Origin of the sequence: Saccharothrix sp. AJ9571 (assembly GCF_021725495.1) — a bacterium.
Classification (GTDB): domain Bacteria; phylum Actinomycetota; class Actinomycetes; order Mycobacteriales; family Pseudonocardiaceae; genus Amycolatopsis; species Amycolatopsis magusensis.
On sequence record NZ_CP091382.1, the window covers coordinates 9,282,282 to 9,503,801 of the forward strand.

The 221,520-nt window shown below is 71.1% G+C and carries 222 protein-coding genes and 1 pseudogene (2 of these 223 running past the window's edge); 107 read left to right on the top strand and 116 right to left on the bottom strand.

The features are described 5' to 3' along the window. Positions 1 to 169, bottom strand: the 5' portion of a protein-coding gene (locus L3Q67_RS42055) for a helix-turn-helix domain-containing protein (RefSeq protein WP_499186961.1). Its footprint begins 155 nt before the window's first position; only the first 169 of its 324 coding nucleotides appear in the window; it begins with the start codon at positions 167 to 169; the stop codon falls past the left edge of the window. Between the two features lie 806 nt (positions 170 to 975). Between L3Q67_RS42055 and L3Q67_RS42060 the strand changes: the two genes are divergently transcribed. Next, positions 976 to 1,305 carry a DUF6401 family natural product biosynthesis protein gene (locus tag L3Q67_RS42060; RefSeq protein ID WP_499186962.1) on the top strand — a complete coding sequence of 110 codons (330 nt, stop codon included), beginning with the start codon at positions 976 to 978 and terminating at the stop codon, positions 1,303 to 1,305. A gap of 22 nt (positions 1,306 to 1,327) precedes the next feature. Here the strand turns inward: L3Q67_RS42060 and L3Q67_RS42065 are convergent, their stop codons facing one another. Next, on the bottom strand, positions 1,328 to 1,903 hold the full coding sequence (locus L3Q67_RS42065) for a helix-turn-helix domain-containing protein (RefSeq protein ID WP_499186963.1): 576 nt from the start codon (positions 1,901 to 1,903) through the stop codon (positions 1,328 to 1,330). 65 nt (positions 1,904 to 1,968) lie between these two features. On the opposite strand from L3Q67_RS42065, the gene L3Q67_RS42070 reads away from it, so the two are divergent. Both L3Q67_RS42070 and L3Q67_RS42075 read left to right on the top strand, forming a co-directional pair. Then, on the top strand, positions 1,969 to 3,180 hold the full coding sequence (locus L3Q67_RS42070; protein ID WP_499186964.1) for a zinc-binding metallopeptidase family protein: 1,212 nt from the start codon (positions 1,969 to 1,971) through the stop codon (positions 3,178 to 3,180). Continuing rightward, on the top strand, positions 3,177 to 4,307 hold the full coding sequence (locus L3Q67_RS42075) for an aminotransferase class I/II-fold pyridoxal phosphate-dependent enzyme (protein WP_499186965.1): 1,131 nt from the start codon (positions 3,177 to 3,179) through the stop codon (positions 4,305 to 4,307). Before L3Q67_RS42070 ends, L3Q67_RS42075 begins: the two co-directional genes overlap by 4 nt. 78 nt (positions 4,308 to 4,385) lie before the next feature. Here L3Q67_RS42075 and L3Q67_RS42080 read toward each other — a convergent pair whose 3' ends face one another. After that, the gene (locus L3Q67_RS42080; RefSeq protein WP_499186966.1) at positions 4,386 to 5,072 is read right to left on the bottom strand and encodes an HAD family hydrolase; all 687 of its coding nucleotides are present in this window, start codon (positions 5,070 to 5,072) and stop codon (positions 4,386 to 4,388) included. Between the two features lie 116 nt (positions 5,073 to 5,188). On the opposite strand from L3Q67_RS42080, the gene L3Q67_RS42085 reads away from it, so the two are divergent. Together L3Q67_RS42085 and katG are read left to right on the top strand one after the other, a co-directional pair. Beyond that, a complete protein-coding gene (locus L3Q67_RS42085; protein ID WP_499186967.1) occupies positions 5,189 to 5,617 on the top strand; it encodes a Fur family transcriptional regulator in 429 nt (142 codons plus the stop codon). A gap of 22 nt (positions 5,618 to 5,639) precedes the next feature. Beyond that, complete coding sequence (gene katG, locus L3Q67_RS42090; protein WP_499186968.1) at positions 5,640 to 7,916, top strand: catalase/peroxidase; 2,277 nt, start codon at positions 5,640 to 5,642, stop codon at positions 7,914 to 7,916. A gap of 67 nt (positions 7,917 to 7,983) precedes the next feature. Here the strand turns inward: katG and L3Q67_RS42095 are convergent, their stop codons facing one another. The 4 genes from L3Q67_RS42095 to L3Q67_RS42110 form a co-directional block, all read right to left on the bottom strand. Then, positions 7,984 to 8,796: an ABC transporter permease gene (locus L3Q67_RS42095; protein WP_499186969.1), complete on the bottom strand. Its 813-nt coding sequence runs from the start codon at positions 8,794 to 8,796 to the stop codon at positions 7,984 to 7,986. After that, positions 8,793 to 9,761 (bottom strand): DrrA family ABC transporter ATP-binding protein, encoded by a 969-nt coding sequence (locus L3Q67_RS42100; RefSeq protein ID WP_499186970.1) that lies wholly within the window; start codon positions 9,759 to 9,761, stop codon positions 8,793 to 8,795. Before L3Q67_RS42100 ends, L3Q67_RS42095 begins: the two co-directional genes overlap by 4 nt. 34 nt (positions 9,762 to 9,795) lie before the next feature. Beyond that, positions 9,796 to 10,635, bottom strand: coding sequence for a DUF4097 family beta strand repeat-containing protein (locus tag L3Q67_RS42105; protein ID WP_499186971.1), 840 nt, complete (start codon positions 10,633 to 10,635; stop codon positions 9,796 to 9,798). A gap of 74 nt (positions 10,636 to 10,709) precedes the next feature. Next, entirely contained in the window at positions 10,710 to 11,126 is a 417-nt protein-coding gene (locus L3Q67_RS42110; RefSeq protein ID WP_499186972.1) for a toxin-antitoxin system HicB family antitoxin, read from the bottom strand. A gap of 269 nt (positions 11,127 to 11,395) precedes the next feature. Here L3Q67_RS42110 and L3Q67_RS42115 point away from each other — a divergent pair, with 269 nt between their 5' ends. From L3Q67_RS42115 to L3Q67_RS42150, 8 genes are all read left to right on the top strand, one after another. Beyond that, on the top strand, positions 11,396 to 12,376 hold the full coding sequence (locus tag L3Q67_RS42115; RefSeq protein WP_499186973.1) for an adenylate cyclase: 981 nt from the start codon (positions 11,396 to 11,398) through the stop codon (positions 12,374 to 12,376). A 1-nt stretch (position 12,377) separates the two neighbouring features. Beyond that, positions 12,378 to 13,352: a hypothetical protein gene (locus L3Q67_RS42120; RefSeq protein WP_499186974.1), complete on the top strand. Its 975-nt coding sequence runs from the start codon at positions 12,378 to 12,380 to the stop codon at positions 13,350 to 13,352. Continuing rightward, positions 13,349 to 14,548 (top strand): P-loop NTPase family protein, encoded by a 1,200-nt coding sequence (locus L3Q67_RS42125; RefSeq protein ID WP_499186975.1) that lies wholly within the window; start codon positions 13,349 to 13,351, stop codon positions 14,546 to 14,548. Before L3Q67_RS42120 ends, L3Q67_RS42125 begins: the two co-directional genes overlap by 4 nt. Further along, positions 14,545 to 15,177 (top strand): NUDIX hydrolase, encoded by a 633-nt coding sequence (locus tag L3Q67_RS42130; RefSeq protein ID WP_499186976.1) that lies wholly within the window; start codon positions 14,545 to 14,547, stop codon positions 15,175 to 15,177. Before L3Q67_RS42125 ends, L3Q67_RS42130 begins: the two co-directional genes overlap by 4 nt. Before the next feature lie 78 nt (positions 15,178 to 15,255). After that, positions 15,256 to 16,290 carry a patatin-like phospholipase family protein gene (locus tag L3Q67_RS42135; RefSeq protein WP_499186977.1) on the top strand — a complete coding sequence of 345 codons (1,035 nt, stop codon included), beginning with the start codon at positions 15,256 to 15,258 and terminating at the stop codon, positions 16,288 to 16,290. Next, positions 16,248 to 16,571 carry a DUF3140 domain-containing protein gene (locus L3Q67_RS42140; RefSeq protein ID WP_499186978.1) on the top strand — a complete coding sequence of 108 codons (324 nt, stop codon included), beginning with the start codon at positions 16,248 to 16,250 and terminating at the stop codon, positions 16,569 to 16,571. The genes L3Q67_RS42135 and L3Q67_RS42140 overlap by 43 nt, the downstream gene beginning before the upstream one ends. Positions 16,572 to 16,818: 247 nt before the next feature. Beyond that, positions 16,819 to 17,724: a LysR family transcriptional regulator gene (locus tag L3Q67_RS42145; protein ID WP_499186979.1), complete on the top strand. Its 906-nt coding sequence runs from the start codon at positions 16,819 to 16,821 to the stop codon at positions 17,722 to 17,724. A gap of 189 nt (positions 17,725 to 17,913) precedes the next feature. Beyond that, positions 17,914 to 19,764, top strand: coding sequence for a rhamnogalacturonan lyase (locus L3Q67_RS42150; RefSeq protein WP_499186980.1), 1,851 nt, complete (start codon positions 17,914 to 17,916; stop codon positions 19,762 to 19,764). A gap of 63 nt (positions 19,765 to 19,827) precedes the next feature. On the opposite strand, the gene L3Q67_RS42155 is transcribed toward L3Q67_RS42150, so the two are convergent. Next, positions 19,828 to 20,412: a helix-turn-helix domain-containing protein gene (locus L3Q67_RS42155; protein ID WP_499186981.1), complete on the bottom strand. Its 585-nt coding sequence runs from the start codon at positions 20,410 to 20,412 to the stop codon at positions 19,828 to 19,830. A gap of 68 nt (positions 20,413 to 20,480) precedes the next feature. On the opposite strand from L3Q67_RS42155, the gene L3Q67_RS42160 reads away from it, so the two are divergent. From L3Q67_RS42160 to L3Q67_RS42175, 4 genes are read left to right on the top strand one after another with little or no spacing between them, the layout of a single operon-like run. Then, positions 20,481 to 21,119, top strand: a complete 639-nt coding sequence (locus tag L3Q67_RS42160; RefSeq protein ID WP_499186982.1) for a class I SAM-dependent methyltransferase — start codon at positions 20,481 to 20,483, stop codon at positions 21,117 to 21,119. Then, complete coding sequence (locus L3Q67_RS42165; protein WP_499186983.1) at positions 21,116 to 21,550, top strand: DinB family protein; 435 nt, start codon at positions 21,116 to 21,118, stop codon at positions 21,548 to 21,550. The genes L3Q67_RS42160 and L3Q67_RS42165 overlap by 4 nt, the downstream gene beginning before the upstream one ends. Before the next feature lie 20 nt (positions 21,551 to 21,570). After that, positions 21,571 to 22,560: an alpha/beta fold hydrolase gene (locus tag L3Q67_RS42170; RefSeq protein ID WP_499186984.1), complete on the top strand. Its 990-nt coding sequence runs from the start codon at positions 21,571 to 21,573 to the stop codon at positions 22,558 to 22,560. Positions 22,561 to 22,618: 58 nt separating this feature from the next. After that, on the top strand, positions 22,619 to 23,221 hold the full coding sequence (locus tag L3Q67_RS42175; protein ID WP_499186985.1) for a chemotaxis protein CheB: 603 nt from the start codon (positions 22,619 to 22,621) through the stop codon (positions 23,219 to 23,221). 17 nt (positions 23,222 to 23,238) lie between these two features. On the opposite strand, the gene ybiA is transcribed toward L3Q67_RS42175, so the two are convergent. Together ybiA and L3Q67_RS42185 are read right to left on the bottom strand one after the other, a co-directional pair. Then, positions 23,239 to 23,790 carry an NADAR family protein gene (ybiA, locus tag L3Q67_RS42180; protein ID WP_499186986.1) on the bottom strand — a complete coding sequence of 184 codons (552 nt, stop codon included), beginning with the start codon at positions 23,788 to 23,790 and terminating at the stop codon, positions 23,239 to 23,241. Positions 23,791 to 23,827: 37 nt separating this feature from the next. Continuing rightward, positions 23,828 to 24,925, bottom strand: a complete 1,098-nt coding sequence (locus tag L3Q67_RS42185; protein WP_499186987.1) for an SGNH/GDSL hydrolase family protein — start codon at positions 24,923 to 24,925, stop codon at positions 23,828 to 23,830. A 211-nt stretch (positions 24,926 to 25,136) separates the two neighbouring features. On the opposite strand from L3Q67_RS42185, the gene L3Q67_RS42190 reads away from it, so the two are divergent. After that, on the top strand, positions 25,137 to 25,622 hold the full coding sequence (locus L3Q67_RS42190) for a bifunctional nuclease family protein (RefSeq protein ID WP_499186988.1): 486 nt from the start codon (positions 25,137 to 25,139) through the stop codon (positions 25,620 to 25,622). 3 nt (positions 25,623 to 25,625) lie between these two features. Here the strand turns inward: L3Q67_RS42190 and L3Q67_RS42195 are convergent, their stop codons facing one another. Next, positions 25,626 to 26,309 carry a DsbA family oxidoreductase gene (locus L3Q67_RS42195; protein ID WP_499186989.1) on the bottom strand — a complete coding sequence of 228 codons (684 nt, stop codon included), beginning with the start codon at positions 26,307 to 26,309 and terminating at the stop codon, positions 25,626 to 25,628. Between the two features lie 195 nt (positions 26,310 to 26,504). Between L3Q67_RS42195 and L3Q67_RS42200 the strand changes: the two genes are divergently transcribed. From L3Q67_RS42200 to L3Q67_RS42210, 3 genes are all read left to right on the top strand, one after another. Then, a complete protein-coding gene (locus tag L3Q67_RS42200) occupies positions 26,505 to 28,511 on the top strand; it encodes an NPCBM/NEW2 domain-containing protein (protein ID WP_499186990.1) in 2,007 nt (668 codons plus the stop codon). Positions 28,512 to 28,634: 123 nt separating this feature from the next. Beyond that, the gene (locus L3Q67_RS42205) at positions 28,635 to 28,775 is read left to right on the top strand and encodes a DUF3072 domain-containing protein (protein WP_245370536.1); all 141 of its coding nucleotides are present in this window, start codon (positions 28,635 to 28,637) and stop codon (positions 28,773 to 28,775) included. 212 nt (positions 28,776 to 28,987) lie between these two features. Then, positions 28,988 to 29,866, top strand: coding sequence for a MerR family transcriptional regulator (locus L3Q67_RS42210; protein ID WP_499186991.1), 879 nt, complete (start codon positions 28,988 to 28,990; stop codon positions 29,864 to 29,866). Positions 29,867 to 29,957: 91 nt separating this feature from the next. Here L3Q67_RS42210 and L3Q67_RS42215 read toward each other — a convergent pair whose 3' ends face one another. Next, a complete protein-coding gene (locus tag L3Q67_RS42215) occupies positions 29,958 to 30,563 on the bottom strand; it encodes a hypothetical protein (protein ID WP_499186992.1) in 606 nt (201 codons plus the stop codon). A 79-nt stretch (positions 30,564 to 30,642) separates the two neighbouring features. Further along, the gene (locus tag L3Q67_RS42220) at positions 30,643 to 31,326 is read right to left on the bottom strand and encodes a TetR/AcrR family transcriptional regulator (RefSeq protein WP_499186993.1); all 684 of its coding nucleotides are present in this window, start codon (positions 31,324 to 31,326) and stop codon (positions 30,643 to 30,645) included. Between the two features lie 130 nt (positions 31,327 to 31,456). On the opposite strand from L3Q67_RS42220, the gene L3Q67_RS42225 reads away from it, so the two are divergent. Both L3Q67_RS42225 and L3Q67_RS42230 read left to right on the top strand, forming a co-directional pair. Next, the gene (locus tag L3Q67_RS42225; protein WP_499186994.1) at positions 31,457 to 32,401 is read left to right on the top strand and encodes a Rossmann-fold NAD(P)-binding domain-containing protein; all 945 of its coding nucleotides are present in this window, start codon (positions 31,457 to 31,459) and stop codon (positions 32,399 to 32,401) included. A 32-nt stretch (positions 32,402 to 32,433) separates the two neighbouring features. Then, positions 32,434 to 33,369 carry a nuclear transport factor 2 family protein gene (locus L3Q67_RS42230; RefSeq protein ID WP_499186995.1) on the top strand — a complete coding sequence of 312 codons (936 nt, stop codon included), beginning with the start codon at positions 32,434 to 32,436 and terminating at the stop codon, positions 33,367 to 33,369. Here L3Q67_RS42230 and L3Q67_RS42235 read toward each other — a convergent pair. Both L3Q67_RS42235 and L3Q67_RS42240 read right to left on the bottom strand, forming a co-directional pair. Beyond that, positions 33,354 to 34,025 carry a GNAT family N-acetyltransferase gene (locus L3Q67_RS42235; RefSeq protein WP_499186996.1) on the bottom strand — a complete coding sequence of 224 codons (672 nt, stop codon included), beginning with the start codon at positions 34,023 to 34,025 and terminating at the stop codon, positions 33,354 to 33,356. The genes L3Q67_RS42230 and L3Q67_RS42235 overlap by 16 nt on opposite strands. 23 nt (positions 34,026 to 34,048) lie before the next feature. Continuing rightward, a complete protein-coding gene (locus L3Q67_RS42240) occupies positions 34,049 to 34,465 on the bottom strand; it encodes a hypothetical protein (protein WP_499186997.1) in 417 nt (138 codons plus the stop codon). A 191-nt stretch (positions 34,466 to 34,656) separates the two neighbouring features. Between L3Q67_RS42240 and L3Q67_RS42245 the strand changes: the two genes are divergently transcribed. Next, a complete protein-coding gene (locus tag L3Q67_RS42245; RefSeq protein WP_499186998.1) occupies positions 34,657 to 35,427 on the top strand; it encodes an ABC transporter ATP-binding protein in 771 nt (256 codons plus the stop codon). A 3-nt stretch (positions 35,428 to 35,430) separates the two neighbouring features. After that, entirely contained in the window at positions 35,431 to 36,774 is a 1,344-nt protein-coding gene (locus tag L3Q67_RS42250; RefSeq protein WP_499186999.1) for an ABC transporter permease family protein, read from the top strand. Between the two features lie 95 nt (positions 36,775 to 36,869). Here L3Q67_RS42250 and L3Q67_RS42255 read toward each other — a convergent pair whose 3' ends face one another. Then, a complete protein-coding gene (locus L3Q67_RS42255) occupies positions 36,870 to 37,244 on the bottom strand; it encodes an STAS domain-containing protein (RefSeq protein ID WP_499187000.1) in 375 nt (124 codons plus the stop codon). 128 nt (positions 37,245 to 37,372) lie between these two features. Then, a complete protein-coding gene (locus tag L3Q67_RS42260) occupies positions 37,373 to 38,245 on the bottom strand; it encodes a manganese catalase family protein (protein ID WP_499187001.1) in 873 nt (290 codons plus the stop codon). Between the two features lie 144 nt (positions 38,246 to 38,389). On the opposite strand from L3Q67_RS42260, the gene L3Q67_RS42265 reads away from it, so the two are divergent. Then, positions 38,390 to 38,725, top strand: coding sequence for a hypothetical protein (locus L3Q67_RS42265; protein ID WP_499187002.1), 336 nt, complete (start codon positions 38,390 to 38,392; stop codon positions 38,723 to 38,725). Here the strand turns inward: L3Q67_RS42265 and L3Q67_RS42270 are convergent. Beyond that, positions 38,713 to 40,086: an MFS transporter gene (locus L3Q67_RS42270; RefSeq protein ID WP_499187003.1), complete on the bottom strand. Its 1,374-nt coding sequence runs from the start codon at positions 40,084 to 40,086 to the stop codon at positions 38,713 to 38,715. The genes L3Q67_RS42265 and L3Q67_RS42270 overlap by 13 nt on opposite strands. A 60-nt stretch (positions 40,087 to 40,146) precedes the next feature. Here L3Q67_RS42270 and L3Q67_RS42275 point away from each other — a divergent pair, with 60 nt between their 5' ends. From L3Q67_RS42275 to L3Q67_RS42285, 3 genes are all read left to right on the top strand, one after another. Further along, positions 40,147 to 40,539 carry a MerR family transcriptional regulator gene (locus L3Q67_RS42275; protein ID WP_499187004.1) on the top strand — a complete coding sequence of 131 codons (393 nt, stop codon included), beginning with the start codon at positions 40,147 to 40,149 and terminating at the stop codon, positions 40,537 to 40,539. A gap of 129 nt (positions 40,540 to 40,668) precedes the next feature. Continuing rightward, positions 40,669 to 44,340, top strand: a complete 3,672-nt coding sequence (locus L3Q67_RS42280; RefSeq protein ID WP_499187005.1) for a DUF6531 domain-containing protein — start codon at positions 40,669 to 40,671, stop codon at positions 44,338 to 44,340. Between the two features lie 210 nt (positions 44,341 to 44,550). Beyond that, positions 44,551 to 45,177: a TIGR03085 family metal-binding protein gene (locus tag L3Q67_RS42285; RefSeq protein ID WP_499187006.1), complete on the top strand. Its 627-nt coding sequence runs from the start codon at positions 44,551 to 44,553 to the stop codon at positions 45,175 to 45,177. Position 45,178: 1 nt separating this feature from the next. Here the strand turns inward: L3Q67_RS42285 and L3Q67_RS42290 are convergent, their stop codons facing one another. After that, positions 45,179 to 45,595 carry a MarR family winged helix-turn-helix transcriptional regulator gene (locus L3Q67_RS42290; RefSeq protein WP_499187007.1) on the bottom strand — a complete coding sequence of 139 codons (417 nt, stop codon included), beginning with the start codon at positions 45,593 to 45,595 and terminating at the stop codon, positions 45,179 to 45,181. 62 nt (positions 45,596 to 45,657) lie between these two features. Between L3Q67_RS42290 and L3Q67_RS42295 the strand changes: the two genes are divergently transcribed. Continuing rightward, on the top strand, positions 45,658 to 46,251 hold the full coding sequence (locus L3Q67_RS42295) for a DinB family protein (protein WP_499187008.1): 594 nt from the start codon (positions 45,658 to 45,660) through the stop codon (positions 46,249 to 46,251). Here the strand turns inward: L3Q67_RS42295 and L3Q67_RS42300 are convergent. Beyond that, positions 46,178 to 47,626 carry a DUF1349 domain-containing protein gene (locus L3Q67_RS42300; RefSeq protein ID WP_499187009.1) on the bottom strand — a complete coding sequence of 483 codons (1,449 nt, stop codon included), beginning with the start codon at positions 47,624 to 47,626 and terminating at the stop codon, positions 46,178 to 46,180. The two genes, L3Q67_RS42295 and L3Q67_RS42300, sit on opposite strands and share 74 nt — an antisense overlap. A 120-nt stretch (positions 47,627 to 47,746) precedes the next feature. Between L3Q67_RS42300 and L3Q67_RS42305 the strand changes: the two genes are divergently transcribed. From L3Q67_RS42305 to L3Q67_RS42320, 4 genes are all read left to right on the top strand, one after another. Then, positions 47,747 to 48,463 carry a response regulator transcription factor gene (locus L3Q67_RS42305; RefSeq protein ID WP_499187010.1) on the top strand — a complete coding sequence of 239 codons (717 nt, stop codon included), beginning with the start codon at positions 47,747 to 47,749 and terminating at the stop codon, positions 48,461 to 48,463. A 50-nt stretch (positions 48,464 to 48,513) separates the two neighbouring features. Then, positions 48,514 to 48,750 (top strand): hypothetical protein, encoded by a 237-nt coding sequence (locus L3Q67_RS42310; RefSeq protein WP_499187011.1) that lies wholly within the window; start codon positions 48,514 to 48,516, stop codon positions 48,748 to 48,750. Positions 48,751 to 48,809: 59 nt separating this feature from the next. Next, complete coding sequence (locus tag L3Q67_RS42315; RefSeq protein ID WP_499187012.1) at positions 48,810 to 49,286, top strand: nuclear transport factor 2 family protein; 477 nt, start codon at positions 48,810 to 48,812, stop codon at positions 49,284 to 49,286. 475 nt (positions 49,287 to 49,761) lie between these two features. Then, positions 49,762 to 51,054, top strand: a complete 1,293-nt coding sequence (locus L3Q67_RS42320; protein WP_499184943.1) for an IS256 family transposase — start codon at positions 49,762 to 49,764, stop codon at positions 51,052 to 51,054. A gap of 308 nt (positions 51,055 to 51,362) precedes the next feature. Here the strand turns inward: L3Q67_RS42320 and L3Q67_RS42325 are convergent, their stop codons facing one another. The 4 genes from L3Q67_RS42325 to L3Q67_RS42340 all read right to left on the bottom strand — a co-directional run bounded on the left by L3Q67_RS42325 (position 51,363) and on the right by L3Q67_RS42340 (position 54,914). Next, a complete protein-coding gene (locus L3Q67_RS42325) occupies positions 51,363 to 52,490 on the bottom strand; it encodes a glycosyltransferase family protein (RefSeq protein WP_499187013.1) in 1,128 nt (375 codons plus the stop codon). Positions 52,491 to 52,576: 86 nt separating this feature from the next. Next, a complete protein-coding gene (locus L3Q67_RS42330; protein WP_499187014.1) occupies positions 52,577 to 52,855 on the bottom strand; it encodes a hypothetical protein in 279 nt (92 codons plus the stop codon). A 143-nt stretch (positions 52,856 to 52,998) separates the two neighbouring features. Then, positions 52,999 to 54,087: a S1 family peptidase gene (locus L3Q67_RS42335; RefSeq protein ID WP_499187015.1), complete on the bottom strand. Its 1,089-nt coding sequence runs from the start codon at positions 54,085 to 54,087 to the stop codon at positions 52,999 to 53,001. Positions 54,088 to 54,356: 269 nt separating this feature from the next. Beyond that, positions 54,357 to 54,914 (bottom strand): TetR/AcrR family transcriptional regulator, encoded by a 558-nt coding sequence (locus L3Q67_RS42340; protein ID WP_499187016.1) that lies wholly within the window; start codon positions 54,912 to 54,914, stop codon positions 54,357 to 54,359. 82 nt (positions 54,915 to 54,996) lie between these two features. Between L3Q67_RS42340 and L3Q67_RS42345 the strand changes: the two genes are divergently transcribed. Further along, positions 54,997 to 56,145 carry a cytochrome P450 family protein gene (locus L3Q67_RS42345; RefSeq protein WP_499187017.1) on the top strand — a complete coding sequence of 383 codons (1,149 nt, stop codon included), beginning with the start codon at positions 54,997 to 54,999 and terminating at the stop codon, positions 56,143 to 56,145. On the opposite strand, the gene L3Q67_RS42350 is transcribed toward L3Q67_RS42345, so the two are convergent. The 9 genes from L3Q67_RS42350 to L3Q67_RS42390 form a co-directional block, all read right to left on the bottom strand. Then, positions 56,135 to 59,275, bottom strand: coding sequence for a substrate-binding domain-containing protein (locus L3Q67_RS42350; protein ID WP_499187018.1), 3,141 nt, complete (start codon positions 59,273 to 59,275; stop codon positions 56,135 to 56,137). The genes L3Q67_RS42345 and L3Q67_RS42350 overlap by 11 nt on opposite strands. A gap of 166 nt (positions 59,276 to 59,441) precedes the next feature. Beyond that, positions 59,442 to 60,386 carry a pectate lyase family protein gene (locus L3Q67_RS42355; protein ID WP_499187019.1) on the bottom strand — a complete coding sequence of 315 codons (945 nt, stop codon included), beginning with the start codon at positions 60,384 to 60,386 and terminating at the stop codon, positions 59,442 to 59,444. 104 nt (positions 60,387 to 60,490) lie between these two features. Next, complete coding sequence (locus L3Q67_RS42360; RefSeq protein WP_499187020.1) at positions 60,491 to 61,804, bottom strand: ABC transporter substrate-binding protein; 1,314 nt, start codon at positions 61,802 to 61,804, stop codon at positions 60,491 to 60,493. A 7-nt stretch (positions 61,805 to 61,811) separates the two neighbouring features. Beyond that, positions 61,812 to 63,791, bottom strand: coding sequence for a DUF6807 family protein (locus tag L3Q67_RS42365; protein ID WP_499187021.1), 1,980 nt, complete (start codon positions 63,789 to 63,791; stop codon positions 61,812 to 61,814). Further along, entirely contained in the window at positions 63,788 to 64,699 is a 912-nt protein-coding gene (locus L3Q67_RS42370) for a carbohydrate ABC transporter permease (protein ID WP_499187022.1), read from the bottom strand. The genes L3Q67_RS42365 and L3Q67_RS42370 overlap by 4 nt, the downstream gene beginning before the upstream one ends. Beyond that, positions 64,696 to 65,601, bottom strand: a complete 906-nt coding sequence (locus L3Q67_RS42375; protein ID WP_499187023.1) for a carbohydrate ABC transporter permease — start codon at positions 65,599 to 65,601, stop codon at positions 64,696 to 64,698. Before L3Q67_RS42375 ends, L3Q67_RS42370 begins: the two co-directional genes overlap by 4 nt. 35 nt (positions 65,602 to 65,636) lie before the next feature. Continuing rightward, positions 65,637 to 66,893 carry an RNA polymerase sigma factor gene (locus tag L3Q67_RS42380; RefSeq protein WP_499187024.1) on the bottom strand — a complete coding sequence of 419 codons (1,257 nt, stop codon included), beginning with the start codon at positions 66,891 to 66,893 and terminating at the stop codon, positions 65,637 to 65,639. After that, positions 66,890 to 67,225, bottom strand: a complete 336-nt coding sequence (locus L3Q67_RS42385) for a YciI family protein (RefSeq protein WP_499187025.1) — start codon at positions 67,223 to 67,225, stop codon at positions 66,890 to 66,892. The genes L3Q67_RS42380 and L3Q67_RS42385 overlap by 4 nt, the downstream gene beginning before the upstream one ends. A gap of 17 nt (positions 67,226 to 67,242) precedes the next feature. Then, positions 67,243 to 67,866, bottom strand: a complete 624-nt coding sequence (locus tag L3Q67_RS42390) for a dihydrofolate reductase family protein (RefSeq protein ID WP_499187026.1) — start codon at positions 67,864 to 67,866, stop codon at positions 67,243 to 67,245. Positions 67,867 to 68,043: 177 nt separating this feature from the next. Between L3Q67_RS42390 and L3Q67_RS42395 the strand changes: the two genes are divergently transcribed. Together L3Q67_RS42395 and L3Q67_RS42400 are read left to right on the top strand one after the other, a co-directional pair. Continuing rightward, positions 68,044 to 68,253 (top strand): hypothetical protein, encoded by a 210-nt coding sequence (locus tag L3Q67_RS42395; protein WP_209665453.1) that lies wholly within the window; start codon positions 68,044 to 68,046, stop codon positions 68,251 to 68,253. A 268-nt stretch (positions 68,254 to 68,521) separates the two neighbouring features. After that, on the top strand, positions 68,522 to 68,818 hold the full coding sequence (locus L3Q67_RS42400) for a hypothetical protein (RefSeq protein ID WP_499187027.1): 297 nt from the start codon (positions 68,522 to 68,524) through the stop codon (positions 68,816 to 68,818). Between the two features lie 359 nt (positions 68,819 to 69,177). Here the strand turns inward: L3Q67_RS42400 and L3Q67_RS42405 are convergent, their stop codons facing one another. From L3Q67_RS42405 to L3Q67_RS42430, 6 genes are all read right to left on the bottom strand, one after another. Continuing rightward, positions 69,178 to 69,591, bottom strand: coding sequence for a helix-turn-helix domain-containing protein (locus L3Q67_RS42405; RefSeq protein ID WP_499187028.1), 414 nt, complete (start codon positions 69,589 to 69,591; stop codon positions 69,178 to 69,180). Between the two features lie 157 nt (positions 69,592 to 69,748). Beyond that, the gene (locus tag L3Q67_RS42410; protein WP_499187029.1) at positions 69,749 to 69,985 is read right to left on the bottom strand and encodes a hypothetical protein; all 237 of its coding nucleotides are present in this window, start codon (positions 69,983 to 69,985) and stop codon (positions 69,749 to 69,751) included. Between the two features lie 85 nt (positions 69,986 to 70,070). Continuing rightward, entirely contained in the window at positions 70,071 to 71,255 is a 1,185-nt protein-coding gene (locus L3Q67_RS42415) for a helix-turn-helix domain-containing protein (protein ID WP_499187030.1), read from the bottom strand. Between the two features lie 136 nt (positions 71,256 to 71,391). Then, complete coding sequence (locus L3Q67_RS42420; RefSeq protein WP_499187031.1) at positions 71,392 to 71,721, bottom strand: ArsB/NhaD family transporter; 330 nt, start codon at positions 71,719 to 71,721, stop codon at positions 71,392 to 71,394. Next, a complete protein-coding gene (locus L3Q67_RS42425; protein ID WP_499187032.1) occupies positions 71,685 to 71,852 on the bottom strand; it encodes a hypothetical protein in 168 nt (55 codons plus the stop codon). The genes L3Q67_RS42420 and L3Q67_RS42425 overlap by 37 nt, the downstream gene beginning before the upstream one ends. Beyond that, positions 71,849 to 72,718: a LysR family transcriptional regulator gene (locus L3Q67_RS42430; protein ID WP_499187033.1), complete on the bottom strand. Its 870-nt coding sequence runs from the start codon at positions 72,716 to 72,718 to the stop codon at positions 71,849 to 71,851. Before L3Q67_RS42430 ends, L3Q67_RS42425 begins: the two co-directional genes overlap by 4 nt. An 82-nt stretch (positions 72,719 to 72,800) precedes the next feature. Between L3Q67_RS42430 and L3Q67_RS42435 the strand changes: the two genes are divergently transcribed. Beyond that, positions 72,801 to 73,256: a cupin domain-containing protein gene (locus L3Q67_RS42435; protein ID WP_499187034.1), complete on the top strand. Its 456-nt coding sequence runs from the start codon at positions 72,801 to 72,803 to the stop codon at positions 73,254 to 73,256. Here the strand turns inward: L3Q67_RS42435 and L3Q67_RS42440 are convergent. Continuing rightward, positions 73,244 to 73,777: a DUF6069 family protein gene (locus L3Q67_RS42440; RefSeq protein WP_499187035.1), complete on the bottom strand. Its 534-nt coding sequence runs from the start codon at positions 73,775 to 73,777 to the stop codon at positions 73,244 to 73,246. The two genes, L3Q67_RS42435 and L3Q67_RS42440, sit on opposite strands and share 13 nt — an antisense overlap. A gap of 164 nt (positions 73,778 to 73,941) precedes the next feature. Between L3Q67_RS42440 and L3Q67_RS42445 the strand changes: the two genes are divergently transcribed. From L3Q67_RS42445 to L3Q67_RS42455, 3 genes are all read left to right on the top strand, one after another. After that, on the top strand, positions 73,942 to 74,922 hold the full coding sequence (locus L3Q67_RS42445) for a helix-turn-helix domain-containing protein (protein ID WP_499187036.1): 981 nt from the start codon (positions 73,942 to 73,944) through the stop codon (positions 74,920 to 74,922). After that, positions 74,919 to 75,407, top strand: coding sequence for a GNAT family N-acetyltransferase (locus L3Q67_RS42450; protein WP_499187037.1), 489 nt, complete (start codon positions 74,919 to 74,921; stop codon positions 75,405 to 75,407). The genes L3Q67_RS42445 and L3Q67_RS42450 overlap by 4 nt, the downstream gene beginning before the upstream one ends. A gap of 76 nt (positions 75,408 to 75,483) precedes the next feature. Then, positions 75,484 to 76,077 (top strand): ClpP family protease, encoded by a 594-nt coding sequence (locus L3Q67_RS42455; protein ID WP_499187038.1) that lies wholly within the window; start codon positions 75,484 to 75,486, stop codon positions 76,075 to 76,077. Here the strand turns inward: L3Q67_RS42455 and L3Q67_RS42460 are convergent. Further along, positions 76,035 to 76,526 carry a DoxX family protein gene (locus L3Q67_RS42460; RefSeq protein ID WP_499187039.1) on the bottom strand — a complete coding sequence of 164 codons (492 nt, stop codon included), beginning with the start codon at positions 76,524 to 76,526 and terminating at the stop codon, positions 76,035 to 76,037. The genes L3Q67_RS42455 and L3Q67_RS42460 overlap by 43 nt on opposite strands. 93 nt (positions 76,527 to 76,619) lie before the next feature. Between L3Q67_RS42460 and L3Q67_RS42465 the strand changes: the two genes are divergently transcribed. Continuing rightward, positions 76,620 to 77,174: a TetR/AcrR family transcriptional regulator gene (locus L3Q67_RS42465; protein WP_499187040.1), complete on the top strand. Its 555-nt coding sequence runs from the start codon at positions 76,620 to 76,622 to the stop codon at positions 77,172 to 77,174. Here the strand turns inward: L3Q67_RS42465 and L3Q67_RS42470 are convergent. The 3 genes from L3Q67_RS42470 to L3Q67_RS42480 all read right to left on the bottom strand — a co-directional run bounded on the left by L3Q67_RS42470 (position 77,159) and on the right by L3Q67_RS42480 (position 81,805). After that, positions 77,159 to 79,237, bottom strand: coding sequence for a putative bifunctional diguanylate cyclase/phosphodiesterase (locus L3Q67_RS42470; protein WP_499187041.1), 2,079 nt, complete (start codon positions 79,235 to 79,237; stop codon positions 77,159 to 77,161). The genes L3Q67_RS42465 and L3Q67_RS42470 overlap by 16 nt on opposite strands. A 93-nt stretch (positions 79,238 to 79,330) precedes the next feature. After that, positions 79,331 to 80,401: an alpha/beta hydrolase gene (locus tag L3Q67_RS42475; RefSeq protein WP_499187042.1), complete on the bottom strand. Its 1,071-nt coding sequence runs from the start codon at positions 80,399 to 80,401 to the stop codon at positions 79,331 to 79,333. Positions 80,402 to 80,461: 60 nt separating this feature from the next. Continuing rightward, positions 80,462 to 81,805, bottom strand: coding sequence for a cytochrome P450 family protein (locus tag L3Q67_RS42480; protein ID WP_499187043.1), 1,344 nt, complete (start codon positions 81,803 to 81,805; stop codon positions 80,462 to 80,464). A 156-nt stretch (positions 81,806 to 81,961) separates the two neighbouring features. Here L3Q67_RS42480 and L3Q67_RS42485 point away from each other — a divergent pair, with 156 nt between their 5' ends. Genes L3Q67_RS42485 through L3Q67_RS42495 form a run of 3 tightly spaced genes read left to right on the top strand, consistent with a single transcriptional unit; the run spans position 81,962 to position 83,516 of the window. Then, the gene (locus L3Q67_RS42485) at positions 81,962 to 82,774 is read left to right on the top strand and encodes a class I SAM-dependent methyltransferase (RefSeq protein WP_499187044.1); all 813 of its coding nucleotides are present in this window, start codon (positions 81,962 to 81,964) and stop codon (positions 82,772 to 82,774) included. A gap of 30 nt (positions 82,775 to 82,804) precedes the next feature. Continuing rightward, positions 82,805 to 83,185 (top strand): nuclear transport factor 2 family protein, encoded by a 381-nt coding sequence (locus L3Q67_RS42490; protein ID WP_499187045.1) that lies wholly within the window; start codon positions 82,805 to 82,807, stop codon positions 83,183 to 83,185. 1 nt (position 83,186) lies between these two features. Next, complete coding sequence (locus L3Q67_RS42495; RefSeq protein ID WP_499187046.1) at positions 83,187 to 83,516, top strand: winged helix-turn-helix transcriptional regulator; 330 nt, start codon at positions 83,187 to 83,189, stop codon at positions 83,514 to 83,516. Positions 83,517 to 83,522: 6 nt separating this feature from the next. Here the strand turns inward: L3Q67_RS42495 and L3Q67_RS42500 are convergent, their stop codons facing one another. Next, complete coding sequence (locus L3Q67_RS42500) at positions 83,523 to 83,729, bottom strand: hypothetical protein (protein ID WP_499187047.1); 207 nt, start codon at positions 83,727 to 83,729, stop codon at positions 83,523 to 83,525. A 92-nt stretch (positions 83,730 to 83,821) separates the two neighbouring features. Here L3Q67_RS42500 and L3Q67_RS42505 point away from each other — a divergent pair, with 92 nt between their 5' ends. Further along, positions 83,822 to 84,409: a winged helix-turn-helix domain-containing protein gene (locus tag L3Q67_RS42505; protein ID WP_282773263.1), complete on the top strand. Its 588-nt coding sequence runs from the start codon at positions 83,822 to 83,824 to the stop codon at positions 84,407 to 84,409. Beyond that, on the top strand, positions 84,406 to 85,116 hold the full coding sequence (locus tag L3Q67_RS42510) for an SRPBCC family protein (RefSeq protein WP_499187048.1): 711 nt from the start codon (positions 84,406 to 84,408) through the stop codon (positions 85,114 to 85,116). Before L3Q67_RS42505 ends, L3Q67_RS42510 begins: the two co-directional genes overlap by 4 nt. Here L3Q67_RS42510 and L3Q67_RS42515 read toward each other — a convergent pair. The 4 genes from L3Q67_RS42515 to L3Q67_RS42530 are packed head-to-tail and all read right to left on the bottom strand — an operon-like array spanning position 85,110 to position 88,538. Continuing rightward, positions 85,110 to 86,294 (bottom strand): 4-hydroxybenzoate 3-monooxygenase, encoded by a 1,185-nt coding sequence (locus L3Q67_RS42515; protein ID WP_499187049.1) that lies wholly within the window; start codon positions 86,292 to 86,294, stop codon positions 85,110 to 85,112. The genes L3Q67_RS42510 and L3Q67_RS42515 overlap by 7 nt on opposite strands. 49 nt (positions 86,295 to 86,343) lie before the next feature. Beyond that, positions 86,344 to 87,099, bottom strand: coding sequence for an IclR family transcriptional regulator (locus tag L3Q67_RS42520; protein WP_499187050.1), 756 nt, complete (start codon positions 87,097 to 87,099; stop codon positions 86,344 to 86,346). A gap of 10 nt (positions 87,100 to 87,109) precedes the next feature. After that, positions 87,110 to 87,967: a CU044_5270 family protein gene (locus tag L3Q67_RS42525; protein WP_499187051.1), complete on the bottom strand. Its 858-nt coding sequence runs from the start codon at positions 87,965 to 87,967 to the stop codon at positions 87,110 to 87,112. Beyond that, positions 87,960 to 88,538, bottom strand: a complete 579-nt coding sequence (locus L3Q67_RS42530; protein ID WP_499187052.1) for an RNA polymerase sigma factor — start codon at positions 88,536 to 88,538, stop codon at positions 87,960 to 87,962. The genes L3Q67_RS42525 and L3Q67_RS42530 overlap by 8 nt, the downstream gene beginning before the upstream one ends. 88 nt (positions 88,539 to 88,626) lie before the next feature. On the opposite strand from L3Q67_RS42530, the gene L3Q67_RS42535 reads away from it, so the two are divergent. Further along, positions 88,627 to 88,860: a DUF6480 family protein gene (locus L3Q67_RS42535; protein ID WP_499187053.1), complete on the top strand. Its 234-nt coding sequence runs from the start codon at positions 88,627 to 88,629 to the stop codon at positions 88,858 to 88,860. A gap of 6 nt (positions 88,861 to 88,866) precedes the next feature. Beyond that, positions 88,867 to 89,361 (top strand): MSMEG_6728 family protein, encoded by a 495-nt coding sequence (locus tag L3Q67_RS42540; protein WP_499187054.1) that lies wholly within the window; start codon positions 88,867 to 88,869, stop codon positions 89,359 to 89,361. Here the strand turns inward: L3Q67_RS42540 and L3Q67_RS42545 are convergent. Continuing rightward, positions 89,327 to 90,904, bottom strand: a complete 1,578-nt coding sequence (locus L3Q67_RS42545) for a phytoene desaturase family protein (RefSeq protein WP_499187055.1) — start codon at positions 90,902 to 90,904, stop codon at positions 89,327 to 89,329. The genes L3Q67_RS42540 and L3Q67_RS42545 overlap by 35 nt on opposite strands. Positions 90,905 to 90,976: 72 nt before the next feature. Between L3Q67_RS42545 and L3Q67_RS42550 the strand changes: the two genes are divergently transcribed. After that, complete coding sequence (locus tag L3Q67_RS42550; RefSeq protein ID WP_499187056.1) at positions 90,977 to 92,014, top strand: Rossmann-fold NAD(P)-binding domain-containing protein; 1,038 nt, start codon at positions 90,977 to 90,979, stop codon at positions 92,012 to 92,014. On the opposite strand, the gene L3Q67_RS42555 is transcribed toward L3Q67_RS42550, so the two are convergent. Further along, a complete protein-coding gene (locus L3Q67_RS42555) occupies positions 92,011 to 92,469 on the bottom strand; it encodes an SRPBCC family protein (RefSeq protein ID WP_499187057.1) in 459 nt (152 codons plus the stop codon). The two genes, L3Q67_RS42550 and L3Q67_RS42555, sit on opposite strands and share 4 nt — an antisense overlap. 99 nt (positions 92,470 to 92,568) lie before the next feature. Between L3Q67_RS42555 and L3Q67_RS42560 the strand changes: the two genes are divergently transcribed. Next, the gene (locus L3Q67_RS42560) at positions 92,569 to 93,030 is read left to right on the top strand and encodes a DUF4383 domain-containing protein (RefSeq protein WP_499187058.1); all 462 of its coding nucleotides are present in this window, start codon (positions 92,569 to 92,571) and stop codon (positions 93,028 to 93,030) included. A gap of 70 nt (positions 93,031 to 93,100) precedes the next feature. Here L3Q67_RS42560 and L3Q67_RS42565 read toward each other — a convergent pair whose 3' ends face one another. From L3Q67_RS42565 to L3Q67_RS42580, 4 genes are all read right to left on the bottom strand, one after another. Next, the gene (locus tag L3Q67_RS42565) at positions 93,101 to 93,520 is read right to left on the bottom strand and encodes a PNPOx family protein (RefSeq protein ID WP_499187059.1); all 420 of its coding nucleotides are present in this window, start codon (positions 93,518 to 93,520) and stop codon (positions 93,101 to 93,103) included. A gap of 33 nt (positions 93,521 to 93,553) precedes the next feature. After that, the gene (locus L3Q67_RS42570) at positions 93,554 to 96,166 is read right to left on the bottom strand and encodes a CHAT domain-containing protein (protein WP_499187060.1); all 2,613 of its coding nucleotides are present in this window, start codon (positions 96,164 to 96,166) and stop codon (positions 93,554 to 93,556) included. Positions 96,167 to 96,267: 101 nt separating this feature from the next. Beyond that, complete coding sequence (locus tag L3Q67_RS42575; RefSeq protein ID WP_499187061.1) at positions 96,268 to 96,402, bottom strand: hypothetical protein; 135 nt, start codon at positions 96,400 to 96,402, stop codon at positions 96,268 to 96,270. 304 nt (positions 96,403 to 96,706) lie between these two features. Then, a complete protein-coding gene (locus tag L3Q67_RS42580; RefSeq protein ID WP_499187062.1) occupies positions 96,707 to 97,702 on the bottom strand; it encodes an aldo-keto reductase family protein in 996 nt (331 codons plus the stop codon). Positions 97,703 to 97,795: 93 nt separating this feature from the next. Here L3Q67_RS42580 and L3Q67_RS42585 point away from each other — a divergent pair, with 93 nt between their 5' ends. Beyond that, positions 97,796 to 98,488, top strand: a complete 693-nt coding sequence (locus L3Q67_RS42585; protein WP_499187063.1) for a TetR/AcrR family transcriptional regulator — start codon at positions 97,796 to 97,798, stop codon at positions 98,486 to 98,488. Here L3Q67_RS42585 and L3Q67_RS42590 read toward each other — a convergent pair. Together L3Q67_RS42590 and L3Q67_RS42595 are read right to left on the bottom strand one after the other, a co-directional pair. Then, a complete protein-coding gene (locus L3Q67_RS42590; RefSeq protein WP_499187064.1) occupies positions 98,454 to 99,464 on the bottom strand; it encodes a serine hydrolase domain-containing protein in 1,011 nt (336 codons plus the stop codon). The two genes, L3Q67_RS42585 and L3Q67_RS42590, sit on opposite strands and share 35 nt — an antisense overlap. Beyond that, complete coding sequence (locus L3Q67_RS42595) at positions 99,461 to 100,126, bottom strand: TetR/AcrR family transcriptional regulator (RefSeq protein WP_499187065.1); 666 nt, start codon at positions 100,124 to 100,126, stop codon at positions 99,461 to 99,463. Before L3Q67_RS42595 ends, L3Q67_RS42590 begins: the two co-directional genes overlap by 4 nt. 85 nt (positions 100,127 to 100,211) lie before the next feature. On the opposite strand from L3Q67_RS42595, the gene L3Q67_RS42600 reads away from it, so the two are divergent. Genes L3Q67_RS42600 through L3Q67_RS42610 form a run of 3 tightly spaced genes read left to right on the top strand, consistent with a single transcriptional unit; the run spans position 100,212 to position 103,878 of the window. Further along, positions 100,212 to 100,685, top strand: a complete 474-nt coding sequence (locus tag L3Q67_RS42600) for a (2Fe-2S)-binding protein (RefSeq protein ID WP_499187066.1) — start codon at positions 100,212 to 100,214, stop codon at positions 100,683 to 100,685. After that, a complete protein-coding gene (locus tag L3Q67_RS42605; RefSeq protein WP_395907415.1) occupies positions 100,682 to 101,674 on the top strand; it encodes an FAD binding domain-containing protein in 993 nt (330 codons plus the stop codon). Before L3Q67_RS42600 ends, L3Q67_RS42605 begins: the two co-directional genes overlap by 4 nt. Continuing rightward, positions 101,671 to 103,878, top strand: a complete 2,208-nt coding sequence (locus L3Q67_RS42610; RefSeq protein WP_499187067.1) for a xanthine dehydrogenase family protein molybdopterin-binding subunit — start codon at positions 101,671 to 101,673, stop codon at positions 103,876 to 103,878. Before L3Q67_RS42605 ends, L3Q67_RS42610 begins: the two co-directional genes overlap by 4 nt. Positions 103,879 to 104,053: 175 nt before the next feature. Here the strand turns inward: L3Q67_RS42610 and L3Q67_RS42615 are convergent, their stop codons facing one another. The 3 genes from L3Q67_RS42615 to L3Q67_RS42625 are packed head-to-tail and all read right to left on the bottom strand — an operon-like array spanning position 104,054 to position 107,656. Further along, entirely contained in the window at positions 104,054 to 104,563 is a 510-nt protein-coding gene (locus tag L3Q67_RS42615; RefSeq protein WP_499187068.1) for a DinB family protein, read from the bottom strand. A gap of 10 nt (positions 104,564 to 104,573) precedes the next feature. After that, positions 104,574 to 106,412 (bottom strand): ArnT family glycosyltransferase, encoded by a 1,839-nt coding sequence (locus tag L3Q67_RS42620; RefSeq protein ID WP_499187069.1) that lies wholly within the window; start codon positions 106,410 to 106,412, stop codon positions 104,574 to 104,576. Continuing rightward, positions 106,409 to 107,656 carry a bifunctional glycosyltransferase family 2/GtrA family protein gene (locus L3Q67_RS42625; protein ID WP_499187070.1) on the bottom strand — a complete coding sequence of 416 codons (1,248 nt, stop codon included), beginning with the start codon at positions 107,654 to 107,656 and terminating at the stop codon, positions 106,409 to 106,411. Before L3Q67_RS42625 ends, L3Q67_RS42620 begins: the two co-directional genes overlap by 4 nt. A gap of 184 nt (positions 107,657 to 107,840) precedes the next feature. Here L3Q67_RS42625 and L3Q67_RS42630 point away from each other — a divergent pair, with 184 nt between their 5' ends. Then, on the top strand, positions 107,841 to 108,428 hold the full coding sequence (locus L3Q67_RS42630; RefSeq protein ID WP_499187071.1) for a hypothetical protein: 588 nt from the start codon (positions 107,841 to 107,843) through the stop codon (positions 108,426 to 108,428). A 16-nt stretch (positions 108,429 to 108,444) separates the two neighbouring features. Here the strand turns inward: L3Q67_RS42630 and L3Q67_RS42635 are convergent, their stop codons facing one another. Both L3Q67_RS42635 and L3Q67_RS42640 read right to left on the bottom strand, forming a co-directional pair. Further along, the gene (locus tag L3Q67_RS42635) at positions 108,445 to 108,627 is read right to left on the bottom strand and encodes a hypothetical protein (protein WP_499187072.1); all 183 of its coding nucleotides are present in this window, start codon (positions 108,625 to 108,627) and stop codon (positions 108,445 to 108,447) included. 86 nt (positions 108,628 to 108,713) lie between these two features. After that, positions 108,714 to 109,427, bottom strand: a complete 714-nt coding sequence (locus L3Q67_RS42640) for an SDR family NAD(P)-dependent oxidoreductase (RefSeq protein ID WP_499187073.1) — start codon at positions 109,425 to 109,427, stop codon at positions 108,714 to 108,716. A 122-nt stretch (positions 109,428 to 109,549) separates the two neighbouring features. On the opposite strand from L3Q67_RS42640, the gene L3Q67_RS42645 reads away from it, so the two are divergent. From L3Q67_RS42645 to L3Q67_RS42670, 6 genes are all read left to right on the top strand, one after another. Beyond that, positions 109,550 to 109,918, top strand: a complete 369-nt coding sequence (locus L3Q67_RS42645) for a BlaI/MecI/CopY family transcriptional regulator (RefSeq protein ID WP_499187074.1) — start codon at positions 109,550 to 109,552, stop codon at positions 109,916 to 109,918. After that, positions 109,915 to 110,820, top strand: a complete 906-nt coding sequence (locus L3Q67_RS42650; protein WP_499187075.1) for a M56 family metallopeptidase — start codon at positions 109,915 to 109,917, stop codon at positions 110,818 to 110,820. The genes L3Q67_RS42645 and L3Q67_RS42650 overlap by 4 nt, the downstream gene beginning before the upstream one ends. 55 nt (positions 110,821 to 110,875) lie before the next feature. Further along, positions 110,876 to 111,589: a hypothetical protein gene (locus L3Q67_RS42655; protein WP_499187076.1), complete on the top strand. Its 714-nt coding sequence runs from the start codon at positions 110,876 to 110,878 to the stop codon at positions 111,587 to 111,589. Next, a complete protein-coding gene (locus L3Q67_RS42660; RefSeq protein WP_499187077.1) occupies positions 111,580 to 111,966 on the top strand; it encodes a GntR family transcriptional regulator in 387 nt (128 codons plus the stop codon). Before L3Q67_RS42655 ends, L3Q67_RS42660 begins: the two co-directional genes overlap by 10 nt. Positions 111,967 to 112,066: 100 nt before the next feature. Then, positions 112,067 to 112,255: an RGCVC family protein gene (locus L3Q67_RS42665; protein WP_499187078.1), complete on the top strand. Its 189-nt coding sequence runs from the start codon at positions 112,067 to 112,069 to the stop codon at positions 112,253 to 112,255. 458 nt (positions 112,256 to 112,713) lie between these two features. Beyond that, positions 112,714 to 113,448, top strand: coding sequence for an SDR family oxidoreductase (locus L3Q67_RS42670; protein ID WP_499187079.1), 735 nt, complete (start codon positions 112,714 to 112,716; stop codon positions 113,446 to 113,448). Positions 113,449 to 113,493: 45 nt separating this feature from the next. On the opposite strand, the gene L3Q67_RS42675 is transcribed toward L3Q67_RS42670, so the two are convergent. The 3 genes from L3Q67_RS42675 to L3Q67_RS42685 form a co-directional block, all read right to left on the bottom strand. Then, the gene (locus L3Q67_RS42675; RefSeq protein ID WP_209665409.1) at positions 113,494 to 113,643 is read right to left on the bottom strand and encodes a hypothetical protein; all 150 of its coding nucleotides are present in this window, start codon (positions 113,641 to 113,643) and stop codon (positions 113,494 to 113,496) included. A gap of 190 nt (positions 113,644 to 113,833) precedes the next feature. Next, entirely contained in the window at positions 113,834 to 115,018 is a 1,185-nt protein-coding gene (locus tag L3Q67_RS42680; RefSeq protein WP_499187080.1) for an alginate lyase family protein, read from the bottom strand. Positions 115,019 to 115,133: 115 nt separating this feature from the next. After that, on the bottom strand, positions 115,134 to 115,298 hold the full coding sequence (locus tag L3Q67_RS42685; RefSeq protein ID WP_209665407.1) for a hypothetical protein: 165 nt from the start codon (positions 115,296 to 115,298) through the stop codon (positions 115,134 to 115,136). A 244-nt stretch (positions 115,299 to 115,542) separates the two neighbouring features. Between L3Q67_RS42685 and L3Q67_RS42690 the strand changes: the two genes are divergently transcribed. After that, entirely contained in the window at positions 115,543 to 116,580 is a 1,038-nt protein-coding gene (locus tag L3Q67_RS42690) for a fatty acid desaturase family protein (protein ID WP_499187081.1), read from the top strand. Between the two features lie 137 nt (positions 116,581 to 116,717). Then, a complete protein-coding gene (recQ, locus tag L3Q67_RS42695; RefSeq protein WP_499187082.1) occupies positions 116,718 to 118,547 on the top strand; it encodes a RecQ family ATP-dependent DNA helicase in 1,830 nt (609 codons plus the stop codon). Here recQ and L3Q67_RS42700 read toward each other — a convergent pair. From L3Q67_RS42700 to L3Q67_RS42710, 3 genes are read right to left on the bottom strand one after another with little or no spacing between them, the layout of a single operon-like run. Further along, positions 118,534 to 121,791 carry a GH92 family glycosyl hydrolase gene (locus tag L3Q67_RS42700; protein WP_499187083.1) on the bottom strand — a complete coding sequence of 1,086 codons (3,258 nt, stop codon included), beginning with the start codon at positions 121,789 to 121,791 and terminating at the stop codon, positions 118,534 to 118,536. The genes recQ and L3Q67_RS42700 overlap by 14 nt on opposite strands. Positions 121,792 to 121,848: 57 nt before the next feature. After that, positions 121,849 to 122,535 (bottom strand): fibronectin type III domain-containing protein, encoded by a 687-nt coding sequence (locus L3Q67_RS42705; RefSeq protein ID WP_499187084.1) that lies wholly within the window; start codon positions 122,533 to 122,535, stop codon positions 121,849 to 121,851. Between the two features lie 57 nt (positions 122,536 to 122,592). Further along, positions 122,593 to 123,204 (bottom strand): hypothetical protein, encoded by a 612-nt coding sequence (locus L3Q67_RS42710; RefSeq protein WP_499187085.1) that lies wholly within the window; start codon positions 123,202 to 123,204, stop codon positions 122,593 to 122,595. A gap of 110 nt (positions 123,205 to 123,314) precedes the next feature. Between L3Q67_RS42710 and L3Q67_RS42715 the strand changes: the two genes are divergently transcribed. The 3 genes from L3Q67_RS42715 to L3Q67_RS42725 are packed head-to-tail and all read left to right on the top strand — an operon-like array spanning position 123,315 to position 127,275. Further along, entirely contained in the window at positions 123,315 to 123,878 is a 564-nt protein-coding gene (locus L3Q67_RS42715; RefSeq protein ID WP_499187086.1) for a GNAT family N-acetyltransferase, read from the top strand. Then, complete coding sequence (locus L3Q67_RS42720) at positions 123,866 to 125,554, top strand: ABC transporter ATP-binding protein (protein WP_499187087.1); 1,689 nt, start codon at positions 123,866 to 123,868, stop codon at positions 125,552 to 125,554. The genes L3Q67_RS42715 and L3Q67_RS42720 overlap by 13 nt, the downstream gene beginning before the upstream one ends. Continuing rightward, on the top strand, positions 125,551 to 127,275 hold the full coding sequence (locus L3Q67_RS42725; RefSeq protein WP_499187088.1) for an ABC transporter ATP-binding protein: 1,725 nt from the start codon (positions 125,551 to 125,553) through the stop codon (positions 127,273 to 127,275). Before L3Q67_RS42720 ends, L3Q67_RS42725 begins: the two co-directional genes overlap by 4 nt. Before the next feature lie 684 nt (positions 127,276 to 127,959). On the opposite strand, the gene L3Q67_RS42730 is transcribed toward L3Q67_RS42725, so the two are convergent. The 7 genes from L3Q67_RS42730 to L3Q67_RS42760 all read right to left on the bottom strand — a co-directional run bounded on the left by L3Q67_RS42730 (position 127,960) and on the right by L3Q67_RS42760 (position 135,099). After that, positions 127,960 to 129,129, bottom strand: a complete 1,170-nt coding sequence (locus L3Q67_RS42730) for an ATP-grasp domain-containing protein (RefSeq protein WP_499187089.1) — start codon at positions 129,127 to 129,129, stop codon at positions 127,960 to 127,962. Further along, entirely contained in the window at positions 129,126 to 130,157 is a 1,032-nt protein-coding gene (locus tag L3Q67_RS42735; RefSeq protein ID WP_499187090.1) for a PALP domain-containing protein, read from the bottom strand. The genes L3Q67_RS42730 and L3Q67_RS42735 overlap by 4 nt, the downstream gene beginning before the upstream one ends. Further along, the gene (locus L3Q67_RS42740) at positions 130,154 to 131,143 is read right to left on the bottom strand and encodes an ABC transporter substrate-binding protein (RefSeq protein ID WP_499187091.1); all 990 of its coding nucleotides are present in this window, start codon (positions 131,141 to 131,143) and stop codon (positions 130,154 to 130,156) included. The genes L3Q67_RS42735 and L3Q67_RS42740 overlap by 4 nt, the downstream gene beginning before the upstream one ends. After that, entirely contained in the window at positions 131,140 to 131,952 is an 813-nt protein-coding gene (locus tag L3Q67_RS42745) for an ABC transporter ATP-binding protein (RefSeq protein ID WP_499187092.1), read from the bottom strand. The genes L3Q67_RS42740 and L3Q67_RS42745 overlap by 4 nt, the downstream gene beginning before the upstream one ends. Next, positions 131,952 to 133,055, bottom strand: coding sequence for a FecCD family ABC transporter permease (locus L3Q67_RS42750; protein WP_499187093.1), 1,104 nt, complete (start codon positions 133,053 to 133,055; stop codon positions 131,952 to 131,954). The genes L3Q67_RS42745 and L3Q67_RS42750 overlap by 1 nt, the downstream gene beginning before the upstream one ends. Next, complete coding sequence (locus tag L3Q67_RS42755) at positions 133,045 to 133,785, bottom strand: class I SAM-dependent methyltransferase (protein WP_499187094.1); 741 nt, start codon at positions 133,783 to 133,785, stop codon at positions 133,045 to 133,047. The genes L3Q67_RS42750 and L3Q67_RS42755 overlap by 11 nt, the downstream gene beginning before the upstream one ends. Before the next feature lie 99 nt (positions 133,786 to 133,884). Next, positions 133,885 to 135,099: a M14 family metallopeptidase gene (locus tag L3Q67_RS42760; RefSeq protein WP_499187095.1), complete on the bottom strand. Its 1,215-nt coding sequence runs from the start codon at positions 135,097 to 135,099 to the stop codon at positions 133,885 to 133,887. Positions 135,100 to 135,155: 56 nt separating this feature from the next. On the opposite strand from L3Q67_RS42760, the gene L3Q67_RS42765 reads away from it, so the two are divergent. The 3 genes from L3Q67_RS42765 to L3Q67_RS42775 are packed head-to-tail and all read left to right on the top strand — an operon-like array spanning position 135,156 to position 136,879. Further along, entirely contained in the window at positions 135,156 to 135,746 is a 591-nt protein-coding gene (locus L3Q67_RS42765) for a TetR/AcrR family transcriptional regulator (protein ID WP_499187096.1), read from the top strand. A 14-nt stretch (positions 135,747 to 135,760) separates the two neighbouring features. Then, positions 135,761 to 136,168, top strand: coding sequence for a helix-turn-helix domain-containing protein (locus L3Q67_RS42770; RefSeq protein WP_499187097.1), 408 nt, complete (start codon positions 135,761 to 135,763; stop codon positions 136,166 to 136,168). Between the two features lie 6 nt (positions 136,169 to 136,174). Next, positions 136,175 to 136,879 (top strand): TioE family transcriptional regulator, encoded by a 705-nt coding sequence (locus L3Q67_RS42775; RefSeq protein WP_499187098.1) that lies wholly within the window; start codon positions 136,175 to 136,177, stop codon positions 136,877 to 136,879. Here L3Q67_RS42775 and L3Q67_RS42780 read toward each other — a convergent pair. The 3 genes from L3Q67_RS42780 to pdhA are packed head-to-tail and all read right to left on the bottom strand — an operon-like array spanning position 136,876 to position 140,136. Next, entirely contained in the window at positions 136,876 to 138,072 is a 1,197-nt protein-coding gene (locus L3Q67_RS42780) for a dihydrolipoamide acetyltransferase family protein (protein ID WP_499187099.1), read from the bottom strand. The genes L3Q67_RS42775 and L3Q67_RS42780 overlap by 4 nt on opposite strands. Then, positions 138,065 to 139,054, bottom strand: a complete 990-nt coding sequence (locus L3Q67_RS42785) for an alpha-ketoacid dehydrogenase subunit beta (RefSeq protein WP_499187100.1) — start codon at positions 139,052 to 139,054, stop codon at positions 138,065 to 138,067. The genes L3Q67_RS42780 and L3Q67_RS42785 overlap by 8 nt, the downstream gene beginning before the upstream one ends. After that, positions 139,051 to 140,136 (bottom strand): thiamine pyrophosphate-dependent dehydrogenase E1 component subunit alpha, encoded by a 1,086-nt coding sequence (gene pdhA, locus L3Q67_RS42790; RefSeq protein ID WP_499187101.1) that lies wholly within the window; start codon positions 140,134 to 140,136, stop codon positions 139,051 to 139,053. Before pdhA ends, L3Q67_RS42785 begins: the two co-directional genes overlap by 4 nt. Before the next feature lie 92 nt (positions 140,137 to 140,228). Here pdhA and L3Q67_RS42795 point away from each other — a divergent pair, with 92 nt between their 5' ends. Genes L3Q67_RS42795 through L3Q67_RS42810 form a run of 4 tightly spaced genes read left to right on the top strand, consistent with a single transcriptional unit; the run spans position 140,229 to position 143,815 of the window. Continuing rightward, entirely contained in the window at positions 140,229 to 140,684 is a 456-nt protein-coding gene (locus L3Q67_RS42795; protein ID WP_209665387.1) for an Lrp/AsnC family transcriptional regulator, read from the top strand. A 21-nt stretch (positions 140,685 to 140,705) separates the two neighbouring features. After that, positions 140,706 to 141,872 (top strand): hypothetical protein, encoded by a 1,167-nt coding sequence (locus L3Q67_RS42800; protein ID WP_499187102.1) that lies wholly within the window; start codon positions 140,706 to 140,708, stop codon positions 141,870 to 141,872. After that, positions 141,869 to 142,645, top strand: a complete 777-nt coding sequence (locus L3Q67_RS42805; RefSeq protein ID WP_499187103.1) for an SDR family oxidoreductase — start codon at positions 141,869 to 141,871, stop codon at positions 142,643 to 142,645. The genes L3Q67_RS42800 and L3Q67_RS42805 overlap by 4 nt, the downstream gene beginning before the upstream one ends. Before the next feature lie 9 nt (positions 142,646 to 142,654). Further along, positions 142,655 to 143,815 carry a sulfotransferase family protein gene (locus L3Q67_RS42810; protein ID WP_499187104.1) on the top strand — a complete coding sequence of 387 codons (1,161 nt, stop codon included), beginning with the start codon at positions 142,655 to 142,657 and terminating at the stop codon, positions 143,813 to 143,815. Between the two features lie 278 nt (positions 143,816 to 144,093). Here the strand turns inward: L3Q67_RS42810 and L3Q67_RS42815 are convergent. Continuing rightward, positions 144,094 to 144,924 (bottom strand): annotated as a pseudogene (locus L3Q67_RS42815) (HNH endonuclease); the annotation flags it as partial. 587 nt (positions 144,925 to 145,511) lie between these two features. Continuing rightward, entirely contained in the window at positions 145,512 to 146,324 is an 813-nt protein-coding gene (gene folP / locus L3Q67_RS42820) for a dihydropteroate synthase (RefSeq protein ID WP_499191779.1), read from the bottom strand. A gap of 109 nt (positions 146,325 to 146,433) precedes the next feature. On the opposite strand from folP, the gene L3Q67_RS42825 reads away from it, so the two are divergent. From L3Q67_RS42825 to L3Q67_RS42840, 4 genes are all read left to right on the top strand, one after another. Further along, a complete protein-coding gene (locus L3Q67_RS42825) occupies positions 146,434 to 147,897 on the top strand; it encodes a WS/DGAT/MGAT family O-acyltransferase (protein ID WP_499187105.1) in 1,464 nt (487 codons plus the stop codon). Then, positions 147,894 to 148,790: an alpha/beta fold hydrolase gene (locus tag L3Q67_RS42830; RefSeq protein WP_499187106.1), complete on the top strand. Its 897-nt coding sequence runs from the start codon at positions 147,894 to 147,896 to the stop codon at positions 148,788 to 148,790. The genes L3Q67_RS42825 and L3Q67_RS42830 overlap by 4 nt, the downstream gene beginning before the upstream one ends. 147 nt (positions 148,791 to 148,937) lie before the next feature. Further along, the gene (locus tag L3Q67_RS42835; protein ID WP_209665381.1) at positions 148,938 to 149,150 is read left to right on the top strand and encodes a CbtB domain-containing protein; all 213 of its coding nucleotides are present in this window, start codon (positions 148,938 to 148,940) and stop codon (positions 149,148 to 149,150) included. 10 nt (positions 149,151 to 149,160) lie between these two features. Next, on the top strand, positions 149,161 to 149,901 hold the full coding sequence (locus tag L3Q67_RS42840) for a CbtA family protein (RefSeq protein WP_499187107.1): 741 nt from the start codon (positions 149,161 to 149,163) through the stop codon (positions 149,899 to 149,901). On the opposite strand, the gene L3Q67_RS42845 is transcribed toward L3Q67_RS42840, so the two are convergent. Then, positions 149,873 to 151,339, bottom strand: a complete 1,467-nt coding sequence (locus tag L3Q67_RS42845; RefSeq protein WP_499187108.1) for a cobyric acid synthase — start codon at positions 151,337 to 151,339, stop codon at positions 149,873 to 149,875. The two genes, L3Q67_RS42840 and L3Q67_RS42845, sit on opposite strands and share 29 nt — an antisense overlap. Continuing rightward, positions 151,336 to 152,265 (bottom strand): cobalamin biosynthesis protein CobD/CbiB, encoded by a 930-nt coding sequence (locus L3Q67_RS42850; protein ID WP_499187109.1) that lies wholly within the window; start codon positions 152,263 to 152,265, stop codon positions 151,336 to 151,338. The genes L3Q67_RS42845 and L3Q67_RS42850 overlap by 4 nt, the downstream gene beginning before the upstream one ends. Positions 152,266 to 152,303: 38 nt before the next feature. Here L3Q67_RS42850 and L3Q67_RS42855 point away from each other — a divergent pair, with 38 nt between their 5' ends. The 3 genes from L3Q67_RS42855 to L3Q67_RS42865 are packed head-to-tail and all read left to right on the top strand — an operon-like array spanning position 152,304 to position 154,725. Further along, positions 152,304 to 152,951: a bifunctional adenosylcobinamide kinase/adenosylcobinamide-phosphate guanylyltransferase gene (locus tag L3Q67_RS42855; RefSeq protein ID WP_499187110.1), complete on the top strand. Its 648-nt coding sequence runs from the start codon at positions 152,304 to 152,306 to the stop codon at positions 152,949 to 152,951. Further along, positions 152,948 to 153,964, top strand: coding sequence for a nicotinate-nucleotide--dimethylbenzimidazole phosphoribosyltransferase (gene cobT / locus L3Q67_RS42860; RefSeq protein WP_499187111.1), 1,017 nt, complete (start codon positions 152,948 to 152,950; stop codon positions 153,962 to 153,964). The genes L3Q67_RS42855 and cobT overlap by 4 nt, the downstream gene beginning before the upstream one ends. Further along, a complete protein-coding gene (locus L3Q67_RS42865) occupies positions 153,964 to 154,725 on the top strand; it encodes an adenosylcobinamide-GDP ribazoletransferase (protein ID WP_499187112.1) in 762 nt (253 codons plus the stop codon). Before cobT ends, L3Q67_RS42865 begins: the two co-directional genes overlap by 1 nt. Here the strand turns inward: L3Q67_RS42865 and cobC are convergent. The 4 genes from cobC to L3Q67_RS42885 are packed head-to-tail and all read right to left on the bottom strand — an operon-like array spanning position 154,694 to position 159,639. Continuing rightward, positions 154,694 to 155,710, bottom strand: coding sequence for a pyridoxal phosphate-dependent aminotransferase (gene cobC, locus L3Q67_RS42870; protein WP_499187113.1), 1,017 nt, complete (start codon positions 155,708 to 155,710; stop codon positions 154,694 to 154,696). The genes L3Q67_RS42865 and cobC overlap by 32 nt on opposite strands. After that, positions 155,703 to 157,040: a cobyrinate/hydrogenobyrinate a,c-diamide synthase gene (locus L3Q67_RS42875; protein ID WP_499187114.1), complete on the bottom strand. Its 1,338-nt coding sequence runs from the start codon at positions 157,038 to 157,040 to the stop codon at positions 155,703 to 155,705. The genes cobC and L3Q67_RS42875 overlap by 8 nt, the downstream gene beginning before the upstream one ends. Before the next feature lie 26 nt (positions 157,041 to 157,066). Beyond that, positions 157,067 to 157,681 (bottom strand): cob(I)yrinic acid a,c-diamide adenosyltransferase, encoded by a 615-nt coding sequence (gene cobO, locus L3Q67_RS42880; RefSeq protein WP_499187115.1) that lies wholly within the window; start codon positions 157,679 to 157,681, stop codon positions 157,067 to 157,069. Further along, positions 157,681 to 159,639 carry a magnesium chelatase subunit D family protein gene (locus tag L3Q67_RS42885; protein ID WP_499187116.1) on the bottom strand — a complete coding sequence of 653 codons (1,959 nt, stop codon included), beginning with the start codon at positions 159,637 to 159,639 and terminating at the stop codon, positions 157,681 to 157,683. The genes cobO and L3Q67_RS42885 overlap by 1 nt, the downstream gene beginning before the upstream one ends. A 155-nt stretch (positions 159,640 to 159,794) precedes the next feature. Between L3Q67_RS42885 and cbiE the strand changes: the two genes are divergently transcribed. Continuing rightward, positions 159,795 to 160,943, top strand: a complete 1,149-nt coding sequence (cbiE, locus tag L3Q67_RS42890) for a bifunctional cobalt-precorrin-7 (C(5))-methyltransferase/cobalt-precorrin-6B (C(15))-methyltransferase (RefSeq protein WP_499191780.1) — start codon at positions 159,795 to 159,797, stop codon at positions 160,941 to 160,943. Then, positions 160,940 to 161,701 carry a cobalt-precorrin-4/precorrin-4 C(11)-methyltransferase gene (gene cobM / locus L3Q67_RS42895; RefSeq protein ID WP_499191781.1) on the top strand — a complete coding sequence of 254 codons (762 nt, stop codon included), beginning with the start codon at positions 160,940 to 160,942 and terminating at the stop codon, positions 161,699 to 161,701. The genes cbiE and cobM overlap by 4 nt, the downstream gene beginning before the upstream one ends. Here cobM and L3Q67_RS42900 read toward each other — a convergent pair. After that, positions 161,698 to 163,368 carry a protein-arginine deiminase family protein gene (locus tag L3Q67_RS42900; protein ID WP_499187117.1) on the bottom strand — a complete coding sequence of 557 codons (1,671 nt, stop codon included), beginning with the start codon at positions 163,366 to 163,368 and terminating at the stop codon, positions 161,698 to 161,700. The genes cobM and L3Q67_RS42900 overlap by 4 nt on opposite strands. Positions 163,369 to 163,454: 86 nt before the next feature. On the opposite strand from L3Q67_RS42900, the gene L3Q67_RS42905 reads away from it, so the two are divergent. Next, complete coding sequence (locus L3Q67_RS42905; protein ID WP_499191782.1) at positions 163,455 to 164,189, top strand: precorrin-6A/cobalt-precorrin-6A reductase; 735 nt, start codon at positions 163,455 to 163,457, stop codon at positions 164,187 to 164,189. A 55-nt stretch (positions 164,190 to 164,244) separates the two neighbouring features. Beyond that, a complete protein-coding gene (locus tag L3Q67_RS42910) occupies positions 164,245 to 167,424 on the top strand; it encodes an arabinosyltransferase domain-containing protein (RefSeq protein WP_499187118.1) in 3,180 nt (1,059 codons plus the stop codon). Between the two features lie 16 nt (positions 167,425 to 167,440). Here L3Q67_RS42910 and L3Q67_RS42915 read toward each other — a convergent pair whose 3' ends face one another. Genes L3Q67_RS42915 through L3Q67_RS42925 form a run of 3 tightly spaced genes read right to left on the bottom strand, consistent with a single transcriptional unit; the run spans position 167,441 to position 170,636 of the window. Next, complete coding sequence (locus L3Q67_RS42915; RefSeq protein WP_499187119.1) at positions 167,441 to 168,931, bottom strand: bifunctional precorrin-2 C(20)-methyltransferase/precorrin-3B C(17)-methyltransferase; 1,491 nt, start codon at positions 168,929 to 168,931, stop codon at positions 167,441 to 167,443. Next, positions 168,928 to 169,551: a precorrin-8X methylmutase gene (locus L3Q67_RS42920; protein WP_499187120.1), complete on the bottom strand. Its 624-nt coding sequence runs from the start codon at positions 169,549 to 169,551 to the stop codon at positions 168,928 to 168,930. The genes L3Q67_RS42915 and L3Q67_RS42920 overlap by 4 nt, the downstream gene beginning before the upstream one ends. Further along, the gene (locus tag L3Q67_RS42925) at positions 169,548 to 170,636 is read right to left on the bottom strand and encodes a 4Fe-4S domain-containing protein (protein ID WP_499191783.1); all 1,089 of its coding nucleotides are present in this window, start codon (positions 170,634 to 170,636) and stop codon (positions 169,548 to 169,550) included. Before L3Q67_RS42925 ends, L3Q67_RS42920 begins: the two co-directional genes overlap by 4 nt. Before the next feature lie 165 nt (positions 170,637 to 170,801). On the opposite strand from L3Q67_RS42925, the gene L3Q67_RS42930 reads away from it, so the two are divergent. The 4 genes from L3Q67_RS42930 to cobN all read left to right on the top strand — a co-directional run bounded on the left by L3Q67_RS42930 (position 170,802) and on the right by cobN (position 176,453). Beyond that, entirely contained in the window at positions 170,802 to 171,686 is an 885-nt protein-coding gene (locus tag L3Q67_RS42930) for an ABC transporter ATP-binding protein (RefSeq protein WP_499191784.1), read from the top strand. Then, on the top strand, positions 171,683 to 172,537 hold the full coding sequence (locus tag L3Q67_RS42935) for an ABC transporter permease (protein ID WP_499187121.1): 855 nt from the start codon (positions 171,683 to 171,685) through the stop codon (positions 172,535 to 172,537). The genes L3Q67_RS42930 and L3Q67_RS42935 overlap by 4 nt, the downstream gene beginning before the upstream one ends. Before the next feature lie 13 nt (positions 172,538 to 172,550). After that, positions 172,551 to 172,790: a helix-turn-helix transcriptional regulator gene (locus L3Q67_RS42940; protein ID WP_153034440.1), complete on the top strand. Its 240-nt coding sequence runs from the start codon at positions 172,551 to 172,553 to the stop codon at positions 172,788 to 172,790. A gap of 78 nt (positions 172,791 to 172,868) precedes the next feature. Then, complete coding sequence (cobN, locus tag L3Q67_RS42945) at positions 172,869 to 176,453, top strand: cobaltochelatase subunit CobN (RefSeq protein ID WP_499187122.1); 3,585 nt, start codon at positions 172,869 to 172,871, stop codon at positions 176,451 to 176,453. Between the two features lie 123 nt (positions 176,454 to 176,576). Here the strand turns inward: cobN and L3Q67_RS42950 are convergent, their stop codons facing one another. Together L3Q67_RS42950 and L3Q67_RS42955 are read right to left on the bottom strand one after the other, a co-directional pair. Continuing rightward, positions 176,577 to 177,347 (bottom strand): S1 family peptidase, encoded by a 771-nt coding sequence (locus tag L3Q67_RS42950; RefSeq protein WP_499187123.1) that lies wholly within the window; start codon positions 177,345 to 177,347, stop codon positions 176,577 to 176,579. 70 nt (positions 177,348 to 177,417) lie between these two features. Then, positions 177,418 to 177,915 (bottom strand): pyridoxamine 5'-phosphate oxidase family protein, encoded by a 498-nt coding sequence (locus L3Q67_RS42955; protein WP_499187124.1) that lies wholly within the window; start codon positions 177,913 to 177,915, stop codon positions 177,418 to 177,420. A 19-nt stretch (positions 177,916 to 177,934) separates the two neighbouring features. On the opposite strand from L3Q67_RS42955, the gene L3Q67_RS42960 reads away from it, so the two are divergent. The 5 genes from L3Q67_RS42960 (at position 177,935) to L3Q67_RS42980 (ending at position 185,678) form a co-directional block, all read left to right on the top strand. Then, positions 177,935 to 178,420 carry a MarR family winged helix-turn-helix transcriptional regulator gene (locus L3Q67_RS42960; protein WP_499187125.1) on the top strand — a complete coding sequence of 162 codons (486 nt, stop codon included), beginning with the start codon at positions 177,935 to 177,937 and terminating at the stop codon, positions 178,418 to 178,420. Between the two features lie 110 nt (positions 178,421 to 178,530). Beyond that, the gene (locus tag L3Q67_RS42965; RefSeq protein ID WP_499187126.1) at positions 178,531 to 181,017 is read left to right on the top strand and encodes a M14 family zinc carboxypeptidase; all 2,487 of its coding nucleotides are present in this window, start codon (positions 178,531 to 178,533) and stop codon (positions 181,015 to 181,017) included. Positions 181,018 to 181,216: 199 nt separating this feature from the next. Beyond that, a complete protein-coding gene (locus L3Q67_RS42970; RefSeq protein ID WP_499187127.1) occupies positions 181,217 to 182,527 on the top strand; it encodes a cryptochrome/photolyase family protein in 1,311 nt (436 codons plus the stop codon). A 67-nt stretch (positions 182,528 to 182,594) separates the two neighbouring features. Then, positions 182,595 to 183,323 carry an HAD family hydrolase gene (locus L3Q67_RS42975; RefSeq protein WP_499187128.1) on the top strand — a complete coding sequence of 243 codons (729 nt, stop codon included), beginning with the start codon at positions 182,595 to 182,597 and terminating at the stop codon, positions 183,321 to 183,323. Next, on the top strand, positions 183,324 to 185,678 hold the full coding sequence (locus L3Q67_RS42980) for a glycoside hydrolase family 65 protein (protein WP_499187129.1): 2,355 nt from the start codon (positions 183,324 to 183,326) through the stop codon (positions 185,676 to 185,678). Here L3Q67_RS42980 and L3Q67_RS42985 read toward each other — a convergent pair. From L3Q67_RS42985 to L3Q67_RS42995, 3 genes are read right to left on the bottom strand one after another with little or no spacing between them, the layout of a single operon-like run. After that, complete coding sequence (locus L3Q67_RS42985; protein ID WP_499187130.1) at positions 185,675 to 185,884, bottom strand: hypothetical protein; 210 nt, start codon at positions 185,882 to 185,884, stop codon at positions 185,675 to 185,677. The genes L3Q67_RS42980 and L3Q67_RS42985 overlap by 4 nt on opposite strands. A gap of 40 nt (positions 185,885 to 185,924) precedes the next feature. Continuing rightward, positions 185,925 to 186,407: a hypothetical protein gene (locus L3Q67_RS42990; RefSeq protein WP_499187131.1), complete on the bottom strand. Its 483-nt coding sequence runs from the start codon at positions 186,405 to 186,407 to the stop codon at positions 185,925 to 185,927. A gap of 41 nt (positions 186,408 to 186,448) precedes the next feature. Beyond that, complete coding sequence (locus L3Q67_RS42995; RefSeq protein ID WP_499187132.1) at positions 186,449 to 187,399, bottom strand: Ppx/GppA phosphatase family protein; 951 nt, start codon at positions 187,397 to 187,399, stop codon at positions 186,449 to 186,451. Positions 187,400 to 187,561: 162 nt separating this feature from the next. On the opposite strand from L3Q67_RS42995, the gene L3Q67_RS43000 reads away from it, so the two are divergent. After that, positions 187,562 to 188,212, top strand: coding sequence for a class F sortase (locus L3Q67_RS43000; protein WP_499187133.1), 651 nt, complete (start codon positions 187,562 to 187,564; stop codon positions 188,210 to 188,212). On the opposite strand, the gene fahA is transcribed toward L3Q67_RS43000, so the two are convergent. The 10 genes from fahA to L3Q67_RS43050 form a co-directional block, all read right to left on the bottom strand. Beyond that, positions 188,205 to 189,401 (bottom strand): fumarylacetoacetase, encoded by a 1,197-nt coding sequence (fahA, locus tag L3Q67_RS43005; RefSeq protein WP_499187134.1) that lies wholly within the window; start codon positions 189,399 to 189,401, stop codon positions 188,205 to 188,207. The genes L3Q67_RS43000 and fahA overlap by 8 nt on opposite strands. After that, on the bottom strand, positions 189,394 to 190,443 hold the full coding sequence (locus L3Q67_RS43010; protein WP_499187135.1) for a dipeptidase: 1,050 nt from the start codon (positions 190,441 to 190,443) through the stop codon (positions 189,394 to 189,396). Before L3Q67_RS43010 ends, fahA begins: the two co-directional genes overlap by 8 nt. 66 nt (positions 190,444 to 190,509) lie before the next feature. After that, the gene (locus L3Q67_RS43015) at positions 190,510 to 192,495 is read right to left on the bottom strand and encodes a peptidoglycan D,D-transpeptidase FtsI family protein (protein WP_499187136.1); all 1,986 of its coding nucleotides are present in this window, start codon (positions 192,493 to 192,495) and stop codon (positions 190,510 to 190,512) included. Between the two features lies 1 nt (position 192,496). Further along, positions 192,497 to 193,186 carry a cell division protein FtsL gene (gene ftsL / locus L3Q67_RS43020; RefSeq protein ID WP_499187137.1) on the bottom strand — a complete coding sequence of 230 codons (690 nt, stop codon included), beginning with the start codon at positions 193,184 to 193,186 and terminating at the stop codon, positions 192,497 to 192,499. After that, on the bottom strand, positions 193,183 to 194,175 hold the full coding sequence (gene rsmH / locus L3Q67_RS43025) for a 16S rRNA (cytosine(1402)-N(4))-methyltransferase RsmH (RefSeq protein ID WP_499191785.1): 993 nt from the start codon (positions 194,173 to 194,175) through the stop codon (positions 193,183 to 193,185). Before rsmH ends, ftsL begins: the two co-directional genes overlap by 4 nt. A 166-nt stretch (positions 194,176 to 194,341) precedes the next feature. Next, entirely contained in the window at positions 194,342 to 194,773 is a 432-nt protein-coding gene (mraZ, locus tag L3Q67_RS43030) for a division/cell wall cluster transcriptional repressor MraZ (RefSeq protein ID WP_209665349.1), read from the bottom strand. A 312-nt stretch (positions 194,774 to 195,085) separates the two neighbouring features. Continuing rightward, positions 195,086 to 195,832: an ESX secretion-associated protein EspG gene (locus L3Q67_RS43035; RefSeq protein ID WP_499187138.1), complete on the bottom strand. Its 747-nt coding sequence runs from the start codon at positions 195,830 to 195,832 to the stop codon at positions 195,086 to 195,088. Then, positions 195,829 to 196,395 (bottom strand): PE-PGRS family protein, encoded by a 567-nt coding sequence (locus L3Q67_RS43040; RefSeq protein ID WP_499187139.1) that lies wholly within the window; start codon positions 196,393 to 196,395, stop codon positions 195,829 to 195,831. The genes L3Q67_RS43035 and L3Q67_RS43040 overlap by 4 nt, the downstream gene beginning before the upstream one ends. A 26-nt stretch (positions 196,396 to 196,421) precedes the next feature. After that, positions 196,422 to 196,958 carry a DUF3558 domain-containing protein gene (locus L3Q67_RS43045; protein WP_499187140.1) on the bottom strand — a complete coding sequence of 179 codons (537 nt, stop codon included), beginning with the start codon at positions 196,956 to 196,958 and terminating at the stop codon, positions 196,422 to 196,424. Between the two features lie 5 nt (positions 196,959 to 196,963). Further along, the gene (locus L3Q67_RS43050; RefSeq protein ID WP_499187141.1) at positions 196,964 to 197,320 is read right to left on the bottom strand and encodes a hypothetical protein; all 357 of its coding nucleotides are present in this window, start codon (positions 197,318 to 197,320) and stop codon (positions 196,964 to 196,966) included. Positions 197,321 to 197,593: 273 nt separating this feature from the next. Between L3Q67_RS43050 and L3Q67_RS43055 the strand changes: the two genes are divergently transcribed. The 3 genes from L3Q67_RS43055 to L3Q67_RS43065 are packed head-to-tail and all read left to right on the top strand — an operon-like array spanning position 197,594 to position 202,495. Next, positions 197,594 to 198,685: an AAA family ATPase gene (locus L3Q67_RS43055; protein WP_499187142.1), complete on the top strand. Its 1,092-nt coding sequence runs from the start codon at positions 197,594 to 197,596 to the stop codon at positions 198,683 to 198,685. 7 nt (positions 198,686 to 198,692) lie between these two features. Beyond that, positions 198,693 to 199,967 carry a DUF58 domain-containing protein gene (locus tag L3Q67_RS43060; protein WP_499187143.1) on the top strand — a complete coding sequence of 425 codons (1,275 nt, stop codon included), beginning with the start codon at positions 198,693 to 198,695 and terminating at the stop codon, positions 199,965 to 199,967. Beyond that, complete coding sequence (locus L3Q67_RS43065) at positions 199,964 to 202,495, top strand: transglutaminase TgpA family protein (protein WP_499187144.1); 2,532 nt, start codon at positions 199,964 to 199,966, stop codon at positions 202,493 to 202,495. Before L3Q67_RS43060 ends, L3Q67_RS43065 begins: the two co-directional genes overlap by 4 nt. Before the next feature lie 384 nt (positions 202,496 to 202,879). Here the strand turns inward: L3Q67_RS43065 and L3Q67_RS43070 are convergent, their stop codons facing one another. The 3 genes from L3Q67_RS43070 to L3Q67_RS43080 form a co-directional block, all read right to left on the bottom strand. After that, complete coding sequence (locus tag L3Q67_RS43070; RefSeq protein WP_209665342.1) at positions 202,880 to 203,284, bottom strand: SCO2097 family morphological protein; 405 nt, start codon at positions 203,282 to 203,284, stop codon at positions 202,880 to 202,882. A 208-nt stretch (positions 203,285 to 203,492) separates the two neighbouring features. Next, a complete protein-coding gene (gene dinB / locus L3Q67_RS43075) occupies positions 203,493 to 204,761 on the bottom strand; it encodes a Y-family DNA polymerase (protein WP_499187145.1) in 1,269 nt (422 codons plus the stop codon). A 21-nt stretch (positions 204,762 to 204,782) separates the two neighbouring features. Beyond that, on the bottom strand, positions 204,783 to 205,532 hold the full coding sequence (locus L3Q67_RS43080; RefSeq protein ID WP_499187146.1) for a class I SAM-dependent methyltransferase: 750 nt from the start codon (positions 205,530 to 205,532) through the stop codon (positions 204,783 to 204,785). A gap of 43 nt (positions 205,533 to 205,575) precedes the next feature. On the opposite strand from L3Q67_RS43080, the gene L3Q67_RS43085 reads away from it, so the two are divergent. The 5 genes from L3Q67_RS43085 to L3Q67_RS43105 all read left to right on the top strand — a co-directional run bounded on the left by L3Q67_RS43085 (position 205,576) and on the right by L3Q67_RS43105 (position 210,382). Then, on the top strand, positions 205,576 to 206,472 hold the full coding sequence (locus tag L3Q67_RS43085) for a ParA family protein (RefSeq protein ID WP_499187147.1): 897 nt from the start codon (positions 205,576 to 205,578) through the stop codon (positions 206,470 to 206,472). Continuing rightward, on the top strand, positions 206,473 to 207,276 hold the full coding sequence (locus tag L3Q67_RS43090) for an Fpg/Nei family DNA glycosylase (protein WP_499187148.1): 804 nt from the start codon (positions 206,473 to 206,475) through the stop codon (positions 207,274 to 207,276). A 127-nt stretch (positions 207,277 to 207,403) separates the two neighbouring features. Continuing rightward, positions 207,404 to 208,531, top strand: a complete 1,128-nt coding sequence (add, locus tag L3Q67_RS43095; protein ID WP_499187149.1) for an adenosine deaminase family protein — start codon at positions 207,404 to 207,406, stop codon at positions 208,529 to 208,531. A 229-nt stretch (positions 208,532 to 208,760) separates the two neighbouring features. After that, positions 208,761 to 209,330, top strand: a complete 570-nt coding sequence (locus L3Q67_RS43100) for a GNAT family N-acetyltransferase (RefSeq protein WP_499187150.1) — start codon at positions 208,761 to 208,763, stop codon at positions 209,328 to 209,330. Between the two features lie 2 nt (positions 209,331 to 209,332). Continuing rightward, positions 209,333 to 210,382, top strand: a complete 1,050-nt coding sequence (locus tag L3Q67_RS43105; RefSeq protein WP_499187151.1) for a dihydroorotate dehydrogenase — start codon at positions 209,333 to 209,335, stop codon at positions 210,380 to 210,382. On the opposite strand, the gene L3Q67_RS43110 is transcribed toward L3Q67_RS43105, so the two are convergent. The 7 genes from L3Q67_RS43110 to rimO all read right to left on the bottom strand — a co-directional run bounded on the left by L3Q67_RS43110 (position 210,379) and on the right by rimO (position 217,147). After that, positions 210,379 to 211,641 (bottom strand): amidase, encoded by a 1,263-nt coding sequence (locus L3Q67_RS43110; RefSeq protein ID WP_499187152.1) that lies wholly within the window; start codon positions 211,639 to 211,641, stop codon positions 210,379 to 210,381. The genes L3Q67_RS43105 and L3Q67_RS43110 overlap by 4 nt on opposite strands. Before the next feature lie 195 nt (positions 211,642 to 211,836). After that, the gene (gene pspM / locus L3Q67_RS43115) at positions 211,837 to 212,850 is read right to left on the bottom strand and encodes a phage shock envelope stress response protein PspM (protein WP_499187153.1); all 1,014 of its coding nucleotides are present in this window, start codon (positions 212,848 to 212,850) and stop codon (positions 211,837 to 211,839) included. Between the two features lie 37 nt (positions 212,851 to 212,887). Beyond that, complete coding sequence (locus tag L3Q67_RS43120) at positions 212,888 to 213,748, bottom strand: PspA/IM30 family protein (RefSeq protein WP_499187154.1); 861 nt, start codon at positions 213,746 to 213,748, stop codon at positions 212,888 to 212,890. 303 nt (positions 213,749 to 214,051) lie between these two features. After that, positions 214,052 to 214,495: a helix-turn-helix domain-containing protein gene (locus L3Q67_RS43125; protein ID WP_209665331.1), complete on the bottom strand. Its 444-nt coding sequence runs from the start codon at positions 214,493 to 214,495 to the stop codon at positions 214,052 to 214,054. 98 nt (positions 214,496 to 214,593) lie between these two features. Continuing rightward, positions 214,594 to 215,064 (bottom strand): CinA family protein, encoded by a 471-nt coding sequence (locus L3Q67_RS43130; protein ID WP_499187155.1) that lies wholly within the window; start codon positions 215,062 to 215,064, stop codon positions 214,594 to 214,596. Next, positions 215,061 to 215,711, bottom strand: a complete 651-nt coding sequence (gene pgsA / locus L3Q67_RS43135; RefSeq protein WP_499187156.1) for a CDP-diacylglycerol--glycerol-3-phosphate 3-phosphatidyltransferase — start codon at positions 215,709 to 215,711, stop codon at positions 215,061 to 215,063. The genes L3Q67_RS43130 and pgsA overlap by 4 nt, the downstream gene beginning before the upstream one ends. Beyond that, positions 215,708 to 217,147 (bottom strand): MiaB/RimO family radical SAM methylthiotransferase, encoded by a 1,440-nt coding sequence (gene rimO, locus L3Q67_RS43140; protein ID WP_499187157.1) that lies wholly within the window; start codon positions 217,145 to 217,147, stop codon positions 215,708 to 215,710. Before rimO ends, pgsA begins: the two co-directional genes overlap by 4 nt. 99 nt (positions 217,148 to 217,246) lie before the next feature. Here rimO and L3Q67_RS43145 point away from each other — a divergent pair, with 99 nt between their 5' ends. Then, on the top strand, positions 217,247 to 217,762 hold the full coding sequence (locus L3Q67_RS43145; protein WP_499191786.1) for a GNAT family protein: 516 nt from the start codon (positions 217,247 to 217,249) through the stop codon (positions 217,760 to 217,762). On the opposite strand, the gene L3Q67_RS43150 is transcribed toward L3Q67_RS43145, so the two are convergent. Then, positions 217,752 to 219,062 carry an LVIVD repeat-containing protein gene (locus tag L3Q67_RS43150; RefSeq protein ID WP_499187158.1) on the bottom strand — a complete coding sequence of 437 codons (1,311 nt, stop codon included), beginning with the start codon at positions 219,060 to 219,062 and terminating at the stop codon, positions 217,752 to 217,754. The genes L3Q67_RS43145 and L3Q67_RS43150 overlap by 11 nt on opposite strands. 88 nt (positions 219,063 to 219,150) lie before the next feature. Between L3Q67_RS43150 and L3Q67_RS43155 the strand changes: the two genes are divergently transcribed. From L3Q67_RS43155 to L3Q67_RS43165, 3 genes are all read left to right on the top strand, one after another. Beyond that, a complete protein-coding gene (locus L3Q67_RS43155) occupies positions 219,151 to 220,512 on the top strand; it encodes an ABC transporter substrate-binding protein (RefSeq protein WP_499187159.1) in 1,362 nt (453 codons plus the stop codon). A 138-nt stretch (positions 220,513 to 220,650) separates the two neighbouring features. Continuing rightward, positions 220,651 to 221,115 (top strand): phospholipase, encoded by a 465-nt coding sequence (locus L3Q67_RS43160; protein ID WP_499187160.1) that lies wholly within the window; start codon positions 220,651 to 220,653, stop codon positions 221,113 to 221,115. Between the two features lie 64 nt (positions 221,116 to 221,179). Next, positions 221,180 to 221,520 carry the 5' portion of a nitroreductase family protein gene (locus L3Q67_RS43165; protein WP_499187161.1) on the top strand. It continues 283 nt past the right edge of the window, so only the first 341 of its 624 coding nucleotides appear in the window; it begins with the start codon at positions 221,180 to 221,182; its stop codon lies off the right edge, out of view.

A 221,520-nucleotide genomic window follows, 5' to 3' on the forward strand; every position in this document is an offset into this window, starting at 1 on the left:
GATGTCCGCCGGCGGAGCGCTGGGGTTCGATCAGGCCGGCCTCGTCCAGGCTGCGCAGGAAATTCTGGCTGGTGCCGAGCATGTCGGCGGCCCGGCCCATGGTGTAGGCCGGGTAGTGGTCGTCATCGAACTTGCCGGTCGTAGCCGGGTCTTGTTGGTCAGGGATCATTCCACCTCCACATCATGAAGAACCCCGGGTGCCGCTTCGGCACCCGGGGTTCCAGGGGTTGAGAGTTCACCATTGTCAACCGGCCCGACGGCCGGTGAATTACACCCGCGGAGCCCAGCCGTGAGACCGGTTGTGCGGGGATCGCTGATTCGTAACCGAGAACCACCTGCCAATCCGATGGGACTGCGGTACCCGCGCGGCCCTGCTGCACAGCCGCGGCGGGCGATCCAATGATGCGCCCTTTCCCTTCTATCCTGTGTTTCTTCCTTACCTTGCACTGCTGCGGACACCACCAGCCGGAACCCCTTACCCAGATCGGTCCCAGCACGCCTGATGTCGCTGACCGGCCCGCCGGAGCCGCTGATCCTGCCCCGGCGACCGGCCGTCTTCACTGCATACTGCGAACTACGGTATTGCCTGTACTGCTACTTCCACGGGTGCACCTGCTCCACCCGCGCACTGCATTGGCACTTCTACTACTGGTACTGCACTACTACTGGTACTGCACCGGGACCGGTACTGCCGTCTTCATTGCGTGGTCCCGGGTACTGCTCCCGGTCACGGCCGGAATCCCGATCCTGCCTGGGTTCCGTCTCGCGTGACCGTCCTGTCTCATATCGCGGGTAGTTACGTCCTCTCCCGCGCCACTTGACGTTGTCTCTCTCCGTACGAGAAGAACACTACACCCACCCGGCGGCGAATGTCTACTCCCCCCGGCATAGATTTGTTCCGCAGCCGGAGCTCGGTTGTCTGTGCCAGCGAAAGCACAGGTCAGCCGCGGGACAGAACGGGAAAGGACCGCTGGGATGTGCGAGCCGGTGCCGCTGGAGACCTGGGCGACCGGACCGGTCCGCGACACCATCGCCGCCATGCGGGCCGATCCGTGGCACTCGGCGGTCCTGGACCACCACCGCGACGAGATCCGCACCGAACTGCGCAAAGCGGGCGCCTCGCCGGATCGCGCCACCCTCACGCTCTACCTGCACGTGCTCGGGCACGCGCTGGACTACGTGGGCACCGATGTGCCCGGCGACGCCCTGCCGCTCACGCCGGTCCACGGCACCGGCATGGACTGGTTCACCATCCGCATCGCCGCCGCCTGCCAGCTCGCCCTCGACGAGGGCGTCATCACCTGATCGCCGAGCCCCAGGCGCGGTCCTAACCGCGGTCCGGCGGGTAGCTCATGATCAGCACCGCCCGGCCGCCACCGGGACCGGCCGCGTAGACGTGGGTGACGGTGCCGTCGAAGTACGCGGTGTCCCCCGGCTCCAGCTCGACCAGTTGCTCGGCGGGCCCGCACGCCACCGAGCCCCGCACGCAGTGGACGACCTCCCTGGTGCCCGCGTCGTGCGGATCGCTTTCGAAGCGCGCGCCTTCGGGCAGGTCCAGCTCGAAGACCTCGGTGCGGTGGTGGCTGCGATCGGTCTCCAGCAGCCTGCCGCGCATGCCCTTCGAAGACTCCACAATGGACCCTTCGTGCGCGCGCTGCACCCGGGACAGCGCCGGGGCCGGCTGCTCGATGAGTTGCCCGATGCTGAGCCCCATGGCGTGCCCGAGGCGCCACAACGTCTCCAGTGACGGGTTGCCCTCCCCCGCCTCGATCCGCGCGAGGCTCGTCTTGGACAGGCCGGTAATCCTGGCCAGGTCCCCGAGCGACTGGTTGCGGGCCTCGCGCTGGCGGCGAACCACCTCGGCGAGGCGCTGGGCGTGAACCGCTATTGACCGAGAATCCATCGTTCCCTACATTGAACGCGCCGTCACATATATGTTCCAGCGTACGACCGGACCAGGGGACCACCATGACCGATCATGCCGCAGCCGTGCACGCGTGGCTGGAGCCACGGGCCGAGGAAATGGCCGAACTGCTGGTCCGGCTCGTCGCCGTGGATTCGGAGAACCCGCCGGGCCGGGCGCTCGGCCGGTGCGCCCAGGTGGTGCGCGAGGCCATGGAGAAGCTGGACCTGGCTCCCGAGGTGCTCGAACTCGCGCCGTCCGGGGACCTCGAAGACCCGTGCGTCGTGCGCGGCACCGCCGGAACCGGCGACCGGCTGCTCTACTTCCACGGGCACTTCGACGTGGTCCCGGCGCAGGACCACGCGCAGTTCACCGCCCAGCGGCGCGACGGCCGGATCATCGGCCGGGGCACCGCGGACATGAAGGGCGGCATCGTCAGCATGCTCTACGGTGCCGCGGCCGCCAGGGACCTCGGACTGCTCGGCGACGGCAAGATCGTGCTGAACCTGGTGTGCGACGAGGAGACCGGCAGCGTCGTGGGCGCGGGTCACCTGCGCGAAGCCGGGCTGATCGATCCGGACGCGGTGGCCATGGTGACCGCCGAGCCCAGCGGCGGCGCCATCTGGCACGCCGCCCGCGGCGCGCTTTCCCTACGGGTGGACGTGCGGGGCCGCGAGGCCCATGTGGGCCAGGCCGACCGGGGGATCAACGCGTTCCGCCACCTGATGGACGTGGCCCGGCCGGTCGAGGCCTACGCCGAGGAGATGGCCGCCCGGCACACCTCGTTCCCGATGGACGAAGCCGACGCCCCCGGCACGATGATGGTGGTCGGCGGCCTGTTCGGCGGCGGTTCGAACTTCAACGTGGTGCCCGGCTCGGCGTACTTCACCGTGGACGCCCGGTACAACCCGGAAGAGGACCTCGACGGGGAACTCAAGCGCCTGACCGCGCTGATCGGCGACGCCGCGGCGGACGCGGGCGCGAACGTGTCCACCGAGGTGACCCAGCTCCAGCCCGCGGCCGCCACCGACGAGGCGCATCCGGCCGCGCAAACGCTTGCCCGCTGCGCCGGCGAGGTCGAAGGCACCCCGCCCCGGTTCGAAATGTGCTCGGGAGTGCTGGAAACCCGGTGGTACGCGCAGCTCGGGATTCCGGCGTTCGCCTATGGCGCGGGCCGCCTGGACGTGTCCCACGGTCCTGACGAGTACATCGACGAGGCCGCGATGCGCCGCTGTGCCGCCGTCTACGCCCGGTACGCGCAGGAGATGCTCGCATGACCGCGCTCGTCCAGTGGTCCGCGCCCGGCCGGGTGCAAGTGGACGATCGCTCGCTGGTGAACCTGGCGTCCTGCGACTACCTCGGCCTCTCCGGTGACCCCCGCGTCCTGGCCGCCGCGCACCGGGCGCTGGACCGATGGGGGCTCGGCAGCGCGGCGGGCCGCACGCTCAGCGGCAGCACCACCCTGCACCGCGAACTCGAACACCGCCTGGCCGCGTGGGTCGGCTGCGAGGACGCGGTCCTGCACGGTTCGTGCTGGACCGCCAACGCCGCGGTCTTCGGCACGCTGGCCGCGCTCGGCGCGCAGACCGGCTCCGCCACGGCCGTCTTCTCCGACCGGCTCAACCACGCCAGCATCATCGACGCGATCCGCACCCAGCGGCACGCCGTGGCCGAGCTGGTGCGGTACGACCACGACGACGTCGGCCGGCTGCGGCGCCGGCTCGCCGAAACACCGGACGAACACACCAAGGTGATCGTCACCGACGGCGTGTTCAGCATGGAGGGTGACCAGGCGCCGCTCGCCGACCTGTGCGCGCTGGCCGGGGAATTCGGCGCGCTCCTGGTCGTCGACGACTCCCACGGCACCGGGGTCGTGGGGGCGACCGGACGGGGAAGCGTTGAGGCGCAAGGGGTCCTCGGCCAGGTCGACGTGCTCACCGGCACGCTGGGCAAGGCGCTCGGGGGCGCGATCGGCGGCTTCGTCGCGGGTTCGGCGTCCTTCACCGCGGCCCTGCGGAAGCACTCGCGTCCCTACCTCTTCTCCAACAACCCGCCACCGGCCGTGGTCGCGGGAGCGCTGGCGGCGTTGGACGTCCTGGAGACCGACGGTGAACCGCTGGCTGCTCTCCGCGCACGCGTGCGGCAGCTGCGGGACGGCGTGGCGCGACTCCGGCTGACGACCTACGAGGGCGACCACCCGATCGTGCCGATCGTCCTCGGCGACGAGGAGCGCGCCGCGGCGGTCAGCACGGCACTGCTCGACGAGGGCGTTTTCACCACTCCCCTGCGATTTCCGATGGTGCCGCATGGCACGGCCCGGCTGCGGTTGCAGGTTTCGGCCGCGCACTCGGCCGCCGCCATCGACCAGGTGCTCGGCGCACTCGCCCGGCACGCGCAGGACTGAACACACTTCAGGCACGCGGCGCCGCCTGGGCCACCAGCTACCTGAAGCCGCCCGTGCCTCAGGAGGCGCCGTAGCCGGTCAGAAGTGCGCGAGCAGTTCGGGGAACGCCTTCAGTTCCAGCACGTGCTCGTCGTCCAGTTCGGCGTGCTCGAGTTCCCAGGTGTGCTCGTTCGGGAGGAAGACGGCGTTGAGCCCGACCTCACGGGCGGGCAGGATGTCGGACTTCACCGAGTTGCCGATCATCCAGCCGTCCTCCGGCACGATCCCCATCTCGGCGGTGAAGCGGCGGTAGGTGGCCGCGTCCTTCTCGGCGACGATGTGCACGCTTTCGAACAAGGGCGCCAGGCCCGAGGCGTCGATCTTGCGCTGCTGCGGCTCGGGGCTGCCCTTGGTGAGCAGGTACAGCTCGTGCCGGTGGCGGAGTTCCTCGAGGGTGGCCGCCACACCGGGGATGAGTTCGACCTTGTGCCCGCTCAGCGCGGCGCACAGTTCGGCGATCTCGGTGTGTTCGGCATCACCCGCCGGGCGTCCGGTCAGTTCCTCAAAGCACTGGCCGAGGCTGTACTGGAACATCGGGGCGCCGTAGCCGTGCGTGGGGATGCTCGCCGTTTGGATGGCCGCGAATCTGCGCCGGATCTCCAGCGCCGGCAAGCTGGGGTGGGCGACCCAGGCGATGAAGTCGTCCAGCGCTCGCTCGAAGAGCACGTTGTTCTCCCACAACGTGTCGTCGGCGTCGAAGATCAGGGAGCGGCCCGGCTTGATCACACGATCAGCCTACGAACCGGGGCCAGCGGTTTTCCGCGTTCCCGGATGACCACAACGGGTGACCGGGCGAGGTCGTAACTTGACTGATTCAAGACTAGCGTTCTAGGGTGCGTCGCGTGAGGACCGACTTCGAGGCGCAGTTGCGGGCGGTCTCGTTGCGGGTGACCCGCCCCCGGCTCGCGGTGCTGACCGCACTGCACGACCACCCGCACGTCGACACCGAAACGGTGATCGCTTTGGTCCGGGACCAGCATCCCACGGTTTCGCACCAAGCGGTCTACGACGTGCTGCGGGCGCTCACCGACGCCGGGCTGGTGCGCCGCATCCAGCCGGCCGGCGCGAACGCCCGCTACGAGTCACGGGTGGGTGACAACCACCACCACGTCGTGTGCCGCTCCTGCGGCGCGATCGCCGACGTCGACTGCGCCGTCGGCCACGCCCCCTGTCTCACCGGCTCGCACGACCACGGTTACGTGATCGACGAGGCGGAGGTCGTCTTTTGGGGCACCTGCCCCGACTGCGCGGCCGCACGCACCACGCAATGATCGCCAGTTCGGAAGGAAGTAGATGAGCTCCACCCAGGACAACACCCCCGCCAGCGCGCAGGGTGTGGATCAGAAGGCGGCGGAAGGCTGCCCGGTCGCCCACGACTCGGTGACCTCGCACGGCAGTGAGAGCGAGAACCCGGCGATCGACTCGCCCACCCCGAAGACCGGTGGCCGCCCGCGCTCGAACCGGGACTGGTGGCCCAACCAGCTCGACCTGTCGGTGCTGCACGCCCACTCGTCCAAGAGCAACCCGCTGGGCGAGGACTTCAGCTACGCCAAGGAGTTCGCGAAGCTGGACGTCGAGGCCCTCAAGCGCGACATCACCGAGGTGCTCACCACCTCGCAGGACTGGTGGCCCGCCGACTTCGGCCACTACGGCGGCCTGATGATCCGGATGAGCTGGCACTCCGCGGGCACCTACCGCATCGGCGACGGCCGCGGTGGCGCCGGTGACGGCGGCCAGCGGTTCGCGCCGCTGAACAGCTGGCCGGACAACGCCAACCTGGACAAGGCGCGCCGCCTGCTGTGGCCGGTCAAGCAGAAGTACGGCCAGAAGATCTCGTGGGCCGACCTGCTCGTGCTCGCCGGCAACGTGGCGCTGGAGTCGATGGGCTTCAAGACCTTCGGCTTCGGCTTCGGCCGCGAGGACGTCTGGGAGCCCGAGGAGATCTTCTGGGGCCCGGAGGACGCCTGGCTCGGTGACGAGCGCTACGTCAGCGACAACGAGATGGTCCCCGACGTCGGCGCGACCGAGATGGGCCTCATCTACGTCAACCCCGAGGGCCCCCGCGGCAACGCGGACCCGGCGGCGGCCGCGCACTTCATCCGCGAGACCTTCGGCCGGATGGCGATGAACGACGAGGAGACCGTGGCGCTGATCGCCGGCGGTCACACCTTCGGCAAGACCCACGGCGCCGGTATCGCCGACGACCACGTGGGCCCGGAGCCCGAGGCCGCGCCGATCGAGGCGCAGGGCCTCGGCTGGCTGAGCACCCACGGCACCGGCAAGGGCGGTGACACGATCACCAGTGGGCTCGAGGTGACGTGGACCGACGTGCCGACGCAGTGGAGCAACCGGTTCTTCGAAATCCTCTTCGGCTACGAGTGGGAGCTCACCACGAGCCCCGGTGGCGCCAAGCAGTACGTCGCCAAGGACGCCGAGGCGATCATCCCGGACGCACACGACCCGTCGAAGAAGCACAAGCCGACCATGCTCACGACGGACCTGGCGCTGCGCGTCGACCCGGCGTACGAGAAGATCTCCCGCCGGTTCCTGGAGAACCCCGACGAGTTCGCGCTGGCCTTCGCCAAGGCCTGGTACAAGCTGCTGCACCGTGACATGGGCCCGGTCAGCCGCTTCCTCGGCCCGTGGGTCGCCGAGCCGCAGCTGTGGCAGGACCCGGTGCCCGCGGTCGACCACGAGCTCGTCGGCGAGAACGACATCGCCGCCCTCAAGGCGAAGGTGCTCGACTCCGGGCTCTCCACCTCTCAGCTGATCAGCACCGCGTGGGCCTCGGCCGCGAGCTTCCGGTCCACCGACAAGCGCGGTGGCGCCAACGGTGCCCGGATCCGCCTCGAGCCGCAGCGCAACTGGGAGGTCAACCAGCCGGAGCAGCTCGCGAAGGTCCTGGAGACCCTCGAGGGCATCCAGCGGGAGTTCAACGAGGCGGGCGGCGCGAAGATCTCGCTGGCCGACCTGATCGTGCTGGCCGGCTCGGCCGCCGTGGAGAAGGCGGCGCGTGACGCCGGCGTCGAGACGACCGTGCCGTTCCACCCGGGCCGCACCGACGCCTCGCAGGAGCAGACCGACGTCGAGTCGTTCAAGGTCCTCGAGCCGCGTGCCGACGGGTTCCGCAACTACGTGCGTGCCGGGGAGAAGCTCCAGCCGGAGGTGCTGCTCGTCGACCGCGCCTACCAGCTCGACCTGACCGCGCCCGAGATGACCGTGCTCGTCGGCGGTCTGCGTTCGCTCGGGGCCAACTTCGGCGGCACCCGCCACGGCGTGTTCACCGACCGGCCCGGCGTGCTCTCCAACGACTTCTTCACCAACCTGCTCTCGCCGGGGACCCGGTGGAAGGTGTCGGAGTCCGAGGAGAACGTCTACGAGATCCGCGACGTGGCCACCGACGAGGTGAAGTGGACCGCCACGGCGGTCGACCTCGTCTTCGGTTCCAACTCGCAGCTGCGGGCCCTCGCCGAGGTCTACGCCAGCCAGGACGCCCGCGAGAAGTTCGTGGCCGACTTCGTGCAGGCTTGGACCAAGGTCATGGAGCTGGACCGCTTCGACCTCGCCTGATCTCCACCGCGGGAAACGGCCCGCCTGGCTCGAGATGAGCCGGGCGGGCCGTTTTTTTCGCCGGTGTTCAGCGGGTGTATTCGCGGTTGTACAGCTTCCTCGACCACAGGTAGCCGCCCAGTGCGATGACCAGGCACCACCCAAGGGCGAAGTAGACGCTGTTGCCGACCGGGGTGCCCATCAGCAGGCCCCGCAGGGATTCGATGATCGGGGTGAAGGGCTGGTACTCGGCGAACCAGCGGATCGCCCCCGGCATCGAGTCGGTCGGGACGAACCCGCTGCCGAGGAAGGGCAGCAGCACCAGCGGCAGCCCGACGTTGCTCGCGGTCTCGACGCTGCCACTGGCCTGCCCCAGTGCGACGGCCAGCCAGGTCAGCGAGAAGGCCAGCGCCAGCGTCACCCCGCCAGCGGCGAACCAGGCACCGAGGCCCGCCGCGGGGTCGAACCCGATCAGCAGGGCCACGCCGAGCACCGCGCCGACGATGAGCATCGTCTGGATGACGCTGCCCAGCACGTGCCCGGTCAGCACCGACACCCTGGCGATCGGCATGGTGCGGAACCGGGCGATGATGCCCTCGGCCATGTCCATCGCGACCGAGACCGCGGTGCCCTGCACCGCGCTGGTGACCGACATCAGGATGATCGCGGGCACCACGTAGTTGACGTACTCCGCGCGTCCCCCGGACGGGCCGCCGAGCCCGGCTCCCAGCGTGCCGCCGAAGACGTAGACGAACAGCAGCAGGAAGATGATCGGCATGCCGAGGAGCATCACCGTCATCGACGGGTAGCGCAGGATGTGCTTGAGGTTGCGGCCCAGCATGGTCGCCGAGTCGGTCAGCGCACGCGAGCGGACGGTGCGCGGGGCGGTGAGGGTGCTCATCGGGTGGTCGCTTTCTGGGTCGCGGGCTGGGTGCCGGTGCCGGTCAGGGCGAGGAAGACGTCGTCGAGGTCGGGGGTGTGCAGGGTGAGCTGGTCGACCTCGAGGGTGTCGGCGTCGAGGCGGTCGATCAGGGCCTTCAGCGAGCGCAGGCTGCCGTCGCTGGGCACGCGCAGGGTCAGCGTTTCCGGGTCCGGGGTGCCGGAGCCGACGGCGCGCACGGCGGTGTCGAACCCGTGGGCGTCGGCGAAGCGGAACTCCACGTGCCCGCCGGGGATGCGGCGCTTGAGTTCGTCCGGGGTGCCCTCGGCGACCAGCCGCCCGTGGTCGAGCACGGCGATCCGGTCGGCCAGTTCGTCGGCCTCTTCCAGGTACTGCGTGGTCAGGAAGATGGTGACGCCGTCGGCGACCAGGTCGCGCACGATCTGCCACAGCCCGCGGCGGCTGCGCGGGTCCAGCCCGGTGGTCGGCTCGTCGAGGAAGATCACCCGCGGGCTGCCGACCAGCGTCATCGCCAGGTCCAGCCGCCGCCGCATGCCGCCGGAGTAGGTCGACACGGCCTTCTTCCCCGCCTCGGTGAGGTCGAAGCGTTCGAGCAGTTCGGCGGCGACCTGTTTGCGCCCGGCGCGCCCGATCAGGTTCAGCTTCGCCATCAGGATCAGGTTCTCCTCACCGGTGAGCAGGTTGTCCACCGCGGAGAACTGCCCGGTGACCCCGATCGAGGACCGCACCCCGTCCGGGTCGCCCGCCACGTCGTGCCCGGCGACCGTCGCGGTGCCGCGATCGGCGTTGATCAGCGTGGAGAGGATCTTCACCGCGGTGGTCTTGCCGGCGCCGTTCGCGCCCAGCAGCGCGAACACGGTGCCGCGCGGCACGTTCAGGTCGATGCCGTCGAGCACGGTCTTGTCCCCGAAGGACTTGCACAGCCCGGCCGCCGTGATGGCGGGCGGGGAAAGCCTCGTGGTCATCTGGTCTTTTCCTTTCAGCACAAGGGGTTCGGGGTCAGGCGGAACGGACGGTGATGTCACCGAACTTGGTGTGGGCGCGGACATCGACGGCACCGCCGGCGGCACCCGACGGCGAGGACGTGGCGAGGGAGTTGTGCACGCGGCCGAGATCGGTGTCCAGTTCGAGCCGGGCGGTGCCGGCGATGCCGACTTCCAGGTCGCCCAGCGAGGTGGTGAGCACGATCGGGCCGCGGGAGGCCTCGCCGACGACGATGCTGCCGTTGCTCGATTCCGCGTCGACCCCGGCGCCCGCGCGGTCCACGGAGATGTCGCCGTTGGCCGAGCGGACCTTGGCTTGCCCGGAGACCTCGTGGATCGTGGTGTGGCCGTTGGAGTTCTTGACCACGCTCGTGCCGTCGACCTCGCCGAGTGACACCCGGCCGGAGCCGGTGCTGACCTCCGCGTCACCCTCCACGTGGCCGACTTCGACGTGGCCCGCGGCGGTCTTCACCCACAGCTGCGCGGTCCGGTCCAGGCGGACGTGCCCGGCGGCGGTCTGCACCCGGCATTCGCCGAGCCGTCCGGTGCCCTGGAAGTCCCCCAGCGCCAGGTCGCCACGCACCCGGGAGCCCGACGGCAGTTCGACCGTCACGGTGACGGACCGGGACTTCTTCGAGAAGTCGAACGGGCCGGACTTCGGGCCGGTGACCCGCAGCCTGCCGTCGGCGTAGTCGACGCGGGTCTGGCTCGCCGCCTTGACGTCCGACTCGTCGGCCGGATCGGTCGGGTGCACCTCGACCAGGGTGTCGGTCCGGTCGCTCGCGCTGAGCCGCACCTCGCCGGCGCCGATCTCGAGGGTGGCGGTGATCGGCTGCGGCGTTTCGAAAATGGGCATGACAGTCCCCTTCTGGGTTTGCGTTCGGCTTTTCGTGCGTGTTCGGTGTGGTTCTCGGGGTGGTTCGCGGTGGACTACGGCAGGGCGGCCGCGGCGGCCTCCACCAGCCAGGCGTTGACCGACCGGCGCTCTTCTGCCGCCGCCCGGTCGATCGCCGCCTTGAGCTGCTCGGGCAGGCGGATGTTGACCCGCGCCGTCGCGCCGTCGGCTTCTCCGGCCGGACCTGGCCGCGCGGCGGGCCGCTCCGGCGGCCGTGGCGTCACGACGAACGTCGCCGCCCGGCCGCGCAGGCACAGCTCCACCGCGCCCGGCGCCAGTTCACGGGTGATCTCCCCCGCGGCGCCGGACAACGCATCCAGCAGCGTGAGCCGGATCGCCGGCTCCAGCGAACCGGCCAGCCGCTCGAGCGGCTCACCGGTCTCGCCCTCGTTCGTGTCGAACGCCGTCGCGAGTCCACGGCGGAGGTTTTCCACGTACGGCGTCAGGTCCATGGCATCACTATGGCACACGATTGGCACCACAAGCAAGCCACTCTGACGCCTTGGCTAATGCCAGCGTGGCTTCAAACGGCAAACCGCGCTCGTGACCAGGCAAAATACCGGCGCTACCGGTGACGAATTCGACCTGGAGCAGCCCTGGATTTGTGGCACCAGCGCTGCCGCACGCCCGCGCGCGGCACCGGGTGGCACTACCTGGCGCCAGACTGTGCCCACTCCGGAGCCGCTTGCCAAACCGAGTAAGAGTCTTCTAGACTCAAACCATGCTCACGAGGGACGAAGCCGTAGCGCTGATCGAGAACACGGTCCGCGCCGCCGACCTGTTCGACGCCGCGACCGCACACCGGCGCTACCGCGAACTGGCCGCCGTCCTCCACCCCGACCGCAATCCCGGCGATGCGCGTGCCCACGAGGCAGCGGCGACGCTCAACCGCCTCTACGACGACTGGAAGCGCCCTCGCCACCAGACGGTCACCACCGCGACCTCGGCCTACACCCTGACCCGCCCGCACGCGGTGGGCAGTGTCGCGACGACCTACCGCACCACCGGGCCACACCTGGTCAAACTCGTCCGCAACCCGGCGCTCAACCCACTCATCCACGCCGAGTGGACGGCACTGCGCGCGCTCGACGACCTGACCGAACGGCACCGGTGGCTGCGGCCCTACTACCCGCGCCTGATCGACACCTCCGGCCCGGTGGCGCGCGGCGATCGCGCGTTCACCGTGCTCGAGCCGCTCGTCGACGGGTTCACCACCCTCGCCGGCATCAAGGAGTCCTTCCCCGGCGGCCTCGACGGCCGTGACTACGCCTGGATGCACCGCCGCCTGCTGCGCGCGGTGGCGGGGGCGCACCGCGCGGGAGTGGTGCACGGGCACATCACCGCGGACAACGTGCTGGTCCACCCGGAACAGCACGGGATCGTGCTCGCCGGCTGGTCCTTCGCCGTGCACCACGGCGAACTGCCGACAGCGGTGGACAACTCGGTGCGCTACCCCCCAGAAGTCCACAAAGGACAGCCATTGACCACGGCCACCGACGTCCACATGCTCCACACGATGATGGCGGACCTGCTGGCACCGGGGGAAACCCGGCAGCGCACGTTCGCCACCTGGTGCGCACAGGACGCACCGGCACAACGGCCCGACGCGGCCTGCCTGCTCGACGAGTACGACGAACTGCTCGACGAGCTGTACGGCCCGCGCACCTTCCGGCCTTTCGAAATCCCCGAGACAGGAGCCTGAAATGGGATACGGACACTGGGACGACAACGCCTACGCCGCGGCGAAGACCTTCCGCGCCGCCAAGGGCGAGGACGACTTCGGCTACACCGCGGACCTGCGTGCCAAGCCCGCGAGCAAGTGGAAGGTCGCGGCCGCGCTCAACCCGCGCAACGCGACCAGGGAGTGCCGCGACTCGGCCGACCACGACGATTCGACCCCGATCGCGGTGCTGTTCGACGTCACCGGCTCGATGCGCCGGGTGCCGCGGATCATGCAGGGCAAGCTCGGCAAGCTGCACGGGCTGATCAAGCGCAAGGGTTACCTGGCCGACCCGCAGGTGCTCTTCGGCGCGATCGGTGACGCCGACAGCGACCGGGTGCCGTTGCAGGTCGGGCAGTTCGAGTCGGACAACCGGATGGACGAGCAGCTGCGCACGATCTTCCTCGAAGGCGGTGGCGGCGGGCAGAAGAGCGAATCGTACGAACTCGCCGCCTACTTCATGGCTCGGCACGTGGCCACCGACGCGTGGCAGAAGCGCGGCCGCAAGGGCTACCTGTTCATCATCGGCGACGAGCTGAACAAGCCCGCGCTGCAGGCGAAGCACGTGCGCCGCGTCATCGGCGACAACGTCCACCAGGACATCGATCCGGTGTCGGTGTACCGGGAACTGGCCCGCAAGTGGCACGTCTTCTTCGTGCTGCCCAACCAGTCGTCGTACTTCCACGACCCGGAGATCGGCGAGCACTGGAGCGGCCTGCTCGGGCAGAACTTCCTCAAGCTCGAGGACCCCGGCGCGGTGTGCGAGCTGATCGCCGCCACGATCGGCCTGGAGGAACAGGTCGTCGACGTGGACCAGGCGCTGGCCGACCTCGCCGACATCGGCTCGGCCGCGGAGGGCGCGGCGGTCGGCAAGGCGCTGGCCCGGCTGGGCACGCGGTCGGTAGTCACCTCGGCGGTGCCCGACGCGGGCGGTCCCGACGACGTGGTGCTGCGGTGAACCTCGACGGGCACGTGGTGGTGGTCGGGCTCGGCTTCGGCGACGAGGGCAAGGGCGCCGTGGTCGACGCCCTCTGCGCGGGCCGGCCCACCACCGCCGTCGTCCGCTTCAACGGCGGCGCGCAGGCCGCGCACAACGTCGTCGCCGACGGGCGGCACCACACGTTCAGCCAGTTCGGGGCGGGCACGTTCGCCGGCGTGCCCACCCACCTGTCGCGGTTCGTCCTGGTCGAGCCGTTCGCGCTGGCCACCGAAGCGCGGCAGCTCGAAGCGGCCGGGGTCCGGAACCCGCTGGCCCTGCTGAGCGTGGACGGGCAGGCCCTGCTCACCACGCCGTTCCACATCCACGCCAACCGGGCCCGCGAGGACGCCCGCGGCCACGAACGGCACGGTTCGTGCGGGAAGGGCATCGGCGAAACCGTCTGGTACTCGCTGCTGAGCGGCGCCGGTCCCGGGGACGTGGTGGAAGGGCAGGAAGTGCTCGGGGAACCGGGCGAGGCGCCCACGGTCGCGGACTGCGCCCGCCCGGCCGTGCTGCGGCGCAAGCTCGACGCCCTCGCCCGGTTCTACGCCCCGCTCGCCAGCCCGCGGCACAGCGTGGACGAACTCGTGGCGCTGTACCGCGACTTCGCCGCCGCGGTGCGGATCACCGGCGGCGAGGAGACCGGGAGACTGGCCGACCGCGGCCGGGTGGTGTTCGAAGGCGCGCAGGGCGTGCTCCTCGACCAGCACCACGGGTTCCACCCGCACACCACGTGGTCCACCACGACCCCGCACAACGCCCGCGAGCTGCTGGCCGGGCGCCCGCACACCGTGCTGGGCGTCGTGCGGACCTACCACACCCGGCACGGGGCCGGGCCGTTCCCGACCGAGGACCCCGCCGTGCTCGCCCGCCACCCCGAAGCCCACAACGGCGCCGGGGAGTACCAGGGCTCCTGGCGGGCGGGCCACCTCGACGCGACGCTGCTGGACTACGCGATCACCGCCTGCGACGGCGTGGACGCCCTCGCGGTGACCCACCTCGACGCCGACCGGCCGCGGGTCGTGCTCGACCACGGCTCCCCCGCCGTCGAACTGGCCGATCCGCTGGCGTGGTTCGGCGCCCGGCTGCCGGTCGCGGTCACCGGGTACGGGCCGGATCGCGCGGACTACCGGGTTGCGCGGCCGAGCCGGGCGCCGGTCACAATCTGCGGGTGATTCAGTCGACACCGGTGTCCGTGGACGTGCTGGTCGTGCGGTTCGACCCGGGTGCGCGGACCGTGCTGCTGGGGGTCGCGCCGCGAGCCGCCGAGCCGTTCGCCGGGGAACTCGCGCTGCCCGGGGTGCTGCTCGGGCTCGGGGAACGGCTGCGCGAGGCGAGCGGCCGGGCGGTGGTCACCAAACTCGGGCTGCCGTCGGACGCGCTGACGGGCACGGGCCAGCTCACCACCTTCGACGAGCCCTCCCGTGACCCGCGCGGGCCGACGTTGTCCATCGCGTTGTGGGCGACCGCGAAACCCGCGCCCGGCGGCGGCGAGGACGTGGTGTGGTGCCGCCTGGACGAGGTGCCCGCGCTGGCGTTCGACCACAACCGGATCGTGGCGGACTGCCGCCCGCTGCTGGCGGACCGGCTGTGGCGCGACCGCGACTTCACCGCCGGGTTGATGGGCACCGGGTTCACCACCGCGCAGGCGCTCGACGCCACCGAGGCACTGACCGGCGACCGCCCCTACCCGGCCAATCTGGGGCGGACCATGGAACGGCTCCCCGGCCTGCGGCGAACCGCCGAGCACGCCGCCGCCCTGCCTAAGGGCGGCCGTCCGCCTTCGCTGTGGCGCTGGGAATAACGCCTCAGCACCGCCGCCCGCGCGGCCCGTTTCGTGATACTGGGCAGAGCAAGGTCAACAGCGGAGGGGGCGTCCGGGGTGGAGATCGGGAACAACGAACATCGGCTGCTGTCGGTGCTCGCGGAGCGGGCGGCCGCGGGCAGCCTGCCGGGGGCACGCCAGGACGGGCAGCGCGTGGCGCTGGCCATCGAGGGCGGCGGCATGCGGGGCACGGTCTCGGCGGGTATGGCGTTGGCGCTCGACGAACTCGGCCTGCTGCCGCTGTTCGACGCGGTGTACGGCTCGTCGGCGGGCGCGATCTCCGGGGCGTGGCTGCTCAGCAGCCGTCCGGAGGGGTTGCACGGCTGGACCGACCCGGCCTTCGCGCGGGCGCTGATCCGCCGTCGCAACCTGCTGCGGTTCCGGCCGGTCGTCGATGTGGAGCAGCTCGTCGAGGTCGTCTACACCAGCCAGTTCCCGCTCGACTACCCCTCCGTGCTGGCGAACCCGATCGAGTTCCACCCGCTGGCCACCGACGTCACCTCCGGCGCCCCGGTGGACCTGCACGGCCGACTCGACGACGAGCGCGCCCTGCGGCTCGCGTTGCGGGCCAGCGCGGCGATGCCCGTGCTCGCCGGACGGCCGGTGGCGATCGGGCCCGACCGCTACTACGACGCCGGGGTCGCCGAGTCGATCCCGTTCCACCAGGCCCTGCGGGACGGCGCCACCCACGTGCTCGTCCTGCGGTCGCGGCGGCTGGTGGACCGGGCGCCCGAACGGGAGCGGCCGTCGCTCGGTTACCGCCTGGTTGCCCGGTTCGGCATGCGCCGCTACCCGGGCGCGCTGCGGACCGTCTTCCTCTCCGGGGACGCGCGGCTCGCGGAAGCGGACCTGCTGCTCGCGCGCTACGACACCGATGAGGACCACGACGGTCCCGCGCTGCTGTCGGTCCGGCCGTCGGACGCGTCCCCGCGCGTCAGCCGCCTCGAAGCGGACGGCCGCATGCTGCGCACCGCCTTCGAAGCGGGCCGCGAGGCCGTGATGACCCGGCTGGGCGGTGTAGTCACGACGGCTGGGGGTAGCCGCGCGGCATGGACCGGGAGCAGACCCAGCGGGAATTCGACGACGCGGTGAACATGACGCCGAAGGAGCTGTCCGGCTGGCTGGAGACCGAGGATTCGAAGAACTCGGGACAGCACCAGGGCGGCGAGTCGATCGGGCACGAATCCGGGCGGCGGATCGTGAAGCTCCTGCACACCAAGAAAGCCGACCTCACCGACGACGACTACGCCCACATGCGCAAGGTGGTCGGCTACGTCCACCGGCACCTCGCGCAACGCCCGTCGGGGGACGTGCGGGAGACCACCTGGCGGTATTCGCTGATGAACTGGGGCCACGACCCGGTGAAGAAGTAGCGCGGCTCAGCGCCGTAGCGATCTCGGCGACGCGTTCGAGGCTCACGCGCCGACGCCGGTGCGCTGAGCCCCTGCGCGTCAACCAACTCGCCCGTCTCGGCGAGGCCGCCGGTGAACGGTGATCCACCGCCACACAGACCAGGCCGAGGTTTCCCGCGGGAGGGGCTACTCTGACCCAGCCCGGCGTGATCAGGGCCATGAATGTCCTGAATGGCTGCCATTCACGTGAGGAATGCCTGGAGGTGCGGTGAACCTGTCCAGCCTGGACCTCAACCTCGTGGTCGCCCTGCGCGCGCTGCTGGAAGAACGCAACGTCACCAGGGCGGGCGAGCGGGTCGGGCTGACGCAGCCGGCGATGAGCGCGGCGCTGGCTCGGCTGCGCCGCCACTTCGACGACCAACTGCTCTCCCGCGTCGGTTCGCGCTACGAGCTGACCCCGCTGGGCGCGGCCCTGCGCGATCGCAGCGCCGCCGCGTGCGACGTGCTGGAACGCGTGTTCGCCACCCAGGCCGAGTTCGATCCCGGCAGCGAGACCCGGGAGTTCACCCTGATCAGCTCCGACTACGGCGCCACGGTGTTCGGCGTGGCGCTGGCCCGCGCCCTGCACCGGGAGGCACCCGGCGCCCGGCTGACGTTCCAGCAGACCTCGCCCCTGCTGCTGGAGAACCTGCCCACGCTGCTCAGCACGGTCGACGGCCTGCTGATGCCGCACGGGGTGATCGACGACTTCCCGGCCATCGAGCTGTTCACCGACCAGTGGGTGTGCCTGGTCGCCGACGACCACCCCGAGGTGACCGGCGAGCTGACCCTCGACCACCTCGCCCGCCTGCCGTGGGCGGTCTACCAGCGGGCCTACGACGCGCCGATCACCCGACAGCTGAGCATGCTCGGCATCAGCCCGCACGTGGACGTGTCCGTGCCCTCGTTCCAGCTGCTGCCCGCGCTGGTCGCCGGAACCCGCCGGGTGGCGATGATCCAGCGGCGCCTGGCCGAACGCGTGCCCATGCCGGGCGTGCGTCCCCTGCCGTGCCCGTTCCACGCCGTGCCACTGCAGGAAGCGCTCTGGTGGCACCCGGTGCACACCCAGGACGCCGGGCACATCTGGCTGCGCCACCTCGCCCAGCGCGTCGCCACCGAAGTGGGCCCCAGCTAGGCATTGTCCTTCACCGGCCGGGCACTACGGCGAACTCGTGCGCCACGGCGAAGTTCGTGCCGCGGGACCGACCGCCGAGCCGGTACGCCACCCGCCTGAAAGCGCTTCCACACGCGACCGGCAGCTGCTAGCCTCGTTTTTGGGAGCGCTCCCATCCCTGGCAACGACGCCTGTGTGATGAGGAGCGAAATGGTGCACGTATTCGATCGGTACTCCGGCGGGGTGACTCGTGCCGCCCGGGCACTGCTGGTCCCGCTGCTGGCCGGTGGCCTGGTGGTGACGGGCAGCCCCGCCCTGGGCGAACCACTCGCGGAACCGGCGGGCAAGCGGCAGGCCGAACGCCTCGACCGCGGCCTGGTCAGTGTCCGCAGTGGCTCGGGCAACCTGGTCGGCTGGCGACTGCTGGGCGGTGATCCGCAGAACGTCGCGTTCAACGTCTACCGCGGCGGCACCAAGGTGAACGGCTCGCCGCTCACCGGTGCCACCAACTACCTCGACGCCGGTGGCCCGGCCGGGGCCGCCTACACCGTGCGCGCGGTGGTCGATGGCGCCGAACAGCCGGATTCCGGCACGTCGCTGTCCTTCGCCAACGGCTACCGCGACGTGCCGCTGCAACGGCCGTCCGGTTCCTACAACGCGAACGACGCGAGCGTCGGCGATCTCGACGGCGACGGTGACTACGAGTTCGTGGTGAAGTGGGAACCGGCCAACGCCAAGGACAACTCGCAGTCCGGCTACACCGACAACGTGTTCGTCGACGCCTACCGCCTCGACGGCACCCGCCTGTGGCGCATCGATCTCGGCCGCAACATCCGCGCGGGCGCCCACTACACCCAGTTCCAAGTCTATGACTACGACGGCGACGGCAGGGCCGAAGTGGCCATGAAAACCGCGGACGCCACGCGGGACGGCACCGGGGCGGTGATCGGCAACGCCTCGGCGGATCACCGCAACTCCGGCGGTTACATCCTCACCGGGCCCGAATTCCTGACCGTGTTCAACGGGCAGACCGGTGCGGCGATGTCCACGGTGAACTACGACCCGCCGCGCGGGAACGTGGCTTCGTGGGGTGACAGCTACGGCAACCGGGTCGACCGGTTCCTCGCCGGAACGGCCTATTTGGACGGTGCGCGGCCGAGCTTGATCATGGCACGCGGGTACTACACGCGGGCGGTGGTCGCGGCCTGGGACTTCCGCGACGGCAAGCTGGTGAAGCGCTGGACCTTCGACAGCAACCAGACCGGCGGGTACGCGGGGCAGGGCAACCATTCGCTGTCGGTGGCCGATGTCGACGCCGACGGCCGTGACGAGATCCTCTACGGCGCCGCGGCCATCGACGACAACGGCAACGGGCTGTGGACCACCGGCCTCGGCCACGGCGACGCGGCCCACGCCGGTGACCTCGATCCGGCCCGCCCCGGGCTGGAATACTTCAAGGTCTCCGAGGACAGCTCGAAACCCGGGTCGTGGTTCGCCGACGCACGTACCGGGCAGCGGCTGTGGCAGACCGCTCCGGCCGGGGACAACGGACGCGGTGTGTCCGCTGACATCTGGGCGGGCAGCCCCGGTGCGGAATCGTGGTCCAGCGCGGTCAGCGACCTGCGCAACACCAAGGGTTCCGGTGTCGGCCGCAAGCCCTCCTCGGCGAACTTCCTGATCTGGTGGGACGGCGATCCGGTGCGCGAACTGCTCGACCAGACCCGGATCGACAAGTACGGCACCGGCTCGGACACCAGGCTGCTCACCGGTTCCGGCGTCGCCTCGAACAACGGCACGAAGGCCACCCCGGCGCTGTCCGCCGATCTGTTCGGTGACTGGCGGGAAGAAGTCGTGTGGCGCACGTCGGACAACTCGGCGCTGCGGATCTACTCGACCCCGCACCAGAGCTCCCACCGCATCCCGACGCTGATGCACGACACCCAGTACCGCGTCGCGATCGCCTGGCAGAACACCGCCTACAACCAGCCGCCCCACCCGAGCTTCTTCCTCGGCAACCAGATGCCCGCCGCACCCTGGCCGGACATCCACTACGCCGGTTGACCGGGGACCGGTTGGCCGTTCGTGCCCCGGACGGCCAACCGGCCACCGCGGTGTGCTCGGGCGTCACGAGCGCTGCGGCCGGGCGCGGATGTGGGCCCGTTCGCCCTGCGGTCCGAAGAGGACGAGCAGTTCGACCGCCCGCCCGTCCGCGGTGCCCAGGAAGTGCGGCAGCGCGGTGTCGAACTCGGCCGCTTCCCCGGCGGGCAGGACCAGGTCGCGGTCGCCGAGCACCAGCCGCAAGCGGCCGTCCAGGACGTAGACCCATTCGTAGCCGTCGTGCGTCTGCGGGGTCGGCTCGGCCGGTTCCGCCTGTGCCGGAATCAGCATCTTGAACGCCTGCAACCCACCCGCCCGGCGGGTCAGCGGCACGAAGGTCATGCCGTAGCGGTGGATCGGCTTCAGGTGGATGCGCGGATCGCCGGTGCGGGGTGCGCCGACGAGGTCGTCGAGCGGCACCCCGTAGGACCGGGCCAGCGGCAGGAGCAGCTCCAGGTTGGGACGGCGGCCGCCGCTTTCCAGCCGCGACAGCGTGCTTTCGGAGATCCCCGTGGTCACCGCGAGGTCCGCCAGGGTGAAGCCCCGCTGCTTGCGCAACGCGCGCAACCGTGGGCCGACCGCCGCCAGCGCGTCCTCGATCTCCTCAGCCATGGCGCCCATCTTGCCGATGCGGCAAGTTTTCGTGCAATCCGCGGTGGGGCCCGGCGAAGGTGAAAAGCATGACCGACAAGACCACTGTGGACGAAGCGACCCGCTTCTGGAACGAGCACTACCGCACGAAACGGCCGTCCGGGCGGGTCAACCCCGTGCTGGCCGAGATCGCCCGGTCGTTGCCGCCGGGGTCGGCCCTCGACCTGGGCTGTGGCGGCGGCGCGGACGCGCTGTGGCTGGCGGCACGGGGCTGGCAGGTCACCGCCGCCGACATCTCCGCCACCGCCGTGCAAGCGCTGCGCGAGCGGGCCGAGGCCGAGCGCGCGCAGGTCACCGCCGTGCAGGTGGACCTGGCCGCCGACTTCCCTCCCGGCGCCTTCGACCTGATTTCCGCCCAGTACCTGCACACGCCCTTCGACCTGCCGCGGGCCCAGGTGCTGCGCACCGCGGCGAACGCCCTGCGCCCGGGCGGACGGCTGGTGGTCGTCGACCACGGCTCCGCCGCGCCGTGGTCGTGGAACCAGGACCCCGACGCGCACTTCCCCGCACCCACCGAGGTGGCCGCCGAACTCGACCTGGACCCCCGGGAGTGGTCCGTCGACCGGGCGGACCAGCCACGACGGCAGGCGACGGGTCCGGGCGGCCAGACCGCGACCGTCACCGACCACGTGCTGGTCGTGCGACGCGGCACGGGAGCGCGCGGATGAGCCGGGACCAGGGCCCGCCCAGGACCGGCCCCGGCGAGAAGGACGTCCTCGTGGGCTTCCTGGACTACCTGCGCACGTCGGTGGCCGCCAAGGCCGAGGGAGTACCCGAACCCCAGATCCGCACCCCGGGAGTGGCCTCGGGGACCAACCTGCTCGGGCTGGTCAAGCACCTCACCCACGTCGAACGGCGCTGGCTGCTCGGGGAGCCGGTCTCCGACTGGAAAGCCACCTTCCACGCGGCTCCGGACGAGACCGCCGAAGACATCCTCGCCGCCTACCGGGACACCTGCGCGCGGGCCAACGAAGCCATCGCCGGCTTGGCCGCCGCCGACCTGCGCTGGCCGCTGACCCACCTGATCGAGGAAACCGCCCGGCACGCCGGGCACGCCGACATCCTGCGCGAACTCATCGACGGCACCCGCGGCCGTTGACCACCCGAAAGGCACCCCTGATGCACCCCCGACGCGCCATCACCGCGCTGGCCGCGACGCTCCTGGTACTGCTCACCGCGTGCGGTCCGGCACCCGAGCCGGTCGCCGATCACGAGACGGCGACCCGCGGCGACACCGAGTTCGCCGAGCGCTTCCGGCACGAATTCGCCGACGTCGACGGCGTACGCCTGCACTACGTCACCGGCGGCGAGGGCCCGGCGCTCGTGCTGCTGCACGGCTGGCCGCAGACCTGGTACAGCTGGCGCGGCATCATGCCCGCGCTGGCCGACCACTTCACCGTCTACGCGCTCGACCTGCCCGGCCTCGGCGACAGCGCGGGCGCGCCGCCCAGCTACGACAAGGCCACGCTCGCCCGCTACCTCCACACCCTCGTCGCCGACCGGCTCGGGATCCGCGACGCGCGGATCGCCGGGCACGACCTCGGTGCCGCCGTCGCCTTCCAGTACGCCGCACAGTTCCCGGACGACGTCGACCGGCTCGCGTACCTGGACCTGCCGCTGCCCGGTCCCGCGCTCGACGCCGCCGGGTACCGCGGGCTGAGCTGGCACATCGCGTTCCACTCCCAGCCGCGGGTCCCCGAAGCCGTCGTCGCCGACGACGTCCGCGACTACCTCGCCCTGTTCTACCCCCAGGTCGCGTTCGGCGGCACGGCTTTCGGCGGCCCCGGTGCGGCCCCGCCGTTCGACGACGCCGAGGTCGACGAATACGCCCGCACCTATGCCCGGCCCGAGGTGCTCCACGGCGGCTTCGAGCTGTACCGCACGCTGGACCAGGACGTCCGCGCCAACACCGAGGCCACGCCCATCAGCACCCCGACCCTGCTGATGACCGCCCAAGGTCTGCTGGAACCCACGCGGGCCACGGTGGCGCCCCGGATCGGCACGATCTCCCGTGCCGTCGAGGTCCCCGGCGCCGGGCACTGGCTGGCCGAGGAGAACCCGCAGTTCGTCACCAGGGAACTGGTCGGCTTCCTGGCGCCGGGCTCCTGAGCGCTTGCCGGGGCCGGTAGCGTCGGTCAATGCTCACCGACGCGAACGACGGCCGGCCATGACCGCCACCGACCCGTACGCGCTGCGGTTCCCGGTGATCGCGCTGGTCACCTCGTCCGGTGGGCTCGACGCCCTGTCCCGGGTGCTGGCGCCGCTGCCGGCGGACCTGCCCGCCGCGCTGCTGGTCGCCCAGCACCTGGAACCGGCCCGGCACAGCGAACTCGCCGCCATCCTCGACCGGCGGACCGGCCTGGCCGTGCGCGCGGCGCGCAACAACGACGAACTGACCATCGGCACGGTGCTGGTCGTCCCCCCGGCGCGGCACCTGCTGGTCACCTCCGAAGCCAGGATCGGCCTGATCGACTCCGACTCGCTCCCGCCCGCCCGGCCGTCCGCGGACCTGCTGCTGGCCACCCTCGCGGTGACCTGCGGCCCGCGGGCGCTGGCCGTGGTGCTCACCGGCCGGGGCACCGACGCCCAAGCGGGCATCCGCGCCATCGCCCACTGCGGTGGCCGGATCCTCGCCCAGGACGAAGCCAGCTCCGCCCACTTCGGCATGCCCTCGGCCGCCATCGGCACCACCCTGGTGCACGACGTCCTCCCCCTGTCCGCCATCGCCGAGGCCATCCAGCACCACGTCGCCGAACACGGCGACCCTTGACCGTCCCTTGAGGACACTCAGGCGGCGCGCAGCCGGTCCCGGACCGCCATGAGGGCGAAGCCGAGCAGGTTCTGGCCCCGCCACTGGGCCGGGTCCAGTGCGCGCGGGTTCGACGCGCCGAGGCCGATGCCCCAGATCACGTCCCTCGGCGCCGCTTCCACCAGAACCTGGGCACCGGTCGCCACCAGGAACTCCCGCAGCGGCGCGTGCTGGCCGAACTTGGCTTCGTTCCCCCGGACCACGATGTCGAACCGCCGCGCCACCCAGGTGTCCTGGTCGAAATCACGGACCGCGCGCCCCAGTTCCTTGGCGTCCGCCGGGGTTTCGCTCGCGAGGATCCGCTGTTCCGCCTCGGCGTCACCGAACAAGCGCGCCTTCTCCGCCATCATGAACTGCTCCGCCGAGCGGTACTCCACCCCGTCGACCGTGAACAGCACCGGCCACCACTGGCTCAGGCACCACTTCCCCACCTCCCCCGAGCCGGGTGTGTGCCCCCAGAAGCAGAAGTACTCGAACCGCTCCCCCGCCTCGACGGCGGCCACCAGCGCTTCCCTCGACAAAACAGTCACGGGCGGCACTCTAACCACCCTCACCGACAAAACCCGGTCACCAGCCCAATCCCAGGGTGGCGACGAACTCGCCGAGCCGCTGGGCGATGACCTCGTGGTCACGGGCCGACGGGTGCCAGTGGCAGCCGAGGTAGTCCAGGCCCGTCTCCGGGTAGTACCAGTGGCGCACGCGGTCGGCTCGCTCGCCGACGATCTGCTGCGTGGTCTCGGCGAACACCGTGCTGTTGCTCAGGTGGGTGGCGCTGACGACGAGGGTGGTCGAGGGGCCGTAGCGGGCGCGGAGTTTGTCCAGGAACCCGTGGTACGCGGCCTTGTACGCCGCGACGAGGCTTTCCGGGGTCCACGGCTCGCCGGGGTTGAGGGCGGTGGAGAAGTCGTTGATGCCGAGGCCGATCACCACCAGTCGCGGCCGCCAGTCCGCCGGTTTCCGCCACACGTCACCGTCGACGGCGAGCAGCGCCCGGTCGTAGTAGGTGCGGTAGTCCGTGCCGGGCTCGCCGCCGTTGTAGTTGCGCACCATGCCGCGGCCGGAGAAGGCGTTGACCTGGTAGTCGGCACCGAGACCACGCGCGGTCAGCGGCCCGAAGGCCCGGTCGGCGTGGGTGGTGCGGCCGACCTGGTCGCCGGTGCAGTCGCGGCCGCCGGAGAGGTTGCCGTAACCGGCGGTGTAGGAGTCGCCGATGAACTCGATCTGCCTGCTCCGGGCCGCGGGCTCGGCGAGGATCTCACCACCGGCCGCGGCGACGAGCCCGGCCAAGGTGCTGGTGGCCCAGGGGCTTTCGCTTCGCTTGACCAGGCGGACGGTGTGCTCGGCGTCGCTGAGCCCGTCGACCCAGTGCGTCCCGGTTGGGGTCACCAGCGTGGCGGCGGTGACCCCGTCGACCTGGACCTCGTAGTCGGCCGCGGGATCCTGGAGCGCCACCCCGACGCCGGTGCCACGGAACCGGCCCTCGAAGTACACACCGGGCCAGCTGAAACTCAGCGAATCCCCCGTCTCCTTCACCCGCCCCGGGCTGTGCACGTCTTCGCCGGCACAAGCGATGACCCGGCAACCCGCGGCGGCCGGTCGCACCGGGATCGCAACGGAACCGAGCACCGCCACCGCGACGGCTAAAAGAACGACCGGGTGCTTCATCAAGCCTCCACCGAAGGAGCGCGTTTGGGAGCGCTCACAGTCCTCCAGCACCGTGCGGCTCCGGCTCCGCCTTCGTCAATGGATCGGGACGGGAAGCACCCGGATGGCGGTCCGGCGCGCTGCGTACGCTGAGCAGTCCGGTGGTTACGCCGATTCGCACGGGGTAGCCGGTGCCGGCCGGGCGATGACGAGACAAAACGGGGTGAGTGCGGTGGTTCCAGTGCGCGTGCACGGGGTGGCTCTGCTGCCACCCGACGAGACACCGGTGATGCTGCTGCGCGAGATCACCGGGGAGCGGCGCTGGCTGCCCATCGCGATCGGCGCGCCGGAGGCGACCGCGCTGGTCGCGGCCTGCCAGCAGGTGGTGCACTCCCGGCCGGACACGATCGAGCTGATCGGGCAGGTGATCGAGGTCTTCGGCCACGTCGAGCGGGTCGAGGTGACGGCGCTGGACTCCGGCGTGTTCTTCTCCGACCTGGTGCTCGGCGACGGCGTGCGCGTCTCGGCGCGGCCGAGCGACGCCGTCGCGATCGGGGTCCGGGCCGGGGTGCCGCTCGAAGTGGACGAAGCCGTGCTCGCGGTGGCCGCGGCCACCTTCGAACTGGCCGACGACGACGTGGAGCAGCAGATCGCCGACTTCCGCGTGGAACTCGACTACGTCAGCCCCGAGGACTTCGGCGACCCACCGACCGGGTGATTCTCAGAGCCGCGCGGCACGCTGGACGAGTTCGTCGAACACTGCGGGATCGTCCTCGTCCACCACGGGGAAGCCGGACCCCGGTTCGCCTTCCCAGTGGAACTCGATGCCCGGGTTGTGCACGTCGTACCCATCGGCGAAGAACAGGTGCGGGCTGCCCTGCACCAGCTCCCGATTGGCGTGGTAGTCGGCCATCATGTGCGCGCGGGCCCGCCCGTCGTCGAGGGCGCGCGCGAGTTCGCCGGCGTCCACGGCAGGGCACTCCTTGGCGACGGCGAGGATTTCGTGACGCAGCGAGATGCAGCGGCTGTCCCGGAACAACGCCTGCCGCAGCGCCAGGTCCAGCTGCTCGGCCGCCAGCGGTGACTGCGTCTTGGCCGCGTGCACGGCTTCGTTCGCCGGTGCGGTGGTCACCGGCCAGTCCGCCGGATCACCCTGCCACGTCGTCCAGCCGAACCCGGGTTCCAGCGCGCCGACCGCGGGGATCTCGGACTCGAGGAATGCCTTGGGAATCGGGAACTCGTTGACGTCCTCCAGCAGGAAGACCCGGTGGTCGAGCCGGACGCGGTCGGCGAGCCCGGCCTCGTCCCTGGCGCGCAGGAGCCGCACGATGGTCACCGTCGACCAGACGCAGGCGATGTCGGTGTAGATGACGATCCGGCCCGGGTCCACCTGCGGTCGTGGCATCACGCGCTCCCTGCGGTCGGCTGGTGGGTCCCCCCAGGCGTTTCCCGAAGCGGGCGCGGTCAAACGAGGTGCTGCTCAGCTCCGGGGCCGCCGTCCGCGTGGGAGCGGGACAGAGCGTCCGAGGCTTCGATGAAGGGCGGCTTTAGGGGCCGGTGCTGTGCTGTGCGCCACCTCGTCCCCGCACTGGAGTACCCCATGCCTGCTTTGTCCCCTCCCCGGATCGGTGCGTTGCTCGCCGCGGTGTGCCTGCTCGGTTGCGTGCCGGTGCTCGCCCCCGCGCCCGTGTCGGCGGCCGCCGGCGTGGCCACGACGCCGCCGATGGGGTTCAACAACAAGTTCGTCACCGGCTGCGGTTCCGGGCTGAATGAGCAGACGATCCTCGGCATCGCCGACACGATGGTCGCCACCGGGCTGCGGGACGCCGGGTACGAGTTCGTCAACATCGACGACTGCTGGGCCCTGCCGGAGCGCGGCGCGAGCGGTGAACTGGTCCCCGATCCGGTGCGTTTTCCCCGCGGGGTCAAGGCGATCGCCGACGACCTGCACGCTCGCGGCCTGAAACTCGGCCTCTACGGCGGTGCGGGCACCAAAACCTGCGCCACCCCGGGCATTCCGGGGAGTTTCGGGCACGAGGACCAGGACGCCGCGTTGTTCGCCGCCTGGGGTGTGGACCACCTCAAGTACGACAACTGCAACAACCAGGGCGTCGACGCGAAGCAGCGGTACTCCGCGATGGCCGGCGCCCTGCGCGACACCGGGCGCCCCATCGTCTTCGCGATCTGCGACTGGGGCATCACCAAGCCGTGGGGCTGGGCGCAGGGCATCGGCCACTCCTGGCGCACGATGATCGACATCAACGACACCTGGCCCCGGCTGCTGACGGTGGTCAAGCAGAACATGAACCTGGCCGGGTACGCCGGGCCGGGCGGCTGGAACGACCCCGACCTGCTGACGACGGGCAACGGCGGCATGTCCGCGACCGAGTACCGCACCCAGTTCGCCCTGTGGGCGGTCATGGCCGCGCCGCTGCTGGTCAGCGCCGACCTGCGCAAGGCCACCCCGGAAATCCTCGGCCTGCTGCGCAATCCCGACCTCGTCGGGGTGAACCAGGACCCCCTCGGCGTCCAGGGCTCGCCGATCCGGTCGCAGGACGGCACCCACGTGTTCGTCAAACCGCTCGCGAACGGCGACCGGGCGGTGGTGCTGTTCAACGAGACCGACACCGCCCGCCGGATCGGCACGTCGGCCACCGAGCTCGGGTTGCCCCAGGCCGCCGGTTACCGCGTGCGGGACGCGTGGACCCACCAGGACGCGCACACCGCGGGCCCGATCGGCGCGACCGTCCCTCCCCACGCGACCGCCGTGTACCGGATCGGGACCGACCGGCACTGGTACAAGTACCCGCCGCTGACCGACGCCGCCGCCGAACCGGAACTCGCCTATCCCGGCGCCCTGACCGTGGTGGCGCCCGGTGGCACGGCCGCGGTCACCTCGACCCTGACCAATTCGGGGAACCTGCCCGCCAGTTCGGTGCAGGCGCACTTGAGCGCACCGGCGGGCTGGCCGGTCCAGGCGGGCTCACCCACCACCCGGCCGGTGCTGCCCGGCGGCAAGCAGTTCAGCACCCCATGGGCGATCTCGGTGCCGCCCGGCACGAATCCCGGCAAGTACGCGCTCACCGCGAACTACTCGTACTCGGTCCCCCACCAGCCCGCGCCCGTCAGCACCTCGTACACCGTCGACATCTCCGTCGCGGCGACCCCGGCCTCCGGCCCGAGCATCCTCAGCGACGCGAACTGGGTGCGCGCGACCAACGGCTGGGGCCCGGTGGAGAAGAACCTCTCCAACGGCGAACAGTTCGCCGCCGACGGTCAGCCGATCACGCTCGGCGGCACCACCCACGCGAAGGGCCTCGGCACGCACGCGCCCGCCTCGGTCGAGTTCTTCACCGGAGGCGCCTGTACCTCGCTCGACGCGCTGGCCGGCGTGCACGACGGCAAGGCGGGCACGGTGGCCTTCCAGGTGTGGGCCGACGGCACCCTCGCCTACGACAGCGGCGTGCGGACCGCGGCCGAGCCACCCCTGCCGATCACCGCGGACGTGACCGGGGCCTCCTTCGTCCGCCTGGTGGCCACCGACGGCGGTGACGGCACCACCGAAGACCACGCCGACTGGGCCACCCCCACGATCACGTGCGGCTGACCACGCGGCAGGTGTGAGACCGGGGATCGCGGGGTATGTCGAACCTACGTTCGACCGAGAGGAGCACCAGTGTCCCAGACACCGGAGAAGGACCCCGACGACTGGACCACGGGCGACGAGCCGATGACCGGGCCGCAGGCTTCGTACTTGAGCACGCTCGCCCAGGAAGCCGGGGTGGAGGTCCCGGACGACCTGACCAAAGTGGAGGCTTCGAAACGCATCGACGAACTCCAGCAGCAGACCGGGCGAGGCACGAGCGACTAGGCCGTGGGGGCGAGGCGATCTTTCCGATGAGCAGTGTCCGGTGCCGCCCCGCCGCCGAATGCTATGAGTGGGGCATTACTAGCGTTTATTGCAAGTAATGCCCCACTCATAGCGTTTGGGACGGCGAGGCAATCAGGCCGGGGGTTGCACCTTCCGTAGCGGCATGTGGTCCAGTGGATCCACGTCCCGATCCCTTGAGGAAGGTCCTGCTCGTGCATTCGTCCTTCATGCCACCCCGCCAGGTCAAGATCGGGGACGCGGCGGCCTTCGCCGGCAGCACGCCGCGGGCGATTCGCCATTACCACGAGATCGGCCTGCTCCCCGAGCCTGAGCGGGGCGGTGATGACCGACGCCGCTACGGGTACGAGGACATGATCCGCCTGCTGTGGATTCGCAAGATGGTCGACGCCGGGATCGCCCTGGACGACATCCGTGACGCCTTCACCACCGGCACGGCTTCCGCCGGCGCGGACAGCGGAGACGGTATCGCGGGCATCCTGGAGCGGTTGGAGGAAACCCTCGCCGAGCAGGAGGCGGAATCGCGGCGGCAACGGACCGCCGTGCAGCGGATGCGCATCGAAGGCAGCCGGATGGGCCTGCTCTCCGACATCGTCACCGAACGCCTCAAGAGCGTGCCCGAAGGCTCCCTGCGTCAGGCGGACCTGGACAGCCTGCTGGTCACCGAGCGGATCTTCGGCCCGCTCGGCGCCGCTGTCCAGGCCACCCGCTTCGTCGTCCTGGCCACGCATCCCACTCTGCGGGCGGATTCCGACCGCATCGATGACGCCGAGGAGGCACTCGATGACAGCGTCGCCGTCGATGATCCACGGGTGGCTCGAGTGGCCGCCGAGCGGCACGCCTTCGAAAGCGCCCTGCAGGCCGTCATCGAGGAATCCGGCCTGGGTAAGGACGACGATGCCCTCTGCGACGAGGACGACCTCAGCTCTGGCAGGCGGGAGGCTGACTCCATGAGCGCGTTGGAAGCCATCGGCAAGATGCCCTACGACTTCTCCCCAGCCCGCCTGCGCTGTATGGAACTGGCCGAAGAGCTATCCGCCCGAGACTCAGCCGCTACCTCGAACACGGCCTAGATCTGGAATCCGCGGCGGGTGCACGCGCCAGCTGTCCATTGTGGACGCCCCAGACGTTGATCCACGGCCGCCGCATCGCGTGCCCATCCGATCAGTCGTTTTCGCGCGAGGGCACGAAATCCGGCAACGCGGCGAAGGCCGGGTCGACCTGGATGGTGCCGGCCGTGCGGCTGAACCACGCGCGGACCCGGGACAGGGGGTGCTCGGGGAACTGCTCGTCCCACTCCGGGTCGTCGCCGCGGTGGAAGGGCAGCCTGCCACGCAGTCCGGGGTCGTAGGGGTGCGGCAGCACCCAGTTCTCCGGCATGCCCAGTCGCACGGTCAGCTGCGCCTCGCGCATGCCGGTGATCCCCTGTTCCTCGGCCAGGTAGGTCATCACCACGAAGCAGGTCGCCTTGGCCAGGTACAGGGTCGCCGAGAACACCTGCCCGGTCGGCGCGGCCGGGCGCGGGAACTTGCTGAGCTGGTACACCGCGGGCACGCCGTCGATCTCCACCGGCGTCGCCTCGATGAGGCAGCCCGCCTCGCCGTAGCTGTGGGCCAGTTTGCGCCGCATGGCCTCGAGGTCTTCCAGCCAGTACGGCTCGTTCAGCGGCTCGGGGACCAGTTCGACGGTGATCTGGTCACCGTTGTGCGGGTTGTGCCAGGTGTTGTCCTGCACGAGCCGGAAACCGGTCGTGTCGAAGTGGGTGATCACGAAAACGAGCCCTCCAGGTGATTGCGCCTGCGGTGGGACGCGGCACCCGGGTGACGTGGTTCCCGGTTCATGAACATCTTCAGCGCGGCAGGCCTGCCAGGTCCGCCATCAGGCCCACGTGGTGGTCGAAGTACTCGGTGCGCGCGGAGATCAGGTCGTTCATGCGCCCGAACACCTCGAAGCTGAGGAGGCCGAACAACTGCGTCCAGGCGGCGAACACGCGGTCGAGCTGTTCTTCGGAGGCTTCACCGGGGCGTTCGCCGATCAGTTTGCGCAAATCGGCGCGGACCGGTTCGGGCACCAGCGAAGGCAGCGGTGCCAGGCTGTCCCCGCCGTCGGCGACCACCCCCGCGAGCAGCAGCACCACTTTCCCGGCCGGTTCCACGGTGTCCTCCGGCGCGACGTAACCGGGGACCGGATTGCCGTACAGGAGGCCGTATTCGGCGGGGTGCCGAAGCGCCCACTTCCGTGCGGCGGAACAGATCGCATGCCAGCGACCGCGCAGGTCCTCCCGTGGCACGCCCGCTTCGGCCTCGGTCGCCGCCCTGCCGAGCGCTTCGTACCCGTCGAGGATCAACGCGGTGAGCAGGGCGTCGCGGCTCGGGAAGTACCGGTAGAGGGCCGAAGGCACGATGCCCATGTCTCTGGCCACCCCGCGCAGGGACAGGTTGGCCCCCTCGGCGGCGAGGTGCTGCCGGGCGACTTCCTTGATCTCGTGGCTCATCTCCGAGCGGACGCGGGCACGCAATGACGACGCGGACATGAGTCCAGTGTCGCACAGGTTCGAGAACACCCGTACTCGGCGAGAACACCGTTCTTGACGACGACTACTTGCCATGAGTACATTGACCTCATTCGAGAACACTGTTCTCGTCCTAGTCTAGGAGCAGGTCATGGCCCTACACGTCATCGTCGGAGCCGGTCCGGTCGGCACGGCCACCGCGCGAATGCTGGCCGGTCGCGGTGAGCAGGTCCGGCTGCTCACCCGCGGCGGCGGTGGCCCGGAGGACGCGGGCATCGAGCGGATCGCCGCCGACGCGACCGACGCCGAGGCGCTCGCCCGGCACGCCGAGGGGGCCGTGGCGCTGTACAACTGCGCTGGTCCGGCCTACCACCGCTGGTCCACCGACTGGCCACCGCTGGGCGCGGCGCTGGTGCGTGCCGCGGAGACCTCCGGCGCGGTGCTGGTCACCACCGGCAACCTCTACGGCTACGGCCGGGTCGACGGGCCGATGACCGAGGGACTTCCGTTGCGCCCCAACTCGGTCAAGGGTGAAGTACGGGCCAAGCTGTGGACCGACGCGCTGGCCGCGCACGAGGCCGGGCGGATCCGCACCGCTGAGGTGCGTGGCTCGGACTACCTCGGCGCGGGGGCGAGTTCGTCGTTCAGCGCCATGGTGTTGCCGAAGGTGCTCACCGGTAAGCGCGCGTCGATCCCCGCGGACCTGGACGCGCCGCACAGTTGGACCTACGTCGGTGATGTCGCCCGCACCCTGGTCGCGGTCGCCGGAACCGAAGGTGCCTGGGGCAGGCCGTGGCACGTGCCGACCGCGGCGCCGATGTCCGTTCGCGCACTGGCTTCCCGTGCCGCCGAACTCGCGGGAGCGCCTGCGGCCCAGGTCGCGGCGATGCCCGGCTTCGCGCTGCGCCTGGCGGGGCTGGTCAATCCGGCGGCGCGGGAACTGCTCGAGGTGCAGTACCAGTTGCGACGGCCGTTCGTCCTCGACTCGTCCGCCGCCACGGCCGCCTTCGGCATCGAACCGGCGAGCACGGACGTGGCGCTGGCGGAGATGACCTCGGAGGTAATCGACAGCACGACCTCCGCCCGGCGAAAGTGATCTTGTCACTGGAGCCGTTGAGGGAGAAGAACTTGAGCACGACGCTGAAGTCGCTGGGTGTGCTGGCCGGGACCGTGGCGATGCTGATCGCGGGCGCCACCAGCGTGCCGGCGAAGACCGTGGTGGAGGGCATGGTGGAGGGCGTGGTGGAGGGTGAGGTCTCGGCGAACGCGCAGGCGTTCATCGACCGGCAGACCCGGTTCGGCGCCATGCCCACCAACCCGGAGCGGATCTCGCTGTACGCGGACGAGATCTTCGACGAGCACGCCACGCTGTGGGAGGCGGCGGGCCGGGTGATCGAGGGCCGGGAGGAGATCCGGACGGCCATCACCGGCACGCTGGGCAAGCTGCCGTCCTTCCGGATGTTCCCGACCCGGGTCGCGGTGGACGGGAACGTGGTGCTGTACGGCGCGCACAACGAGGCGGAGATCCACGGGACCACGGTCAGCTACCCGGCGATCTACCGCGTGGTGCTGGGTGACGACGGCAAGGTGATCCAGGGACGGCGGTACTACGACCGGTTCACCTGGTTCCGCGGGCTGGATCCGTCGCTGGAAAACCTGTTCGAAGGCGTCCGGGACGGCGGCTCGGCGCCGGTCCGCGGCACCGCGGACCGGGCGGCGGCCTGGAACAACCGGGATGCCGCCGCGCTGATCGCCGGCACCGGCCCCCTGACCGGCCCCGGCGCCGGTCCACTGCACACCACGGGCGGGAAAACCGCCTACCTGACGCGGTTCTTCGCCAAGGCGGAAAGCCTGCAGATGCGCCAGGGGCAGACCGTGCGCACCGCGGAAGCCACCTACCAGGAGTGGTACGGCACGGTGACCACCGCGGAACGCCGGACCCCGACCTCGTTCGGCATCATCGAACGCTTCGACAACCGGCGGCGGAGCTGGGAGCTGACCTTCGACACGCTGCCCCTGATCGCCGGACAGCAGAAGGTCGAGGAGCTCTACGCCCTGCTGTGACCGTGACTCGCACCGGGTGCCCGCCAAACCGGGCGCCGGTGCAGGCCGAAGCCCGCTCTGCCCAGATTCGCCGCACTCACCGAATCCGGGCGGGCGGTGGCCACGGCCAAGGTGCACCCGGACGCCGCAGCGACCCGGAGGCGGTGGCGCAGCAACCGTGACTGCGCGCCCCGCCCCCGGTATTCGGGAAGCGTCGACGCCCCGCCGAACACGGCGACCTCCTCGTGGATCGTCATGGCCGCGGCACCGATCGCCTTCCCCCGGTCCACGGCGAGAAACCGGTGAATCGACGGAATCCCGTGCTCGGCCCGGATGAACCGGGCGACCACTCCGTCCACTTGGTACCCGGCCAGCAAGACGTCGAGGAACGCACCCTCCCCGGTCACGCCGGCTGTCTCGGGAAAAGCACCATCGAGGCGCCGGATCGCCAGCAACCGATCCGGCGCCCGCACCAGACCGAGTTCGGTGGTCTCCGGCACCACACCGGAAATGATCGAGAGAAAGCTGAGCGCGGGATCCGTGGCCCGCACGCCCAGGACCCCGTCTTCCGCCCACACTTCGAACCGCCCCGGCACGCCCGCCGCTTGGGCAGCCGCACAGGCAAGCGCGGCCCGCTGGTGCAAGGCCCACTCCGCGCGGCCGATGTCCGAACTCATCGCGCAACCGCCTTCGTGGGGTCTCAGCCCGCCGGGCGGCGGCGCGGCCGGGCATGGCGAGCGTGCAGTTCCGTCACCTGTCCCAGCCAGAATTCGTAGCGGCGCAAGGCACCTCGCGGCACGGTGTAGCCCTTGCGCTTGGCGAGCGCGTAGAAGCCCGGCCCGGCGTCGTTGGTGCCCAGGTACTGGACCAGGGCACTCAACAGCAGACCATCGCACCGCTCCCGCGCGTCCTCGGAGATCTGCTCCAGGAGGCGTCCGATCGCGGCGCGTTCGGCGTCGAGGCTGAAGTCGAACTGCCGCGCCCCGGCCCGCCTGCAGACGACGCTGTTGAACTCGGTGTAGGAGGTCGTGTTCTCCAGCTCGGCCCGCTCGATGAGGAACTCGATCCCCGCTTCGACCATGCTGTCCCATTCGGCTTCCTCGCGCCCGTACCGCACGGTCACTCCCCCTTCACAGCGAAACCGGACCACGATCACGAGCTGCTAGTCGCTGACCGACGGCTCGGCGCTACACCCACGGCCGGTAGGGCTGGCCTCACCTGGACCTCGGGGGAACACACCATGGCCGCGGCTCCCCGGGGTTCGTAGCGTCGTTTCGTTCGGGTAGGCGCGCGAGTGAGGGGTGAGCGATGGCTGATCGGCACGCGACGGGCGAGGCACTGCGCCTGGTCGAAGTGAGCAAAACCTATGGTACCCAAGGAAACCCGGTACACGCACTGCGAAGCGCCTCCCTCGCCCTGCGAGCGGGCACGTTCACCGCGGTGATGGGGCCTTCCGGTTCCGGCAAGAGCACGCTGCTCCACTGCGCCGCCGGGCTCGATCAGCCGACCAGTGGCCGGGTGCTCGTCGACGGCACCGAACTGGTCCACGGCAGCGAGACCGCGATGACCAAGTTCCGCCGGACCCGGATCGGCTTCGTGTTCCAGCAGTTCAACCTCCTGCCCACGTTGACGGTGTGGCAGAACATCACGCTCCCCCTGCGGCTCGCCGGGCGGAAGATCGACACCGACTTCGTGCGCGACGTGCTCGACCGCACCTGGCTCGGGGATCGCGTCGATCACCGGCCCGCCGAACTGTCGGGCGGTCAGCAGCAGCGGGTGGCGATCGCGCGGGCGCTGGTGACCCGGCCCAACCTGATCTTCGCCGACGAACCGACCGGCGCGCTGGACACGCGCAGCGCCCGCGAGGTACTGGGGATGCTCGCCGAGTCCGTGCACACCCTGGGGCAGACCGTCGTCATGGTCACGCACGACCCGGTCGCCGCCGCCTTCGCGGACTCGGTGGTCTTCCTCGCCGACGGGCGGATCGTGGACTGGCTCGACCGGCCGGACGCCAAGACCGTGGCCGAGCGGCTGACGCACCTGGGTGAGCCGAGCCCGGCCGTCGCAGTGGGTGAGTGAGCTGTGTTCCGACTCGCCCTGAGCTCACTGCGCTACCGCACCGGCGGTTTCGTGGCCAGCTTCCTCTCACTGTTCCTCGGCGCGTTCATCCTGATGACCTTCGCGTCCATGTTGGACACCGGGCTCACGCCTGGCATCGACGAGAACTCCTCGACCACCCTGACGCTGGTCGCCGCCGTGGTCGGTGGCTGGGGGCTGATCATCGTGGCCTTCGCCGTCGGCTCCACGCTGACTTTGCTGGTGCGCCAGCGCCACCAGGAGATGGCCCTGCTGCGCAGCATCGGCGCGACACCCGCCCAGACCGTCCGGCTGGTCGTCGGGGAAGCGGCGGTGGTCGCGGTCGCGGCGGGCGCGCTGGCGATCGTGCCGTCGGTGTTCGGCGGTGAACTGCTGCTGCGCCTGCTCGGCGACACCGGCCAGGTCGCCCCGGGCATCGAGCACCGGTTCGGCGCGCTGGGACTGGGCATCGGCCTGGGCATCACGTTCGGCGCGGCGGTGCTCGCCGCGGTCGTGGCCACGCGCCGCACGGCCGGGGTGACCGCCCGCCAGGCGATGCTGGCGGTGACCGAGAACCCGCGGATGAGCCGCAAGCGCCTCGTCATCGGCCTCGTGGTGCTCGCGGCCGGGATCACCTGCGGGGTGCTCACCGCGACCGTGTTCGAGGACAGCGGCCTGGAGTTGATGGCGGTCGCGGGTCAGGCGGTGATCCTGTCCTCGGTCGGGCTGGCTGTGCTCTCCCCCGCGCTGGCCCGCGTGGTGGTGGCGGTTCTCGGCGATCCGGTGCGCGCGCTGACCGGCGTCGGCGGCTACCTGACCGTGCTGACCATCCGGCAGCGCACCCGCCAGTTCGCCGACGGCCTGATCGCGGTCATCCTGTTCACCGGCATCGCGACCGGCACGCTCTACCTGCAGGCGATCGAGAACTCCTCGGTGACGGTCAAAGCGCCGGAGCACCAGAGCATCGAGACGCTGAACTTCGTGGTGGTCGGCATGATCGCGTTGTTCGCCGCGGTGATGCTGGTCAACACACTGGCGGCGGCGATCATCCACCGCCGCGGGGAGTTCGGCAGGCAGCGGCTGGCCGGTTCGACGCCGCCGCAGGTGCTGGGCATGGTGAGCGTGGAGGGCGTGCTGCTGGCGGTGACCGGCATCGTGTTCGGGTCGCTGGCGGCCGTCGCGGCGATCGTGCCGTACAGCCTCGTGCGGACCGGCTCGATCGTGCCGGACGAGAGCCCGCTGATCTACGGGGTGACCGTGGTGATCGCGGCACTGCTGACGCTGGGGACCTGCGTGGCCGCGACCCGGCGGGCGATCCGAGGCCCGGCGATCCGCGCGATCGGCGCCTGACGCCCCGGGTTCGCCCCCGCCCGGGTGATCTCCCATCGGGTGACGGACCGGTCGTCGGCCTGCGACGGCTGGTTCGCCCGCACTGGCCAGTCCACTCAGGACAGCAGGGCGAGCCAGCGCCACGCCGCTTCCAGGTCCGGGTGGACCTGGAGCAAGTGGTCCAGCCGCAACAGGCGGATCGGCCGCACCACCGTGGGGTGCGTGCTGACGAGCGCGCACGCCACCCCGGCCGCGCGGGCGTCGATGTGCGCGTCCAGCAGGACGCGAAGCGTTTGCGCGGAACAGAAAGCGATCCGGGACAGGTCCAGGAGCACCGCTTTCGGACCCCGCCCGAGCACTTCGGCCAGTGTGTGGCCCAGCCGGTCGACGACCTGGTTGTCCAGCTCACCGGTCGCGGTGAGCACGGTGACCGCGTGGTCGGTCGTCACGTCGAAGGTGGCGGGGGCCGGGCGGATAGCGGACTGCGGCACCAATTTGACCCCTCACCTGAGCACGGTTGCCGGACAACTGCCGACTCAACCCCAGGGCGGCCGTGCCCGCCACCCGGCACCACGGGCCCACCGGCCCGTGGTGCCTCCAACGGGTGAAACCGCGGTGATCAGGTCAGCTTCTTCTTGACCTGCTTGGCTTTGCCCTTCACCGTTCCGGCGGCGTCCTTGACCGCGGAATAGGTGCCGAACAGCGCCGGGTCCGGCTTCGGCGCGGTGCCAGGACCACCCTGCGGCTCGGGGTCCATCAGGTACTCGATGGAGTCGTGGTCGCCGTTGCTCCAGCCACCGGAGGCACCATCAGGACCGTCGGACAGGTGCCAGATGGTGTTGTTGTGCACCTGGTCTTCCTCGTCGAACAAGGCGTTCGGCGCGATCACCGTGGGCTCCAGACCATCGGACTGCAGTTCCTCGATCGCGGCGAGCCACTGCTTCTGGTGCACCGTGTCCCGCGCCAGGTTGAACTTCAGCATTTCCTTCACGCCGGGGTCGTCGGTCATGTTGTACAACCGCGCGGTCTGCAGTCGGCCCTGCGCCTCGGCCGCGGCGTTGGCCTGGAAGTCGGCGAGCAGGTTGCCGCTGGCCACGATGTAGGAGCCGATCCAGGGCACTCCCTGGGAGTTGTTCGGCAGCGCCCCGCCACCGCCGATGATCGCCTGCTGCGGGTCCATCCCGCCGATCACCGCGGCCATCACCGGATCCTTCACCGCCTCCGCGGTCACCGTCGACGGCGCACCTTCGAGGAGGCGGGCCACCATCGTGGCCAGCATCTCCACGTGCCCGATCTCCTCGGTGGCCGTGTCCATGATCAGGTCCTTGTACTTGCCCTCCATGCGGCAGTTCCACCCCTGGAACAGGTACTGCATGGTCACCGTCATCTCGCCGTACGCCCCGCCGATGAGCTCCTGCAACTTCCGGGCGTACACCGGGTCGGGCTTTTCCGGCTTGGCCTCGAACTGCAGCAATTTCGTATGCCGGAACACCGTGAACAACCTCCTGGAATCGGTGGCGATACCAACCCGGGCTTCCCCACGATTTCGCGTTCATGCACGACGGTTGACCGGAATCTGTTTCTCCAGCAAGGTGCGGGCAGCCAAGCCGGTCACCACCCTGCGGAAAGGGGCAAAATGGTCAGGTTTTCCCGCGGCTCCCGCGGTGTGCCCGCCGCTGTTGTCCGGCCGGCCGGACATCGGCGGCCCCCGGTTTGCCGCTGGCCGGGGGTCATCTGCCCGGAACACGGCTTCACCCTGGCCACCACCGACGAGTGGACCTGGTGCGTGACGCCCGACTGCGGACGGTTCTGGCTGGGCAGCCACCGGGAAGGCGGCTGCGGCGAACCGGCGTCGGTGTACCTGGCCGACGCCGGCGACGGTGACCGCCTCCTCTGCCCCGAGCACGCCGAGCAGGCGGACCGCCAATTGGCCGGGCACCGCCCTGGCACGCGACGCGATCAGGCCGGTTGACGCCGGGCGCTCAGCGCCGCCAGGCCGAGGAGCACCGCCACCCCGATCGCCGCGACCACGGCGAGCCCCGTGGTGGAACCGTGCTCGCGCTGGACGAAGGTGCCGACGCTGCCGAGCACGGCCACCCCGAGCGCCAGGCCGAACTCCACACTGGTCTCCGACAGCGCCGACGCCGCACCGGCCCGCCCGGGTGGCGCCGCGCCGACCACGATCTCCGTGCTCAGCGCCATCACCGGCCCCTGCCCCAGGTAGATCAGCACGAGCCCGGCGACCAGTGGGGCCACGCCCTGCTCCGCCGGGGTCCAGGCCAGCACGAAGAAGCCCAGCGCCGAGACCACCAGCGACCACGCGAGCAGCCGGTGCACCGGCATCCGGCGAGCCAGCGAGGGCGCCGCCACCGACGTCAGGATCATCGCCACCGCGGACGGCACCAGCCACAGCCCGGCCTCGATCGGGGACAGCCCGGCCGTCTGCTGGAGGTGGAGCGCGGCGAACAGGTAGACCCCGGACACGCAGGCGAGCGCGGCCAGCAGCACCACCAGCGCGGTGCGGAACGGGCGCACGGCGAACAACCGAGGGTCGATCAACGGCAGGCTCAGCGTCCGCTGCCGTCGCAGGAACACCACCCCGGCGACCGCGCCGAGCAGGAGCGCGCTTCCCCCGGGGACCACCGAACCGCCCTCCGCGAGGTGCTTGATGCCGTAGACGATGGGCAGCACGGTCGCCAGCGACAGGGCCACGCTCGCCGGGTCCAGCCGCCCCGGCTCGGGATCGCGGTGCTCCGGCAGCAGGATCGGGCCGGTGATCAGCAGCAGGGTCATCACCGGCACGGCGAGCAGGAACACCGAGCCCCACCAGAACCATTCGAGCAGCAGCCCACCGACCACCGGGCCGAGCGCCACCCCGGCGGACAGGGCCGCCGACCACAGCCCGATCGCGGCCCCGCGCTGCCGTGGGTCGCGGAACATGCCGCCGATGAGCGCGAGGGTGGACGGCATCAGCGTGGCACCGGCGATGCCGAGCAGGCCGCGGGCGAGGATCAGCAGTTCGGCCGTCGGCGCGAAGGCCGCCAGCACCGAGGTGATCAGGAAGGCCGCGGCCCCGATCAGCAGCAGTCGTCGCCTGCCGATGCGATCACCCAGCGAACCCATGGTGACGAGGAACCCGGCGACCAGGAAGCCGTAGGCGTCGGAGATCCACAGCAGCTGGCCCGGGCTCGGGGCCAGCTCGGCGGCGAGGCTGGGGAGCGCCAGGTAGAGCACCGTGGCGTCCATGGACAGCAGCGCGGTCGGCAGCACGAGCACGGCGAGGCCGAGCCATTCGCGGGGACCGGCGGTCGTTTCGAGTTGTCGGTCGGACATGCCGCGACGCTAAAGTCTCACATGGATGTGAGAGTCAAGCGCGAATTTTCGGAGGGCCGCATGCGCATCAGCGAGCTGGAACGCCGGACCGGGGTCAGCCAGCGGCTGCTGCGTTACTACGAGGAGCAGGGGCTGCTGCAGCCGCGGCGCCTGCCCAGTGGCTACCGCGAGTACGCCGAGGCCGACGTCACCACCGTCGAGCACATCCGGAACCTGCTGGCCGCCGGCCTGTCCACCACCACGATCGCCGACCTGCTGCCCTGCATGGGTTCGGCAGGCGGGCGGCTCGTCGCCGACTGCCCCGAACTGCTGGTGGACCTGCACCGCGAGCGCGCCAGGCTCAGCGCCGCGATCAGCGAGCTGACCACCGCCCGGAGCACCCTGGACCAGGTGATCGCCACCGCGCCGCCCGCGGTCGAGCACGCCGCGGACCGGTTGCGCGAGGCCGGCTGACGCCCCGGTGACCACCGAGAGGAAAGGCCGTGTCGTCCCGGTGGGTGATCGGGCAACGTCCGGCGGTCGCAGGGGCAGGCCACCACCCGGTGGGTTGTCGCGGTCTCCGGGGTTGCCTTAGCTGAAGTCATGGCCATTGTCGGCACACCGCTTCCGGAGTCGATCGACGAGACCAGCCGGGCGATCGAGAGCCGCGGCTGGGCCGACGGGGTCCGGGACGCGGGCGGGGCCGCTTTGGACGCGCTCGGCACGGCCGCGGACCCGTTCGGGCCCGTCCCGGCCGGTGAGGTCGGCTGGCTGCTCGAACACTGCGGGCTGCTGTCGGAGGCCCTGGACGTGCTGACCGGCGACCCGGACGAGATCAGGGCGCACGCGGAGACCTGGCAGCACGTCGGCACCGAACTTTCGGCCATCGACGCCGACCTGACGAAGATGATCACCGACGAGTCGTGGCCCGGCCCGGCCGGGGACGCCTTCCGCACGCGGTACGCGGACACGGCCACCCTGCTCTCGGCCGCCCGGACCGCGTCCGAGGGAGCGGCCAGCGGGATCAGCAGCGCCGGTGAGGTCGTCGGCGCGGTGCGGACGCAGGTGCGCGACATCATCACCGACCTGGTCGGGCACCTGATGCGGTGGGCGCTGCACACCCCCGGCATCGGCCTGGTCTGGGTGGCTTCCCAGGTGGTCACGGCCGTCGCGAAGACGGCGGCGAGGATCGCGGGCATCATCAAGAAGCTGGTGCGGGCGCTGGGCAAGCTTTCGCCGTTGCTGCAGAAGCTCGGTGATTCCTTCGGGGAGGCCACCCAGGCGCTGCGGGACACCGAACCGGCCAGGACCAAGCCCGGCCGTCCCGGCGACCGGGCCATCCCCGTGCGCGGCGCCGGCCCGGTCGACGTGGCCACCGGTCAGGTCGTGCTGCGGCAGGCCGACCTCACCCTGATCGGCACCCCGGACCTGGTGCTCGAGCGCACCCACCTCTCGGCCTACCGCGAAGGCCGCTGGTTCGGGCCGTCCTGGGCGTCCACAGTGGACCAAAGGCTGGCGGCCGACGAAGCGCACCTGCGCTACTTCTCGGCGGACGGCATGGTCCTGTTCTACCCGCACCCCACCGGGCCGGAGGAAGTGCTGCCGCTGCTGGGCCCGCGATATCCGCTGCGGAAAACCAGCGACGGGTACCGCGTCACGGACCCGGCCACCGGCAGGACTTCGCTGTTCGAACCGGATACCCACCGCCTGGTGGCCATCGAGCATCCCGGCTCCCCCACGGTCACCATCGAATACGACGGCGATGCGCCCAGCGTGCTGCGACGGTCCGACGGGTACGAAGTACGCTTCACCACCGCCGGCGGCCGCATCACCGGCATCGACGTCCTGAGCGAAGACCACACCGTCCCGGTCGTGCGCTTCGGCTACAACAAACTCGGGCAGCTGACCGAAGTGGCGAACGCCGCCGGTCCGCCGATGACGCTCGACTACGACCTCAGCGACCGGCTCGCCGGCTGGCGGGACCGCACCGGCACCTGGTTCCGGTACGCCTACGACGCCGACGGCCGCTGCGTGCGGACCGTCGGCGCCGACGGGTTCCGCAACGGCGCGTACAGCTACGAGCGCGACCGCCGCGCCACGCGGTACACCGATTCACTCGGCCACACCACCGAATACCGCTTCGACGAGGCGGGCAGGCTGGTGGAGGAGATCGATCCGCTCGGCGGCCGCCGGGGGTTCACCTGGGACCGGCAAGGCCGCCTGCTGTCGCGCACGGACGCGCTCGGCCGGACCACGCTGTTCACCTACGACGACGACGGCTTGCTCGCCGGGGTCGTGCGCCCGGACGGCTCGGTGGTCGGGTACTCGCCCGCCCCGGGCGGCGCCCTGCTTACTGTGTCCACTAAGGACGGTGTGGTGCGCAGGCGGGTGCCGGATGTCGATCCGCTGACCGAGCCGGTCGGGGTGGCGTCGCCGTCGCGCACCGCCCGCCCGGCGGGCCTTTTCGCCGATGCGGAACCGGAAACCGCTCAGCCCGGCGAGCGTGACGCCTTCGGCAGGCCACGCACGATCCGGACGGCTTCCGACGCCACCGTCGGTCTCGGCTGGACCGTGGCCGGTCACCGGGCGGTCCGGCAGGGGCCGCTCGGCAGGCGGGACGTGTGGCGCTTCGACGCCGAGGGCCACGCGATCGAGCACCGCGGCGCGAGCGGGCAGGTCACGCGGCGGCGGTACGGCCGATTCGGCCTGCTCATCGAGGAAATCGACGCTGCGGGCGGGCGCACCACCTTCCGCTACGACGGTGAACTGCGGCTGATCGAGGTCACCAACGCCGCCGGGCTCGCCTGGCGCTACACCTACGACCCGGTGGGCCGCCTGATCGAGGAGGAGGACTGCGACGGCCGCCTGCTCAGCTTCGACTACAACACGGCCGGGCAGCTGACCAGCACGACCAACGGCCTCGGCGAGGTCACCGCCTACCGCTACGACCCGCTCGGCAACGTGGTCGAACGGCGGACGGCCGAAGACGTCACCACCTACGCCCACGACCCGCTCGGCCGCCTGATCCGCGCGGCGAACCGGGAAGCCGTGCTGGAAATCAGCCGCGACGTCCAAGGGCGGGTGCTCGCGGAATCGGTCAACGGCCACACGGTCCGCTGGTCCTACGAGGGTGCCGCGGTGCACCGGCGCACACCGTCCGGTGTGGACAGTTCGTGGCACGGTGACGAGAACGGACGGCCGGAGCGACTGCTCATCGCCGACCACGAGGTTGTTTTCGAACGCGATCCGGCCGGACGGGAAGTCGCGCGCTTCGTCGACGGGCATCGCGTGCTCTGCCAGGAGTTCGACGCCGAGGACTTGCTCACCACGCAGGTGCTCTCCGACCGCGTCCTCAAACGCGACTACACCTATCGGATCGACGGGCAGTTGATCGCGATCGACGACTCGGCCACCGGCGCGACCCGGTTCCGGCTGGATCCGCTCGGCCGGGTCACCGAACTCACCGCACCACACGGCACCGAGCGGTACAGCTACGACGCCGCGGGCAACATCACCCGGGACGCGCTGGGAATCCGCGGGTACCACCACAACCTCCTGGCCGAAGCCGGCGGCGTCACCTACACCGCGGACCGGCAGGGCCGGATCACCAGCAGGCGCGCGGGCGATCGCGAGTGGACCTTCACCTGGGACCGGCTGGACCGGCTGACCGGACTGACCACTCCGGACGGTACACGGTGGACCTACCACTACGACCCGGTCGGCAGGCGGTTCGCCAAACGACGGTGGCCACCCGGCGCGCAGATGGCCGAAGAGATCCGGTTCGCCTGGGACGGCACGGAAATCATCGAACAGGAGACGCGGCACGCCGACGGCACGCGTTCGGTGATCACCTGGGAACGGTGCGACGGGCGGCCGGTGGTCCAGCTCGATGACCGGCTCCGCGTCATCGTGACGAACTCGGCGGGCACGCCCACCGAGCTGCTCGACAGCGATGGTTCCTTGCGATGGCAGGCATCCACCGGGTTGTGGGGCAACGACCTCGGCGCGGCGACCGGCACGCCCCTGCGGTTCCCCGGCCAGTACCAGGACGCCGAAAGCGGGCTGCACTACAGCGTGCACCGCTACTACGACCCGGAAACCGCGCGCTACCTCAGCCAGGACCCGCTCGGCCTTCGGTCCTCGCCGAATCCGATGGGATACGTGGCGAACCCGTACCTTTTCGCCACGCCCGCAGGCGTTCCCGGCGTGCCGGAACGGCCGGGCGTGGTCGATCTCGTGTGGCCGGAACCGTGGCCTGCTGCCCGCACCGGGTGATCGCCGGCGGTCGATCGTGCCCGACCGGGGTTCGACCGTGCCGTGGTTCGCGCGGCACCGAGTAGCGACACCGCTCGCGACACAAATGTGGCTTTGGGGGCGGATTCGGCCCCCAAAACCACATTCGTGTCATCATTCGTGCCATCGCCGCGGCAGCCCACCGGGACGGGTGGGGGCGTGGGGCGGGGGGTGGCGGGTAGGGTCGGGGGTATGGGTGTCGCTGCTGATGAGCGCCGGGAACTGTGCGAGTTGTTCGAGCGGGTGGGCGCCGACGCCCCCACCCTGTGCGAAGGCTGGCGCACCCGTGACCTGGCCGCGCACCTGGTCCTGCGCGAACACCGGCCCGACGCGGCGGCCGGGATCCTGGTGCCCGCCCTCGCGTCCCACACCGAATCCGTGCAGGCACGCTACGCCGCCGAGCCGTGGGCGCAGCTGGTCGAGCGGGTGCGCAAGGGACCGGCGTGGTTCTGGCCCACTCGCCTGCCGCCGCTGAACGAGCTGATCAACAGCGCCGAATTCCTCGTGCACCACGAAGACGTGCGCCGGGCGCAGGAGGGCTGGGAGCCCCGGCCCGCCGAAGCCAAGCGCGACGAGGCGGCCTGGCGGTCGATCAGGGCGATCGCCAAGCTCACCCTCCGCGGCTCAGCCGACGGAATCGTCCTCCGCACGCCCGCTCACGGCGAGGTGACGGCGAAGGCCGGTCCCGACCCCGTCACCGTCATCGGCGAACCGGTCGAGATTCTGCTGTTCGCCTTCGGCCGTGACGCCGTTCGCCTCGAGTTCGACGGGGACGCCGCCGCGGTCGTACGGCTGAAGTCGCTCAGTCGCGGCCTCTGACTCACTCGGACAGCGCCTGCGCGGCACGCAGGAAAGCCGCCCGATCGCCTTCGGGCAACTGAGCCAGCAACTCGTCCTCGTACGCCTGGATCCGGTCCTGCGTGGCGCGACGCCGCGCCCGGCCCTCGTCGGTGATCGCCAGCAGCCGCACCCGCCGGTCGGCCGGGTCCGGGTCGCGGCTGATCAGGCCGTCGTCCTGCAGCTTGTCCAGGGTGCCGATGATCCGCGTCTTGTCGGCGCCGATCGCGCGCGCCAGCGCGGCCTGCGTGCGCACCGGCCCGTCGTCGAGGGCGCTGAGCACGACGTAGCCCCACATGCTCAGCCCGTGCTCCTCCAGTATCGGCGCCTCCGCCGCCATCAGCCCGCGCATGAGCCCGCCGAGCATCGCCGCGAGGTCCGGCCGCTTCCGCTCCGCCATGCGCTGACCATACCGAGCAGACCACCCTTGACGGATCGTACGCAGGTGTAGATGATATGCGCATGCCCATCAATGAACTGCGCATCTTCGACGCCCTCGCCACCCGCGTCAGCCTCGACCTCGTCGCCCACCTGAAGCCCGCCGACCTGTCGAAGCCGACGCCCTGCGAAGCCTGGACCCTGCACGGCCTGCTCGCCCACATGACCACCCAGCACCTGGGTTTCGCCGCCGCCGCGGCCGGCGACGGCGACCCGGCCCACTGGAAAACGGTCCCCCTCGGCGACGATCCCGTGGCCACCTACCGCGAATCGGTGAACAAGGTGCTGAACGCCTTCGCCGCCAACGACCTCGCCGACCGCAAGTTCCCGCTGCCGGAGTTCTCCACCGAGGTCACCTTCACCGCGGAGCAGGCGCTCAGCTTCCACTTCGTCGACTACGTGGTGCACGCCTGGGATGTCGCCCGCACGCTCGACCTGCCGATCCGGTTCCAGAAGGAGGTATTGGACCGCGCGCTCCGCGTCGCCGAGATCGTCCCGGATGGACAGTCCCGCCTCGAGCCGGGCGCGGCTTTCGGCCCGGCGGTCAAGGCCGACGGACTGTCCGGATTGGACCGGATCGTGGCGCTGCTCGGCCGCTCCCCCGCGTGGCCGAACTGAGGGTGGCCTGCCTGCGGTCGGCGATCAGGCGCATCAGCACGAGCGCCGCCACCACGTAGGCGCCGGTGACGGCGAACCCGGCCCAGCCGGGCAGGGGGAAATAGCCCGCGGCCGGGGTGTAGTGCGCGAGGACCTGGGGGAACTCCCCGGCGGTTTGCTGGACGGCGAAGCCGGCCGCCGGGGTCAGGCGCAGGAGCCAGTCGGCGACGGCGTCGGGTAGCAGCGGGTAGACGGCCAGCACGTACGGCACCACGGTCAACGCGGCAGCGGCGAGCCACGAGCGCAGGGCCCGAGCGAGTACCGCGATCAGGGCGACCACCAAAGCCACTCCGACGACGACCCGCGCCGTGGTGAGCGCCGAGACCGGCAGGACGTTGCTGCCTGCGGCCCGCAGGACCAGCGTGCCGAGCGGGACGGTGATCCCGATCGCCACCAGGGCGGTCGCCAACGTGGCTCCGAAGACCGCCGGAACGCTGCCCCGGAAACGCGCTGCCAGCACGATCAAGAAGACCAGCAGCACCGGCAGGCCGAGCAGGGTGTCTTCGATCGACGCCCCGCCGATCGTGCCGACCGGGCCGATGTCGCCGGAGCCGGTGATGCGCAGCGTGCCGTCCGCCTCGGCGAGACCGGGTGCCAGGTGGTCGCGTTCCCAGTCGGTGGTGCCCATTTCCCCGATCGTGGTGCTGGTCCAGGCCGTTTCCGGCGAGCCGGTCACGGTGACGTGGTCGAACTCGGCGCTGGCCTGGGTGAACCGGACCTGCGTGCTTCCGCCCACCACGCTCAGGTCACCGGGCGAGTTGGCGAAGAGTCCTACTTGGACAACGGACGGCAGGCCGTCGAGCCGCGCTGTGCCGACCGGGGTCCAGGTGACCCCGTCAGGAGACTCGTAGCCGGTGACCACATCGCCGGACCGGGTCAGCCGCACCCACTGCGCACCGGAGGCACTGCCCGCGGTGTCGTGCACGTAGTCGTGCTGCATGCGCACGCCGTGGGCACCGGTGAACATGATCGCCGCGTACGAGGAGCCCGGTGCCAGGCCGTCCTTGATGATCAGGCCCGCCTTCGCCCACGGCACCAGGCCTTCGACGATCCGGTCGTGGCCGGGTGGCGGGTAGGTGATGGTGCCGGTCATCGAGGCCAGCCGGGCGGTGATGCTGCCCTCGGGCCCCAGTGGACGGTGCCCGAAGGCGAACTGGTCGCTGACCGCCTCGCCGCGCGGACCGACCGGGTCGGCCGGACAGGCGACCTCGACGTTGTCCGCGCTGCAGGTCGCCCGGCCCGCGACCGCGGGGAGCAGGCCGAGCAGCACGGTGAGCAGGGCGGCGGCGATGAGGGCGAGGGTGCGCCCGCGAGTGAAGAAGGAGAGGAGTTGCACCGGTCCGGTCTACGGACCACGCCCTAACACCGGCCGAACCGCCGCTGTCACACCGTTGTTAGGTCCGGCCCGGCATGCTGGTGCCGTGTTCACGCGCACGACCCGGCTACGGGTGACCGCATGAGGGTGCTGGTGGTCGAGGACGCCCGCGCGCTGGCGGACGTGGTCGCCGAGGGGCTGCGGGACCAGGGCATGGCCGTCGACCTCGCCTACGACGGCCACACCGCGGCGGCCAAGCTCGACCTCAACCCCTATGAGGTGGTGGTGCTGGACCGCGACCTGCCCGGCATCCACGGCGACGCGCTCTGCCAGATGATCACCGAGCGGGAGGAACGCGCGATGGTGCTGATGCTGACCGCGGCGGACTCGCCCGGCGATCGCGTCAGCGGGCTCACCCTCGGGGCCGACGACTACCTCGCCAAGCCGTTCCACTTCCCCGAACTGGTCCTGCGGATCCGGGCGCTGGCCCGCCGACGGCCGGACGCCAGGGCCAGGACGCTGCGCGCGGCGGGCATCGAACTCGACCCGGTGCGGCGCACGGCCACCCGCGACGGCCGGCGGCTCGACCTCTCGGTCAAGGAGTTCGCCCTGCTGGAGGCCCTGCTCCAGGCGGGGTCGGCGGTCCTCAGCACCGAGGACCTGCTGGAGCGCGTCTGGGACGAGCACGCCAATCCGTTCACCAACACCGTCACCGTGACCATCGGGCGCCTGCGCCGGAAACTCGGCGGTCCGCCGGTCATCACCACCCTGCCCGGCGCCGGGTATCGGCTGGATGAAGCCTCCCACCGGCCGGTTTCAGCGAGGCGTGAATCCGGCCCCGCCGGCGAACGCCGTTGAGTAGCTTCCGTGACGATCGACGGTCGATCACCGAAGGAGACAGAAGAACCATGGGGAAGAAGACCCGGGCCGCGCTCGCCGGGGCCGGTGTGGCCCTGACCGCCGCCGTGGCGTTCGCCCAGCCGGCGGCCGCAGGCAACGCGTGGCCGACCCTGCGCGGCACGTACACCTACCAGTTCCAGTGCACGGACGCCGGTTACAGCGGGCAGCTCGCCGGGCGGTGGAGCAAGTTCAACTGCTACCACAACAGCGCCAGGGTGTGGAACGCCTGGGAGCTGTACGCCTGAACCTCTCGAAGTAGAACACGTTCTTGCGTACGGCGCGGAGGTGGCGGAAGCTGGAGCGCATGGACCTCGCCGCGCTCGAAGAGATCAAGCGACTCAAGTACCGCTACCTCCGCTGCGTCGACACCAAGAACTGGGACGAACTGGCCGATGCCCTCACCGCCGACGCGGTCGCCGACTACGGCACGCCCGCCTACGGCAAACCGCTCAGCTTCAGCGGCCGGGAAGCCATCCTCGGCTTCCTGCGCGACACCCTCGGCCCGGACATCATCACCACGCATTTCGCGTCACAGCCGGAAATCGACATCGACGGCGACCGGGCGAGCGGGACCTGGGCGTTCCAGGACACGGTGATCGCCAGTTCGCACCGGATGGTCGTCGCCGGTGCCGCCTTCTACGAAGACACCTACCTCCGCGGCGAGGACGGCCGGTGGCGGATCGCGCGCACGGGCTACCAGCGCACGTACGAGGCGATGCACTCGCTCGACGACCTGCCGAGCTTCCGCCTCACCGCCAACCGCTGGGCCCCCACCCCCTAGAACCAGTTCCACCACCCACGCCCCCGCACCCGCCCCCCACACTCAAACCCCGACCCCCACGTTCAAACCCCCGAACCCCACGCTCAGACACCCGAGTCCCACGTTCAAACAGCCGAATCCCACACTCAGGCAACCGAGTTCCACGTTCAGACACCCGAGCCCCACACTCAGGCAACCGAGTTCCACGTTCAGACACCCGAGCCCCACACTCAGGCAACCGAGTTCCACGTTCAGACACCCGAGCCCCACACTCAGGCAACCGAGTTCCACGTTCAGACAGCTGAGTTCCACACTCAGGCAGCCGAGTCCTGCGGTCGGGCAGCTGAGTTCTGCGTTCGGGCAGTCGAGTGGGGACTGTTCCAAAATCGGTGTTTCCGGCCCGACACGCCGGGCTGAGGTCCGGGGACTGTTCCAAAATCGGTGTTTCCGGCCCGACACGCCGGGCTGAGGTCCGGCGAGATGGGCACTGAGAGTGATGACATCGGACCTTGTGAGTCCACGCAAGAGTGAGAAGCCGGCGCGGGAGCTGTCGCCGGAGCAGGCTGCCGCGGCGGCGATGGTGGCTGAGGCCAAGGCCAGGGGGCTGGCGTTGACCGGCCCGGATGGTCTGCTGAAGTTGTTCACGAAGAACGTGCTGGAGACCGCGCTCAACGAGGAGATGACCGAGCACCTCGGCCACGAGAAGAATCGGGTCGAGCCGGAGCGCGGATCGACGAATGTGCGGAATGGAACTAGGTCGAAGACGGTCATCTCCGATGCCGCGGGCGAGGTGGAGATCAGCGTGCCGCGGGATCGGGAGAGCACGTTCGAACCGCAGATCGTGAAGAAGCGGCAACGGCGGCTCACGGATGTGGATGAGATCGTCCTGTCGTTATATGCGAAGGGGATGACCACCGGCGATATTTCCGCGCATTTCGCCGAGATTTACGGGGCGTCGGTCAGCAAGGAGACGATCTCGCGGATCACCGACAAGGTCGTTGCCGACATGAACGACTGGATCAACCGGCCGCTCGATGCCGTGTACGCGGCGGTGTTCATCGACGCGATCCACGTCAAGGTCCGCGACGGTCAGGTCGCCAACCGGCCCGTCTACGCCGCCATCGGGGTCACCGTGGACGGTCATAAGGACGTGCTGGGCCTGTGGATGGGCACCGGCGGGGAGGGTGCGAAGTTCTGGATGAGTGTGCTGGTCGACCTGAAGAACCGCGGTGTCGTCGACGTGTTCTTCCTCGTCTGCGACGGCCTGAAGGGCCTGCCCGAGGTCGTGGTGAACGTGTGGCCGCAGGCCATTGTTCAGACCTGCGTTGTTCATCTGATTCGGAACACGTTCCGGTTGGTCGCGCGCCAGGATTGGGACGGGGTGAAACGGGACATCAAACCCATCTACACCGCACCTAGTCCCGATGCCGCTCTCATTGCACTGGACGAACTCGACGAGAAATGGAGGAAGAAGTACGGGGCGATGATCAGGCTCTGGCGCAACGCCTGGGAAGAGTTCATCCCCTTCCTCGACTACGACATCGAGATCCGCCGGATGATCTGCTCGACAAACGCGATCGAATCCCTGAACGCACGTTACCGGCGGGCGATCCGCGCACGTGGTCACTTCCCGACCGAGCAAGCCGCGATGAAGTGCCTGTACCTTGTGACACGCAGCCTGGACCCCACCGGCACCGGCCGCACCCGATGGACGATGCGCTGGAAACCAGTACTCAACGCGTTCGCCATCACATTCGGTGACCGCTGGCCGGGAGCCGAGACCTACTGATCAACAACGCCAGAAACACCGATCATGAGATAGACCCGTCGAGTGCGACATTCGCGGGAGCGAGCCCGGGTCAGTACTGGTTGTGCTCGGCCTCGGCGCGTAGGGCGGTGTCGATCAGGCGAGCCGGGACGCGGGTGCCGGTTGGCTGCGCGCGAGCTTCCTGAATGTGGAACTCGGGTGCGTGAGTGTGGAACTCGGCTGCACGAACGTGGAACTCGGCTGCCTGAACGTAGGACTCGCCGCCTGAACGTGGAGGTCGGCTGCACGAACGTGGGACTCGGGTGTCCGAACGTGGGACTCGGGTGGGGTTAGGCGACGCGGCGTAGGGGTGGGAGGTGGAGAGTGGTGACCACGTCGAGGGGGGTGGGCTGGGCGGCTATTTCGCGGGCGATCAGGTCGGCGGCGGGGCGGAAGCCGGGAGTGGCCAGGATTTCGGCGCAGTGGCGGGCGACGGCGGCCGGTTCGACCGCGTGGGGTGGCAGGCTCACGCCCGCGCCGGCGCGCACCACGGCATCGGCGTTTTCGAACTGGTCGTCGAACACCGGGAGCACCAGTTGCGGCAGGCCGGTTTCCAAGGCGGTCAGCGAGGTGCCCTGCCCACCGTGGTGGATGACGACGTCGCACGCCGGGAGCACGTGGGACAGAGGGAGGCGACCCACGTGCCGGACAGCGGCAGGCAGTGGCGGCCAGGTAGCGGCGATCCGGTCGTCGATGGCGACCACGACCTCCGCGCCCAGGCCGCACAGGGCCCGCACGATGTCGACCGCGCCGTCCGCGACCTGGCTGCTGCCCGTCCTGGGCACCACGGTTCCCAGGGTGAGGCAGATGCGCGGCCGCCGGCGTGGGTGCAGCACCCAGTCCGGGACCCGCGCCTCGCCGTTGTACGAGAGCGTCCGGATACCGCTGTGGCTTGCCGCGTAGGGGCGGCGCAGCGACGGCGGCCACGGGTTGAGCCACTGCCCGGGTGGGGGTGGGGCGGGCAGGTCGCGCTTGGCCAGTTCGGTCGCCGCGCCCGCCCGGTATTCCGGTAGTTCGGCCACGCCCCAATGGAGTTCGATCTGCGGCAAGCCGGACCGCGCCGCCAGCAACGGTCCGGCGAACTCCGCCCGCTCGCTCAGCACCAGGTCCGGTTCCCACACCTTCGCGATCTCCGTCAACCCCGGCAGGTTCCGCGCCGCCATCCGCCCGAACACCCGGCCGTGCTCGGTTCGCTGCTCGATGAGCCCGGCCGCCGGGCGGTCGTCGGCGCTCACCTCGTCGAAGCGCTCTCCCGGCCCGGTCGCGACCGCGGGCAATCCCGATCCCAGCACCGTCGGGACGAACTCCGCCGCGCAGGCGACGAGCACCTCGTGCCCGGCCACGCGGGCCGCCCAGGCGAGCGGGACGAGCGGGAAGAAGTGCCCCGACAACGGCACCGTCGTGACCAGGATGCGCACCGAACCGTCTCCTTCCGCCGGGGCAGGCTGCCGCTCACCACGGTGTCAGGCGGGCCCGGCGGGGTCGTCTCCCGGCGTGCGCGTCCTCAGTCGTGGTAGTCGACGCTCCAGGCAGTGGCGACCCGGTAGGGGCAGAAGGCGGTGTTCTGGTACCCGGCTTGGGTCCACGGTCCGAAGAAGGCGAGGCCGTCGCAGATCACCACCGGGCGGAACGCGCGCTCACCGCAGAACACCCAGGCGGTGTCCCCGGCGTACCAGCCGCTGCAGTCCGGCGGGATGCCGATCGGCGGATCCGCGATGGCCGCAGGAGAACCGGCCAGCAGCAGGGCCGCGGCCGCCAGCGCGGACAGGACGAAACGCTTCATCGAAGCCTCCCCAGGGGCGTGAACACGGTGCGGCAGCAGGATTCCAGTGCGGCGGCCGCGGCGGCAACGGATTCACCCGTCCCTGAAACAGCACGTGCCCCCGGGATGGGAGTCCCGGGGGCACGTCGTCAGGTGAGAGGTGATCAGGTCAGCGAGGCACCGTAGGCGTTGAGCGCCTCGACGACCGGCTGGAAGTAGGAGTTCCCACCGCCCATGCCGGAGGTGATGCCGAGGCCGACGCTGCCGCCGAACAGGCAGCCGCCCGAGTCACCGGGGTTGACCGTGGCGCTGGTCTGCACGGTCTGGTAGACGGGGCCCTCCTGGTAGTTCACCGTCACGTTGGTGGCCTCGACCACGCCGCACGTCAGGCGGGTGGTGCTGCCGCTCTTGCAGATCTGCTGGCCGACGCGGGCGTTCGCGGCGGAGCTGATCCGCTGGGTGGAGCCGTTCCACAGGGTCACCGCGCCCGGGCCGCTGCCGGTGGTGTTGCGGATCAGGCCGTAGTCGTTGGTCGGGAAGCTGGCGCCCACCGACGGGCCGACGTTCCACTGCGACACCGCGCGGGTGCAGTGGCCGGCGTCGAGGATGTGCAGCTGGCCGCCGCGGTTGACGTTGAAGCCCGCCGAGCAGCGGGTGCCGCCGCCGGTGATGGCCTCACCGTTGTAGATGGCCTTGCTCATCACGCCGGTGGTCCGCTCCACGCGCACCGCGTCACCGAGCGTGGCCGCCTTGGCGACCAGCGCGTCGGCGCCGACAGCCGCGTCGGACACGGTCAGCACGACCTGGTTGCCCTTCTCGTCGGTGCCGATGGTGGTGTGCGGGACCGCGGGCAGGGCTTCGAGCGCGGCACGCGCGGAGTCCAGCTGGGACAGGGAGAACTTGACCACGTTGGGGGTGGCACCGGCGCGCTGCGCTTCGGCGGCACCGGCCGCGTCGAGCACGTTCACCACGGGCAGGCCCGCGGCGTCGAGGAAGCCGCCCGCGTGCCGGCCGGCCAGTGCCGACTCGGCGCGGTCGAGGGTCCGGGCGCTGGCGTCCTGAACGCGCAGCACCTGCCGGGCCGCGGCGTCGCTGACGCCCAAGCTCGAGGTGATCGAGGCGACCGCGGCGTCCTGCACCTCGGCCGAATAGCCTTCGACGGCAGCCGAGGCGGGGGCACCGCTGAACAGGGCGGTGGCACCCGCCAGCACGGCGATGGCGGCGGGAACGCGCCTGGTGTTCTTCTGGGACATGACCGGCAACTCACTTTCGGCAGGGAAGTGGGTTCGGGGAGACGCCGGTGACAACCGGCCTACGAAGAGTGACCCAGGACACCCCGCAGCGGCACCTACTTTCGTTTGTTCAGCGCAAAATTAGGTACTGGTTGGACAATCACTGAGTAATGCGCGCTGGTAAGGACGGACCAACGGTCCCGGCTGACGGCGGCCCCGATGACACGAATGTGGCTTTCGGAGCCGATGACGCCCCCAAGCCACATTGGTGTCCTGGCCGGGCGGACAGGTCAGCCGGTCACCAGCTTCAGGTGGGCTTCAAGCACGGAGAGTGCTTCCTCCGGCGGGTAGTTGCCGGTGACGGCCTGTATGCCGAGACCTTCGACGAGGGCGAGCAGCGCGGTCGCGGTCTGGTGGGGGTCCGCCCTGGTCACCTCGCGCAGAAGACCGGCGAGGTGGTCCCGCAGGCCCTCGCTCGCCTCACGCAGTTTCGCCGCGATGGCCTCACTGTGCGTGGCAGCCGCCAGGAACGCGAGCGCGATCCGGCCCTCGGCCCGGCGCGTCTCGTCCAGGGGCAGTTGCTCGACCAGCAGCGCACGCACCAGCTCCAGCGCTCCCGGCGGGTGGGCCGCGATACGGGCTTCGACCCGCTCGGACACCGCCTCCAGTGCGAACAGCAGCATCTCCTCCTTCGTCCGGAAGTAGTGCTGCACCATCCCGGTGGTCACCCCGGCCGCCGCCGCGACGTGCCGCAGGCTCACCGCTTCCACCCCGTCGTCGGCGGCCACGCGCAGCAGCGCGTCGGCGATCCGGACGCGGCGCTCGTGGTGGTCCACCCGCTTCGGCATACCCCCATCCTTTCACATTGCGTCCGTAATGCATCCTCGTTTACATTACGACTGCAATGCAAAAATCCCGAGAGGTGCTCCCATGACCACGCTGCCGTTCGACCGGCCCCATCCCCTGCGCCCGCCACCGGCCTACGCCGAGCTGCGCGCCACCGAGCCGGTGGCCGCGGTGACCACTTCGGACGGCCGCCCGGCCTGGCTGGTGACCTCCTACGACGCGGTCACCGTCGTGCTCGGCGATCCCCGCTTCGGCGTGGTGCCACCGGGTTCCCCACCCGGCCAAGGCGCGACCCTGTTGCAGGACGGCGAACCACACCGCCGGTTGCGCCGTCTCGTCGGCGGCGCCTTCACCCCGGCGCGGATCGAAGCACTGCGGCCGCGCATCACGCGGCTGGCCGAGGCGCAGGCGGACGCCCTGCTGGCCGGCGGCTCCCCCGGCGACCTGGTGTCCGGCTTCGCCGCGCCGCTGTCGATCGCGGTCATCGCCGAACTGCTGGGCGTCGCGCTCGACGACCGCGACCGCTTCCGGCAGCTGGCCGACGCCGCCGGCGCGGCCGACTTCACCACGATGGACCCCGCCGCCGAGCGGGCCTGGCGTGCCTTCGCCGAGTTCGTCGGCGGCCTGATCGCCGCCAAACGCGCGGACCTCGGCGAAGACCTGCTCAGCGCGCTGATCGAGGAGACCGGCCTCAGCGACTACGAACGCACCACGCTCGTCCTGACCATCCTCGCGTCCGGGTACCTGACCGCCACCAACGCGATCTCCGTCGGCGCGACCCTGCTGCTCACCGAGGGCAGGCTGGCCGCGCTCGCCGACTGCACCGAGGAAGCACTGGGCGCCACGGTCGAGGAGGTCGTCCGGCTCCAGATCGGCCTCATCGGCGAGGTCTTCCCGCGCTGGGCGCTGGCCGACCTCGACCTCGAAGGCGTGCGCCTGCGCGCCGGTGACCTGGTGCTGGCCCGCCTCGGCGCGGCGAACCGCGACCCGGCGCACTTCGCCGAGCCCGACGAGTTCCGCCCGCGACCGTCCACAGAGGAACGACACGTGGCGTTCGGGCGCGGGCCGCACCACTGCCTCGGCGCCGCGCTGGCCCGGCTGGAACTCGGCATCGCGCTGCGGGCGCTGGCCAGGAAGCTGCCCACTCTGCGGTTGTCCGGCTCGGTGCACGACATCGACTGGGTCACCGCGCACGCCGACACCGGACCGGTCGCCGTCGGGGTCAGCTGGTGAGCCGCAGGCAGCGGTAGTTCTGCGGCGGCACCCCGGTGTGCTTGCGGAAGATCCGGCTGAAGTAGGCCCGGTCGTGGAAGCCGACCTGCCGGGCGATGGCCTGGATGCTGTCGTCGGTCTCCTGCAGCCGCTCCTTCGCCCGCGCGATCCGCAGCCGGGTCAGGTACTCCCACGGCGAGACGCACAGTTCGCGGTGGAACCGGCGGCTGAGGTAGTCCTCGCTCATCTCGGCTGCCTTGGCGACCTGCCGCCGGGTGATCTGGTGCTGGTAGTTCTGGTGCAGGTAGACCACCGCGCGCTGGACCTCCTGGCGGTTCGGCGCGCGCCGGCCGGTGCCGGGGTCGAGCAACCGGCGCAGCAGCTTGATCGTCTCGGCGTCGGAAAGGATTCCCTTGCCCAGCAACACCGTCCGCGCGTGCGGGGCGGCACGCCGGATGTCGTCGTAGGTCAGCTCGTCGCCGCTGAGCACGAGCGCGGGCACGTCGCTGAGCCGGGTGTCGCCGTGCAGCCGCTCCAGCACGTCGAACGCGTCCATGTCCCGCAGCTGCCGGGACAGGATGAGCAGGTTCGGCACGTCGTGCCCGATCAGCGACAGCGCGGTGGCGCCGTCCGGCGCGGTCAGCGCCAGGTGCCCTGGCCGGAGCTGGGCGATCAGCTGCTGGGTGCCCGCCTGCACCCGCGGATCCGGATCGGCGATCACCGCCAGCCCGCCCAGTTCCACCGGGCGCACCGCGGTGATCACCTCGTGCAGGTCACGGCCGTGCCCGGCGGCGTAGGCGAGGAACGGCGTGCGCCGCAGCTTCGGGTGGTCGTGCAGTTGCCGCAGCACCGCCCAGTGCTCCGGCCGCAACGCGGCGGTGTCCCAGGCGACCGCGGCGGGCCGGTTCTCGTCGAGCACCGCGGCCACGTCGTCGCCGGTACCGAGCTTCAGCACGGACAGGCCCGCGAGCCCGGCCGCCGCGACGGCCTCCTCGGCGGCGGGACCGTCCGACACGCAGAGCAGCGAATCGGCCGACTCGTCCGCCACGGCCTGCCCCTGGGGACCGGGCAGCGGCAGGAAGAGGTGGAAGGTGCCGCCCGCCGAACCGGTCTCGAACCGCAGGGATCCGTTGTGCAGGGCGATGAGCCGCCGCGCGATCGACAGCCCGAGCCCACCCCGCGGCGTGCCCGTGCCCTCGTAGCTGATCCGGATGCGCAGGTGCGGCGGCAGCACGTCGGCCTCGACGGTGCGCCTGGCCCGGCGGCCGACGCTGCGGCTGAGCGTGAGCAGCGCCTGCCGCAACCGCTGCCCGTCCGCCTCGATCAACGGCAACCGGCCCAGACCCACCGCCCCGAACACCTCGGCGAGCAGCGCGCGAGGATCGATCAGGCCGGCGCAGAGCTTGAGCGAGTCGAGTTCGGCGTCGGCCAGTTCGAGCAGGTCGCCGAGCACCCCGAGCTGGTATTCGGCACCGGCCGCGATCCGGCTCAGTGCGTCGCGGAGTTCGGGTGGTGGCCCGGCCGCCAGCGCACCCGCCGACTCCTTGAGGATCGCTTCGACCGGGGCACGCAGTTCCTCGGTCATCTTGCCCAGCAGGCTGGTCTTCACGCTGTCCGCCTCTTCGGCGGCCTCGACCTCGCGGAACAGCCGGATGTCCTGCACCGCCGAGCTGATCTGCTCGCCGAGCGCGCGGTAGAAACCGCCGTCGGGCGGGCCCGCCTCGAACAGGCCGATGCCGAGCGGTTCGTCGCGCACCTGCAACGGCACGGCGATCCAGGTGCTGCGGCGGTCGCGGTGCAGCACGTCGGTCCGGGTGAGCGCGGTGGCCGGGCCGATCGAGAGCTTCCAGTCGCCGACGCCGAGCAACGGCAACTGGCGGGCGAGCACGCTGGTCAGGTCGCGTTCGTCCCCCACGGAGGACAACGCCACGCCGGTTTCGCGCAACCGCTGGGCCACCTGCTCGGTTTGCCAGCGCTCGTATTCGAGCATTCGCCGCGCATTCCCGGCCACGGCGATCCGCGCGCGGGAAATCAACTCCGCTGCTTCCGGGCCCGCCCCGGTGTGCTGGTGCAGTGCGAGAATGGTTTCGTCCCACGCGTCGGCGTCCCCGCCATCGGCCATTCTCACCGCCAAACCGGGAAAATCGGCCGACGAATCGTCCGCCAGTGCCGCGCGGAACTCCGAAAGCAGCAGGCGCCCGGTTTCCTGGGAGATCCCGTGCTTGCGCAGGGTCGCCGGAAACCCGGCGAATTCCCGGGAAGCGACCGGCGATTCCCCGGCGCACCCGCACGAGCGCCGGACCACCAATTCGGCCACCGGCGCCGACCGCCCCCTGGCCGGGTCACCGCCGAGCCGGGACAGCAGCGTCTCCACCGCCTGCCTGCCCAGTTCGGCGAACGGCATCGACACCGAGGTCAGCGGCGGTGAGCAGAACCGGGCTTCCGGCGAGTCGTTGAAACCGATCACCGCCACGTCCTCGGGCACCCGCACACCGCGTTCGGTCAGCACCGCGATCGCCTCGGCGGCGAGGAAGTCGCTGCACGCCACCAGCGCGGTGAAGTCGCGGCCGGGCACCAGCCCCCGCGCGTCCAGCAGCACCCGCATCGCCGCGGCGCCGGCGTCCCGCCGGAAGTCCACCGGGGGCGAGACCAGCGCGCGGTCGGGCCGGATCTTGTAGCGGTCGAGCGTGTCGTGGTAGGCGCGCAGCCGATCCGCGGTCACCGGGTTGCGCACCGGTCCCTGGAGGAAGGCCAGGTCACGGCGGCCGTGCTCGTCGATCAGGTGGTCGATCGCCCGGCACATGCCCTGGTAGCTGTCCAGGGTGAGCGGCTGCTGCGCGCCGATCGCGCCGTTGAGGCAGACCATCGGCACGCGGCCGAAGCGGCGGCCGAACTTCTCCGCGCGCGGGTGGCGTTCCGGCAGGCCGAGCGCGGAGGCCCAGCAGATCAGCCCGTCCACCAGCCCCGGCGTGACCAGGTGGTAGACGGCGTTGGCCGGTCGTTCGGCGGCGCCGATCTCACCGCCGGGGAAGCAGATCAGGTCCACGTCGTGGTGGCGGGCCGCGGCCAGCACCCCCGACCACACCGCGGGCGCCACCCCCAGGTCGATGTTGGCCGTGACCAGGCCGATGGCCCGGCGATATGCGGTCATGGTCGCCTCGCTCGTCTACGCTGACAAAGCTGTGGTCGCGGCGGAACTGCCTGCAACCTACTGGCGGCGGACCGTGAGGGTATAGGGCAAAACGGGTGTTACCGGTAACACCGGACATGCGGCGGAAAGGGACCCCGGGGTCGCCGGGGTCCTCCGCTGAACCGGTTCAGCCCACCTTTCCGGTACCGGCCCCGCCCTGCACGGTGGATTTCACCGACGAGGCCTGGTCCAGGCTGTACGAGTACGGGATGGCGTTCACGGAACCACCCTGGTCACCGGAACCGGAATTGACGAAGTGGTTGTTCTTCGCGACCAGTGAGCCACCGGCCGAACTGCCCTCGCCGCGGTGGAACGGGTCCTCGGTGTTCTCGAAGTAGTTGCCCTCGACGAGGACCCCGGCTTCGACGGTGGAGGCGACGCCGTAGTCGGTCACGCCGCCGTAGTAGTTGTTGTACACGTGCACCGGGTTGCCGAAGCGCACCCGCGGGTGGCGCTGGCCGGTGCCGTCGAACCAGTTGTGGTGGTAGCTGACCCGCAGGTGCCCGCGGTCCTGGCTGCCGTTGCCGTCGCTGTGCCCGAGCAGCATGGTCTTGTCGTGGGAGGTGAACTTGTTCCACGACACGGTCACGAAGTCCGAGGCGCGCTTGATGTCGACCGCGCCGTCGTAGCCGTCGGAGAAGGTGTTGTGGTCGATCCAGATCTTGGTCGAGGCGTCGGTGACGTTGATCGCGTCGTCGGCCCAGCCCCGGAAGTTCAGGTTCTGGATGATCACGTTGGTGGCGCTGTCCACGTCGAGCCCGCCGCCGGTGATGGTCGCGCCGGAGCCGACGCCGATCAGCGTCTTGTTCGACTTGACGTCCTGCATCCCGCTGATCGAGAGGGTGCCGCTGACCCGGATCACCGCCGGGCTGTCCGACTGCATCGCGCTGATCAGCGCCGAGCCGCTGGTCACGGTGACCGGGGAGGCGTTGCCGCCGCCGGTGGTGCCCGCGGCGAACCCGGTCGGCGTACCCGCGGCCGCGGCGGGACCGGCGGAGGCCACCGTGAGCGCCGCGGCGGCGGCCACGGTGAGCAGGCCGGGCAGGCTGCGCCTGGCGAACGATCTGCGCATGTCTTGACTCCCATTCGGATTGTTCGTGCCTTTTCTCGCTGTTTCCCCACGGTAGGCAGCCGCATGTGGAGAATCACGAACAACGGGTGGAACATGCGGGGTGTTCAGCCGGTGCGCTGCTGGTACTCCGCCTGCGCCTTGCCCAGCTTCCCGGCCAGCTCGTCCAGGAAGTCCTTTGCGGACAGTTCGCCGAGCAGCACCTTCTGGAACGCCGGCTCGGATTCGGTTTTGGTGATGGAGTTGAACTCCGGCAGGTGGTAGGGCATCTGCACCATGGTGGTGGACGGTTCGGCGAGCACCTTCGCCAGCGTCACCCCCGGCTGCGGGTTCGCCGGATCGCTGGGCGTGACCTCGCTGTTCACCGGCAGCACCCCGGTCTTCTCGGCCCAGTAGGTGTTCATCGGCGGACTGGCGGCGAATTCGGCGAACTTGAACGCCGCGTCGGCGTGCTCCCCCTGGGCGAACACCCCCAGCCCGGTGGTCGGGTGGGACAGCACCGCCCTGGTCCCGTCCGCCGCCTTCGGCACCGGCAGCGCGACCACCTTCTCCGCGCCCAGCGCCTTCACCTGGTCCTGATAGGACCCGACGTTGTGCTGCATCACGCCGATGTTGCCGCCGCCGAACTGGGCGACCATCTTCGCGTAGTCGTTGGTCAGATCGGCTTCGGGGGTGAACTTCTTGTACAGCCCGGCCAGCCGTTCCAGCGCGACCACGTTGCGCGGGTCGTTGACCGTGGACCGGCCGTCGGCCTCGAACATCTTCGTGATGCCCGACTGCCCGTAGACGACTTCGAGCATTTGCGCGATCGAACCCGCGCCGCCGCGCAGGGTGAAGCCGTACCGGTTCTCCCCCGGTGCGGTGAAGCGTTCGATGGCGGTGAACAACTGGTCCCAGGTCTCGGGGGTGGGCAGGCCGGCTTCGGCGAGCCAGTCCTTGCGCGCCCAGAACACCCCGGTGTTGGTGGAGATCGGCACCAGGTACAGCTTGCCGTCCGGCACGGTCTGGCGGACCGAAGCGACGATGCGCTCGTTCAGCTGCCCGGCGATCGGACTCGCGGCGAACCTGTCGTCCACCGGCTCCAAAGCCCGCTGGGGCACCAGGTTCGCCAGCATCGCGGTGCTCACCCCGCCCACGTCGGGCAGGCCGCCACCGGCGACCGCGGTGTCGTACTTCTGCTGCGCCTGGGCGATCGGGATGCCCACGTACTCGACCTTGACGGTGGGGTTGACCTTCTCGAACTCGGCGATGATGTGCTGCCAGACCGGGGTCCTGGCCGGCCCGCCGTTGTCGTCCCAGAAGGTGATCGTGGTGACCCCGCCCGCCGCGTCGGAACCGCACGCGGCGAGCGCGGAGACCGCGGTGGACAGGGCCAGCAGCAGTGCCGCTGCCGAGCGCAACGGGCGTCGGGGCTTGCCCATCTCGAACCTACCTTTCGCTTGTCCGGCGGATCAGCGCGGCCACGGTCCGGCGGTCGAGCCGCCCGTCGGCCACGACGGTGCGGATCCGCCGGGTCACCGATCCGGTGTTCAGCGGCCGCTCCCAGGCCAGGCCCGGCCCGATCCCGGGGTAGTCGCGTTCCCTGGCGAACCAGCGATCGCGGTCCGGCCCGCTCTGGGTGAAGATCAGCGTCCACGCCCGGCCGGACGGCGAGGTACCCGACAGCGCGACCCAGTCGGCCGCGGCGCCGTTCACCGCGTCCTCCCCGTCGCCTTCGGCGGTGAACACCCGGCGCCGGATCGAGGAAGCCGGGGCGCGCCAGAAGAAACCGCCGTACCCGGCGCCCGCGCGGCCCTTGGTGTGCGAGCTGCGGATGGTCAGCGGGACCCGGCCGGGGGCGTCGAGGCGGAAGGTGAAGTCCAGTTCCCAGCAGCCGGGCAGGCGCGAGGCCTGGTGGCGGCGGGCGATCACCGTGCGGCGTTCACGGGCCACGGTGTGGCCGTCGCGGTCCACCCAGTCCAGCAACTCGGTGAACCCGCAGGACTCCCGTCGGGTGAAGCGCAGGTGGCGCTGGCTGCCGTGGTCATCGAGCCAGCGCGGTCCCTGGCCGCGGACGTAGGTGCGCCCGCCCCAGAAGTTCGTTCCGTCCACATCGGACACGGCGACGCCGACGCCGAGGTGGTGCGGGTGGTCCACCGGCCCGGTTTCGCTGACTTCGACGCCACCGAGCGTGCGCACGGTGTGCAGGTGCGGCCGCGGGGCGGCGGTGGCGGGCAGGCCGGGATCGGGGCGCCAGCGGTAGGCCGCGACCTCCCGGTCCCCCGCCCGCAGCACCTGCTCGGCCGGGGCCCACGGCACTTCCAGTTCGGAGAACATCGCCAGGTTGTCGGCGCTGCGCCGGGTCAGCCGCTCGATGTCCGCCAGCACCCGGCCGCCGCCGTTGCGCCCGGCCAGGTGCACCGGCGCGATGGGCCGGGGCTCGGCCGCGCGGCGGACCGCGTCGACCACGCGCATGAACGCGCCGGTCCGCTGCAGCGGGACCAGGAGTTCGGTGCCGTCGCGGATGTGCTCGACGAGGTTCTCCAGCAGGTCGGTCCGCGGGTGCCGGGTGACCTGGTCGGGTGCGCCCGGTCGCCGCAAGCACACCTCGTCGGTGGTGTAGGTCAGTTCCGCCTGCCCGTGTTGCCCGTGCACGACCACCGCGGGTTCGTGGCGCCGATCGGCGCACATCGACACGGCGACGGTGATCACCGTGCCGTCGGCGACCCGCAGCCGCACGCACGAGGTGTCGTCGGCCTCGATCGGGTTGGCCCGGTAGAGCTCCACGTCGATCTCGCGCAGCGAATCCGGTTCCTCGGCCCCGGCCAGCCACAGCGCGCTGGCGATGGCGTGCGCGAACGGGTTGGTCAGCGCGCCGTCGGTCACCGCGATGCCGTTGAGCCTGCGCTTGCCCGCCCACGGCGCCCGTTCGAAGTAGGCCGCCGGCCGGGCCCACGCCCCGGCGACGCCGATGCCGCGCACCGGCCCGAGCCCGTTCTCCGCGAGCAGCTCACGCAGGTAGGGCAACGCGGCCGAACCGAGGCTCTGGAACCCGACCTGGCAGGCGAGTCCGGTCGAAGAGACCACTTCGGACAGTCGTGTGTAGTCGGCGAAGCTGCCGGCGGGCGGTTTCTCCAGCAGCAGGTGGGCTCCGGCACGCAGGGCCTCGGTGCCCAGCTCGGCGTGGGTGTGGATGGGCGTGGCGAGGATGACCAACTCGGCGCCGGTCCGCCGGATCAGCGGGGCGAGCTTGCTCGCCTGCTCCGGGCGCCCGAACCCGGCCAGCTGCGCGGCGTCCACCGGCTTGGTGTCGCACACCCCGGTCAGCCGCACCGTGCCGCGGTCGGCCAGCCGGCGCAGGTTGTCCAGGTGCCACCGGCCGTGCCCGTGCACCCCCGCCAGCACCACGCGCACCGGTTCCACGCTCATCCCTTCACCGCGCCCGCCGACAGACCCTGGACCAGGTACCGCTGCACCACCGCGAAGACCAGCACCACCGGCAGCGCGGCCACCACCCCACCGGCGGCCAGCGCGCCGAAGTCCACGCTGAACTCGCCGAGGGTGAAGGCCAGCCCGACCGGCACGGTGAACTTGTCCTGGTCGCTGATGAACATCAGCGCGAACAGGAAGTTGTTCCAGCTGTGGATGAAGGCGAACGAGCCGACCGCGACCAGGCCGGGGCGCAGCAGCGGCAGCACCACCAGCAGGAACCCCCGCAGCCGGGTGCAGCCGTCGGCCTGCGCGGCCTCCTCCAGTTCCACCGGGATGCTGGCGATGAACCCGCTGATCAGCACCAGCGACAGCGGCAGCTGGAAGACCGTCTCGGCGATCACCAGGCTGCTCAGGCTGTTCACCAGGCCGAGCGTGCGGAAGATCTCGAACAGCGGGATCAGCATCATCGCGCCGGGGATGAACTGGCTGCACAGCAGGGCGATCAGGAAGACGCGCCTGCCGCGGAACCGGAAGCGCGCCAGCGCGTACCCGCCGGGCAGCGCGATCGCCGTGGTCGCCACCAGCGAGGCCACGCCGACCAGGAAGCTGTTCTGGAAGAACACGCCGAAACCCATGCCGTTCCAGACCGTCTCGAAGTTCTCCAGCGAGATCGGCCACGGCAGCAGCGAGGACGAACCACGCGGGCGGACCGCGAAGACGACCATCCAGTAGAAGGGCACCAGGGTGAACAGCAGGTACAGCCCGAGCGGGACGTAGATCTCCCAGCGGGGGCGCTTCTTGCGCACCGGCGGTGCCTTCGGCGGCGCGACGACCGGCGGGGCGGCTTCCGCGGTGCGCCGCGTCGTCCGCACGGGGGACGACCCCCGGACCCCCGAACTGCTCATCGCTGCGCTCCGTACCGGCCGAGCCTGAGGTAGAGGATGGAGAAGAAGGTGAGGATGACGAACCCGGCCATGGTCAGGGCGGAGCCGTAGCCGAAGTCGTGGGACTGGGCCGCGGTGGCGGCGACGTACAGCGGCAGCGTGGTCGTCTGGTGCGCCGGGCCGCCGCCGGTCAGCGTGTAGAGCAGGTCCACGTTGTTGAACTCCCAGACCGCGCGCAGCAGGGTGGCCAGGATGATGGTGTCCCGCAGGTGGGGCAGCGTGATGTGGGCGAAGCGCCGGAGCCGGCCCGCGCCGTCGACCGACGCGGCTTCGTAGAGGTCCTTGGGCACGCCCTGCAGGTCGGCGAGCAGCAGGATGGCGAAGAACGGCACCCCGCGCCAGAGTTCGGCCAGCACGGCCGCGGAGAACACGGTCGCCGGATCAGCCAGCGGAGCGGCGCCGTACTCCATCAGGCCGAGGTCGGCGAGGTAGCGGGAAAGCCCGGTGGTCGGGTTGTAGAGCAGCACCCAGATCCCGGTGGTGAGCACCCCGGAGACCGCCCACGGCGAGAACACCAGTGCCCTGGCCACCGCGCGGCCGACGAAGGTTTCGTTGACGATCAGCGCGAGCGCCAGCCCCAGCACGAACTGCAGGGACACTTCGACGAACACCCATTTGGCGGTGAACCCGAGGCTCTGCCAGAAGAGCGGGTCGTCGGTGAGCATCCGGACGAAGTTGTCCAAGCCGGCGAAACCGTCGAGCCAGGGCTTGCTGAGCTGGCGGTGCTGGAGGCTGTAGTAGACGACGCTGGCCACCGGGTAGACCAGGAAGGCCAGCATCGCCAGCACCGCGGGGGCGATGAGCAGGTACGGCGTCCGGGAGTCGCGACGGCGGCGGCGTTTCCGCTCCCCCACTGCCACCATCCGTTGCTCCGTTCACCGCCGGACAGTGCCTGAGATTACGGAACCGGGGGTGGACAATTGCGCGCCGAATGTGGACTTTGACGCCCTGTTCCGGCCAGGCGCCCACGCAGGAACGCGCGTTCGGCGTCGTTCCCGGCCATGGCGAGGGCGCGTTCGTAGGCGACGGCGGCTTCGGCCGTCCGCCCCAGTCGTTCCAGCAGGTCCGCCTTCACCGCGGGCAGGTAGTGGTAGCCGCTGAGCCGTTCATCCCCTTCCAACTGCTCCACTTCGGCCAACGCGGCTTCCGGACCATCCGCCATCGAGACGGCCACCGCCCGGTTCAGCGCGACCACCGGTGACGGCCACACCCGCGTCAGTTCCTCGTAGAGCACCAGGATCTGGCTCCAGTCGGTGTCCTCGTACGCCGGTGCGGAGGCGTGCAGCAGCGCGATCGCGGCCTGCAACGCGAACCGCCCCGGCCGTCCACCGCGCAGGGCACCGACCACGAGCCGGTCGGCTTCGGCGATCGCGTCCCGGTCCCACGCCGAACGGTCCTGTTCGGACAGTCGCAGCAGCTCGCCGTCCGGTCCCGTCCGTGAAGCGCGGCGGGCGGCATTGGCCAGGAGCAGCGCGAGCAGCCCGCGCACTTCCCGCTCCTTCGGCAGCATCGCGCCGAGCAGGCGCGCCAGGTCGACCGCGCGACCGGCGAGGTCGTCGTCGGTCAGCGAGGGCCCGGCCGCCGCGGTGTGCCCGGCGGTGAAGGCCAGGTGGATCACCGTGAGCACGGCGTCCAGCCGGTCCGGCAGTTCGTCCGGCCGCGGCAGCCGGAACGGGATGCCCGCCGCCGCGATCTTCTTCTTGGCCCGGGTCAGCCGCGCGGCCATGGTGGGTTCGGAGACCAGGAACGCGTCCGCGATCGCCGCCGTGCTCACCCCGCAGACCAGCCGCAGGGTGAGCGCGACCTGCGCTTCCACCGCCAGCGCGGGGTGGCAGCACAGGAACACCAGTCGCAGGCGGTCGTCGCGCGCCGGCTCCGCCGCCTCCTCGGGTTCGACCAGCAGGTGCAGCTTCGAGCGCAGGGTCTTCGATCGGCGCAGGAGGTCGAGCGCGTTGTGCCGGGCGGCGGTGGTCAGCCACGCGCCGGGCTTGGCCGGGACCCCGGTGCGGGCCCACTCGGTCAGCGCGGCGGTGTAGGCGTCCTGCACGCATTCCTCGGCCAGGCCGAGGTCGCGCGTGACGCGCACCGTCGCGGCGAGCACGAGTGCCCACTCGAGACGGTGCGCCCGCGCGACCGCGGCCTGGACGGTGCTCACCCTTCGAACAACGGCCGCACCTCGACCGCGCCGTCCATGATCGGCAGCAGCTTCCCGATGGCGACCGCGGTGTCCAGATCCTTGGCCTCCACCACGAAGAACCCGGCGATCACCTCCTTGCTCTCCAGGAACGGCCCGTCGGTGACCAAGCCGCCCTTGTGGATGGTCCGGCCCTGCGCGACCGGCTGCAGCCCCTGCTCGTGCACCACCCGCGCGCCCATCGCGGCGATCTGGTCGCCGACGGCCAGGTTGGCCTCCATCACCTCGGGCGGGATGTCGTCGACCCCGCCGGGCAGTTCCTTCTCGTAGATCAGAATCGCGTACTGCGGCATGACTTTTCCCGCTCCCGTCACCAGTTACCGGTCTCCGGCCCCATCGCACCGTAGGCGAGCCCGCCCGCGCGCGCGTAGTGGATGACGACCACGCCACCCATCGTGGTCGAACCGACCAGCCGCAGTCCGGCCGGGATGGTGCCCTCGCCGAACAACCGCTTGCCGACGCCCAGCAGCACCGGGAAGACCAGCACGTGGAACTCGTCCACCAGGTCGTGGCGCAGCAGGTCCTGGGTCAGCCCGGCACTGCCGTGCACCTGGATCTCGCCGGGTTCGGTCTCCTTGAGTTGCCGCACGGCCTTGTCGAGGTCGCCGTCGAGCAGGGTCGAGTTCTGCCAGCCGACCGAGGTCAGCGTGCGCGACGCGACGTACTTCGGCATCGCGTTCAGCTTCGAGCCGATCGGGTCGTCCGCTTCGGCCAGCGGCCAGGTCGAGGCGAAGATCTCGTACGTCCGGCGCCCGAGCAGCAGGGCGTCCGCCCGGCGCGAGACGCCGGTCATCAACTCGATCACCCGCTCGTCCATCGACGGCACTACCCAGCCGCCGTGGGAGAACTCGCCGTCGCGGTCCTCGTCGGGACCGCCCGGCCCCTGCATGACCCCGTCCAGTGAGGTGAACGCGGTGACCACCAGTTTGCCCATGTCGTTCCTTCGCTTCGCTCGTGGAGGTGCTTTCGATGACCCGGCGCACGAGCGGAGGCGAAATCGACAGCCTCGGTGTGATCTCCTTCTCACTCGTCTGATTGCTTGACGGGACTACTCCATTCGGACACAGTGAACACCTGTCCACTGAAAGTCGGCTCGACCACCCGGGGCGTCATGACTTTTCCCGCACACCAAGGAACCCTCCGGCTCGACGCGGCGCTGTTCCCGCTGAACACCCCAGGTGCCTTCCCCCGGCGCAACCGCACGCACGCCCGGCTGAGCGGGCTGCCCGCCAAGGTCGCCTGGCCCACCCAGACCGATCTCGACTGGTTCGAGCACACCGACTTCCGCAAGCGAATCCTCGACCGCCTCTGGCAACTCTGACCCGTGCTCCTGGCCGTGCCGGGTGTCCAGGGACACGCCCTCGTGCAGGATCAGTTGGTTGACCTCGGCGGGCGTCATCATCTGGTCGATCCGGATCGACGCGCCGCGTTCGGGATCTATCCGGGCGACCTCGCCGTTTCGGGGTGCTGTCAACATCCAGGACTGATGCCAGGTGGAAGTCGCTGCCAGCCCCGTAGTACACCGGATGGGCGAAGCCACCGGCGTTACCGCCAGGGTGGGGAGTCGCGGTCCAGGCAAGGGAGTTGGCGTGGAAGAGTACGTACTCAAGCCCGTGGGAATTCAGGCGGTTCGGGTGGACGGGAACACTACCGCTGCAAACTTCGGTGAGAACCGATACGCAGTCGAACACCTGACGATGCTGGGGCGTCCCTACGTCGCCGTTGCGTTTTTCGACAACGGCATCGGATGGGGCGGTCAGGTGCTCGCCCGGCACGGTGACCTCGTAGCAGCGGATGGAAGTGGCAGCACGATCCTCCGCATCGTTCCCGAGGGGAACGAGCACTACGTGCCGTACAACGAGGTCTATGTGACCCCGGCGCAGTAGTAGGCAATCCACAGCAGAGGCGGGAAGCGAGCAGACGCAGACCTGCTCGCTTCCCGCTTTCGTGAGTATGGCCAGTAAGGTCGGGAATAGTTGTTCGAATCCGCAGCGGGGCAGTACCCGCATGAAGTCGCGCTGCTGCTCGCCGCGTTCGGCATGGGCGTGGCGGGGCCTTTACCTTCCCTGTGGTCGCCAGCACCGCGGTCCGTGCGCTGCCCGAGCCCGTTCGGCCACGTGCTCCACGTCTGGCTTTTGGTGCGGACCAGCCGACGCCCCGTTCGGGGGTGCCGTGACATCGGCCGGTCCGCGAGTCCGGACGCGTAGCGAGGGCGGGACCCACACACGTCAGGACCGTCTTCGAGTTACCGTCGCTGCAGCTCGATCAGGCGACGCTTGAGCCACCCGGCGTCTACGCCGCAGAGCGCGGCAGCCTGGGCGATGGCTTCCGGCGTGAACCGGATCAGCTCGTTGCCGTAGGGAACTGCCCACTCGGCGAGCGGTCGCAGCCGTGGATCTTCTGCCCGGCGCAACCTCAGAGCGTGGATCACCTGGGTCCGGTCGTTCTTGATCGGTATGACCGCCGCGACTGGTCGGCCGATCACCCGGCAGAAGTCCGCCAACCGCGCTACGGAGATCGCCCGGGAACCCACTTCCCAGCTCGCGACCGTTTGTGGTGACACCGGCGGCATCATCCGCTCGGCGACCTGCTCACGGGACAGCATCGACTGGCCCCTGCCCATGCGCATGTGCTGGCCGAGCTCGACCTGGAAGCTCACGGGTGGCCCGCCCTTCGGCATTCCATCACTTGCCGCTCGTTGTCCAGGCGCGCCGCCCGCAGCGTCTCGACTGTCTCCCGTAATCGCTCCGAGTACTGCTGGTCGGTGAGTTGGGAGTTCCGCGTGTCGCCGTCGCCGACACCCGAGTTGCCGTTCCTCATCGGGAGCTGTCCGCGTCTTCGGTCGGCCACTCCGGGTCGCACCCGCCCCGGCACTGCCGCTGATGCAGCAGCACTTCGAAGATCGACCGGCCCACCGTGCGGCACCGCCGGCACGACCGCCACCAGCGCAGCGCCTCGGCGTGACTCTCCGGATCTTCCCACCGCGGTACCGGCAACTCCCCGGACGCCGGCAGCAGCGGCTCGACTTCGCCGAACTCCAGTCTCGCGCTCACCCGTCGCACCTCCCATGATCACGAGAGGTGACGGTAAGCGGGTTCAGGCGTTGTTTTTTGCCACTGAGGCAAACACCCGGATGGGTTACACAGGAAGGCCAGCGCGGTGAGCCATGCCTCGCAGCTCCCGGCCCACCGCATCCCGCTTCGCCTTCGCCATCAGCTCGGAGATGATCGAGCGCATGAACGGGTGCCGGTGGATCCGCGCGGGCGAAATCTGCTCGGCGCGTCGGAGCATCATCACGGCCTCGTCGTGCCGCTTCGGCACGCGGGCCAGCGCACGCCCGTACTCCCGCCAGTAGGCAGCCTGCCGCGTCGGTGACGGCAGAGCTTCGGGGTCCACGGTTCGCGCGAGCCGGGCGGCCTCCCCGTGCTCACCGGCCTCCAAGGCCACGGACATCCGCCACACGCCGACGTTCGACGGGCCGAATCCGAACCACAGGGCGTTGCCCTCGCCGGTGCGCTCCGCCAGCTCGGCGGCGTGGTCGAGGGCAGCGGCTCGGTCGGCCTGGTCGTTGCGCGCGGCGGACACCAGCGACGAGGTGAGCGTGAGCATCCCGCTCACCTGCATCGCCTCGTCGGTGGCGGTGCCCGGGTCGGCGTCGGCGAGGGTGCGCGCGGCCATGTCGAAGCCACCGGCGGCAAGGAGGCCGAAGGCGGTCCCGAACGCGCTCACGCCCCGGAACAGTGGTTCGTCCAGCTCCTCAGCGGTGCTTTTGGCCAAGGTCGACGCTTGCCAGGCCAGGTCCAGGCTGGCGCCGATGTCGCTCAACCACGCTTGTGTGCCTTGAACATGGGTGAGTACCGCCAGGCGCAGCAGCCGCTCGCAGTCGTGCCCGGCTGCGAGCGTGGTGTGCAGGTCGCGGATGAGGCCGGGAAGTGCGTCGCCGACGGCGGCGTAGTCGCATCGGCGCTGGTCGTCCAGCATCGTCACCGCGCGGTGTTCCAGCAGCTCGACCGGCTGAACCCGGCCACCGGCTTCGCCCATGCTGACCGACAGCAGTGCGAGCCGGACCGGGTTCAGCGACCGGTCCTCTTCCAGCTCGCCGGAGGTGGTGACCGCGGTCCGCGTGATCTCGCTGGGCGCGACCTCCAGCGCGTTGGCCAGCGCGACGATCAGCGAGCGGCGGTCAAGAGCGCGTTCGCCGTTTTCCAGGCGCGATAGGTAGGACGCGGAGATCCCGGCCAAGCCGGAGACGACAGCCAGGGACTTTTTGCGCGCAAGCCGGATCTGGCGCAGCGTCTGCCCGACGTCGGCAGGTTCGCTCATGCGGACCACCTACTTCGCGGAGTCGACCTCCAGGCTACAACTCGCGCGCGTCGGCCCCACGCGCTGACCGCGGCCCCGGGCACCCGCGCGACGGTGGTCGCCCGCCGAGCATCACCGCCCCGCTGTCCGGACAACGCTACAAAACCAGCCAGAGCGCGACGACCGAGAGCACCAGGCAGGCGGGCACGGTGAGCAGGCCGAGCCGGGTGAACTCCTTCAGGTTGACCTCGTGGTCGTGGTCGTGGACCACCCGCCGCCAGAGCAGCGTCGCCAGTGAACCGGCGTAGGTCAGGTTCGGCCCGATGTTCACGCCGAGCAGCACAGCCAGCACCGCGCCGGAACCGGCGGGCACGCTCAGCGGCAGCAGCACCAGCACCGCGGCCACCACGGCGATCCCGAGCAGCGCGAGCAGTCCGCTGCCCGCCGGGATCAGGCGCCGCAGGCCGTCGGCGAGTCCGTTGTCCACAACGGACCGACGACCACGCCGAGCGCCAGTACGAAGAGGAGGAACGGCAGGGAAGCCGCGCGCAGGAGCGCGCGTACGGCCAGGACCAGTGCCAGCAGTGCGACGGCGAGGATTTCGGCGAACAGGTTCACGCGGTGCGGCCGAGCGCGGTGAGCAGGTGGCGCGTCGCGGGCGTGGGCGGGCCGGGCGGCACGGCGAGCGAGGTGGTCAGCACCGGCCCGGTCAGCGGCCGGATGGCGACGCCGGGGAACGACGGCCGTCCGGACACCTCGTAGAAGACCGTCCAGGACGGCGAGCCGGTCGCGATCTCGGCCAGTGTCTCGGCGAGCCCGGTGAACGGCGGCCCGGCGGGCGGGTCGACCCCCGCCGCCGCGCAGGTGTCGCGGATCAGGTCGTAGAACGGCGGGTTCTCCGCGCGGGGCGCCGATCGCAGCGGCAGGTCCGCGAGTTCTTCCCAGGACAGCACGGATTTCCGGGCCAGCGGGTGCGCGTCCGGCAGCGCCACGTGCAGTGGGTCCTGCCAGACCGGGTGCAGCTCCAGGTTCCGCGCGGCGGGCAGGGCCCGGACCAGCGCGGCGTCCAGCTCGCCGGAACGGACCGCGGCGAGGCGGTCGAGGGGCGCGAGGCGTTTGAGCCGGACACGCAGATCCGGCGCGACAGCGGCGAGTTCGCCGAGCGCCCGGTAGATCCGGTCGCCCGGCCCGTGCACGGTGCCCAGCCGCACCAGGCCGCCGGTGCCCTCGGCGACCGCGGCCGCCACCGCACGGGTGCGCTCCGCCGCCGCCAGCACCGCCCGCGCCTCGGGCAGCAAGCGTTCACCGCCGTCGGTGAGCCGCGCCTGCCTCGACCGGTCGAACAACCGCACCCCCAGTTCGCGCTCCAGCCTGCCGATCTGCTGGCTCACCGCGGACTGCACGATGTGCAACCGCTCGGCGGCCCGGCCGAACCCGCCCTCCTCGGCGACGGCCACGAGGTACCGCAACTGCCGCAATTCCACGGTTCGCCCCATCTCGATCGGTGATCGTCATGATCTCCAACCGCCGCTGGTACCCGCGTTCTTCCCGTAGTCGACTGGGACCATGAAACCTCTGATCAGCCGCGGCGACGCCGCCGAACGCGTCGCACTGCCCGGCGGCGCCTTCCACCTGCTCGCCGACGCGAGCCACACCCACGGCGCGCTGGGCGCCAACCGCCTCACGCTCGGCGTGGGCGCCACCGGCGCGAAGAAGCACTACCACGCGAAGTCGGCGGAACTGTTCTACGTGCTCGACGGCGAGCTGGACTTCCTGCTCGGCGACACCTCGGAACGGGTCTCACGCGGCGATCTGGTGGTGGTCCCACCCGGCTTGGCGCACGCGTTCGGCGCGGCCCCGGGCAGCACCGCGGACCTGCTCGCGGTGCTCACACCCGGGGTCGAACGGTTCGGCTACTTCCGCCAGCTCGGGCGGATCCAGCGCGGTGAAGCCGGATTCGACAGCCTGCACGCCGAACAGGATCGCTACGACGTGCACTTCGTCGCGCCTCAGCGGTCGTAGTAGGTGGTGGGCGGCGGCTGGTTCCACTGCTGCGTCGGCGCCTGCGGGTCGCTGGTCCGCTTGCGCCGGTGCAGGGTGCGCGCGTTCACCGCCATGTTGTGGACGATCACGCCGATCACCAGCCCGAGCACCAGGTTGATCAGCCCGGTGGCGATCTTCGCGCCCAGGTCCACGGTCAGCGTCAGCGGCACCACCACCGCGATCAGCGTCACCAGCGCCATGATCCAGCCGAAGAACTGGCCGGGGGCTGGCGTGGCCACGCTCAGCAGGTGCATCAGCCCGGTGGCCAGTATCGCCACCACCGCCGCGGTGACCGCGTAGGTGGGCGTGCTCGCGTTGCCCCAGATGCCTTCGCCTTCCGGCGCGAGCACTTCGACCTCGAAGAGGCCGCGGGCGATCAGCAGGCCGACGATCGCGAGCAGCGCGGCCACCACCGCGGTGGCGATACCGCCCGCCCACAACCGGCCCGCATCGACCCCTGGCTTGGCGTCGCGCGCGTACGGTGCGTTGTAGTCGGACATCGGGAGCTCCTCCGTAGTGAGTCACCGGCCGCCTCCGATTCTCGCGCGATTCCGGCTTCCTCGCCGTGCGGAGCGCGGGCCGTCCACCCGGAGGTGGCCAGATCTTGACGGTCACTGGCGTGCACGCCACTGGCCGGACGGCTCCCGCTGAATACGCTGAGGACATGGCTGAAGCAGTGGGTCCCAGCGTCGCGGTACTGGCCTACCACGGCATGTCCGCCTTCGAAACCGGCATCGTGACCGAGGTCTTCGGCTTCGACTGGCTGGATCTCGGCGTGCCCTGGTACCGGCTGAAGATCTGCGCCGAGCGCCCGGGACCGGTGCGGATGGTCGGCGGCGCCACCCTGGACACGCCGTACGGGCTCGACGACTTCGCCGACGCGGACACGCTGGTGGTGCCGAGCGTGGCCGATCCCACCGCCGACCCGTCGCCCGAGCTGGTCACCGCACTGCGGCGCGCCCACCACCGCGGCACGCGGATCGTGTCCATCTGCTCCGGTGCCTTCGCGCTGGCCGGGGCCGGCCTGCTCGACGGGCGCCGCGCCACCACGCACTGGCGCCACACCGACCTGCTCGGCACGCGGTTCCCCCGGGTCGAGGTGGACCCGAGCCCGTTGTACGTGGAGGACGGCGGCGTGTTCACCAGCGCGGGCTGCGCGGCCGGGCTCGACCTGTGCCTGCACCTGGTGCGCGCCGACTACGGTGCCTCGGTGGCGAACTCGGTGGCCCGGCACCTGGTCATCCCGCCACACCGCGACGGCGGGCAGGCGCAGTACATCGAGGCGCCGATGGCACCCGATCCGGAGAACGACCACGTGGCGCGGAGCATGGCGTGGGCGCTGGAGCACCTGGCCGAACCGATCACCGTGCGACGGCTGGCCGAGGTCGCGGCCATGTCCACCCGCACCTACCTCCGGCACTTCCTGCGCGCCACCGGGACCAGCCCGATCCGCTGGCTGATCGCGCAGCGGGTGCAGGCCAGCCTGCCGCTGCTGGAGACCACCACCACGCCCATCGAACGCGTCGCCACCGCCGTGGGTTTCGACACGGCGGTGACTTTCCGGCACCATTTCACCTCGTCCATGCGGGTAGCGCCGTCGGCCTACCGCCGCACCTTCGGCGTGAGAGAGGAGATCGGTGCATGACCGTCCGGATCGACCAGGCCGGTGAGGAGGACCTCGACTCCCTGGGTCCACTGTGGAAGGCGCTGACCGAGCACCACCGGTCGCTGGCAGGCGACGCGCTCCCGGTCCGCGACAACACCACCTCCTGGGAGGTCCGGCGCGACCAGTACCGCTCGTGGCTGCGCGACGACGTCGCCCTGATCCTGACCGCGCACCAGGACGGGCGCGACACCCCGGCCGGCTACCTGTGCTGCCGGTTGCTGCCCTCGGGGGCGACCTTCGATTTCGGGCAGTGGCGCGGCGAAGTCGATTCGCTGGTGGTCGATCCCGAGGCACGCGCCGGCGGCATCGGCACGGCGTTGCTGGAAGCCTGCCGTGCGGAGTTGAAGCAGCGCGGCATCGAGTACTGGTCGATCGGCGTGCTGGTGGCGAACGAAGGCGCGGCGGAGCTGTACCGGCGCCTGGGTTTCCAGCCGTGGCTCAACGATCTGCTCGGCCGCACGTGATCGCTGAGCGCGAAACCGCCTCGCCCTGAGCGAACGCGGCCCCACAGCGGGGTTTCCCGGCTCTACGGTCGCCCGCATGACCCTTGAGCTGCTGCCCGGGATGACCACGCCGTCGAGCGGTGTGTCCCTCACCGACTCCGTCTTCGAACAACTGCTGCGCGACCGCATCGTCTTCCTCGGCTCGGAGGTGACCGACGAGGTCGCGAATCGGATCACCGCGCAGTTGCTCCTGCTGGCCGCCGACGACCCGGACCGCGAGATCACCTTCTACATCAACTCGCCCGGTGGCTCGGTGACCGCGGGCATGGCCATCTACGACACCATGCAGCTGGTCAGGCCGGACGTGTCCACCTGGGGCCTCGGGTTCGTCGCCTCGATGGGCCAGTTCCTGCTGTCCTCGGGCACGCCGGGCAAGCGGTTCCTGCTGCCCAACACGCGGGTGTTGATGCACCAGCCGGCGGCGGGCATCGGCGGCTCGGCCGCGGACGTGGCCATCCAGGCGGAGGTGTTCGGCAAGATGAAGCGCCGCATCGCCGAGATCACCGCCCGCCAGACCGGCCAGACCGTGGAGCAGATCACCGCCGACGCCGACCGGGACCGCTGGTTCGACGCGGAAGAGGCGCTGGCCTACGGCTTCGTCGACCGGGTCATCGGCGCTGACGGCGCCTGACGGTTCGACCGCACGTGGTGCACGACCACGCTGAGCGTCGCGGCCAGGAAGACCACCTGCATCAGTGTCCGCGGCACCAGCTGGTCGTCCCACGGGAGACCCTCACCGGTCACGGCCTTGTGCACGTTCGCCGGGAACATCGCCAGCAGCATCAGCGTCAGCCCGCCCGCCGCCCACGGCGCCGTCCGCGCCCACAGCAAGCCGGCCGCGCCCGCCAGTTCCAGCACCCCGGTGAGGGTGACCAGGAACTCCGCCGCGGGCAGTGACGGCGGCACCATCGCCACCAGTTCCGCGCGCATGCCGACGAAGTGCGCCACGCCGGTCGCCACGAACATCGCGGCGAGCCCGTACCGCACGGCGACCGGCCACGGCTTCAACCGGCGCACCCCGACCGCGCCGAGCACCCAGCTCACCAGCGTGACCACCACCAGAATGATCAACGGTGCCATTGCCCCACCCCCAGTTCACGAGAACTTGTCACCGACAAGATTGGCCGGACCACCCCATCTTGTCAATGCTTAGATTCGGCTAGGCTGCTCGGCATGCCCTACCACCACGGTGACCTCCGCCGGACCATGCTCACCGCCGCGGTCGCCGCGATCACCGAGTCCGGGCCCGCCGCGATCAGCCTGCGCGACCTCGCGCGCCGGGCCGGGGTGTCGAACGCGGCGCCGGCGCACCACTTCGGTGACAAGGCCGGGTTGCTGACCGCGCTCGCCGCCGAGGGCTACGACCTCCTGGCCGACGCGCTCGGCGAGGTGCGCGAAGGCGGCATGATCGACCTGGGCGTGGCCTACGTGCGATTCGCGCTCGAGCACCGCGCGCACTTCGAAGTGATGTTCCGCCCCGATTTCTACCGCGCCGACGACGAAGCGCTGGTGGCCGCGCGCACCCGGGCGGGGGACGTGCTCGCCGAGGGCGTCGCGGGCGATCCGCGCACCGGGCCCGATCAGGAACTCGCGCGGGTCGCCGCGTGGTCACTGGTGCACGGGTACGCGACGCTCGTGCTGACCGGCGCGGTGTCGCACGAAGAGCCGGTGGTCACCGCCCGCTCGATCGCGCGCTTCCTGTTTCCGGGTGATCAGGTGGTGAAGTAGGGCCCGAGCCCGGCGTCGGCGCCGGTGTGCCGCCACCAGTCGGCCTGCTCGGCGGTGTGGATGCCGTCCACCAGCACGGTGGCGCCCGCCAGGTGCGCCAGTTCGACCAGGTTCGCCACCGAGCGCGTGAGCAGCAGGCGGTTGCCCTCTTGCCGATGCCGGTCGACCAGGCGGCGGGCCAGGCGCACGGTGCGCACCGGTAACTCGCCGAGGCATTCGACGTCGCCCGCCGCGCCGAAGTCCAGGATTTCGCTGTAGACCCCGATCTCGGCGAGCACGCGCAGGTTGTCCGCGGCCTCGCCGCGCTCGGACAGCAGCGCCCGTGCCGGAAAGCCGATGCGCAGCCGCGCCGGACCCAACCCGGTTTCACCGAGCGTCTGCCGGACCGTGCCGACCAGATCGGGATCCGCGGCCTGATCGGCGGTCAGGCCGACCGCGAGCACCTTGGCCGCCGGCTCGTCGCGGACCTTCGCGCACGCCACCCGCAGCAACCACTCGCCGAGCGGCAACAGCAGTCCGGTGTGCCCGGCCAGATCCACGCAGGCCTCGTGCTCCAGCACGCCTTCGGCCGGGTGGCTCCAGCGGAGCAGGGCCTCCACGCCCGTGGTGGTGCGGTCCTCCAGCCGGACCACGGGACGGTAGGCCACGTCGACCTCGCCGAGTTCCCACGCCCCGGCCATCGACGCCGCCAGGCTGAACCGGTGCCTGTCCCGCCGGTCCTGCTCCGGGTCGAACAACTGCCACTGCCGGTGGCCGTTGCGCTGGGCCCGGCGCAGCGTCATGTCGGTGGCGCGCAACAGTTCACTCGGCGCCAGGTCCCGCGGCGGCCGGTACGCCACGCCGATGCTCGCCGACGCGGCCACGCCGGTGTTCTCGTCCAGGTACACCGGCTCGGCCAGTTCCTGGTTGATCCGCCGGATGGTGGTGCCGACGTCCGGCGTCCGCTCGGTGTTCTCGATCAGGATGCCGAACTCGTCACCGCCGAGGCGGGCCACGATGGCGTTCTCGTCCTGCACCACCAGTTTCAGCGCCGCGGCGACACTGCGCAGGAGGCGGTCACCGCTGCCGGGGCCGAGCCCGTCGGTGACCACCGAGAACCCGTCGAGGTCGAGGTGGAACACGGTGATGCCGGTGGCCGGATCGGCCAGCCGCAGCGCCTTCTCCAGGCGGGTGCTGAAGAACTGGCGGTTCGGCAGGCCGGTGAGCGCGTCGTGCAGCGCCTGGTGGCTCAACCGGCGCTGCAGCAGGTTGACGTCGGTGTCGTCGTCGACGATGGTGACGAACTGCTCGGCCTTGCCCGTCGCGTCCCGGATGACGCCGCCGGTCAGCGAAACCCACATCGTCTCGTCGTTCTCGGCGAGCATCCGGCGGCCGATGCGCAGCCGCGCGATCTTGCCTTCGAGCAGTTCGCGGTAGGCCTGGCGCAGGCCGTCGGCGTCCTCGGGGTGGATCAGGTCGAACAGGCTGACGCCGACGATGTCGGCGGGCGCGCGGTTGAGCGTCTTGCCGAGCGCCGCGTTGATCCGCACCAGCCCGCCGTCCAGGTCGGTGACCGCGACGCCACTGGCCGAGCCGACGAAGATCTCCTCGAACTGCGCCTGGGTCATCAGTTGCCGGCGGCGGGCTTCGCGCTCGACGTCGAGCAAGGTGCGGTTGAGTTCTTTCTGCTGCTGCTGGAACATTTCGCGCTGCGCCTCGCTGTATCCGGTGGTCAGTGCGCCGAGTGCGAGCACCACGCGATCCGCGGGCTGGTCACGGGCCAGCGCTTTGCCGAGCACTTCCAGCGTCCGCCGCAGGCTGTCCGGCCCGACGCAGCGCAGTTCGACCAGCCGGGCACCCACCCGCGTCGCACCCGACGGCTCGAACGGCCTGCCGCGGATCACGTCGATCACCTGATCCACCAATTCACGCAGGTGCTCTTCGAGTTCCTTATGGGTGTACGGGAGATAAGCCGTCGCGCCGATCAGGTACGCCCATTTGCGCGCCAATGTCGCCCGGCGCTGAGCGGACGGCGCACCGCCGGGGTTCGAAGACACGTCTTCCTGCGGATTCGGGACGGTCACAACTACGGACACTCCGTGGTCTTGGCGAGCGGACAATTCCGTCGAGCCGAAATGATCCTCAAGGATTCTCTACCGCGGACGGCGCAGCGGCGGTCAGCCAATCGGGTGGTAACCCTCCGGCGCCACTCCGGCCTGCCCGACCAGCCACGAACGGGTGGCGTCACGATACGCCGACGCGTTGCGGTGCAGCGCCAGGGAATGCCCCGCTTCCGGCAGTACATAGGTGGACAGTTTCGCCGCCGGACCGTAGTACGGGGCTTCTTGGGCGTGGAGTTTTTCCGCGGTGGAACAGTCCCGGAGTGCGAGCACACCGCAGAAAAGCACATCTTTTGCACCGACGGCCTGAAAGACAGGCACATCGATGGCTTTTGTGACCGGAAGCACGATGCCGAATACCGCCACGGTGCCCATCCCGGGCACGGAAACCTGGTCCTTCGTCGCTTCGTCGGCGGCGATGACAGCCGGATCCGCATTAGGCTGGTGGTAGAAAAGCCACGACCGCGAACCGGGCCTGGTGGTGAAATACAGCAGGTCACTGCCGAGGAACTGGGGTTGGGCAAAAGCCGGTAGCAAGCCGAAAGCCACCCCGAGCGCGAGCACCGGAACGGCGGGCAAATGGGTTATGCCACTCAGGATCACCGCGTCCACGTCGTGATAGGTGGCGGCTTCGGCGGCCACCACCCCGGAACCGACCGAGTGCCCGACGAGCACGACCTTGCCGAAGGCGTGCCCGCCGACGCTCCCGGCACGCAGGTGCCCGACCACCTCGTGCACCGCCTTGGCCGCGATAGGCAGCAGCAGTTGCAGGCTCACCGGCTTGCCGCTCAGGCCCGCGCCCAGCTGGTCCATCGCGAAGGTGGCGTACCCGTGCGCGGCCATGTCCCGCTGGTACGAATACCTTTCCGGGGCATGGGGAAGATCCCAGTACGCGCTGTTGTAGGTGCCGCCGTGCACCAGCAGTTGCACCGCGTCCGGCGTCGTACCCGCGGGCAGGCAGAATCGGCCGTGCACGGTCGTCGGCCCGCTGGGGCCGCTGACCGGGAGATCGGTGTCCGTGCAGTCGACCGCTGCCACGGCCGAAGCCGGTGCCGAGGCGATGATCGTGCTGCCGAGCAAGGCGCAGCAGGAGAGCAGTGCGGCGGTCAGCTTGGCCGGCGTTCTCACGGGTTTACCTCCGGAGGGATTCGCTGAGGAGCACAGAGGGTACACCCGGTAGTCGTTCGCTCACCCTGCGGTGTGACTCCGCCGGGTCACGCGCATCGGCAGCCGATTCGGCTGCATGGTGGCTTTGATCTTGGCGTGCACCGGTTTTCCCGGTACCGGCACCAGCCGCCAGCGAGCACCGATGGTGACCGCCGCGATGGCGATTTCGGTGGGCGCGAAGAAGTGGCCGGGGCACAACCGGGCACCGGCGCCGAACGGGAGGTACGCGCCGCGCGGCAGCGCCGCGCTCCGTTCCGGCGTCCAGCGGCCGGGGTCGAATCGGCCGGGATCGGGGAAATACCGCGGATCCTGGTGCAGGGTGTGCTGACTGACCGCGACCTCGGCACCGGCCGGGATCCGCACCCCGCCGAGTTCGGTGTCCTCGCGAGCGCGGCGCATCAGGATCAGCGGCGAGGTCCGGCGCAGGATCTCGTGGATGATCCGGTGGGTGTAGTCGAGCGCGGGCAGATCCTCGAAACGCACCGGGCGGTCGCCGAGCACCTCGTCGATCTCGGCGTGGAACCGGCGTTCCACCTCCGGGTGCTGCCCGAGTTCGTGGAAGAACCAGGCCAGCGCCACCGCGGTGGTCTCCGCGCCGGTGGTGAGAATGGTGATGACCTCGTCGCGCACCTGCTCATCGCTCATGCCGTCGCCGGTGTCCTCGTCGCGGGCGAGCAACATCATCGAGAGAAGGTCACCGTTGTCCGTGGCCGAAGAACGCGCGGTCACCACGGCTTCGGTGATCACGCGGCGCAGGCGCACGGCCGCGGCGTCGAACCGCCGGTTCGCCGGGATCGGCAGTTTTTCCACCAGCTTCGGGGAAAACGCGCGGAGCAGCACGTACTTGAGCATGATCGGGATCGAGCGCTGGATCTCGGCGAGCACGTCTCCGCCGAGTTCGGCGGAGAACAGCGTGCGGCCGGAGACGGTCAGCGCGAGGTCCTGCATCTGCTCGTCGAAGGCGATGATCCGGCCCGGCTGCCAGGAATCCGCGAGTTCGGCGGCCAGCCCGGTGATCGTCTGCTCGGCGTAGCCCGCGACGCGGTCCCGGTGGAAGGCCGGTTGCACGAGCCGGCGCTGCCGCCGGTTGAGTTCACCGTTGGACGTGGCGAGCCCGTCGCCGAACAGCGGGCGCATCTTGTCGAAGACGATGCCCTTGTCGAACTTCCCGCCGTCGGTGACCAGCAGCTGCCAGGCCAGTTCCGGGGTGGTGACCAGGTGGACGGGCAGCGGGCCGAGGTACAGGCGCACCACGTCACCGCGGCCGCGCACCGCGTCGAACAAGCCGAGTGGGTCGCGAAGCAGCGGCACGGTGTGCCCGAGCAAGGGCCACCGGCCGGGTGCGATGTGCGGTTCCGCGGGCACCGTTGTCCTGTCTTCCGGTCGCGAGGCAGCCACAGTAGGGCGCGCACAGCGCACGCGGCCACCACATGCACACGAACGGCGGAACGCCGGTTGCTCCACGGCATGGGGCTACACTCCCGCGCCTTGAGAAGATTCCGCACAACCGACGGGAGTCGCGTGATTCCGGAATTGAGCTGGGTGCCACCCGAGGTCGACGTCACCGTGCCGAACCCGGCGCGGGTGTACGACTACTGGCTGGACGGCGACCACCACTTCCCCGCCGACCGTGAACTGGGCGAACAGATCCTGAAGATCATGCCGGGGGTGCGGGACGCGGCCCGGCTCAACCGCGCCTTCCTGCGGCGGGCGGCCACGTTCATGGTGGAGTCGGGGGTGAAGCAGTTCCTCGACATCGGTTCCGGCATCCCGACCGTGGGCAACCTGCACGAGATCGTGCAGCAGCTCGACCCGGAGTGCCGCGTGGTCTACGTCGACCGCGAGCCGATCGCGGTGGCGCACAGCCAGTTGCTGCTCAAGGACAACGACCGGTGCGTGGCGATGCAGGCGGACCTTCGTGACGTCGACGGCATCCTGGACTCGCCGAAAACCAAGGAACTACTCGACTTCGAGCAGCCAGTCGGCCTCTTCATGTTGCTGCTGCTGCACTTCGTGCCGGACTCGTGGGGTCCGGTCGGCCTTCTGGCCAGGTACCGCGCGCGGCTGGCGCCCGGCAGTTTCCTCGCGGTGTCCCACGTCGCGGCCGACGCCGGTTCGGCGGGGCTGGACAAGGCGATCGAGGCCTACCAGAGCACGCAGAACAACCCCATCCCGCGAACGCACGACGAGGTCATGCGGTTCTTCGACGGCTTCGAAATGGTCGAGCCGGGGCTCGTGGGCTGCGCCATGTGGAACCCGCAGGGCGTGGGCGACATGTCCGAAGACCCGTCGATCAACCTGCTGCCCTACGCGGGGGTCGGCCGGCTGCTTTGATTTTCGAAGCAGCCGGCGTAGGCTCGCGGCATGAGTTCCGCACTGGTTCCGTTGCTGCGCGCCCAGGACGAGTCCGGCCTGGGCGCGCTACTGGCCGACGACGTCCGTTTTCACTCGCCGGTCGCCGACTACTCGGGCCGGGCGGACGTCGCGCACCTCTTCGGCCTGATCGCCGGGGTGCTCCAGGACATTTCGCCGGTCCGTGAGGTGACCGACGGTTCGCACGTCACCACCTTCATCGAGACCACCTTCGCCGACGGGCACCTGCAAGGCGTCCTGGATCAGCGATATGACAACGAAAACCGCCTCACCGAGGCGACCCTGCTGCTGCGCCCGCTCGGCGTCCTGCACCAGGCCATCGCCAAGATGGCCGACGCCCTGCAGGCCGCTCCCCTGCCCAGCGCGCGCTGATATGCCGCGCACGCCCGAACCCGGCAGCCCCGTCCGCGGCTCGACCACCGGGCGGCCGATCATGGCCGCGCTGGACCTGCTCGGCCGGCGGTGGGCGCTGCGGGTGATCTGGGAACTGCACCAAGGCACCGCGGGGTTCCGCAAACTGCAACGCCGGTGCGAGCGGATGTCTTCGAGCGTCCTCACCACCCGGCTCACCGAACTGACCGAGGCCCGCCTGGTGGAACTCACCGACGACGGCTACCGCCTCACCCCGCTCGGCACCGAACTGGTCGCCGCCCTGCTCCCGCTGGAATCGTGGAGCAACACCTGGGCCACCACGCACCCCTGACGCGCGTCAGTCCTTCACCACGGCGAAGAGCACGCCGAGCAGCAGCAGGATGCCGCCGCCCCAGAACATCACGTCGTTCCCGACGTTGAACTGCTCGATCAGCATCGCGTCGTCGGTGACGAATCCGGCGAACAGGCTGACCAGCCCGGCGCCGATGGCGCAGCCCGCGACGATGCGGTCCGCGTTGAACTGGTGATCCACCTCGTGTGCCACGAAATCCCCCTGAGCCGTGCGAAAACACTTCACCGCCAGTCTAGCCACGCCCCGTATTGACAAATCAAACTGTCCAATGGACGATCGTGGCCATGAGCGGCGGCATCAACTACCTGGAAGACCCCGACCGGGTGCTCACCGCGCTGCCCCCGTTGCGGCGTCAACTGCTCGCCTTGCTGCGCGAACCCGCGTCCGCGACGCAGTTGGCCGCCCGGCTGGACCTGCCTCGGCAGCGGGTGAACTACCACCTGCGCGCCCTGGAGACAGCCGGGCTGATCGAAGTGGTCGAACTGCGGCAACGCCGGGGGTGCGTCGAGCGGATCCTGCGGGTGAAGCCGGGTGCGCTGGTGGTCGATCCGGCCGTGATGCGCGAGGGGGACACCGATCCGGCCTCCTCGCACGACCAGTACGCCGCCGAGCACCTGGTCGAGGTCGCCGCGGCCACCGTCCGCGATGTGGCCCGCATGCAGGGAAAAGCCGCGGAGAGCGGCAAGAAGCTGCTCACCTTCACCATCGAGGCCGACGTCCGGTTCGCCCGGCCCGCCGCGGCGCGGGAATTCACCGACGAACTGACCGAAGCCATCACCGAACTGGTCGCCCGCTACGAGGACGCGGACGGGCGGCCGTACCGAATCGTCGTGGGCGGGCATCCCCGGCCAGTGAAAGGAGATCAACCGTGAGCGAAGGATCCGACCTGGAGATCTACGTTCCCGTCACCGTCGAAACCGCCTGGCGCGCCCTGCGCGACAAGGAGGCCGTGCTCCAGTGGCACGGCTGGCAGGCGGACGACCTGGCCCGTGAAGTCGACGAGATCTTCTTCGGCGACGTGGTCGAAGACGACGAGAACCACGTCCTGACCGCGAACGGCGGTGACCGGTTCAGCGTCACCGCCGACGGCGACGGCGCCCGGATCCGGCTGACGCGGGCGCCGCTGACCGGGAACGCCGAGTGGGACGTCTACTACGACGACATCACCGAAGGCTGGATCTCCTTCCTCCAGCAGCTCCGTTACGTGCTCACCCGGGGTGTCACCACGGCCCGGCGCACGCACTTCCTCCACGCCGGGAAGCACCACTTCGACGAAGTCGCGCGCTCGCTCGGCATCGGCGAGCTCGCCGGACTCGCGCCGGACAGCCCGTACGAAGCCGAAATCGCGGGTGAACGGGTGCACGGCCGGGTGTGGTTCCGGTCAGCGAACCAGCTCGGGCTGACCGTCGCCGAATGGGGCGAGGGCCTGCTCGTCTTCGGCGGCCCCACCCCGCCGGCCGAACGCGGCACGACCATGGCCATCGTCTCCACCTACGGCCTGAGCGACGCCGACTTCGACGCGCTCGGCGCGCGCTGGCGGGAACGCTGGCCGACGGACTCGGTCACCCCGGCTCACTGATAGCCGATCGGCAGGCCCGCGTAGTTTTCGGCGAGTTCGGTGGCCGCCGCTTCGGCGGTCACCGTGCGCCGCAGCTGCGAGAGCTGCAACTGCGCGTCGAAGTCGTCGCCGTGGCGGTGCAGCATGGTGGTCATCCACCAGGAAAAGTGCGTGCAGCGCCAAACCCTGCGCAACGCTGTGTCCGAATAGGACTCGGCGAGCTCGGTGGAGCCACCGGAGAGCCAGGCGGTCAGTGCCCGCGCCAGCAGCGCGACGTCGGCGACCGCGAGGTTCAGGCCCTTCGCGCCGGTCGGCGGCACGATGTGCGCGGCGTCCCCGGCCAGGAAGAGCCTGCCGTGCCGCATCGGCGTGGTGACGAAGCTGCGCATCGGCAGCACGCTCTTTTCGGTGATGCGGCCGGTTTCCAGGCGCCAGCCGGGTTCTCCGGCTTCGAGCCGGGTGGTCAGCGCCGTCCAGATGCGGTCGTCGCTCCACTCGTCGATGTCCTCGTCCGGGCGCACCTGGAGGTAGAACCGGCTCACCTGCGGGGAACGCATGCTGTGCATGGCGAAACCGTCGGGGTGCCAGGCGTAGATCAGCTCGTCGGTGGAGGGCGCGACCTCGGCCAGCACGCCGAGCCAGGCGAACGGGTATTCGCGCTCCCAGGTGTCGCGGACCGCGTCCGGGATGGCGCCGCGGCTCGGGCCGTGGAACCCGTCGCAACCGGCGATCACCTCGGCCTCCAGCCGCTGCGGCCGCCCTTCACTGTCCACAAAGGTCACTGACGGCCGGTCCGTGCCGACGTCGTGCAGTTCGACTTCCGAGGCCTCGTAGAAGGCTTGGCCACCGGCTTCCTCACGGGCGCGCATCAGGTCCTTGGTGACCTCGGTCTGGCCGTACACCGAGACCGAGCGCCCGGCCAGCTTGACGAAGTCCAGGTGGTGGCGCTCCCCCGGCCACTGGAGGTAGATGCCGCGGTGCTCCATCGACTCGGCGGCCAGCCGCGTGCCGACCCCGGCCTGCTTGAGCAGGTCGACCGTGGACGCCTCCAGGATGCCCGCCCGGATGCGGGCCTGCACGTAGCTCGCGCTCTGCCGCTCGACCAGTACCGAGTCGATGCCTTCGAGGTGCAGCAGGTGGGCCAGCAGCAGGCCGGCCGGACCGGCGCCGATGATCGCTACCCGGGTTCGCGTCGCCATGCGCTGAAGAATGGGCGGGCCGGGTGGGCGGTCACCACCACATTCTCAGTCAATGAGAGGACATCACGCGGGAGACCCCGCGGGCGGCCGCGCGCAGGGCCGGGACCTGCATGCGGGCGTGGCGATCGTTCGGGACGATCACCGACAGGGCGGCGACCACCTGCTCCCCCGGCCCGCGCAGCGGCACCGCCACGCCCGCGGTCTCCTCGTCGATGAAGCCGGGACAGACCACGTACCCGTCGCGGCGGATGCCCGCGAGCAACCGCCGGAGCCGCACCGGATCGGTGACCGTGGCCGGGGTGTGCTCGGTCTGCGGCTTCAACGGCCCGGCGAGGACCTCCTCCTGCACCTCGGCCGGTGCGTGCGCGAGGAGCACCAGGCCCGAGGACGACACGTGCAGCGGCAGCCGCCCGGCCACCCGGGTGATGTTGAGCACCGCGCCCGGCGACGAAAGCCGTTCCACGAACAGCACTTCGCGGTCCTGTCGCACGCCGAGCTGGGTGTGGTGCCCGACCACCGCGTGCAGGTCCTCCATGAACGGCATCGCGGCCTCGCGCAACCCGAGGGTCGGCGAGGCCCGCGAAGCCAGTTCCCACAGCCGGACGCCGATGCGCACGCGGCGGTCGTCGTCGCGTTCGAGCCAGCCGTGCCTGCTCAGCTCGTCGATCAACCGGGAGGCGGTGGCCACGTGCAACCCCGCGCGCCGGGCCACGTCCGACACGCGGAGCGCGGGCGTCTCCGACCCGAAGGTTTCGACGATCCGCACCACCCTGGAGACCACGGACTCCCCGTGCGACGGCTTCACCCCCTGGACCTTAGTTCGGCACGGCGCCCACCTTGTCGACGATGCCCCGGTCGAGCACGGCGACGCCCTTGTGCCCGAGCAGGAGGTGGGTCTGCTCGTCGAACACCCAAGGCGTGCTCGCCCCCTTCCAGGTGATCCCGATGCCCGGACGGCCCGCCGCGTCCGTCGCCCCCTTGACCGCTTCCAGGCCCGGGGTCCGGGTGGCCGCTTCGAACAGCGCGGCCCGCGCGGCCGGTCGGAGGTGGTACTCGTTCAGCAGGCCCAGGATGTCCTTGCCGAGCGCGTTGACGTCCCCTGATTTGCCGCTGTGGTTGCGGTCGAGCCACTCGAGCATCCCCTCGGGCGTCTCCGGCACGTCCGAGTGGAACGCCGGCGCCGGTTCGCACGGATCGGACCGGCCCGGCAGGAGCTCCGTGCCCTTCACCACCGCCTGCTTCCCGTTCCGGCAGCCGGGGCTCGGGACCCCCGGTTCGCCGGGATTCCGGATCAGCCCGTCGTGGGTGCCGTCGGCGGAAAGCCAGACTTCACGCACGCCCGACGGCGTCTGGGTCTTGGTGTAGACGAACTGGTCCGGCTTGGGGTCCACCGCCGGTTCCCGGTTCGCCGCGGCGGCGGCCTCCCGCAGCACCACGACCGGATCGGCGTGGGCGGCGGGCTGGCTGACGTCCCCGGGGGCGAGCGCGAGCACCCCGGTGATCGCGGCGGCCAGCCCGACGGCGGTGGCGCCCGCCCAGACCAGACGCCGCGACCGGCGGGGGCGGTGCGTGGCGAAGGCGGCGGTCAGGCGGTCCCGGCCGGGAGCCAGGTCCTCGGGTGAAGCCAGTTCGGCGGGTCCGGCGAAGTCACGGACCGTCTGCAGGTCATCCATGGTTGCTGAGCTCCTCAAGAGTGCGAACTTCCGATCCGAGCGCGGCGCGGACCTTGCGCCGGGCGCGGTTGAGCCGCGAGCGGACCGTGCCGATCGGGATGGCGAGCGCCGCGGCGACCTCCTCGTAGGACAGGCCCTCCCACGCGATGAGCAGCAGCACGTCGCGGTCGCCGCCGGCGAGCGAGGTCAGCCCGGTGGCGACGGCCGCCGACGTGGCCTGCGCGGAGACCTTGGCCGCGACCCGGTCGGCGGGCCCGTCCACCTCCTCCGCCGGGCCGAGCGAGGCCCGCAGCCGGTACTCGCGCACCTCGTCCCGGCGGTGCTGCCCCACCACCCTGGTCGCGATGCCGTAGAGCCACGGACGCGCGTCGGGACGGTCCCGGTCGTACCGGTGCCGTTTGCCGAAGGCGGCCAGGAAGGTCTCGTTCAGCGCGTCCTCGGCGGCCTGGGCACCGACGCGGCGGGCCAGGTACCGCTGGATGTGCGCGGCGTGGCGGTCGTAGATCTCGGCGAAGCGGGCCGGTTCGGCCCACGATCGCTCGATCACGACCACGTCGTCTTCACAGCTCATACCGGCTATCCGCGAAACCGGCGGATCGAGTTCACGGGCCCAGCTCTAGCACACGATTAACCCGTCCGGGGGCGGGTAGCCGGGCGGGATGAGTGCCAAGCCGCCCGATCCCGAGCCCGATGCCACGGCCGATCTCGAGCCCGGCGGCGGCGTGCCGCCCGGCGCGACCCCGCCCGATTCCGGGCAGACCTCGGGCCTGTCCCACCCGCAGCCGATGCCGTCGAAGGCGGTGCCGGTGGCCACCCTGGTGGTGGTCGCGATCCTCACCCTGCTGGTCGCGGCCCTGATCTTCGCGCTGGCCTTCGGCTGGCTCGGGGTGTGAGGCGTCGTGCAGACCTTCCTGCCGCTGCCCGGCTTCATCGAATCCGCGCGCACGCTGGACCGCAAGCGGCTGGGCAAGCAACGCGTGGAGGTGCTGCAGGTCCTGCGTGCGCTGACGGTGCCGAACTACGGGTGGCGCCATCACCCCGCCGTCGCGATGTGGGCCGGGTACGAGGAAGCGCTGGTCCGGTACGGCCTCGACGTGTGCTCGACGTGGTCCGACTCCGGGGCGGCCGACACCTGCGCGGTGAAGCTGGTCGCCGAAGTGGACGTACCCGAGGTGCGCACGCAGGCCGAACTCGAAGCCGCGGGTGAATTGCCGCCGTGGCTGGGTTCGCCGGATTTCCACCGCAGTCACCAATCGGCCCTCGTGCGCAAGGATCCGGCGCACTACCGCACGTGGTTTCCTGACGTGCCCGACGATCTGCCCTACGTGTGGCCTGCCTCCGACCGGCCACGACGGCAATTCACCGGTACAGCGCCCGGTTCAGACCGCGGATGAGTCCGTTGTAGACACTCCCGCCGACGCGCCGGTTCCGCGCCAGCGCGGCGCGGGCGGCGTTGGCCCCCGGTCCGCCGTGCACCGCGCCACCGGGGTGGGCCGACGCACCGGCGAGGTACAGCCGGTCGACCGGCGTGTCCGCCCGGCCCAGGCCCGGCACCGGGCGCAGGAACAGCTGCTGGTGCACCGCGGCCGTGCCCGCGTTCGTCGAACCCTCCACCAGGCTGGGATTCGCGCGTTCGAGCTCGGCGGGCCCCTGGACGTAGCGTCCGCGGATGGCCGAGCGGAAGCCCGGCGCGTGCCGCTCCACCACCGCCTCCATCCGGTCGGCGAAGCGCCGCAGCTCGTCGGCGTCCCACGACCGGCCCCTCGGCACGTGGGTGTAGGCCCAGGCCGTCTCGGTGCCGGCCGGCGAGCGCGTCGCGTCGGTCGTGGTCATCTGGCCGAGCAGGAGGAACGGGTGCTCCGGCACGCGGCCGACGGCGAGGTCGGCGCTGTAGTCGGCGAGCCCGGTCAGGTCGGCGCCCAGGTGCACGGTACCCGCGCCCCGGACGTCTTCGGCGGACCACGGGATCGGCTTCGACAGCGCCCAGTCCACTTTGAACGTGGCGTCGTCCCAGACGAAGTTCTCCAGGTCACCGAGCAGCCGGGCGGGCAGGACATCGGGGTCGAGCAGCTTGCCGTAGAGAACCGGGGCGGGCACGGTCGCGAGCACCGCCCGCCGGGCTTTCGTGGTCTGCCCGGTGGCATCGACCACGCCCTGGGCGGCTCCGCCGGAGGTGAGCACCCGCGTGACCGGCCGGTCGCAGACGACCTGCCCACCGCGTGCTTCCAGCCGCCGGACCAGCGCGGCGGTCAGGCTGCCCGCACCGCCTTCGGGCACCGGGAAGCCCAGGTCCTGGCCCAGCATGCCGAGCAGCCAGCCGAAGATCGCGCTGCCCGCCTGGCCGGGACCGAGATCGGTGTGCAGGGCGTTGCCCGCCAGCAGCAGTCGCCCGCCTTCGCCCTGGAACCGCCGGGCGCCGTAGGTCCGCACGGGCATGGTCGCGAGCCTGCCGAACCGCAGCAGATCGGCCAGGCCCATGCGCGCGGCCAGCTTCAGGCCGGTGCGGACGGGCGGGAAGGGCGTGAACAAGGCGGCGAGCAGGTGATCGCGGATCTCGCGGAAGTTCTCGTACTCGCTGCGCCAAGCGTCACCGTCGGCTTCGGCGAAGGTGGCGACCGAGGCGGCGGTCTTGTCGATGTCCCGTGAGAGCAGCACGGACCGGTCGTCCGGCAGCACGTGGGCCAGCACTTCGGGCGCGTGCCGCCAGCGGATGTCCAGGTCCAGCGCGGAAAGCACCGGGGAGGCCGAGCCGAGCGGGTAGAAGGCGCTGAACAGGTCGTGCCGGAAGCCCGGCTCGATCACTTCGGCCGTGCGGACCGCGCCACCGGGTTCGGCGGCCGCCTCCAGCACCACCACCTCCCAGCCCGCGTCGGCCAGCAGGTTCGCCGCCACCAGGCCGTTCGGGCCCGCTCCGATCACCACCGCGTCCGCCGTCATACCCGCAGGCCTACCCGGCGCCGTCGTCCACCAATCGTGTTTCCGCTCGGCGCGCACGGGAATCCGGCCGCCATGCGGATCGTGGTGACGGGAGCCAGTGGCAACGTCGGGACAGCGCTGCTTCGCACGCTCGACGGCGAAGAGGTGGTCGGCCTGGCGCGCCGGCCACCGGCGAATCCCCTGGTGCGCTGGGTCGCCGCGGATCTGGGGACCACTTCGGCGCCGGTGTTGCAGGAGGTCTTCGCGGACGCCGACGCCGTGGTGCACCTGGCCTGGGCCATCTCCCCCGCCGCCGACGACCCGCCGATGACGCGGACGAACGAGATCGGCACGAAGGCGGTGCTCGACGCGGTCGCCGCGACCGGCGTGCCGCGCCTGGTCGTCGCCTCGTCGATCGCGGCCTACCAGCCCGCGCCGAGGTGGACCCCGATCGGCGAAGACTGGGCGATCGGCGGGATCGCCGCCAGCGCCTACAGCCAGAGCAAGGTCCGGCTCGAACGGCAGCTCGACGAGTTCGCGGCGGCGAACCCGAGCGTGGCGCTGGCCCGCCTGCGTCCGTGCGGAATCGCGCAGCGGGAGGCGGCGGGTGAGTTCGCGCGCTGGTTGTTCAGCCCGTTGCTGCCGCTCGGGATGCTCGGCCGGGTGCCGCTGCCGTTGTGGTCCGGCTTGCGCCTGCAACTGGTGCACGCCGACGACGTGGCCGAAGCGATCCGCCTGATCCTCGCCGGGGAGGCCACCGGCGCGTTCAACCTGGCCTCCCCCGAAGTGCTCGACGGCCCCCGGCTCGCCGAACTGATCGGCGGTCTCCGGGTGCCCGTGCCCCGTTCCGTGCTGGCACAGGCCGCGCGCCTGTCCTGGCTCGGCGGGCTCCAGCCGCTGCACCCCGGCTGGCTGGCACTGGCCGACCAGGCCCCGCTCGCCGACATTTCCCGTGCCAGGGACGTGCTCGCGTGGGAACCGCGCCACAGTTCCGCCGAGACGCTGCGCGAACTCCTCGACGGCTGGGCGGAGCGAGCCGGGAACGCGAACCCGCCGCTGGCGCCGCCACCGAGCGGGATGCGCTCCCGGCTGGCCGAACTGCGGCTCGGCCGCCCCATCCGGCAGGGTTAGTGGGCTTTGGCCCGTCCCACCGCGAGGTCGGCCAGGCGGGACAGGGCCTCGGTGTTGCGGAAGCGGAGCAGGAACGCCTGCACGGCGTCGGGCATCAACCGGCCGGGGCCGGACATGGCGCCTTCCTCCATCACCACCCGCGTCGAGGAGTCCGACAGCGGCTCGAGCGAGATGCGCACCCGGGCCGTGCCGAGCAGCCAGAGCTTCGCCTCGAGGTCGATCAGGCGGTCCGGGACGCTTTCGCGGACCACGGTGGTGTCGCTGATGTGCACCGGCCAGGCGCCGACCGAGTGGTGGATCCGGGTGCCCGGCGCGGGCCAGCCGGGGTCGACGTCGCGGATGTGGGCGTTGCCGACCACCCAGGAGGAGTAGGACCAGCCGTCGGCGAGCACCGCGTAGACGCCGGGCGCGGCGACCGGTACCTCCAGGCTGACTTGGGACTTGAGGCTCGTCATATCGGGTGGTTACCCAGCCGGGCGTCACCAACGCGTGTGAACCGCCCGTACGGGGGAATGCCCGGCTTCGTCAGCGAAATCCTCTCGAGAGGAGTTCCCATGTCCCGCCCGCACCAGCACCCCGAAACCGGCGCCGTGAGCGCCCGGCGCACCCCGTTGCAGCTGGTTTCGATGATTTACGGCGTGGTGTTCCTCCTGGTCGGCGTGCTCGGCTTCATCCCGGGGGTGACCACCGGGTACGACACGCTCACCTTCGCCGGGCACGAGTCTTCGGCACTGCTGCTCGGCGTGTTCGCCGTGTCGATCCTGCACAACCTCGTGCACCTGCTCTTCGGCGTCGCCGGACTGGCGATGGCGCGCACCCCGTCCGGGGCCCGCGCCTTCCTCATCGGCGGCGGTGTGGTCTACCTGGTGCTGTGGCTCTACGGCCTGCTCATCGACCACGGCTCCGCGGCGAACTTCGTCCCGGTGAACGCCGCGGACAACTGGCTGCACCTGGGCCTCGCGGTCACCATGATCGCCTTCGGCGTGGCTCTGGGCCGGGGCCTGCGCCGCACCTGAGGTAGTGATGTCACGAATGTGGCTTTCGGGACCGATTACGTCTCGAAAGCCACATTCATGACAGGCGTCCCTAGCTCGGGACCACGTTCCGGTTGTTCGCGGTCAGCTGGTGCGGTTCGGTGTCCGGCTGGTCGATGCCGAAGCTGATGATCCGCTCGGGGTGGATGCGGATGACCGAGCCGTCGAGGTGACCGTCCGGTTCGATGCCGGTCACGGCCTCCGCGCGGCCGCGGATCTCCAGGCACCGCACACGCGGCGGGTCGAGCGAGGGCCGGTCGTCCACGACGATGGCGACCCGGCCGTTTTCCGCGATGTTCCGGAACTTCCGGCTCTTCGCCAGGTTGAAGCCCCGGACCTCGATGGTCCCCCGCTCGGCGTCGTAGTGGTAACCGACCGGGCTGACCTGCAGCGCGCCGCCGGGCTGCACGGTGGCCATCCGGCCGAGGTCGTGTTCGGATAGGAAGGCGAGTTCCGCCTCGGTGAAGGACATGCCCCCAGTGCACAACTTGAACCTAGGTTGAGGTCAACCGGCACCGAGGCAGACGAACGGGCGGCGCATCGGGTCGACCGCGATGGCGTCGGCGAGGGCGACCGCCGGGCTGGCGCCGCCTGCCAGTGCGCGGTGGTAGTCGTCCATGGCCGCCGCCGAGGACTGGTCGCCGACCTTGCTCAGCGGCGCGATCACCGTCTGGGACCCGCTGGCCAGTAGCGCGCTCGCGAAGCCGAGAGCCTCGTCGCCAGGGCGGATGCGGTTGAGCGCCAGCTCGCAGGCGGCCAGCACCACCTGTCGCGGCGGGCGGCGCAACCCGGCCATTTCGTGCGCGAACATCGCGCCGTCGGCCAGTTCCAGCCGGGAGAACAACGCGTTCTCCGGCTCGTGCGCACCGTGCGCGGCGATGTGCGCCAGTTTCGCGCCGTCCACCGCGGGGAGCACGGCGGTGGCCGTCGCGCCCTGGCCGGACAACTGCTTCGACGCGCGGTAGTGCGTGGCCAGCTTGTCGATCTCCGCTCGCGCGGCGGGCAGTCCTGGACCGCGCACCAGCACGATCTTGCGCGCGCGATCGTTCCTGGCCAGTTCGGCGGACAGCCACGCGGTGGCCGACGGCGCCACCACGGTCGGCCGGTAGTGCAGGCTCGGCAGCACGCCCCACGGCACGGCGTACAGCCCGCCGGTCGGCACGATCACCAGGTCGCGGTCGCCGGTCACCTCGAGCAGCGGGCGCACCAGCTGCGCGTCGAGACGCTCGGCCTGCCGCCGCGCGGAGGTCATGATCACCTCGACCAGCGGCTGCGGGGTGTGGTCGGGCGCCACCGCGTTCAGGTCGACGTTCAGCATGCGCGCGCTTTCCGACGCCTGCTTCGCCGAACCCAGGCGGACGATCCGGGCCCCACCGTCGAGCACGACCACCGCGACCAGCTCGTCGGCCGAGGCGGCGAAGCTGACCAGCGCCCGGTTCTTCAGGCGTGCCGCCACTTCGTCCAATTTGGCCACGGGACGGGCTTTGCCCCACTGCCCGGCGTGCCAGCCCATCCGGTGCGCCTCACGCAGCAGTTCCGCCCGGCGCGCCCGGGCGGCGGCGGTCGGGTGCCCGTCGTGCAGCGCCTGGTGGATCGACTGGGTCAGGCCGCGGATCTCCGCGAGGCACTCGGCCAGTTCGGGGTCGTCGGCCTGGGCGAGCGGCTCGTACCGGTAGGTCTGCGCCCGCGTGCGCTCCAGCCAGTCGAACAGCCGCCGCGGGTGCTCGCCGCCGAGCACCAGGCGCACGGCCAGCTCACCCAGCTCACGACCGTGCAAAGCGGTGCCGGACAGCAGTTCCAGCCCGCCCATGCGGTCGCGGACGCGGTCGAGTTCGGCCAGCCCGGCCCGGATCTCGCCGAGTGCGGCACCCCGGTCGTCGTGCGCGACGGCGAGTTCGGCCCGGCACAGCCGGCGCAGCATGCGGTGGTCGGTCGGGGTCAGCTGACCCGGCCGCGGCACCTCCGCCAGCAGCTTGCTCGCGCGCCGGAGGTTGCCGCGCCGGATCTCCAGGCGCACGGTGAGCATCTTGGCGACCGTGGCCTGTTCGGCGAGCCGCGGCACCGACATGGCCCGCGCGTGCCGCAGCGCGCGGGCGGGCAGCGCGGCCGGGATTTCCCCGGTGCGCAAGGCATCCGCGGTGTCGGCGCGCAGGCCGACGATGGTCGCGTTGGCGACACAGGTCCGGCAGCCCCATTTGCGCATCCGCTGCCGGGCGGATTCCGCGAGGCCGCGGGCGAGGTCGAGATCGCCGGACATCAACGCCGCCTCCGCGCGGAACAGCTCGGCTTGCCCCAGTTCCCTGGTATTGCCCTGTTCTTGCCGAAGTTGCGGGAGCACCTCGTCGAGATGCCTGCCCGCCTCGTCGGACAGCCCGGCGGTGAGCAGCGCCTGTGCCTGTTCGTGCCGCAGCAGTGGCGGAACCTCCACCTCCAGCGCGCGGTACGAACGTTCGCTTTCTTCGTAACAGCGGAGTGCGGCGGGCACGTTGCCGACGCGCAGTTCCAGGGTGCCGAGATGGCGGCGGACTTCGGCGGCCGATACCCGCAGCTCGTACTTCTCCGCCAGCTTGATCCCGCGGTTCAGGTCCTCACGGGCCCGCTTCACCCGGCCGAGGCGGATGTAGGCCAGCCCGCGGGTGGCGAGCGTGTTCAGCAGGGATTCGACCACCGGCACCGGATCCGGGGCGACAGCAAGGCTTTCCTCCCGATAGCCGAGGGCCGCGTCGAAGCAGGCGATGCTCTCTTCGTTGCGCCCGCCGCCCATCAGCAGCAGGCCGCGGTTGTGGTTGACGGGCGCGATCAACTCCGCACGCACCGCCGGATCATCGAACCGCTCGATCACCCCGAGCACGTCGTCGAGCCGGGCCAGGCCGTTGGTGAGCCCGACCGTCTCCGCCTCGGAGAAGGCGAGCGTGGTGAGCAGGCGGATCCGGCTGCGCAGCCAGTCGTCCTGGTGTTCGGCCGGGACCGGGTGGATCGAATCGAGCAGGCGGATGCCCCGGCGCAGCAGGCGCGTGGCCTCGTGCTGGCGCTGGGCGCAGGACGCATCCACCCCGCTCCGCTGGAGTTCCCAAGCCCGGCGAATCACTTCGGTCGGGCGCTGCTCGATTACCGACACCCCTCTATGACAACACAGAACGTAGCCAAGAAGTCAGCCCGCCCAGCCGGATGGCGGCGGGCGGGCTGAAGATCACCCCGTGATCAGCGCGAGGGCTCAGCTCACGGCGTGGGCGGCGGCGACTGCGGGCAGCCGCCCGCACAGTCGGTGCCGACCTCGTGGGTGTGGCCTTCGTGCGTGTCCTCGGGCTTCTCGACGGGCTTTTCCTTGACCGGGCTGGACTCGGTAGTGGTCATCGCGATCTCCTCCCCTGATGATCTTCGTTACACCAACCGGGCGACGCAGACCAGGCCGGAAGAGCGGGCCGGTAGCTCTGAGTCCCCCATTCGCCGGTTCCCTCAAACCGCGAACGGCCTAATGATGGCACAACGGACCAGTGATCGGGAAAATTTTCCACAGACTGTCACCGCAACCCGGCTCCACCTGCACGGATACCGCCATCCGGTCTACCGCCCAGTGGCACCCCGGCGGGGTCCGCATCCCCGCCACGGTTGGCCCATCGTCCACAAGCGACGTTCGCCGCCAGAAGGCTCACCGTGTTCAGGCGTGGCGTTCACTGTCCAGTGCGGCCATCATCGGCTCGGCGTACCGGCTGCCCGCCGCCGCGCCCGCCGGGACAGCGGCCTCGATCGCCGAGAGATCCGCCTGGGACAGTTCCAAATCCGCCGCGCCGAGCGACTCGGCGAGCCTGGTCCGCGTACGCGCGCCGATCAGCGGCACGACATCCTTGCCCTGCGAAGCAACCCAGGCGATCGCGACCTGCGCGACGGTGACCTCCCTGGCCTGCGCGACCTTGCGCAGCGCCTCGACCAGTTCGAGGTTGCGCTCCAGGTTTTCCCCCTGGAAACGCGGGTTCGAGCCGCGGAAGTCGGCCGCGGTCAGTTCGCGGTCCGGTCGCCAGTGCCCGCTCAGCAGGCCGCGCGACAGCACCCCGTACGCGGTGACGCCGACGCCGAGTTCTCGCGCGACCGGCAGGATTTCCGCTTCGATACCACGGGAAAGCAGCGAATATTCGATTTGCAGATCGGTGATCGGGTGTACGGCCGCGGCCCGCCGCAGGGTCTCGGCACCGACCTCGGACAGCCCGACGTGCCGGACGTGGCCCGCCTCGACGAGTTCGGCGATGGCACCGACGGTGTCCTCGATCGGCACGGCCGGATCGAGCCGGGCGGGCCGGTAGATGTCGAGGTGATCGGTGCCGAGCCGCCGCAGGCTGTACGCGGCGAAGGTCTTCACCGCCGCCGGGCGGCCGTCGAACCCCGCCCAGGCACCGTCCGGGTCGCGCAGCGCGCCGAACTTCACGCTGATCGTGGCGGCTTCGCGAGCCCGGCCGCGCAGCGCGTCCCGGAGCAGGAGTTCGTTGTGCCCCATGCCGTAGAAGTCGCCGGTGTCGAGCAGGGTGACGCCGGCGTCGAGCGCGGCACGCACGGTGGCGATCGATTCCGCCTCGTCGGCCGGACCGTACAAATCGGACATTCCCATCATGCCGAGCCCGAAGGCCGAAACCTCGGCCTGGCCCAGTGCGCGGGTCCGCATCGGTGTTACCTCCAGGATGTTTCCGTTGCTAACTCCACCACGCTAACACCGATACCGGACAAACGCTACCAAGGAGTTGTTATCATCGGAAACATGACGGTCGACCAGGCACTTCCCACTCGGGACCGCATCCTGCGCGCGGCGGCGGAGCTGCTGCAGGAGGGCGGTCGTGACGCGGTCTCCACCCGGGCGGTGAGCGCGGCGGCCGGGGTCCAGGCGCCCGCGCTCTACCGGCTGTTCGGCGACAAGGACGGCCTGCTCGACGCGGTGGCCTCCTACGGTTTCGAGGAGTACCTGGGCCAGAAGCACGACCTCGGCGCGACCGGCGACCCGGTCGGCGACCTGCGCCGCGGCTGGGACCTGCACATCCAGTTCGGCCTGACGCGGCCGGCGTTCTACGCGCTGATGTACGGCGAGGCGCGCCCGGGCGGCCCCTCCCCCGCCGCTAAGGAGGCCGCCGCGATCCTGCACGGCATCATCTCGCGGATCGCCGAAGCCGGGCAGCTGACGATGAGCGTGGAGCGCGCCGCGGAGCTGACGCACTCGACCGGCGTCGGCGTGGTGCTCTCGCTGATCGCCCTGCCCCCGGCCGAGCGCGACCTCGAAATCTCCGCCGTGGCACGGGAAATGGTGGTGCGCACGATCACCACCGACCAGCCAGCGCCCGGTGCGGACTTGGCGACCAGGGCCGTGTCCCTGCGTGCCGCGTTGACCGGCGACCTGCCGTTCAGCCCGGCGGAACGGGCCCTGCTCAGCGAGTGGCTGGACCGCCTCGCCGACGGCTGAGCGCGCGCAACCACGGCAGCCAGCGCGGGTCCGGCCCCTGACCCGGGTTCCAGCCCGAGTGCGCGCACACGTACGCGACGGCCAGCCCGGTTTCGCGATCGGCGAAGGCGAGCCGACCACCCGCACCGGCGTGGCCGAACGAAGTCGCACCCAGCAGCGGGGACGCACCGCGCGTCAACTCGAACCCGAGCGCGAACCGTTGCGGGTGCGGCATGACCACCGGGGTCGGCAGCCCGTCGGTCTGCGGTGCGCACGCACGATCGAGCGTCGCCGATCCGAGTAGTCCACTGAGGACGGACGAGTACAGCTTCGCCAGCGAACGCGCGTCCCCGATCCCGTTGGCGGACGGGATTTCGGCCGCCCGGCCCGCACGGGTGGTCAGCAGTTCGGCCAGCTCCGTCCGATGAGGACCGATCGGCGCGACACGGTGTTCCTGCTCGGCGGGCAGTCCGATCCACAGGTCCAGCCCGAGCGGGCGGGCGATCTCCTCGTCGAAGAACCGGCCGGCCGTGGTGCCGGTGACCCGCCGGATCACTTCGCCGACCAGGTAGCCGAAGGTGGTCGAGTGGTAGGCGAACGCCGTGCCGGGGGTCCACCGCGGACCCATCGCGGCCAGCGTCGACGTGCACCGGTCCCAGTCGAGCAGGTCTTCGCCGTCGAGGTCGAAGGCGGGCAGGCCCGCGCGGTGGGACAGCAGGTACGAGACCGGCGGATCGGCGCGGAACCCGGGCCAGTACCGCGAAACCGGTGCGTCCAGGTCCAGGTCACCGCGTTCGGCGAGCAGGTGCGCGCAGATCGCCACCAGCGCCTTCGTGCACGACATGGTGACCGCGATCCGGTCGGGCGCCCAGCCGGTCCAGAGGTCCACCACCGGTACGCCGCGCTGATGGACGGCCAGTTGCGCACCGCCGCCGTGGTCCAGCGCGAACGCTTCGCGCACGTCCTCGAACCCGGGTGCGACCGTGCCGTGGATCACCGCAGTGACGGCAGGCCGGCGACGATCGCCCCGAGGGCGCGCTTGAGCGTCGGCACGAACGGCGGGCACATCGCGGCCAGCTCCGGGTCCGACGCGTACACCTCGATCAACGTCTTCGGCGGGTGCGCGGCCGGGTACAGCGCACCGCCGAACATCGTGCCCGCGGCCGCGAGCTCGAAGCCCTCGGTCTCGGTCAGGCCGAGGCCGGTGCGCGCGATCGCCACGCCGACCTCGGCGAGCACGTCCTTCACCTGCCGCTTGAACGAGCGCGCCGCCTCGACCGACACGTTGTGCTCGAGACTGGTCGCCACGTGCCCGAGCAGGTCGCAGAACAGCGGGCGTGCTTCGAGCGTCTCGGCGATCGCGCCGACCAGCGCGTCGGCGGTCCGCACCCGGTCCAGCCGGTCGATGAGGGCGGCACCCCACTCGGCCCAGCACTCGGCGGCGAGTTCGAGGTAGATCTCCTCACGCGTGCCGAAGTACCGGACCACATTGGACTTCGCCAGGCACACCGCCGCGGCCACGTTGCCGAGGCTGACCGCGCGCACACCCGAGGCGACGGCGAGCTCGCGAGCGGCGGCGAGGATCGCCTCGCGCCGCTGTCGCTTCTGCTCGGGCCTGCGCGCCCGGACGAAATGCTGTCCCATGACGGCGATCAGCATACGACCCAAGTTAAAAGAACGCCGTACTCTTGTTAAGAGACCACTGTTTCGTTAACCTCGGCAGCACCGAACGACAGGAGGATCAGTGACCGAGCTGCGTTTGCGGGTCAACGGAGCCACCACGGTGCTCAGCCTTCCGCCGCAGGTCAGCCTGCTGGACGCGCTGCGCGAGCACCTCGGGCTGACCGGCACGAAGAAGGGCTGTGACCAGGGCGCCTGCGGGGCGTGCACGGTGCTCGCGGACGGAGTGCGGATCAACTCGTGCCTCGCGCTGGCCGTGCAGTACGAAGACGCCGAGATCACCACGATCGAGGGACTGGACCACCCGCTGCAGGCCGCCTTCGTCCGCCACGACGGACTGCAGTGCGGCTACTGCACGCCCGGCCAGATCTGCTCGGCGGTCGGCATGCTCGCCGAGCACCGCGCGGCCCCGGACGGCGAGCTGACCGGCGCGGAGATCCGGGAGCGGATGAGCGGCAACCTCTGCCGCTGCGGTGCCTACAACGGCATCGTCGACGCCATCCAGGAAGTAGCTGACCGGGAGGTGGTCGCCCGATGAGGTCCTTCGCCTACCACCGCGCCACCGACGTGCCCACCGCGCTGCGCGTCATCGCCGGCGAGCCGAACGCCAAGTTCCTCGGCGGCGGCACGAACCTGGTCGACCTCATGCGCGCCACGGTGGAGCGCCCGGACACCGTGGTCGACATCAGCCGGTTGCCGCTGACCGAAGTAGAGGAACTGCCCGGCGGCGGGGTGCGCGTCGGGGCGCTCGTGCGCAACAGCACGCTGGCGGTCCACCCGCTGATCCGCTCGCGGTACCCGGTGCTCACCCAGGCGGTGCTCGCCGGGGCGTCCGCGCAGCTGCGCAACATGGCCACCGTCGGCGGGAACCTGCTGCAGCGCACGCGCTGCCCGTACTTCTACGACACCACGTCGGCGTGCAACAAGCGCGAACCGGGCAGCGGCTGCGACGCGCTCGGCGGGTTCAACCGGGGGCACGCGATCCTCGGCACCACCGAGTCCTGCATCGCCACGCATCCGTCCGACCTGTGCGTGGCGCTCGCCGCGCTCGACGCCACGGTCGAGATCGAAAGCCTGCGCGGGCTGCGCCGCCTGCCGCTCACCGAGTTCCACCGGCTGCCCGGCGCCACTCCGCAGGTGGAGACCGAACTGGCCGCCGACGAGCTGATCACCGCGATCGAGCTGCCCGCCCTGCCGATGGCCGCGAACTCCCGCTACCGCAAGGTGCGCGACCGGGCGTCGTACGCGTTCGCGCTGGTCTCGGTCGCCGCCGCGCTGGAGGTGCGCGACCACGAGGTGACCGCGGTCCGGCTCGCGCTCGGCGGGGTCGCCGGGAAACCGTGGCGGGCCCGCGAAGCCGAACGCGTGCTGCTGGGGGCCCCGGCCACCGAGGAGTCCTTCCGCGAAGCCGCGGCGGCCGAGCTCGCCGCCGCCACCGGACGCGAGCACAACGCCTTCAAGATCGACCTGGCCCAGCGGACGATCACCGCGACGCTGCGGCAGCTGACCGGCAGGAGCGCGGCATGACCCAGGTGCAGGACCCCCCGCTGACCCAGGCCGTCGGCCGCCCGCTCGACCGGGTCGACGGCACCGCGAAGACCACCGGGGAAGCCCGGTTCGCCGCGGAGTACCCGTATCCCGGCCTGGCCTACGCGGCCATGGCGCACGCGACGATCGCGCGCGGCCGGATCACCGCGATCCACACCGGAGCCGCGCTCGCCGTGCCCGGGGTGCTGACCGTGCTCACCCACGAGAACGCGCCACCGATGAAGAAGCCGCCGAGACCGACTCCGCTGAAACTCAGCACGATGGCGTCGGGCACCAGGGTCAACTACCTGAACACCGACGAGGTGTACTGGAACGGCCAGCCGATCGCGGTGGTCGTCGCCGAGACGCTCGAAGCCGCCCGTGAAGCCGCGTCACTGGTGACGGCCGAGTACGCCGTCGCCGAGTCCACAGTGGACTTTAAGGCGGAGCAGGGGAACGCCAAGCCCCAGCCGAGCACCATGCTCATGCCCGGCGGCGCGAAGAAGGGCGACGCCGAAGCCGCGCTCGCCGCCGCGCCGGTCTCGGTGGACCTGCGGTACTACACCCCGATGCACAACCACAACGCGATCGAGCCGCACGCCACTACCGCGGTGTGGGACGGCGACCGGCTGACCGTGCACGAGGCCACGCAGGGCATGGACTGGGTGCGGCGGCACCTGGCGCTGAGGTTCGGCGTGCCGGTGGCCGGGATCCGGGTGATCGCGCCGTTCGTCGGCGGCGGCTTCGGCGGCAAGGGCTCGGTGTGGGCGGGGACGGTGCTGACCGTGCTCGCCGCGAAGGTGACCGGACGACCGGTGCGCATGCTGCTCAGCCGCGAAAGCGTCTACCGCACGGTCGGCGGGCGGACGCCGTCCCTGCAGCGCGTCGCGCTCGGCGCGGGCACCGACGGGCGGCTGACCTCGCTCATCCACACCAGCGTCACGCAGACCGGCAGCGGGGGCGGCGGTCCGGAGCAGGTGACCTCGCAGTCGCGTCACCTCTACGCCGCCGAGAACATCCTGGTGCAGCAGAACCTCATCGAACTCGACGCCGTGCCGAACACGTTCATGCGTGCTCCCGGCGAGGCGATCGGCACCTACGCACTGGAAGCCACGGTCGACGAACTGGCCTACCGGCTCGACATCGATCCGGTCGAACTGCGGCTGCGGAACGAACCGACGGTGAACCCGCTGGACGGCAAGGAGTTCTCGCACCGGCTGCTCCGCGAGTGCTACACCCGCGGAGCCGCCGAGTTCGGCTGGGCGGACCGGACCCCGGAGCCTGGCTCCATGCGGGACGGGCGGTGGCTGGTCGGCTGGGGCGTCGCGGCGGCGTACCACCCGGCGGTGCAGTTCACCGCCAACCTCACCGTACGACTCTCCGCCGACGGCTCGGTGCTGGTGCGCTGCGGCTTCCACGAGATGGGCATGGGTGGCGCGACCGCGCAGGCGCAGATCGCCGCGGACGCGCTCGGGGTGCCGGTCGGCTCGGTCCGCGTCGAATACGGCGACACCGACCTGCCCACCGGCCCGCTGGCGGGCGGCTCCAACCAGACCGCCAGCGTCGCGGCGAGCCTGCTCACCGCGTGCGACAAGCTCAAGCACGAGTTGGCCGGGCTGGCGAAGAAGCACCCCGGGGATTCGCACTCGGACATCCTCCGGGCCGCCGGGAAGCCCCACCTGGAAACGTCCGTCGGCGCCGACTCGGGCCTCGGCGCGGTGGCCGGGCAGGTCCGGTTCATGTCGAAGTTCGTCCGCGACCAGCGGCGCTGGGTGAAGGCCGCGAGCGGCGCGCACTTCTGCGAGGTGCGCGTCGACCCGGACACCGGCGAGACCCGGATCTCCCGCTGGACCGCGGTGTTCGACGTGGGCCGGGTGATCAACGCGAAGACCGCCACCAGCCAGCTCAAGGGCGGCATCGTGATGGGCATCGGCATGGCGCTGTCCGAAGAAACCCTGGTCGACCCGCGATCGGGGCGGATCATGAACCCGAGCCTGTCCGAGTACCACGTGCCGGTGCACGCCGACATCCCGCCGATCGACGTGCACTACCTGGACGAACCGGACCCGACCATGCCGCTGGGCCTGGTCGGCATCGGCGAGGTCAGCATCACCGGCGTGGCGGGCGCGGTCGCGAACGCGGTCTTCCACGCCACCGGCAAACGCGTCCGTGAACTCCCCATCACCCTGGACAAACTGCTCTAGCTCACGACGAACCCCGGGCGAGTCCCACACCCAGGAAGGCGAACCCCACGTTCAGGCAGCCGAACCCCACACTCGCCGCGCCCGGACCCGAAACCACCGGGACACGAATGTGGCTTTCGGGGCCGATTCCGCCCCCAAAGCCACATTCGTGTCCGCTAAAGGCTCCGCGAGGAGACTAGGCGCCGACCTCGCCGTCGATGGCTTCGCGCAGGAAGTCGGCGTGGCCGTTGTGCCTGGCGTACTCGTGGATCAGGTGCAGCATCACCAGTCGCAGCGAGACGTCCTCACCCCAGCGGGGGAAGTGTCCGAACACGTCAAGGGATTCCGCTTCCCGCTCGATCCGGCGCGAGTGCTCGACCTCGGCTTGCCACGCCTCGAACGCCTCCTCACGGGTGGCGTTCGAGGCGTCGTAGGCGACCTGGTAATCCCGTTCGGGCGACCAGACGAACGGCAGCTCCGTCTCCTGGTTGATCACCCGCCGGAACCAGGTCCGCTCCACTTCGGCCATGTGCCGGACCAGCCCGAGCAGCGAGAGCGTCGAGGGCGGGCTCGACTGCTCGCGCAACTGCTCGGTAGACAACCCCTCGCACTTCATTTCCAGCGTGGCGCGGTGGAAGTCCAAAAAGGCGCGCAGCGTCTCGCGCTCGTCCCCGCGCAGCGGCGGGCTGATCCGTTCGGTCCCCATGGCGCGGATCCTACGGGGTGAGGTCGTAGACCGTTTGCCCGCCGATCGTGGTCGCGGTGAAGTTCGCCTGCACCCACTCGGCGATCTCGCTGCCACCCCCGCCGGGACCGCCCATGCGGCCGGCGCCTTCGCCGATGTAGTAACCGATCCGGCCCTCGGCCACGTACTGCTGGAACTGCGCCGGCGTCGGCGCCGGGTCCCCGCCGTTGAAGCCACCGATCGGCATCACCGACTTCCCGCTGGTCAGTTGCAGCGAAGCCGCGCCCCGCGTGCCGCTGCTCGCCGCGGCCCAGTCCTCCGTGCTCGCCCGCAAGGCCGCCACGAGCTCCGCCGACGGCGTTTCCCCTTCCGGCATACCGAAAGCACCACCGGTCGCGGGACCGGAGATCGGGATCGACCCGCTGTGCGGCACCGCCGCGGTGGCCACGCCGAACACCAGCGTGCCCGTCAGCCCGACGGCCACCGCCGCCACCGCGATCGCCCGCCCGGCCCGCCGGAACTCGTGCGCGCCGACCGCGATCGCGCTGGCCACCAGGATGCCGAGCACCAGGATCGCCCAGCGGATCACCGGGTGCCATTCCGAGGACCGGTCGAGCAGGATGTAGTCCCACACCGCGGTCACCGCGACCATGCCAGCCAAGAAGAACCGCGGCGCCGCGTGCGCCCGGCCCCGCCACAGTTCACGCCCGGCGATCGCGACCACCGCGGTGATCGCCGGGGCCAGCGCGACCGCGTAGTACGGGTGCACCGTGCCCTCCATGAAGCTGAACACCAGCGCGGTCACGATCAGCCAGCCGCCCCACAGCACCAGTGAGGCCCGCGTGCGATCGGTCCGCGGCGACCAGCGCGTGAACCAGAGCCCGGCGATGAGGCCGAGCACCGCGGCGGGCAGCAGCCAGGAGATCTCCGTGCCGAAGCTGTCGCCGAACATGCGCCCGATCCCGGTCTCCCCGCCGAAACCGACGTTCCCGCCGCCCATGTTGCCGCCACCGCCGTTGCCCGCGCCACCGAAGATGCGGCCGAGTCCGTTGTACCCCAGCGCCAGGTCGAGCACGGTGTTGTCGGTGGACCCGCCGATGTACGGACGGGATGCCGCGGGCCACAGGTCGGCGACCGCGATGTACCAGCCCGCCGAGACCACCACCGCCACGAGCGCGCCGAGCAGGTGCAGCAGCCGCTTGCCGAGGCCCGTCGGCGCGGCGATCAGGTACACCAGCCCGAACGCCGGCAACACCAGGAACGCCTGCAGCATCTTCGTCAGGAAGCCGAACCCGATCGCCACGCCCGCCAGGGCAAGCCACTTCGGCGACGCCTTCTCCACCGCGCGCACCACGCAGTAGGCGCCGAGCACCAGCAGGAAGGTCAGCAGCGCGTCCGGGTTGTTGAAGCGGAACATCAGCGCCGCCACCGGGGTCAGCGCCAGCGCGGCCCCGGCGAACAGGCCCGCGCCCGGCCCCGACCACCGGCGGACCGCCGCGTACAGCAGCGCCACCGAACCGACGCCGAGCAGCGCCTGCGGCACCAGCATGCTCCAGCTGGAGAAGCCGAAGACGCGGCCGGACAAGCCCATCAGCCACAGCGACGCGGGCGGCTTGTCCACGGTGATGGTGTTCCCGGGGTCGAGCGAGCCGAAGAACCACGCCTTCCAGTCCAGCGAACCGGCCTGCGCGGCCTCGGCGTAGAACGAGTTGCCCCACCCGGAAGCACCCAGGTTCCACAGGTACAGCACGGCGGTGCCGAGCAGCAGTCCCCAGAAGGCGGGCCGCACCCACCGGGGCGCCGCCGGGCCGTTGCTGTCCGAAGTGGACGGTGCGGCCGGCGCGGGGGCGGACAGGGTCGAGGTGCTCACGGGGTCTCCGATCGGTTCCGGCGGGGGTTGAACACCCAGCCGCGCAGGAGCAGGAAGCGCAGGACGGTCGCGGTGAGGTTCGCCAGCACGAGCACGACCAGCTCGATCGGCTGGGACGGGCTGGTGGCCGAGTGCAGCAGCGCCAGCGAGCCGCTGGTCAGGCCGAGGCCGAGCAGGAACACCAGCATGCCTTCGAGGTGGTGGCGCCCGGCCCCGGCGGCACCGCGCACGCCGAAGGTCAGCCTGCGGTTCGCCGCGGTGTTGGCCACCGCGGTCACGGCCAGCGCCACGAAGTTCGCCGCCTGCGGGCCGACACCCCCGCGCAGCAGCACGAAGAGCAGCAGGTACGCCAGCGTGCTGGCGACGCCGACCGCGGCGAACCGGACCAGCTGGCGGACCAGCCCACCCGGCACACCGGGCGCTTCGACCGGCACCGGCGCGCGGTTGAGCTGGTCCCGCAGCCTGCCGATCGGCAGGCTGCCGGTGGCCAGCGCGCGGGCGAGCCGGGCGATGCCGCGCAGATCGGCGAGTGCGGTCGAGATGATGTCCACCCGGCTGTCCGGATCGTCCACCCAGTCGACCGGGACCTCGTGGATGCGTGCTCCGGCGCGCTGCGCGAGCACCAGCAGTTCGGTGTCGAAGAACCAGCCGGTGTCGGCGACGTGCGGCAGCAGCTCCCTGGCGACGTCCGCGCGGATCGCCTTGAAACCGCACTGGGCGTCGGAAAACCGGACCGAGAGCGTGCCGCGCAGCAGCAGGTTGTAGCAGCGCGAAATGATCTCCCGTTTCGCGCCGCGCACCACCCGCGCTCCACGCGCCAATCTGCTCCCGATCGCCACGTCGGAATGCCCCGAGATGAGCGAAGCGACCAAAGGGGACAGTGCGGCGAGGTCGGTGGACAGGTCGACGTCCATGTACGCCAGCACCTGCGCGTCGGAGGCCAGCCACACCGCGTGCAGCGCGCGGCCGCGGCCCTTCTGCTCCAGCCGGACCGCGGTCACCTCGGCCAGTTCGGCGGCCAGTTCCCCGGCGATCGACCAGGTCCGGTCGGTGCTGGCGTTGTCGGCGATGGTGATCCGGAAGCGGTAGGGGAAGCGCAGGCTCAGGTGCCGGTGCAGTTCCCGCACGCTCGGGCCCAGGTCGGTCTCTTCGTTGTACACGGGCACCACGACGTCGAGCACGGGGGCCGGGCCGTCCGTCTCGACCGGCGCGCGCCGGGTGTCCGCGGGCAGAGTCGCTGTCATGCCTACGAAGCTGGGCCCCCGGGCTGGGTGCTCCTTGTGCTGATCCTGTGGCTCCCCTGTGAGCCGGGCCCATTGCCCTGAGTCCCATAGCCCCAGCCAAGGCGGGGCACAGCGGACGCACAGGCAACGGCCCGAGGCTGGGACGCAGCCGGCGAGTGAGCCGGAGCTACGAGGAGTGAGTCAGATGACCGAGCCAGCCAACCCCCAGCCTTCCGAGCCCACCCCGGAGTGGGGTGCTCCGGCGCCCCGGCCCCGCTGGTCGGGCAAGAAGACCGCGGCCGCGGCGGCGATCGCGGTCGGCATCGCGGCCACCGGCGGCGTCGCCGTCTACGCCGCGAGCGGCACCTCCGTGACCGAACAGGGCGGCGGCCCCGGCGGCATGATGAACGGCGGTGGCCCGATCATGCGCTCGGCCGAGGGACTGGCCTCCGCGCTGCACGGCGAGTACACCGTCTCCGACGGCAAGGGCGGGTTCACCACCGAAGTGATGCAGGCGGGTGAGGTCGCCGAGATCAGCGCGACCTCGGCGACGGTGAAGAGCGAGGACGGCTACACCAAGACCTACACGATCGACGGCAGCACCACGTTCGGGCGTCAGGGCACGGCGGCCGACATCGCCGGCGGGGACACCGTGATGGTGACCGCCATCCCGAACGGCGACGCGGCGACCGCGAAGACCATCACGGAACGCACCACGCAGCTACAGGGTGGTCCCCAACAGGGTGGTCCCCAGCAGGGCGGCCCGCAGGGTCAGCAGCCGCCGGGCAACTGACCTCCGTCGCGAGGAATCAGGCCACGGCACCGGAGCGGTGCGACGGGTCCGCGGACAGGTAACCCTGGTCCGTGGACTCGCGCAGCCGGTCGAGGATGACCGGGGTGGACAGGCACTCGGCCATCGGTTCCCGTTCGATCTCGGTCCGCCAGGCTCGGAACATCATTTCGAGCGACGCGGCGCCTCTGCACTCGGTCATCGGGCACCTCTCCCAGGTCGGACGAAGCCGAGCCAGGGTTACCCACTCCACGCGCGTTCTACACCCGCTGTCGAATGAGACCTGCGTCACATCGGTGAGGACAGTGCGTAACCGCCGTCCACCACCAGGACCTGCCCGGTGACGTACCGCGAGGCGGCCGACAGCAGGAACAACGCGGGCCCCACCAGGTCTTCCGGATCCGCGAGGCGGCCCAGCGGCACGCGGCCCGCCACCCGGCGCCGGGCGTGCTCGTCCGCGAGCGGACCCGGCGCGAGGCCGTTCACCCGCACCCCGCTCGGCCCGAGCTCCAGCGCCAGCCCGCGCACCAGCTGGGAGACCGCCGCCTTGGTCGCGCCGTAGGGCACGCTGCCGGGCAGCACCCGCTCGGCCGTCACCGACGAGATCGCCAGCACCGCACCGGAACCACGGCGTGCCATCGACGGCGCGGCCGCCCGCACCATCCGGTACAGCGCCCCGACGTTCACCTGGCACAGCAACTGCCACTCGTCTTCGCTCAGCTCGGTCGCCGGCGATCGCACGTGCACGTTCTCGGCCAGCACCAGCAGTTCCGGCGCGCCGTCCAGTGCCATCAGCACCTCGGCGGGCAGCCCACTCCCCCGCGGATCGCCGACCACCGCGCGGCCACCGACTTCGGCCGCGAGCTCCTGGGCCGCCGGGTCCTGGTCGACCAGCAGCACCTCCGCGCCCGCCGCGGCGAGCGCCCGCGCCAGTACCGCGCCGATGGTCCCGGCCGCGCCGGTGACCACCGCCTGCCTGCCGGTGAACTCGGGTCCGGTCAACCGCGGTCGACCACCCGGTCCCCGGCCTCGACCCCGGTGTGCGGGGCCGGCGGGCGCTTTCGCATGGTGTGCTCTCCACTGGCGGGATCTCCGCCGAGCATAGCGGGACCTACCATGTGCCCATGGCGGGAACAGGCGGTTTGGGTGAGCTGGAACGCGCGGTGATGGACGTGCTGTGGGACCACGCCGGCCCGGCGACGGTGCGCGCGGTCGCCGACGCGCTGGCCGAGCGCAAACCGGCCTACACCACCGTGATGACCGTGCTCGACCGCCTGGCGAAGAAGGGTTTCGTGCTCCGCGAGCGCGACGGCCGCGCCTGGTCCTACCGCCCCGCCGCCGGCCGGGACGCCTACGTCGCCCGGCTCATGCTCGACGCGCTGGCGCTGACCGGCGATCGCGAGGCCGCGCTGAACCACTTCGCCCGCTCGGTGAGCAATCCCGAGGCCGAAGCGCTCAGCCAGGCGCTGGACAGGCACCGGAAGTCCGGATGAGCGCGGTCGCGCACCTGGCCGTGACGCTGGTGCTCTGCCTGCTCGCCGTGCCGCCGCTGCTGGGTGCGCGCTGGAGCAGTGAGAGCCCCGGCGCCGCCGTGGTGGCGTGGCAGTCGCTGCTGGCCACCGGGGTGCTGTGCGTGCTCGGCCTGCTGGCCGCGCTCGGGCTGGCGCCGTACGACCGGCCGATGCTGCCCGCACTGGACGCGTTCACCGCCGATCTGGCCACCGGCTCGCCGCCGGAGATGACCGCGGCGCGGCTCGCCTGGCTGGTCGCCGCGGTGGTCACCACCGCGCTGGTGCCGATCACCGTGGCCGTGTCCACCGCGGGCGTGCTGCGGGTCCGGCGCCGCCAGCGGGACCTGCTCGCGCTGCTCGGCCGCGAGGACCCGGCCGCCCCGGGTGCGGTGGTGGTGGACCACCCGGCGCCGATGGCCTACTGCGTGCCGGGCCTGCGGCCGCGGATCGTGGTCAGCTCGGGCACGCTGGCCATGCTGGACGCCGGGCAGCTCGCCGCCGTGCTCGGGCACGAGCGCGCGCACGCCCGCGAGCGGCACGACCTGGTGCTGGTGCCGTTCACCGCGTTGCGCCGGGTGCTGCCGAAATCGCGCTACGCCAAGGAAGTCTCCGCGACCGTGGCGCTGCTGCTGGAGATGCGCGCCGACGACAAGGCATGCCGGGCGCACACCCGCGACTGCCTGCAAGCCGCACTGCGGCGGTTCCGCGACGGCGGGTTCACCACCCCGGCGGGCACGCTGGGCATCGACGGGGACATCACCGCACGACTGGACCGGATCGCCGAACCGCGGCGCCGCCGCCTCCTGCCCGCCCGCTGGATCGCGCTCACCGCCACCTCCGCGCTGGCCTCCACCCCCATCAGCCTCTTCGTCTGGCCGGGCTAGGCGACCCGGGCTCTCGTCTTGTACCATGCGCTTGATACAAGACAGGAGGTCGCTCGTGCCTTTCGACAACCTGCTGGGCGTGGCCTTGATCCTCGGCCTGTTCGGCCTGCTCATCCTGATCCCGCTGTGGCCGGGTGACAAACAGGGCGTGAAGGTGCTGCGCCGCTGGGGCGTCGGCGATCCGGCGCCGTCCGATGTCGCCGAAGCGGTGCGGTACCTGCGCCGCCGCCGGTTCTGGTACCCGTGGCTGTTCCTCGGCCTGCCCGCGCTGGCCGACGCGGCCGGGCTCGCCGACGACCCGGCCCCGTCCATCATCCTGGCCACCCTGCTGGGCGGCGCCCTGATCGCCGAGGTGCTGGCGCAGCGGCCGCCGAAGGGCGCCCTGCGTGAGGCCACTTTGGACAGTCGACGGGTGCGCACGCTCATCCCGGTGTGGGGGCTGGGTCTCTACGCGACCATCGTCGTCGCTGCCGCGGTGTGGCTGCTGCTCCACCGCTCGTGGGTGCTGCTGGGGGTGGCCGCGGTGACCTCGGCGATCACCTGGCTGATCATCCTGCTCGCCGTACGTCGTCCGTCCACAGGGGACGGTGCGGTGGACACCGCGCTGCGCGTGCGCAGCGCCAGGGTGGCCGCCGGGCTGGGGGCCGCCGCCACCGCGTCACTGGTACCGGCGCAGAACCTGACCTCGTGGATCCTGGTGGTCGCCGGGCTGGCCGCCTGGTTCCACCTGGCCGGCGGGATCCGCACCGAGGTGGCGCGGTGCCGCTGAAGGTCGTCGTCGACGCCGACAGCGGGATCGCCCCGTGGCGGCAGGTGCACGACCAGCTCATCCGGCTGATCACCACCGGTGCGCTGGCCCCCGGCACGCGCCTGCCGCCGATCCGGCAGCTCGCCAGGGACCTCGCGCTGGCTTCGGGCACCGTCGCGCGCGTCTACCGGGAGCTGGAGGCGAACGGCTGGGTGCGCACCGCCCGCGCGAAGGGCACCGTGGTCACCGAGGCCGGTCACCGGCCGGACAAGGCCGCGCTGCTGCGGGCCGCCGCCGTCGAATACGCCCGCACCGCCCACGACCTCAGCGTGGACGTGGAGGCCGCGCTGGCCGCGGTCAGTGCGGCCTGGTCCGCGCGCGAACCCGGCGACGCGTAGGCTGAGTGTCGTCGAAGGCAACCTGACGCGGCGCACCCAAGCCCGCGTCGTCTCCGGCACCCAGTCCGGCCGGTTCCCCGGCCGGAGACGGGAGCACCGGATGAACTCGCCCATCGCCGAAGCCGTCGAAACCCGGTCGAGCAACGCCTGTCCGGCGTGCTCGCACCCGCTGGACGGCCACGACAACCTCGGCACCCGTTTCTGCACCGCCACCATCGACAGCCACCTCGACCGCGGCTGCATCTGCCCCAGCAAGATCCGGACCGAAAAGCCCGCCGCCAAGCGCTGAGCACCACCTGCACCGCTCGCGAGGTCGCGCCGGTTTCCGGGGTGGGGCACGTCGGGCCGCCCAACGGCACGGCGCGCCCCACCCCGGAAACCGGCTCAAAAGCGACCTCGCCGCCCTGCCGGAGGCGGGGCCAAAGACACCGAGTGTGGGTTTCGGCCGCCGGAACGTAGAACTCGGCTGCACGAACGTGGGACTCGCCCGGCGACCGCCGCATCCCGGGCGAGTCCCACACTCAGGCAGCCGAGTCCCACACTCAGGCAGTCGAACCCCACACTCGCGCAGCCGAGTCCCACACTCGCGACAGGCGCCATGTCACGAATGTGGCCTTTGGGGGCGGATTCCGCCCCCAAAGGCCACATTCGTGTCCGATGCAGGCCGTCCGGGGAGAGCCAGGGTGTGCGGCACCCAGGAGAACCACGTCCTGCCCGGCTCGGTCGTCACGGCCCAGACTCGGATTCATGAGCGATGGAACCGAGAAGACCGTGTTGATCACCGGGGCGAGCAGTGGCATCGGGCAGGCGACCGCGGTGCGGCTCGCCGCCGCCGGGCACCGGGTGGTGCTCGGCGCGCGCCGGACCGAGCGGCTGGCGGAGCTGGCCGAGGAGATCCGCGGCGCCGGCGGGTCGGCTGAGTACCGCGCGCTGGACGTGACCGACGCCGAGGATTTCCGCGCGTTCGTGGAATTCGCCCTTGAGCGGTACGGCCGGGTGGACGTGGTGGTCAACAACGCCGGCGTGATGCCGCTGTCCAATTTGGACGCCGGACTGCTGGACGAGTGGAACCGGATGATCGACGTGAACATCCGCGGCGTGCTGCACGGCATCGCGGCCGCGTTGCCGCTGATGCGGGCGCAGGGGCACGGGCACTTCGTCAACGTGGCCTCGATCGGCGCGCACGAGGTGGTGCCGTCGGCCGCGGTGTACTGCGGCACCAAGTACGCCGTGTGGGCGATTTCCGAGGGCCTGCGCCAGGAATCGGGCGGGGACGTGCGGGTGAGCGTGGTCTCGCCGGGTGTCACCGAATCCGAACTGGCCGACAGCATCACCGACCCGGAAGCGGCGGCGGGCATGCGCGAGTACCGCAAGGTCGCCCTGCCCGCGTCGGCCATCGCCGGCGCGATCGCCTACGCCGTGGCGCAACCGTCCGAAGTGGACGTCAACGAGATCGTGGTCCGCCCGGCGGCGAGCAGGTAGGAGAAAGCCGTGGCGGGCTCGGGTGAGCCCGCCACGGCCATGGTGTCACCCGCGGCGGCGGGCGGCGTACTGGCGCGGCTGCACGACAGGGGTGGACCTGCCGCGGTCGGGGATCTTGCCCCCGGACCGCGCGGCGCGGCGCTCACGCCGGTTCGCCGGCGCCGGGGTGACTTCGCTGGATTGACTGGCACGCATGAGGAAACCTCCTCGTCTTGACCAAAGCTCGGCATGAGTAGCCGGGAAAGACGAGCCGCGAGGGCTACCGAGGAAGAGAAGCACGCGCGGCACGGAAGCGGCGGCGCGGCGGGGTTCCGGATCAGATCACCCGACCAAGTTAGCAAGCCCCGCCGACCCCGCCAACTCATTTATCGCGGGAGCGCGAGTGCTAGTTCGGATTGCCCGCGTGGGTCAGGGTCTGCCACGCCACGAACAGGCTGTTCGTCCCCGCCGGCCGCTGCTGCTCGACCAGCTTCTGCGTGTTCGACATCGGGATGCCGAGGCGGGTGTTCAGCGCGGCGAACGCCACCTCCGGCACCGGGCCGAGGCCCCGCTTGACGCTGCCCCCGCAGATCGACGACGGCGGCGCTTCGCCCAGTTCGTACTTCGCGTGGAAGCCGAGGGTGTGCCGCAGCCGGTCCTGGATCTCCGGGTACAGGTCCTGCCCCTGGTGGCGGGCGGTCTCGGCGAAGCTGGCGATGGAGGCGACGCCGTACCCGGTGTGGGTGAAGTCACGGCAGGTCTCCTGGGCCAGCCCGGTGACGAAGCTCTGCTGGCCGTGCCAGTAGGCCACGATCTCGTCGCGGGTGTCGATCCCGCTGCCCGGCGGCGTCTTCGGCAGGGCGCCGTCGGAGGGCAGGTAGATGAACGCGGGCACCCGGGTGCGGAAGATGCCGACGGCCTTGTCGTAGGCCGCCCGGTCCTCCAGGAACACCGCGATGCCGAGGGAGGCCTCCATCATGGTCAGTTCCCAGTTGCCGTTCGTGTTCGCCCGGCCGCCGGCGATCTCGGGCAGGTAGACCTCGCGCAGCATGGTGGCGAACCGGTTCACCCCGGCCTGCGACCAGCCCGCCCCGGTGTGCCGGATGATCTCCGCCGCCTTCGCCCACGAGGTGCCCGCCCACGCGGTCTGCAGCGGGGCGTTGCTGTTGGTGTGGCCGGTGAGCACCGCGGACCAGGCGTCCATGATCGAGATCGCCTTGGCGGCGTACCGGCTGTCGCGGGTGATGTACCAGTTCAGCGCGTGGGTGTAGGCGGCGATGGCGTCCTGCCGCTCGTCGGTGCAGCCCAGGTTCGGGTTGCTGTACGGCCCGCATTCGACCACCGCTCGCGGCTTGGGCTGCCGGGTCAGCGAGGCGAGCGGGTTCGAGGTCATCTGCGCGTACGCCGCGGCCTGCGGCTGGGCGCCGGCACCGACCCGGTCACGGACGAAGTCGAGCTGGGCGCGGTTGAGGAACACGCCGGGGTGGGTGAACGCAGGTGGCGCGGCCGAGACCGGCTGCGGCACGGTGACCAGGACGAACGCGGTCAGCAGGGCGAGGACGGCGGACAGGGACCGCCGGGGTGCGGGCATGGGTTCTCCTCCGGAGAGATCTGTGCCTCGCTCCGGCGGCGGGGAGAGAGCGGAGACCCGTCCACCCAGCTTTGTGGTCTAGACCACACCCGGTCAATCGGCCGTTCAGGTGGGCTCAGGAAGCCAGTTCCCCGGTCTCCTCGCTCGGCACCTCGAACTCGCACACGCGCACCCCGCGGCGGTAGAGGACCACCGCGGACTCGGTCCGGTCGCCCTCGGGCAGGACCAGCGCGGCGAACGTGCTCTCGCCACCCATCCTGGTGAATTCGTACTCGCGCACAGCGCCTCCCGGCCCTCGTTTCCCCCTGCCCTTCACTGTGGGCACCCACCGACCGCACGACAAGCGATTTTCCGGCAAAGACTTCCACCGCCCGGCCACCTGGCGGTAACTGGGCGGGCTGCCCCGGGCGGCGGCCAGGTAGAGTTGAGGGAAGTTGAGGGCTTGTGTATCCCGGTAGCCGAACCGGTTTCGTCTTCGGCGGTTACATCCGGCCCGAAAGAGGCCGGGAACGGGAGCGCCGGCAATGCCGACCTCACTTGATCAGCAGGCTACCCTCGGTGACTACGCGGTGCTGTCGAAGCTGATCCGCAACGCCGGGCTCCTGGAGCGCCGCCGCGGCTACTACGCCGTCAGGATCGGGCTCAACCTGCTGGCGATGGCGGGTGCCTGGGTGGCCTTCGCCTACATCGGCGACTCCTGGTGGCAGCTGTTCGTGGCCGCCTTCCTGGCGCTCGTGTTCGCGCAGCTGGCCTTCATCGGCCACGACGCCGGGCACAAGCAGATCTTCCGCGGCGGCCGTCAGAACAACCTGGTCGGCCGCTTCCACGGCGGGCTGGTCGGGATGAGCTACGGCTGGTGGAACAAGGGGCACAACCGCCACCACGCCAACCCGAACCACGAGCACGACGACCCGGACGTCAACATAGACGCACTCGCCTTCACCGAGAACCAGGCGCGGCTGAAGACCGGGTTCCTGCGCTGGATGGCCAAGTACCAGGCCTACCTGTTCTTCCCGCTGCTCCTGCTCGAAGGCCTGAACCTGCACATCAGCAGCGTGCGGGCGATCTGGAACGGCGAAGTCAAGTCGCGCAAGATCGACGGCGCGCTGCTCGTCCTGCACTTCGTGCTCTACCTGGGCGCGGTGTTCCTGGTGCTCTCCCCCGGGATCGCCGTGATGTTCCTGGTCGTGCACCAGGGGCTGTGGGGCGTGTACATGGGCTGCTCGTTCGCCCCGAACCACAAGGGCATGCCGAGCCCGTCGGAGGAGGACTCGAAGGACTTCCTGCGCAAGCAGGTGCTCACCTCGCGCAACGTCCGCGGTGGTTTCTGGGTCGACCTGGCGCTCGGTGGCCTGAACTACCAGATCGAGCACCACCTGTTCCCGCACATGCCGCGGCCGAACCTGCGCCACGCGCAGCCGATCGTGCAGCAGTTCTGCCTGGAACGGGGCATCCCCTACGCCCAGTGCGGCCTGATGCGCTCGTACCGGTACGTCCTGGAGCACCTGCACGAGGTGGGCGCCCCCCTGCGTGCCCCCGCTACCGCTCCCGCGGCCGCCTGACCTGCCGTGAATGTGGCTTTCACGGCGCATGCCGCCGTGAAAGCCACATTCACGGCATTCGCACGTCGCGTGGTTCTGTCGGGGTGGGGTGGTAGGCAGTGCGGGTCAGCCCGCCACCGCACCCCTAGGATCGCCCCATGACCGCATCCGGACTCTCCGTGAGCGATCCCGCCGAGGTACTCCGGCGGATCTTCGGCTACGACTCCTTCCGCGGGCAGCAGCAGGAGATCATCGACCAGGTCGTCGGTGGCGGCGACGCGCTGGTGCTGATGCCGACCGGCGGCGGCAAATCGCTGTGCTACCAGATCCCCGCGCTGGTCCGCGACGGTGTCGGTGTGGTCATCTCGCCGCTGATCGCGTTGATGCAGGACCAGGTCGACGCCCTGCGCGCGGCCGGGGTGCGGGCCGGTTTCCTCAACTCCACCCAGGATTTCGAGGAACGCAGGCTGGTCGAGGCCGAGTTCGTGGCCGGTGAGCTGGACCTGCTCTACCTCGCGCCCGAGCGGCTGCGGGTGGAGTCCACCCTCGCCCTGCTCAACCGCGGCAAGATCTCGCTGTTCGCCATCGACGAGGCGCACTGCGTCGCCCAGTGGGGCCACGACTTCCGGCCCGACTACCTGAACCTCTCGCAGCTGCACGAGCGCTGGCCCGACGTGCCGCGCATCGCGCTCACCGCCACCGCGACCGAAGCCACGCACACCGAGATCGCCACCCGGCTGAACCTCGGTCAGGCGCGGCACTTCGTGGCCAGCTTCGACCGGCCGAACATCCAGTACCGCATCGTGCCGAAGAACGAGCCGAAGCGGCAGTTGCTCGAACTGCTGCGCACCGAGCACGCCGGAGACGCGGGCATCGTCTACTGCCTGTCCCGCAACTCCGTGGAGAAGACCGCGGAGTTCCTGTCCGCCAACGGTTTCCAGGCCGTGCCGTACCACGCCGGGCTGGATTCGCGGACCCGTGCCGAGAACCAGTCGCGCTTCCTGCGGGAAGAGGGCCTGATCGTGGTCGCCACGATCGCCTTCGGCATGGGCATCGACAAGCCGGACGTGCGCTTCGTCGCCCACCTCGACCTGCCGAAGTCCGTCGAGGGCTACTACCAGGAGACCGGCCGCGCCGGTCGTGACGGCCTGCCCTCCACCGCGTGGCTGGCCTACGGGCTGCAGGACGTGGTCCAGCAGCGCAAGATGATCGACACCTCCGAGGGCGACGACGCGCACCGCCGCCGCCTCGGCTCGCACCTCGACGCGATGCTCGCGCTGTGCGAGACGGTCGAATGCCGCCGGGTGCAGCTCCTCGCCTACTTCAGCCAGAAGAGCGATCCCTGCGGCAACTGCGACACCTGCCTGAGCCCGCCGGAATCCTGGGACGGCACGGTACCCGCGCAGAAACTGCTGTCCACCGTGTACCGGTTGCAGCACGAGCGGCGGCAGAAGTTCGGCGCGGGCCAGCTGATCGACATCCTGCTCGGCCGCAAGACCGCGAAGGTGATCCAGCACGACCACGATTCGCTGACCGTGTTCGGCATCGGTACCGAGCTGGCCGAGGCGGAATGGCGTGGCGTGGTGCGGCAGTTGCTCGCACAGCGCCTGCTCACGGTCGAAGGCGACTACGGGACGCTGGTGCTCACCGAGGAAAGCGCCGAGGTGCTGGGCCGCCGTCGCGAGGTGCGCCTGCGCCGCGAGCCGGAGCGCGTGGCCAAGGCGGCGAAGGTCGCCAAGGCGAAACGGGAGCAGGCGGATCTGCCCGCCGAGGCGAAGCCGCTGTTCGAGCTGCTGCGCTCCTGGCGCGCGGCCACCGCGAAGGAACAGGGCGTGCCCGCCTACGTCATCTTCCACGACAAGACCCTGCAGGAGATCGCGACCTCCACGCCGACCACGCTGGAGCAGCTCGGCCAGGTGAACGGGGTCGGCGAGAACAAGCTGGCCAAGTACGGCCAGCAGATCCTCGACGCGCTCAGCTCAGCGTGAGCGCGTAGATCTCCACCCGCGGATCGTTCGGCAGGGTCACCGAGCGCACGGTTTTCGCCGGGTCCAGCGGCAGGGACTGCGCGAACAACCGCACCGGAGGCCCGTCGACGCCCTGGCCCGCCTTGATCCGGTGCGGCATCTCCAGCGCGACGGTGGTGCCCTCGGGAGCCGAGCCCGCCCAGTCCCCGACGACCACCGGCAACTCGGTTCCGGTGCCGTCGGTGTACTGCACGTTCAGCGAGACGGTCACCGGTCCGTTGTGCGACGCGGACACCAGCTTCAGCGCCTCGTGCGACCCGGCGGGCAGCAGCAGCCCCTGCCCGCGCGCTTCCACGAAGTTCGCCGCGGTGCCGGTGGGATCCGGTGCGGCGTAACGGGTTCCGGCCCAGTCGACCGGACCGGCCGCGGGCAGCAGCGAAGCGTCGTAGCTCCAGCCCGAGCCGTCGAAATTGCCCTCACCGGGAGCTTCGGCCGTCGCCGTGCCGTCGTGGCCGGCGTCCGTGGCCAGGTTCACCGCGCACTGCCCGTTCGCCACACTCGCGCACGTGGTGCCCGCCCGCAGTTCCACCGTGGCCGTGCGGCTGACCGGTTCCACCCCGGCGCCGGACACCTCGACCACCACCGGGTACTTCCCCGCCGGAGTTCCGGCCGGAACGCTCAGCGACAGCGAAACCGTTTGCTGCGTGGGAATCCGCCCGGAACGCACGACGAACGGCGAAGCGGGTTCGGTGGCGACGGTCCACCCGTCCGGCGCGGTCGCCCGCACGGTGACCGGTAGCGCGACCGGCGCCTGCCCCAGCACGTCCAGTGCCAGGGTGACCTGCTGCGGCCCGTCCCCCACCGGCGCCACCACGGCCGACTGCCGCAGCGACGCGTCCAGGTTCCGGCGCTGGTCCGGGCGCGCCTTGTTCACCGACGGCGGTTCCGCCCCGGGTGCGGTACCCCAGCTGGACGGCTGGTTCCCGACGACGTGCGCCAGGTTCCCGCCGCGCGCGATGGCGTCCCAGCCCAGCCAGGTCTTGTCCACCGGCGCGCCGTTCAGCGAAATGCTCTGCACGTACCGGTTCTCGTCGCTCACGCCGGGCGCGGTGACGGTCAGCGTGCCGCCCTGCCTGCCTTCGTACTGCCCGACCTGGACCACCGCCGATTCGAACTGCGGGCTGGACACCGCCAGGAAGTTCGACCCGCTCATGGTCGGGTACAGCCCGAGCGAGGAGAACACGTACCAGGCCGACATCGTGCCGAGGTCGTCGTTGCCGGTCATGCCGTCGGGCCCGGCGGTGAACAGCGTGTACGCCGCACGCACCACGGTCGCCGTCTTCGCCGGTGCCCCGGCCGAGGCGTAGACGTACGGCGCCAGCAGGTCCGGCTCGTTGTTCGGGTTGTACGTCGGCTTGCCGTAGTAGTCGTACGGCTCGGTGATCCAGTCCTCGCGCGCGGTCCCGGCCGGGTCGGTGAGCAGCTGGTCGTAGGCGAAGAACTCGTCGAGCCGCTGCTCGGTCGCCTGCCTGCCGCCCATCAGCGCGACCAGCCCGTTCGGGTCTTGCGGGGCCAGCCACTGGTACTGGTAGGCGCCGCCCTCGTGGAACTGGTGCCCGGCGTCGACCGGGTTGTACGGCGAAAGGAAGGTGCCGTCCTCGGTGCGGGGCCGGAACTGCCGGATCGACGGGTCCCACAGGTTCCGGAACCACTGGCCGCGGTCGGCGAACATCGCCGCGTCCTCCTGGTGCCCGAGGGCACCGGCCAGCAACGCCAGCGCGGCGTCGGCCGCCGCGTACTCCATGGTCGCCGACGCCGGGTGCTTGCAGTCGTTGTCCCCGCCCTTGTGGGCGCAGTCGACCCCCACCTCCAGGCCGGACGGGATGTACCCGCGGTCGGCGTAGTAGGTCTGCCCGGAGCGGCCGTTGTAGTCGGATTCGGCGGGCGGCACGCTGGTCGCGTTCTGCTTGAGCAGCGCGTACGCCTCTTCCTCGTGCCCGGCCAGCAACCCCTTCGACCAGGCCTCGACCAGGAACGGGGTGACCGGGTCGCCGGTCATGATGTTGGTTTCGCTGTTGGCCAACGCCCAGCGCGGCAGCCAGCCGCCGTCGCGGCCCGCGGCCACCACCGACAGCGCCACGTCCCTGGCCACCTGCGGGCGGAGCAGCTCCAGCAGCTGGTTCTGCGGCCGGTAGGTGTCCCACAGCGAGAAGTTCTGGTACGGCGTGTAGCCCTCGGCGGTGTGCACCTGCCGGTCGAAGCCGGCGTACCGGCCGTCCACGTCACCGGCCAGGTTCGGGTGCAGCAGCGAGTGGTAGAGCGAGGTGTAGAAGGCCGTCCGGCGCTCGGGCGCCCCGCCGTCGATCTTGATCGAGCCGAGCTGGGCGGCCCAGGTCTCACGCAGTTTCGCCCTGGTCGCGTCGAAGTCGTAGGAATCGCCGGTCTCGGCCGCCAGGTTCTTCCGCGCGCCGTCCACGCCGGTGTAGGACAGCCCGACCTTGACCACCACGTCGCGGTCTTCGTTCGCGTCGAAGGTCAGCCAGGCGCCGTTGCCGCCGGTGCCCGCCGCGTCCCGTGAGCCCGGGGTCTTCTCGGTTCCGCGCCAGGTGCCGAACGAGCTGAACGGCCGGTCGAAGCTGGCGGTGAAGTACACGGTGTGCTCGTCGTGACCGGCGCAGAAGCCGCCCGCGCGCACCCGGCCCTCGATGGTGCGGTCGCCGAGCACGTGCACCTCGGAGTCGTGCACGCTCTGGTTCGCCTTGCCGGTGTTGAACAGCAGGTTCGCCGCGCCGGTGGCCGGGAAGGTGTGCCGCTGCCAGCCGGTGCGCTCGGTCGCGGTCAGCTCCGCGTCGACGCCGTAGGTCGAGAGGCCGACGCGGTAGTAGCCGGGCGAGGCCTCTTCGTCGTCGTGCGCGTACTTCGAGCGGTAGACCTGCGGGTCGACCGACCCGACCGCGCCGGTGGTCGGCATGATCGGCAGCTCACCGGCCACCCCGCAGCCGACGCCGGACAGGTGCGTCTGGCTGAAGCCGTAGATCGAGTCCTGCTGGTAGTCGTACCCGCCCTGGCCGCCGGTGTCCGGGCTCAGCTGCACCATGCCGAACGGCGCGCTCGCGCCGGGGAAGGTGTTGCCGAAGTTCTGCGTGCCGATGAACGGGTTCACCTCGGCGACCGGATCGGCCTGTGCGGTGGCGGTCCCGGCTCCCAGCAGGGTCCCCGCGACCAGGACTCCGGCGAGGGCGGCGGGCGCGATCCGTCGAATCATGGCAGGCCTCTCTGGCTGACATCGTTGTCAGAACCTGCCACGCGCCGGGAACGGCTGTCAATCTTCCTGTCCGGTCCGGACATCGGCCACTGTGGACGGCGGCCCGTAGGCGAAGGCCCGCACGCGGTAGGTCGCCGTTTTCTCCTCCGGCAAGGTGATCAAGCCCGCCGAGGTGACGTCCGGCTCGAACACGGCGGCCACCCGGTAGTCCCCGGTGGTCTTCAGCTCCAGCAGGTAGCCCTCCTCGTCGGCGGCGTTGTCGGTCCAGGTGAACCGGATCCCGTTCGCGTGCCGCACGTCGGCCCGGAAATCCGTGGGGGCCGCTTCGGCCGTGCGCACGGAATGCCGTGTATTCCCCGGGGTGCGCACCGGTTGGGCCCAATCGTGGTTCAGCGCCTGCGCGGCTTCGTCGAATTCGCCGGGCGGGAGCGCGACCACCGCGGTTTCCGAGGCCGGCCCGGCGAAGGTGCGCAGGCGGTAGTGGAAGTGCGTCCGCGGCATGAGGTCCGGGTGGGTGTACTGCCGCTGCTCTGGGGGCATGAACTGCAGCACGGTGTATTCGCCGTCGGACTCGGTGGCGAATTCCAGCACCCGGCCGGCCGCCCCTGGTTCGGCGGCGGGCCAGTCGAGCACGACGTCGTCCGACCCGACCAGCGTCGCTCGGAGCTCGGGGTCGAGGTCAGGGGCTTCGGCGGAGCAGCCCGCGAGCAGCAACGCGGACAGCAAGAAAACGGCTTTGCGCATGGGAGACCTCAGCGGGGAAGGCCGTCCCGGCGGGGCCCGCCGGGACGGCGGAGTCGGTTACTTGCGCCAGAACTTGATCCCGCTCCACACCACGGTCGCCGGACCGGCGCCGCTGTTCGTCCGGTAGGCGCCGAACTTGTCGTAGAAACTGCCGCCCGGGCTGGACACGGTGTGCTTCAGCGACCCGTTGACGTAGGTCTTGTGGTTGTTCCCGGGCTGGTGGACGGTGTTCACCCGGACCGTGGTGCCCACGGTCGCGCCGGTGGCCACGGTGTTCCCGCCGTGCACCGCGTAGAGCCGGCCACCGCGTTCCACCGCCAGCATGAAGAACGGCCCGGTGGGGTCCTGGAAGGTCTGCTTCAGGCTGATCCGGGTGCCGCCGAGGCTGCTGATCCGGAAGCTGCCTTCGAACTGGCGCGTGCCGCCGGTGTAGGTGGCGTAGCGGCGTTCGGCCCGCTGGTCACCGCTGCCGGTGGCGCAGGTCAGCGTGAAGCTCAGCCCGTTGATCTGGCCGCAGCCGCGTTCCTGCTCGGTGAATGAGGGTGAGTACGAGGTCCAGCCGCCGCCGTCGACCTGGGCTGCGGCCACGGGGGCCAGCGTGGTGGACACCGTGGTGGACAACACTGCGCACAGAGCCGCGACGCCCGCGAGGGCGCGTTTTCTCGACATCTCCGACCTTTCACTACGAGGCGGCGGTCCGGGGGATGTCTGGCGGCTTGATCAGCGTAGCCGAATAAATCGGAAGCGTCACCGGCCCGCGGTCGCTAGCGTCGGCGGACATGGACGAGGCGGGGACTTATCTCGAGACCGAACGGCTGACCTTGCGCCGGATCACCGAATCCGACGCTCCGTTGCTCGTCGAGCTGGATTCCGATCCCGAGGTGATGCGCTACCTCACCGGCGGCGTGCCGACCTCGCTGGAACGGGTGAAAACCTACTTCCTGCCGCGAATGCTCGAGCACCCCGAGCGCAATCCGGATTACGGCTTCTTCATCGCGCACGAGAAGGCCACCGGTGAGTTCCTCGGCTGGTTCCACCTGCGCCCCGACCTCGACGCCCCGGCCGACGTGCCGGAACTGGGCTACCGCCTGCGCCGGGCCGCCTGGGGCAAGGGGTACGCCACCGAGGGCTCGCACGCGCTGATCGAAAAGGCGTTCACCGAACTCGGCGCGAAGCGCGTTTGGGCCGGCACCATGGCGGTCAACCGGGGTTCCCGGCGGGTGATGGAGAAGGCAGGCCTGCGCTACGTGCGCACGTTCTTCGGCGACTGGCCCGAGCCGATCGAAGGCTCGGAACACGGTGACGTCGAATACGCACTGGACCGGTCCGAATGGCGGAAATAGGCCCGGGAACGCCCGACGTCCGCGGTCCCGCGCGGTACCTCTGGTGGCTGGTCCGGAGCCAGCCGTGGCGGGCGGCGCGCGGCTCGCTGTACGGCAGCGTGTGGATGGTCAGCACGATGCTGCCGCCGTACCTCAGCTCACGGGCCGTCGACAACGGCCTGCGCACCGGCGACTTCGCCGAACTGGCGGCGTGGACCGGCGCGGTGCTGGCGGCCACGATGTTCAACGCGCTGCTCGGCCTGATGCGTCACCGCACGATGACCTTCGTCCGGGTGGACTCCGCGCTGCGCACCGTGCGGGTGGTGGTGCGGCACGTCGCGCGGCTCGGCTCGACGCTGTCCCGGCGGGTGTCCGCCGGCGAGGTGGCGCACATCGGCGCGGCCGACATCACCACCATCTCCCTCTGCCTGACGATCGTCGGCCCCGGGGTGGGCGCGTTGTTCGCCTTCGCCGCGGTGACGTTGCTGCTGCTGGACGTCTCGGCGGTGCTCGCGCTGGTGGTGCTGGTGGGCGTGCCGGTGCTCGCGGTCACCATCGTGCCGTTGCTGAACCGTCTGCAGCGCAACGAAGCGGAGTACCGCGAGCGCCAAGGTGAGCTGACCTCGCAGATCGGGGACATCGTCGGCGGCCTGAAGGTGCTGCGCGGGATCGGCGGCAGCGACCAGTTCTCGCGGCGGTTCCACGGTTCGTCGCGGCTCCTGCGCGACGACGGTTACCGCGTGGGTGCGGTGACCAGCTGGGTCAAGGCGCTGACCACCGGGATGCCCGTGCTGTTCCTCGCCGTGGTCACCTGGCTGACCGCGCGGATGACCGCCGCCGGGGAAATCAGCATCGGCGAGATGGTCGCCGTCTACGGCTACGTGGCCGCGCTGGTGATCCCGATGTTCTTCCTGATCGAGGGCAGCGACCAGCTGGCCAGAGGGCTGGTCGCGGCCCGCCGGGTCACCGAGCTGCTGCGGATCGAGCCCGAGCAGGCCGGTGGGGACCGGCCCGGTCCGGACGGCCCGGCGAACCTGGCCGACCCGGACTCCGGGCTGGTGGTCCCGCCCGGCGTGCTGCTGGCCGTGGTGTCGGCCTCGCCCGCCGACTCGGCCGCGGCGCTCGACCGGCTCGGCCGGTACACCGATTCCGCGGCTACCTGGGACGAAGTGCCGCTGGCCGACATCCGGCTCGACGAGATCCGCACGCGCATCCTGGTCGCGCGCAACGAAGAACACCTGTTCGCCGGCTCGGTGCGCGAGGCCGTGTCCACCCGGCCGGAGCACGACGACGCGGCCATCACCGCCGCGGTGCGGGCGGCGGCCGCCGAGGACGTGGCCGGTCTCGACGCACGGCTGGAGGCACGCGGCGCCAACCTGTCCGGCGGCCAGCAACAGCGGTTGCGGCTGGCCAGGGCGTTGCTGGCCGATCCGGAGGTGCTGCTGCTGGTCGAGCCGGCGTCCGCGGTGGACGCGCCGACCGAAGCCCTGATCGCCGCCCGGCTGCGGGAGTTCCGCGCCGGGCGGGCCACGGTGGTCGCCACCACGTCCCCGCTGCAGGCCGGACAGGCGGATCTGGTGGCGTTCCTGGTCGACGGCCGGGTGGTCGCCACCGGGACGCACACCGGCCTGCTCGAATCCGAACCGCGCTACCGCGCGCTGGTGTACCGCGGCGCCGAAGAGGAGGTGGCCCGATGAGCCTGCCGGTGGCGACGGCTGCCGAGGTCCGGCGGGCGACCTGGCAGCTGGTCCGCGCCGACCGCCGGGCGATGGCGGTGGTGCTGGCGTTGAACGGGCTGGCCGCGCTGGCCGGGCTGGCCGCGCCCTGGCTGGTCGGAAGGATCGTCGACCTGGTCGGCGCCGGGCGGGCGGACACGTCCACTGTGGACGTGCTCGCGGCGGCGATCGTGGGCTGCGCGCTGGCCCAGGTGCTGCTCACCCGCTTCGCCCGCAACGCCGGGCACCGGCTCGGCGAGCGGACGCTGGCGCGGCTGCGGGAGGACTTCGTCGACGACACGCTGGCGCTACCCGCGCCGGTGGTCGAGCGAACCGGGACCGGCGACCTGATGGCCAGGGGCGCGGCGGACGTGTCGACGGTGGGCGTGACCCTGCGCGACGCGGCTCCGACGCTGTTCATCTCCTCGGTGCAGCTGACCTTCGTCTTCACCGCGTTGTTCGTGCTGGACCCGTTGTTCGGGCTGTGCTCGATGATCGGGTTGCCGTTGCTCATGGTGATCAGCCGGTGGTACCTGAAGCGGGCGAGGGACGCCTACCTCCACGAAGGACAGACGCTCTCGGAAATGTCCGACAGCCTGGTGGAAACGGCGGAAGGCGCGCGCACGGTCGAGGCGTTCGGCTTGGCGTCGCGGCAGATCGAGGTGACGGACGCCCGCGTGCGCGAGGCCTACACGGCGCGGGTGCGGACGTTGTTCCTGCGCAGCGTGCTGTACCCGGTGGTGGACTTCGTCTACGCGCTGCCCGCCGCGGCGCTGTTGCTGGCCGGTGGCTTCTTCGTGGCGAACGACCTGGTCACCCTGGGCGCGGCGATCTCGGCGGTGCTCTACGCGTGGCAGCTGACCGAGCCGATGGACTTCCTGCTGGACTGGCTCGACCAGTTGCAGCGCAGCGGCGCTTCGTTCGCACGGCTGAAGGGCGTCGGCAAGGCGGTGCCCGACCGGGCCCCGACCACCGAAGTGCCCGCCGACGACCGGCTGGTGGTCAGCGACGTGCGCTACTCGTATGGTCCCGGCGGGGATGTGCTGCACGGGGTCGACCTGTCGGTGCGCCCAGGTGAGCGGCTCGCGCTGGTGGGTCCGTCGGGCGCGGGTAAGTCCACTTTGGGCAGACTGCTGGCCGGGCTCGCGGCGCCGGGTTCGGGCTCGGTGACCGTGGGCGGGGTGCCGGTGGCGGACCTGGCGCCGGAGGTGCTGCGGGAACGGGTGGTGCTGGTGACGCAGGAACACCACGTCTTCCTCGGCACGATCAGGGACAACCTGACCCTCGCCGCCCCGGACGCCGATGACGCCCGCCTGCTCGCCGCCCTCGACGTGGTGGACGCCGGCTGGGTCCGGTCCCTTCCGTCCGGTCTGGACAGTGCCGATGTGCGGCTGGACGCGCCGCAGGCGCAGCAACTCGCACTGGCGCGCGTGGTACTGGCCGACCCGCACACCGTGGTGCTGGACGAGGCCACCGCCCTGCTGGACCCGCGGACCGCGAGGAACGTGGAACGCTCGGTCGCCGCCGTCCTCGCCGGACGCACGGTGGTCGCCATCGCCCACCGCTTGCACACCGCCCACGACGCCGACCGGATCGCCGTGGTGGACGACGGGCGGATCACCGAACTCGGCACCCACGCCGCCCTGGTGGACGCCGGAGGCACCTACTCCACCCTGTGGCACTCCTGGCACGGAGGTTCCTGATGTCACGAATGTGGCTTTCGGGACGCCCTCCCGTCGCCCACCGCCACCCTCAACGGCGCTGCGCACTGCTCTCATCCGGGTCTCGAAAGCCACATTCGTGACAGTTCGCTGGGGCCGCCGGGGCGGAACTCGCGTCCACCCATGCGGGTGCTCGGTTGCGCCGACCGTAGAACTCGGCCACCTCAACGTGGAACTCGGCTGCGCCAACGTGGGACTCGGCTGTCCGAACGTGGGACTGGCGTACGCCAGAGCACTCAGCTGCCCCGAACGTCGAACTCAGCGACCTGAACGTGGAACTCGCGTGCGCGGGCGTGGGACTCGGCTTCGGGAACGTGGGACTCGGCCGCCTGAATGTTGAACTCGCGTGCGCCAGTGCGGAACTCGGCTATCCGAGTGCGGAACTCGGCCGCACGAGCGTAGGACTCGCGCCCCAACGCGGAACCCGGCCGCGCGAACGCAGGACTCAGCTGCTTGAACGTCGAACTCGCGCCCATCAATGTGAGATTCGGCTGCCCGAGCGTGGGCCTCGGTTGCGTGAATGTGGAACCCGCGTGCGCCAATGTGGGCCTCGGCTGCCCGGGCGTGGAGTTCGGCTGTCCGGGCGTGGGACTCGGCTGTCTGAACGTGGGGTTCGGATGCGCGAGTGTGGGGCTCGGTACGCGAACGTGGGTTCGGGCGGCGAGGTTAGGTGAGGGTGGGGTGGATCAGGGAGGCGGCGGAGTGGGCTCGGTGGGCGGCGAGTTCGGCGGTGTCGCCGTGTACCAGGACCAGGCCGGTGCAGGAGCGCTGGTCGGCCAGGTGGTCGAAGGTGTCGCCCGGGGTGGCGGTGGGGTACCACTCCGGCTCCCCCGGGTGCATTGCCAGCGCGTCCAGGCCGGTCCAGCCCACCAGTCGGCCGGGGTGGGCGGGGTAGATCAGGCTGAACGCGACCGCCGGGCCGCCGGGGAGGACCGCGTCGAGCAAGGAGGGGCGCCTGTCCAGCGCCATGTCGATCATCGCGTGGTAGACGTTCGTGCCCAGCGCGCGGCACAGCGCCTCCCCGACGAGCGCGCCCCCGATGCGTGCGTTGATTTCGACCAGTTCCGGGCCTTCCGCGCCCAGCACGAACTCGACGTGCGCGAAACCCCGGGCGTGCCCAGCCACGGCCAGCACCTCGGAGACCCACTGCCGCAGCAGTTCGGTGTCCTTCTCCCCGAAAGCGACCGGGAACGCCGCCGACTCCTCCCGGAACCGGTAGACCGGCGACAACTGACGGCTCGAAACCCCGAGCAGCCGCGTCTCCCCCTGCCAGGTCAAGGTTTCCGCGCTGTAGACCGGCCCCACCAGGAACGGCTCCGCGATCAGCCGTCCCTTCAAAGCCCCAGTAGCCGACAGCACCGCACGAAGCTCCGCCGCCGAGCGCACCAACGAGACATCCCGCGAGGACGTACCCGCCGAGTCCTTCACCACCAACGGGAAGTCCGTCAGCTCCGGCGTCGCGTCCACGGCCGTGCCCCGGCTCAACCCCCGCGCGTGCAACAACTGCCGCACTCGTGCCTTGTCCCGCAGGATGCGCACGGCGTCGACCGACGGGCCCGGCAAGCCGAAATCGGCGGCCAGTTGCGCGCCGGGAACGGCCCAGGTGTCCGTGGAGCTGATCAAACCGGCCAAGTCCGGCACCGAGGACAGCGCCCTGGTGCAAGCGTTTGCGTCGAAGGTATCGACATCCACCACGTCGATCGCGCGACGGCTCAGCTCGTACCGGTAGATCGACCGGTCACCGGTGAACAGCACCAGCCGCTGCCCGGCCTCCGCCGCCGCGTCGGCCAGGCGGCCCAAGCCGAACGAGAGCGCTTCCAGGAGCACGATGGTCATCGGTACGCCCTCCGTGCCCAGTCCATTGTGGACCAGGGCAGGCTCAGCTCGGCCAGCGAACCCACCTCCGCCGGGAACAGCAGCTCCGGATCCAGCGCGTCCTGGTGCCGGGAGAACACCTTGTCGACATACCGATGTCCGGTGTCCGCGCCGATCACCAGGAATGTCCGCTCCGGCTCGGCCCGCGCCTCCCACCGCGCGGCCAGGTAGGCCGCACCGGTGGACAGCCCGGCGAACACCGCGTGCTCCCGCAGCAACCCGACCGCGCCCGCCATGGCGTACCGGAAATCCACCCAGTGCAACCGGTCGTACAGCGTGTGCCGGACGTTGCCGAACGGGATCGAACTGCCGATCCCGGCGATGATCGCCTCCGGGTCGGACAGCCGCTCGCTGCCGAAGGTCACGCTGCCGAACGGCTGGATCCCGGTCAGCCGCACGTCCGGATCGCGCCGTCGCAGCGACTCGACCAACCCGCCGGTCGACGCGCCCGTACCGACCGCGCCGACCACCGTGAGCGCCCCCGTGGGCAGCGACCGCGCGGCGATCTCCGCCAGTTCGGCATACCCCGCGTAGTGCACCTCGTCGTGGTACTGCCGCATCCAGTGCACGTCCGGCCGCTCGGCGAGCAGCGCGCGCACCCGGCCGACCCGGCGTTCCTGGTCCAGTTGCAGGCTCGCCGACGGCGGCATCTGGTCCACGGTAGCGCCGAGCACCTCCAGTTGCGCGCGGATCGTCGCGTCCACTGTGGTCGACGCGACGATGTGGCAGTGCAGGCCGTAGCGGTGGCACGCCATCGCCAGCGCGAGCGCGTAGATGCCGCTGGAGGAGTCGATCAGCGTCTGCCCCGGCCGCACGATGCCGCTGTCCAGCAGCGACCGGACGGCGCCGAGCGCGGCGTAGACCTTCATCGTCTCGAACCGCGCCAGCACGAGGTTCGGCCCCAGCCGGATCAGGCTCGGGTCCTTGATCGCGTCGGTGATGTGCTCGTGCACCGCGGCGGCGACCATGGCCTCCGGCACCCGGGTCATCGGCCGATCGACCGCAGGTAGCGGGCCAGGCTCTCGGCCGCGGCCACGTTGCGCGGCCCGCTGACCAGTTCGCCGACCGACATCACGTGGAACCGGTTCTCCCGCACCGCGGGCGAGTTCTTCAAGCCCTCGAAGGACTTCACGAAGTCGATCTTCGCCTGGGCCGGCTGGTCACCGTAGTCGGCCACCACGATCACTTCGGGCTGCGCCTGCACCACCGGCTCCCAGCCGACCGAGCCCCAGCCGTCGGCCAGTTCGGCGAAGATGTTGCGCCCGCCCGCCGCGGCGATGATGTCGGTGGGCGCGGCGTGCTTGCCCGCGGTGAACGGCTGGTCGGTGCCCGAGTCGTAGACGAACACCCGGGTGGGTTCCGCACCGGCGGGCGCACCTCGGCGCACCGCGTCCAGCCTGGAACGCAGCTGCCCCACCAGTTCCGTGGCCCGCGCCTCGACGTGGAAGATCTTGCCGAGGTTCTCCAGATCCGCGAACAGCGCGTCGAGCGGGGAAACGTCGGCCTTCGCGGTGCCGTAGTCCCAGCAGGTTTCGGTGTGCAGGTAACTGCGGATCCCGAGCTGTTCCAGCAGCTTCGGCGTGATGCCGCGCTCCTCGCTGAACCCGGAGTTCCAGCCCGCGAACACCCAGTCGGCCTGGGCGTCGACCACGATCTCCCGGGTGATCCGCGCGGTGCCGAGCCGGGGCACCTTCGCGTAGTCGGCCTTCCACTCGGAGCCGTCGATGGACGGATCCGCCACCTTGTTCAGCACGTACCCGCGCATCCGGTCGGCCAGTCCGAGCGCGAACATCTTCTCCGTGCCGCTGATGTCGTAGGACACCGGGCGCTGCGGCGTCGGATAGGTGACCTGCTCACCGCAGTTGGTCACCGTCGCGGTGGCCGGCGGCCCACCGGCGGGCGCGGGCTCGACGGTGGCACCACAGGCCGCCACCAACGGGAGCAGCGCCAGCAGCGTTACCAGGCGGGTTCTCATGCGCGCTCGGTCCTTTCGGGACTATCAAGACGGTCGGGGTCGAGGTCGTAGAGCAGCTGGGTGATCCCGGTCCTCGGGTGGGCGACCACGCTGGCCCGCACACCGAACACGTCGTGGACCAGCTCGGGGGTGAGGATCTCGGCCGGAGTGCCGCAGGCGGCCAGTTCGCCGTCGCGCAACACGGCGATGCGCTGGCACACCGCGGCGGCCAGGTTGAGGTCGTGCAGCGCGACCAGCACGGTCAGCCCGCACCCGGCCAGGAAGCTCAGCAGCTCCACCTGGTGGCGCACGTCGAGGTGGTTCGTCGGCTCGTCGAGCACCAGCACGCTCGGCTCCTGCACCAGTGCCCTGGCCATCAGCACGCGCTGGCGTTCACCTCCGGAGAGCGACAGCACGCTGCGCACCGCCAGGTGCGTGATGTCCATGCGCCGCAACGCGTCCCGGCACAGCTGGCGTTCGCGTGCGGTGAGCCGGGGATTGCCGCGCTGGTGCGGTGACCGGCCGAGCGCGACCACCTCCTCCACGGTGAAGTCCAGCTCGGCGCGGCTGTCCTGGGTCAGTGCGGCGATCGAACGCGCGCTCTCGGCCAGCGCCACCCGGCTCAGGTCCTCGTCGTTGAGCAGCACCGCGCCGGTGGTCGGTTTCAGCGCGCGGTAGACGCAGCGCAGCGCGGTCGACTTGCCGCTGCCGTTCGGCCCGACCAGGCCGACCACCTCGCCCTCCCCGACGTCGAGGTTCAGCTCGCGGACCAGTGCCCGCCCGGCGATCTCGACCGAGACTCCCCGCAACGAAAGTTCTGCCTGTCCCATCAGCGATCTCCGAACATGTAGCCGCGTCGGCGCATCAGCACGATGAACACCGGGACCCCGATCAGCGCGGTGATCACCCCGAGCGGCAGTTCCTCCGGCGCCACCACCACCCGCGCCAGCACGTCGACCCAGACCAGGAAGATGCCCCCGGCGAGCGGGGCGATCGCGAGCACGCGGCGATGGCTGGAGCCGACCACGATCCGGACCACGTGCGGCAGCACCAGCCCGACGAACGGGATCGCGCCGCTGACCGCCACCAGCAGCCCGGTCGCTCCGGCGGTCAGCAGGAACAGTCCGCGCCGCAACGCCGCCGCGTCCACCCCCAGGCTCGCCGCGGTCTCGTCTCCGAGCGAGAGGATGTCGAGCGGCCTGCTCTTGCGCAGCAGCAGGACCACCGTCACCACCACGGCGACCGCCGCGATCGGCAGCGACTGCCAGCTCGCCGCGCCGAGGCTGCCGAGCAGCCAGAACAACACCGTCTGCGCCGCCTGGCTGTTCGGCGCCAGGAAGACGATCATGCTCATCACCGCCTGGAAGGCGTAGGCGAGCGCGACCCCGGTCAGCACCAGCCGCAGCGGCGTGAGCCCGAGCGCGCTGCGGGCGGCGAGGTAGACCAGCGCGGTCGCGATCAGCGCGCCGAGGAAGGCCGCGACCGACATGGCGAGCACGCCGAGCGAGGCGAACACCCCGAACACCACCACGGCGGTGGCACCGACCGAGGCACCCGAGGAGATGCCGAGCACGAACGGCTCGGCCAGCGCGTTGCGCACCAGCGCCTGCAACGCCACGCCGACCACGGCGAGCCCGGCGCCGACCACCACCGCGAGCAGCACCCGCGGGGTCCGCACGTCCCACACGATCGAGTAGCCGGTGACCTCGGCCTGGCTGATCCGGCCGCCGGTGAGCGCGGCCTGCAGGTAACGCAGCACGTCGTCGAGCGGCACCACGGTCGGGCCGAGCGCGATACCGGCGAGCACGGAAACCAGCAGCACCAGCGAAAGCACGACGATCGCGCCGGTGAGCCCGCCCCTGGCGGGGGCGTCGGGCGTCGCCGGTTCGGCGAGCAGGCGCCAGCGCGGCTCGCCCTCGACCTCAGTCCGCACGTCGGCCGCGCACGATCAGGCGCCGGGCGTGGTTGTCGTACGGGCTGCCGTCGAAGTCACCGAAGCACTCCACGTCGGCGAACCCGGCCTGCTGGAACAACGCGCGCAGTTCCGCGGCGCTGTACAGGAAACTGGTGATGGTGGCCCGGCGCACGGTGTCCCCGGCGACGAGTGTCCATTCGGTACGGAGGCGGGTCCAGTCGTCGAGGATGGTGTCGCGCATGAACACCGTGCCCTCTTCGACGTCCACGGCCTGCGGGCGGCCCACCCAGCTCGCCAGGACTTCCTTGCCCAGCACGTCGATCAGCAGCGTGCCGCCGCGGTCCAGGTTGGCGCGGGCATTGCGCAGCACGCGCAGGTTGTCGGCGGGATCGTCGAAGTAGCCGAACGAGGTGTAGAGGTTGAGCACCACGTCGAAGGCGCGGTCCTCGACGAATTCCAGCATGTCCGCCTGGACCAGCCGGACGTCGACACCGGCTTCCCGGCAGGCTTCGCGTGCCCGCGCCAGCATGCCCTCGCTCAGGTCCACGCCGGTGACCCGGTCCCCGCGCTGCGCCAGCGGCACCACGTGGATCGCCGGCCCGCAGCATAGGTCGAGCACCCTGGCTCCGGCCGGGAACGTCAGCAACGGCGACTTGGCGACGAGTTCGGCGGCCTCCGCCGCCCGTCGGCGGGAGAACATCGCCCCGGCGAAGCCGGCCCACAGGTCGTCATCGTCGTACCAGGCCATGCACCCCGTCCTTCGCTTCCCACGACCGTTCGCAGTAGAGGTCGCCGGAGGCGGTTCCGGAGTTCCCGGCGGTTTCGCGGGCGCACCCGGATGGAGCAGTCAGACCGGCAGGCCGTCGCGCAGCCGGGTGACCGCGGTGACGATCGCGCCCGCCTGCACCCCGGCCAGGCGGTGCGGGGGCACGAGCGTGCCCGGCGCGCGTTCGGCGACCTCGGCGCACCAGCGCTCGAACACCGGCGTCAGCCTCGCGCGCGCCGCGTCGATCTCCGGTGACGCCGGTTCGTCGGCGAACAGGCGCAGCAGCATTCCGGCGCACCGCAGGCGGATCACGCCCGGCCACACCTCTCCACCGGCGAACCGGAACCAGCGCAGCGCGTCGGTGATCGCGCGTTCGAACGGGCTGCGGCCGCTCAACCGCAACGGCTGCAGCAAGCCGGTGAAGAAGTCCAGATCCTGGGCGCAGCTCTCGTCGGCGTACGCCGGGCCGTGGTCCACCCACAGCGGGAGTTCGCTGATCAGCACCGCACTGCCGTAGCGCTCGGAGTAGTCCCGAGTGCTTCCGCCGGTGAGCAGCGGCGCGCCCATCGCCTCGGCGATCCTGCCGAAGGACGGCATCTCGAACACCGCCGGCGCCAGCGCGCGGGCACCGGGTGCGTCCGGCTCCCCCCGGTCCAGCGGAATCCCGGCGTCGTCGAGCAACGCGGTGAGTGCCGCGTAGTACTCGGCGTCGCCACCGCTGACGTAGAAGAAGCCACCGCCGAAGTCGGCATTGTGCAGGGAGGCGATCAACTGCGGCCGGGTGGCGTCGATCAGCTTCATCAGCGCGCGCGTCTCCGGGATCGGCGTGCCGATGCGCTGCCCGCGCCACTGGACCGGGAATGTCCATTCGACCTGCTCGTCGCTCGGCGGCCGGTAGAAGTTGCGCGCCACGTGGTCGCGGGTGAGCGGGCCGTCGAACCAGCCTTCGTTGAGCCGGGTGCCGTCGGGATCGGCGCACGGCACGAAGTGCCAGGTGGCGCCGAGGGCCTCACGCAGTTCGGTGTCCTGGGCGAGTTCGCAGAGCAGCTGCCGGATGGTCAGCAGGCCGATCGGCTCGTTGGGGTGCGGGCTGCCGATCACCACCACCTGCCGCGGCCCGCCGCCGACCCGGACGTGGTGGATCGGGTCGCCCAGCTTGGACCGGCCGAGCACGGTCACGGTCACGGCGTCCGGGTGCTTTTCGGCGATCTCGGCGGTGAACCGGTGCACCTGGTCCACCGTGGGAAAGCCGGTGGCCGGCGTCATCGAACCGGTGATCCTGGCGACCTCGCGCACGACACCCTCCGGTATGATAATTTGATTACGCTAATAATGAGATTACCATCACTGCCGTGAAACGGACCGTGCTGAAGGCGCGCAATCGTGAAGCGCTGATCGAGGCCTGCCTCGCCGAGGTCGCCGCCCACGGCTATCGCGACGCCCGCTTGGAGGACATCGCCGAACGGGCCGAATTGAGCACAGGCGCGATCTACTCGATCTTCGGCAGCAAGCGGAACCTGCTCGCCGCCGCGATGGACCAGCTTTCCGCTGAACTGGCGGGCGAGCTCGACGCGCTCACCGATCCGGAACTGCCGGTGACCGAAGTGCTGCGGGGCGCGGCGCGGGTGTGGATGAAGATGGCCACGGAAGAAGGCGCCCGCGACCGGTTCGCCTTCGAACTGGAAGCGACCGCCGCCTCACTGCGCGAACCGGTGCCTGCCCAGCCGATCCCGGCGCAGCGGCTGCGCGACCTGCTGACCGACCGCTGCCTCGGCACCACGCGGACCACCGGCGAGCAGGCGCGGCGGTTGAGCGTGGCCGCGCACGCCCTGCTCAGCGGGCTGGCGCAGCGGGCACTGCTCGACCCGGCGGCGGTGTCCACCGCGGATGCCGAGGAGGCCGCCGCGGCGCTGGTGCGCCTGCTCGACCGGTCCGGTTCCTGACGTAGTTTGAGCACATGACGCAGGAGTTGCTCTCCGTGGAGCAGGTCGCCGACCGACTCGGGCTGCACGTGCGCACGGTCCGCAACTACGTGCGGAACGGGCGGCTCAAAGCGGTCCGCATCGGCAAGCAGTACCGCATCGCCCGCGAGGACCTCGATGAGCTGACCGGCAAGCCGTCGATTTCCGGCGCGCGCCGCGTCGAGGTGTCGAGCATCGTGCAGGTGGACGCGGTCGACAAGGCGACCGCGGACCGGATCACCTCGCTGCTGCTGGGTGCGGCGAACAGCTCCAGGGACGACGACCAGCCGCTGCGCGTGGACACCCTCTACGACGAGGAACGCGGTTCGCTGAAGGTCGTCGTGCTCGGCGGGGTCGCCGCGACCACCGAGTTGCTCCGCCTGGTCGAGGCCGTGGCCGACTAGCGGCGCATGCGACCCGCCGACCTAGCCCGCGAGCACGGCCTGTCGACCCAGGCCGTCCGCAACTACGAGCAGGACGGGTGCCTCCCACCCGCCGAACGCACCGCCAGTGGTTACCGCGTCTACACCGAGGTGCACGCGGCAGCGCTGCGCGCCTACCTCGCGCTGATCCCGGCCTACGGGCACGCCACCGCCGGGCAGATCATGAACTCGATCCACGCCGGCGGCCTCGACAATGCGCTGACCGCCATCGACCGCGGCCACCACCGGCTGCTGCGCGACCGCGAGACCCTCGACGCGGTGAAGGACGCGATCGACTACTTGACCGCGGACCCCTCAGTGGATCGCCCTGGGGATCAGGTGGTAGCTCGACGCACCATCGGGGAGGTGGCGCACCAACTCCGCGTCACCCCGGCGACCCTGCGCAACTGGGAGGAAGCCGGAATCCTGACGCCGCAACGGGAATCGGGCACCGGCTACCGCGTCTACCGCGCACCCGACATCCGCGACGCCGAACTCGCCCACCTGCTCCGGCGCGGGGGTTATCCGCTGGAGCACATCGCCACCGTGGTGCACCAGATCCGCACCGCGGGCGACGTCGAAGCGCTGGCCGGCGCTTTGGACGACTGGCAGCGGAAACTGACCGCGCGGGGCCTCGCCATGCTCAAGGCGGCGACCCGGCTCAGCGAGTACCTGAGCCTGCGCGACGCCTAGAGGTCACCGAGGGCGGTGACCGGCGACTCCACGCAGTCGGCGACGAAACGCAGGAAACCGCCCGCGGTGCCGCCGTCGCACACCCGGTGGTCGAAGGCGAGCGTGAGCTGGCAGATCTTGCGCGCCACCAGCGTGCCGTCGACCACCCACGGCCGGTCGATGATCCGGCCCATGCCGAGGATCGCCGCCTCCGGGTGATTGATGATCGCCGCCGAACCGTCCACGCCGAACACCCCGTAGTTGTTCACGGTGAACGTGCCGCCGGTCAGATCCGCCGGGGTCAGCTCGCCCGCCCGCGCCGCGGCCGTGCGGTCGCGCAGGGCGTCCGACAGCGCGCGGGTGTTCAACGTGTGCGCGTCGCGGATCACCGGCACGACCAGCCCGCGATCGGTCTGCGCGGCGAACCCGAGGTGCACCGAATCGAGCACCACGATCTCGTCGCGCTCGACCCGCGAGTTCAGTTCGGGGAACTTCTTCAGGCCCGCCACGGTGAACCGCGCGAGCAACGCCAGCAAGCCGACCCCGTCGAGCTTGTCGCGCGCGGCGAGCAGTTCGGTGGCGTCGACGTCGACCCACACGGTCGCCTCGGGGATCTCCCGCCGCGAGGTGGACAGCTTGTCGGCGACCGTCTTCCGCAGGCCCTTCAACGGAATGCGGCGGCCACCTGCCGAGCGCCCGGCGATCTCCCGCTCGATGTCGCACCGCCGGATCACACCTCCCGGGCCGCTGCCGGACACCGCTTGCAGGTCGACCCCGTTCTCCTTGGCCAGCATGCGCAGGATCGGCGAAATGACTGCCGTTGTCCGCTGCTGGGGCACGCTCGCGGGCGCACGCCTGGGCGTCCGGCGACGACGCCGGGTGGCCGTCGACGTGCCGTAACCGATGAGCACGTTGCCGCTTTCCTCGGCAGCGGGGGCAGGCTCCGGGACCACCACGCCCGGTTCGGTGAATCCCGGAGCCGCTCCGCCCACGCTGAGCAGCGGCGCACCGACGGGCAGCGTTTCACCCGCGGCGCCGTGCAGCGCGGTCACCTCCCCGGCGAAGGGAGACGGTACTTCGACCGCCGCCTTGGCGGTTTCCACCTCGACCACCGGCTGGTCCACGGTGATCGTGTCGCCGACCGAGACCAGCCAGCGCACGACTTCCGCCTCGGTCAGGCCCTCGCCGAGGTCGGGCAGCAGGAACTCAGGCAACGCCGATCACCTCGTCGTCCCACTGCAGGCGCGCGATCGCGTCGAGCACGCGATCCACGTTCGGCAGGTGGTGTTCCTCGAGTTTCGGTGGCGGGTAAGGGATGTCGTAGCCGGTCACGCGCAGGATCGGCGCGTGCAGGTGGTGGAAGCAGCGCTCGGTGAGCCGGGCGGCGACCTCGGCGCCGTACCCGCAGAAGCCGGACGCCTCGTGCACCACCACCGCGCGGCCGGTCTTGCGCACGGACGCGGCGACCGTCTCGTCGTCGAAGGGCGACAGCGTGCGCAGGTCCACGACTTCGGCGTCCCAGCCTTCTTCCCGTGCTGCCTCAGCGGTTTCCAGCGCGGTCTGCACCATCGGCCCGTAGGCGATCAGCGTGACGTCGGAGCCGGTCCGCCGCACCACCGCGCGGTCCATCGGCACCCGCGCATCGAAGTCCACTTCGGACTTGGCCCAGTAGAGCCGCTTCGGTTCCAGGAAGATCACCGGGTCCGGCGAGTCGATCGAGGCGCGCAGCAGGTGGTAGGCGTCCTCCGGGGTGCCGGGCGTGACCACGCGCAGGCCCGGCGTGTGGGTGTAGTACATCTCCGAGGAGTCGCAGTGGTGTTCGACGCCGCCGATCCCGCCGCCGTACGGGATCCGGACGACCACCGGCAGTGCGACCTTGCCGCGCGTGCGGTTGCGCAGTTTGGCCAGGTGGCTGGTGATCTGCTCGAACGCGGGGTAGGCGAAGGCGTCGAACTGCATCTCCACCACCGGGCGCAGGCCGTTCATCGCCATGCCGATCGCGGTGCCGACGATGCCGGACTCGGCCAGCGGCGTGTCGAACACCCGCTTCTCGCCGAAGCGCGCGGTCAGCCCGTCGGTCACCCGGAACACGCCGCCGAGCGGGCCGACGTCCTCGCCGAACACCAGCACGCGGTCGTCGGCTTCGAGCGCGTCGGCCAGGCCGCGGTTCAACGCGCCTGCCATGGACAGGGTCATCGGAGCTCCTCGGCGAGCTGGGCCGCCTGCTCGCGCAGCGCGGGCGTCGGCTCGGCGTAGACGTGCCGGAACAGGTCGGCGGGGTCGGTCTCCACCTCGGCGTTCATGCCGTCACGCACCTTCGACGCGAACGCCTCGGCTTCGGCCAGCACGGCGTCGCGGCGGGTGTCGTCAAGCAGACCGCGCGAGCGCAGGTAGGCCTCGATGCGGTCGAGGGGATCGCGGCCCAGCCAGTAGGCCACTTCGCTGGGGTCGCGGTAGCGGTTCGCGTCGTCGGCGTTGGTGTGGGCCTCGATGCGATACGTCTTGGCCTCGATCAACGTCGGGCCACCACCTTCGCGAGCGGCTCGCACCGCGTCGCGCACCACGGCGTAGACCGCGGCCGGGTCGTTGCCGTCGACCAGCACGGACGGCACGCCGTAGCCGATCCCCTTGTGCGCCAGCGACGGCGCCGCGTTCTGCTTGCTCATCGGCACGCTGATCGCGTAGCCGTTGTTCTGCACCAGGAAGACCACCGGCGCCTGCCACACACCGGCGAAGTTCAGCGCCTCGTGTGTGTCGCCCTCGCTGGTCGCGCCGTCGCCGAGCAACACCAGCGCGACGCTGTCCTCGCCCTTGAACCGCGCGGCGTGCGCGACGCCGACCGCGTGCAGCGTGTTGGTGGCGAGCGGCGTGCACTGCGGACCGACGCGGTGTTCGTACGGGTCGTAGCCCAGGTGCCAGCCGCCCTGGAGCAGGGTCAGCGTCTCGACCGGATCGACGCCGCGGGTGACCAGGGCGACCGAGTCGCGGTAGGTGGGGAACAACCAGTCGCGCTCCTCCAGCGCGGCCACGGCACCGACCTCGCACGCCTCCTGCCCGCGCGACGACGGGTAGACCGCGAGCCTGCCCTGCTTGGTCAGGGCGGTGGCCTGGGCATCGAAGCGGCGGCCGAGCACCATCTTCCGGTGCAGGTCGAGCAGCACTTCGTCGGCCGGCATCGGCAGGGCCGGGTCCGCCACCGGCTCGCCCGCCGCGGAGAGCAGGGCGAGCGGCTCATCCGTGGGGAGCAGAGCGCGCTCCGCGCTGGTGACCGTCGTCATGGCGCGAATGCTCCATCGCGGTCTGGCCAATATTCCATACCGAGGCCGATTCTCCGGACGTTTGGCTCACTAACGCCGTTAGGCTGGGCCACATGGCCGCACTCGACGAGACCGACCGCCGAATCGTCAAGGAGCTGCGCGCGGACGGCAGGCTGTCCATGCGCGCGCTCGCCGAGCGTCTGCACATCTCGCGGGCGGCGGTCTACTCGCGGGTGGACCGCCTGCACCGCGACGGCGTGATCACCGGATACAGCGCGGTGATCGACCCGGAACGCGCGGGATTGGGCATCTCGGCGTACGTGTACCTGAAGATCAGCCAGCACTCGTGGCAGGCGGTGCGCAAGCGGGTGCTGGAGATCCCGGAGGTTTGGCACGGCGCGCTCGTCTCCGGTGAACACGACATCGTGTTGCTGGTCCGCGCGCCGGACGCGTCGAGCCTGCGGCACCTGGTGCTGCACCGGCTGCAAACCATGCCCGACGTGCTGTCGAGCCACACCGTCCTGGTGCTGGACGAGCTCCACAGCCTGGAGAGCATTGACGCGAATTAGAACACGTTCTACCGTGACGGGGTGCTCACCCAGCCGTTCGCCGCAGCGATCGCCGAAGCCGAGAAGATCATCGAATCCGCCCCGCACATCCGGACCGACCAGGACCTGATCGAGGGCTACGACTACCTCAGCGGCAGCATTCGCGCGTCGCTGCAGATGGCGTGGGCCTACGAGCGGGACTTCCCATACTTCGTGCAGTCCACCGGGCCGTACACGAAGATGGGGCTGGACAACCCGGACACCCTGTACTTCCACGCCTACCTGCGCGACGACGCGGAATACGTGGTCACCGGGCGCCGGGGCAGCACCGCGGACCTGAGTTTCCAGGTGCTCGCGGGCGACTACACGCCGGTCGACGTGCCGGACAGCGTCACCGCCTTCGACGACCGGTCGATCCGGATCGAGCCGGACGGCTCCTTCGAGATCCGGTTCGGGCCGGACAAGTCGAGCGACCCCCACTACTTCACGCTGGCACCGGGCTCGGCGATGCTGGTCGCCCGCGAGGTGTACAGCGACTGGGCTGCCGAGGAACGCGGCGTGCTGCGCATCCAGCGCGCGGATCGGATCGGCCAGGTGCCGCCGCCACCTTCGCAGGACAAGATGACCAAGCGGTACGGCGTGGCGGGGAAACTGCTGCTCAACCGGCTGCATACCTTCCTCAAGTTCCCGGATTGGTTCTACCTCGAGCTGCCGGTGAACACGATGACCGAACCGCGATCCACGCCGGGCGGGCTGACCACGCAGTTCTCCTCGGCCGGGCACTACGACCTGGCCGACGACGAGGTCATGGTGGTGACCGTGCCCGCCTCCGACGCGCCGTACCAGGGCATGCAGCTCGGCAGCCGGTGGTACATCTCGCTCGACTACGTCAACCACCAGACCAGCCTGAACACCTCGCAGACGCGCATCGATCCCGACGGCCGGATTCGGTTCGTGATCAGCGAGCGCGATCCGGGTCTGGCGAACTGGCTGGAGCGCACCGGGCACGCGCGGGGTTTCGTGCAGATCCGGTGGCAGCGATTGGCCAGGGAACTGAAACCCGAGGACGGGCCGGAAGTGGAGGTCGTGCCGTTCGGCGAGCTCCCCCGCCGGTTGCCGTACTACCAGCAGGCACGGGTCACCCCGCGTGAGTACGCGGACCGGATCGCGGCCCGGCAGGCCGCCTTCGCCACCAGGATGCTCGGATGATGCTCGAAGGCAAGGTCGTGCTGGTCTCCGGGATCGGCCCGGGGCTGGGCCGTTCGATCGCGGTGCGTGCCGCGGCGGCTGGTGCGGACGTGGTGCTGGCGGCGCGTACCGAATCGCGACTGGAAGAGGTCGCGAAGGAGGTCACCGCGCTGGGCCGTCGAGCGCTCTGCGTGCCGACCGACATCGCCGACGAGGCCGCCGCCGAACATCTCGCCGAGCAGACCATCGCCGAGTTCGGCCGCCTGGACGCCCTGGTGCACAACGCTTTCGCTTTCCCGCCGATGGGTGACCTGCTCGATGCCGACCCGGCCGCGATCCGGACGGCACTGGACACCACCGTGCTCGCCGCGCTGCGGCTGACCCGGTTGCTCGCTCCGGCGCTGTCCGGCGTGGACGGTTCGGTGGTGATGATCAACTCGGCGGTGATCCGGCATTCGCGGCGGACCTTCGGCGCGTACAAGATGTCGAAGACGGCACTGTTGTCGCTGGCGCAATCGCTGGCCACCGAGCTCGGGTCGCGGGGTATCCGGGTCAACTCCGTGGCGCCGGGCTATATCTGGGCCGACGCACTGAAGTGGTACTTCGGGCACCTGGCGAAGGAACGCGGGGTGACGCGCGAGGAGGTCTACGCCGAAACCGCGGCCACCACGGACCTGCGGCGGCTGCCCGAACCCGACGAGATCGCCGACGCCGTGGTCTTCCTGGCTTCGCCGATGGCCAGCGCCATCACCGGGCAGTGCCTGGACGTCAACTGCGGCGAGTTCCACCACTGAGGGAGCGGCATGGAACGGGATTCGGTGGGCACGGTCGAGGACCTGCACGCTTCGGCTACCAAGGTGACAGGCCTCGATGATTTCGGGGAAGACGACTACACCGAGGGCCTGGCAGTGCTGCTCGACTCGTACGCCCGCGAGGCGGAACTGACTCCGTTCGGCAAAAAGATCAAGCGGGCTTTCCTGCGTGGTGCGCTGATCGCGCGTCTGCTCAGCGAGGCTGGCTGGAAGCAACACCCCGCGTACGCCGATGTGCCCATCGAGCGGCCGATCTTCGTGACGGGATTGCCGCGCACCGGCACCACCGCCCTGCACCGATTGCTCACCGCCGACCCCGCGCACCAGGGTCCGGAGCTGTGGCTGACCGAGGTCCCCCAGCCGCGTCCTCCACGGGAGACGTGGGAGTCGAATCCGGTGTTCGCCCGCATCCAGGCCGGGTACGAGCAGCACCACCAGGAACACCCGGAGTTCATGGGACTGCACTACAGCTCGGCCGAGCAGGTCGAGGAGTGCTGGCAGATCCTGCGGCAGTCCCTGCGCTCGATCTCGTACGAATGCCTGGCCCACGTACCGTCCTATTCGGATTGGCTCCGCGGGCAGGATTGGACCACGGCCTACCGCCGGCACCGCGATGTGCTGCGCCTGATCGGCCTGCACGATGCGGATCGGCGGTGGGTGCTGAAGAACCCGAGCCACCTGTTCGCGCTGGACGAGTTGCTCACCGTGTACCCGGATGCCCTGGTGATCCAGACCCACCGCGATCCGCGAACCGCGATCGCCTCGGTGTGCAGCCTGAACGAGAACGCCACCGCCGACTGGTCGACCGCGTTCAAAGGCGAGGTGGTCGGCCGAAGCCAGCTGGCCCTCTGGGCACGTGGCCTGTCCGACTTCAGCGCCGCCCGAGAAAGGCACGATGCTGCCCAGTTCTACGACGTGCAGTACGAGGACTTCGTCCGCGACCCGATCGACACGGTCGAAGACGTCTATCGCCACTTCAACCTGCCTTTGACCGACGAGGCCCGATCGCGCATGGTGTTGCTACACGAGGAAAGCCGCTCCGGGAAGCGGGCTCCCGCCCACCGGTACGCCCTCTCGGACTTCGGCTTGTCCGACGCCGACGTCGACGCTGCCTTTTCGCCGCCCGACAAGGGTTCCGGCCTGCTGGTGTAGGTCTGGTTTGCAGGCGTGGTGATGGTCAACGTTCCGTCGTCATCGACCTTGTGCCGCCACCCGGGCACATCCCGGAGCCGGTGGTCCGCGCGGCAGAGTCCGACCAGCGTGGCGGCGTTGGTGGGGCAGCCTTGCGCCCAGCCCTTGCCTTTCGGGTCGCAGTGATCGAGATCGCCGAACTGCGCGGGCCGCGTACAGCCAGGCCGACGGCACTCGCGATCACGCACCCGGACCAACTCGTCGAGCCCGGCTTTCGGCCGATATCGCCGACGCCCCAGCTCGATCACCTGACCGTCGACCGGGTCGGTGATGATGCGCTGGAAGACGGTGCCGGGCGCGGAAGCGATGTGGCGCGCCAGCGATGCCGGGATCGGCCCGTGCCCCGCCAACTCCGCGGGTTCCTTGCGCAGACCGGCGTACGTCAACGCATCCAGGTACAGATACACATGCGCCTTCACTTCACCACCGAACTGCTTGCCGATCATCATGTCCAGCGCCACGTCGGCCCGCACCTGGTCCAGCGACCGGGGTTCGTCCGCGGTCTTGAGCTTCCGGGCTTGCCGATCAACACACAGATACGCCGCAACCGTCTTCTCCACGGAGGCGCTTTCTAAGAACAGGCCAGCCACTCCGGATTCGCCGTGTCTCAGGCGGAAGGCACGGCTCTCCACCGCTTTCCTCGCTCGCCCATCGAACCCCTCGGGATCCACCCGCGCGACCGCCGCATTGGCTGACCGCCGCGCGGACGTCGGGTTCTTGCCCAAGAGCCGCCCAACCATCACTGCGTCGACAACCGACGCCTTGGCACCCTCCAGCCACGCGCCGGCCTTGGTGACGGCCACCGCTGACGCCATCGGCACCTGCCCTTGTTCCACCAGGCCGAGTACCAGCGGAAAGCGATCGACCAGCCCCTCGGACTGACCGATCAACGCCTGTGCCTTGAACTTCGTCAGACACAGTGCCATCGCCAACTCCTCGGCCACCCCGCGCTTCGTCGCCGAAGCGCGAGTGAACGAGACCACCTGCCGAGTCAGCCGGGCTTCGAGCCGGGCCATCTCCGCAGCAGTGGATTTCATCTTGAGGAGCATCTCCTCCATGGATTCCCCCATGGCGAGGATGCTATCAAACACCTGTTCGATAGATGACTCACGGCATTACGCCATACAGGCGAGATCGAATATGACTGAGAGCGACCTGGCGCGACGCCGAAGTACCGCGAACCCGATTCATGACTCGAATGAGTTAACACGTTCGGGCTGCCGAATGTAGAATCGGCTACTCGATGAGGGGCCCAACTGTCTGAGTGCCGAACTCGACGGCACGAACGAGGGATTCAAGCGGGGCAACGCGGGCTCGGTCGCGCCAGCGCAGGACTCTGTTACGGGACGCGGAGTTCGGTTCACCAGTACGGAACCTCGGCACGGAGGTCTGCCACAGGGGCACACAGCAGGACACCGGGTGGCCGAAAGTGGAACTCGGGTGCGCCGACGCAGGACTCCGTGCCTGAATGTGGAACTCGAGTGCGTGAGTGTGGAACTCGGCTGCACCAATGCAGAACTCAGGTGCCTGAATGTCGAACTCGGGTGCGGGAATGTGGGACTCGGGTGCTTGAATGTGGGACTCGGGTGCGGGAGTGTGGATATCAGAGGGTGGGACGGGAAAGGCGAATACAGGCGCCAGCTCAAGAGGCGGATGTTCAGGCTAGGCCACGTATAGCTCGCGAGGGCGGGCGGTTTCCCTTGATCGAGGCCACCATTTCCAGCACCTGCCGCGTCCGTCGTACCTCGTGGGCCCGGAACATGGCGGCCCCGTCCGCGGCGGCCAGGGCGGTGGCGGCCAGCGTGCCGTCCACGCGGTCTTCCAGGTCCACTCCCAGCGTCTCGGCGACGAAGTCCTTGTTGGACAGAGCCATCAGCACCGGCCAGTCCGTCTCGGCCAGGCGGTCGGCGTAGCGCAACAGGGCCAAGCTGTGCCAGGTGTTCTTCCCGAAGTCGTGCGTCGGGTCGATCAGGATGCCTTCGCGCGGTACGCCGAGGACCACGGCGGCTTCCGCGCGCTGGGTCGTCTCTTCGATCACCTCGGTGACCACATCGTGGTACCGCACCCGGAACGGCCGCGTCCTGGGCACCGCGTTCCCCGTGTGCGAGCAGACGTAACCCGTGCCGAACTCCGCGGCCACCTCGACCAGGCCTGGATCGGCGCCCGCCCACGTGTCGTTCAGCAGGTCCGCGCCCTCCGCGCACGCGGCTCTGGCGACGTCCGCGCGCCAGGTGTCGACGCTGATCACCAGGTCCGGGTACCGCGAGCGCACCGCCCCGACCAGCGGCACCACCCGGCGGATCTCCTCGGCGACCGTCACCTCCTCCCCCGGCCCGGCCTTGACGCCGCCGATGTCGACGACGTCCGCTCCGTCGGCCACCGCGCGGTCGACCGCGGCGATCGCCTTCTCGTCGGTGAAGTGGGCCCCGCGGTCGTAGAACGAGTCCGGGGTGCGGTTGACGATCGCCATCACCAGGGCACGGTCTGCGGTGATCCGGCGACCGCGGAAGCTCAGCACGTCGGCAGTCACGCGGGCTACGATTCCAGACAGTGCCGGGACCACTACCGAGGAGGCCTGGATGCGTCAGCTGAGCGCGCTCGACGTGCAGTTCCTGAACGCCGAATCCGCCACCACCACCGGCCACGTCGGCAGCCTGTCGATCCTCGACCCGTCGACCGCGCCGAACGGCATGCTCACCGTGGAGGACGTCCGCGCGCTGATCGCCCGGCGCCTGCACCTGGCGGGCCCGCTGCACTGGCGGCTGCTCGAAGTCCCGCTGAACCTCGACCACCCGTACTGGATCGAGGACGCCGACTTCGACCTCGAGTTCCACGTCCGCGAGATCGCCCTCCCCGCCCCTGGCAACGACCAGCAGCTCGCCGAGCAGGTCGCCCGGATCGCCGCCCGGCCGCTCGACCGGCGCCGCCCGCTCTGGGAGGCCTACGTCATCCAGGGACTCGAGCACGGCCGCGTCGGGCTCTACACCAAGGTCCACCACGCGGCGATCGACGGCGTTTCCGGCGCCGAACTGCTCGGCGTGCTGATGGACCTGACCCCCGAACCCCGTCACGTCGATCCGCGCGGCAGTCGCCAGGTGGAAGGCCCGCCGCCGAGGCTTTCCCTGCTCGCCACCGCCGCCCGCAAGCTCGCGCTCCAACCGTTCAAGCTGGCGTTGTCGGTGCCGAAAATGCTGCCGCACTTGGACAAACTCCCTGGCGTGGCAGGCATTCCCGGGGCGAGTGCGCTGGCGAAGGCGGGCAACCGGCTGGCCCGGCTCAGCCCCGGCAGCGACGAAGCCGAGCGCCCGCGCCTGGTCCCGCCGCACACCCCGTTCAACGGGCCGATCACCCAGCACCGTCGGTTCGCCTACGGCTCGCTTCCGCTGGACGAGGTCAAGCGGATCAAGAACGCCTTCGGCCACACGGTGAACGACGTGGTGATGGCGCTCTGCGCGGCCGCGCTGCACCGCTGGCTCGCCGAGCACAAGGCCCTCCCGGCGAGCCCGCTGGTCACCCTGGTGCCGCTGTCGGTGCGCACGCCGCAGCAGGCGGGCACCGCGGGCAACCAGATCTCGGTGATGCTCGCGCCGCTGCCGGTGCACATCGCCGATCCGAAGGCCCGGCTGGACGAGGTGGTCTCGGCGATGGCGCTGGCCAAGCAGCGGTACCAGCCGCTGCCCGCCTCCTGGCTGGTCGACTTCAGCGCCATGCTGCCCGCCGCGCTCGGCGCGCTGTCGGCCCGCGCGCTGATGCGGTTCGCCGGGGCGACGTCGCCGCTGGTGAACCTGGTCGTGTCGAACGTGCCCGGCGTGCAGATGCCGCTCTACACCGCGGGCGCGAAACTGCTCGGGCACTACCCGGTCTCGGCGATCACCGACGCGAGTGGCGGGATCAACATCACCGTGATGAGCTACGACGGCAAATTGGACTTCGGCATCGTGGTCTGCCGCGAGCTGGTGCCGGATGTCTGGAACCTGATCGACTACCTGCGGGACGCGCTGGACGAGCTGGGCAAGCTCGCCGACGAGGAGGGGGCTGGATGAACGAGTGCACGATCCAGGCGAACGGGATCGAACTCTGCTACGAGGTCTTCGGTGAGCCGGACGGGCGCCCGCTGCTGCTGATCATGGGCCTCGGCGGGCCGATGACCTGGTGGGACGAGGAGTTCTGCGAACAGCTCGCCGAGCGTGGCTTCCGCGTCATCCGCTACGACAACCGCGACACCGGCCGCTCGACAGCCATGCACGGGCGTGCCGGGCTGCTGCCCGCCCTGTTGCTGCGGCGCTCGCCGTACCAGCTGACCGACCTCGCCGACGACGCCGCCGCGCTGCTGGACGCCCTCGAGATCCCGGCGGCGCACGTGACCGGCGTTTCGATGGGCGGCATGATCGCGCAGACGCTGGCCATCCGGCACCCGTCGCGCGTGCTTTCGCTCACCTCGATCATGTCGACCACCGGCAACAAGCTCGTCGGCCTGCCCAGCCCGCGCGCGATGAAGAACCTGCTGCAGCCGGCCGCGAAGGACCGTGACTCCTACATCGAGCAGATGATCCGCACCTTCCGGGTGATCGGCTCCCCCGGCTACCCCGCCGAAGAAGCCCGGCTGCGGGCCCGCGCGGCGACCACCTACGACCGCGGCACGAACCCGGCGGGCACGGTCCGCCACCTCGGCGCGATCATGGCCGCCCCCGACCGGACCTCCGGGCTGCGCAAGCTGCGGATCCCGGCGCTCGTCATCCACGGCGCGGCGGATCCGCTGGTGAACCCGTCCGGTGGCCGGGCCACAGCGCGGGCCATCCCCGGCGCGGAACTGGACATGGTGCCCGGAATGGGACACGACACCCCGCCGGAGCTGTGGCCGCGGTTCGTCAACGGCATCGTGCGGACGGCCGATCGCGCGGAAGCCGTAGCCGATCGTCACATTGACACCACCTGAGCGGCGTCCTTACGCTCGGTCGGCCATGCGACGGTGGCCGGAAGCCGGTGAAAATCCGCACGGTCGCGCCACTGTAACCAGCACGGGAGTCAGACCCGCCGCCGTCGCGCACACCGACCGGGCCGCGAAAGCCCAAGGAGGTTCCCCGTGACCCAAGCAGCGGTTCCCCTTCCCGCGACACCCGAACTCCGCATCCCGATCCGCGAGATCCTGCCGTGGGCCGTGTTCATCGGCGTGCTCGCGCTCGTGGTGCTGTACTTCGTCAGCACCGAGCAGGGCGCGCTCGCCCTGTTCTCCAACGGTTACGTGCACGAGTTCGTGCACGACGGCCGTCACCTGCTCGCCTTCCCCTGCCACTGAGCGCGGCGTCATGATGAGGACCTTGCTGGTCCGCGGCTTGCTCGCGGGCCTGGCCGCCGGCGTGCTCGCGGCCGTTTTCGCCTTCTTCGCCGGGGAACCGCCGGTCAACGCGGCCATCGGGATCGAACAAGCGGGCACGGCCGCGCATTCGCACGGCGAACCCGGCGGGCATTCGCACGGCGAAGAAGAGGCAGAACTGGTCAGCCGGGATGTGCAGAGCACGCTCGGGTTGCTGGTCGGCGTCGGCGCGTACGCCGTCGCCGGTGGCGGGCTGTTCTCGCTCGCCTTCGCTTTTTCCTACGGCCGCCTGGGTTCCCTGCGGCCACGGGCGTTGTCCGCGTTGCTCGCGGTGGCGACGTTCATCGTGGTGGTCGGGGTGCCGTTCCTGAAGTACCCGGCGAATCCGCCCGCGGTCGGCCAGGGCGAGACCATCGGCGACCGGACCGCGCTGTACTTCGGTTTCGTCGCGCTGTCACTGGTTTTCGCGATCGGCGCGGCAGTGCTCGGGCGGAAGGTCGGCGGCTGGAACGGCGGACTGGCCGGGGCGTGCGCCTACGTGGTGCTGGTTTCGGTGGCGGCCGCGCTGCTGCCGTCGATCGACGAGGTGCCCGACGGCTTCCCCGGTTCCACGCTGTGGACCTTCCGGATCGCTTCGCTCGGCACGCAACTCGTGCTGTGGGTCGCGCTCGGGTTGATCTTCGGCGCACTGGCGGAACGCGTGCTCACCCGGCAGGCGCAGCTCGTTCGATGAGTTCGAGCAGGCGGCGCGTGTCGAGGTGTTCCTCGACCGCGTCGGCCAGGCGGTCGAGCATTTCCTCGCGCAGCAACGGGAAACTTCTGGCGCCGGCGGCGGGTGCCCAGGTGGTGCCCGCCTGCTCGGCGGCGGCCGTCAGCCACGCGCGGCGGAAGTCGTCGTTGTCGAAGGCGCCGTGCCAGGTGGTGCCCCAGACCGAGCCGTGGCGCCAGCCGTCGAGGAACGGTTCGGCGTCTCCTTCCAGTACGACCTTGCCGTGGTGGATCTCGTAGGCCTCCACGGCATGCCCCCGCCATTCGCCGCGCGGCCGTCCGAGCACCTTCTCCGTTTCGAAGGTCACTGACGTCGGCAGCAGGCCGAGGCCGTCGACCACACCGGCGCCGGATTCCACGTCGTCGGCGATGCGGCGCGCCAGCATCTGGTGGCCGCCGCAGATGCCGAGCACCGGGCGCCCGTCGGCGGCCCTGGCCCGGACCACGTCGGCGAGGCCGCGGTCGGTCAGCCACCGCAGGTCGTCCACGGTGGCCCGGCTGCCCGGCAGCACCACCACGTCCGCGCCCGCGACCACATCCGGGTCGGCGGTCACCGACACTTCCACGCCCGGTTCGGCGGCGAGTGCGTCCACATCGGTCGCATTGGAGGCACGGGGAAAGCGCACCACCGCGACTCGCAACGGGCGGCCACCGGAGACGCGCAGGCGGTCCCGGCGCCAGCCCGCGACGGCCAGCGCGTCCTCGGAGTCGATCCACACGCCGTCCAGCCACGGCAGCACGCCGTAGAACGGACGACCGGTCCGCTCCTCCAGCGCGTCGAGGCCGGGTTTGAGCAGGGCGGGGTCGCCGCGGAACTTGTTCACCACCCAGCCCGCGATCAGCGCCTGGTCCTCGGGTTCGAGCAGCGCCAGCGTGCCGTACATGGCGGCGAACACCCCGCCACGGTCGATGTCGCCGACCACCAGCACCGGCAGCCGGGCTTCGCGCGCCAGCCCCATGTTGACGTAGTCGCCCGCCCGCAAGTTGATTTCCGCCGGGCTGCCCGCGCCCTCGCAGATGACCACGTCGAACCGGGTCCGCAGTTCGCGTAGGGCATCGAAGGCGATTTGCGCGAGGCCTGCCCGGCCGGTGGCGAACTCCCCCGCCTCGAGCGTGCCGAACGGTTTGCCCAGCGCGATCACGTGGCTGCGCCGGTCGCTGCCCGGTTTGAGCAGCACCGGGTTCATCGCGGCTTCCGGTTCGACGCGGCACGCCTGCGCCTGCAGCCACTGCGCGCGGCCGATCTCGGCGCCGTCGGCGCAGACCATCGAGTTGTTCGACATGTTCTGCGCCTTGAACGGCGCCACCCGCACGCCCCGGCGCGCGAGCCAGCGCCCGAGCGCGGCGGCGACCAGGCTCTTGCCCGCGTCCGAAGTGGTTCCGGCGACCAGCAGCCCGCTCATCGGCTCACCACCGCCGCGGCCACCGCGGCCAACGCGCCGACGGCGAGCGACAACCGCACGGATCGGCGCAGGTCCGACGGTCGCGGTGGCTCGCCGTCGCCGAGGTGGCCGCGTTCGGACACCTCGCCGCCGTAGCTGTTCACCCCGCCCAGCCGGACCCCGAGCGCGCCAGCGAAAGCCGCCTCCACCTGGCCGGCGTTCGGGCTCGGATGGACGTTCGCGTCGCGTCGCCACACCTTGAACACGCGCCGGGCGTCGCGGCCCGCGCACACCGCGGTGAACAGGGCCGCCAAGCGGGACGGGACCAGGTTCGCCACGTCGTCGGCGCGGGCGGACGCCCAGCCGAAGCGCTCGTACCGCGGCGAGCGGTGGCCGACCATCGCGTCCAGCGTGTTCAACGCGCGGTAGGCGAGCAGGCCGGGGATCCCGGCGACGGCACCCCAGAACAACGGCGCGACCACGGCGTCGGATGTGTTCTCGGCGATCGATTCGGTCGCGGCCCGGGTCAGGTCGGCGAGGTCGAGCGTCGCGGCGTCACGACCGCAGAGGTGGGACAGCCGGGCACGGGCTCCTGGCAGGTCCTCGGCCTCGATCAGGTCCGCCATCGCATTCCCCTCCGAGGCCAGACCGCGGCCGCCGAGCACGATCCAGGTGGCGGTCGCGGTGGCGAGGAAGCGCAGCAGCGGCGGGACACGCTCGGCGGCTACGCCCAAGCCGGTCGCCGTTGCGGTACAGATGAGCAGGTGAACCACGCCGCGCGGCCGCGAGTCCGCCCAGATCCGCCGTTCCACCGCCGAGGCCAGGCTGCCGAACCAGGCCACCGGGTGGGCCCGGCGCGGGTCGCCGAAGACGCGGTCGGCGGCGTACCCAGCGAGCAGACCGGCGGCCCTGACCTGGTCACGTGGCCGAAAGAAGACATGATCCACCGGATGCACCACTGTGCGACCCTAACCGGTGGGCCAGAATGCCGGACATGAGTACGCACCTGCGGCGCGCGGCCCGGCTCGCGGCCACCAGCCTGGACACCGGCGCCAAGGTCCTGCGCCGGTACGCCCGCGGCACCCGGGACGAGAAGGTCCTGGTGCTCGGCGGTGTCCGGTCGGGCAAGTCACGGCACGCCGAGCGGCTGATGGCCCGGCACCCGCACGTGGTCTACCTCGCCACCGGACTGCCGGCGAGCGAAGGCGATCCCGAATGGGCGGCGAGGGTGGCCGCGCACCGCGCGCGCAGACCGGCGGGCTGGCGCACGATCGAGACGGCCGATCTGCCCGGCGCGCTGCGCAGCGCGTCGGCACCGGTGCTGATCGACTGCTTCGGCACCTGGCTGTCGCGGGTGCTGGGTGACGTGGGTGCCTGGGATCAGACCGACGGCTGGCAGCAGCGCCTCGACGACTACCTGCTCGACTTCATCGACGCCTGGCGGACGGCCGGGGTGCCGGTGGTGGCGGTGAGCAACGAGGTCGGCAGCGGTGTGGTGCCCGGCACGTTCTCCGGGCGCGTGTTCCGTGATGTGCTGGGCGCGCTGAACAGCGAGGTGGCCGCGCATTCGGACCAGGTGCTGCTGGTGGTGGCCGGCCGGGTGCTCGAACTCTCCGGGAAGGACGGCCGATGAAGATCACGCCACCCTCGGCGGCGGCCCGCGAGGACGCGCTGGCCCGGCTCGACGGCCTGGTGAAACCGCTGGGCTCGCTGGGGCGCCTCGAAGAACTGGCGGCCTGGCTGAGCGCGGCCCACGACGCCGTCCCGCCGCGGGAACTCGCCGACGTGCGGGTCGCGGTGTTCGCCGGAGACCACGGCATCACCGCTTCGGCCGTGTCCGCGTACCCGCGTGAGATCACCGCCGCGATGGTGCAGGTCTTCTTGGCCGGGACGAGCGGGGTGACCGTGCTCGCGCGGCAGGTCGGGGCCCGGGTCAAGGTGTTCGATCTGGCGGTCGACGCCGACGGCCTGCCGGACGAGGTGACCGCGTACAAGATCCGCCGCGGCTCCGGCTCGATCGATCGCGAGGACGCGCTGGCGCCGGGTGAGGCGAACCGGGCCTTCGACGCGGGCCGCCGGATCGCCGACGCCGAGATCGACGACGGCGCCGACCTGTTGATCCCCGGCGACATGGGGATCGGGAACACCACGGTGGCCGCCGCGCTGGTGGCGGCCCGGCTGGGCTTGCCGGCCGAGGAGGTCGTCGGCACCGGCACCGGCGTCGACGAGGAAGGCCGCGCCCGCAAGGTCGCCGCCGTCACAGCCGCGCTCACGCGCACGGGCGACCGGGCCGAGGATCCGTTCGACCGGCTCACCGCGCTCGGCAGCGCCTGCGCCGCCGCGACGGCGGGTTTCCTGGTCCAGGGCGCTGTTCGTGGCGTGCCGGTACTGCTCGACGGCGTGTTCTCGGGTGCGGCGGCGCTGGTCGCGCAGGACATCGCGCCGGGCGCGGTGGACTGGTGGCTCGCCGGGCACCGCTCCACCGAACCGTCGCAGGCGCACGCGCTCAAGGCGCTCGGGCTGGAGCCGATCCTCGACCTCGGGCTGCGCCTGGGTGAGGGCAGCGGCGCGGTGCAGGCGGTGCCGGTGCTGCGGGCGGCACGCGCGATCCTCGCCGAGATGAGCTCGCTGGCCGACCTGTCCTAATGCGAGGTGTGCTCATCCAGGACGCGATCCGCATGGCTGTCGGCACGCTGACGGTCGTTCCGGTGCCCGCGCCCCGGGTCATCGACGCGCGCGTGGCCCGCGGCGCGATGTTGCTGGCGCCGCTGGCCGTGGTGCCGCTCGCCGCGGCCGGGGCGCTGGTCACGTTGCTGCCGTTGCCCGCGCTGCCGGTCGCCGCGCTCGCGCTGGGCGTGGTGGCGCTGGGCAGCCGGGGCCTGCACCTGGACGGGTTGTCCGACACCGCCGACGGACTCTCCGCGTCTTACGACCGTGAACGCGCGCTGAGCATCATGCGCAAGGGCGATTCGGGACCGAGCGGGGTGGCCACGCTGGTCATCGTGCTGCTGGTCCAATGTGGAGCGCTGGCGGGCGCGATCGGCGCGGGTCACGGGATCTTCGCGGTGGTGGTGGCGATACTGGCGGGCCGGATGCTGCTGGCGGTCGCCTGTGCGCGAGGGGTGCCGTCGGCTCGGCCGGAGGGTCTGGGGGCGACCGTCGCGGGTTCGGTGCCGGTGCTGGGGGCCGTCGTGTCGGTCGTGGTGTGCTCGGCGCTGGCGGCCTGGGGTGGCACCTTCTTCGGTTTGCCGTGGTGGCAGGGACTTCTCGCGGTCCTCACGGCGTTGTGCGCGGGCGGTCTGCTGCTGTGGCGCTGCGTCCGGCGGCTGGGCGGCATCACCGGTGACGTGCTCGGCGCGTGTGTGGAGACCGGTGTCACCGCTGCGTTGTTGTGTCTCGCAGCGTAGTCAGGAACCCCGACATGATCGGCCGGGAACGCACGGCGATGCGCAACCAGTCCGTGCCCAGGCCGGGAAACGTGTCGCCCCGGCGCACGGCGTAACCCCGATCGCGCAGGGTTTCCCTTACCTGGGCGCCATTGCGGAACTGACCGAGCACGAACGGCGCCCGCGGCACCCCGTACACGGCGACCCCCAGCTCACGCAGGCCGGTGAGCAGGAATTCGCGGTCGGCTTCGGCGGCGACCGCCAGTTCGTCGGCCTGCTTCACCGCTTCGGGACGGCAGCACGCGATCACGGCGACCGCCGCCAACGCCGAGACCGACCACGGCGGCTGCACCGCGCGCAACCGGTCGATCAGGTCGGCGGGCCCGAGCACGTACCCGGCGCGCAGGCCCGCGATGCCCCAGGTCTTGGTCAGGCTGCGGATCACCAGCAGGCCCGGAATCGCTTCGCCCGCCAGGGTTTCCGGCTCGCCGGGCACCGAATCGAGGAACGCCTCGTCGACCACGACGACCCGCCCGGGACGGCACAGCGCCCGCAGGGAGGAAGCCGGATGCAGCACCGACGTGGGGTTGGTCGGATTGCCGACCACCACCAGATCGGCGTCCTCCGGCACCGGACCGAGCGTGAAGCCGTCCTCTGGGCGGAGCTGGACCCGCGAAACCGGCACCTCGGCGGCCAGCAACGCGGCCTCGGGCTCGGTGAACTGCGGATGCACCACGCACGCCCGCCGAGCGCCCAGGCCGCGTGCGATCAGGGTGAACGCCTCGGCGGCGCCGGAGGTCACCAGCACGTCGCCGGCGGGCCGGCCGTGCCGGACGGCCACGGCCTCGGTCGCCTCAGTGGGATCGGGGTAGGCCGCCAGCCGCGGCAGCGCGGCGGTCAGTTCGGTGATCAGCCAGTCGGGTGGTTCGGCGAGCCGGACGTTGACCGCGAGGTCCACCAGCCCCGGCCCGACCTCGCGATCACCGTGGTGCCACAGGTCAACCACGGCGCACCGCGCGGGCGAAGGCCGCGGCCCTGTCCGGGTGCCCGGCCCAGTGCACGTGCAGGTAGGAGGCGTTGAGCGTGGGCGAGGCGTAGCCGTGGTCGGCGTCGTTCCAGCGCCACGCGGCGGCGAACGGCCCGTCGGGGATCACCTCGGTGCGGTGGAACTCGTGCCCGGTCACCTGCTCCCCGCGTGCGGCGAGCAGGTTGTCCGCGACCGCCGTCGCGGTGCGGTAGCCGAGCGCGCCGCGAGCGGTCATCCTGGCGGCCGCCGGGAGCACGCCGGTCATCGGCAGGCCATCCAGTTCGCGGCACAGGTAGAGCAGCCCGGCGCATTCGGCGACCACCGGTAGTCCGCCGGAGACCGCCTCGGCCACCTCGGCACGCAGGGAAGCGTTGGCGGACAAGGCTTCCGCGTGCACTTCCGGGAAACCGCCGCCGAAGTACAGCCCGGCGCACCCCTCGGGCAGCCGCTCGTCGTTGATCGGATCGAGGTCGACCAGATCCACCCCGAGCGCGGCCAGCAGCTCGCCGGTTTCGGTGTACCGGAAGGAGAACGCCGCACCTCCGGCGGCCGCCACCACAGCGCGCGGACCCGGCGGCGGCTCCGGCAGCGACCACGGCGACGCCGTCACGTCAGGAGCTTCCCGGGCGGCGCGGACCACGGCCTCCAAGTCCACTCCGGACTCGACCCACGCCGCGAGCCGGTCCACCATCACCGCGCCTTCGCGGGCGCGTTCGGCCATCGGGACCAGCCCGAGGTGGCGGCTCGGCGAATGCACGTCGTCGGAGCGGCGCAGCGCACCGAGCACCGGTATCCCGGTTTTCCCGATCGCCTCACGGATTTCGCGTTCGTGCCGCTCGGACCCCAGTTTGTTCAGGATGACCCCGGCCAGCCGCACCCGCGGGTCGAAGTGCGCGAAGCCGTAGACGGTCGCGGCCACGCTGCGGCTCGCCGCGCTCGCGTCGACCACCAGTACCACGGGCGCGTCGACCAGCCGGGCGACGTGCGCCGTCGACGCGTAGCCCTCGGTGCCCAACGCGCCGTCGAACAAGCCCATGACGCCTTCGATCACCGCGATCTCGGCGCCGGACGCGCCGTGCAGCAGCAGCGGCGCGACCAGGTCTTCGCTCTGCAGGTACGGGTCGAGGTTGCGGCCGGGCCGCCCGGTCGCGAGCGCGTGGTAGCTCGGGTCGATGTAGTCCGGGCCGACCTTGTGCCCGGACACCGCGAACCCACGCCGCCGCAACGCCGCCATCAGCCCGGAAGCCACGGTCGTCTTGCCGTGCCCGGACGCGGGTGCCGCGATGACGACCCGCGGCAGTGCCCTCACGAAGCCCTCACGAAGTCACCATGCCGTTACCACTCAATGCCTCGCTGGCCCTTCTGCCCGGCGTCCATCGGGTGCTTCACCTTGGTCATCTCCACCACCAGGTCCGCGGCCTCGATCAGTTCGGGCGGCGCGTTGCGCCCGGTGATCACCACGTGCTGGCGGCCGGGCCGGTCCCGCAGCACGCCGACCACCTCGGCGACGTCGATCCAGCCCCAGTGCAGCGGGTAGTTGAACTCGTCGAGCACGTAGAAGTCGTGCTGGGCGGCGGCGATCCGGCGAGCGATCTCGGCCCAGCCCTCACGCGCGTTCTCGGCGTGGTCCTCCTCGGTGCCCGCCTTGCGCGCCCAGCTCCAGCCCTCGCCCATCTTGTGCCACTCGACCGGCCCGCCCTGGCCGGTGTTCGCGTGCACCTCGCCGAGCGCGCGCAACGCGGCTTCCTCGCCGACCTTCCACTTCGCCGACTTGACGAACTGGAACACCCCGATCGACCAGCCCTGGGTCCACGCCCGCAGCGCCATGCCGAAGGCCGCCGTGGACTTCCCCTTCATCGTGCCGGTGTGCACGATGAGCAGCGGCCGGTTGCGCCGCTGCCGCGTGGTCAGCCCGTCGTCGGGCACGAACTCCGGTTTCCCCTGGGGCATCAGGCGGCCCTCCCCGTCCGGGCGCGGACGGCACCGGCGAGCGAGTCCGCCGCGACCTCACCGAGCGGCACGTGCTCGGCTCCCAGCCGGGTGGCCAGTTCCGCCGCGAGCCCGAGTCGCATGCGCCCGCTTTCGCAGTCCATCACCACCGAAGCGATGCCCTGGCGCGCGATCAGGTCCGCCGCGGCGTGCGAACGGGCCACGGCGTTCGAGCCACTGGTCGCGCGGCCATCGGTGACCACGACCAGCAACGGGCGGCGCCGGGGGTCGCGAAGGGACTCCACGCGCAGCGCTTCGGCCGCCCGCAGCAGTCCTTCGGCGAGCGGGGTCCGCCCACCGGTGGGCAGCGCTTCGAGCCGGGCGGCCGCGGCGTCCACGCTGATCGTCGGCGGCAGCGCCAGCTCGGCGGCCGACGCGCGGAAGGTGACCAGGCCGACCTTGTCCCGTCGCTGGTAGGCGTCGAGCAGCAGGGACAGCACCGCGGACTTGACCTCGCCCATCCGCGCCCGCGCGCCCATCGAACCCGAGGCGTCCACGCAGAACAGCACGAGATTGCCCTCTCGCCCCTCTCGCAGGGCGTAGCGCAGGTCACGTGTCCGCAGTTCCAGGCCCGGACCGGAGCGCCCGCGTGCCCGCTGGTGCGGTGCCGCGGCCAGCACGGTCGCCGGGAGGTGCGGACGACCTTGGCGCACGCTGGGCGGCTTGACGCCGATGGTGCGCCCGCTGTCGGTGATCGACCGCGACCGGCGGCCGTGCGCACCGGCGCCGGTGCCGTCCACGGTGAACAGCCGGGCGCGGAACGGCTGCCCGGACCCGACCGTCTGCTGTGGACCCTGCGGTGCCTGCTGCTGCTGCTCGGATTCCTGTTGCTGCGGCGGAGCTTCACCGGAGGGCTCCGGCGGGGCCCCGCTGCCCGGGCCATCGTCGTCCGGTGGCCCCTGTTCCGGCGGTTCGGCCTCGCGCAGCGCCTGTTCCAGCTGCTCCTCGTCGATGCCCGGCGCGTCGAACGGGTTGCGCCGGCGCCGGTGCGGCAGCGCGAGGCGGGCCGCCACGCGAATGTCCTCAGTGGTCACTTCGGTGCGGCCGGACCAGGCGGCGTGCGCGGCGGCGGTCCGCGCGGTGACGATGTCCGCGCGCATGCCGTCGACGTCGAAGGAGGCGCAGACCTCGGCGATCTGCAACAACGCGGCGTCGTCGAGGGTGACCGAGGGCAGGTCGCGGCGGGCGTCGGCGATGCGCACGGCCAGCGCGGCCTCGGCTTCGTCGTAGCGGGCGGCGAAACCGTCCGGATCGGCTTCGTAGGCGAGGCGCCGGCGCACCACCTCGACGCGCTCGGGCGGCTCCCGGCTGGTGCGCACTTCCACGGTCAGCCCGAACCGGTCGAGCAGCTGCGGCCGCAGTTCGCCCTCTTCCGGGTTCATCGTGCCGATCAACACGAAACGCGAGGCGTGCGAGACCGAAACGCCCTCGCGCTCGACGGTCGCGCGACCCATCGCGGCCGCGTCGAGCAGCGCGTCGACCAGGTGGTCGTGGAGCAGGTTGACCTCGTCCACGTACAGCAGGCCGCGGTGCGCGGCGGCGAGCAGGCCGGGCTGGTAGCCGGTGACGCCTTCGCCGAGCGCGCGTTCCAGGTCGAGTGAGCCGATCACCCGGTCCTCGGCGGCGCCGACGGGCAGTTCCACCAGCCGCGCCGGGCGGCGTTCGGCGGGCGCGCCCGCTTCGTGCGGACCGTCCGGGCAGGCGGGATCGGGGGCGGCGGGGTCGCAGGAGAACCGGCAGCCGGTCACCACGTCCACCGGCGGCAGCAACCCGGCCAGCGCCCGCACCATGGTCGACTTCGCGGTGCCCTTCTCGCCCCGGACCAGCACCCCGCCGATGGCCGGGGACACCGCCGAAAGCACCAGCGCCAGTCGCAGGTCGGCCAGGCCGACCACCGCGGTGAACGGGAACGCCCGCATGCACAACTCCCAACGCCTGCCGAGGAAACAGCCGTCGCCGATCATCGCACAGGGAAACGGCGCCCAAGACGTGAGAAGTCTGACCCCCGCGCCCGCCTCGCGCCCGGTTCACCCGCAGCGTTTACCGTCAGGCCGTGCGGATCACCGTGGTGGGAATGGGAGCCGACGGCTGGGCGGGGCTGTCCGGCCGGGCGCGTGCGGCCGTGGAAGCCGCCGAGGTGCTCATCGGGGGCGCGCGGCACCTGGAACTGGTGCCGGGCAGCCGATCGACGCGCGTGCCGTGGCCGAGTCCCCTGCTGCCCGGCCTCGACCGCCTGTTCGCCGAGCACGACGGCCGCCGGATCTGCGTGCTGGCCAGCGGTGACCCGATGGTGTCGGGGATCGGCACCACGCTCTCCCGCAGGTTCGGCGAGGTGGAGATCCTGCCGTCGTTGTCCTCGCCCGCACTGGCCAGAGCACGGCTGAAGTGGTCCGCCGAGAGCACCGAGGTGATCAGCGTGGTCGGCCGGTCGCCCTACCGGGTGAACCGCGCGCTCGTGCCGGGTGCCCGGCTGCTCGTGCTAAGCGAGGACGCCACCACGCCGGCCGTGCTCGCCGCCCAGCTCACCGAGGCGGGTTACGGGCCGAGCAGGCTGATCGTGCTGGAAGAACTCGGCGGACCGGCGGAACGTCAGGTCAGCGGCACCGCCGAGAACTGGGCCGAGCCGGCCGGAGCCGCGTTGAACCTGGTCGCGATCGAGTGTGAGACCAGGGGCGTACCGCTGCCACGCACCGGTCTTCCCGACGACGCCTTCGAGCACGACGGCCAGCTGACCAAGCGTGACATCCGCGCGGTCACCCTCGCCCGGCTCGCGCCGCTGCCCGGCGAGCTGCTGTGGGACGTCGGCGCCGGTTCGGGCAGCATCGCGATCGAATGGTCGCGCACGCACCCGGACAACCGCGCCATCGCGATCGAACGCGACCCCGAGCGGGCCGCCCGCATCACCCGAAACGCCCAACGCCTCGGCGTGCCGGAACTGCGCGTGGTGGTCGGCTCCGCCCCGGAGGCCCTCGACGGACTTCCGGCGCCCGACGCGGTCTTCGTCGGCGGCGGCGTCACCCCCGAGGTGCTGGACGCGTGCCTGAGCGCGCCGAAGGTGGTGGCCAACGGCGTCACCCTGGAAACCGAGACCGTGCTGGCCGGGGCCTACGCCCGGCACGGGGGTGAGCTGCTCCGGCTTTCCGTCGAGCAGGCCGCGCCCCTCGGCGGCTTCACCGGCTGGACCCCCGCCCGCACCGTGACCCAATGGAGCTTCTCCCGATGACCGTGCACTTCATCGGCGCCGGACCGGGTGCCGCCGACCTGATCACCGTGCGCGGGCGCGACCTGCTCGCCGCCTGCGCGGTGTGCCTCTACCCCGGCAGCCTGACCCCGCCCGACCTGCTCGCGCACTGCCCGCCGGGCGCGCGGGTGGTCGACACGGCGAACCTGAGCCTCGACGAGATCATCGGCGAGCTGACCGCCGCGCACGCCGCCGGGCACGACGTCGCCAGGCTGACCTCCGGTGATCCTTCGCTGTACAGCACGGTCGCCGAGCAGATGCGCCGCCTCGACGCGGCGGGCGTGCCGTACGACGTGGTGCCCGGCGTGCCCGCGTTCGCCGCCGCGGCGGCCGTGCTGAACCGCGAGCTGACCGTGCCGGAGGTCGGCCAGAGCCTGGTGATCACCCGCGTGCAGGCCCGGTCCACCTCGATGCCGCCGGGTGAGGACCTGGCCACCTTCGCCGCCAGCGGCACCACCCTCGCGGTGCACCTGGCCATCACCAAGATCGACCGGGTGGCCGCCGAGCTCATCCCGCACTACGGCGAGGACTGCCCGGCGGCCGTGGTCGCGCAGGCCTCGCAGCCCGGCGAGCGCGTCCTGCGCGGCACGCTCGCCTCGCTGCCCGCGCAGGTGCACGAGGCCGGCATCGGCCGGGCCGCGGTCATCTTCGTCGGCCGGACACTGGCGGCGGAGAAGTTCCCGGACAGCTTCCTCTACTCCGCCACCCGGGACCGCTCCCGCCAGCCGGAGTCCCTCTAGCCAGTCAGGGATCGGGTGTCCCGCCAGGCGTTCGTGGTGCAGTGCACCTCCCCGCCGCCGACATGCGCCCAGAACACGTCCTCCACCCAGGCGACCCGGATGCCACGCAGGGCGCGTTCGGTCGCCTCCTTGAACAGGTCTCGGCCGTGGACGACCGGGCCGTGCGGGTCCGGCGCGGCGTACCGGCCCGCGGTCACCGACAGGCCGTTGGTCACCGCGGGAGCCAGCGCCACCAGGCCCGGCGCCCGGTCCGATTCGGTGAAGAGCACCGGCACGCGGACCAGTTCGTCCGCCCGCAGCCCGGTCTCCCGGAGCATGACCGCGACCTGATCGTCGATGTGGCGGGCCGCGGTTTCGTTCCGCCGCCGGAAGTCCGCGTCCCCGAGCAATTCCTCCACGGTCGGCTGGTACTCGTGGTTCGTCCCTTCGAACAACCGAGCGCCCGTGCCGTTCGCCTGGCGCAGCAGGCTCTCCGCGAGCCGCGGGTCGGCCACCATCAGCGTCCAGCCGCGGGCGTTGTCCGCCCGCACCACGTGCAGCGTCTCGTCGACGTGCCCGACCATCAGCCACGACGTGTCGAGCACCACCGGCGGCTGTTGCCCCTGTGCGTCGAGCATGCGCAGGAACGCCGGATCCGGCTTCCTGTCCCCGGAGACCGAGGAGCCGTAGTAGATCCGGCCCTTCGGATAACCGCGGTAGGGCGGCAGCGCCTCGAAGTTGCCGGTCGCGTTGCGCTGGTCGGCCCAGCTGTCGGCCACCGGGCCCTCGGTGGATTCCTGCACCACGCCCACGTCCGGGCCGCGCAGGTCGCGGAAGAGCAGCCGCCCGGCCGGGCGCAGCGTGGGCACCCCGGCGTCCCACTGGTTCGCCGAGCGGATCGCCACCCTCATCGCCTGGACCCCGTGCGCGGTGGGCATGCTCGCCACCGCCGGTTCGAACAGGTCCTGCAGCCAGACGTCCTTCCACCACAGCTCGCTGCCCGCGATGAACCGCGTCTCGACCCCGGCGGTGGCCCGGGTGAGCGTCTCGCTGAAGCGGTCCCACTCGCCGGGGTGGCCGGGCGGCAGACCCTCCACCGGCCAGCCGGGCCCCTCGCCCGGTTTGCCCGCGAAGACGGTGGTCGCGGGCATCAGGTCGTGCTGGAACAACAGCGGCGCCACCCGCAGCTCCTTGACCACCGCGCGGCCCGCCGAGCGCGCGGTCAGCCGCACCCGCCCGTCCCACTTGGCCGGATCGCGGACGATGTCGCGCCCCTCGACCGCCAGGTCGACTCCCCGCCGCATCTCGCGCGCGGGGAAGGTCTCGCCGGGTACCAGCGGCCGGTACCGCCCATCCCGCCGGACGAACACCCGGACGTGGTCACCCCGGTCGACCTCGACCTGCGCGGCTTCGCTCCCCCGCAACCGCAGCTTCGTCAGGTCGTCCTCGTCCCGGCTGCCGTTGACCACCTCGTCGGCGGCGTCGTGGCAGCTCGCCAGCCGCCGGTCGACCTCGAGGCCCGGGCGGTCCAGATCCCCCGGTTCGAGCGTGCAGCGGCGGGTGTCGTCGTCGAGGTTGGGCAGGAAGACGCCCTCGCCGTCCAGGCGCGGCACGGCGGCCGCCACCCCCGGCGCGGCCACTGACGCACCCACCACGAGCATGGTCAGCACGAGCCCCCGGATCCCCACTGGTCACTTCCCTTCGTCGGCTGCCACCGACGCTAGGAACCCCGGCGGGCGGTGTCGTGGGTCGAAGGAAGGAGATCGAGGTGGAGATCCGCGTCCTCATCCTCGGCGGGACGGCGGAGGCGCGTGCGCTGGCCGCCGCGCTCACCGAGCGCGACATCCCCGTGGTGTCCTCACTCGCCGGCCGGGTCGCCCGGCCGCGGCTGCCCGCCGGTGAAGTCCGCGTGGGCGGTTTCGGCGGTCCGGAGGGGCTCGCGGCCTGGCTGGTCGAGCACCGCGTGCGTGCCGTGGTCGACGCCACCCATCCGTTCGCGGAGCGCATTTCCGCCTCGGCGGTCGCCGCCACCCGCAGCGCGGGCGTGCCGCTGCTGCGCCTCGAACGGCCCGGCTGGGAGGCGTCTCCGGGCGACGACTGGCGCTGGACCTCGTCGTTGACCGAAGCCGCCGAACTGCTGCCTGAGCTGGGCGATCGCGTGTTCCTCACTACCGGAAGGCAGGGGCTGCCCGCCTTCGCCCACCTCGACGACCTGTGGTTCCTCATCCGCTGCGTCGACCCGCCGGAACCCCCGCTGCCGCGGCACCACGAACTGCTGCTCAACCGCGGTCCCTACGAGGTCGGCGGCGAAACCGGGCTGCTGCGCACCCACCGGATCGAGGTGCTCGTCACCAAGGACAGCGGCGGCTCGATGACCGCGGCGAAACTCGTCGCGGCCCGGCGGCTGGGCCTGCCGGTGGTGCTCGTCCGACGCCCGGCGCCCGCCGGGGCACCACGCACGGTCACCACCGTGCCCGCCGTGCTGGCCTGGTTACCGCGCGCGATCTAGGGGATTCCGGTATCCCCGCGCAAGGCCCATCCGGGCGGGCGCTAGCGTTGACGCGATGCCGATCGCGACCCGTAGCCGTTCGGCCGAGCCTGACCAGGCGACAGACCCGGAACGCACTCCGGAAAGCAGCCGCATTCGAGTGTGGCGCCTGCTCGCCATCACCCTCGGCCTCTTGTCCGCCGCCTGTGCGCTGGCGGTCCCCTTCATGCCCGTGGTGCAGGACACCGCGCGCATCGCCTGGCCTGCCAACGGCGACACCAGCCAGGTGAACGCGCCGCTGATCGGGTACTGGGCCCAGGACCTCAGCGCGAACTTCCCGTGCGACACCGTGCGCTCGCTCGACGCCCGCACCGACGGGCCGGCGATGCTGTTCTCGACCGTGCCCGAGGCCAGGGTCGCCGAGGGCACCGGCATGCAGCTGCAGGTGGACAACGGGCTGCTCATCGTGTCGAACCGGGCGCAGCAGCTGGCCCGCCAGCCGCTGCCGCCGCAGAACTGCGACATCGGCGTCTCCTCGACCGTGCACGCCACCACCATCACGGTGGCCGGGCAGGTGCTGTTCGCCAACTCCAACGACGTGCGCCCGCGCCTGGTGGGCATCTACACCGACATCACCGGCGAGCAGGACCCGATCACCGGCCTGGACGTCTCGGTCACCCCGGACACCCGCTACCAGTCCTCGCCGACCGGCTGGAAGACCGCGGTCAGCGTGCTCTGCGTGCTCGCCCTGATCGGCAGCCTGATCGCGGTGAACCGGCTGGACTCGCGGGTCGCCCGGCGCGCGCCGAAGTGGGCGCCGGTGGGCTGGTGGCGGCTGACCGGCCGCGACGCCACGGTCATCGTCGCGCTCGGGGTGTGGGTCTTCATCGGCCCGGTGACCTCGGACGACGGCTACATCCTGACGATGTCGAGGGTCACCGAGGACGCCGGTTTCCTGGCGAACTACCACCGGTGGTTCGGCGTGGCGGAGGCGCCGTTCGGCTGGTTCTACCACGTCTACGAGCTGATGTCGCACGTCAGCACGGTGCCGCCGTGGATCCGCCTGCCCTCCTTCCTGCTCGGCGTGATCAGCTGGCTGCTGATCAGCCGTGAGGTGATGCCGCGGCTGGGCACCCAGGTGCGCACCAGCCGCGCGGCGGGCTGGGCCGCCGCCGCGGTGTTCCTGGTCTGGTGGATGCCGTTCAACAACGGCGTCCGGCCGGAGCCGGTGGCCGCGGTCGGTTCGCTGCTGGCGATCTGCGCGGTGGAACGCGCGCTGGTCACCCGGCGGCTGCTGCCGCTGTGCCTCGGCCTGATCGCCGCCGCGCTGACCCTGGCGGCCACGCCGACCGGGCTGATCGCGGTGGCGCCGTTCCTGGTGGCCGGCCGGCCGCTGTTCCACCTGCTCAAGCAGCGGGCGCGCGGCAGCTGGTCCGCGGTGCTGGCGCCGATCTTCGCCGCCGGGCTGATGGTGCTGGTGGTGGTCTTCGCCGACCAGACCTTCGCCACCGTGCAGGAGGCGACCCGGATCCGCAGCAAGGTCGGCCCGAGCCTGTCGTGGTTCGAGGAGCTGTCCCGCTACGAACTGCTGTTCAGCCCCACCGCGGACGGTTCGGCCTCCCGCCGGTTCCCGGTGCTGCTGCTGTTGCTGTGCACCGGCGCCTGCCTGGTGGTCCTGCTGCGCCGCGGGCGCATCCCGGGTGCCGCGCTCGGCCCGTCGCGGCGGCTGATCGGCACGGTCGCGCTGTTCTTCCTGCTGCTGGCGCTGACCCCGACCAAGTGGACGCACCACTTCGGTGCCTTCGCCGCGGTCGGCGCGGCGATGGCGGCGCTGACCGCGCTGGCCTCCAGTTCCACCGTGCTGCGGTCGAAACGCAACCGGGCCGGGTTCCTGGCCGGGCTGCTGGTGGTCGCGGCGCTGGCGATGACCGGGCCCAACGCGTACTGGTTCGTCTCGAACATGGGTGTGCCGTGGGCCGCGGAGGCGCCGACCATCCAGGGCGTGAGCCTGTCCACCATCCTGCTCATCGCCGCGGCGCTCTCGGCGGTGGTGGCGTTCATGGAGAACGTGCGCGCGCAACGGCCGGACCGGATGTTCGGGCTGCAGAAGGAACGCAGCGGCCGGGCGCTGAAGCTGGGCTCGCTGTCGCTGGTGGTGGTGTGCGGCCTGATGGCCACCGCCGAGTTCGCTTCGATGGCGTGGGCGATCCAGACGCAGCGCTCCAGCTACAGCCTGGGCGCGGCGAACTTCGGGCACCTGTTCGGGCGCAGCTGCAACCTGTCCGACCACGTGATGGTGGAACGCGAACCGGTGTCCAGCGTGCTGTCCGCGCTGCCACCGGACCAGCAGGCCACCGCGCCGATCGAACAGCCCGAGCAGACCGACGAGAACGCGCTCCCGCTGCCCGAGCTGGAGAACGGCCCGGTGCAGTCCGGTTTCCACCGCGAGCCGATCGACACCAACGACCCGCTGGACGAGCCACCGCACGGCTTCGCCACCGACACCGTGCCGATGTGGAGCAGCTACCGGACCAAGGACACCCCGACCGGCAGGCTGCGCAGCGACTGGTACGACCTGTCCGAGCGCCCGGCAGGCGGGCAGATCGTGATCGCCGCGATCTCGCCGCCGACCAAGGCCACCACGGTGGACCTGGAGTTCGGCACGGAGACCGACGAGGGCATGAAGACCGTGCGCAGCCTGCCGGTGCTCTTCCCCGGCGGTGGTGCCTTCCGGTGGAACGACGTGCGGATCCCGCTGGACATCCTGCCCCCGGAGGTGACCTCGGTCCGCGTGGTCGCCGCCGACAACGACCTGACCGAGGACGGCTGGGTCGCGGTCACCGCGCCCCGGGTGCCGACCTTCACCACGCTGACCGAACGCGTCGGGGACGCCCCGGTGTACCTGGACTGGCCGGCGTCGTTCGTCTACCCGTGCATGAACCCGATGAAGGTCCGGGACGGGATCGCCGAGCTGCCCTCGTACCGCGTCACCGCGGGCGACCTGGCGTTCGAGGCGGACTGGGCGGGCAGCAAGACCGGCGGGCCGAACGGCTTCCTGGAGGAGGTCGCCGAGCAGCCGGAGGTGCCGAGCTTCCTGATGGGCCAGCCGGGCGCGCCGTGGGGTGTGCTGAAGCAGCTGGAGCCCTACGCCGACGGCGCCCCGCCGCTGGTGATCCGCGGCCAGGAGGTCCACTCGGGCTGGTGGTCACCGGGCCCGGGGCCGGCCCAGCCGGACGGCAGGCAGCCGACTCGCTGACTGTCACGAATGTGGCTCAGTAGGTGCGCGGCGTCCAGACGGTGCCGTCGGCGGCGCGGGTCCGGGACGAGCCCACGATGAGCAGGCAGCGCATGTCCACTTCGGCCGGATCCAGCGTGCCCAGTGTCACCACCCGCACCGATTCCTCCGGGCCGCCGACGTCGCGGGCCACCACGACCGGGGTGTCCGCGGAACGGTGGCGCAGCAGGATCGAGACGGCCGCGGCCAGCTGCGTGGTCCGGCTCCGCGAAGCCGGGTTGTAGATCGCCAGCACGAGGTCCGCGGCACCCACCGCGTCCAGCCGTCGTTCGATGATCTCCCACGGCTTCAACCGATCCGACAGCGAAAGCACGCAGTAGTCGTGGCCCAGCGGCGCACCCACCCTGGCGGCCGCGGCCTGTGCGGCGGTCACCCCCGGCAGCACCCGTACGGAAAGCGAAGCGAACCGCGGGTCCGCCGCCTGCTCCAAGACCGCCGAAGCCATCGCGAAGACACCCGGGTCCCCCGACGAGACCACGGCGACCGAAGCTCCGGACAGGGCCAGTTCCAGCGCGTCCACCGCCCGCTCGGCCTCCACCCGGTTCCCCGAGCTGTGCCGCTGCTGCCCGGCGCGTTGCGGCACCCGCGCCAGGTACGGGCCGTAGCCCACCAGGTGGTCCGCCTCGCCCAGCGCGGCGGCGGCTTCCGGGGTGAGCCAGTCCGGGCCGGCGGGACCGAGACCCACCACGACCACGGAACCCCCGGACGGGGTCTCGGCGGCGGGTTCCTCAGCGCCCCGGGTCCGCGAGGCGTAGGCCGGGCTCGGCAGCAGGGCCAGCGAGAAGTACGGCACCGATTCCGGATCGACCTCCGCCAGCCGCTCGACGCGTTGCGTGCCCCAGGTCGCGCGTTCGACGTACCAGGCGTCCTCGAGCTTGCCCGCCTCCGCGAACGCGTCGCGGACCGTGGTGAAGGTCCGCCCGAGCTTGAGCACCGCCGCCGCGTCCGCCTCGGCGAGCTTCATCGCCAGCTGCGGGCCGGGCAGCGTGCCCGGCAGCACGGTCAGCACCTCTTCCTTCTGCACCAACGGCAATCCGAGCACCGCGGCCGATCCGCTGACCGAGGTCACCCCGGGCACCACGTGCGCCTCGTACCGGTCGGCGAGCCGCTCGTGCATGTACATGTAGGAGCCGTAGAAGAACGGGTCGCCCTCGCACAGCACGACCACGCTCCGCCCGGCGTCGAGGTGCTCGGCGAGCCGCTTGGCGCTCAGCTCGTAGAACTCGGCGATCGCGCCGTCGTACCCGCCGGGGTGGTCGGTGGTCTCGGTGGTCACCGGGTAGACCAGCGCCTCCTCCAGCTGCCCTTCCCGCAGGTACGGCTCGGCGACCGAACGCGCGATGCTGCGCCCGTGCCGTGCGCTGTGGTAGGCGATCACGTCGGCTTCGGCGATCAGGCGCGCGGCCTTGATGGTGACCAGTTCCGGATCACCGGGGCCCAGTCCGACCCCGTAGAGCACGCCGCTCATTCGGTCTCACTCGCGATCGCGTTCACCGCGGCCACGGCCATGGCGCTGCCGCCCCGCCGCCCGCGCACCACCAGGTACGGCGCCGGCGCCCGCTCGGCCAGCGCCTCCTTCGACTCGACCGCGCCGACGAAACCCACCGGCACACCGATGATCGCGGCGGGGGCGCCCACACCCTCGTCGAGCAGTTCGAGCAGCCGGAACAACGCCGTCGGCGCGTTCCCGATGGCCACCACCGAACCGGGCAGCTTGTCGCGCCACAGTTCCAGCGCGGCGGCCGACCGGGTGGTGCCCATCCGCTCGGCCAGCCCGGGCACCGCCGGGTCGGACAGCGTGCACAGCACTTCGTTGGCCGCGGGCAGGCGCCCGCGGGTGATGCCACTGGCGATCATGGTGGCGTCGCAGAGCACCGGGGCGCCGCCCCGGAGCGCGGCCCGGCCCGACTCCACCACGTCCAGGGTGTAGCGCAGGTCCTCGACCAGGTCGACCATGCCGCAGGCGTGGATCATCCGCACCGCCACCGTCGAGAGGTCCTCGGGCAGCACGGCCAGATCGGCCTCCGCCCGGATGGTGGCGAAGGAGTGGCGGTAGATCTCCGCCCCGTCCCGGATGTAGTCGATCACTCGCGTCCTTCCCGCCACTCGTCCACCGACGAGAAACCCTGCCCGTCCACGAGGTACCCACCGGCGGTGGCCACCACGTCGACATGATCGCCCCGGGGTCTACCACAGCGTCGTTCGCACCCCGAAAAATGTGCCCGGAGACTCACCGGCAGCGCGGCGGCCACCCGGCTCGCGTCGGCGCGCACGTCCGCGTGGGACTTGGCGCACCCGGGCGAACCGATGCACGCGCTCAGCGCCACGCCCGGGGTCGCCGGGTCGACGAAGAACCCCGCCTCAGCGAGCGAAGGGTGCGCTGAGGGCAGCACGATCGACCGCCACGGGGTGACCACCACGCCCGGCGCCAGCGCGGCCAGGGCGCGGGCCTGCGCGCCGGAAAGGCAGCCGAACCAGGGCGCGACCACCCGGCCGCCGACCGGAGGCGGACCGGACCGGGGCGGCGCGACCGGCGTGACGACCGTCCCCAGTGGACGGACAGCGGCGAGCACCGCGTCGCGTGCGTCGGCCGATTCACGCAGCCGCCACGCGTCCCCGCGTGAGGCCACGAACGCCAACGCGGCGGTGACCAGCGCGGCAACCGCTCGTGCACGCTCCACGCGCACCCCGGTGTCCGTGCCATCGATCAGGAAAGCCCCGTCGCACCAGGTGACATCGGCGCGTTCACCGGCCACATCCCCGCGCCCGCTGTCGATCGCGAAGAGGAAGCGGCCCGGCAGCGCGGCGAGTTCCGGTTCCGCGCACACGGCCTCATCCAGCGCGGCGACCAGGTCGTCCACCTCCGGCACCGGCGAAGCGAGGTAGTTGCGCACCCGTTCATGGCTGAACCGCGGCAACAGCCCGGCGTCCGCGAGCCGGCGCGCCAGCCGTGGATCGTCCCGGTCGAGGCCCCGCAGTTGCAGGTTGCCCCGCGAAGTCAGGTGGAGTTCGCCGTCGCCGAGGTCCTCCGCGCAGGAGGCCAGGTCCCGCAACTGGGCGGCGGTGACCCGGCCACCGGGCAGCCGCACCCTGGCCAGCGCCCCGTCCGCCGCGTCGTGCGTGGCGAACACCCCGGGACAGGCGTCGGCTCGCTGACGGGTTTTCGCGTTCACCACGGTCACGGTCGCCACTGTAAGGGATGTAGTATGTGTACTATCATCCGCACTAGACATTAGATGGGGTGGTGAAGGTCTATGACGAGGGTGGGCGAACCGATCACCCGCGCGCCGGGACCGGGCAGCGCGAGTGGCCACGTGCTGGAGGTCCGCGACCTGCGGATGCGGTACGGCAGCAAGGACGTGCTCAAGGGGGTGGACTTCACCGCCTCCCGCGGCGAGGTCGTGGCACTGCTGGGGCCGAACGGAGCGGGCAAGACGACGACCATCGAGATCCTGGAGGGCTTCCGGATGCGGTCCGGGGGCTCGGCGTCCGTGCTGGGCGTGGACCCGGCACACGGCAACGAAGCCTGGCGTGCCCGGCTCGGCGTGGTACTGCAGTCGTGGCGTGACCACGGCCGCTTCCGCGTGCGGGACCTGCTCGCGCACCTCGGCCGGTACTACGCGCCGTTCGGCACCGACCAGATCAGCCGGCCGTGGGACACCGACCAGCTGATCGAGACGGTCGGGCTGACCGAGCACGCGGGCAAGCGGATCGGGCGGCTCTCCGGCGGGCAGCGCCGTCGTCTGGACGTGGCGATCGGCATCGTGGGCAAGCCGGAACTGCTGTTCCTCGACGAGCCGACCGCCGGGTTCGACCCGGAGGCCCGGCGCGAGTTCCACGACCTGGTGCACCGGCTCGCCGACGACGACGAGACCACGATCCTGCTCACCACGCACGACCTGGACGAGGCCGAGAAGCTGGCCGACCGCATCCTGATCCTGGCCGACGGCCGGATCATCGCCGACGGCTCGGCCGACGAGCTGTCCCGGCTGATCAGCGGCGAGGCGGAGATCCGCTGGACCCGCGACGGCCAGCGGTTCGTGCACCTGACCACCGAGTCCACCAAGTTCGTGCACGAGCTGTTCAAGCAGTACGGCGACGGGATCGGCGACCTGGAAGTGCGCCGGGCGTCGCTGGAGGACACCTACATGACGCTGGTGCGCCAGGCCGAGGCTGGCCAGGCCACCGACGCCGTCCGAGAGTTCACCGGGGAGCAGGCATGAACCCGATCACCAACGCCGTCCGCGCCGGCCTCGCCAGAGGACGGATCGAACTGCGCAACACGATGACCAGCGCGGAAGACCTGGCGGGCACGGTCATCCCGATGCTCATCCTGCTGGTCGTGATGATCTTCATGCGCGGCGCCACCGTGCCCGGCACGGAGTTCTCGCTCGGCAGCGCCGCGGTCCCCGGGGTGCTCGGCATGCAGGTGGTCTTCGGCGGCATGATCGGCGTGGCCGGACAGCTGATGGTCGACCGCGAGGACGGCACGCTGCTGCGCGCGAAGGCGACGCCGCACGGCATGCTCGGCTACCTGATCGGCAAGATCACCATGCTGTCGGCCACCGTGGTGGTCAGCCTGCTGGTGATCCTGGTGCCCGCGTTGCTCCTGTTCGACGGGCTGTTCGGGGGTGGCCTGGGTGCCTGGGCCGGTTTCGTCGCGGTGCTCGTGCTGGGCATGGCCGCCACCATGCCGCTGGGCGCGGCGATCGGCTCGCTGACCGCGAACCCGCGCAACATGGGCCTGGTCATGCTGCCGTTCATGGCGCTGGCGGCGATCTCGGGCATCTTCTACCCGATCTCGGCGCTGCCCGAATGGGTGCAGTGGATCGCGCAGGTCTTCCCGATGTACTGGCTCGGCCTCGGGATGCGCTCGGCGATGCTGCCGGACGCGCTGGTGGTCACCGAGATCGGCGAATCGTGGCGGCACCTGGAGACCATCGGCGTGCTCGGGGTGTGGTCGGCGGCCGGACTCGTGCTGGCGCCGATCTTGTTGCGTAGGATGGCCCGCCGTGAGTCGGGTTCGGCAGTGGCGGCCCGCCGGGAACGGGCGATGCAGCGGGTGGGGCCATGAGCGGTGAAGTCCGATGAGCGAGGCGATCTACAACCGGATCGCCGTGCTCCGGGCCGAACGGGGGATTTCGCGGCGGCAGCTGTCCGAGGCGCTCGGCGTGCACTACCAGACGATCGGTTACCTGGAGCGCGGCGAGTACAGCCCCAGCCTCTACCTGGCGCTGAAGATCGCGGAGTACTTCGAGGTGGCGGTCGAGGTGATCTTCTCGACCGCCCCGTTCCCCCGCATCGGTGACTCGGAGCGCTCGGCCTAGCGCCTAGATCACCTTGACGCGGCCGGGCGCGGGCCCGGAGAGTGAGAAGCCGATCCACACTACGGAGGCGGCCGCGTCATGATCCTGCTCCTGTCCACTTCGGACACCGATCTGCTCAGCGCCAGGGCGTCCGGCGCCGAGTACCGGCTGGCCAACCCGGCCCGGCTGGACCTCGCCGAGCTGCCGTCACTGCTCGACGGGGTGCCGGTGGTCGTGGTGCGCATCCTCGGCAACGAGCGGACCTGGCCCGAGGGGCTGGCCCAGGTCCGCGCCGGCGGGGCGCACGTGGTGGTGCTCGGCGGGGAGCAGGCGCCGGACGCGGAATTGATGCGGCTGTCCACCGTGCCCGCCGGGATCGCCGCCGAGGCGCACGCCTACCTCGCGCAGGGCGGCCCGGCGAACCTCGAGCAGCTGCACCGCTTCCTGTCGGACACGCTGCTGCTCACCGGCCACGGTTTCGAACCGCCGGTGGAGCAGCCGGCGTGGGGGGTGCTGGAGCGCGAGCAGCGGAACACCGACGGCCCGGTGGTGGCGATCCTGTACTACCGCGCCCACCAGCTCAGCGGGAACACCGCGTTCGTGCACGCGCTGGCCGGCGCGGTCGAGGACGCGGGCGGGCGGCCGCTGCCGATCTACTGCGCCACGCTGCGCTCCCGTGAACCGGAGATGATGGCGGAGCTGACCAAGGCGGACGCGCTGCTGGTCACCGTGCTGGCCGCGGGCGGCACCAAGCCGGCCGAAGCGGGCGCGGGCGGGGACGACGAGGCCTGGGACGTGGCCGAGTTCGCCGCGCTGGACATCCCGATCCTGCAGGCGCTCTGCCTGACCAACGACCACGAGACCTGGTCGGGCAACGACGAGGGCCTCTCCCCGATCGACGCGGCTTCGCAGGTCGCGGTGCCGGAGTTCGACGGCAGGCTGATCACCGTGCCGTTCTCCTTCAAGGAGACCGACAGCGACGGTCTGCCCCGCTACGTGCCGGACGTCGAACGCGCTTCACGGGTCGCGAAGATCGCGCTGGGGCACGCGCGGCTGCGCTACATCCCGCCCGCCGAACGCCGGATCGCGCTGGTGCTGTCCGCCTACCCGACCAAGCACTCCCGGGTGGGCAACGCGGTCGGGCTGGACACCCCGGCCAGCGCGGTCAAGCTGCTGCGCGCCATGCGTGAGCAGGGCTACGACCTCGGCGACGGCCTGCCCGGACTCGACCCGACCGGCACCGACCAACCCGACGGTGACGCCCTCATCCACGCGCTCATCGCCGCGGGCGGCCAGGACCCGGAGTGGCTGACGCAGGAACAACTGTCCGGCAACCCGATCCGCGTACCGGCGGCGCGCTACCGCGAATGGTTCGACGCGCTGCCCGAGGACCTGCGCGCGGACATGGAGGAGCACTGGGGCCCGCCGCCGGGTGAGCTGTACGTGGACAACGGCGACATCGTGCTGGCGTCGATCCAGGCGGGCAACGTGCTGCTGATGATCCAGCCGCCGCGCGGGTTCGGCGAGAACCCGGTGGCCATCTACCACAACCCGGACCTGCCGCCGAGCCACCACTACCTGGCTGCCTACCGCTGGCTGGAGGAGGACTTCGGCGCGCACGCCGCGGTCCACCTCGGCAAGCACGGCTCGCTGGAGTGGCTGCCGGGCAAGACGGCGGGGCTGAGCGCGTCGTGCGGGCCGGACGCGGTGCTGGGCAGCCTCCCGCTGATCTACCCGTTCCTGATCAACGATCCCGGTGAGGGCGCGCAGGCCAAGCGGCGCGCGCACGCGACCATCGTCGACCACCTCGTGCCGCCGATGGCCCGTGCCGAGAGCTACGGCGACATGGCGCGGCTGGAGCAACTGCTCGACGAGCACGCGAACATCGCCGCGATGGACCCGGCGAAGCTGCCCGCGATCCGCGCGCAGATCTGGACGCTGATCCAGGCGGCCAAGCTCGACCACGACCTCGGCGTGGAGGAACGCCCGCACGACGCGGAGTTCGACGACTTCCTGCTGCACATCGACGGCTGGCTGTGCGAGGTCAAGGACGCGCAGATCCGCGACGGCCTGCACATCCTCGGCGAGGCGCCGGAAGGTGAGGCCAGGGTGAACCTGGTGCTCGCCATGCTGCGGGCCCAGCAGATCTTCGGCGGTCAGCACGGTGCCGTGCCCGGCCTGCGGTCCGCCTTGGGGCTCAAGGAGAACAGCGACGCGCCGATGTCCGAAGTGGACGCCATCGAAGCGACAGCGCGCAAGCTCGTGGTCGCGATGGAGGAGCGGGACTGGGCACCGGAGGCGGTCGGCGCGGTGTGCACCGACGTGCTCGGCGCGCCGGACGAGACCGTCCACAAGGTACTGACCTTCGCCGCCGACGAGATCGTTCCGCGCCTGGCCGGGACCACCGCGGAGATCGACGCGGTGCTGCACGCGCTGGACGGCGGGTACATCGCGGCCGGGCCGAGCGGTTCCCCGTTGCGCGGGCTGATCAACGTGCTGCCCACCGGCCGCAACTTCTACACCGTGGACCCGAAGGCGATCCCGAGCAGGCTCGCCTGGGAAACCGGGCAGGCACTGGCGGATTCGCTGCTGCGGCGCTACCGCGAGGACACCGGCGAATGGCCACCGTCGGTCGGGTTGTCGGTGTGGGGCACCGCGGCGATGCGCACCTCCGGTGACGACGCCGCGGAAGTGCTGGCGCTGCTGGGCGTCCAGCCGGTGTGGGACGAGGCTTCGCGGCGGGTGACCGGGATCGAGGCGATCCCGCTGGCCGAACTGGGCCGCCCGCGCATCGACGTGACGGTCCGGATCAGCGGTTTCTTCCGCGACGCCTTCCCGCACGTGATCGAACTGCTCGACGACGCCGTCCGCCTGGTGGCCGGGCTGGACGAGCCGGAGTCGGAGAACTTCGTGCGCGCGCACGCTCGCGCGGACCTGGCCGAGCACGGCGACGAACGCCGCGCGACCACCCGCATCTTCGGCTCGAAACCGGGTTCCTACGGGGCCGGATTGCTGCCGCTGATGGACTCGGGCAACTGGCGCGACGACGCCGACCTCGCCGAGGTCTACGCGGTGTGGGGTGGTTACGCCTACGGCCGCGACCTCGACGGTGCCCCGGCCCGGCCGGACATGGAGACCGCGTACCGGCGGATCACCGTGGCGGCGAAGAACACCGACACCCGCGAGCACGACATCGCCGACTCGGACGACTACTTCCAGTACCACGGCGGCATGATCGCCACCGTGCGCGCGCTGACCGGGAAGGCGCCGGTGTCCTATGTGGGCGACAGCACCACCCCGGACGCGGTGCGGACCCGGACGCTCAGCGAAGAGACCGCGCGTGTGTTCCGCGCCCGGGTGGTCAACCCGCGCTGGCTGAGCGCGATGCGGCGGCACGGGTACAAGGGCGCCTTCGAGCTGGCGGCCACCGTGGACTACCTGTTCGGCTTCGACGCGACCGCGGGCGTGGTGCAGGACTGGATGTACGAGAAGCTCTCCGAGTCCTACGTGCTGGACAAGGAGAACCAGGAGTTCCTGAGCAAGGCGAACCCGTGGGCGCTGCGGGGCATCATCGAGCGGCTGAACGAGGCCGCCGACCGGGGCCTGTGGGCCGAACCGGACCCGGACCTGCTGGCCCGCATGCGCGAGGTCTACCTCCAACTGGAAGGCGACCTGGAGGAGTGACCGCAGCTGAATGCTATGAGTGGGGCATTACTTGCGTTGAATGCTAGTAATGCCCCACTCATAGCATTGGCCCTACCGAATCGGCTGGCTGGAGTCGCTGGAGTCGCGGCGGCGGTGCCGGTGCTAGCTCGCTTGTTGTTCGGCGATCCAGTCCTGGTAGACGGTGACATCGGTCCACACGCCGAGGCCGCTGGCGCACTTCGGGTCCTCGTCACCGTCGCGGCTGGTGGCCCCGATCAGTTCCCACTCCCCCGGCCTGCCCTTGATCTGCGGCCCGCCCGAGTCGCCGTAGCAGCCCATGGCGTTCGGCGTGTCGGTCCCGGTGCAGATCTCCTTGCCCGCGACGAAGTTGCTGCAGTCCGTGTCCGGCATGACCTTGGTGTCCAGCTCCTGGAGGATCTCCGGCGCCCCGCAGTCCTCCTCGACGCAGTGCTCGCCCCAGCCGAGGATCCGCGTCGCCGTGCCCGCGTCACCGGCGGCGCCGGCGATTCCGATCGGCGTCTCGGTCACCGGCTTGTCCAGCTGCAGCAGCGCGATGTCCCCGCCCGGCGGGTTCATCCCGGCGTAGTCCGGGTGCACGATGATCCGGCTGACCCCGGTTTCGGTGCCGCCGCTGCCGTGTTCCCGCGTCCCGACCCTGGTGGTGACCTCCTCCGGCGGCGCCCCCTGGACGCAGTGCGCCGCGGTCACCACCCAGTCCGCGCTGATCAGCGAGCCACCGCAGAAGTGGTTGCCACCCTGCTGCAGCGAGACCATGAACGAGTAGTCCTCGGTGGCGTCGCGCCCGCCGATGATGAACGGCGTCGGCCCACCGGCCGCCGCGGCGATCCCCGGTGCCAGTACCGCGCCCGCGGCGGCCAGTCCGGCCACCAGCGCCCCTGTCCTGTGAAGCATTTACGTGATCTCCCCGTAGACGACGATTTGCTGACGGGGGTCACACTATGGGGTGACGGCCATCACTGGATCAGCCCTTCGGCCCGGTGGCCATCGGCCGGATGGCCGACCCGCGGCGCCAGGCCGACTCGGCCGTTCGCAGGCGCCAAGGACGCAGTCGCAGCACGGTGAACCGTGCGTCCAGCGGGTCGTCGACCCCGAGTATCCGCAGGTCGAAGCCCAGCGGCGGCTCGGCGGCGCCGAAGAGGTCCCACACGTGCCGCCGGTCATCCGGGGAGTCCGCGTATTCCGCGTCGCACTCCGCGACGGCCACCTCCTGCCGCGGATCCCAGTACGAACACGACACGTACGGCGTGCACGCCAGGTGAGCGCGCTTCAGCGGAGTCGGGCGCGTGGTCACCCAGCCGGTGAGCGAATCACCCACCCGTTCCCAGTACGGGTGCACCACGCGTGACCGCGGCCTGCCAAGCCGGTCGACGGTGGCCATCGAGCACCAGACCACCCGGTGGGCCACGCGCACGAATTCGTCGAGCACTTCGACCGGGGGCACCGCCGTTTCCACAACCATGGTTGTGTACTTTAGCGGCATGAGCGAGCCCCCGATAGAGCCGAGCCGGACCGAGCTGTCCCTGATCGCGTTGTTCGCCGGCTGGGCGATGACCGGCGAGGTGCAGCGGCGGATGGGCGGCGACGGCTTCGGCGAACTGCGGTTCAACGACGGGTTCGTGGTGCAGCACGTGCTCGCCGGGCCGCTGACCGTCTCCGCGCTGGCCACGCGCATGGGCGTCACGCAGCAGGCGGCGTCCAAGGCGGTGGCCGACCTGGTTCGCCGGGGCGTGCTCACCAGGAAGCCCGCGCCGGGTGACGGCCGGGCGCGCCTGCTCGAACTGACCGGCTTCGGCCGCGACTCGATCGAATCGGCGCGACGGCACCGCGCCGCACTGGAGTCCGAACTGGAAGCGGAGTGGGGTGCCGGCCGGGTCGCGGACGCACGCGCGCTGCTGACGGAAATTCTCCACCGCCTCGGTGGCGCGGAAGCCGTGCGCGGGCGCCGTGTACGGCCACCGGAGTGACCGACTTTCGGCCCATCGCCTAACCCCCGCCGACCGTCTACAGTCCTCATCCGGTGCACCCGGCGGGGCGAATCCCCTGTGGGGCAACAAATTTCTGGGAGGGCCTGGCAGTGGGCAATTCACCGGAACGACTCAGACTTCGGCGTACGGTCACCGCGGGGGCGCTGGCCGTCGCGCTCGCGGGCGGGCTGGCTTCGGCCACCACCGCGACCGCCGCCGACAACGTGGTGCGAGCGGACAAATCGGTCGCGCGCTCGTGTTTCGCCGCGCCGTTGCCGAAGAACACGCCGGGCGCGGACCGCCGTGAGGTCACCGCCTCGGTGAATGGTCTGGTCCAGGCCCGGCTCTCGCCCTCGCGCGGCAGCGAAGGCGACTGGGACCTCGCCGTGTTCGACAAGGCCACCGGCAAGGTGGTCGCCGCTTCCGCCGGGCTGCGCACCCGCGAACTGGCCGAGAGCTTCGTGAAGCAGGGCCAGCAGCTCGTCGTGCAGGCGTGCCGCTACAACGGGCCGGCGCGCAACGCCGTGCTCGGCGTGGACTTCCTGGCGCTGACCCCGCAGGGCACCGCACCGGAGAAGGCCGAACTGGTCCGCGTGCACACCCCGGCCAAGGCGGACAAGGACCGGCTGCTCGACCTCGGCCTGGACGTCACCGAGAAGGCCGACGCCACCGGTGTCGAGGTGGTGCTGGCCGGTGCCGAGGACCGCGGCAAGCTGGCCGCCAGCGGGCTCCAGTCCACTGTGGTCATCCCCGACCTGTCGGCGAAGTCGGTGCAGAACGCCAAGACCGACGCCGAGTTCGCGGCCAAGGCGCCGCCGTCGGTGCTGCCGTCCGGGCGCACCGCGTACCGCCACCTCTACGACTACGAGTTCGAGGTCAAGGAACTCGCGCGCGCCAACCCGAACCTGGTGCGTGCGTTCGCGCTGCCCGAGGCCACCATCGAAGGCCGTGACGTGGTCGCCGCCGAGGTCGCCACGAACGTCTCGAACCCCGCCGACGGCAAGCCGGTGAACTTCACCATGGGCGTGCACCACGCCCGTGAGTGGCCGGCCGGCGAGCACGCCATGGAGTGGCTGCACGACCTGGTCAAGGGCTACCGGACGAACAACGCCGAGCTGAAGAACCTGGTGGGGCGCACCCGCAACATCGTGGTGCCGATCGTCAACCCCGACGGCTTCTCCATCTCCCGCGAAGCCGAGCCGCGCGGGGACTTCACCCTCTTCGACTACGAGATGAAGCGCAAGAACTGCAACGCCGCCGACTCGCCGCCGCAGTACGCCACCGGGGTCTGCAAGGCGAACCCGGCGGGCAGGCTGCGCGGCACCGACCCGAACCGCAACTACGCCGGGTTCTGGGGCGGCCCCGGCGCGGCGACGGCGTGGAGCGACGACACCTTCCGCGGTTCCGGCCCGTTCTCCGAGCCGGAGACCCGCAACATCCGCTCGATCGTGTCCTCGCGGCAGGTGACCAACCTGATCACCCTGCACACCTACTCGAACCTGGTGCTGCGGGTGCCCGGCGTGGCCGACGTGTGGCCGCCGCTGGACGAGCCCGCCTACGCCGCGCTCGGCGCGAAGATGGCTTCCCGCAACGGGTACACCAACCAGCCGTCGTGGGCGCTCTACGACACCACCGGGTCCACCGAGGACTGGTCGTACTGGGCCACCGGCGGCTGGGGCTTCACCTTCGAGATCGGCCCGAACGAGTTCCACCCGCCGTTCGCCGACGGCGTGATCGCCGAGTACGCCGGGATCGCCCCGGCGGCGGGCGCGGGCAAGGGCGGCAACCGCCAGGCGTTCATCGACATGCTCGCCAACGCGGCCGACCCGGCGGCGCACTCCACGCTGATCGGCTCGGCACCCAAGGGCTACGAACTGAAGCTGCACAAGACCTTCCAGACGCCGACCTCGGCGGTGCAGAACCCGGACGGCTCGACCGGCGCACCGATCTACGTGACCGACAAGCTGGATTCGAAGCTGACCACCACCGGCGGCCGGTTCGCCTGGTCGGTCAACCCGTCCACCCGCCCGTACGTGGCCGGTCGCTACGGCCGCGACCCGCAGGGCCCGGCGCAGGCCGGGATCCCGCTGGCCAACCCGGCGGGCGTTCCGGCGGAGAACACCGACTACCCGAACGACGACGTCAACGTGGAAAGCGTGCCGTTCCACGTCGACGGGCTGCCCGCGGTGGACAACGGCAGGCTGACCGTGGCCGTGGACTGGGCCAGCACGGCCACCGACTGGGACGTCTACGTGTTCGACTCGACCGGCAAGCTGGTCACCCAGTCGGCGAACGGCAGCACCAGGCAGGAGCGGGCGGTGATGTTCGACCCGCCTGCCGGTGACTACCTCGCCGTGTTCGTCAACTACGACCAGGTGGACCCGGCCGCGCCGGACGACTGGACCGCGCGCGTCGAGTTCGCCTCGCCGCTGCCGACCACCTACGGGCCCAAGGAGGCGTACACGCTCACCTGCACCTCGCCGCGCGGCAAGATCGTCGGGCTGACCGACGTGTTCGCCGATCGCGGGCAGACGGTGGACGTGGGCGAGGTCTGCACCCGCTCGGCCCGCGCCACGAAGGAGCGCAACGGGGGCTGACCCCGCGGCAGGAACGACGCCCCGGCGGGCATCACCCGCCGGGGCGTCTTCGCGCTGCGAGCCGGGCACCGCCCCCGCAGGCTGTACGCGTGACCGGCGAGACGCCGCTGTGGGTGTCCGCCGACCAGCTCGGCCCGCACGTCCGCGACGGCCGGAGCTCGCCGGTCGGGGTGGACCAGGAACACCGAAGGGAACACTTTTGACCGTCGCGATCGCGTTGTTCACCCGGGACCTCCGCGTCCACGACAACCCCGTGCTGACCGCGGCCGCGAAGGCGGGCCGGGTGATCCCGCTGTTCGTGCTGGACGAGCGGATCACCGGAACGCCGAACCGGGCCGCCTTCCTCGCGGACTGCCTGCGCGACCTGGACGCCGGGCTGGCGGGCCTGGGCGCCCGCCTGGTGGTCCGCCGCGGTGACGTGGTCGCCACGGTGCGCGAGTTCGAGGCCGACGAGGTGCACGTCGCCGCCGACGTCAGCGCGTTCGCGCACCGGCGCGAGGACGCGCTGCGGGACGAACTGGGCGACCGCCTGGTCGTGCACGACGCGGTGACCACGGTGCTCGCGCCGGGCGCGGTGACACCCACCGGCGGCAAGAACCACTTCGCCGTGTTCACCCCGTACCTCCGGCGCTGGTCGGAGACCGACCGGCGTTCGGTGCTCGAGCCGCCGAAGCTCTCGCCCGCCCGGGTCCGCGCCGGGAAAGTGCCGTCGGCGCAGGAGATCTGCGCCGGGCAGACCGCGCCGGACCTGCCGGACGGCGGTGAGCGCGCGGGCCGCGAACTGTTCGGCGACTGGCTCGACGGCCAGGTGGACGACTACCCGCGCCTGCAGGACGACCTGGCCGCGGGCGGGACCTCGCGGCTGTCCCCGCACCTGCACTTCGGCTCGGTGTCGGCCAACGAACTGGTGCACCGCGCGGGCCGGTCGGCCGGTGCCGAGGCCTTCGTCCGGCAACTGGCCTGGCGGGACTTCCACCACCAGGTGCTCGCCGCGCGGCCGGACTGCACGCACGCCGACTACCGCGCCCGCGGTGACCGCTGGCGCCGGTCCGCCCCGGACCTCGACGCCTGGTGCGACGGACGCACCGGGATCCCGATCGTCGACGCCGGGATGCGGCAGTTGCTGCGCGAAGGCTGGATGCACAACCGCGCGCGGCTGATCGTGGGCAGCTTCCTGACCAAAACGCTGTACCTGGACTGGCGGGCAGGCGCGCGGCACTTCCTGGCGCACCTGGTCGACGCCGACATGGCCAACAACCAGCTCAACTGGCAGTGGGTGGCGGGAACCGGCACCGACACGCGCCCGAACCGGGTGCTCAACCCGCTCCTGCAGGCGAAGCGGTACGACCCGCGGGGCGACTACGTGCGCCGGTACGTGCCCGAACTCGCCGGGATCGAAGGTCCGGCGGTGCACGAGCCGTGGAAGCGCGGGGGCGCCGGGAACTACCCGCCGCCCATCGTCGACCTGCGAGCGGGAGCCGATCGCTTCCTCGCCGCCCGGGGAAGATAAGGCGAATCGGACGAGCCGGGACGAACACTGCACGGCGGCGACGGCCGACCGCCGGTACGGTTCGGACATGCTTGGTTTGCCCGATGGGATCACCACCTGCCTGTTCGACCTGGACGGCGTGCTCACCGGCACCGCCGCACTGCACAAGCAAGCGTGGAAGCAGACCTTCGACGAGTTCCTGCGGGCTCGCGACGGCGACGGCTTCCGCCCGTTCACCGATCGCGACTACGCCGATCACGTGGACGGACGGCCGCGGTTCGACGGGGTGCGGCAGTTCCTGGCGGCACGCGAGATCGTCCTGCCCGAGGGCGAACCCGGCGATCCGCCGGACCGCGAAACCGTGCACGGCGTGGGGAACCGCAAGAACGAACTCGTGCTGGCGATCATCGACGAGCAGGGGGTGAACCCGTACCCCGGCTCGGTGCGCTACCTCGAAGCCGCCCGTGACGCCGGGCTGAAGATCGGCGTGGTCACCTCGTCGGCCAACGGCGCGAAGGTGCTCGACGGCGGCGATCTGACCAAGTTCGTGCAGGCGCGGATCGACGGTATCGAGATCGTGCAGCGGAAGCTGCGCGGCAAGCCCGCGCCGGATTCGTTCCTGGCAGGCGCCCGCGCACTGGACTCCGAACCGGCCGCGACCGCCGTCTTCGAGGACGCCCTTTCCGGGGTGCAGGCAGGCAAGGCGGGCGGATTCGGTTACGTGGTGGGGGTGAACCGCGAAGACCAGGCAGACCAGCTGCGTGCCGCGGGCGCCAACGTGGTGGTGGACGATCTCGCGGAACTTCTGGAGGGCTGAGTGACTCACGGGTACGAAAAGAGCGACCGGTCGTCGTGGGAACTGCGCTGGGTCGGCTTGGACGTCGAACAGTTGCAGCGCACGGAATCCACCTTCGCGTTGTCCAACGGGCACATCGGCCTGCGTGGCACGCTCGAGGAAGGTGAACCGCGCGGATTGCCGGGCACCTACCTGAACGGGTTCTACGAGTCGTACCAGCTGCCCTACGCCGAGGCGGGGTACGGCTACCCCGAAGACGGGCAGACCGTGGTCAACGTGACCGACGGCAAGATCATCCGGTTGCTGGTCGAGGACGAGCCGCTGGACATGCGTTATGGCCAGGCGACCGCGCACGAGCGCGTGCTCGACTTCCGGTCCGGCACGCTGCGCCGGACCACCGAGTGGTCCTCCCCGACCGGGCGCCGGGTCCGGGTGCGCACCGAGCGGCTGGTCTCGTTCACCCAGCGCGCGGTGGTGGCCCTCCGGTACGAGGTGGAACCGCTGGACGGTGAGATCCAGTTGGTGGTGCAGTCCGACCTGCTGGCCAACGAGCCGATCGAGTCCGGCACCGGCGACCCCCGCGTGGCGGCGGCACTGGATTCACCGCTGGTCGGCGAGTTCGCCATGGCCGAGGACTACCGCGCGGTGCTGGTGCACCGCACCCGCGAGTCCGGGCTGCGCATGGCCGCGGCGATGGACCACCGCCTGGAGACCACCGACGGGCTGCGGACCCGCATCGACTCCGAAGCCGACCTGGCCCGGCTGACCGCCGCGGTCGACGTGCCCCAGGGCGAAAAGCTGACGCTGATCAAGTACGTCGGCTACGGCTGGTCGGCGCAGCGCTCGGCACCGGCGCTGCGCGCACAGGTGGAGGCCGCGCTCGACGGCGCGCTGCAGACCGGCTGGGAAGGACTGCTCGCCGAGCAGCGGCAGTTCCTCGACGAGTTCTGGGAATCCGCCGACGTGCAGATCGACGGTGACCCGGAACTCCAGCAGGCCGTGCGGTTCGCGTTGTTCCACGTGCTGCAGGCCGGGGCCCGCGGCGAGAGCCGCGCCATCCCCGGCAAGGGTTTGACCGGTCCCGGCTACGACGGCCATGCCTTCTGGGACACCGAATCCTTCGTGTTGCAGGTGCTCACCTACACCATGCCGGAAGCCGCGCGCGACGCGCTGCGCTGGCGTCACACCACTTTGGACAAAGCGCGGGAGCGGGCGGCACAACTGGGCCTGCGTGGCGCGGCCTTCCCGTGGCGGTCGATCAACGGCGCCGAGTGCTCGGCGTACTGGCCGGCAGGCACCGCGGCCTTCCACGTCAGCGCGGACATCGCCGACGCGGTCGCCCGCTACGTGGCCGCGACCGCCGACCAGGACTTCGAACGGCAGTACGGCACCGAAATCCTGCTCGAAACGGCCCGGTTGTGGATTTCGCTCGGGCACCACGGCAGGCACGGCGGCTTCCGGATCGACGGCGTGACCGGGCCCGACGAGTACTCGGCCATCGCGGACAACAACGTCTACACCAACCTGATGGCGCAACGGAACCTGCGCGAGGCCGCGGAATCCTGCGAACGGCACCCCGACATCGCCGAGTCCTTCGAGGTCGACGCCGACGAGATCGCCGAGTGGCGGCGGGCCGCGGACGAGATGGTCATTCCCTACGACGACCTGCTCGAGGTGCACCCGCAGGCGGAGCGCTTCACCCAGCACGTGGACTGGGACTTCGAGAACACCCCGGCGGAGGACTACCCGCTGCTGCTGAACTACCCGTACTTCGACCTCTACCGCAAGCAGGTGATCAAGCAGGCCGACCTGGTGCTGGCCATGCACCTGCGCGGTGACGCGTTCACCCCGGAGCAGAAGGCGCGCAACTTCGCCTACTACGAGGAACGGACCGTGCGGGACTCCTCGCTCTCGGCCGGTACGCAGGCGGTGCTGGCCGCCGAGGTCGGGCACCTGGACCTGGCCTACGACTACCTCGCCGAAGCGGCCTTCACCGACCTGCACGACGTGCACAACAACGTGCGCAACGGGCTGCACATGGCGTCGCTGGCCGGGGCGTGGCTGGCCACCGTGGCCGGGCTCGGCGGCATGCGGGACCACGACGGCAGCCTGTCGTTCGCGCCCCGCCTGCCCCGCGGCCTGGACCGGGTGTCGTTCCGGCTGATCTTCCTCGGCAGCCACTTCTCCGTCGAAATCACCGCCGAGGCGGCGAAGTACCGGCTGATCAGCGGCGAGGACCTGGACATCCGGCACCACGGCGAGAAGGTGACCGTCGGCGAATCGGTGACGGAGATGCCGATCCCGGAAGCGCCGTCACTGCCCGCACCCTCCCAGCCGCCGGGCCGAGCCCCGGCCCGGCGGCGGCGGAAAGATTAGTCCGGCGGTTCGGGTTTTTCCCCGGTGGGCGGCGTTTCCGGCTTGTCCGGCGTGGTGATGTCCTCGCTGTTCGGCAGGTTGTCGATGTCGACATCCTTGGTCTGCTGCGGGTCGAGGTCGGGGTGCTGGGGCGTCCTGGGCACCTCCGCCGACAGCGGCTGGTCCTCGTCGTCGTCGGCGCCGGAGCGGCGTTGTTGTTCACGCATACTCCCGGGGTACCCGCGAACGGCCGGGTTGACAACCGGCTCAGCCGAAGGCTTCCGTGGTGGCGCGCACCCGCAGGCGTTCCACGGTTTCGCTCTGCTCCCCGGCCCGCTCCAGCAACCGGTCCAGCACGGTGACGTCGAGCCGGGAGTCGCCGACCGCGCGGTGGCGCAACGCGCGCCAGCACGCGGCCTTGCCCTCGACGCCGAGGCGCACGGCCTCCAGTTCCACCACCCGGCTCAGCGGGGACCGGCGGAACAGCTTGCCGTTGAACTTCAGGCGCCCGGCCTTCTCGGCCGCCCAGGCCAGCGCGGCCTTGTGCCGGGCCAGCACCACGTCGAGCCGGGTCATGACCGCGAGCAGGCTGCGCCGGTCCTCGGCGATCTCGGCAGCCACCCGGCGCAGGTCGGGACCGTAGTCGGTGTCGCGCTCGGCGGCGGCCAGGCGGCGGCTCAGGTTCACACCACCGGTCGCGCCGGCGAGGTGGTCGTTGAGGTAGGTGCCGAGATAGGCGTCTCGGCTCACGTGGGTGACCATTGACGCGGGGTACCCCAGCCGGGTCACGGCTAAGCGACGCGCAGGGCTCCGGCGGCCTCGCCGTCCAGCATGGTCAGCAGCAGGCCCTCGGTCGTCGACCACGGGCACACGTCCACCTGTTCACCGCAGACGGTCAGCAGTGCCTCGGCCACGATCGCGCCGGCCAGGGCCTGACGGGAACGGCACCGCGAAATACCGGGGAGTTCGGCACGCCGGTCCGCGGGCAGCTTCGCCAGCCGCGGGATCCAGCGGCGCAGATCGTCGACGTGCAGGGTGCGGGAGGCGAAGTCGCCGTCCCGCTGGGGTCTCGCCCCGGCGAGGCGGGCCAGCTGGCGCAGCACCTTCGAGCAGCCGATAGCCCGAGAGCCCCCGATCAGGTCGCCGGTGCCGTCGAGCGCCTCACGCACGCGCTCCAGGGTGTGGGCGCGCAACGCGTCCACGCGCTTGGCCGACGCCTGCTCGTTGCTCAGCCACGCGCGGGTCATCTCACGGGCGCCGAGTTTGAGCGAGCGTGCGAAGGTGGCCACTTCACCGGCACCCGCGGCGATCTCGACCGTGCCACCGCCGACGTCCAGCACCACCAGTGGCCCCGCCGACGCGCCGTACCACCGGCGGGCGGCGACGAAGGACAGCTCCGCCTCGCGGCGGCCGGACAGGAAGCGCAGTTCGGTGCCGGTCGCCCTGGCGACCTTCGCGACCACCTGCCGCGCGTTCGCGGCGTCCCGCACCGACGAGGTCGCGAACGGGAAGACCGCCTGCGCGCCGTGCTCGGCCGCGACGCGGTTCGCCTTGCGCACCGCTTCGGTGATGGATTCGATGCCGCTCTGGCTCAACCGGCAGTCGGCGTCGAGCGCGCGATCCAGCCGGAGCCGCGTCTTGTGCACCAGTGCCGGTTCCACCGGCGATCCACCGCGTTCCACCAGCACCAACCGCGCGCTGAAGGCCCCCACGTCCAGTACTCCGACCAGCTCTTGCGCCACGCACAACCTCCTGCCGCGTCCACCGGCAACCCATTGTTCCCCGTTGATCCGGATGACAAACCCCAGTAAAGAACTTTTTAATCTACCCCATCCGGGTGATGTAGGGGTCCAGTGGGTCTCGGAGAGGTAACACCCGCCGTGGTCAACAGCGATCAAGGAACCATGAAAGAGGGGTGCCGCGGGACCGGGGACACCGGCCGGCTGGCGGGGGTGGTCGCGGCCGTGGTCGTGGTGGTCACCGGCGCGCTGACCGGTGTCACACTCGTCGTCACCCCGCAGCGCACGGCGGTGCCGGTGACCGGCGGGGAGCTGGCGGTGGCCCCGCGGGAGGCGGCCACCCGGTCGAACCGCCCGCTGCCCCCGGCGAAACCGGTGTCGCTGGAGATCCCGGCGATCGGCCTGGCTACCGGCACGCTCGCCGAACTGGGGCAGACCGCCCGTGGCGCGATGGAGGTGCCGGGCGAGGGCAAGCGCGCGGGCTGGTACACCCCGGGCCCGGCGCCGGGCGAGACCGGCCCGTCCCTGATCAGCGGGCACGCGGTGTACGCCTTCACCAAGGGCGTGTTCGACCGGCTGCACGAGGTACGCGGCGGCGACGTGGTGCGCGTCGGCCGCGCCGACGGCTCGATCGCGCAGTTCGAGGTCTACCGGGTGGAACACCGGCCGCGACAGGCCGAACCGGCCACCGCCGAGGACTACACCGGAACCCCGGGCACCGGCCCGGAACTGCGCCTGGTCACCTGCGCCGCCACCTACGACCGCAGCGCCGGCACCCACACCGACGAGGTCGTGGTCTCCGCCCGCCTCATCTGAGCCCCACCCGGCCGGTCACCTCACCGAAGCCGAGTCGCGTGCCGTCCGGCCCCGGGGCGGTCGCGGTGATCGTCACTTCGTCCCCGTCTTCGAGGAAGGTCCGGGTGCCGCCGGCCAGCTCGACCGGCTCGGTCCCGTTCCACGACAACTCCAGCAGTGAACCCCACTGCCCGCGCTCGGGTCCGCTCACCGTGCCCGACGCGTACAGGTCACCGGTCCGCAGGCTCGCGCCGTTGACCGTCAGGTGCGCCAGTTGCTGCGCCGCGGTCCAGTACTGCGTGGCGAACGGCGGCGAGCTGAGCAGGTGCCCGTTCAGCCGCACTTCGAGCGCCAGGTCCAGTCCTGGACCCGGCTCCCGCAGGTACGCCACCGGCTCGGGTTCCTGCCGCGGCGGCACCACCGAGGCGTGCGCCAGCGCGTCCAGCGGAACCACCCACGGCGACACCGAGGTGAGGAACGACTTGCCCAGGAAAGGGCCCAGTGGCGTGGATTCCCAGCTCTGGATGTCCCGCGCGGACCAGTCGTTGACCAGGCACACGCCGAAGACGTGCTCGGCGTAGTCGGCCACCGCCACCGGCTCGCCCAGTTCCGACGGCGTGCCGACGACGAAACCGACCTCCGCCTCGAAGTCGAGCCGGGCACTCGGCCCGAACGCGATCTCGTCCCCGTCGCGCCGCAGACCGTGCGGCCGGCGCACCGGCGTACCCGAGACCACCACCGTGCCCGCGCGGCCGTGGTAGCCGACCGGCAGCGAACGCCAGTTGCGCGGCACCTCGTCCCGCGCCTGGGGCCGGAAGATCCGGTTCGCGTTCAGCGCGTGCTGCTCGCTCGAATAGAAGTCGACGTAGTCCGCGACCTCGAACGGCAGGTGCAGCTCGACTTCGGCCAGCGGCACCAGGTGCGCGGTCACCCGCTCGCGGTGCGCTTCATCGGTCAGCCAGCCGGTGATCGTCTCGCGGACCTCCCGCCACACCGGCCGTCCCGCCGCCATGACCGGGTTGAGGACCCCGGCCCGCAGCAACGCGGCGAAGGCCGTGCCGCCGGCCGCCGCGGTCAGGTCGAGCACGTGGTCGCCGATCGCCACGCCGATCCGGCGTCCGTCCCGGCCCGGCCGGGAGAACACGCCGTACGGCAGGTTCCCCAGGCCGAAACCGGTGCCCTCCGGCAGTTCGAGCCAGGTTTCAGGCATCGGTGTAGCCGGCGCCCTTCGCCACGTCCTCGGCGCCACGCAGCACCCGCAGCACGTTGCGCCCGGCGAGCTTCGTGAGGTCGTCCTCGCTCCAGCCGCGATCGAGCAGTGCCCCGAACAGCACCGGGTACTTCGAGACGTCCTCCAGCCCGGCGGGCAGCGACTTGACGCCGTCGTAGTCCCCGCCGACGCCGATGTGGTCGATCCCGGCCACCTCGCGCGCGTGCTCCAGGTGCTCGACCACGTCCTCGATGCCCACGGATTCCTTGGCCGAGACGAACTTCGGCACGAAGGTGACCATGCAGACCCCGCCGTTGCCGGCGAGCCGGGCGAGCACGTCGTCCGGCACGTTGCGCGGGTGGTCGTTGACCGCGCGGCACGAGGAGTGCGTGAACACCACCGGCGCGGTGGTCACGTCGAGGGCGTCCCGCATGGTGCTCGGTGCGACGTGCGAGAGGTCGACGAGCATGCCGATCCGGTTCATCTCGCGCACCACGTCACGGCCGAAGCCGGTCAGCCCGTCGTGCACCGGCTCGTCGGTGGCCGAGTCCGCCCACGGCGTGTTCGAGTTGTGCGTCAGCGTCATGTACCGCACCCCGAGGCGACGCAGGATCCGCAGCACCCCCAGGGATTCGGCGATGCTGTGGCCGCCCTCGGCGCCGAGCATCGAGGCGACCCGGCCGTCGCGGAACGCGGCTTCGGCCTCGTCGGCGGTGCGCGCCAGCGCGAGCTGGTCGGGGTAGCGCTCGAGCAGCTGGTAGACCACCTCGATCTGCTCCAGCACCGCGGTCACCGCGCTGTCCCCGGTGAAGTCGCACGGCACGAACACCGACCAGAACTGCAGGCCGACCTTGCCCTCACGCAGGCGCGGCAGATCGGTGTGCAGCCGGTCCTGCCGCTGGAGCAGGTCGATCGCGGCCACCGCCTCCCGGGGATCCGGCCCCGCCAGGTTCCGCAGCGCCCACGGCAGGTCGTTGTGCCCGTCGGCCAGTTGCGCCGCCGACAGCAGCGCCCGCGCCCGATCCACCCCGGCTGGAGTCATCCCCGGTCCTTCCCATCGCCCACAAGCCCATTGCCCACAATGTCTTTCCGGACGACCGTACCGGGATCAGCTCAGCACGAGCGGGACCACCGGAGCCGCGCCGTCCGAGAGCGGCAGCTGGTAGCGCTGCGCCAGGTAGGAGGCGACGTCGTGGAACAGCGGCCCGGCCGAGTGCCCGGCGGGCAGCGTGGTGTCGGGCGCGTCGAGGTGGATGCCGACCACGAACCGCGGGTTGTCCGCGGGCAGCACCCCGGCGAAGGTGATGTTGTACAGCGAATCGCTGTAGGCGTTGGTCCGCGGGTCGATCTGCTGGCCGGTGCCGGTCTTGCCGGAGATCTGGTAGCCCGCCAGCGCCGCCTGGGGCGCGGTGCCGGAGTTCTGGTTCTTCCCCTTCTGCGTGGTCGCGCGCAGCATGTCCAGCACGGTCTTCGCCGTCTCCGGCGTGGTCACCTGGGTGGTCTTCGGCGCGGGCTGCTCGACCCGGGTGCCGTCCGGGTTGATCTTGGCGCGCACCACCCTCGGCTCCACGCGCAGGCCGCCGTTGGCGATCGCCTGGTACATCCCGGCCATCTGCACCACGGTCATCGACAGGCCCTGGCCGATCGGCAGGTTCCCGAAGGTGGTGCCGGACCACTGGTTGCGCGGCGGCACCGAACCGGGGCTCTCACCGGGCAGGCCGATGCCGGTGCGCTGGCCGAGGCCGAACTTCTTGAGCATGTCGGCGAAGGGCTCCTCGCCGAGCTTCTGCGCCAGCAACAGCGTGCCCACGTTCGACGACTTGGCGAAGATCCCGGTGGTGGTGAAGTTCTGCGTGCCGTGCGTCCAGGCGTCGCGGACGGTGTGGTCGGCCACGCGCAGCGCGCCGGGCACCGACAGCACCGACTCCGGGGTGGCGATGCCGTGCTCCAGCGCGGCCACCGCGGTGACCACCTTGTTCACCGAGCCCGGCTCGAACGGCGTGGTGACCGCCCGGTTGTTCATCTGGTCCGGGGTCGCCTTGGCCAGGTCGTTCGGGTCGAAGGTGCGGTCGTTGGCCAGCGCGTAGACCTCACCGGTCTTCGCGTCCATGATCACCGCGCTGCCGCCCTTGGCCCGGCTCTTGGCCACGTAGTCGGACAACTTGCTCTGCAGGTCGTACTGCAGGTCCGCGTCGAGGGTCAGCTCCAGGTCCGAGCCCGCGGTCGCCGGCTGCAGGTCGCGCTCGGTGCCCGGGATGACCACGTCGCCGCCCTGCTCGGTGTCCACCAGGCGGCGGCCGGGGGTCCCGGCCAGCTCGTTGTCCCAGGTGGCCTCCAGCCCGGCCAGGCCGTGCAGGTTGTGCTTGGAGACGTCGGAGTCCTCCATCTGCCACTTCGCCACGCCGACCACGTTGGCCGCCAGCGTGCCGCCCGGGTACTCGCGCTTGGCGCGCGTCTCCTCGCTGATCTCCGGGAAGTTGTCGCCGTCGGTGATCTCCGCGGCGATCGAGGGCTCCACGTCGTCGACCAGGAAGGTGAAGTCGTCCGGCTTGCGGAACTTGGCCAGCAGTTCCTGCTCGTCGGTCTTGTCCGGCAGCTTCTCGGCGATGAACTTCGCGGCCGCGGCGGAGCGGGTTTCGAAGTTCTGCCCCTTCTCCGGGTACTTCTGGGCGTACTCGGCCCAGGACTTGCGCATCAGCCGCAGGTTCACCGACAGCGTGCGGTTCTCCACGCTGAACGCCAGCTTGGTGCCGTTGCGGTCCATGATGGACCCGCGTTGCGCGGGGATGTCGATCGGCGTGGTGCGCTGGCGTTCGGCGCTGGCCGAGAGCGTCTCGGCGTCGAAGGCCTGCACCTTCACCAGCTGCAGCCCGGCGATGGACAGCAGCACGACCAGGATGATCCGCACGGAGGCGAACCGGCTGCGGGTACTGCCGTTGGCCGCCTTGCCGTTGGCACGGCGGATCCCGGTGGCCGAGTAGGTGCGGTGCGGGGTACCGCGCCCCGCACCGCCCGCGGCCTGCGCGCTGGTCCGCCGGGGCTGCGCCCGGGTGCCGGCCACCCGGACCGGCCCTCGCCGCGGCCTGCCCGTCATCTCACTGCCCTCCTGGCGCCTGGTTCTGCTGGTTCTGCTCGTTCTGCTGCTGTTCCTGCTGCTGCCGGTCGGCTTCCGGCTGCTGGAGCGCCGGATCGGGCTGCCCGTCGGACATCGACGGCGCGGGCGGCGGTGCGCTCTCCGGCTCGGTGCCGCTGCCGGCTCCCGGCGCCGTGGGCGGCGTCGCCTGCTTCGGCTCGCCGACCACGGTGTAGCTGCCGTCCGGGTTGACGATGATCCGGGCCGGGTCGCCGCCGGGCACCATGCCGAGCGCCTTGGCGCGCTCGTCCAGCGAGGAGGTCGACTCCTGCCGGGTGACCTCGCGCTGCAGTCGCTCGGCCTGCTCGACCAGTGCGGCGTTGTCCTTGCGCAGCTCGTCGAGCCGGTAGCTGTCGGCGATGGCTTGGGTGGACAGCCACAGCGTGGCGACCACGCCCACCGCGAGCAGGCCCATCATCAGCAGCACGAAGGTCGCGCGCGAGCGGGGCAGCCGCAACTTGAACGTCAGCTTCGGCCGCGGCTTCGCCACCGCGGTGGCGCCCTCCGGGCCGCGCTCGGGACGCTCCTCGGCGTCGGCGGCGCGCTGCGCCCGCCGGGCGTACGCGCGTTCGGCTGCCGAGGTCCGGGTACGGCCGCTGGCGCCGCGCTGCTCGGTGCGAGCGCGCGTGCGGGAACGCGTGGGTGCCGTCACTTTGCCGCCTCTCCGATCCGCTCCGCGGCTCGCAGCCGTACCGAGCTCGCTCGCGGATTCGCCTCGATCTCCGCTTCGTTCGCCTGTTCCGCACCCCGGGTCAGCAGCCGCAGCTCGGGCCCGTGCCCTGGCAGTTCGACCGGCAGTCCTTCGGGGGTGCGGGATTTCGCCTTCGCCGCCAGTGCCTGCTTGACCAGCCGGTCCTCCAGCGACTGGTAGGACTCCACGACGATCCGGCCGCCCATGGCGAGCGCGCCCAGTGCCGCGGGCATGGCCCGGCGCAGCACCTCGAGCTCGCCGTTGACCTCGATCCGCAGTGCCTGGAAGGTGCGCTTGGCCGGGTGCCCGCCGGTCCGCCTGCTCGCCGCGGGCACCGCGGCGTAGAGCAGTTCGACGAGCCTGCCGCTGCGCTCGAACGGCTCGGTCTCGCGCGCGGACACCACGGACCGGACGATCCGCTGGGCGAAGCGCTCCTCGCCGTACTCGCGCAGGATCCGGATCAGCTCACCGGGCGGGTAGCTGTTCAGCACGTCGGCCGCGGTCGGCCCGGTGGTCGGGTCCATCCGCATGTCCAGCGGGGCGTCCCTGGCGTAGGAGAACCCGCGCTCGTCGCGGTCCAGCTGCATCGAGGACACGCCGAGGTCGAACAGCAGCCCGTCCACAGTGGACATACCGAGCCCGGCCAGCGCCTCGGGCAGCTCGTCGTAGACCGCGTGCACCAGGTGCACCCGGTCGCCGTGGTGACGCAGTCGCTCGGCGGAGCGTTCCAGCGCGGCCGGGTCGCGGTCCAGGCCGACCAGTGTCAGCTCGGGGTGCGCGGAGAGCAGGGCGTCGGAGTGGCCGCCGAGGCCGAGGGTGGCGTCGACGAGCACCGCGCCGGGCTTGCCGAGGACGGGGGCGAACAGCTCGAGGATCCGGTCCAGCAGAACCGGAACGTGCTCGGCCACAACACCCACCCCCTTCCTGGTCGACCTGGAGAAAACGCCGATGCCGCCAGGTCTCCGCCCGCCCGCTGCGAACCTGGTGCCGGGGAAGGTGCACCAGGGCCACTGAGCGGACAGAGGCCTGACGGCATCCGCGAAACCGGCGCGGCGTTCCTCCGCGCGGCCGGTGGGACCCCCGCCCCCCGACGGCGTGGGTGCCGGCGGCCGCGTGTCAGAACACGCCCGGCAAGACTTCCTCCTGTGCCTTCGCGTAGCTGTCCTCGTGTTCGTCCAGGTAGCCCTGCCACGCCTGGGCGTCCCAGATCTCCAGCCTGGTGATCGCGCCGATCACCACGCACTCCTTGTTGAGCCCCGAGTACCGGCGGAGCTCGGGCGCGATGGTGATGCGCCCCTGCCCGTCCGGGCGTTGCTCATCGGTCCCGGCGAACAGGTAGCGCTGGTAGGCACGCACCGCCTCGTTGGTGAACGGGGCTTCGGCGACCTTGCGGGCCATCTGCTCGAACTCGGCGCGCGGGAAGACATACAGGCAGTGGTCCTGTCCCTTGGTGACCATCAGCCCACCTGCCAGCGCGTCGCGGAACTTCGCGGGCAGTGTGAGCCGCCCCTTGTCGTCGAGCTTGGGGGTGTGGGTACCGAGGAACATCGGCCGCACCTCCCCGCCGGTCTCCGCCAAGGCGGGGATCGGCCACGGGGCTCCCTTCCGCCCCACTTGGCACCACCGTACCCCACTTTTCACCACAGTCAACGGCAATTGACCGCACATTCACCCACCAGAGCCGACGTTTCCGCAGGTGAGAGCGGTGGGGGCCAGGTGGGGGCGCGGTGGGGGCGCTGAGCCAAGATCCCCCAAGTCGGGGGTGCCGAGCAACGGATGAATCCGCTACACGTCCTGTGCTGCCCCGTTTCCGGCCCTCGTGGTGGGAAGTGGCGGGGAAAGTGGGGGGCCAGCCCTTGATCAGCCTTCGAGCAGGCCGGCGAGCCGCTGCACCAGCCGCGGGCCGTCGACCGGGGTGACCGTCACCCAGTCCTGCCCGCCTCGGCCCGGCTCCAGCGAACTCAGGTACGCGCCGACGTCGGTCCAGAACCAGCTGACCCCGCCGATGCGCCGCGCGTGGGCTCCGTCACGCACGCGCACGGTGAACTGCCCGGCGCCGTAGATCGGCCGCGCCTGGATCGCCAGCACCTCGCTCAGCTGCTTCTCGCGCCCGGCCGTGCGGCCGTTGCCCGCGAACACCGGATCCTCGACACCGGCCGCCAGCGCGGCGGCGGGCAGGCTGACGCCGTACCCCGGACCCGGCTCCAGCGCGGGCAGGAGTTCCACGATGGACGGCAGCAGCTCGCCGTCCCGGATGGTGGACAGCCCGATCGTCCGGTTCGGCTGGGTCGCCAGCACGCCGTGCCTGCCGTCGGCCGCGGCCACCGCGCGGAACGGCGTGTCCGAGGTCATGTCCAGCAGCGCTTCGCACTCCACGTAGACCGAGGCCGTGGCCAGCGTCCGCAGCCGCTCGACGAGTGCTTCGTCGAGCCCGTCCGCCGGGTCGTAGAGCCCGCGCTCGGCGAGGTTGGCGTAGACCGACGCCCGGATCTCGGCGCGCTCGCCGTCGGTGGCGCCCACACTGCGGACACCGAGCACTTCGGGGGCGCGCGGCAGGCCCAGGTCGGCCCACAGCACGTCGAACGCGGAGGCCGAAACCCGGATCATGCCCGGGTGGTCAGCGGTGGCGGCGGCGCGAACGACTGCTCCGGGATGGCGTCCCGCAGCGCCGCGTCCCGCGCGTTCAGCACGTCGATCGCCTTCTGCCGCGCGGCTTCGGCGGCGGCCTTGGTCTCCTCCATCGCCGCGGGCAGGCCCGCCAGCGCGAGCAGGTTCCCGCTGGCCGCGGCCGAGCGGATCATGCCTGCCGGGTCGTACTCGACCGGCTCCGGCATCTCGGCCTTGGCCCTGGCGGCGATCTCCGCCTGCGCGGCCACCGAGCCGCCGACCGAAGTGGACACCCCGGCGACCTCACCGGACCAGCGCGCGGCCTGGGTCAGCACCCCGCGCAACGCCTCACCGCCGGCCCCCGACCAGTGCTCGCGGCTGTGCTCGAGCAACGCGGTCAGCGCCTGGGCCGACTCGTGGAAGCGGCCGGCCAGCTCGTCCCACTGCCCGCCGATCGCCCCGGCCTCGCCGGGATCGTTGCCCGCCTCGACCTCGTCCTTCAGCGCCTGGTGGCTGTAGGCCTCGTATCGCCGGGTGGACACCGGCACGCTGCGGTCAGGCATTCGAAGCTCCCGTGGGCTGTGGCGGCTCAGGGCAGTTTGGGCTCCACCAGTCCGGCGACCTTGTCCGCGCGGGCGCACGCGGCCTCGGTACCGGTGAAGGTCGTGTTGCTGACGTCGATCTGCACGCTCGCCGACTCCCCCGCGCCCAGCAACACCGCACAGGTTCCGTCATCGGCCTTCGCGTCGGCGACCTTGAGGGCCTCCCGGCCGCCGACCTCGATCTGGCGCGCGCTCCGCTTCTCCGTGCGCAGGTCGGCCAGTCCCTTCGACTCGTCCACCGAGATCGCCAGGCCGAAGGTGCCCGGCTCGGTCCAGTCGCAGGTGCGCGCCGAGCCGATGGCCTTCGGCTCGCCGACCGAGGTCAGGCCCGCGGTGGAGCGCTCGGCGGAGCTGAGCAGCGTGCACGGGTCGAGCCCGGCCTGGCCCGGCGGCGCACTGCTCGGGGCGGCGGTGTCGGCGGCGGCGCTGGTGTCGCCACCGGACGCGGCGGGTTCACCCTGCGCGCACGCGGTGGCGAGCGCGAGCGCGGGGAGCAGGAGCAACAGGTGGGGAACGCGGCTCATCCGGGTCAGCCACCGGTGCATTCGACGTCGTCGGCGGCCTTGCCGTCCGCATCGGAGTAGCGCTCCAGTGCTTCGGCGATGGAGGATTTGAGGTCCTCCAGTTCCCGGCCGAAGGCGACCAGTGACTCGACCGCCGAGCCCTGCTGCCCGATCCCGTACTCGGCCATGAACTTGCCGACCTCGTCGGCGTACCCCCCGCCGAGCGGGACCTGCCTGCCGAGCACCTTGGCGTGGCGGACCATCTCGCCGACCACGTCCTGCAGCTCCGACAGCCGCGCGTAGGCGTCGCCGGCCAGCTCCGGCGCGACGGTGAAGGCCGCGGCGGTCCCGGCCGTCCTGTCCCTCGTTTCGACCTCCGGCACCACAAACACCTTCCGTAGCCGGGCAGATCCGCTGAGCAGAATACGACAGAACGCCGCGTGAGGACATCGTCCAGCCCACCAGGGCGTTACTCACCCGATCGGCCCAATATTGGTGGTTGCGGACAGTGATCACAGGGTTCTCCCCAACGTTTCGCTCACGTTTGACACACTTCGTGGGAGGCTGACCGTTGAATCGGGTGGCCGGATACAGGCACGCACGGGCGCGTCCGCCCGTTGTTCCAAGACGCATGCGCGTCGGCACCAGGAGGTCGAGTGACGTCGAGAACGCAGTCCGCGGTGCCCGGCGACCAGGCGCCCTACTACCCCGCTGAGGTTTCGGCGGCGGGACCGGGCGTGCGCGGGAGCGGTGGCGCCAACGGTCACGGGTCCGCGTCGCTCAGCGAACTGCACGACACCGCGGCCCGCATCGCCGCCAACGTCGAACGGGTGCTGGTCGGCAAGCCCGAGGTGGTGCGCATCGCGCTGGTCACCCTGCTCGCCGAGGGCCACCTGCTGGTCGAGGACGTGCCGGGGGTCGGCAAGACCTCGCTGGCCAAGGCACTGGCACGCTCCATCGACTGCACGGTCAGCCGCATCCAGTTCACCCCCGACCTGATGCCCAGCGACGTCACCGGGGTCTCCATCTACAACCGGCAGACCGGCGGCTTCGAGTTCCGGCCCGGCCCGGTCTTCGCGAACATCGTGGTCGGCGACGAGATCAACCGCGCCTCGCCGAAGACGCAGTCCTCGCTGCTCGAGTGCATGGAGGAGCACCAGGTCACGGTCGACACCAGCACGTACGAGCTGGAAGAGCCGTTCATGGTGATCGCCACGCAGAACCCGATCGAGATGGAGGGCACCTACGCCCTCCCCGAAGCGCAGCGCGACCGCTTCACCGCGCGCGTGTCGATCGGCTACCCCGACCCGCAGGCCGAGCTGGCCATGGTCGACGAGCACTCCGGGCACAACCCGATGCACGACCTGCGCCCGGTCTCCGACGCGGCCACCGTGCACCGGCTCATCCGCGCGGTCCGCAAGGTGCACATGGCCCCCGAGATCCGGCAGTACGCGGTGGAGCTGGCCTCTGCCACCCGTCAGCTGCCGGAGATCCGCCTCGGCGCCTCGCCGCGCGCCACGCTGCAGCTGGTCCGCGCCGCCCGTGCGCAGGCCGCGCTGTCCGGCCGCGAATACGTGGTCCCGGACGACCTGCACGCGGTCGCCGTGCCGGTGCTCGCGCACCGCCTGGTGCTGACCACCGAGGCGCACGCCGCCCGGCGGTCGGCCACCGACGTGGTGCGCGCGGTCGTCGCGCGGGTCCCGGTGCCGCAGGCGGGCGCGCAGGCCAACGGGCAGAGCCGCCGGTAGCCCGGTCATGCTGCGCTCGCTGTCCGGCCTGACCACCCGCGGCCGTTGCCTGCTCGCCGCGGGCGTGGCCGCCGCGGTCTGTGCCACCGTGCTCAACGAGCGCGACCTGCTGCGGGTCGCGGTGTTCGTGATCGCGCTGCCGTTGCTGGTCGCCGGGTTCATCTCGGTGGCCAAGGTGCGCATCGGCGCCAACCGCAAGCTGTTCCCGGACCGGGTGCAGGTCGGCGGGGCCGGCGAGGTCCAGCTGGAGCTGTGGCGCACCGGACGGCTGCCGACCGGTGAGGTGCTGCTCGAGGACGGCGTGCCGTACTCACTGGGCGGGCGCCCCCGGTTCGTCGTCGAGCGGCTGCCCCAGCACCAGGCCGTCGCGCTGCGCTACCCGATCCAGCCGATGCTGCGCGGCATCCAGCAGGTCGGCCCGCTGCGGGCCACGGTCACCGATCCGTTCGGGCTGTGCGAGTTCGAGCGCGAGCTGATCGGCCACACCAGGCTGGTGGTGGTGCCGCGGTTCGTCAGCCTGTGGGGACTGCCGTCGGGCGCGGGCATCGGCGTCGGCGACGACGGCAACGTCCGCCTGCACGCCGGGCAGGGCGAGTCCGACGTGATCGTCCGGCAGTACCGCCAGGGCGACGACCTGCGCAAGGTGCACTGGCGCTCGACCGCGCGCCGCGACGAGATCATGGTCCGGGTCGAGGAGCGGCCGTGGCGCGGCGGCACCACCGTGCTGCTGGACCACCGCGCGGCCGCGCACCACGGCACCGGCCCGTCGGCCAGCCTGGAGTGGGCGGTGTCCTTCGCCGCCAGCGTCTGCCTGCACCTGCGCCGCGCCGGGCACCGGGTCCGCCTGGTCACCGAGCACGGCCGGACGCTGGCCGACGCCCCCGGCGACGGCGGCGACCACCACGACCACCTCATCCTCGACGCGCTCGCCGGACTCCAGCCCGCGCACGAGCGCGACGTCACCAACGGCAGCGACCCGGCCGAAGGACAGGAGCTGATCGCCGTGCTCGGCACCGTGAGCAACGAGGCGGTGCACGAGCTGAACCGGTTCCGGCCACGGGGCATCCGCAGCCTCGCCGTGCTGCTCGACACCCCGGCGTGGTCCGGCGGCGTCAGCGCCCCCGAACACCGCGCCGCGGCCACCGAGGAGTCGGCGAGCCTGCTGCGCGCGGCAGGCTGGGGTGTCGTGGTCGCCGGTCCGGCGAGCCCGATACCGCAGGTGTGGGCCGAGCTGTGCCGCTCGACCGCGCGGCGCGGCACGCTGATCGGCGGTTCCCTGTGACCACCGCGCCCCCGGCACCGCCGATCCCGCACACCCCCACCGAACGCCCCGAGCCTCCGGCCGCGCCGTGGGTCAGCTCGATCTTCGCCCCGCTCGCCGCCGGACTGGCCACGATCTGCGCGTCCACCTCGATCACCGGGGTGGTCGGCGGCGCGGCCTGGTTCGGTTACGTCATCGTCGCGGTCATCCTGGTCGCCTGCACCGGCCTGGCGCTGCGCACCCTGCGCACGCCGACGCTGCTGGTCGCACTGGCCCAGCTGCTGGTGCTGAGCTTCCTGGTCACCGGGGTGTTCACCAGCCACGGCATCCTCGGGATCTTCCCCGGGCCCGCCGCCCTCTCCGAATTCCAGGACGTGCTGGCCGAGGCGTCCGAGCAGATCCGGATGGGCCTGCCGCCGGTCGAGCCGACCCCGCCGATCCTGTGCCTGGTGGTCATCGCGATCGGGCTGGTCGCGGTGCTGGTGGACACCTTCGCCGTGGCCGCCTCGGCCCCCGCGGCCACCGGGCTGATCCTGCTCTGCGTCTACGCGGTGCCCGCTTCGCTGTCCGACGGGATGCTGCCGTGGTGGACCTTCCTGCTCGGCGCGGCGGCCTTCGCCGGGCTGCTCGCGGTCGACGGCAGCCACCGGCACCGCCGCTGGCGCAACCGGACCGCCCCCGGGCTGGGCGCCTCCCCCGCGGCCGCTTCCGCCCCGGTGGCCGTGGTCGCCGTGGCGTTGTCACTGGGCCTGCTGGCAGGCGGCACGATCACCGCGATCGGGACCGTCGGCAGCATCCCCGGCGACGGGTCGGGCGGTGAGGGCAACCGGCCGACCGGCGGTCTCGGCATCAACCCGTTCACCCAGCTGCGCGGCCTGCTCGACCAGGGGCAGAACGTGGAGCTGTTCCGGGTGCGCGGGCTCAACGCCCCCGGCGACCGCCGCATGCTGCGCGCGTTCACGCTGAACTACTTCGAGCCGAACCAGGGCTGGAAGATCGCCGACGAACCGCGGATGCCGCCCGGCGTGCCGGCGAACCAGCCGAGCCTGCCGCTGGCCCCCGGTGACGACGGCAGCGGTGAGACCAAGGAAATCCAGATCGAGCCGATCAACTGGGTGGACGTCTGGCTGCCGGTCTACGGGGCACCGCGCTCGCTGCGCAACATCTCCGACGGCTGGCAGTACGACTCGGTCAGCGGCGCGGTGTACAGCGAGGCGAAGCGGCAGTCCCCGCCGTACGTGCAGGAGGCGTCGCTGCGGGTCCCGACCAAGGAGGCGCTGCGCGGCGCCGACACCGAGGCCGAGCAGATCCCGTCCATCTACACGCGACTGGACCAGGTCGACCCGCGCGTGGTCGCGCTGACCCAGCAGCTGACCGAGAACGCGGCGAACGACTTCGACCGGGCCACCGCGGTCTGGAACTACTTCAACTCGCAGAACGGGTTCACCTACGACACCCGCACCGCCTCGGCCGCCGACTCCGACGCGCTGGCGGACTTCCTGCTCAACGGCAAGCGCGGGTACTGCGAGCAGTTCGCTTCGGCGATGGCCGTGATGTTGCGGACGCTGAACATCCCCTCGCGCGTGGCGATCGGGTTCACCCCCGGTTACACCACCGCCGACTACCGGTCGATCACCTCGCAGGACGCGCACGCGTGGGTCGAGGCGTACTTCGGCGAACTGGGCTGGGTCACCTTCGACCCGACCCCGCTGGCCGACTCGCGCGGCTACATCCCGCCGTACCTGCGCCCGGACGAAGGCCCGGACTCGGAGGCGGAAGCGGGCAGCCCCAGCGCGTCCACCTCGGCCGCGCCGCCGCGGCTGCCCGGCGAAGAGACGAACACGCCGGACCTCGGCGCCCAGCCGGACCAGCCGGAGGATGAGCAGCGGCCGGGTGAGGGTCCGGACTGGGTGCTCTGGCTGGCGCTGGCGGCGCTGGCGGCCGGGTTCGTCGTGGTCGGTGCGCTATTACAACGCACCAACCGGGCCAAGAAACAGCGGCAGAGACCACCACCCGATCCGTCGGCCCCGGTGCAGACGATCGCGCCGTCGGGCTCCGACACGTGGCTGCCGCTGATCGCGGCCGGGTTGCTGATCGCGGGCGTCGGCCTGCTCGCCTGGTTGTGGACGGCGTTGCTGGCGGTGCCGCTGGTGCTCGCGCTGCTCGCCGCGGCCGGGCCGTCGACCGTGCGCGAGGTGGTACGGCGGCAGCGGTTGCAGGTGATCGGCGCGAGCGGCCCGGAAGCCGCGAACGCGGCGTGGAAGGAACTGCTGGACGAATGCCGGGACCGCGGTGTGCCGGTGGAGCCCAGTGACACGGTGCGGACGACCGCGCAGAAGATCGCGCAACGCCACCGCCTCGACGACGAAGGCAAGGGTGGCCTGCGGACGGTCGTCGGCGTGGTGGAACGCTCGTGGTACGGCAGTTCGCCGGAAAGCGACCCCACCTTCGGCCGCGCCTTCGACGACGTCCGCACCAGCCTGACGCGCAACTCCCCCATGTCCTGGCGAGGCCGCCTCTTCCCCCGCTCCCTTTTCCGCCGCCACTGACCCACCCCGCCGAACTCGGGAATGGGGAACTCGGCTGCACGAGCGTGGAGTTCGCCTACCTGAACGTGGGGTTCGGCTGCGTGAGTGTGGAACTCGCGTGCCCCAACGTAGAACTCACGCAGGCCTCGCCCGCACCCCCCCACTTCCGAACCCCACGTTCAGGCACCCGAGTCCCACACTCACGCACCTGAACCCCACACTCACGCAGCCCAACTCCACACTCGGCAGCTGAACTCCGCACTCGGGTAGGCGGACCCCACGCTCGGGCAGCTGAACTCCGCACTCGGGTAGGTGAGTTCTACGTTCGGGTAGGTGGTGGGTATGCGAGTGGGGCACCACCCGTGCTGGGTGGTGCCCCACTGGAGGTCGTGCTGGTGCGGGCCGCTACTGGTCTTCGAAACGCTGGCGGAAGCGCTCCTCCATCCGCTGTGTGAACGAGCTCTTGCGCGCCTGCGGCCGCCCGCGTGAGGGGCCCGCCTGCTCGCCTTCCGATCCTTCACCCTCTGGTTGCTGCCGCAACGATGTGACGGCGAGCAGAACCCCAAAGAACATCACCAGGAAGCCGAGCACGCTGATCAGCGGGATCTCGGCGACCCGGAACGGCACCACGACGCCCAGCACCAGTAGCGCGACCCCGACGACGAACAGGGCCACGCCCTGCAGGCGCCGGCGTCGGGCGGGTCGGCGCAGCCTGGTGCCACGCACCGTGGATGCGAACTTGGGGTCCTCGGCATAGAGCTCGCGCTCGATCTGGTCGAGCAGCCGCTGCTCATGCTCGGAGAGTGGCATCTTTCCTCCTCCGGCACAGCTTGTCGCGGGGCCGGGCCGCGCAACAGTAGTGGACCCAACTTCACCCCGTCTGGGGTGTCTGCACTCCAGGATACGAGTCCGGCGCGCGAACGACTACCCGATCCCGTATCAAGCACTGAACGAATTGCCAGGAACCACCCGCAACGAGTACGCGAACCCCGGCTGAACCCCCGGAAACGACCCCTGTTCACTCTTCGTGGCTGGACAACAGGGACGCGGGCCGCACGGCCGCGGAGCCGAACTTGGAGCGCGCCACGTCGGCCGCGACCTCGGCGTCGCGCCAGCGTGGGGCGTCGGTTTCGAAGGTGAGCTGTTCGGCCGAATCGGCGTCCTCCAGCCCTTCGACCCGCACCCCGATCAACCGCACCGCCGCGCCCTGCCCCAGCTCCGTCAGCAAGGTCACGGCCGTGGCGTGGATGAGGTGGGCCACATCGGTGGCCGAGAGCAGCGTGCGGGCCCGGGTGACGGTCTTGAAGTCGGCGAACCGCACCTTGATCGACACCGTCCGCCCGCGCAGTCCGCGCCCCCGCAGGCCGGCCGCCACTCGTTCGGACAACCGCAGCAACTCGCGCGCCAGCTTCGCCCGGTCGTACTCGTCCACGTCGAAGGTGACCTCGGCGCCGAGCGACTTCTCCGCGCTTTCCGGCACCACGGCCCGGTTGTCGCGCCCGTGGGCCAGCGCGTACAGGTGATCGCCCACCGCGTTGCCCACGGCCCGCCGCAGCCGGGCGGGCGGCACGTTCGCCACGTCGGCGATGGTGGCCAGGCCGAGCCGCCGCAGTTGCTCCTCGGTGCGCTTGCCGACGCCCCACAACGCGGAGACCGGCAGCGGGTGCAGGAAGTCCAGCGCCTGGGCCACCGGCACCACGATCATCCCGTCCGGCTTCGACATGCCCGAAGCCAGTTTCGCGATGAACTTCGCCCCGGCCACGCCCACCGAACAGGTGATCCCGTGCTCCTCGACGACCCGCCGCCGGATGAGGGCCCCGATCCCGGCCGGGGTGGTGTTCAACCGCTTCAGCGCGCCGCTGACGTCGAGGAAGGCCTCGTCCAGGCTCAGCGGCTCCACCAGCGGCGTCAGCTCCGCGAAGATGGCCATCACGCCCGCGGAAACCTCGCTGTAGAGCCCGCGCGTCGGCGGCAGGTACACCGCCTGCGGGCAGAGTCGCTTCGCCGCGCCGACCGGCATCGCCGAGCGCACGCCGTACTTGCGCGCGATGTAGTTCGCCGAGAGCACCACCGACCGCGGCCCGGCGCCGGCGATCACCACCGGCCGGTGCACCAGCTCCGGCCGCGTACGCAGCTCCACCGCGGCGAAGAAGGCGTCCATGTCCACGTGCAGGAAGGCGCAGCCTTCGTCAGCAGGCCAGCCCGGAGCACCCGGCCCGGCCGCTTCCGCCGCCGCGGTGACCTTGAACCGGGCGAAGTCGGCGGGCAGCCCGGCGTTCCTCCCCATACGACCGACAGTAGCCGGTGCCTACGACAGTTTCGGACGGCGAGCCAGGACGTGCAGCCTGCTGGCGATCTCACGCAGCGGCGCCGTGGCCCCGGCGACCGCCTCGAACTCGGCCAGGTCCTCGTCGGTGGCCGTCACGCCGTCCGGCACCACCGCGTCGGCCACCACGCCGTCACCCTGGAGCAGGCCGACCTCCAGGCCACCGGCCACCAGCAGCCCGGTCAGCGCGTCGCTGTCGAACCGGCGCAGCAGCGTCTCGCGTTCCTCGGGCAGCACGCCGTCGGCGATCAGCAGCAGGCGCCGGGCGTCGGCGAGCCGTCCGGCCAGGGCCCGGTGCAGCACGGCGGCGTTGCGGTTGGCCGCGAGCACGGAGACCGCGCCACCGGGCGCCACCGCCTCGGCCAGTGCCGCCACCACGGCCGCCGGGTCGTCCACGACCTCCAGCAGGCCGTGCGCGAGCACCAGGTCGGCCGAACCGGCGCCGACGTGCTTGCCGAGCGCGTCGGAGTCGTCGGCGACCACGGTGATGCGCCCGGAGACGCCTTCCTCCTGGGCGCGCCGTCGCAGCGTGGCGAGCGCGTTGGGGTTGGGTTCGACCACGGTCACCCGGCACCCCGCCGAGGCGAAGGGCACGGCCCACATGCCGCTGCCGCCGCCCACATCGACCACGTGCGGCTCGGCCGAGCCGCGTTCCCGCGCCTGGGCGAGCTCCGATTCCAGCACCCGGCGTACCGCCGCCGGGCCGCGGGCAGCCGCGGTGTCCGTTCGCATGGGGCCACAGCGTAGTGGTGGCTTCGCCCGTAGGCTGCGTGGCGTGCACACCGTCGCCGTACTGAGCCTCAAGGGTGGGGTCGGCAAGACCACCGTCGCGCTGGGTATCGCCTCGGCAGCGCTGCGTAGGGGTACCCGCACCCTGGTGGCCGACCTGGACCCGCAGGGCAACGCCACCGCGTCGCTGGACCCGCCGCTGACCGACGCGACGCTCGCCGAGGTGCTGGAGACCCCGCACCGGGCGGTGCTGGAGCGCGCCATCGCGGCGAGCGTCTGGGACGACCAGCTGGACGTGCTGGTCGGTTCGGAGGACCTCGAGCAGCTCAACGAGCCCGGCCCGGAGAACCGGCGGCTGGAGAACCTCTCGCGCGCGCTCGACGAACTGCACCGGGAACCGCTGCGCGGCGACCCGTACGAACTGGTGATCCTGGACTGTCCGCCGTCACTCGGCAGGCTGACGAAGTCGGCGCTGGTGGCCGCGGACAGCGCGCTGCTGGTGACCGAGCCGACCATGTACGCCGTGGCCGGGGCCGAGCGGGCGCTCGACGCGATCGAGGAGATCCGCGATCGGATGAACCCGGGTCTTCGCCCGGTCGGGGTACTGGTGAACAAGCTGCGGGTCCGCTCGCACGAGCACCAGTTCCGCATCGCCGAGCTGCGGGAGTCCTTCGGCTCGCTGGTGATGCCGACAGCCATCCCCGACCGCCTGGCGATCCAGCAGGCGCAGGGCGCGTGCGTGCCGATCCACGAGTGGAACTCCCCCGGCGCCCAGGAGATCGCGCTGACCTTCAACATGGTGCTGGCGAAGATCCTGCGGTCCGGCCGCGCCGGGCGCCACCGCGCCGCCTGGGAGGCCGAGGACGAGCCCACCACCGGCACCCTCGACGTCACCGGGTCCACCGGCGAGATCCCCCGGGTGGGGCCGGGCCAGGGACGTTAGGTGCCCGAAGGCGACACGGTGTTCCTGGCAGGCAAGCGGGTGGAGAAAGCACTCGCCGGCCGGGAACTGCTGCGCGCCGAGTTCCGCCACCCCCGATTGGCCACAGTGGACCTGACCGGCCGCTCGGTGCTCGACGTGCGCACCGTCGGCAAGCACATGTTCCTGCGGTTCTCCGGCGACCTGAGCCTGCACAGCCACCTCAAGATGGACGGCGCCTGGCGCTTCCTCACCCCGGGCGCGCGCTGGCCGATGCCCGCCCACCACGCGCGGGCGATCTTCGAGAACGCCACCGCGCTGGTCATCGGTTTCCGCCTGCACGACCTCCAACTCCTCGCCACCGCGGAAGAGTCGCGATTGGTCGGCCACCTCGGACCGGACCTGCTCGATCCACTGTGGACAGATGAGCACGCCGCCCGCGCGGTGGCGAACCTGACCGCCGACCCGGCGCGCGAACTCGGGCTGGCCCTGCTCGACCAGCGGGTGATGGCGGGCGTCGGCAACATGTACATGGTGGAGATCTGCCACCTGCTGCGCCGGACCCCGTGGACTCCGGTGTCCGAAGTGGACGCCGCGCAGGTGGTCGCGCTCGCCCGCAAACTACTGCTCGCCAACGCCTGGCGGCACGAGCAGAGCACCACCGGCGAGCTGGCGCGCGGACGGCAGCACTGGGTCTACGGCCGCACCCGGCAGGGCTGCTTCCGCTGCGGCGGCCGGGTCAGGGTGGCGGACCAGGGCCACGGCGTGCAGCGGCGGCTCAGCTGGTACTGCCCGAAATGCCAGCACGGGCCGGCTCCGGCCAGCTAAGCTGCCGGGGTGACGACGTTCAAGCTGCCGCTCTACGGCGCGGACACCGAACGCGGCGATCTCGCTCCCTGATCGCGCGCGCCTCCCTTACCCGTCACCCGTTCTTCCTTTCCCAGGGAGCTTCGCCATGCCCTCGTACACCCCTGGTGCGCCCCTGCGCGCCTACGTCCAGGCCCTGCCCAAGGCCGAACTGCACGTGCACCTGGTCGGCTCGGCCGGGATCGACACCGTGCTCGACCTCGCCCGCCGCCATCCCGAGGCCGGGGTGCCCGCCGACCGCGCGGCGCTGGCGGAGTTCTTCCGCTTCCGCGACTTCGACCACTTCCTGCGCGTCTACTGGGCCGTCCAGTCGATGCTCAAGGGCCGCGACGACATCCGCACGCTCGTCGTCGGCCTCGCCGCGGACCTCGCCCGCCAGGGTGCCCGCTACGCCGAGGTGACCGTCACCCCGTACAACCACCGGCTCGACGGCATGTCCGGCGACGAGTTGCTCGAAGGCCTCGCCGAAGGCCGGGCCCTCGCGGCGGCCGAACACGGCGTGGACCTGGCGTGGTGCTTCGACATCCCGGGCGAGAAAGGCCTGGTGGCGGGCCGCGAGACGCTTCTGTTCGCGTTGCGCGAACGGCCGGACGGGCTGGTGAGCTTCGGGCTCGGCGGGCCGGAGGTCGGCGTCGGCCGCGCGCAGTTCGAGCCGTTCTTCACCGCCGCCCACGAAGCCGGGTTGCACAGCGTGCCGCACGCCGGCGAGACCAGCGGCCCGGCCACCGTCTGGTCCGCCGTGCACGACCTCGGCGCCGAGCGGATCGGCCACGGCACCAGCGCCGCCGCGGACCCCGCCCTGCTGGCCCACCTGGCCGAGCACCGCATCCCGGTGGAGGTGTGCCCGACCTCGAACGTGCGCACCGGCCAGGTGCCCTCGATCGAGGCGCACCCCGTCCGGCGCCTGCTCGACCACGGTGTGGTGGTGACGCTCAACACCGACGACCCGCCGATGTTCGGTGCGACGCTGACCGGCGAGTACCTCGCGGTGGCCGGGGCGCTGGGGTTGCGGCCGGCCGAAATCGCCCGGCTGGCGGCGAATTCCGTGACGTCCTCGTTCCTGTCCGCCGAGGCCAAGGCGGCACTGCTCGCGGACATCGCCGCGGTCCCCGGACCGGGTGACGAAATCTTGTTGCCGGAGCGCGAGAACTTGCCTAGCGTGGGCAGTACACGAGAAGGGAGGTGGTCCGACGTTGGATATCAACAGGACTCGTGAGGTGACTGTCCGCTAGCGGACAGCAGAACGATTGGACTGACCAAGCAGGCGACTCGGCCACCTGTCGGCTCGTACCCTGCTTCGTTTTGTTGCCTGCCAGCGAATACCAGGCAGTCACCGGTTCCCCGGTGCTCCCGAGCAACGGTCCGGCACGGGCCCGCGCGTTTGACGGCGTGCGGGAGACGCACCGGGGAAACCCACAAGTGCACCAGCAAAAATCTGGGGAATTTTGCTCCGACCCGACTTCCCGATCCGCACCGAACGACTGGTGCTCCGGGCGTTCACCCCGGCCGACCTCGACGAGCTGAACGACTTCCAGTCGCGGCCCGAGGTGGCCCGCTTCCTCTATTGGGAACCGCGCACGCGTGAGGAATCCGCGCTCGCGCTGGAAACCCGCATCCGCAATGCGACACTGGACCGCGAGGGCGAATTCCTCGCCGTCGCCGTCGAACTCGCCGGAACCGGGCAGTTGATCGGCGACCTCAACCTCCAGTGGCTCAGCCGCGACCACCGCCAGGGTGAGTTCGGCTTCGTCTTCCACCCCGCCCACCACGGCCGGGGGTACGCCAGGGAGTCGGCCACCGAACTGCTCCGGCTCGGCTTCGAAGAACTGGGCCTGCACCGCATCTGCGGCCGGTGTGATGCCCGCAACACCGCCTCCTGGGGCCTGATGGAACGCCTCGGCATGCGCCGCGAGGCACACCTGCGCGAGGCCGAGGTCTTCAAGGGCGAATGGGGCGAAGAGTTCGTCTACGCCATGCTCGAGGACGAGTGGAAGAGCCGGTGCGGCACCATGTAGCCGTGCTCTTCGACAACCTGGTCCGCCCCGCGCTCTACCGCCTGAGCAAGAACGACGCCGAGCTGGTGCACGAACGCACCCTCGCCGCGCTCGGCAGGCTCGCCACGGCCGAACCCGCGCTGCGCGCGCTGCACCGCGTCTACGGTGTCCAGCGCCCGGTCAAGGTGTTCGGCGTGCAGTTCCCGAACCCGGTCGGCCTGGCCGCGGGCATGGACAAGGACGGGCGCGCGCTGCGGGCCTGGCCCGCGCTCGGCTTCGGGTTCGTCGAGGTCGGCACGGTCACCCGGCTGCCACAGCCCGGCAACCCGCGGCCGCGGCTGTTCAGCCTGCCCGGCAGCGACGGGGTGATCAACCGCATGGGCTTCAACAACGCCGGCGCCGCCGCGCTGGCCGAGCGGCTGGCGCGGACCGACAAGCCGCCGGTGCCCCTCGGCGTGAGCATCGGCAAGTCGAAGGCGGCTCCGCTGGAGGAAGCCGTCGCCGACTACCAGGAGTCGCTGCGGCTGCTGCACCCGCACGCCGACTACTTCGCGGTGAACGTCAGCTCGCCCAACACCCCGGGCCTGCGCAGCCTGCAGGACCGCGGTGCGCTGAGCGAGCTGCTCAACGAACTCCAGGCCACCTCGTCCTCACTCGCGGCGAAGGCGGGCAAGCTGGCCACTCCGCTGCTGGTCAAGGTCGCGCCCGACCTCACCGACGAAGCGCTGGCCGAGCTGATCGAGGTGTGCGAGGAGCACGCCGTCTCCGGCGTCATCGCCACGAACACCACGCTCAGCCGCGAAGGCGTGATCCGGCCCGAGGCGGGCATCGCCGAGCAGGCGGGCGGGCTGTCCGGCCGCCCGCTGACCGCCCGCGCCCGCGACGTGGTCGCTTTCGTGCACAAGGAGTCCGGCGGCAGGCTGCCGATCATCGGCGTCGGCGGCATCATGTCCGGTGACGACGCCGCGCGGATGCTGGACGCCGGTGCGAGCCTGGTCCAGCTCTACACCGGCTTCGCCCTGCACGGCCCCGGCCTGCTGCGGCGGGTGCACCGGGGCCTGGCCGGCCGCTAGGCCGATTTGGGCCCGGCGGCGCTGAGGAACCTCAGGTACGCCCGCCAGTCCCGATAGGACGTCAGTTCGGTGCTTTCGGCCATCGGATCGCAGGTGACCGCGGGCAGCGAAACCCCGTTCTCCAGCCGGACCGTGGTGACGCGCAGCGGCGCCCGCAACCCGTCGCGCAGGCGCTCGAAGCCGTCCGGTGAGATGGCCCACCGCTCACCGCTCAGCGCCTGCGCGCCCGGCACCACACCGGCTTCGGGACCGGCGAGCAACACCATGCGGTAGTGCGACGCGGTGAGCACGTCCCCGGCGTACCGCGCGCCCAGTTCGGCGAGCCAGGAGCTCAGCGGACGACCGCGCACCTGCTCCCCGAACACCACGAATTCCACGCTGGTGGCCGGATACGGCTCCCCGGCGGGGGCTGCGGTGAGCAACGCGGCCAGGTCGAAGGCCAGCTGCTCCTCGTAGGCCGCCGTGGACAGGGTGATGCCGAACGGTTCCCCACCGACCTCGCCCAGCGGCACGGTCACCGACGGCGCTCCCGGCTCGGCGAGGTCCAGAGCGGACGGTGCGAGCAGGACGTCGAACGGGCCGCCCAGTGGCTGGATCCGCATGCCCGAAGCGGAGAACGCGGCGACCACGGCGTCGAACGAACGCCGGACGCCGATCGGCAGCCGCGCGAGTTCGGCCGAACCCGATACGGCCACGCGGGGGTGGTCCCCGGCGCCCAGCCGGTACGCACGCGGCCAGGCGCCCGCTTCGGTCGCGGCGACGAGAGCCCGCCGGGCCAGGGTCAGCCCGCGCGCGTGCACCACCGGCGTGTCCGGGATGAGCCCGGAAGTGGCCCTGAGCGCGAACGTGGTGTGCCAGCCCGGGATTTCGGTGTCCAGCCCCAGGTCGGCGGCCCCGGAGACGACCACGGCCGGTACGGAGTCCTTCCCGGCCCGGCCGAGCACCACCGCTCCGGCCTGCGTCAGCCGTTGCACCGCCACCGCGCTGACCTCGGCGAGCCCCGGCCCGTCGGGCAGGCCGGCGATCGCCGTCCCGGCTCCGGTGGCCAGCAACTGCCCGGCCAGTGGCAGGTCCTCGCCCGCCCGCACGCGTTCGTCGATGGCCTTGGCCTCGACCAGGACGTCCTCTTCGGAACGCAGGGTTTCCCAGTCACCCGCGCGATCGGTCTCGGCCAGGCGCTCGTAAGCGGTGATCACCCGCTGGAAAGCACTCGGCGGTGCGGTGGATACCGGCTCCGGTTCGGGAGGGAGTGTGTTCACAGCCGCCGTCCTTTCCTCGTGGGGACCCGCGATCAGCGCACTGGTGCCTCCGGAAGCAAGGTGTTCATGAGGAAAACGGTAGGCAACCGCGATTGCGACGGAAACGTCCATTCGGTTACGTACGTGTTTCACTCCGTCACAGAGTGACACCGGTCGGACACGGTGTCCATACCTGTCCACATAGGACGGCTAGAATCAAGAACCCAGCTCACGCAGGGCGATCGCGAGACCGGCCAGGCGGTCGGTGGCGTCGGTGAGGGCTTCCTTCGAGGTGCCGATGCCGTCACTGCTCGCAGCCACCGTGCGCCCGGCCGCGGCGACGAGGGCGCCGTAGCCCTCCAGGCCGTCGTCGAGCTGCTCGGCCAGGGTGCGGACGGCCCCGTCCAGGGCGGCGCGCTCACCCTTGGGGGCGGCGTTGCGGGCGCGTTCGATGGCCTGGATGCGACCGGCCAGGCCACGCAGGCTCTTGGCGGCCTCGTCGGCGGTGGCGCGGGCATCATCGACGGACACCTCGGGCACCGCGGTGACCCCGGTGGTGCTCGGGATGGCCAGCTGGCGCAGCAGCTCCCGCAGCGAGGCCTCGGACTCGGCCAGCCGCTCCATCGGGCGGCGGGCGGCCGAGCCGGACGGCGGCAGGGGCGGGGGCGCGGTGCTGGCCGGGATCTCCATCCGGTTCAGCCGCCGCAGCCGGGTGCCCGACCGCACGCCGAGCGTGGTGAAGGCGATGGCGCCCGCGGCGCCGCCCAGCACCGGGGGTGACATCAGCGCGGCGGTGGCGGTGGCCGCGGCGGCGAAGCCGGCGACCACCACCAGCACGCCGATCAGGGCCAGGACCAGCCACAACGTGGTGGCCCTCGACGCCCGCCGCTTGCGCCGTTCCAGCTTGGCGGCGGGTTCGTTCCACTGCACCCACTTCGCCTTGAGCCCGTCCACCGCCGGAGCGGCGGTGGTCAGCGAGGCGAGGTCGGGCAGGTTCGGCAGCTTGGGCACGAGCGGGGCGGGCTTGGCGGGCGGGGTCAGCCCGGCCTGCTCCTGCGGCGGGTAGACCTTGCGGTACACCTGCGGATCCCGCTGGTCGCCGGCGTCCTGGTTCGGCGGCAGGTACTTCTGCAGCTTCTCCTGGGCCTTCTGGGCGTAGTCGGGCAGGCGTTCGATGTGCTTCTCCAGCTTCGCGCCCAGCTCACCGAAGTCCCGCTTACCCGGCCCCATCGAACCCACCTGCCACTCCCCGTCGGCCAGGCCGGTCTCAGGCCTGGTTCTTCTGCTGCTCGGCCTGGACCCGCTGCTGGATCTCCTGCTGGATGTTCGCGTTGCTCTTCGTCGTGGCAGCCTGCTCCTTGGCCGCGGCGGCGGTCTGGGACCCGCTGGTCACCTGGGCCACCGAGTCGCCCTTCATCGAGGCGCGGATCTGCTCGAGCCGCGAGTGCCCGGCCAGCTGCGTGGTCGAGTGCTGGACCTCCAGCATCCGGCCCTGCACCGAGTTCTGCGCCAGCTCCGCCGAGCCGAGCGCGGTGGTGTAGCGCTTCTCGATCTTCTCGCGCACGTCCTCGAGCGACGGCGTGTTGCCCGGCGCGGCCAGCTGCGACATCTGGTTCAGCGAGTTGGAGACCTGCTCCTGCATCTTCGCCTGCTCCAGCTGCGAGAGCAGCTTGGTGCGCTCGGCCAGCTTCTGCTGCAGCATGCTGGCGTTGCGCTCGACGGCCTTCTTCGCCTGGGCGGCGGCCTGCAGCGACTGGTCGTGCAGGGTCTTCAGGTCCTCGATGTTCTGCTCGGCGGTGACCAGCTGGGCCGCGAAGCCCTCCGCCGCGTTCTCGAAGTCCTGCGCCTTCTGCTCGTCGCCCTTGGAGCGGGCCTCATCGGCGAGCACGAGTGCCTGCCGGGTCGAAGCCTGCAGCTTCTCCACGTCGCCGAGCTGGCGGTTGAGCTTCATCTCCAGCTGCCGCTGGTTGCCGATCACCGAAGCGGCCTGCTGGGAGAGCGCCTGGTGCTGGCGTTGCGCCTCCTCGATGGCCTGCTGGATCTGCACCTTGGGGTCAGCGTGCTCGTCGACCTTCGACGAGAACGACGCCATCAGGTACTTCCAGAACTTCACGAAAGGGTTGGCCATCTCCTCCGCCTGCCTTCTTGCGTCCCACTGGTCCTGTCACCGGGTGCGCTGCGCGCCCGTCGATCGGTCGGCCCTCCCCCACTGCCTGGCGGGCGATCCATCCGAACAGGCAACGTCGAGTACCCGCCGTTGGGTTCCATCGTGTCAGGTTGACCGCCGTCGTTCCAGGCGACCCCGGGGTAATTCAGGGATGGCCCCTACCGAGAGCAACCAGGCCGAACGCCCTGAGTGGGGCATTACTCGCACTATTCGCGAATAATGCCCCACTCAGGGCGTTCATGGCGGCCACCAGGGGCCGGAGGGTCAGGCGGCGACGATCGCGGCCAGCTCCGGGGTGGTGATGGTGGTGCGCAGGGTGGTCGACATGCGCGGTGGCGAGAGCCGGAGGTCGGCCAGATCGTTACCGATCACCTCGGGCACCGGACGGCCCCCTTCGAAGCCCCGCTCGGCGGTGGCCGTCTCGACCGGCTTGGCACCACGCTCGGGGCGGTCCAGGGTCTCCTTGACCTTGTCCAGTGCGGATACGTCGGCGGCCACCTTGTGCAGCAGCTCGCTCAGCGGCAACTCCAGCGCCTCGCAGATCGAGGCGAGCAGCTCGCTGGAAGCCTCCTTCTGCCCCCGTTCGACCTCCGACAGGTAGCCGAGGCTGACTTTGGCGGCGCGGGAGATGTCGCGCAGCGTTCGCCGCTGGTTGGTGCGGGCATGACGGAGCCGATCACCGATCGCCTCACGCAACAGCACGGTCATCGCGCGCCTCCCTTCCATCGATCTGTGTCCACGTTACCCAGAGAACTCGGTGGATAGCATCAGTACACACGTTCGTACGCCAAGGGCGAACGCCGATTTCAGGTGATTTGTTCCGCCAACAGGAGCAGCGCGGCCCCCACCGAGCCCGCCCGGACCGCCGCCCGATCGCCCGATAACCGCAGCTCACGGGTGATCGACACGCCCGGCCCCGCCAGCCCGAGGTGCACCGTGCCAGGGGAAACACCGTCCTGGCCGGCGGGCCCGGCGACGCCGGTCAGCCCGATGCCCCAGTCGGCTCCGCAGCGTGTTCGCGCCCCGGCGGCCAGCTGCGCGGCCACCTCCGGGTCGACCGCGCCGCGAGTGGCGAGCAAGTCCGGGTCGACCCCGGCGAGGGTGGCCTTCAGCTCGGTGGCATAGACGATCAGCCCGCCGCGGACCGCCGCACTCGAGCCAGGGACCTCGGTCAGCGCCGCGCAGACCAGCCCGGCGGTCAGCGATTCCGCCGTGGCGACCGTCTCACCGCGGCGGATCAGCGCCTCGACGACGACCTGGGCGCTCCCGGCGGTCACGACGTGGTGCCGGTCCGGTCGCCGAGCGCCCGCAGCTTCAGCGCGCGCACCAGGTAGTCGACCCCGGTGACCACGGTGAGCACCAGCGCCAGGCCCATCAGCGCCCAGCCGACGAAGTCCGCCGAGGCGGGCAGCGGCAGCAGGTAGACGGTGATCGCGGCGATCTGCGCCATGGTCTTCGCCTTGCCGCCGCGGCTGGCCGGGATCACCCCGTGCCGGATCACCCAGAACCGCAGCAGGGTGACGCCGATCTCACGGACGGCGATCACGATGGTCACCCACCAGCCCAGCTCGCCGAGCACGCTCAGCCCGATCAGCGCGGCGCCGATCAGCGCCTTGTCCGCGATCGGGTCGGCGATCTTGCCGAAGTCGGTGATCAGCCCGTACTTGCGCGCCACCCAGCCGTCGACCTGGTCGGTGAACGAGGCGACGGCGAACAACGCGGTGGCGATGGCCCGCCAGAAGGTCTCGGTGCCGTCCCCGGCGAACAACGCGGCGATGAACAGCGGCACCAGCACCAGCCGCGACAACGTGAGCAGGTTCGCCATGTTGAGCGTGGGCACCGGCGTCGGCTCGGGCTGCGCGACCGGCCGCGGTGGCGGCACCTCGGTCCCGCCCTCGGCCGGTTCGCTGGGCGCGGTACTCACCGGTCCGCGCCCGCCGGACGCACGATCAGGTCCACTCCGGCGGAGTCGGTCACCTCGCAGCGCACGAACTCGCCGACCTCGTACTCCCCCGCGTCGACCAGCACGCACTCGCCGTCGACCTCGGGCGCCTGGTGCGCGGCGCGGCCGGTCACCTCACCGTCCTCGACCGACTCGATCAGCACGTCCACGAAGTCGCCGATCCGGTCCTCGGCCCGCTGCGTGGTCAGCTCCTCGACCAGCGCGGAGACGCGGGCGACGCGCTTGGCGACGGTCTCCTCGTCGAGCTTGCCGTCGAAGGTCTCCGCCTCGGTGCCGTCCTCGTCGGAGTAGCCGAACACGCCCACCGCGTCCATCCGCGCGCCGATCAGGAACCGCTCCAGCTCGGCGACGTCGGCCTCGGTCTCGCCGGGGAAGCCGACGATGACGTTCGTGCGGATGCCCGCGTCCGGCGCGTACTCGCGGATCTGCTCGACCAGCGCGAGGAAGGAGTCCGTGGAGCCGAACCGGCGCATCCGGCGCAGCACGGTCTCGCTGGAGTGCTGGAAGGACAGGTCGAAGTAGGTGGCCACGCCCGGCGTGGTGGCGATCGCCTGCACCAGGCCCGGCCGGGTCTCGGCGGGCTGGAGGTAGGACACGCGCACGCGCTCGATGCCCTCGACCTCGGCCAGCCGCGGCAGCAGCAGCTCCAGCGCCCGGGTGCCGCCGAACTCGCGGCCGAAGTCCTTGCCGTAGGAGGTCGAGTTCTCGCTGACCAGGAACAGCTCCTTGACGCCCTGCTCGGCCAGCCAGCGCGCCTCGGCGACCAGCTCGTCCGGGCGGCGGGAGACGAAGGAGCCGCGGAAGGACGGGATGGCGCAGAACGAGCAGCGCCGGTCGCAGCCCGAGGCGATCTTCAGCGCGGCCACCGGCGAGGAGTCCAGGCGGGTGCGCAGCACGCGCGGGCCCCAGCCCTCCTGCGCGTGCCCCGGCAGGCCCACGTCCTGCGCCGCGGCCTGGCGCTGGACCGGGCTGATCGGCAGCAGGGTGCGGCGGTCGGCGGGCACGTGCGAAGGCACGGCGTGCCCGGAGACGATGTCGCCGAGGCGCTCGGCGAGGTCGGGGTAGTGGTCGAAGCCGAGCACCGCGTCGGCCTCGGGCAGGCTTTCCGCCAGCTCCGCGCCGTAGCGCTCGGCCATGCAGCCCACCGCGACCACCTTCGCGCCGGTGTCGGCGGCGGCGAGCAGGGTGTCCACCGAGTCCTTCTTGGCCTGCTCCACGAAGCCGCAGGTGTTCACCACGATCACGTCGGAGCCTTCCGGCTCCTCGGCCAGCTCCCAGCCTCCGGCCGCCAGGCGGCCGGCCAGCTCCTCGGAGTCGACCTCGTTTCGGGCGCACCCGAGGGTCAGCAGCGAGACCCGCCGCGGGCTGGATGAGGCGTTCGTGGTGGAAGAAGGCACGAGGTTCAGCGTAACCGGCATTTGCCCGGGGTTCGGGGGTCGCCCCCCGGGCGCCACGGTCGGGTCCGGCGGCGCCGGGCTAGGTTGGCGGACGTGCCGATGAAGCAAGACGCGGACCAGGTCGTCGTCCGCCGGGCCCTGATCGCCGACGTCCGCGAGATCAAGCAGCTGGTCGACGCGGACGCCGGGCGGGTGCTGCTGGAGAAGGACCTGGTCACCCTGTACGAGAACGTGCAGGAGTTCTGGGTGGTCGAAGTGGGCGGCGAGGTGGTCGGCGCCGGGGCGCTCCACGTGCTGTGGGAGGACCTCGCCGAGCTCCGGACGATCGTGGTGGGCAAGCAGGCGCGCGGCAAGGGCATCGGGCGCGCGCTGGTCGGGCGGCTCATCCAGCACGCGGTGGAGCTGGGGTTGCGCCGCCTGTTCGTGCTCACCTTCGAAACCTCGTTCTTCGCCGGGCACGGTTTCCGCGAGATCGACGGCGCCCCGGTGTCCCAGGAGGTCTACGAGGAGATGCGCCGCTCGGTCGACCCCGGTGTCGCCGAGTTCCTGGACCTCCCCTTTGTGAAACCGAACACGCTCGGCAACACACGGATGCTGCTGGAACTCAGTTCTTGAGTCGCAGGATGTCCACGCCGCGGGTGTTGTCGGCGACGTAGACCAGGCCCTTGTGCCAGTACGGCGCCCAGGACGCGGCGTCGGCTGGCCGGTGGTAGGCGATCTGCTTCGGGTCGGTCGGGTCGCTGACGTCGAGGAAGCGGGTGCCCTGGGCGTAGAAGGACTGCACCAGGATGTCGCCGCGCAGGTCGAAGTAGTGCGCCGAGCAGTCGCCCGAGGCGGGATCGCTGCCCTCCTGCCCGGCCACGCCCCAGGTGCCGACCGTCTTCAGCCGGAACGGGTCCTCCGGGGTGGACCGCCAGCCCTGGCCGCCGTAGGAGCCCTCCAGCGAGGAGATCACGAGCACGCCGTCGCCGGCGCAGCCGTCGAGGAAGCTCTCTTCGACCGCGTAGATCAGGTTGTTCTCACCCCACTTGCCGTTCTCGATCGGCCGCAGGCTGTTGTGCATGAACTTCGACGGCGCGGCGGTCTCTTCGATGCCACCGCCGGCGTACGGCACGGGATTGACCGGGGTCGCCTTGCGCCACTTGCCCTGCACGGGGTCGCGGTGCCAGCCCTTCGTCCAGTACCCGCGCACGCCGCCGCGGCCGGACACCCACGCGATGCCGGTCTGGTCGACCTGCACGTCGTGCACGTAGTCGGTCTTGCCGTCGTTGCGGGCCAGCTCGATCGGCTCGGGGTGCACCTTCGGCTTGGCCGGGTCGCGCACGTCGGTCACCCAGATCGGGCGGCCGCCCCAGTCGGCGGGCTGGTTGTCGGCCTTGGCCGGGCCGCCGGTCCACAGGTAGCGGCAGTCGTCGATGCAGCTGGTGGTGTGCCCGGCGGGGACCTGGACGTAGCTGCGGACCACCGGCTTCTCGGGGTTCTTCACGTCGACCACGTAGATGCCGGACTCGCCGGTGCGCACGTTGCCGCCGAAGGCCCGCGGGTCCCTGGCCAGGAAGACCAGCTTGCGCTTGCGGTCGACCTCGGTGTTCTCGGTCTCCCACATCCCGGGCAGGCTCAGTTCGCCGATGAGCTTGGGCGCGGTCGGATTGGCCAGGTCGTAGGTCTTCAGCCCGAACTCGCCGGACACCACCATCACGTCACGGCGTCCGTAGTCGGGGAATTCGAGCGCGATGGCGCCCTGCGCGTCCGGCACGTTGCCGACCGCTTCGACGTTCTTCACCGCCCCTGGCGCACCGGCGGCGGGGGCCGCCTTGGGTTCGGGCCCGTCTTCTTCACCGCAGGCCCCGGCGGGCAGCGCGGTGACGAGCGCGGTGGCGGCGACGAGGACGAGGGTCAGGCAGGAGCGGAGCATCAGCGACCTCCCAAGGACGAGCCCCCGGTACTGTAGGGCGCCGGATTCACCGGATACAACCGCCTTCCGTTGGTGCTAGACAGACTCCATGCGTGTGCTCCCCCTGGCTCTGGCCGCCGTGCTGGCCGTGGCTTCGGCCGCCTGCACCCCGGAGGCCGAGCCGCCGTCACCGGACGTGCTCACCGTCGGACTGCCCGAGCCGGGCAGCCTGGTGCCCGGCGAGCTCCGCGACCAGGCCGGGCGGACCGTCGCCTCGGCGCTGTGGACGCCGATCCCGCCGTCGGCGGCGACCAGCGAGGACCTGGTCACCTGGACGGTCCGGCCACCGGCCGGGCGGTTCCACGACGGCACACCGGTCACCGCGAAGTCCTATGCGGACACTTGGCGGCTCACCGGCAGTTCCTTGGGCGCCAAGGAGATCACCGCGGTCGACGACACCACCGTGCGGATCGTGCTCGGGCAGCCGTCCGGGGAGGTACCGGTGAAGCTGACGGCTCCGGCCTTCCTGCCGCTGCCCGGATCGGTGCTCGTTTCCCGTGACTGGGCCGGATTCTCGCGGAATCCGATCGGTAACGGGCCCTACCGGCTCGCGTCCCCGTGGGAACCGGGCCGTGGCGCGAAACTGGTGCGCGTCACCGAAGAACCGGGCAAGCCCAAGGAGATCGACCTCCGGGTCGGCGATTCCGGCGCGCAGTACGACGAAGTGAAGGCGGGCACGCTCGATCTGGCCGTCGAAGTCCCCGGCGCCCGACACGAAGCGATGCACGCCGACTTCGCCGACCGGCACGCGCTGTGGCCGCTGCCGTCGGCGGGCTACCTGGTGTTCCCCTTGGGGGACAAGCGGTTCGAGGACGCGGCCGTGCGGTTCGCCTTCGCCATGGCCGCCGATCGCGCGGCACTGGCGAAGGGCCCACTCGGCGACCAGGCCGACCCCGCCCGGGGCGCCCTGCCCGGCGAGCGGTCGGGCACCTGCCGCCCGTGCAGCCACGATCCGGCCGCGGCGAAGGCATTGGCTTCACAGGGCGGGTTCAGCGGCGAAACCAGCCTCTACTACGGCCCCGATGAGGAGTTCTGGGCGCGGGCACTGGCCGAGCAGATCCAGGGGGCGCTCGGCTTCCCCGTGGTCGCGAAACCCCGTCACGAAGGGAACTTGGACGGGCCACTGGCGATCACCGTGCAAGCGGCGACGCCCGGCGAAACGGTCGCCGCCCTGACCGCGGCGACCGGGTACGCGGGCGCCGGATTCGGCGATCTGGTCACCGCCGCTTCGTCAGCGCCTGACGAAGAAGAGCGCGCGCAGCGGTACCGGCTGGTCGAGAACCAGTTGCTCCGGGATCTTCCCGCCGCGCCGATCTGGACCGGTCATGGACACGCGGTGTGGTCACCGCGACTGAAGAACGTCGTATCCGCGCCATTCCACGGCATCAGCCTGGCCGACATCTCACTCTGAGCTCCATTCGGTCACAAATCAGCGTGGTGGAATCTTTGGGAGGAATTCACTGGCTTTCCTACGCAAGGCGGTGGCGGCGCGGGTCCGTTCTCCCCAATGCTGTGCTCGCCAGTCAGAGCACAGCGAGGGAGAACAGCGATGTCCGTGACCGCCCTGCCCGAGCCCACCACCCGTCGCAGACCAGTCCGCGGCCTCCTGCGCAAGTTCACCGTTTCCGCGGCCGTGGCCGCAAGTCTCGTGCTGGGCGCGGGCACCGCGCAGGCGATCGACGCGCGAGCGGTGACCGACAACTACCTGTTCGGCAAGTCGCTGTCGGGCTTCGTGAGCGTGCGCGGGACCTACCCGGGCGACCTGGACTGGTCGACCGACGCCTGCTCGTGGTCGCCGGACAAGCCACTGGGGTACAACTTCACCCAAGCGTGCTGGCGGCACGACTTCGGGTACCGCAACTACAAGAAGCAGAGCCGGTTCACCGACGGCAACCGGCTGCGGATCGACGACAACTTCTACGCCGACATGAAGGGCATTTGCGGTGGCGCGGCGGCGTGCAACGCGGCGGCGTGGACGTACTACCAGGCCGTGCGCCAGTTCGGCGCCAGCTGAGCCTCCTCCGGCGGGTCGTGAGTGCCTAAGCTCTGGGCACTGACGACCCGTCCTGGGGGTAGGCATGGATCTCGCGGTCACCGATCACCTGCTCGGCACCACCCGCGCGGTGCGCCGGAAGCTCGACCTGGACCGGCCGGTGGAGCGGGAGGTGCTCCTGGACTGCCTGCGCCTGGCGGTGCAGGCCCCGACCGCGGGCGCCACGCAGCAGTGGCGCTGGCTGGTGGTCCGCGACCAGGAGCGCCGCGACCGGCTCGGCACGCTCTTCCGCGAAGTCGGCACGGCGTACCTGGACGCGAAGGTCGCGGACAGTCCTCAACGGGCGCGCACGCTCGCCTCGGCACGGCACCTGGTCGACATCATCGAGCGAGTCCCGGTGCTGGTCATCCCGTGCCTGCTGGGCCG

Bases quoted from the DNA above. Each gene is read 5' to 3' on its own strand.
- L3Q67_RS42330 (WP_499187014.1), bottom strand. From the start codon at position 52,855: ATGAAGCGTTTCGTCCTGTCCGCGCTGGCGGCCGCGGCCCTGCTGCTG.
- L3Q67_RS42115 (WP_499186973.1), top strand. From the start codon at position 11,396: ATGCTCACGAGGGACGAAGCCGTAGCGCTGATCGAGAACACGGTCCGC.
- L3Q67_RS43045 (WP_499187140.1), bottom strand. From the start codon at position 196,958: ATGAGCCGCGTTCCCCACCTGTTGCTCCTGCTCCCCGCGCTCGCGCTC.
- L3Q67_RS42690 (WP_499187081.1), top strand. From the start codon at position 115,543: ATGCCGACCTCACTTGATCAGCAGGCTACCCTCGGTGACTACGCGGTG.
- L3Q67_RS42585 (WP_499187063.1), top strand. From the start codon at position 97,796: ATGACGGTCGACCAGGCACTTCCCACTCGGGACCGCATCCTGCGCGCG.
- L3Q67_RS43010 (WP_499187135.1), bottom strand. From the start codon at position 190,443: ATGACTCCAGCCGGGGTGGATCGGGCGCGGGCGCTGCTGTCGGCGGCG.
- L3Q67_RS42270 (WP_499187003.1), bottom strand. From the start codon at position 40,086: ATGTCCGACCGACAACTCGAAACGACCGCCGGTCCCCGCGAATGGCTC.
- L3Q67_RS42105 (WP_499186971.1), bottom strand. From the start codon at position 10,635: ATGCCCATTTTCGAAACGCCGCAGCCGATCACCGCCACCCTCGAGATC.
- L3Q67_RS42735 (WP_499187090.1), bottom strand. From the start codon at position 130,157: ATGACCCGGGTGCCGGAGGCCATGGTCGCCGCCGCGGTGCACGAGCAC.
- cobM (WP_499191781.1), top strand. From the start codon at position 160,940: ATGACCGTGCACTTCATCGGCGCCGGACCGGGTGCCGCCGACCTGATC.
- L3Q67_RS42535 (WP_499187053.1), top strand. From the start codon at position 88,627: ATGAGTGCCAAGCCGCCCGATCCCGAGCCCGATGCCACGGCCGATCTC.
- L3Q67_RS42865 (WP_499187112.1), top strand. From the start codon at position 153,964: ATGCGAGGTGTGCTCATCCAGGACGCGATCCGCATGGCTGTCGGCACG.
- L3Q67_RS42450 (WP_499187037.1), top strand. From the start codon at position 74,919: ATGACCGTCCGGATCGACCAGGCCGGTGAGGAGGACCTCGACTCCCTG.
- L3Q67_RS42610 (WP_499187067.1), top strand. From the start codon at position 101,671: ATGACCCAGGTGCAGGACCCCCCGCTGACCCAGGCCGTCGGCCGCCCG.
- cobO (WP_499187115.1), bottom strand. From the start codon at position 157,681: ATGCCCCAGGGGAAACCGGAGTTCGTGCCCGACGACGGGCTGACCACG.
- L3Q67_RS42725 (WP_499187088.1), top strand. From the start codon at position 125,551: ATGAGCCTGCCGGTGGCGACGGCTGCCGAGGTCCGGCGGGCGACCTGG.
- recQ (WP_499187082.1), top strand. From the start codon at position 116,718: ATGACCGCATCCGGACTCTCCGTGAGCGATCCCGCCGAGGTACTCCGG.
- L3Q67_RS43060 (WP_499187143.1), top strand. From the start codon at position 198,693: ATGCTGCGCTCGCTGTCCGGCCTGACCACCCGCGGCCGTTGCCTGCTC.
- L3Q67_RS42645 (WP_499187074.1), top strand. From the start codon at position 109,550: ATGGCGGGAACAGGCGGTTTGGGTGAGCTGGAACGCGCGGTGATGGAC.
- L3Q67_RS42560 (WP_499187058.1), top strand. From the start codon at position 92,569: ATGTCCCGCCCGCACCAGCACCCCGAAACCGGCGCCGTGAGCGCCCGG.
- L3Q67_RS42095 (WP_499186969.1), bottom strand. From the start codon at position 8,796: ATGAGCACCCTCACCGCCCCGCGCACCGTCCGCTCGCGTGCGCTGACC.
- L3Q67_RS42140 (WP_499186978.1), top strand. From the start codon at position 16,248: ATGGACCGGGAGCAGACCCAGCGGGAATTCGACGACGCGGTGAACATG.
- L3Q67_RS42455 (WP_499187038.1), top strand. From the start codon at position 75,484: ATGACCCTTGAGCTGCTGCCCGGGATGACCACGCCGTCGAGCGGTGTG.
- L3Q67_RS42440 (WP_499187035.1), bottom strand. From the start codon at position 73,777: ATGTCCGACTACAACGCACCGTACGCGCGCGACGCCAAGCCAGGGGTC.
- L3Q67_RS43080 (WP_499187146.1), bottom strand. From the start codon at position 205,532: ATGCGAACGGACACCGCGGCTGCCCGCGGCCCGGCGGCGGTACGCCGG.
- L3Q67_RS42940 (WP_153034440.1), top strand. From the start codon at position 172,551: ATGAGCGAGGCGATCTACAACCGGATCGCCGTGCTCCGGGCCGAACGG.
- L3Q67_RS42355 (WP_499187019.1), bottom strand. From the start codon at position 60,386: ATGCGCAGATCGTTCGCCAGGCGCAGCCTGCCCGGCCTGCTCACCGTG.
- L3Q67_RS42935 (WP_499187121.1), top strand. From the start codon at position 171,683: ATGAACCCGATCACCAACGCCGTCCGCGCCGGCCTCGCCAGAGGACGG.
- L3Q67_RS42745 (WP_499187092.1), bottom strand. From the start codon at position 131,952: ATGGGACAGGCAGAACTTTCGTTGCGGGGAGTCTCGGTCGAGATCGCC.
- L3Q67_RS42650 (WP_499187075.1), top strand. From the start codon at position 109,915: ATGAGCGCGGTCGCGCACCTGGCCGTGACGCTGGTGCTCTGCCTGCTC.
- L3Q67_RS42275 (WP_499187004.1), top strand. From the start codon at position 40,147: ATGCGCATCAGCGAGCTGGAACGCCGGACCGGGGTCAGCCAGCGGCTG.
- L3Q67_RS42335 (WP_499187015.1), bottom strand. From the start codon at position 54,087: ATGTCCCAGAAGAACACCAGGCGCGTTCCCGCCGCCATCGCCGTGCTG.
- L3Q67_RS42065 (WP_499186963.1), bottom strand. From the start codon at position 1,903: ATGGATTCTCGGTCAATAGCGGTTCACGCCCAGCGCCTCGCCGAGGTG.
- L3Q67_RS43155 (WP_499187159.1), top strand. From the start codon at position 219,151: ATGCGTGTGCTCCCCCTGGCTCTGGCCGCCGTGCTGGCCGTGGCTTCG.
- L3Q67_RS42185 (WP_499186987.1), bottom strand. From the start codon at position 24,925: ATGAAGCACCCGGTCGTTCTTTTAGCCGTCGCGGTGGCGGTGCTCGGT.
- L3Q67_RS42770 (WP_499187097.1), top strand. From the start codon at position 135,761: ATGACGCAGGAGTTGCTCTCCGTGGAGCAGGTCGCCGACCGACTCGGG.
- L3Q67_RS42360 (WP_499187020.1), bottom strand. From the start codon at position 61,804: ATGGGCAAGCCCCGACGCCCGTTGCGCTCGGCAGCGGCACTGCTGCTG.
- L3Q67_RS42060 (WP_499186962.1), top strand. From the start codon at position 976: ATGTGCGAGCCGGTGCCGCTGGAGACCTGGGCGACCGGACCGGTCCGC.
- L3Q67_RS42825 (WP_499187105.1), top strand. From the start codon at position 146,434: ATGCGTCAGCTGAGCGCGCTCGACGTGCAGTTCCTGAACGCCGAATCC.
- L3Q67_RS42975 (WP_499187128.1), top strand. From the start codon at position 182,595: ATGCTTGGTTTGCCCGATGGGATCACCACCTGCCTGTTCGACCTGGAC.
- L3Q67_RS42710 (WP_499187085.1), bottom strand. From the start codon at position 123,204: ATGTCGAGAAAACGCGCCCTCGCGGGCGTCGCGGCTCTGTGCGCAGTG.
- L3Q67_RS42670 (WP_499187079.1), top strand. From the start codon at position 112,714: ATGAGCGATGGAACCGAGAAGACCGTGTTGATCACCGGGGCGAGCAGT.
- folP (WP_499191779.1), bottom strand. From the start codon at position 146,324: ATGGCGATCGTCAACCGCACCCCGGACTCGTTCTACGACCGCGGGGCC.
- L3Q67_RS42575 (WP_499187061.1), bottom strand. From the start codon at position 96,402: ATGACCACTACCGAGTCCAGCCCGGTCAAGGAAAAGCCCGTCGAGAAG.
- L3Q67_RS42175 (WP_499186985.1), top strand. From the start codon at position 22,619: ATGACCGCCACCGACCCGTACGCGCTGCGGTTCCCGGTGATCGCGCTG.
- L3Q67_RS42490 (WP_499187045.1), top strand. From the start codon at position 82,805: ATGAGTTCCGCACTGGTTCCGTTGCTGCGCGCCCAGGACGAGTCCGGC.
- L3Q67_RS42110 (WP_499186972.1), bottom strand. From the start codon at position 11,126: ATGGACCTGACGCCGTACGTGGAAAACCTCCGCCGTGGACTCGCGACG.
- L3Q67_RS42885 (WP_499187116.1), bottom strand. From the start codon at position 159,639: ATGCGGGCGTTCCCGTTCACCGCGGTGGTCGGCCTGGCCGACCTGCGA.
- L3Q67_RS42200 (WP_499186990.1), top strand. From the start codon at position 26,505: ATGCCTGCTTTGTCCCCTCCCCGGATCGGTGCGTTGCTCGCCGCGGTG.
- L3Q67_RS42565 (WP_499187059.1), bottom strand. From the start codon at position 93,520: ATGTCCTTCACCGAGGCGGAACTCGCCTTCCTATCCGAACACGACCTC.
- L3Q67_RS42955 (WP_499187124.1), bottom strand. From the start codon at position 177,915: ATGGTTGTGGAAACGGCGGTGCCCCCGGTCGAAGTGCTCGACGAATTC.
- L3Q67_RS42070 (WP_499186964.1), top strand. From the start codon at position 1,969: ATGACCGATCATGCCGCAGCCGTGCACGCGTGGCTGGAGCCACGGGCC.
- L3Q67_RS42555 (WP_499187057.1), bottom strand. From the start codon at position 92,469: ATGACGAGCCTCAAGTCCCAAGTCAGCCTGGAGGTACCGGTCGCCGCG.
- L3Q67_RS42755 (WP_499187094.1), bottom strand. From the start codon at position 133,785: ATGGCCTGGTACGACGATGACGACCTGTGGGCCGGCTTCGCCGGGGCG.
- L3Q67_RS42315 (WP_499187012.1), top strand. From the start codon at position 48,810: ATGGACCTCGCCGCGCTCGAAGAGATCAAGCGACTCAAGTACCGCTAC.
- L3Q67_RS42785 (WP_499187100.1), bottom strand. From the start codon at position 139,054: ATGACCCTGTCCATGGCAGGCGCGTTGAACCGCGGCCTGGCCGACGCG.
- L3Q67_RS42840 (WP_499187107.1), top strand. From the start codon at position 149,161: ATGATGAGGACCTTGCTGGTCCGCGGCTTGCTCGCGGGCCTGGCCGCC.
- L3Q67_RS42950 (WP_499187123.1), bottom strand. From the start codon at position 177,347: ATGCTTCACAGGACAGGGGCGCTGGTGGCCGGACTGGCCGCCGCGGGC.
- L3Q67_RS42305 (WP_499187010.1), top strand. From the start codon at position 47,747: ATGAGGGTGCTGGTGGTCGAGGACGCCCGCGCGCTGGCGGACGTGGTC.
- L3Q67_RS42445 (WP_499187036.1), top strand. From the start codon at position 73,942: ATGGCTGAAGCAGTGGGTCCCAGCGTCGCGGTACTGGCCTACCACGGC.
- L3Q67_RS42100 (WP_499186970.1), bottom strand. From the start codon at position 9,761: ATGACCACGAGGCTTTCCCCGCCCGCCATCACGGCGGCCGGGCTGTGC.
- L3Q67_RS43125 (WP_209665331.1), bottom strand. From the start codon at position 214,495: ATGACCGTGCTGTTGCGTGAGGCGATCGGTGATCGGCTCCGTCATGCC.
- fahA (WP_499187134.1), bottom strand. From the start codon at position 189,401: ATGCCTGAAACCTGGCTCGAACTGCCGGAGGGCACCGGTTTCGGCCTG.
- L3Q67_RS42435 (WP_499187034.1), top strand. From the start codon at position 72,801: ATGAAACCTCTGATCAGCCGCGGCGACGCCGCCGAACGCGTCGCACTG.
- cobN (WP_499187122.1), top strand. From the start codon at position 172,869: ATGATCCTGCTCCTGTCCACTTCGGACACCGATCTGCTCAGCGCCAGG.
- L3Q67_RS42505 (WP_282773263.1), top strand. From the start codon at position 83,822: ATGAGCGGCGGCATCAACTACCTGGAAGACCCCGACCGGGTGCTCACC.
- L3Q67_RS42730 (WP_499187089.1), bottom strand. From the start codon at position 129,129: ATGACCATCGTGCTCCTGGAAGCGCTCTCGTTCGGCTTGGGCCGCCTG.
- L3Q67_RS42365 (WP_499187021.1), bottom strand. From the start codon at position 63,791: ATGAGCGTGGAACCGGTGCGCGTGGTGCTGGCGGGGGTGCACGGGCAC.
- L3Q67_RS42285 (WP_499187006.1), top strand. From the start codon at position 44,551: ATGGGTGTCGCTGCTGATGAGCGCCGGGAACTGTGCGAGTTGTTCGAG.
- L3Q67_RS42545 (WP_499187055.1), bottom strand. From the start codon at position 90,904: ATGACGGCGGACGCGGTGGTGATCGGAGCGGGCCCGAACGGCCTGGTG.
- L3Q67_RS42350 (WP_499187018.1), bottom strand. From the start codon at position 59,275: ATGACCGCATATCGCCGGGCCATCGGCCTGGTCACGGCCAACATCGAC.
- L3Q67_RS42515 (WP_499187049.1), bottom strand. From the start codon at position 86,294: ATGGCGACGCGAACCCGGGTAGCGATCATCGGCGCCGGTCCGGCCGGC.
- L3Q67_RS42465 (WP_499187040.1), top strand. From the start codon at position 76,620: ATGCCCTACCACCACGGTGACCTCCGCCGGACCATGCTCACCGCCGCG.
- L3Q67_RS43120 (WP_499187154.1), bottom strand. From the start codon at position 213,748: ATGGCCAACCCTTTCGTGAAGTTCTGGAAGTACCTGATGGCGTCGTTC.
- L3Q67_RS42705 (WP_499187084.1), bottom strand. From the start codon at position 122,535: ATGCGCAAAGCCGTTTTCTTGCTGTCCGCGTTGCTGCTCGCGGGCTGC.
- pdhA (WP_499187101.1), bottom strand. From the start codon at position 140,136: ATGACGACGGTCACCAGCGCGGAGCGCGCTCTGCTCCCCACGGATGAG.
- L3Q67_RS42680 (WP_499187080.1), bottom strand. From the start codon at position 115,018: ATGCCCGCACCCCGGCGGTCCCTGTCCGCCGTCCTCGCCCTGCTGACC.
- L3Q67_RS42720 (WP_499187087.1), top strand. From the start codon at position 123,866: ATGGCGGAAATAGGCCCGGGAACGCCCGACGTCCGCGGTCCCGCGCGG.
- L3Q67_RS42625 (WP_499187070.1), bottom strand. From the start codon at position 107,656: ATGACAGCGACTCTGCCCGCGGACACCCGGCGCGCGCCGGTCGAGACG.
- L3Q67_RS42775 (WP_499187098.1), top strand. From the start codon at position 136,175: ATGCGACCCGCCGACCTAGCCCGCGAGCACGGCCTGTCGACCCAGGCC.
- L3Q67_RS43040 (WP_499187139.1), bottom strand. From the start codon at position 196,395: ATGCCTGACCGCAGCGTGCCGGTGTCCACCCGGCGATACGAGGCCTAC.
- L3Q67_RS42805 (WP_499187103.1), top strand. From the start codon at position 141,869: ATGATGCTCGAAGGCAAGGTCGTGCTGGTCTCCGGGATCGGCCCGGGG.
- L3Q67_RS42960 (WP_499187125.1), top strand. From the start codon at position 177,935: ATGAGCGAGCCCCCGATAGAGCCGAGCCGGACCGAGCTGTCCCTGATC.
- L3Q67_RS42345 (WP_499187017.1), top strand. From the start codon at position 54,997: ATGACCACGCTGCCGTTCGACCGGCCCCATCCCCTGCGCCCGCCACCG.
- L3Q67_RS42630 (WP_499187071.1), top strand. From the start codon at position 107,841: ATGACCGAGCCAGCCAACCCCCAGCCTTCCGAGCCCACCCCGGAGTGG.
- L3Q67_RS42340 (WP_499187016.1), bottom strand. From the start codon at position 54,914: ATGCCGAAGCGGGTGGACCACCACGAGCGCCGCGTCCGGATCGCCGAC.
- L3Q67_RS42985 (WP_499187130.1), bottom strand. From the start codon at position 185,884: ATGCGTGAACAACAACGCCGCTCCGGCGCCGACGACGACGAGGACCAG.
- L3Q67_RS42385 (WP_499187025.1), bottom strand. From the start codon at position 67,225: ATGCCGCAGTACGCGATTCTGATCTACGAGAAGGAACTGCCCGGCGGG.
- L3Q67_RS42390 (WP_499187026.1), bottom strand. From the start codon at position 67,866: ATGGGCAAACTGGTGGTCACCGCGTTCACCTCACTGGACGGGGTCATG.
- L3Q67_RS42265 (WP_499187002.1), top strand. From the start codon at position 38,390: ATGGTCAGGTTTTCCCGCGGCTCCCGCGGTGTGCCCGCCGCTGTTGTC.
- L3Q67_RS42495 (WP_499187046.1), top strand. From the start codon at position 83,187: ATGCCGCGCACGCCCGAACCCGGCAGCCCCGTCCGCGGCTCGACCACC.
- L3Q67_RS42855 (WP_499187110.1), top strand. From the start codon at position 152,304: ATGCCGGACATGAGTACGCACCTGCGGCGCGCGGCCCGGCTCGCGGCC.
- L3Q67_RS42160 (WP_499186982.1), top strand. From the start codon at position 20,481: ATGACCGACAAGACCACTGTGGACGAAGCGACCCGCTTCTGGAACGAG.
- L3Q67_RS42155 (WP_499186981.1), bottom strand. From the start codon at position 20,412: ATGGCTGAGGAGATCGAGGACGCGCTGGCGGCGGTCGGCCCACGGTTG.
- L3Q67_RS42810 (WP_499187104.1), top strand. From the start codon at position 142,655: ATGGAACGGGATTCGGTGGGCACGGTCGAGGACCTGCACGCTTCGGCT.
- L3Q67_RS43000 (WP_499187133.1), top strand. From the start codon at position 187,562: ATGAAAGAGGGGTGCCGCGGGACCGGGGACACCGGCCGGCTGGCGGGG.
- L3Q67_RS42195 (WP_499186989.1), bottom strand. From the start codon at position 26,309: ATGCCACGACCGCAGGTGGACCCGGGCCGGATCGTCATCTACACCGAC.
- L3Q67_RS43070 (WP_209665342.1), bottom strand. From the start codon at position 203,284: ATGCCACTCTCCGAGCATGAGCAGCGGCTGCTCGACCAGATCGAGCGC.
- cobT (WP_499187111.1), top strand. From the start codon at position 152,948: ATGAAGATCACGCCACCCTCGGCGGCGGCCCGCGAGGACGCGCTGGCC.
- L3Q67_RS42395 (WP_209665453.1), top strand. From the start codon at position 68,044: ATGACTTTTCCCGCACACCAAGGAACCCTCCGGCTCGACGCGGCGCTG.
- L3Q67_RS43145 (WP_499191786.1), top strand. From the start codon at position 217,247: ATGAAGCAAGACGCGGACCAGGTCGTCGTCCGCCGGGCCCTGATCGCC.
- L3Q67_RS42830 (WP_499187106.1), top strand. From the start codon at position 147,894: ATGAACGAGTGCACGATCCAGGCGAACGGGATCGAACTCTGCTACGAG.
- L3Q67_RS42150 (WP_499186980.1), top strand. From the start codon at position 17,914: ATGGTGCACGTATTCGATCGGTACTCCGGCGGGGTGACTCGTGCCGCC.
- L3Q67_RS42700 (WP_499187083.1), bottom strand. From the start codon at position 121,791: ATGATTCGACGGATCGCGCCCGCCGCCCTCGCCGGAGTCCTGGTCGCG.
- L3Q67_RS42460 (WP_499187039.1), bottom strand. From the start codon at position 76,526: ATGGCACCGTTGATCATTCTGGTGGTGGTCACGCTGGTGAGCTGGGTG.
- L3Q67_RS42930 (WP_499191784.1), top strand. From the start codon at position 170,802: ATGCGGTACGGCAGCAAGGACGTGCTCAAGGGGGTGGACTTCACCGCC.
- L3Q67_RS42170 (WP_499186984.1), top strand. From the start codon at position 21,571: ATGCACCCCCGACGCGCCATCACCGCGCTGGCCGCGACGCTCCTGGTA.
- L3Q67_RS42295 (WP_499187008.1), top strand. From the start codon at position 45,658: ATGCCCATCAATGAACTGCGCATCTTCGACGCCCTCGCCACCCGCGTC.
- L3Q67_RS42370 (WP_499187022.1), bottom strand. From the start codon at position 64,699: ATGAGCAGTTCGGGGGTCCGGGGGTCGTCCCCCGTGCGGACGACGCGG.
- L3Q67_RS42165 (WP_499186983.1), top strand. From the start codon at position 21,116: ATGAGCCGGGACCAGGGCCCGCCCAGGACCGGCCCCGGCGAGAAGGAC.
- L3Q67_RS42910 (WP_499187118.1), top strand. From the start codon at position 164,245: ATGCCGATCGCGACCCGTAGCCGTTCGGCCGAGCCTGACCAGGCGACA.
- L3Q67_RS42220 (WP_499186993.1), bottom strand. From the start codon at position 31,326: ATGTCCGCGTCGTCATTGCGTGCCCGCGTCCGCTCGGAGATGAGCCAC.
- L3Q67_RS42550 (WP_499187056.1), top strand. From the start codon at position 90,977: ATGCGGATCGTGGTGACGGGAGCCAGTGGCAACGTCGGGACAGCGCTG.
- L3Q67_RS43150 (WP_499187158.1), bottom strand. From the start codon at position 219,062: ATGCTCCGCTCCTGCCTGACCCTCGTCCTCGTCGCCGCCACCGCGCTC.
- L3Q67_RS42375 (WP_499187023.1), bottom strand. From the start codon at position 65,601: ATGGTGGCAGTGGGGGAGCGGAAACGCCGCCGCCGTCGCGACTCCCGG.
- L3Q67_RS42205 (WP_245370536.1), top strand. From the start codon at position 28,635: ATGACCGGGCCGCAGGCTTCGTACTTGAGCACGCTCGCCCAGGAAGCC.
- L3Q67_RS42845 (WP_499187108.1), bottom strand. From the start codon at position 151,339: ATGAGCGGGCTGCTGGTCGCCGGAACCACTTCGGACGCGGGCAAGAGC.
- L3Q67_RS42225 (WP_499186994.1), top strand. From the start codon at position 31,457: ATGGCCCTACACGTCATCGTCGGAGCCGGTCCGGTCGGCACGGCCACC.
- L3Q67_RS42415 (WP_499187030.1), bottom strand. From the start codon at position 71,255: ATGAGCGAACCTGCCGACGTCGGGCAGACGCTGCGCCAGATCCGGCTT.
- L3Q67_RS42675 (WP_209665409.1), bottom strand. From the start codon at position 113,643: ATGCGTGCCAGTCAATCCAGCGAAGTCACCCCGGCGCCGGCGAACCGG.
- L3Q67_RS42635 (WP_499187072.1), bottom strand. From the start codon at position 108,627: ATGACCGAGTGCAGAGGCGCCGCGTCGCTCGAAATGATGTTCCGAGCC.
- L3Q67_RS42740 (WP_499187091.1), bottom strand. From the start codon at position 131,143: ATGAGAACCCGCCTGGTAACGCTGCTGGCGCTGCTCCCGTTGGTGGCG.
- L3Q67_RS42605 (WP_395907415.1), top strand. From the start codon at position 100,682: ATGAGGTCCTTCGCCTACCACCGCGCCACCGACGTGCCCACCGCGCTG.
- L3Q67_RS42595 (WP_499187065.1), bottom strand. From the start codon at position 100,126: ATGCTGATCGCCGTCATGGGACAGCATTTCGTCCGGGCGCGCAGGCCC.
- cbiE (WP_499191780.1), top strand. From the start codon at position 159,795: ATGGGAGCCGACGGCTGGGCGGGGCTGTCCGGCCGGGCGCGTGCGGCC.
- add (WP_499187149.1), top strand. From the start codon at position 207,404: ATGCCCTCGTACACCCCTGGTGCGCCCCTGCGCGCCTACGTCCAGGCC.
- L3Q67_RS42530 (WP_499187052.1), bottom strand. From the start codon at position 88,538: ATGAGCTGTGAAGACGACGTGGTCGTGATCGAGCGATCGTGGGCCGAA.
- mraZ (WP_209665349.1), bottom strand. From the start codon at position 194,773: ATGTTCCTCGGTACCCACACCCCCAAGCTCGACGACAAGGGGCGGCTC.
- L3Q67_RS42715 (WP_499187086.1), top strand. From the start codon at position 123,315: ATGGACGAGGCGGGGACTTATCTCGAGACCGAACGGCTGACCTTGCGC.
- L3Q67_RS43015 (WP_499187136.1), bottom strand. From the start codon at position 192,495: ATGACGGGCAGGCCGCGGCGAGGGCCGGTCCGGGTGGCCGGCACCCGG.
- L3Q67_RS42235 (WP_499186996.1), bottom strand. From the start codon at position 34,025: ATGAGTTCGGACATCGGCCGCGCGGAGTGGGCCTTGCACCAGCGGGCC.
- L3Q67_RS42915 (WP_499187119.1), bottom strand. From the start codon at position 168,931: ATGAGCGGCGTGCTCTACGGGGTCGGACTGGGCCCCGGTGATCCGGAA.
- pspM (WP_499187153.1), bottom strand. From the start codon at position 212,850: ATGGGGCCGGGTAAGCGGGACTTCGGTGAGCTGGGCGCGAAGCTGGAG.
- L3Q67_RS42310 (WP_499187011.1), top strand. From the start codon at position 48,514: ATGGGGAAGAAGACCCGGGCCGCGCTCGCCGGGGCCGGTGTGGCCCTG.
- L3Q67_RS43035 (WP_499187138.1), bottom strand. From the start codon at position 195,832: ATGATCCGGGTTTCGGCCTCCGCGTTCGACGTGCTGTGGGCCGACCTG.
- L3Q67_RS42320 (WP_499184943.1), top strand. From the start codon at position 49,762: ATGACATCGGACCTTGTGAGTCCACGCAAGAGTGAGAAGCCGGCGCGG.
- L3Q67_RS42245 (WP_499186998.1), top strand. From the start codon at position 34,657: ATGGCTGATCGGCACGCGACGGGCGAGGCACTGCGCCTGGTCGAAGTG.
- L3Q67_RS42615 (WP_499187068.1), bottom strand. From the start codon at position 104,563: ATGGGGACCGAACGGATCAGCCCGCCGCTGCGCGGGGACGAGCGCGAG.
- L3Q67_RS42280 (WP_499187005.1), top strand. From the start codon at position 40,669: ATGGCCATTGTCGGCACACCGCTTCCGGAGTCGATCGACGAGACCAGC.
- L3Q67_RS42580 (WP_499187062.1), bottom strand. From the start codon at position 97,702: ATGCGGACCCGCGCACTGGGCCAGGCCGAGGTTTCGGCCTTCGGGCTC.
- L3Q67_RS42665 (WP_499187078.1), top strand. From the start codon at position 112,067: ATGAACTCGCCCATCGCCGAAGCCGTCGAAACCCGGTCGAGCAACGCC.
- L3Q67_RS42290 (WP_499187007.1), bottom strand. From the start codon at position 45,595: ATGGCGGAGCGGAAGCGGCCGGACCTCGCGGCGATGCTCGGCGGGCTC.
- L3Q67_RS42525 (WP_499187051.1), bottom strand. From the start codon at position 87,967: ATGGATGACCTGCAGACGGTCCGTGACTTCGCCGGACCCGCCGAACTG.
- katG (WP_499186968.1), top strand. From the start codon at position 5,640: ATGAGCTCCACCCAGGACAACACCCCCGCCAGCGCGCAGGGTGTGGAT.
- L3Q67_RS42120 (WP_499186974.1), top strand. From the start codon at position 12,378: ATGGGATACGGACACTGGGACGACAACGCCTACGCCGCGGCGAAGACC.
- L3Q67_RS42075 (WP_499186965.1), top strand. From the start codon at position 3,177: ATGACCGCGCTCGTCCAGTGGTCCGCGCCCGGCCGGGTGCAAGTGGAC.
- dinB (WP_499187145.1), bottom strand. From the start codon at position 204,761: ATGGGGAGGAACGCCGGGCTGCCCGCCGACTTCGCCCGGTTCAAGGTC.
- L3Q67_RS42795 (WP_209665387.1), top strand. From the start codon at position 140,229: ATGGCCGCACTCGACGAGACCGACCGCCGAATCGTCAAGGAGCTGCGC.
- L3Q67_RS43160 (WP_499187160.1), top strand. From the start codon at position 220,651: ATGTCCGTGACCGCCCTGCCCGAGCCCACCACCCGTCGCAGACCAGTC.